The sequence below is a fragment of the Stenotrophomonas maltophilia genome (assembly GCF_002799155.1).
GTDB classification, from domain to species: Bacteria; Pseudomonadota; Gammaproteobacteria; order Xanthomonadales; family Xanthomonadaceae; genus Stenotrophomonas; species Stenotrophomonas maltophilia_R.
The window spans coordinates 2,770,659-2,997,631 of sequence record NZ_NERD01000002.1 but is presented as its reverse complement, the minus strand read 5'-3'; the positions used below and the strand labels follow the sequence as shown (position 1 = coordinate 2,997,631).

The following is a 226,973-nucleotide window of genomic DNA, read 5'->3' as shown; positions in this document are numbered from 1 at the left end:
TGGCTGCCGGTGCTGAATCCGGCCGAGATCGGCCAGTGGTTGAGCCTGCTGCTGCTGGCGCGCTGGCTGTACGGCGATCAGCGACCGCAGGCACCGCAGGCATTGCTGAATATCCGCATGCCGCTGCTGGCACTGGCGGCCTTCGTCGCACTGACCAGCCTGGTGCTGCATGGCGTGCACCAATGGGGTGGCCTGTCGTGGAACGCCTCGATGATGCGCTTCAGCCTGGCGCAGACCAGCCTGACCGTGTTGTGGAGCGTGCTCGGCGTGATCGCCTGGGTGTGGGGTTCGCGTCGTGGCCAGCGTGTGTTGTGGATGGTCGGTGCCGTGCTGATGGGCGTGGTGCTGGCCAAGCTGGTTGTTGTCGATCGCCAGCACCTGGGCAATCTGCTGGGCATCGCATCGTTCATCGCCTACGGCCTGCTGTGCACGGTCGTGGGCTATCTGGCACCGGCACCGCCGAGCGCGGCGCCGTCCGTGGAGGAAAAACAATGAGGAAGTGGAGCAGGGCGCTGCTGCCGGCGATGTTCGGCATGCTGGCCGCCGTCGTGGTGCAGGCGGCCGATTACCGCACGCAGTATGCCGAGCAATGGCCGCTGACGTTGTCCAGTGCGCAGTCCGGTGCTTACCGCATCGTGCTGGAGCCGGCGATCTACCGCCGTGCCGTGAGCCCCGATCTCAGCGATCTGCAGGTGTTCAATGCGGCCAGCCAGTTGTTGCCGTCGGCACTGCTGGCACCGGACCAGCCGCTGGCGCAACCGCCTGTGCAGCGTGAACTGCCGTGGTTCGTGTTGCCGCCGTTGGCCGATGCCCAGCGCAACGACCTGCAGCTGCTGACCGAGCGCGATACCGATGGCCGCGTGCGCCGGGTCGAGGCACGGGTGAGTGGCGGGACGGTGGCGAACGGGCAGGGCGGTTGGCTGATCGACGCCAGCATGCTGGACCAGCAGCCGTTGGCAGCGCTGGTGCTGGATTGGGCCGACAGCGGCCAGCCACTGCAGGCACAGGTACAGCTGGACGCCAGCGACGATCTGCAGCATTGGCGCTCGATTGGCAGTGACGTGCCACTGGTGGATCTGCAGCGCGCCGGCAAGCGCCTGCTGCAACGCCGGCTGCAGGTGGATGGCACGGCACGCTACCTGCGCGTGCTTGCGCAGGGCGATTCGCGCCTGCCGAGCCTGCGTGGCGTACTGGCGGAATTGCCGCCAGCGCCGGCGACCGTGCCGTGGGAATGGCTGTCGCTGGAGCCAACGTCGAAAGGCAAGGGCGAGTACACCTTCGAGATGGATGGCCGGTTCCCGGTGGCGCGCGCAGATGTGGCCAGCACCGACAACAGCCTGGTGCAATGGACGCTGTTCAGTCGCGATGACGAGAGTGCGGAGTGGCAGCGCCGCAGTGCACCGTGGATCGCCTACCAGGTGCAGCAGGGGGCGCAGGGCCAGCGCCAGCAGTCGGCGGCGCAGCCGTTGGGCGGCGTGCACCGTGACCGCTACTGGAAGCTGGTGGCGAATCCGGCGGAAACCGCCACCGCGCCGACGCTGCGCCTGGGTTACCAGCCGGAAGTGCTGGTGTTCCTGAGCCAGGGTGCAGCGCCCTACGCACTGGCGGTGGGCAGCGCGACCGCGCGTCGCACGGACGCGCCGATCGGGGTGCTGATCGAAGAGCTGCGGCAGCGCAATGATCCGTCGTGGCAGCCGACGCTGGCGCGACTGGAGGGCAGCCCGGAACCACTCGCCGGCGATGCGGCGCTGAAGCCGCAGCACGATTGGAAATCGTGGTTGCTGTGGGCGTTGCTGGGCCTGGGCGTGCTGGTGGTGGGTGGGCTGGCGCTCAGCCTGCTTCGGCAGAAGCCTGCGCCTTCGGAATAGGTTCCAGCGAACGGCGCAGCCCCTCGTGGGTGGCCGCGTAAAGCAAAAGCCGCGCCTGGCCGGGCGGGTGGGCTGGGCAGGGGACGCCGCAAGTACGTCCCTGTAGGCTTAGCGGCGCCATCCATGGCGCGGATACCCCTGCCCAGCCCACCCGCCCGGCCTCTGACAGTTTCCGTGTGCGTCCACCCACGGAAGAGAAATAAGAAGAGCAAGAGCGGAAGCGGGTCGCTTCGCTCGACGACCCTCGGGGCCAGATCCGTTTTCCGTAGGAAAACGGATCTGACCGCTTCGTTCTTCATCCGACACCACACACTGCTTGTGCCTTTGCCATCCGCTCTGCCTCATGAACCTGTCGAGGCCGGGGCGGTGTGGGCTGGCAGGGGTGTCCGCGGCATGGATGCCGCGGCCAAGCCCCCATGGGTGAGGGTGCTTTGCTTGCGAAGCACTGCTTCGCAAGCGCCCGAACGCACAGCCGCCAGCGGCTGGGCCGGACCGCGGAGCGGGGTTTACGGCGTCCCCTGCCAGCCCACACCACCCCGGCCCATTCACAGCACCACGAAGCGCCAGCGCTTTGGCTTTGGCCGTTGCCGTTGCTGTTGCCCTGCGCCTCTGCCTGCCGCAGGCATCGACCCTCCCGCCAGCCGCACCCGATACAATGGCCGCCTGCCGTAGCCCGGCATCCCGTCCCTGAGCCAAAGAGTTGCCCATGTCCATCGTCCGCATGACCGACCTCGACCTCTCCGGCAAGCGCGTGCTGATCCGCCAGGATCTGAACGTGCCGATCGAGAATGGCCGCATCACCTCCGAACAGCGCATCACTGCTTCGCTGCCGACGCTCAAGCGCGCGCTGGAGCAGGGCGCGGCGGTGATGGTCACCTCGCACCTGGGGCGCCCGAAGGAAGGCGTGTGGAGCGAGGCCGACTCGCTGGCGCCGGTCGCGCAGCGCCTGTCCGCGCTGCTGGGCCGCGAGGTTCCGCTGGTGCGTGACTGGGTCGACGGTGTCGACGTGCAGCCGGGCCAGCTGGTGCTGCTGGAAAACTGCCGCATGAATGTCGGCGAGGGCAAGGACGACGAAGCCCTGTCGAAGAAGTACGCCGCCCTGTGCGATGTGTTCGTGATGGATGCCTTCGGTACCGCACACCGCGCGCAGGCCTCGACCCATGGCGTCATCCGCTTCGCCCCGGTGGCGGCCGGTGGCCCGCTGCTGATGGCCGAGCTGGACGCGCTGGCGCAGGCGTTGGACGCACCGGCCAAGCCGCTGCTGGCCATCGTCGCCGGCAGCAAGGTCAGCACCAAGCTGGAACTGCTGGCCAACCTGGTCGGCCAGGTCGACCAGCTGATCGTCGGTGGTGGCATCGCCAACACATTCATCGCTGCCGCCGGTTACAACGTCGGCAAGTCGCTGTATGAGCCGGACCTGCTGGACACCGCGAAGAAGATCGTCGCTGACGCCAAGGCACGTGGCGCCGATATCCCGCTGCCGGTCGACGTGGTCACCGCCAAGCAGTTCATGCCGGACGCTGTTGCCGAAGTGAAGGCGGTCGACGCTGTCGCCGAGGACGATCTGATTCTGGACATCGGCCCGCAGACGGCCGCGCAGTACGCACAGCTGATCGAGAAAGCCGGTACTGTGGTCTGGAACGGTCCGGTCGGTGTGTTCGAGTTCGAAGCCTTCAGCAAGGGCACCGAAGCGCTGGCCCGCGCCATCGCGAGCTCGAAGGCATTCTCCATCGCCGGCGGCGGTGACACCCTGGCGGCGGTCGACAAGTTCGATATCGCCCAGCAGGTCAGCTACATCTCCACCGGCGGTGGCGCGTTCCTGGAGTTCCTGGAAGGCAAGACCCTGCCGGCCGTCGCCGCTCTCGACGCGCGCGGCGCATGAGTGCTGAGCGCAGCAAGGATGTCCTGTTCTTCGACCTCGACGGCACGCTGATCGATTCGCAGGTGGGCATCACCGCCTGCATCGCCTATGCGCTGCAGAAGATGGACCATCCGGTGCCGCCACAGGAGACGCTGCTGGGCTGGATCGGTCCGTCGCTGCGTACCACCTTCGCGCCGTTGTTCGTCGAGCCGGCGCGGGTAGAGCAGGCGGTCGGTTACTACCGTGAGCGTTTCGACGTCGAAGGCTGGCGCGAACACACGGTATACCCGCAGGTGGAAGACACGCTGCGCACGCTGCATGGCCGTGGCCATCGCCTGGCGGTGGTCACCGCCAAGAACGAGCCGCACGCGCGCCGCATCCTCGCCCACCTGCCGTTCGGTGGGTTGTTCGAGGAGATCGTCGGTTCGACTCTGGACGGCTCGCGCAGCCACAAGCCGGAACTGGTCGGCGAGGCATTGCGTCGGCTGCAGGTACAGCCCGCGCAGTGCTGGATGATCGGCGACCGCCGCATGGACATCGAAGGCGCGCGCCATCATGGCCTGCGAAGTGTCGGTGTGCTGTGGGGCTTTGGCGGTGAGGAGGAACTTACCGCCGCCGGTGCTGGCCAGCTCGCCCGTGAGCCGGCACAGCTGGAAACGCTGTTGGCCTAGCCTGCTGCTGCAGAGCCGAGCCCGTGCTCGGCTCTGCAGAACCGCTCCCTGCGCCAGCGTATGTCCGGACCATGTCCGTTCCATGACCCGCGGAGTCAGGCAGCACAAGGCTGTAACCGTATACATGCGGCGTGAAGGATGTGCTAATTTCCGTCCTTTAACGGGAGAGGCCCATCCACCATGTTCGAGCGTCAGCGCCGCACCAAGATCCTTGCCACCCTCGGTCCGGCTACCGATCCGCCGGGCGTGCTGGAGGATCTGTTCCGCGCCGGCGTCAATGTGGTGCGCCTGAACTTCAGCCATGGCGATCCGTCCGGCCAGGCCAAGCGTGCCGCCGAAGTGCGTGCCGCTGCGGCCCGTGTGGGCGTGGAAGTGGGCATCCTGGCCGACCTGCCGGGCCCGAAGATCCGCATCGAGCGCTTCGCCGAAGGCAAGGTGCAGCTGAAGGCGGGCGACCGCTTCGACCTGATCGCCAGCGAGAATGCGGGCCCGGGCACGGCCAGCCAGGTGGGCGTGAGCTACCTGGGCCTGCCGCAGGACGTGGGCCCGGGGGATGTGCTGCTGCTCGACGACGGCCTGATGCAGCTGCAGGTGGTGGAAGTGCAGGGCGACCGCATCGTCAATACCGTGCTCAACGATGGCGTGCTGTCCGACCGCAAGGGCCTGAACAAGCAGGGCGGCGGCCTGTCGCTGGGCGCGCTGACCGAACGTGACAAGGAACTGATCGGCATCGTTGCCAAGATCGGCGTCGACTTCATCGCCGTGTCGTTCTGCCGCAACGCGCAGGACATGAACGACGCGCGTGACATCGCCCGCTCGCACGGCTGCGATGCCGCACTGGTGTCGAAGATCGAGCGTACCGAGGCGATCGAGAACCTGGAAGAAATCGTCGAGGCCAGCGACGTGGTGATGGTCGCCCGTGGCGACCTCGGCGTGGAAATCGGCGATGCCGAGCTGCCGGGCCTGCAGAAGAAGATCATCAAGGCGTCGCTGGCGCAGAACAAGGTGGTGATCACTGCCACGCAGATGCTGCAGTCGATGGTGGAAAGCCCGATCCCGACCCGTGCCGAAGTGCTGGACGTGGCCAACTCGGTCATCGACGGCACCGATGCGGTGATGCTGTCGGCGGAAACCGCCGCCGGTGCCTACCCGGTCAAGGCCGTAGAAGCGATGGCGCGCATCTGCCTGGGGGCCGAGCGCCAGTTCCAGACCGAGACCGACTTCAACGCCTCGCCGCGCAACCTGGAACGTGCCGACCAGGCCATTGCCATGGCCACCATGTTCCTGTCGCAGCACGTGGGCGTGCGTGCGATCGTGGCGATGACCGAATCCGGTGGCACCGCGCGCTACCTGTCGCGTTTCCGCGCCAAGGCGCCGGTGTTCGCGGTGACCCGCCATGACGGCGCCCGTCGCCAGATGGCGCTGATGCGCGATGTCTACCCGATCAACTTCGACAGCCGTGGCCTGACTCCGCGCGAAGCCGCGCGCGGCAGCATCCGCCTGCTGGTCGAATCCGAGCTGCTGCAGGCCGGTGACCGCGTTGTGTTCACCAGCGGCGAGCACATGGAAACCCTGGGTGCGACCAACACCCTGCGCCTGCTGGAAGTGGGCGAAGACGGCCGCGCCAGCGGCCTGGGCGATCTGTAAGGAGTGTTGGCCCGGGATCGGAGCTGCGTTGCGGGTCTGACCCCAAAGTCAGATCCCCGCAGGGCCTCTGACCCCATGCCGCAGGACATCTTTTGTCCTGCGCCGGCATGGAAGCGTTTCCATCCTGTCCTCCACGGCGAGGCAACGGGCGGCGGGGCTATACTTACGTTTTTCCCGCACCCGCCACAGGAAATACATGAGCATCGAACAGCTGGCTGAAACCGCCCAGGCCATGGTCGCCCCGGGCAAGGGCATCATCGCGATCGACGAATCCACCGCTACCATCGCCAAGCGTTTCGCCGGCGTCGGTATCGAGAACACCGAGGAGAACCGTCGCGCCTACCGCGAACTGCTGCTGACCACGCCGAAGCTCAACGAGCACATTTCCGGCGCCATCCTGTACGACGAAACCATCCGCCAGTCGACCAAGGACGGCGTGCCGTTCGCCAAGTACATGGCCGACCACGGCATGATTCCGGGCATCAAGGTGGACAAGGGTGCGCACCCGCTGGCCGGCTGCCCCGGTGAGCTGGTCACCGAAGGCCTGGACGGCCTGCGCGAGCGCCTGCAGGAGTACTACAAGCTGGGTGCGCGCTTCGCCAAGTGGCGCGCGGTGATCAACATCGGCGAAAGCATCCCGTCGGGCACCTGCATCGAGTCCAACGCCCACGCACTGGCCCGCTATGCAGCGCTGTGCCAGGAATGCGGCCTGGTGCCGATGGTCGAGCCGGAAGTGATCATGGACGGCGACCACGACATCGAGACCTGCTACGAAGTCACCGAAGCCACCCTGCGCTCGCTGTTCGACGCCCTGTACCAGCAGAACGTGCTGCTGGAAGGCACCATCCTGAAGGCCTCGATGGTCATCTCCGGCAAGGGCTGCGATGAGCAGGCCGACGTCGAGGAAGTGGCCGAGTCGACCGTGATGTGCCTGAAGAGCACCGTGCCGGCGATCCTGCCGGGCGTGGTGTTCCTGTCCGGTGGCCAGAGCGACGAGCAGTCCACCGAGCACCTGAACGCGATGAACCAGCTGGGCAACCTGCCGTGGCCGCTGAGCTTCTCCTACGGCCGCGCCATGCAGCAGGCCGCGCTGAAGCTGTGGGCCAAGGACATGAAGGGCAACTACGCCGCTGCCCAGAAGACCGTGTACGAGCGCGCCAGGGACAACGGCCTGGCCGCGCTGGGCAAGTGGAACGGCTGATCCGTCCTCTTGCAGGATGAACAGGGCAACGCCGGCTTTACGCCGGCGTTTGCTTTTGCGGGTATCTTTTCCGCCCCCGCATGCCCGGCCGGCATGCGGGAACCACATGGAAGGCCAAGGAGAAACAACATGCGTTTGGCAGCACTCACACTGGCCGTTGCCACGGTCCTGGTCGCCGGCGGTTGCAACCGCATCGGCGGCGGCGCGGACGCGGGCAAGGCCGCGTCGCTCGATTTCGACAAGCCGGTGTCCGGCGAGATCACCTCGCGCAGCGGCATCAACTACAACGACGGCAGCCACCACCAGCTCTACCAGATCAAGCTGGAAGACAAGGAACTGGTCGGCATGAAGCTCACCGGTGCGCTCAGCGGCTCGATCGCGGTGTTCAACAACGGCACCCTGGTGTCCACCAGCAACACCGGTTACGAGCGCGAGGGCGATGTTTCGCTGGCATTCCGCGCCAACGGCGGCGGCACCTATCAGGTGGCCGTCAACGCCGATGGCCCGACCGCCTTCGGCCCGTACCGCCTGCGCGCCGAGAAGCTGAAGCCGTACGACGGCAAGCCGCTGGTGGGCAGTGGCGAGATCGTCGACATGCTGGCCGGTGATTCGCAGGACTACACCCTCCAGGTGGAAAAGGAAGGCCTGTACGAGATCCGCCTGGTGTCGGACGTGTTCGATCCGGTGCTCAAGCTGTCGGGCCATGGCGTGGATGCGGAGAATGACGATGGCGGCGACAGCACCAACTCGCGCCTGAACCTGGTACTGAAGCCGGGCAAGTACACCCTGACCGCACGCGGCCTCGGTGACGGCGTCAACGGCATGTTCACCCTGTCGGCCAACCGCATCGAAGTGCCGGGCAACCTGATCGAGCGTGACGGGACCGCACTGCCGACCTCGGGCAGCGCGTATACCATGCTCGACAACGAAGGCAGCCGCCGCTTCCTGCTGACCCTGGATCGTCCGGCCGATGTCCGCCTGGATGCGATCTCGGGCCAGGTCGATACCGTGCTGCGCGTGGTTGGCGGCGATGTGGAACTGACCGACGACGACGGTGGCAACGGCACCAATGCGCGCCTGGAAGAAACGCTGCCGGCCGGCCACTACACCGTCGACGTGTCCAGCCTGAACAATGGCGCGGGCCTGGTGGAAGTGCGCGTGCAGGTGGATGGCGCCAGCGCCGCGGGCGCCGCCGCCTCAGCCGCGCGTGCTGCTGCCGACGCTGCGGCAGTCGTGGCCGAAGATGCTGCTGCGGTGGAGGCGGCCAGTCGTTGAGCATGATCCGCGCAATGCGTGGATGAAAGCTGCGGTGCAATGGAAAAGGCCGGGCAACGCCCGGCCTTCTCTTTTGCGTCCCATGCTGCGGATCAGTGTGCGACGGCGAAGCCTGCATCGCCCAGCGGGGGCAGCATCGACGCGCGAGCTTCACTCTCAGTATTCTGTCCAGCGGCAGCCAGCGCCTGCTGGTAAGCCTTGGCCGTGGCCGTATTGAACGCCACCAGCACGATGCGCATCGGCTGCGCATGGCTGCGCTGCCAGGCCAGCGTTTCGGTCACAGCGACCTGCGCGGCCTGGTACAAAGGGTAGCCGTACACGCCACAGCTGATCGCCGGGAACGCGATCGACTGCACACCCAGCGACTCGGCCAGCTGCAGCGATTTCCAGTAGCAGTTGGCCAGCAGCGCAGGTTCGTCGCGCTGGCCGTCATGCCAGACCGGGCCGACCGTGTGCAGTACATGCCGCGCTGGCAACGCATGCGCACCGGTGGCGCGCACTTCGCCGGTCGGGCAGCGCACGCCGGGGCGAAGCTCCGGCAACTGCTCGCACTCGGCCAACAACGCCGGGCCCGCGGCGCGATGGATCGCGCCGTCGACGCCGCCGCCGCCGAGCAGTGTTTCATTGGCCGCGTTGACGATCGCATCCACCGCCAGGGTCGTGATGTCGCCCTGCCAAACCTCGATCTTCATGCGTCCGTCTCCTGCCTGTGAGGTGATCCGCGCAACATCTGCGCCGACTGTTCCCACGGTAGGGGACAGGGCATCGATACTGCGTCATGACCGTCTCACCTGCTGCGATCCGACGGCCTTCACGCACGATGGCGTGCGACGCCTTCACGCAGGCTGAAGCAGAAAGGGGTCAGCCCCTTTTCCGCACGGAAAGGGATCCGATCCTGCGCATCACGGCAGGCCGGCCAGCCAGTCGTCGTCGGACCCTTCGTTCACATCGGCGAACAGCGGCGTGGAGAAATAGCGTTCACCGGTGTCCGGCAGCATCGCCAGGATCACCGAGCCCGGTTCAGCGCGGGCAGCCACGTCCAGTGCGCTGGCGACAGTTGCGCCGGCGGAGATGCCGACGAAAATGCCTTCCTCTGCTGCCAGGCGGCGCGCGGTGGCGATCGCGCGGTCATCGTCTACCGAGACCAGTTCGTCCACCACATCGCGGTTGAGCACGTCCGGCACGAAGTCCGGGGTCCAGCCCTGGATCTTGTGCGGCTTCCAGTCATCGCCCTTGAGCAGGGCGGCGCCGGCCGGCTCGGTGGCGATGATGCGGGTCTGCGGGCGCGCGACCTTCAGCACTTCGCCAACACCGGTGAGCGTGCCGCCGGTGCCCCAGCCGCTGACGAAGTAGTCCAGCCGCTTGCCGGCGAAGTCGCGCAGGATTTCCGCGGCCGTGGTGTTGCGGTGATACGCCGGGTTGGCCGGGTTGGCGAACTGGCTGGCCAGGAACCAGCCGTGCTGTTCGGCCAGTTCGGCCGCCTTGCGTACCATGCCGCTGCCGCGCTCGGCGGCCGGGGTCAGGATCACTTTGGCACCGTAGGCGCGCATCAGCTTGCGGCGTTCCACCGAGAAGGTCTCGACCATGGTCGCCACGAACTTGTAGCCGCGCGCGGCGGCGACCATCGCCAGCGCCACGCCGGTGTTGCCCGAAGTCGCCTCCACGATGGTGTCACCCGGCTTGAGCAGGCCACGCGCTTCGGCGTCGAGGATGATCGCCAGCGCCAGGCGGTCCTTCACCGAGCCGCCCGGATTGAACGACTCGACCTTGGCGTAGACGCTGACCTGCGGGGGCGCCAGGCGCTGCAGCCTGACGATGGGGGTGTTGCCGACGGTATCGAGGATGGAGTCGTACAGGGCCATGGAAGCGCTCCGGAAACGGGGCCGCGCCGGGCTTCGGCGGGCGAAGGGGGACGGCTGGCCGTTCAGGCCAGCGGCTGCCGGCTGACCGTAGCGCCGGCATATGACGCCCGGAAATGACCAGATACCTTTCTTAAACAACCTTTGGTTATAAGCTGGTGACGGCAATTGACCCTAGAGTGGACCTCCGCCCCACGCCGCCTGCCTGCCCATGACGCTGACCCAGCTGCGCTACCTGGTTGCCATCGCCGACGCCGAGCTGAACATCACGCTGGCCGCCTCGCGCGTGCACGCCACCCAGCCTGGCCTGTCCAAGCAGCTCAAGCAGCTGGAGGACGAGCTGGGTTTCCTGTTGTTCGTGCGCAAGGGCCGCAGCCTGGAGTCGGTCACCCCGGCCGGCACCGAGGTGATCGCCCGTGCCCGCGCGGTGCTGGCGGAGGCCAACAACATCCGCACCTACGCGGCCAACCAGCGCCGTGAGAGCCAGGGCCAGCTGATCCTGACCACCACCCACACCCAGGCGCGCTTCGTGCTGCCGCCGGCGGTGGCAGCGATCAAGCAGGCTTACCCGCAGGTCAGCGTGCACCTGCAGCAGGCCGGTGAAGCCGACGCGCTGGACCGCTTGAACCAGGGGGATGCCGATATCGCGATCATCAGCACCGCTGGCGGTGAACCCACTGATGGCGTTGCAGTGCCGCTGTTCCGCTGGCGGCGGCTGGTGGTGGTACCCAAGGGCCACCCGCTGGACCGCGCCGGGCGTGCACCGGACCTGGCCGCGTTGGCCCGGCAGCCATTGATCAGCTACGAATCCTCGACCCGCCCGAATTCCTCGCTGCAGCGCGCCTTCGCCGCCCATGGCCTGGTGCCGGATCTGGCGCTGACCGCGCTCGATGCCGATCTGATCAAGACCTATGTGCGTACCGGCCTGGGCGTGGGCCTGCTGGCTGAGATGGCGGTCAGTTCCAACGACGAAGACCTGAAGGCCTGGCCGGCCCCGGCACCGATTGCCGAGTGCATCGCGTGGGCGGTGCTGCCACGCGACCGGGTGCTGCGTGATTACGCGCTGGAGCTGGTGCACGTGCTGGCACCGCAGATTGATCCACGCGACCTGCGGCGGGTGCTGGACGGCAACCAGGCGGCGGTGTGGCCGGTGCCACCGACCTGGGAGTCGCTGACCCAGACCATCACGGTGTGAGGTGGGTCGAGCAGGGCTTGCAGCCCCACCTCTGACAGATTCCGATGGCTGTTGGTAGGTGTCGACCTTGGTCGACACGGTAGATCCACGCCATGCGTGGATGAAGCTGTCAGATATCGAAATACATCTGGGGTCAGATCCGTTTTCCTTCGGAAAACGGATCTGACCCCGAGAGTGGTTCCGACAGATCGCGGAGAACTGTCGAAGGCGGGGTGGGTCCGGTTGCGGGGGCGTGAGCGCCATGGATGGCGCGACCGAGCCTACATGCACGTATTTACGGCGTCCCCCGCAACCGGACCCACCCCGTCATCCCTCAGGAAACCCGCTTCTGCTGTTGCTTCGGCACCTGCCGTGGCCTCTGCAGGTGCAGGGCGCAGCCCTGCCGAACACCCCGCGACGGGTGTCGCAAATGCCTGCGACGGTTCGTCGCATGAGCAACCCTGGACCCGGCTCTACACTGGCGGGGTGACCCGCCTGTCCCGCCCGCAGCGCCTTCTGCTCCAGCTCGCCATCCTGGCGACGCTGCTGATGGTGCTTGCGCCGCTGGTCAGCCGCGCGCTGCAGGCGCAGCCGATGGACCACGCTGCGATGGCCGGCATGGACCACGCTGCCATGAGCCATGACATGCGCGGCATGGCCATGGCCGGGCACGATCAGCACGGGGCCGCGCCGGCAGCGCGCAACCGCCCGGCCGACCCCCACGCCATGCACGGCGAAGCCTGCGAATACTGTGTGCTGGCAATGCGCCTGCTGCCATGGCTGGCCGTGCTGGTGCTGCTGTTGCCGCTGCTGTGGCGGCCGCAGCTGGTGTTCCCGTGGTCGCAGCAGGTGCTGCCCGCGCTGTGCTGGCCGGCGCATGCCGCGCGCGGGCCGCCGCGTTTCTCCATCGTTCGCTGATGTCCCTATCGAATCTGCCGCACGACGCCTGACCGGGCGCCGTGCGCGCATGCGTACCTTGGAGCTGTTCCGATGAAAACGACTTCCCGCCCCGCGGGCGCCTGTGCGCGCCTGCCGGTTGCCCTTGGCCTGGCCGTGGCCGCATCACTGGCCCACGCCGCGCCCGCCGAAGAGGCGCGTACCCTCGACACGCTGGTGGTGACCGCCGCCGCACCGTCCTCGCCGCTGCACTGGGTGACCGATCCGCGCCTGCCGCGGCAGCCGGTGCCCGCCAGTGACGGCGCCGATTACCTGAAGACCGTCCCCGGTTTCTCCTCCATCCGCAACGGCGGCACCAACGGCGACCCGGTGCTGCGCGGCATGTTCGGTTCGCGGCTGAACATCCTCAGCAATGACGGCAACCTGATCGGCGCCTGCCCGTCGCGCATGGACAATCCGCTGTCCTACATCGCGCCGGAAAGCTTCGACCGGCTGACCATCATCAAGGGGCCGCAGAGCGTGCGCTGGGGCGCAGGAGCCTCGGCCGGCACCGTGCGTTTCGAGCGCGATACGCCGCGCTTCGAGGAACCGGGCGTGCGTGCCGATGCCAGTGCGCTGGTCGGTTCGCGCAACCGCAACGACCAGGTGCTGGACCTGACCCTGGGCAACCCGACCGGCTACGTGCGCGCCAGTGGCAACCGTTCCGAAGCCGATGACTACAAGGATGGCAACGGTGACGTGGTGCCGTCGAAGTGGCGCAAGTGGAACGGTGACGTGGCCATCGGCTGGACGCCGGATGCCGACACGCTGCTGGAAGTCTCCGCTGGTGCCGGTGATGCCATCGCACGCTACGCCGGGCGCGGCATGGACGGGGCCGCGTTCGAGCGTACCAGCTATGCCGCGCGTTTCGAGAAGCGCAACCTGCCGGGTGCGTGGGACACGGTGCAGGCCAACGTGTACTACAACGAGGCCGACCACGTGATGGACAACTACACGCTGCGCACGCCGAACCCGAACAGCATGATGCCGATGCCGATGCCGATGGCCTCGAACGTGGACCGCCGTACCCAGGGCGGCCGGGTCAGTTCCGAGTGGCGCTGGCAGGACGTGCAGCTGGTGGCGGGCGTAGACGGGGAAGACAGCCGCCACCGCGGTCGCATGGGCATGGGCCGCGACACCTACCGCCAGGCGGACTGGGAGACCGATGCCAAGTTCCGTCGCTATGGCGCGTTCACGGAGTTGACCCTTGGCGCCGGTACCGGCCAGCGCTGGATCAGCGGCCTGCGCATCGATCGCGCCAGCGTGCGCGACGAGCGGCAGTCGATCCGCGGAATGATGGGTAACAGACCCAATCCGACCGCGGGCCAGCGCCGCAAGGAATGGCTCGGCAGTGGCTTCCTGCGCTACGAGCAGGACCTGGCCGATGGCCTGACCTGGTATGCGGGCCTGGGCCACAGTGAACGCATGCCCGACTACTGGGAGCTGTTCTCGCCCAACCACGGCCCGGCCGGTGCAGTGAACGCGTTTGCCGGTATCCAGCCCGAGCGCACCACCCAACTCGACGTCGGCCTGCAGTACAAGGGGCCGCGCGTGCAGGCATGGGTGTCGGCGTACGCTGGCCAGATCCAGGACTACATCCTGTTCACCTACCATGGCAGCGGCATGATGGGCATGAGCCAGGCCAGCAACATCGATGCCCGCATTGCCGGTGCCGAAGCGGGGTTGGAAGTGAGCGTGGCCGAACAGTGGAAACTGGGCGGCACGCTGGCCTATGCCTGGGGCGAGAACCGCGACCAGCAGCGCCCGCTGCCGCAGATGCCGCCGTTGGAAGCGCGCTTGAGTGCGAACTGGGAAGGCCAGCGCTGGAGCGCCGGTGCGCTGCTGCGCGCGGTGACCCACCAGCATCGCGTCGCAGATGGCCAAGGCAATGTCGTCGCGCAGGACCTTGGGCCGAGCGCTGGCTTCGCCACCTTCGCGCTCAATGCAGCGTACCGTTTCAGTTCGCAGCTGCAGCTCAGCGCGGGTGTCGACAACCTGTTCGACCGTGCCTACAGCGAGCACCTGAACCTGGCGGGCAGCGCCGACTTCGGCTTCCCGGCCGACCCGGTACGCATCAATGAGCCGGGGCGCAGCGTCTGGATGAAGCTGAACTACCGGTACTGAAGCAACGGGCAAGAAAACGGGGCCGGATCCCCGCCAGGATCCGTCCCCGCCCGACGCCCTCCGTCGGGCAGATTCGACTCTACGATGACGGCCCGGGCGGTGCACGGCTGGATACACCCCGACACACGCCGACACTGCCCGTGGCAGCCTTGCACGGAACGGGTTCAAGGCGCCATCGCAGCGTTGGTTCCACGCCGGTAAACGCTTGGCACATACCGCTTTTATGGGCACTTGCCTACACTCGGCGGCCGTGGATCAATCAGGACCGTTCATGTTGGCTCGTATCGCTTCGACCCTGGCCCTTGGCCTCAGCCTGGCCGTGCTGGCCGGGTGCGCAGGCAAACAGGAGGCCGCCGCGCGTCGGCAGGGAGAAGCGGTGCCGGTCACCGCGCAGGTCGTGCAGTCCCGTCCGTGGAGCGACACCCTGCAGGCACTGGGCACGGCCAAGGCACGCGAATCGATCAGCGTGACCGCCAAGGTCAGCGAGATCGTCGAGAAGGTGCATTTCGAAAGCGGCCAGCACATTGCTGCCGGTGCGCCGATCGTGACCCTGCGCGGCCAGGCCCAGGAGGCCGCACTGGTCCAGGCGCAGGCCACCTTCCACGAGGCCGACCAGCTGTACAAGCGCCAGCGTGAGCTGGCCACGCAGCGGTTGGTGTCGAGTGCCACGCTGGATACGCAGAAGTCGATCCGCGATGCCGCCGAAGCGCGCGTGGCGCAGATGCAGTCGGACATCGGTGATCGCCGCGTGCGTGCGCCGTTCGCCGGTGTGCTCGGCATCCGCCAGGTCAGCCCAGGCACGCTGCTGACGCCGACCACGGTGATCGCCACGCTCGACGATATCGAGCACATGCACATCGATTTCCAGGTGCCGGAAGTGGAGCTGGCCGCGCTGGGCGTCGGTGACAAGGTCAGTGCCACCAGCGTGGCGTGGCCCGGCCGTAGCTTCGAAGGCGTGGTCAGCACCATCGATGCGCGCATCGATCCGGCCACCCGTGCGGTGACGGTGCGCGCCGATTTCGCCAACGGCGACCATGCGCTGCGCCCGGGCATGCTGCTGGACGTGCGCCTGTTCCGCCCCGAGCGCCCGGCGCTGGTGATTCCGGAAATCGCCGTGGTGCAGGTCGGCCGCGATACCTACGTGTATCGCATCACCGCAGACGACAGCGTGGAGCGCGTGGATGTGGTGACCGGCGCGCGCCGCGCCGGCGTGGTCGAGATCAGGCAGGGCCTGGAAGCCGGCCAGCGCATCGTCGTGGATGGCACCGGCAAGCTGCGCCCGGGCCTGAAGGTCGCGGCCAAGGACGCAGCACCAGCCAGCGGGGCCAAGCCGGCTGAGGCACCGGCGCCGGTCGCGGCCGAGGGCCACGGCGGATGAAGCTGTCCGACGTTTCCATCCAGCGGCCGGTGTTTGCCGTGGTGATGAGCTTGTTGCTGCTGGTACTGGGTGTGATGTCCTTCACCCGGCTGACCCTGCGCGAACTGCCGGCCATCGATCCGCCGATCGTTTCGGTGTCGGTGGACTACACCGGTGCCTCGGCGGCGGTCATCGAAAGCCGCATCACCCAGGTGCTGGAAGATGCACTGGCCGGCATCGAAGGCATCGATACGATCAACGCGCGCAGCACCAACGGCCGCTCGCAGGTCAGCATCGAGTTCACCTCCAACCGCGATATCGAAGCGGCGGCCAACGACGTGCGCGATGCGGTCAGCCGTGTTGCCGACCGCATGCCGGAAGAAGCGCGGCCACCGGAAATCGCCAAGGTCGAAAGCGATGCGGATCCGATCATCTGGTTCAACATGGTCTCCTCGACCATGGACACGCTGGAACTGAGCGACTATGCCGACCGCTACGTAGTCGACCGTTTCTCCAGCCTCGATGGCGTGGCCCAGGTCCGCATCGGTGGCCGCCAGCGCTATGCAATGCGCATCTGGCTGGACCGCGACCAGCTGGCTGCGCGCGGGTTGACCACCGGCGATGTGGAAACCGCGCTGCGCAACGAAAACGTGGAACTGCCGGCCGGCCGCATCGAGTCGACCGACCGCGATTTCACCCTGCGGGTGGAACGCAACTACATCAAGCCCGAAGACTTCGCGACCATCCCGCTGGGCAAGGGCCGCGACGGTTACGTGGTGCGCATGGGCGACGTGGCGAAGATCGAGCTGGCCTCGGCCGAACGCCGCGCTTACTACCGCAGCAACGGCGAGCCGGGCATCGGCCTGGGCATCGTCAAGACCTCCACCGCCAACTCGCTGGACGTGGCGCGCACCGCGCGCGCTGAAGCCGAGCGGGTGGCGCTGACCCTGCCCAAGGGTACGCAGATCTTCGTCGCCTTCGACAACACCACCTTCATCGAAGCCGCCGTGGATCGCGTCTACGCCACGCTGGTGGAGGCGATGATCCTGGTGCTGGCAGTGATCTGGCTGTTCCTCGGCAGCTTCCGTGCCGCGTTGATTCCGGCGGTGACGGTGCCGGTCTGCCTGGTCGCGGCATTCATCGCGCTGTATGCGTTCGACTTCTCGATCAACCTGCTGACCCTGCTTGCCCTGGTGCTGTGCATCGGCCTGGTGGTGGACGATGCGATCGTGGTGGTGGAGAACGTGCAGCGCCGCATCGACCTGGGCGAACCGCCGCTGGTGGCATCCAAGCGCGGCACCGCGCAGGTCGCCTTCGCGGTGATTGCCACCACCGCCGTGCTGGTGGCGGTGTTCCTGCCGGTCGGGTTCTTGGAAGGCAACACCGGGCGCCTGTTCCGCGAACTGGCGGTGGCATTGGCGGCGGCGGTGGCGTTGTCCGCATTCGTGGCGCTGACGCTGACACCGATGATGGCCTCCAAACTGCTGAAGCCGCATACCGGGCACGCGCCGCGTGGCCTGCATGGCTTCGTCAACCGCAACCTGGAGCGCCTGGCTGGGGCCTACGGGCGGGTACTCGATCACCATGTCGACCGCACCTGGATCTACCTGCTGGTGATGGTTGCCGCACTGGCCGCCAGCTGGGGCCTGCTCAAGCTGCTGCCGTCGGAACTGGCACCGGCCGAAGACCGCGGTTCGTTCCAGATCATGATCGATGGCCCGGAAGGCGCCGGCTACGACTACACCGTGCAGCAGGTGCAGCAGGTGGAAGCGATGCTGGCGCCGCATGTCGGCCCGGACAAGCCCATCGTCCGCGCCAACCCGCGCGTGCCGGGTGGCTGGGGCGCCAGCGAGGAAATGCATACCGGCCGCGTCAGCATCTTCCTGCAGCCGTGGCGGCAGCGCAGCGAAGGCACGCCGGAAGTGGCCAACGAGCTGCAGAAGGAACTGGACACCATCCGCGGCGTGCGCGTGCGCACGCAGGTGGGCGGTGGCCTGGTGCGCAGCGGTGGGCAGCCGTTCCAGATCGTCCTGGGCGGGCCGGAGTATGCCGAGATCGCGCAATGGCGCGACCGCATCCTGCTGCGCATGGCCGACAACCCCGGCCTGGTCGGCCCGGACTCGGACTACAAGGAAACCCGGCCGCAGATGCGGGTGAACATCGACCGCCAGCGTGCGGCCGACCTCGGCGTGCCGGTCACCGCGATCGGTTCGGCGCTGGAAACCATGATGGGCTCGCGCCGCGTCACCACCTTCGTCGACAACGGCGAGGAATACGATGTGCTGGTGCAGGCCGGACGTGACGGCCGCGCCAGCCCGGCCGACCTGGCGGCGATCCGCGTGCGCGCGACCTCCGGCGAACTGGTGCCGCTGTCCAACCTGGTCACGCTGAGCGAAGTGGCCGAGGCGGGCACCCTGAACCGCTTCAACCGCCTGCGCTCGATCACCATCAATGCCGGCCTGGCACCGGGGTATCCGCTGGGTGAGGCTATTGCCTGGGCGCAGCAGGTCACGCGCGAGGAGCTGCCGCAGTACGCGCAGGTGAACTGGAAGGGCGAATCGCGCGAATACCAGAGTGCCGGTGGCGCCGTGCTGCTGACCTTCGCCATGGCCCTGCTGGTGGTCTACCTGGTACTGGCTGCCCAGTTCGAGAGCTTCATCCATCCGCTCACCATCATGCTGACCGTGCCACTGGGCGTGCTCGGCGCACTGGTCGGGTTGTGGGTGAGTGGCGGCACGGTGAACCTGTTCAGCCAGATCGGCATCGTGATGCTGGTCGGCCTGGCCGCGAAGAACGGCATCCTCATCGTCGAATTCGCCAACCAGCTGCGCGACGACGGCCGCAGCGTGCGCGAGGCGATCATCGAATCTGCAATGGTGCGCCTGCGCCCGATCCTGATGACCTCGATCGCCACCGTGGTCGGCGCGATCCCGCTGGTCGTGGCCGGTGGCCCCGGTTCGGCCAGCCGTGGCACGATCGGCATCGTGATCATCTTCGGCGTCACCCTCTCGACGTTCCTGTCGCTGTTCGTGGTGCCGGCGTTCTACGCGCGCCTGGCCCCGTACACCCGCTCGCCGGAAGCGGTCAAGCGCGAGCTGGAGAAGCAGGAAGCGGAATCGCCCTCGGTGGGTGGCCATGCCTGATCCGGCCACAGTGCTGCAGGGCGACGGCTTCCAGCTGCGACCCTGGCGCCCCGATGACCTGGCGTCCCTGCTACGCCACGCCAATGACGCCGAGGTGTCGCGCGGCCTGCGCGACCGCTTCCCGTACCCGTACACGCGCGAGGATGGCGAGGCCTTCCTGGCCGGCCGCGTGCTGGCCCCGGGCACCCTGAACCTGGCCATCGAGATCGACGGCCAGGCCTGCGGCAGCGTCGGTGCCCAGCAGGGCATGGCCGAGCGTGGGCACAGCGCTGAACTGGGTTACTGGCTGGGGCAGGCCTATTGGGGGCAGGGCCTGATGACCCGCGTTGTCGGTCTGTTCGCCCCGTGGGTGATGGACGAGCTGCGCCTGTTCAGGCTGCAGGCCACGGTGGTCGACTTCAACCTGGGTTCGGCCCGTGTGCTGGAGAAGAATGGCTTCCAGGAGGAGGGCGTGGAGCGCTGTGCGGTCTACAAGCGCGGCGTGCTGCACGACCTTCGCCGTTTCGCCCGGGTGCGCACGCAGCTGCCCTGAACGCGCGGGGTCGGATCCCTTTTCGCCAGAAAAGGGCTCTGACCCCCAACCCGCCAAACGGTAGAACGGGGTCAGAGCCCTTGCGCAGCGCGCAAGGGATCCGACCCCATCCTTCTGGCGCTACCGCAGCGGCCGTCGATCAGGGAGAATCGACCGGTCCCCTCCAGCCGACGGGACGTCCTTACAACCCGCCGACTGGAGAGAGCGCGCGTGGAAGCTACCGTACATTTCATCAACAGCATCATCTGGAGCAAGGCACTGATCTTCATGTGCCTGGCCGCCGGCTTGTTCTTCAGCCTGCGCACCCGTTTCATGCAGATCCGTGGGTTCGTCGAGATGTGCCGCCTCACCGTCAAGGGCGAGAAGTCCGACGCCGGCGTGTCCTCGTTCCAGGCGCTGGCCATGTCGATGGCCGGCCGCATGGGCATCGGCAACATCGCCGGCGTGGCCACCGCCATCGCCTTCGGTGGCCCTGGTGCCATCTTCTGGATGTGGGTGATGGGCTTCCTCGGCGCATCCACTTCGTACGTGGAATGCACCCTGGCGCAGATCTACAAGACCAAGGATGCCGAAGGCCGCTACCGTGGTGGCCCGGCCTATTACATCGAAAAGGCCATGGGCCTGAAGTGGTACGCACTGGCCTTCGCCATCGCCACGATCATCGCGGCCGGCTTCCTGATGCCGGGCGTGCAGGCCAACGCCATCGCCGACAGCATCATCAACGCCTGCCGTGGCACCGCGCTGTGCGGTCCGCTGGACGGCCAGACGCTGGGCATGGAATCGGCGCAGGCGCTGAAGCTGGGCATCGGCATCGTGGTGGGCCTGCTGCTGGGCGTGGTGATCTTCGGCGGCGTCAAGCGCATCGCCAACTTCGCCGAGGTGGTGGTGCCGTTCATGGCGGCGGCCTTCATCCTGACCGCCATCGTCATCATGGTCATCAACTACGACCGCGTGCCGGAGATGTTCGGCATCATCTTCAAGAGCGCCTTCGGCACCCACGCCGCGTTCGGCGCGATGATGGGCCTGGCGGTGGAGTGGGGCATCAAGCGCGGCATCTATGCCAATGAAGCCGGGCAGGGTTCGGGTCCGCACGCGGCGGCGGCCTCGGAAGTCTCGCATCCGGCCAAGCAGGGCTACGTGCAGGCCTTCGCCATCTATTTCGACACCATGATGGTGTGCACCGCCACCGCGTTCCTGATCCTGGCCAGCGGCACCTACAACGTGTACTCGCCGGTGGAAGGCGCGCCGCCGCTGTTCCAGGGCCTGGCCGGCATTCCGGAAGGTGCGGGCTATGCGCAGGCCGGCGTGGAAGCGGTGCTTCCGGGCTGGGGTTCGGCGTTCGTGTCCATCGCCATCTTCTTCTTCGCCTTCACCACCATCATGGCCTACTACTACATGGCTGAGACCAACCTCAGCTATGTGAACCACAACAGGAAGCGCCCGCTGACCGTGCTTGTGCTGCGCCTTGGCATCATCGGCATGGTGGTGTTCGGTGCATTCCATAATGCGACCCTGGCCTGGGCGCTGGGTGACATCGGCGTCGGCCTGATGGCCTGGCTGAACATCATCGCCATCCTCATCATCCAGAAGCCGGCGATGCTGGCCCTGCGTGACTACGAACGACAGAAGAAGCTGGGCCTGGATCCGGTGTTCGACCCGGATGCCCTGGGCATCAAGAACGCCGATTTCTGGCGCCAGCGCAAGCAGGAGAGTGTGTAAGTGAACAACCCTTGGAACAACCGCCGTCCATCCGCCCGTCCGCCGCGCGCAACACCGTTGCCGCGCCCGGAGGTGCCGGCCACGGGCGGTGGTGGGCGCGGCGGCAGCGACGAGCTGCGCCTGTACGGCTTGAATGCCGTGCTGGCCGCGTTCGAAGCGCGGCCGCAGGCGCTGCGCAAGCTGTACCTGCTGGAGGCGCGCATCCCGCGCCTGCAGCCGCTGCTGAAGTGGTGCGTGGCCAACCGCGTGGGGTATCGCGTGGTCGAAGATGGTGATCTGAACAAACTCGCCGGTACCACCCATCACGAAGGCGTGGTGGCCGATGTGCTGCGCGCACCGGCACTGCCGCTGGCGCAGTGGCTGGAGCAGGTCGGTGATGGCCCGGCACTGGCGCTGTGGCTTGATGGCGTGGGCAACCCGCACAACCTCGGCGCGATCCTGCGCTCGGCCGCGCACTTCGGTGCCAAGGCGCTGCTGCTGCCGGCCGGCAGCACGCTGGCGTTGTCCGGTGCCGCCGCGCGCGTTGCCGAGGGCGGTGCCGAAGCCGTGCCACTGGTGCAGCTGCCGGAGACCGTTCAGGCGATGGCGCAGCTGCGTGCATCCGGTTTCGGCCTGGCCGCGACCCTGGTCGATGGCGGTGACGATGTGTTCCGCGCGTCGCTGCCAAGCCGGCTGGTGTACGTGATGGGTGCCGAAGGCGAGGGCATGGACCGCAGCCTGGCGGGCCAGTGCGACCTGCAGGTCTCGATTCCCGGCAGCGGTGCGGTGGAGAGCCTGAACGTCGCCTCGGCCACGGCGGTGCTGCTGGCGCAGTGGGCGAGCCGCCGCGGCGATTGACGCGGCTGTTTCATCGTGCCGTGACCCCGAACCCGGCCCTCGCGGCCGGGTTTTTTTGCGCGCATTCCGCAAAGCTCAGTGTGATCGTGCGGGTCGCCTGCCGGGTGCCGTCTGCAAAACATGCTGATTGCGACCGGTCACGATGCATCAAGCATGCTTGATGCATGAACACGCACTTTTAGAATTTGTCTCATTGTTGAGCCGCATCCTGCATCGCACGGTGGACCTCCATCCAATGTCGAACAGGAGCGGTTCCCATGCATCGAATCCAACACCACGCGATGCGCGCATCCCTGCTGCTGGTGCTGTGCGCACTTGCAGTCCCCGCGGTGCAGGCTGAAGAGCGCAGCCTGGACGGGGTCAATTTCACCGGCCCGTTGATCACCCCCAACCCGGCCGGCCTGCCGCAGGGTCATTGGTATATCGAACCTTATCTGGTGCGGGTCGACAGTCGCGATCACTACGACGATGGTGGCCACCGTCGCCGCAGCGGGCAGCACAGCGGCGCATGGGCCACGGTGGTCCCGATCATCTATGGCTTCAGCGACCGGGTGATGGGCCAGGTCAATCTCAGTGCCTCCCGTGCCGAACAGGGCAGCGCGCGCAGCAGCGGTTTCCGCGCTGGCGATACCACCGCGCGCCTGCAGTACCTGTTGCAGGCCCCCAATGCCGATGGCACGCGACCGGCCATCTCGGTCGCACTGGTGCAGCGCTTCAGCACCGGCAGCCACGACCGCATCACCGGCAACGCACTCGATGCCCAGGGTGATGGCGTGCAGCGCACGACCGCCGCACTCGGCGTGCAGCAGGTGGTCTGGCTGGGAAATGAGCGCCCGCTGCGCTGGCGCGCCCAGCTCAGTGCCGGGCCGGCACCGTCGCGCACCGCCATATCCGGCACCAGCGTGTACGGCACCGATGACAGCTTCCAGGGACATATCTCCCGCGGGTCGGTGCTGGGCCTGTCGGTCGGCGCCGAATACAGCTTCAATTCGCGCTGGGTGGGCGTGATGGAGGTGGCCGCCAGCCGCGAGACCGGCCAGCGCCTGAGCGGCTTCGCACGCAACAGCAGCGGTGCGATCGAACGGATCGAAGAGCATCGCCCGGCCAGCCGCAGCGTCACCCTGGCGCCGGCCGTGGAGTACCACTTCAGCCCATCACTGGGCCTGATCGCCGGTGTCGAGTTCAGCGTGGCCGGCCGCAACACCAGCCGCATCATCAGCCCCCAGGTCGCTCTGGGCATGTTCTTCTGAGGGGCCGCCGATGAACATCGAATCCATCGTCAACGCGATCCTCGGCATCGTCTGGAGTCCCTACCTGGTGGTGCTGTGCCTGCTCACCGGCCTGTACTTCAGCGTGCGCACGCGCTTCATCCAGTTGCGGGCATTGCCGGACATGCTGCGCCTCATGCTCCGCCATGAGCGTTCCGATGCCGGCGTCTCGCCGTTCCAGGCGTTATCCCTTTCGCTGTCCAGCCGCGTGGGCGTCGGCAACATCGCCGGTGTCGCCATGGCCATCGCCTTCGGCGGCCCCGGCGCGATCTTCTGGATGTGGATCGTTGCCTTCCTCGGTGCGTCCAGTGCCTTCGTCGAATCCACGCTTGCGCAGATCTACAAGGATCGTGATGCCAAGGGCCAGTACCGGGGGGGGCCGGCTTACTACATCGAAAAAGGCCTCGGCCAGCGCTGGTATGCGGTGCTGTTCGCACTGGTGACCGTGCTTGCGGGCGCGATGCTGGCCGGCACGCAGTCCAACGCGATCACCAGTGCGGTCAACGAAGCCTGGGATGTGCCGGTGATGACGACCACCGCCGTCCTGCTGGTGGTGCTGGGTGCCATCCTCATCGGCGGCGTGCGGCGCATTGCGCGCGTGGCCGAATGGGTGGTGCCGCTGATGGCCGTGGCCTACCTGCTGGTCGCGGCGCTGGTGATGGTGCTCAACGCGGAGAAGGTGCCGGACGTGATCATGCTGGTGCTGCGCAGTGCCTTCGGCGTGGATGCAGCGTTCGGCGCAATGATCGGCACCGCCATCCAGTGGGGCGTGCGTCGCGGCGTGCTGTCCAACGAGGCCGGCATGGGCAGCGGCGCGCATCCGGCCGCTGCCGCCGAAGTCTCGCATCCGGTCAAGCAGGGCCTGGTGCAGTCGTTCTCGGTCTACATCGACACCATGGTGGTGTGCAGCGCCACGGCCTTCCTGATCCTGTCCACCGGCCTGTACAACGTCTACGACCCGGCGGTGAACGGCATTCCGGATGAGGCGCGCCTGCTGCTGGGCAACCTGCCCGGCGTCGAGGCCGGGCCGCGCTTCGTGCAGCATGCGGTGGAATCCGCACTGCCGGGCTTCGGCCGTTCGTTCGTGGCGCTGGCGATCCTGCCGTTCGCGTTCACCACCATCCTGGCGCTGTACTACATGGCCGAGACCAACATCAGCTACCTGTGCCGTGATCGCCCGGCGCCGTGGGTGGTGGGCGTGTTCCAGCTGCTGTTCCTGGCGGCGACCGGCTACTCGGCGGTCAACAGTGCAACGGTGGCCTGGTCGCTGGGCGATATCGGCGTGGGCCTGATGAGCTGGTTGAACATCATTGCCATCCTGCTGCTGCAGAAGCCGGCGTTGGCGGCGCTGCGCGATTACGAGCAGCATCGCCAGGCCGGCAAGGATCCGCTGTACAACCCGAAGCTGCTGGGTGTGCGCAACACCAGCGTGTGGGAAGGCTGACAGGACTGGGGTCGGATCCCTCGCCAAGGCGGGGGCTCTGGCCCGCGCCTTGGCCCGGTGCGTGCAACTTTGCCCGGTGGGTGCGAACCTCGGTTCGCACCGCTCTTCCCGCTGCGCTCGCCGGGCATGGCCCGGCGCCAGTGCATCATTCGTTCGGCGGCGTGGTCGTCTTGGCTTCGCTGCCGAAGCTGCCATCCGCTTCCGCCGCCAGGTACGCGAACACGGTGTAGGCGGCCACGTTCTGCGCCAGTGCCTTCGGATCGATCTTGTCCAGCGTGTCGTCGGCGGTGTGGTGCAGGTGGAAGTAGTCCGAGCCATCCTGCGCCAGCCACGCCCACGCACCGCCCTTGGCGGCCAGCGGGCCGACGTCCGGGCCCGGGCCGCCCTTGTCGGCCTGGTACTCGATGCCCAGTGGCTTCATCACCTCGGCAATCTGCTTCGTTGCCTCGCGCGAGCCTTCCGGGTTCGGCGAACCGGTATTGAAGGCATAGATGCGGCCGGCACCGAAGTCGCTCTCGGCGGCCAGCTGGTGCAGGGCCACGTCCTTGGCATGCGCCTCGGCATACGCCTTGCCGCCGTACAGGCCCTGTTCCTCGTTGGCAAAGGCGATCACGCGGATGGTGCGCTTCGGCGCCTGCTTCAGCTGGCCGATCAGGTGGCCGGCAGCCATGGTGATGCCCACGCCCGCGCCGTCATCCACCGCGCCGGTGCCCAGGTCCCACGAATCCAGGTGACCACCGATCACCACCACTTCCTTCGGCAGGCTGCGGCCGGTGATCTCGCCGATCACGTTGTAAGAGGTGGCGGTGCCGTCCCAGCCGCAATCGAGCGCCACCTTCACCGTGGTGCTGCCGCGGGCCAGCAGGCGGGCCAGCTGGTCGGCATCGGGCACCGACAGTGCCGCCGACGGCACCGGGGTCAGGCCATCGTCAAACCGGGTGATGCCGGTGTGCGGCACGCGGTGCGAGTCGGTACCTGCCGAGCGCATCAGGAAACCGACAGCGCCCTTGCGGATCGCTTCGGACGGGCCCTTGCTGCGGATCGCACCGCCGCGGCCGTAATCGCGGCCATCGCGGAACGGCAGCATCTGGTAATCGACGAAGGCGATCTTGCCCTTCAGCGAACCGGCCGGTGCGGCCTGCAATGCGGCCAGGTCGGCGAAGCGCACCACTTCCGCTTCCACCATACCGCCCGGGCTGCCGCCCAGTGCCGTGATCTGCAGCGGCTGCGGATTCTTGCCGGTCACGGCGGCGTGTTCACTGCGGCGCTCCCACTTCGGGAACGTCACCGGCTCCTTCCACACCTTGTCGAAGCCGAGTGCCTTGAACTTGGCCTCGGCCCAGGCCACCGCACGGGCGTCCGCCTCGCTGCCGGCGATGCGCGGGCCGATCTCGGTGGTGAGCGATTCGACCACCTTCCAGCCAGTGTCGTCGGCCAGCGCCTGGTCGCGCAGCTGGGCGGCGGTGGCCAGCGAGGCGGGGGGCAGGGTGGTGGTGTGCGGCGCTGCGAAGGCCGGGCCGGCCAGCAGGGCGAGGGAGGATGCGATGGCAAGGAGGCGGCGACGCATGGACAACTCCGGAAGGGACCTAAGCCTTGGAGCTTAACAGTCGTTCAGCCCGGCGCATGGGCGGGAGGTCATGGCCGGCGCGAACGCTGTTTTCCGCCATGTCCGGCAAAGCGAAAGCCCCGCCGGGGGCGGGGCTTTCACCTGCTTCCATGGCGCCCAAGGGTGCCGCTGGCAATTACCTGGCTGCGGTATCCAGCTTCATGATGTAGCTGGCCACACCGTTGCCGGCGTTGTTGATGTAGTCGTTCAGGAACTGCTTGTCGAGCGACAACAGCGGCGAACCCTTCAGCGAATCGTAGGTGGCATCGACTGTCAGCAGCCCAAAGCGCTTGGCCAGCGCAGTCACTGCTTCATGGCGGGCCTTTGGCGAATCGCCGGCCATCTGCAGATCGGTGGCGATCTGGTACTCGGCACTCCTGGCTTCCAGCGCCTCGTTCAGCACGCCGGCCATCGCAAACAGAGACTCGCGGGTCAGCGTCGGATCGAGGCCGCGCGCTTTCATCTGTGCCTCGATCGGCTGCGCGGCCGCCAGCAGCAGGTCGGCGTGGCTGTAGCCGTCCAGCGGCGCGGCTACGCCCTTGGGCAGTGCCATCCCGGGCTTGTAGGGCAGGTAATGGCCCTTGCCATCGGTGACAGAGATATCGCGCGCCTGCGCGGTGCCGGCCACGCACATGCAGGCAGACAGTAGCAGGGGTATGGCGAGTGCGCCCATGCGCGGGGTGAGGGTGTTCAAGCGGTGCCTCCTGGCATCCACCGCAAATGGCGGTGGTTTCGTGCTTCCCGCGCGGTGCGAGGGCACTGCGCGGGCGCACGAGGATAACAGCAACACCACATGGGAAGCGTCGCAGACACGCAGATGGAAAGGGCGCCCGCAGGAGCCCGTTCCGTTATCTTTTCAGGCTGTCGCGGATCTCACGCAGCAGTACCACTTCCTCGGCCGGTGCCGCCGGCGCGGCTTCCTTCTTGCGCGACAGGCGGTTGATCACCTTGATGACCAGGAAGATGGCGAAGGCCACGATCACGAACTGGATCAGTGTATTGATGAAGTCACCGTAGCCGATCACCACGGCCGGGATCTCCTTGCCATCGGCGCCGACGCTGGCCGGTGACAACGTCCAGGCCAGCTGCGAGAAGTCCACTTTGCCGATCAGCAGGCCCAGCGGCGGCATGATGATCTTCTCGACCAGCGCGGTCACGATCTTGCCGAAGGCCGCGCCGATCACCACGCCGACGGCGAGGTCGATGACGTTGCCGCGCATCGCGAATTCCTTGAACTCGGTGAGCATTCCCATTGTTGTTTTTCTCCGGTGGGGGAAGTGGACAGCGCGCAGGGTAGCGCAGGTGATGTCAGCCGGCGATCACGCCGTGGCGCTCGGCCACGTTTTCCAGGCGGGCACTGAAGCGGTCGCCGGGCTTCAGTGCAGCCACCCCGGACGGGGTGCCCATGAACACCAGGTCGCCGGCACGCAGCTGCCACAGCTTGGACAGCTCATGCAGGATCTCCGGCACGTTCCAGATCATCTGGTCGAGCAGTGCCTGCTGGCGCACCTCGCCGTTGACCTCCAGCGACAGGTTCAGCGCGGCCAGGTCGCCGACTTCCTCGGCGTGGACGATTTCGCTGATCGGCGCGGAGGCATCGAAGCCCTTGGCCGCATCCCACGGGTGGCCCTTGTCCTTGGCCGCGGCCTGCAGGTCGCGGCGGGTCAGGTCCAGGCCGACGGCGTAGCCATAGACCAGCGCATCGGCGTCGGCCACGGCCAGCTCGCCGGCGGGCGCATCGCGGCCGATCGCCACCACCAGCTCCACTTCGTGGTGCAGGTTGGCAGTTGCCGGCGGATAGGGGATGGCATCGTCGTGGCCGACCACGATCGCATCGGCCGGCTTGCTGAAGAACATCGGGCGGCCACGGTCATCGGCCGCCGGCACCACCGCGCCCATTTCGCGGGCGTGGTCGGCGAAGTTGCGGCCGACGCAGTAGATGCGGTGCACGGGGAAACTGCCGCCACCAGCTACCGGCACACGCGGCAGGGCTACGGCAGGGATCACATCGGAGACATCGGACATGCGGGCATCCAGGAAGGGCATGCCCGCAGTCTAGAACGCATGGCGCCCGCCGTCAGCGGGCGCGGAAGACCTGGATCAGCGCGACGCCGGCAATACCGGCTTGCGCACCACGCGGTACTCGCCTTCGACCACCGTCGGGTCGACCGGACGGGCGACGCCCGGCTTGCGCGAGGCCAGCAGCTTCCACGCCAGGCCGACCAGGATCATTGCCGCACCGACGAACACACCGATGAACACCATCGCGGCCAGGATCGCCAGGCCGAGCAGGCCTACGGCTACGCGCACCAGCGGGTGGCGCGGCTTGCGCGGCGCGAACAGGGTGCGGAACTGGTTGACGGCGGATGCACGATTGAACATGGCGGCTCGATAGGCTGGGATCAGCGAAACCAGAGTATCGGGACGCGCCACTGTCATTGAGTGAAAAACTCGTTAAATATAGCCTATGCTTATTACGGATCAATGACTTGTGTTCATGTCGCAGCCAGTCACCTGAGTGGGCGTGCGACAATGCGGGTTTACTGTCCGAGCCTTCGCCATGACTGCCGCTGCTGCCCTGATCGCCCTTGATGCCATTGCCGATGGCGCGTTTGCCGAGGTCGAAGCGGTGGTCGATGGCGATGCCGAATCGCTGGTGCTGTACCGCGACGGTGCGCAGGTGCGCGCGTTCCTGAACATCTGTCCGCACGCCGGCCGCCGCCTGGACTGGGCGCCAGGCCAGTTCCTGAAAAGCCGTGAGGGCCACCTGGTGTGCGCGGCGCATGGCGCCTCGTTCGCGCTGGACAGCGGCGACTGCATCGCCGGCCCGTGCAAGGGCGACCGCCTGCGTGCGGTGCCGGTGGACGTGCGCGACGGGCAGGTCTACCTGGCTTGAGGCAACCGGCGTGCGAACCAAGGTTCGCACCCACAGGATCAATAGGTATCCACATCAATGGGTATCCACATCAATGGGTATCCAGAGATTCATCCACCGACAGATCGACGGAAATTGTCGAAGGCGGGGTGGGTCCGGTTGCGGGGGGGGTGAGCGGCATGGATGCCGCGACCAAGCCCCCATGGATGGGTTCACGGCGTCCCCCGCAACCGGACCCGCCCCGCCATCCCCCAGGAAACGAGCTTTTGACGTTGACGTTGCTTCTGCAGGTGCAGGGCGCAGCCCTGCCAACAAACCCCAACCTCAGAACATCAGGTTGATCATCAACACCACCACGCAGGTGTAGATCAGCGACAACGGTCCGCCGACCCGCCACATCTCACGTGGGGTGTAGTTGGCCGGGCCGGTGATCATCGAGATCACCGGGTTGGAGGCCGTCATCAGGTTGTTGGATGCCGACAGCGCCACGATCAGCGCGAACGCGGTCGGGTTGCCACCCGCCGCCAACGCCAGGTTCACCGCGATCGGCACCATCACGATGGTCGCGCCCACATGGCTGATCACCAGCGAGAACGCCGTGGTCAGCAGTGCCAGCGCCACTTCCAGCACCCACACCGGAATGCCGGTGGGCAGCTTGTCGATGGTGTGGCCGGCCACCCACGCCGCCGCGCCACTGGAGTCCATCGCCCAGCCGAGCGGAATCAGCCCGGCCATCATGAACACTGTCTTCCAGTTGATCGAAGCATAGGCCTCGTCCATGCGCAGCACGCCGGTCAGCAGCATGCCGGCCACGCCGGTCATCAGGGTCAGCGCCACCGGCAGCTTGCTGGTCAGGGCGATCAGGATGGTCAACGCGAAGATCGCCATCGCGATCTTGAACTTGTGCGGGCGCTGCTCGCCGGTCGGGTAGTCGGTCACCACCACGAAGTCGCGGCTGCGGGCGGCCTGCGCCAGGTCGGTCCAGATGCTGTGGAACACCAGCATGTCACCGGCACGCAGCTGCACGTCGCGCACGTCCTCGCGGATCACCTGCTTGTCGCGGTTGATCGCCAGCAGGCTGATGCCGCGCTCCTTGCGCAGGCGCAGGTCGGCCGCGCTCTTGCCGATCACATTCGAAGTCGGTGGCACCACCGCTTCGGAAATACCGGCGCGGCTGGGATTGAACAGGTCGCCCAGGTGCTTCAGGCGCGAAGACATGCGCAGGAACTGGTTCTGCGCGAAATCGCTGATCTGTTGGCGAGGGCCCATCGCGCCGAGCACGCTGCCGACCCAGATGCGCATCTCCGCCGGCGGCGCCAGGCGGGTGTCGTTGCCGGTTTTCAGGGCAAGCAGCAGCGGCGCATCGTGCAGGTTCTCGGCCTCTCCCAGGGTCATGCCGACCAGCGGGCTTTCAGCGCTGACCACCAGCTCGAACACATCACCTTCGATGCCATAGGTCTTGGCAAAGTAGCTCTCGGTGCGCGCCGGGGTGACCCCGTCGTTGACCAGGTTCTCTTCCTCGATCAGCTTGCGGTCGCCGTAGTAGCGGAAGTACAGCAGCGAGGCGACCAGCAGTGCCACACCGATCGGCAGCGGCGCGAACATGCGCAGCGGCTCGATGGTGGCCAGGCCCGAGGGCAGGTTGTTGTTGGCCGAGGCCAGCAGATCGTTCAGCAGGATCAGCGGCGAATTGCCGACCATGGTCAGCGCGCCGCCCATCACGATCGCCGCCGAGATCGGCAGCAGCAGCCGCTGCAGGGTCAGCCCGGTGCGCGCTGCCAGTCGCGAGGCGACCGGCAGGTACAACGCCATCACCGAGGGGTTCTGCATGAAGGACGAATTCAGGCCGGCGATGGCCGTGGTCATCATCAATAGCCGCTGCTCGATGCCGTGTCCGCGCCGCAGCAGCCAGGCGGCCAGCCGGTTCAGCGCCCCGGTGCGGTCCAGGCCCGCACCGAGGATGGTGGTGGCGATGATGCTCATCACCGCGTTACCGGAGAAACCGCCGAAGATTTCCTCCGGCGCGATCAGGCCGGTGACACCGAGCACCACCAGCACCACCAGCGCGACCACGTCGGCGCGGATGCGCTCGAACAGGAACATCGCCATCGTGAAGCCGACCAGCCCGAGCACGAGCTTCATGTCGTTGGTCAGCGTCAGCGCGGTATCCATGTGGGGCGCGGTGTCCTCAGGCGATCGTCAGGTGCGGTCGTACAGCAGGTCCCAGACACCATGGCCGAGCTTCTGGCCGCGGGTCTCGAAGTGGGTCTGCGGGCGCCAGTCCGGGCGCGGCACGCTGCCACGCGGGCCGGCGCGGTTGACCAGGCCGGCGGTGGCATCGAGCACGTCCCACATCTGCTCGGCGTAGTCTTCCCAGTCGGTCGCGCAGTGCAGGCGGCCACCCGGGCGCAGCTTGCGCACCAGCAGTTCGGCGAATGCCGGCTGCAGCAGGCGGCGCTTGTTGTGTCGCTTCTTGTGCCACGGGTCCGGGAAGTAGATGCGCACTTCATCCAGCGCGCCATCGGCGATCTCGTTCTGCAGCACTTCCACCGCATCGTGGTGGTACAGGCGCACGTGGTCGGCGTTGTCGTCGGCCAGTGCGTTCAGCAGCCGGCCCACGCCGGGCGCATGCACTTCGATGCCGATGTAGTCGCGCGATGGGTCGTGCTGGGCGGCGAAGCGCAGCGCGGCACCGTTGCCGAAGCCGATCTCCAGGACTTTGTGCGCGGGGCGGCCGAAGGTGGCGTCCAGGTCACGCGGCTGGCCGTTGTAGTCGATGCCGAAGCGTGGCCAGCGCTCGTCGAACGCGCGCTGCTGGGCAGGGGTGAAACGGCCCTGGCGCAACACGAAGCTGCGCACCTCGCGGCGGCCCTCGCTCACGGTGAAGGGCTTGGGCGGGGCCTTGGAACCGGCGCTGTCGAAAGGATTGGTCATCAGCCGATCAGCCCATCCACCGGGGAGGAGGCGCTGGCGTAGCGCTTGCGGGGGATGCGACCGGCCAGGAAGGCCTCGCGGCCGGCCTCGACCGCCTTGCGCATCGCGCTGGCCATCAGCACCGGGCTGCGGGCACCGGCGATGGCGGTGTTCATCAACACGCCGTCGCAGCCCAGCTCCATCGCGATCGCCGCGTCCGACGCGGTGCCCACGCCAGCGTCGACGATGATCGGCACCTTGGCGTCTTCGATGATCTGCAGCAGGTTGTACTTGTTCTGGATGCCCAGGCCCGAGCCGATCGGCGCGGCCAGCGGCATCACCGCAGCGCAGCCGATCTCTTCCAGGCGCTTGGCCAGGATCGGGTCGTCGGAGGTGTAGACCATCACCTCGAAGCCATCCTTGACCAGCTGCTCGGCCGCCTTGAGGGTCTGCATCACGTCCGGGTACAGGGTCTTCTGGTCGCCCAGCACTTCCAGCTTGGTCAGGTTGTGGCCGTCCAGCAGTTCACGGGCCAGGCGGCAGGTGCGCACCGCGTCCTCGGCGGTGTAGCAGCCGGCGGTGTTGGGCAGGATGGTGAAGCGCTCCGGCGGCAGCACGTCCAGCAGGTTCGGCTCGCCCGGGTTCTGCCCGATGTTGGTGCGGCGGATGGCCACGGTGACGATCTGGGCGCCAGCGGCCTCGGTGGCCAGGCGGGTTTCTTCCAGGTCCTTGAACTTGCCGGTGCCGGTCAGCAGCCGCGAGCCATAGGTCTTGCCGGCGATCACCAGCGAATCGGGGGAGACATGAACGTTCATGGCGCGATTATCGCTTATCCGCCTGAAGATGGGGTCACGTAGAGGGCGGGGTCGAGTGTGGGGTCAGATCCCTTTGCCGCCGGCAAAGGGATCTGACCCCTGAACACCCGCGCAGGCCTCAACCCCCACCCAGCGCATGCACGATCTCCACCACGTCGCCTTCGGCCAGGACGTGCTCGCCATGGCGGCTGCGGCTGACGATCTCGCCGTTGACCTCCACCGCCACCCGGCGCTGCAGCAGCTGCTCGGCCAGCAGCAGGTCATGGAGGGTCGCCGAAGCGGGCAGGGTGCGGGATTCGCCATTGAGCTGGATGTTCATCCGTGCATTGTCGCTGATAGCCCGCCGGGATCGGAACGTTTGCAATTTGAACCGGGCGCCAGCTCTGGCACAGCGTGTTTTCACGTGGTCGGGCGACAATCCATGCGGCGGCGCAGCGTGAGCAAAATGCGGCGCAGTGAAACCATTCACCGTGCGCCGGCGTACGTCCGCCGGGTCCTCAACGATTTCCCCACAGGAGTTTCTTACATGCTGCTCAGCAAACGCCCGATCCGCTCCCTGATGGCGGCCGCGATCGCGCTGGCCGCGCTTCCGGCCATGGCAGGCGAATCCCCGTATTCCAGGGCCGTGTTCTTCGGCGACAGCCTGACCGATGCCGGCTATTTCCGCCCACTGCTTGATCCGGGCGTGCAGCCGGTCACCGGCCAGTTCACCACCAACCCGGGCTGGGTGTGGTCGCAGCAGGTGGCCAACTACTACGGCGTCAACGGCACGCCCAACGGCAATGGCCAGAACGGTGACAACTACGCCGTCGGCGGCGCCCGTGTATCGACCGACGAAGCGGGTGGCCTCGGGGCCATTCCGTCGCTGAAGTCGCAGGCGACCCGTTACCTTGCCGCAAATGGTGGCAAGGCTGACGCCAATGCCCTGTACACCGTCTGGGGCGGTGCCAATGATCTGTTCGCGGCCACGCGCGCAGCGGCCGGCGGTGCATCGCAGGCCCAGGTGCAGGGCATCATCGGCGCCGCGGTCACCGACCAGATCGCGCTGGTGGGCGCGTTGAAGCAGGCCGGTGCCCAGTACGTGCTGGTGCCCAATCTGCCGGACATGGGCATCACTCCGCAGTTCCGTGGCCCCAACGCCGCCGCCGCCACCGCACTTTCGGCCGGTTACAACAAGGCCCTGTACGGTGGCCTGAAGCAGGCGGGCATCGAGTTCATTCCGCTCGACACCTTCAGCATCCTGCGCGAGGTGACTGCCAATCCGGCCATGTACGGCTTTACCAACGTCACCGGCACCGCCTGCAAGATTGACCCGGCCAATTCGACGCAGAGCATCATCGGCTGCAACCCGACCAGCTACGTCAGCCCCGATGCGGCCAACACCTACCTGTTCGCCGATGGCGTGCATCCGACCACCGCCGGCCATCAGCTGCTGGGCCAGTACGCCATCTCGGTGCTGGAAGGCCCGCGCCTGCAGCAGGTGCTGAGCCACTCGGCACAGACCATCGGCCGCTCGCGTGCCGACCAGGTCAGCATGCACCTGGGCGGTCGCCCGGCTGACGGCCTGTCCTGGTGGGGGGGCGTGCGGGGTGACCTGCAGCGCTACGACCACGCCGATCTGTACGACGGCCTGGCCCCGGCCGGCCTGTTCGGCATCGACTGGGCGCGCGACGGCATGGTGTTCGGCGGCTTCGCCGGCTTCGGCCGCCTCAATGCCGACTTCGGCAACAGCCGTGGCGACTTCACCCAGAAGGACACCACCGCCGGTCTGTTCGCCGGCTGGTATGGCGACCGCATCTGGGTGAACGGCCAGGTCAGCTACACCTGGCTCTCCTATGACGTGAACCGCAAGGTCCAGCTGGGCCCGGCCACCCGCGAGCACGGCGGTTCGCCGGACGGCAGCAACCTGACCGCCGCCCTGAACGCCGGTTACGAGTTCGGCACCGAAGGCGGCTTCCGCCACGGCCCGATCGCCTCGGTGATCTGGCAGAAGGTGAAGATCGACGGCTACACCGAAAGCGCCGCGGCCGGCACCCTGGCCACCGCACTGGGCTACGACCGCCAGAACGTCGATTCGACCGTCGGCCGCATCGGCTGGCAGGCCCGCTTCGATGGCGGCACCGTCAAGCCGTACGCGCAGGTGACCTACGATCACGAGTTCGAGGACACCAAGCAGGCCAGCGCCTGGCTGCAGACCCTGCCGGAACTGGGCAACTACCGCGTGCCGGGCCTGAACTTCGACAAGAACTACGCCACCGTCGTGCTGGGTGCGCGTACCGAACTGTTCGGGCTGCAGAGCAACTTCGGCCTGAGCGCTTCGACCGGCCAGAAGCGCGCGCAGGACGCCACCCTGTTCGCCAACTTCAGCGGCACGTTCTAAGCGGCAACCGCCGGGGTCGGATCCCTTTCCGCAAGGAAAGGGCTCTGACCCCTCGCGGATGCGATGGCCACCATTGCGCAACACCGGCCGCTCCGCATAGACTTTCACCTGTAATGCGGGCGTAGCTCAATGGTAGAGCTGTAGCTTCCCAAGCTACTGACGTGGGTTCGATTCCCATCGCCCGCTCCATGTCTCCAGGGTATCCACCCCAAACAGACGCGGCGCACTCATTGAACCACGCCGAAGTCCAGCGTGTGGCGACAGCGCCCTGATTTCTCTCTTCAATGCGTTGGACTGTGGCTTCTCCGAACCACAGCCCGAGTGACTTGTTTACAAGGCGCATTGCAATCGCATTTGAATCGTCGACGCGGGCTCTTGCAACCTCCGCTGTCTGCCACGCCGTCGGGCCGCAGGGTTCAGTTCGTGCTGGGTTCGGGGATGCTAAAAGATCGTTAACCATAGCCTCCCCTCGTCCGCTGCCCGGAGCGTGAATGATCGCCGCACTCGTGCCCATCAGGCGTTGCTTTGATTTTTCAGGGCGATCCAACCGGAAGGAGTTCTGGTCGTACTCTCTGTTTGCTGCGCTTGCGGTGGCAGTGGGCTACACCTTGATGGACGGCGGATACTGGCTGACAGGCACCGTGCTGCTCGATTGGGAGGCCTTCGGGCCGTTCCGGACGCTGGGAAGCGTGATGACGGTTTGCGCGGTCGTCGTCCTTCTTCCGCCGATGCTGGCCCTGGCCGTTCGACGACTGCACGACATCGACGAGTCTGGCTGGTACGTCGTGATCGCCTTCATCCCGCTGGGAGTATTCGTCCTCTTCCCTCTCATGCTCCTGCCGGGCAACGAGGAAGAGAATCGATTCGGCGATGTTTCCGGCCTGCCGGGTGCGTGACTCAGCGCCGGGCGAAGTCCACCAGGTCGGAAGGGTAGTGTGGGCAGGTGCGCAGTGTGGCGTCGTCACCGCCATACAGCACCACCAGCGCTGCTACCTCAAGCGCCCAGTATCCCCATGCATTCGGTCCGGTCAGGCGTCGGGTCCGCTTCTGGGCCTTTGGCGCCAGCAGGAAGAAGTCGCGGTACTGCACCTGCAGGTAGCCGGCCAGCAGCGAAGGGTCGAACGCTTCATCGTCGCGCAGCGGCGCGAACAGCTCGGCGAACGGTCGCGGATGAAAGACCTCATCACTGGCTTCCACCAGGCCCAGCGCCGGCGCGGTGAGGTAGTCCAGCACGCGGTCGGTGTCGAAGCAGAGCACCTTCTCCACCAGCGCCGGCAGGCGCTCCTGCGCATCCAGCAGCACGCCCAGTGACAACAGTTGCAGCGCGTACTCGTAGTGCTGCGTTGTACGCGATTGCAACGGCGCAGCCAGCGCGATGTCGTGGCCTTGCTGTTGCAGGCTGTCCCGGGCAATGGCCAGCAAACCCGCATGCTCGAGCCAGAGATCTGCTACGTCGGCATGCATCTGCTGCAATGCGGCGGGGGCGAAGCCTCGGTCGATGCCTTTCAGCAGCAGGTTGCTGCCGGTCTGTGCGGCCGTTTCCCAGCCGTAGGCATGCTCCAGGGCCGCATACCCCTGCAGCGGTTCCTCCGCAGATTCACCGCCATTGCGCGCATGGCGTGCAAGCAAGGCCATGCCTGCGTTCCAGTCCGCCTGCCAATCAGGCAGGCGAAGCGTGCGACGCGGTAGGCCCGGGGCCTTGGCCAGTGCTCTCCATCGCGGCAAGATTTCCTGCAGCCGATTCCGGCGCTTCACGGCAGTCATCGATTCCATCATCAGGGAGAGTCTAGCGGCATTGCCGGTTCGAACCCCATTGCCTGGCACAGCGTTGAAGGTTTGAATGGTGCGCAGTCGCCGCCACCAAACCCGCATGACCGTTGATCGAATCGCCCTCCGCCGTTTCACCCAGTGGCTGCCATTCCTGATATGGGTCGCCATCTGCGTGGCGTGGTGGTCGCCTTGGGGCGTGGTCGTTGGCCTGGCCGCATGCCTTGCCCTGGGCGGCGTGCTGCAGCGCTTGGATCTGGTTGGCGATGCCGTAGGTGGCGCACTGCTGCGCTCACGGGCGAAGCTGCCCTTCGCCACCCGACCGCCCACGCATGATGTCCTGCTGGATTGGGGCGAACTGGGCATGGGCGGGCCTGCCTACGGCACCGTGATGCTGCGCGATGGCGCCATTGTCGAGGGTGTATCCACCGCAGGCAGCCACGATGCCAGCGGCGAGTGGCAGGCGCTGGCGGGCAGCGCGCTGCGTGTGGCCAGTGGCTACAGTGATCGCAGCGAAGCGGTGATCGTCTACGACGAAGCGGACAAGAGGGTGATGCACCTGCAGGCGATTGTTCCCAGTTTGTTCTGGCAGGAACTGCACGAGCGCCGGCAGCTTGGCGGGGATGCAGAAGCCGCGATGTGGTTGCGAGATCTTCCCGGCCGAGCAACCACGCTGCGCCCCTGCCGGGGTCTATGGCTGGAACAGCAGCATCCGGCGCTGGCCGCCGGGTTGCCGCAGGTATTGCGGCATGTCCTGCCTGATGCCCGGGTGCTGCAGGCCATCCCGCTGCTTCCCGACGACCTGCGCCTGACCGCGCATCCGACCCTCTTTACACGCATCTGTCCGTACGCCCTCTGTCTTGATGGCGAGCCCAGTGACCGTCACGCGTGTGATCTGCAGACGGTCATCGCCAGCCCGTCCGGACGATGCGTGGTAGTAGCGGGCAGCGTGCTTGATGGGGATCTGCGTCCCATCGAGGGCGTATGGCTCGTCCACTGGCAAGGGCATTGGCAGGCCATTGGCCGCCGTGCGATGGGCGGCAGCGGCAAGGCCCGGAGTGGGGCCTGGATCGATGTGGTCGAGGTCGGCGATGACGGAACGCTTCGCTGCGAAGCCTATGAGGAACACTGGACGTTCGAGGCGATCACACGCATCCCCACGCCCCACACGGCATTGGCGCTGCCTGTGGAATGGCGGGAAACCGCACTGGCCGTGCGTGTCCGCGATGGCTGCTTCTCGCTGCGCCTTCCCCGCGCGGATCAGCGGCACGTATCCCCTGGATGAGTCACGAGGATGTCACCGGCGATGGCCCTCCACCGCCGGAGACGGGCAAGTGGAAGGCATCATGACGGTCACGTTGCATACCGGGATGCATGCCGGTATGCGCTGGAAGCGCTGAGGAAATGCGCTGCGGGCAGTACTGAATGCGGATGACCGGATTTCCGCACGGCTCATGCGCCTGCCGCCTGCACCCGCTGCGCATACTCCTCGGTAAACAGCCCTGACAACGCCCGGCGCTGCTCCGCATCAATGGCGCACGAGGCGTTGGCTGTGTAGTCGAAATGCACCATCACGCAGCGCCCGCTGGCCACCAGGGCCTCGAACTGGAACGCCTGCTGCACGATCGACAGCGAGGAGCGGCCGATGTTCTCGATGCGGGTCTCGATGCGCACTTCGTGTCCCGGCTGTATCTGCTGCAGGAAGTCGATCTCGTAGCGGCGCAGGATCAGTGTCAGGTCGCGCATGCTGGCCTCGCGGCTGAAATGCCGGAAGATCTCCTGGCGGCCTTCCTCGAACCAGACGGGCAGGGCGGTGTTGGTGACGTGACCGAGCACATCCACTTCGGAGAAGCGCGGAAGGATCGTCAGTGGCATGAAGTCTCCGGGGCGTAGCGGGTGGAGTCCCCGGCGATGGCGCTGCCATCGCCGGAGATGGCGCAGCGGTTACCGGCCGTCAGTCCGAGTAGAAGCCGTTGCCGAGCGTGCCGGGCAGGCCGGGTTCCGGCCACGGCATCAGTGACGTGCAGGCGTCATACAGCGTGCAGAAGTCCTGCCGCAGCTGCGCAGGTACCCAGCTGCCGTAGGAGACGTCGGTCGAGTCGCCCTGGCAGGCGTAGGACACATCGATCCAGCGGGTATTGGCGTGTGAGGCAATGCCCTGGTGCTGGGTCTTGCCCGTGCAGTAGCGCAGGCCCTGGCCGATCAGGGTGTTGTTGGCATCGAAGTAGAGCCGGGAGACTGCGTGGGTCGGCGCGGCCTGCACTCCAGCGGCGCTTCCCACCAGGCCAAACAGCAACAACAGCGGAATTCCCATTCGCATCTGTGGTTCTCCTTGGGTTGTGTAAGCCGGCCGTGTCCTGTCCTGCAGCCGGCGACAGGCATCTTCGCACAGCCCCGGCAGGCACGCAGATGCGCCTGCCGGCAGGGCATCATCCACCCGCCACACGCCCGCGCTATGCTGCGCGCCTGCCGACCGATCCCACTGCGATGAAGCTCGCCATCCTGTCCCGCAACAGCTCCCTGTATTCCACCCGTCGGCTGGTCGAGGCGGCGCGCGCGCGCGGCCATACCGTGCGCATCCTGGATCCGTTGCGCTGCTACATGCGCATCGCCGCCGATGGCTTTTCCATGCACTACAAGGGCCGGCCAATGACCGGCGTGGACATGGTCATTCCGCGCATCGGTGCCTCGATCACCCGCTACGGCACCGCGGTGCTGCGCCAGTTCGAGCTGATGGGCGCGCGCACGCCCAATCCGTCCGATGCCATCCTGCGTTCGCGCGACAAGCTGCGCGCGCACCAGCTGCTGGCGGCCAAGGGCATCGACATGCCGGTCACCGTGTTCGGCGACAACCCCGACGACACCGTCGATCTGCTGTCCATGCTCGGCCCGCCGCCGCATGTGGTGAAGCTCAATGAAGGCACCCAGGGGCGCGGCGTGATCCTGACCGAAAAGGCCAGTGCCTCGCGCGGCATCGTCGAAGCACTGCGCGGCCTGTACGCCAACTTCCTGATGCAGGAATTCATCGGCGAAGCCAAGGGCGCGGACCTGCGCTGCTTCGTGGTGGGCGACCAGGTGGTGGCGTCGATGCAGCGGCAGGCGCCGGAGGGCGACTTCCGCTCCAACCTGCACGCCGGCGGCACCGCCGTGGCCGCCAAGGCCAGCCGCGCCGAGCAGCAGGTGGCGGTGCGTTCGGCCAGGGCGCTGGGCCTGTCGGTGTGCGGCGTGGACCTGATCCGCTCCGCGCGCGGCCCGCTGGTGCTGGAGGTCAACTCCACGCCGGGGCTGGAAGGCATCGAAGCGGCCTGCGGGGTCGACGTGGCCACACGCATCATCGAGCACGTGGAAAAGATCAAAAAGCCCTGATTATTCAGGTGGTTGCGATTCTCATGGCCAAATGATCCGGCGCTTTAACGAGGCTTTAATCGGCCCCGGCGTAGGCTTCAGCGAACCGCAGCTCTGCCTCTCAGCAGGATCGGTATCGGGATACGACTTCAGGCCCAGGCGGGTGCACCGTCTGGGCCTTTTTTATGCCTGTCGGCCCTGTGCCCAAGGTCTCTTGTGGACGCCGCGTGACGGTCGTAGAGTTGGCCCTTCGTTCCGGGATGGATCGGGAGGTTGGCGATGTACCGCATCATGATGATCGCGTTGCTGCTGGGCCTGTCTGGCGCTGTTGCCGCCAAGCCGGAGAAGGTCGCTGTACAGATGGACCGGCAGGGGTCGGTCGCCGAGCAGATGCGCCAGGTGGAGACCGCCCTGGCCGCCCCCGACTATGCCGAACTGTCTGCCGAGGATCGCGGCCAGGTACAGCAATCGCTGTCGCGTATCCGCCAGTACATGGGCGAGCGCCAGAGCGTGCAGGAGCTGCCGCCGCAGCTGCAGGCCGAGGTCTTCAACGAGCAGGAACGCATCAACACCCTGTTGGCGCGTGGCCATGAAGACAGCCGCCAGATCTGCAGGTACGAACGCACCACCGGCAGCAACATGCCCAAGAGCCGCTGCCTGACCGTGGCCGAACGGCGCCGGATCGAAGAGAAAGGCAAGGCGCTGATCAACGACCAGCGCAGCTACAACACGCTCAGCCCACCGCCCGCCGGGCGTTGACCGCACCGCCCTCCGGCCCACCGAACGTGCACTGGTGGCATGGCGGTGGCACCGCAGGGTCAATGTTCCACTCATGGAAGAACCTGGAGGTAACGATGCAGCGCATGACCCCCGTCGCCCTGATGCTGGGCCTGGCCCTGGCCACCACTGCCCACGCCAAGCCCGAGAAAGGGCAGGTGAAGTTCGACGCCAACGCCCCGGTGGCCGAACAGATCCGCAACGTCGAAGCGGCGATCAACACCGAGGACTACAGCGAGATCGGGCTGGAAGACAAGAGCCGCGTGCAGCAGGCGCTGGGCCGCATCAAGATCAAGATGGGCGACCACGAACGCGTGGAGCAGGTCAGTCCGCAGGACCGCACCGAGATCTTCAACGACCAGGAAGTGATCAACACGATCATGACCCGCGCCCACGCCGACAGCCGCATGGTCTGCCGCCGCGAACGCACCACCGGCAGCAACATGCCGCAGAGCGTCTGCATGACCGTGGCCCAGCGCCGCAAGGCGCAGGAAGACAGCCGCAAGGCGCTCAACGACAACCAGCGCTTCAACAACTACAAGCCCTGATTGCTGGCGGGCCGATCGCACGCCGCCATCGGTCACCCTGCCGTGCGTCCCTTGTGGACGCATCGGCGGAACCGTAAAGTCGAGACCCTATTCATGGACGAACATGGAGCTCGTCATGTACCGCAACACTACGCTCGCCCTGATGCTGTCGCTGGGCCTGGTTGCCACCGTGCAGGCCAGGGCGCAGAAGGACACCGTGCAGATGGATTCCTTCACCCCGGTCTCCGAACAGATCCGCCGCGTTGAAACGGCCATGGGCAGTGAGGACTACAGCGAGATCGGGCTGGAGGACAAGAGCCGCGTGCAGCAGGCACTGAACCGGATCCGGATCAAGATGAATGGCCGCGAGAAGGTGGATGAGCTGGCGCCGCAGGAGCGCAACGACCTGTTCAACGAGCAGGAGATCGTCAACACCATCATGACCCGCGCCCAGGCCGACAGCCGCATGATCTGCCGCCGCGAGCGCCTTACCGGCAGCAACATGCCGACCAGCGTCTGCCTGACCGTGGCCCAGCGTCGCAAGGCCCAGGAAGACAGCCGCCGGGCGCTGACCGACCAGCAGCGCATCAGCCGCTGATCGCTCGCCCCCGGGGCTTTTGCCGGTGTCGCCCCTTCGGTACGAAATGTTAAGAATGGAACCTGTATCGTTCAGCAGGTAGACGTCGCGTCCACCCGCACAGGGGCATCCTGAGCGGGTGGGCCTGGCCCCCCGACGACCCTTCAAGAACCAGAGGTCCCAGTGCGCATTCTCGTAATCGAAGACAACAGCGACATCGCCGCCAACCTTGGCGACTACCTTGAGGATCGTGGCCACACCGTGGACTTCGCCGCCGACGGCGTGACCGGCCTGCACCTGGCCGTGGTTCACGAGTTCGACGCCATCGTGCTGGACCTGAACCTGCCGGGCATGGACGGCATCGAAGTGTGCCGCAAGCTGCGCAACGAAGCGCGCAAGCAGACCCCGGTGCTGATGCTGACTGCCCGCGACTCGCTGGACAACAAGCTGGCCGGTTTCGATTCCGGCGCCGATGACTACCTGATCAAGCCGTTCGCGCTGCAGGAAGTGGAAGTGCGCTTGAACGCACTGTCGCGCCGCGGCAAGGGCGTGCAGACCCGCGTGCTGGAAACCGGCGATCTGGAATACAACCTGGACACGCTGGAAGTGCGCCGCCAGGGCAAGCTGCTGCAGCTCAACCCGACCGCACTGAAGATCCTGCAGGCCCTGATGGAGGCCGCTCCGGCCGTGGTGACCCGCCAGGAGCTGGAAACCCGCGTCTGGGGCGAGGAGCTGCCGGATTCGGATTCGCTGCGCGTCCACATCCACGGCCTGCGCGCTGTGGTCGACAAGCCGTTTGAAGTGCCGCTGATCCAGACCCGCCATGGCATTGGATACCGCATCGCCACCCCGGAAGCCTGATTCCGTGGCAACCAAGGGGGAGCGTCGGCGTTCGCCGTATCGGCGGCGCCTGCGCAGCCGCATCATCGTCTCGTTCGTGTTGTTGGGCTTCTGCCTGACGACCCTGTTCGCGTTCGCCACCAACTGGGCCCGCATGCGCGTGGAAAACCAGCTGGTGGAAGACGTGATGAACCGCAACATCAACGAGTATGTGCGGCGGTTCTACGAGAGCCCGGATCGCAATCCCGACCTGCCCGTGCAGCAGATGCGCGCGCGCCTGATCAAGCCTGACAAGTTTGATGCGCTGCGCGAGGAAGAGCCGGACTGGTATGAGTTCAAGGATGGCCTGTACAACATGGGCGGCGTGGACGAGCGTGGCCAGCGCTATTCCTACAAGCTGGCCGTGCGCAAGACGCCCGACGCCTGGGCGTTCCTGGCCTACGACATGACCGACAGCGTGCGCGGTGGGCAGCAGCTCAATCGCGCGCTGGTGCTGTCGGTGCTGGTGTTCAGCCTGCTGTCGCTGGTGCTGGGCTGGTGGTCGGCGTCGAAGGTGATGAAGCCGGTCTCGGACCTGGCCGCGCGGCTGCGTGCCTATCGTGGCGGCACCAGTGACCCTGAGCCGCTGGCACCGCGCTTCCCCGATGACGAAGTGGGGCAGCTGGCGCAGGCGCTGGATGATTATTCGTCGCGGCTGACCGAAGTGGTGCAGCGCGACCGTGAGTTCAATGCTGACGTCAGCCACGAGCTGCGCACGCCGCTGGCCGTGATCCGTGGCGCCACCGAGCTGCTGCTGACCCGGCCCGGCCTGGATGAGAAGGTGCTGCAGCGCCTGCAGCGCATCCAGCGTGCCGAACAGCAGTGCAGCGACCTGATCGGCGCGCTGCTGCTGCTGTCGCGCAACGAGCGCGGGCAGGGCACGAGCAACGTCGCCCGCGTGGCCGAACAGCTGCTGGACGCGCACCGTGCACAGCTGGGCGGCAAGCCGTTGGAACTGGCGCTGGAAGGCGAGCGCAACCTGGTGATCGATGCGCCCGAGGCGGCCTTGTCGGTGGCGCTGGGCAACCTGATCGGCAACGCGGTGAAGTACTCGCAGGATGGCGAAGTGCGCGTCTTTGTCGGCAGCAATTCGGTGTCGGTGACTGACAGTGGCCCGGGCCTGAGCGAAGAAGACGCCGCCAAGCTGTTCCAGCGTGGCTATCGCGGCACCCACGCTGGCCATTCGCAGGGCGGCGGCATCGGTCTGTCGATCGTCAGCCGCCTGTGCGATCTGTACGGCTGGCAGGTGAGCGTTCGCCCCGGTGGCGAACGCGGCGTGATCGCCACCCTGACGTTCTCGCCGAAGCCGTTGTAAGAGCCCTTGCATTGGTGGGTGCCGACCTTGGTCGGCACGAATCCTGCCGACCTCGCATAGCGCCCTGTGTCGCTTGTGCCATCGAATCCCCCTCACGGGAACTCCGGGCCAGAAGCCCAACACGACATCACCGTGATCGCCGCCACGGCGCGCGCGTGTCCGCATGCACGCATTCGTGCACCCAACTGTGGCTTGAGAATTTCCTTACAGATCACGCTGCTGCGTGATGGCCAGATGGGGCGGCTGGGGCAGGTGCCCTGGCCGGGATTGGCGTCCTGAAAAAAACCAACATTCAGCAATCTTCGACGGCCCATCGGTCCGTCGTTGAAAATGCACCGCGTGCCTTGCTTCGGCGGGCGGTGCGTGGGGATTCATCAGAATCCGCTGGAGTCTTTTTGCTGAATGTCGGATCTCCGGTACGCCAACCCGCACCGTCCGCCACCTTGCATTCGCAGGTGGCCTGCCGACTGCGAGGAGCCTCACCATGTCCGCACGCCCACTGTTCCCCCAACTGCACGCCCTGATCGGCGAAGCTGCCGACCTGCTGCCGGCCGACGTCGCCGAGCGCGTCGAAACCCTGCTCGATGATCCCAAGGATCTGCTGCCCGCGTTGTTGGCCCGCATGGATGGTCGCGATGCCGCCGACGGCCGGCGGCTGGAAGCGCAGGGCCTCAGCCCGGCACAGGCGGCCACCATGGCCGGCCTCAGCCGCACCCTGGCCGGCTTGAATGCACTCATGCAGGTGCTGCACGCCGCCGAAGCCGCGCGCGAGCAGGGTGGTGCCCACCAGCAGCTCAGCCCGGATGTCGTCGATGGCCTGCTGCTCGGCGCCCGCGAACTGGCCCGCTACGCCCGCCTGCAGCTGGAGTAGGTTCACGCCATGCGCGGATGCGCGATCCAGTAGTGCCGGCCGCTGGCCGGCAGCCCGACCTCAATCCCCAGCCAACCCCAGATACCGCTCATGCAGCGCTTCCACCTGCGCCTGCAGGTCTTCCGGGTGGCCGTCGTTGACCACCACATCATCGGCCAGCGCCAACCGCTGCGCGCGGCTGGCCTGGGCGGCGATCATCTTGTCGGCCAGCGCGGCGTCGATGCCGTCGCGCTGCATCAGCCGGGCGTGCTGCACGGCTTCGGGTGCATCCACCAGCAGTACCCGGTTCAACCACGGGTAGGCCTGCCGCCCACCGACCTCGGTCAGCAGTGGAATGGCGGCAATCGCATAGGGGCTGGCGGCCTGCTCGCACTGCTGTTGCATCAGCAAGCGGATGGCCGGGTGGGTGATGGCTTCCAGTGCCGCCCGTTCGGTCGGGTCGGCGAATACGTGGGCACGCAGGCGCGCCCGGTCCAGACTGCCGTCCACCTGCAGCATGTCGGCGCCGAAGCGCTCGGCGATGCGGCCCAGGGCGGGGCTGCCGGCAGCGACCACTGTGCGGGCGGCCAGATCGGCGTCGGCCACCACGATGCCCAGCGCCTCGAAGCGCCGGGTCACCTCGCTCTTGCCGGCGGCAATGCCGCCGGTCAGGCCAACCACATACCGGCTCATGGGGGCTCCCCTCAGCGCAGTCCGCTCAACACCAGGTACTGCTCCACCACAGGCGCACCCCACATGAAGTACAGCCAGCCTGCGATGGCCAGGTAGGGGCCGAACGGGATGGGCGTGGCGCGGTCACGGCCCCGGGAGTACAGCCAGATCGAGCCGATGATGGCACCCAGCACCGACGACAGCAGGATGATCGGCAGGATGCCCTTCAGCCCGCACCAGGCGCCGAGGGCGGCCAGCAGCTTGAAATCGCCGTGGCCCATGCCTTCCTTGCCGGTCAGCTGCTTGAACAGCCACCAGACCATCCACAGCGACAGGTAGCCCACCGCGGCGCCGACCAAGGCAGGCTTGGCCGGCATGTACAGGTTATCGATGTTGCCTATCAGGCCCAGCCACATCAGTGGCAGGGTCAATTGGTCGGGTAGCAGCTGGGTGCGCAGGTCGATGCCGGACAGGGCGATCAGGAAGCAGGTCAGCACGATGGCGCCGAAGCCCTGCCAGCCGAAGCCGAACTGCCAGACGCAGGCCAGCACCAGCACCGAGGTCAGGGCCTCGACCAGTGGGTACTGCAGCGAGATCGGCGCCTTGCAGTGGCGGCACTTGCCGCCCTGGATGATCCAGCTGAACAGCGGGATGTTCTCGTACCAGCTCAGCTTGTGCTTGCAGTGCGGGCAGTGCGAGGGCTCGACCACGATTCCCGGTGGTGGGGGCTCGTAGAAGTCCGGTTCTTCCAGGACCTCGCGCGCATCGCGCTTCCACTGCCACTCCAGCCGCTTGGGCAGGCGCAGGATGACGACGTTGAGGAAACTGCCCAGCAGCAGCCCCAGGGCGGCCGCGGCGGGGTAGCCGAGGCCGGGATGCTGGTCGAGAAATGCCATGTAGTGATTATCCGACGACGGAAGCGAGCTTGAAGATCGGCAGGTACATGCCGATGACCATGCCGCCGACGATGGTACCAATGATCACCATGATGATCGGTTCCAGCAGGCTGCTGAGGGCGTCAACGGCATTGTTGACCTCCTGCTCATAGTACTCGGCCACCTTGAACAGCATGGCGTCCAGGGCACCCGCCTCTTCACCGATGCCGGTCATCTGGATGACCATGTGCGGGAACAGGGCGGTCTGCTTCATGGCCATGTTGACCGGGTAACCGACCGACACGTCGTCGCGCATGCGCAGAACTGCCTCCTCGTACACTGTATTGCCGGTGGCGCCGGCCACGATGCCCAGGGCCTCCACAAGTGGCACACCGGCCTTGAAGGTCACCGCCGTGGTACGGGCAAAGCGTGCAATCGAGCTGTTGTGCATGATCTGCCCGATGACCGGCACCTTCAGAACCAATCGGTCCATAGTGTGTTGCAGTTTCGGTGATCGCTTGTAAGCCGCAATGAAGCCGACAATCGAGCCGACGATCAGGATCAAGATCAGCCACCACCATGACACCATGAAGCGGGACAGGCCGACGATCATCTGGGTGAAGGCGGGAAGCTCCGCGCCGAAGCCTTTGAACACATCCTCGAACTGCGGTACCACCCAGACCAGCAGGATGCCGCTCACCAGCAGAGCGACCGCCAGCACCATGGCGGGATAGAACATCGCCTTCTTGATCTTGCCCTTGAGGGCTTCGATGTTCTCCTTGTAGGTGGCGACAGTATCCAGCACCGTCTCCAGTACACCGGCGCCTTCGCCGGCCTTGACCAGATTGCGGTAGAGCTCGTCGAACTGCACCGGATGCTTGCTGACCGCCTCGTACAGTGAGGAGCCGCCCTCGATATCGGTTCGGACCGAATCCACCATCTTCTTCATGCGCGGGTTCTTGTGCCCGCTGGCGATGATGTCGAGCGCGCCGACAATTGGCACGCCCGATTTCATCATGGTGGCCATCTGCCGACTGAAGAACGCGATGTCCTTCGGAGTGACCTTGCTGCCGGCGGCGCCGAACAGCGGCTTTGGCTTGGGCTTGACCAAGCCGGGGTTGATGCCTTGGCGGCGCAACTCAGCCCGCAGCAGATTCGCATTCTTTGCGACCTGCTCCCCTTTCATCTTCACGCCCCGCTTGTCGGTCCCCACCCAGACAAACGGCTGCAGCTCCGTGGTGCTGCGCGCCACGGGCTCCTTCTTGATCGCACTGCGACTGACAGACATATCGGCTCCCCAAGACCCGCCATCCCCAGGCGGGCGTCTAGCCGTCGATGGTAGCGGGTTCATGCCCGTCTGGGCAGTTGTCGGGGGCACCATCATGCGAATTCGTGCCGGGTGCCGACCAAAGGTGACGCACTGCGTCACATTGCCGCGTCCATCGCAGATTCGCATTCAGGGGGTTCCCATCCGTGAAATAGCTGCCATCATGGGCGCGGGGAAATCCAGGGGGAGGCGTGCCGGGGTTGGCACGCAACCTGCGTTGATCCACCCGCAGGGGGCAGGACCCGCTCAGCTGGCCGTTGGCCAGACCGATCCTATCCTCTGAAATCAACCACCACTTATCTTGGGGATGTACCAAAATGAAGAACCAGAAGGGCTTCACCCTTATCGAACTGATGATCGTCGTTGCGATCATCGCCATCCTGGCCGCCATCGCCCTGCCGATGTACCAGGACTACGTGGCCAAGTCGCAGGTCACTGCTGCACTTGCCGAAGTCACCCCTGGCAAGACGCAGTTCGAGATCTTCGTGAACGAAGGCAAGGCTGATGCCGACTTCACTGCGACCAAGCTGGGTCTGCCGGCTGCACCGACCACCCGTTGCACCAGCTTCACGATCGTTGCCGGTGCCGAAGGTTCGATTGCCTGCACCTCCATCAAGGGCAGCCCGAAGGCGGCTGGCAATATCACTTGGAAGCGTGCCGCTGATGGTACTTGGACTTGCAACACCACCGTTGCTGATGACAAGTACTACCCGGTTGGCTGCACCAAGGGTGCCTAATTAGTTCCAGCCTTTTGTGTAGACCAAGAAGCCTCGCGAATGCGGGGCTTCTTGTTTATCAGGAATCATGAGAGCGATCGCGCGACTGCGCTTTTGATCTCCACGGGGGGAGGGGGGATGCGTAAGCAGAGGGGGTTTAGCTTGATTGAATTGATGATCGTCGTTGCGATTATTGCCATCATTTCAGCAATCGCGATGTCGGTTTATCAAGGATTTGTTGCGAAGTCACAGCTTGTGGCCGGATTAGCTGAGATTCGGCCCGGCAAGACCACAATTGAGGCTGTCGTACAGGATGGACGCAGTCCAGCGTTAGTGAACGCTGCCTACGTCGGGATCCGAGCATCTGGACGCTGCCCTGGCGTGCATGCCGAGCTCGCCGGTAGTGGAGTAGCCGAAATCGTTTGTACGGTGGATGGTAACTCTCTGGTTGCCGGCAAGGACCTCATCCTCCGTCGCGCAGCCGACGGTACTTGGACCTGCGACGGCAGCGCCTTCGAAGCGCGCTATCGCCCAACCGGCTGTTGATCACACTTCGGCCTGCCAATGGGATGTTGGCGGGCCGTTGACGGGGCTATCATCCCCGGGGGAGTCAGGATCGTGCCTGCCGGGCTGGGAGTGCCGGGCGAGGCAGTCATGCTGAAGGATTGGCGTCGTCGTCGGCCATCGGGTCGCGGCAGGTTCTGCTGCCCTGTGCGGTGCCCCTGGAAGGCGCGCCGCACTGCCTGACCCATGATGAGCCAAGGATCCATATGAACGCCGTAACCACCGCCAATCTCGTCGGCATCACCGGCCTGGCCCGTCGCCTGGTCCAGGATGGTGCGCTGGACGAGGCTTCCGCCCGCGACGCCATGGCCAAGGCCGCCGCCGCCCGGCAGCCGCTGCCGACCTGGTTCGCGCAGAACAAGGTGGTTGGGGCCGCTCAGCTGGCAGCCGCCAACGCGGTCGAGTTCGGCATGCCGCTGTTCGACGTGTCCACGTTCGACGCCAGCCAGAACGCGATGAGCCTGGTCAGCGAGGAGTTGCTGCGCAAGCACAACGTGCTGCCGCTGTTCAAACGCGGCGGCAAGCTGTTCGTGGGTACCAGCAACCCGACCCATTCGCTGGACGAAATCAAGTTCCACACCAATCTGGTGGTGGAGCCGATCCTGGTCGATGAGGACCAGATCCGCCGCACGCTCGAGCAGTGGCATGCCAGCCACGACACGCTGGGCGACGCGCTGGGGGGTGATGACGATGGCATGGGCAACCTGGACGTTGCGGCCGGAGACGAGGATCTCGGCGCCAGTGGCGACGCCGGCATCGATGCCAAGGGCGATGACACCCCGGTGGTGAAGTTCGTCAACAAGGTGCTGGTGGACGCGATCCGCAAGGGCGCCTCGGATATCCACTTCGAGCCCTATGAAGACGACTACCGCGTGCGCTTGCGCATCGACGGCCTGCTGAAGATGGTGGCGCGCGCGCCGGTGAAGCTGAACCAGCGCATCGCCGCACGCCTGAAGGTGATGGCGCAGCTGGACATCGCCGAGAAGCGCGTGCCGCAGGACGGACGCATCAAGCTCAACCTGTCCAAGACCAAGCAGATCGACTTCCGCGTGAGCACGCTGCCGACCCTGTTCGGCGAGAAGGTGGTGCTGCGTATCCTGGACGGCAGCGCGGCCAAGCTGGGCATCGACAAGCTGGGTTACGAGCCGGACCAGCAGAAGCTGTTCCTGGAAGCCATCCACAAGCCGTATGGCATGGTGCTGGTGACCGGCCCGACCGGTTCGGGCAAGACGGTGTCGCTGTACACCGCGCTGGGCATCCTCAACGACGAGACGCGCAACATCTCCACCGCCGAAGACCCGGTGGAAATCCGCCTGCCCGGCGTCAACCAGGTGCAGCAGAACAACAAGCGCGGCATGACCTTCGCCGCGGCACTGCGCTCGTTCCTGCGACAGGATCCGGACATCATCATGGTCGGCGAAATCCGCGACCTGGAGACGGCCGAGATCGCGATCAAGGCGGCGCAGACCGGCCACATGGTGCTGTCCACGCTGCATACCAACGATGCGCCGCAGACCATCGCGCGCCTGATGAACATGGGCATCGCGCCGTACAACATCACCAGCTCGGTGACCCTGGTGATCGCCCAGCGCCTGGCGCGCCGGTTGTGCAACAACTGCAAGCGCCCGTCCAACCTGCCCGAGCATGCGCTGCTGGCCGAAGGCTTCACCCAGGCGCAGCTGGATGCGGGTATCGAGCTGTATGAGGCAGTGGGTTGCGATGAGTGCACCGAGGGCTACAAGGGCCGTACCGGTCTCTACCAGGTGATGCCGATGACCGACGAGATCGCCACGATCGTGCTGGCTGGCGGCAATGCGTTGCAGATTGCCGAGGCCGCACAGCAGATCGGGGTGAACGATCTGCGCCAGTCGGCGTTGAAGAAGGCCGCTGCGGGTGTGACCAGCCTGGCCGAGATCAATCGCGTCACGAAGGATTGAGGTAGAGAGTGATCAGTGAAGAGCTCCGCATGGCGGAGCTCTTTCTGTGGTCACGCAGCGATCGGACTGACGATGTTCATCCATTCAAGGATGGGCTTGGCGACTGCTTGGTCGCCCGTACGGCAGTCGAAAACTTCGATACTGCCGAGTTGTATCCGACATACCGTAAAGGCTTCTCTCTCGTTCAGGCTGTTGTCGGTCAGAATACAGGCATCAGCCACGCCCGCAGCAGCCGCAATGGCCGTTTGCGTTCGAGGAAAGCGCGTGGTCAGCTTCCCCAGCTGGACGTTGTGTCCCCCGCTTGCAACACGCGTCAGAACCCGGGCAATGGAAAGTTGATCATTGGCCAACCCAACAAAAACCAGAATGACGAAGTAGCCCGCCATCTGCAGTTGTTGGATCTGATCAATTTTTGATTCAAACGTGCCGTCGCCACGAGGTTGCCAGTGCGAGAACACTGTCTCAAGCGCAAAGGGCACGTTTGCCGTCATCGCGTGGCCGACGAAAGCCTGGACTCCTTGTTGTGCGACCTTCATCCACGCGGCATTTTCGTCTCGCAGTTGCACCGCCCATTGTGGGAGCGCCTGCTTGTTTGCATCCGGCAGGATGGACAGCATCATGCGATCGGCATTGATCAGCGGAATCTTCAACGAATCGGCGAGGTGCTCATACCACAACGTTGATTTGCCAGATCCATTGTGGCCGGCAAGAATGACCGCAAGCGGACGATTGGTTTCCGCCCTTGCCTGTTCTATGCGTTCGAATGCACTCGCCAGATCAGGCGGCGATTTCCTTGAACTTGCCATTGACAAACCGTCCTTGGACTGTCTTTCCATCGAGGCGGCGGATGATCACGCCTGGGTGCTGTGGGTCTGCACTGTAGTAAGGAACGCCCCGCGTTTCCTTGAGTGTGACGCCAGGGCGGCCTAGTGCCTGGCCAAGTGCCTGTAGCGCGCGCTGGCTTTCCACGCGGCCTTGCCGACCAGCCTTGGCGTCCAGCGCTGGACTATTGATGAGCACCGAGCCGAACTGAATCTGGCGCCAGTTGCCCGTGGCCTTCTTGGCCCCCGGCTTCTGGGGGGCAGCGGCAACGCGGTTGGCGACCACAAGCGTTTGCCTGAATGGCTGCGGGGGTGATTTCCGGGGCATGGGGCGGACGCTATCAGATCATTCGGGCGACAACAAGGTGGCCTGATCAATGATGTTGCGTCCATTTATTTGTTCAGTTTGTTGGACCATCTGATGGCCTTTCCCTCGGAAAGAGATCCGACTTCGTGCCCGACCGCTTACTCCATCCCCAGCTTCTTCAGCTTGTAGCGCAGCGCCCGGAAGGTAATCCCCAGCTGCGCGGCGGTGCGGGTCTTGTTCCAGCGGTTCTCTTCCAGCGCGCGCTGGATGGCGCTGCGCTCGAGCTGTTCGATGTACGAGGGCAGGGCGGCGCTGCCCGGCTGCAGGTCCGCCACGGCTTCGGCGGGAGCGGCGCTGCCTGGGGCGCGCGGTGCGTGCTGCGGCAGGCGCAGGTCGTCGGCGCCAATGCGGTCTTCTTCGGCCAGCGCCAGCGCGCGCTCCAGGATGTTTTCCAGTTCGCGCACGTTGCCGGGGAAGGCGTACTGGGCCAGCGCGTCCAGTGCCGACGGCGCCAGCAGCGGCGTCGGGCGGCCATGGCTGCGGGCCAGCCGTGCCAGCACCGACGCGGCCAGTTCCGGCAAATCCTGGCGACGCTCGCGCAGCGGCGGCACCTTCAGTTCGATCACGTTGATGCGGTAGTAGAGGTCGTGGCGGAAGCGCCCGTCCTCGACCAGCTCGGCCAGGTCCTTGTGGGTGGCCGAGAGGATGCGCACGTCCACCGGCTCTTCGTTGGCGGCGCCGACCGCGCGCACTGACTTCTCCTGGATCGCGCGCAGCAGCTTCACCTGCATCTGCAGCGGCAGTTCGGCCACTTCGTCGAGGAACAGGGTGCCGCCATGCGCGGCCTGGAACAGCCCGGGCTTGTCGGCGTGGGCGCCGCTGAAGCTGCCCTTGCGGTGACCGAAGAACTCGCTCTCCATCAGCTCGCCGGGGATGGCGCCGCAGTTGACCGGCACGAACGGGCCGGCCGCGCGGGCGCCCTGGGCGTGGATGGTGCGTGCGACCAGCTCCTTGCCCACGCCGGATTCGCCGAGGATGTAGACCGGCGCCTGGCTGCGCGCGACCTTGCCGATGGTGGTGCGGAGCACGTCCATGGCCGGCGAGTCGCCAAGCAGGCGCGCGCCCTGTTCGGCTGTGGGGCCGGGCGCGGGGCGTTCGGTGTTGTTGAGCTCCAGTGCATGCTTGACCAGGCCGCGCAGCACGGCGATGTCCACCGGCTTGCTGACGAAGTCGAAGGCGCCGGCCTTCAGCGCTTCCACCGCCAGGTCCATGCTGCCGAAGGCGGTGATCATCGCTACCGGCGTGCGCGGGTAGTGCTGGGCGATCTCGCTGACCAGCTCGATGCCATTGCCGTCCGGCAGGCGCATGTCGGTGATGCACAGGTCGTACGGATTGCTGGCCAGCAGTTCGCGCGCTTCGGCAAGGTTGGCTGCGGTACTGATGCGCAGCCCCATGCGACCGAGCGTCAGGACCAGCAGTTCGCGGATGTCGCGTTCATCGTCGACGACGAGGGCGCTGCGGGTTTCGTTCATGGGCGTGAAAGATAAACGAGGGGGCTGGAAGCGACAAATGATTGGCGCACGAAATCGGGATCAGGAGGGCAACAGCGTATGCGGGCCGGGCAGCACCAGGCGGAAGCAGGAGCCACCGGCCGGAACCGGGATGTAGTCCAGCCGTGCCTGGTTGGCCCGGCACAGCTCGCGGGCGATGTACAGGCCCAGGCCGGTGCCATGCTCGGAGGTGGTGAAGAACGGCCGGAACAACTGCGCAGCCACGCTCTCGGGAATGCCGGGGCCGCGATCCATCACGTCGATGACCGCACTGCGCTCGTGCTGGGCCACGCGCAGGCGCACCCGCGCCGGTTGCTGGCCGATGCGGCCGTACTTGAGGGCGTTGTGCACCAGCACGGTCAGCACTTGGTAGAGGTGCTTGGTGTCGACCTGGGCCAGCACCGAGGTATCGTTGATGATCGGCTCGATGCTGTCGGTCTCCAACGTCTGCCCCTGCTTGTACTCCAGCACGAAGCGGCGCACGAAGGCGGCCAGGTCAACGTTCTCGGGCGTGGCGCGCTCGCGCCGGGCCAGGCCCAGCACGCTTTCGACGATGCCGTTGGTGCGCTGGCACTGCTGGCGGATGATCTGCAGCAGGCGGCGGTCGCTTTCGTTGAAGCCGGTGCCTTCTTCCAGCAGCTGCACCGCGTAGTTGATCGCGGCCAACGGATTGCGGATCTCGTGGGCGAGGCTGGCCGAGAAGCGCCCCATCGCCGACAGAGTGAGCGATTCGGCGCGGCGCGAGACCACGCTGGAGTCGTCCAGGAACACCAGGGCCAGCTCGCTGCCGGCCAGCAGGCGCGCAAAACGCGGCTGCACTTCGGGCTGGTCGGGGTTGAGCTGCAGCGGCAGTTCGTCCTGGGCCCAGCCGTTGCGCCAGCGCTGCAGGCGACGGGCAAGTTCCGGGGCGGCGCTGGCCAGGTCCAGGCGGCCGCTTTCGCCACTACCGTCGCTGTCGCCGAGCAGCATCGAGGCGGCCTCATTGGCCAGGGTGACGCGGTTGTCGGCGTCGACCACCAGCACGCCGGTACGCATGCGGCGGATGATCAGCTCGTTGATCTGGAACAGGTTGGCCACTTCGTCGCCGCGCTGGTTGGCCAGCTGCTGGTTGCGGCGCGCGCGGCTGCCGACCTGGTAACTGATGAAGGCCAGCGCCAGGTAGCTGGTGGCGAACATCGCCAGTTCGGCCAGGGTGCGGGTGGGATCGCCGCCTTCCAGCAGCTTCCAGGTGTATTCCACGCCGGTGGCGAGGCTGGCGGCCAGCGCCAGGCCCAGCCCCAGGCTGAGCGGCAGCAGGGTGGCGGCGGCGGCGATGTTGAACAGCAGCGACATCGAGATGCCGGCGCTGGCACCGGGCAGGGCATGCGACAGCAGGGTGGCGGCGATGATGTCCACCAGCACGCCGCTGAGCACGATCGGGCGCAGCCAGCGTTCGTTGCGGCCGATCACCAGGGCCAGCAGCGACAGCACCAGGTAGATGGCGGCGACGGTGTCGGCCAGCCGCGGGTGGTGGGCTTCGCCGACCATGGCCGACAGCGGGCTGTAGAGCAGGGCGGCGATGACCGAGGCGATCAGCACCCGGTACAGCGCGAAGAAATACAGCTCACGCCGCGGAATCGATTCGATGCGGTCGATCAATGAAGCACTGGGTGACACGCCGGAACTCCCCTTCTGGCTGCCTGGGTCTGGAATCTGCGGCGGGCCTGCCCGGCGTCCCCTGAAGCCGGGCGGGTACGACGCTTCTATGTAGCCTGCGGTGGAAGCCGTCGAGCTGGCTCGACGCTACACACCCTGGTTGACCAGTATAGGGCCCCCGGCACGGCGCCGCCGGAGTGGCCTGGATCGCGCATTTGGCCCGGGATGGATACCGCTGGCCAGTGGGCCCCCGGGCGCAACTGCCTGAATGGCGGCGAAAATCTGGCCGGGTCTGGCGTTTTGTACAGACTTCTTTGCGCCCCGGCGCTGGCTCGGCCACAATAGTGGGCCCGCCGCGGTCCATGCCGGCGCCCCGCCGGGGCCCTGAGGAATTGCGTGCGGTCGTTCCTATTCCCACGGTGACGCATGAATTTCCACGAATACCAGTCAAAACAACTGCTTGCCGAGTACGGCATCCCGGTCCCGGCCGGCAAGGTCGCTGCGACCCCGGACGAAGCGGTTGCCGCTGCCAACTCCCTGGGCCAGGGCCCCTGGATGGTCAAGGCGCAGATCCACGCTGGCGGCCGCGGCAAGGCTGGCGGCGTCAAGTTCTGCAAGACCACCGACGACGTGAAGGCCGCTGCGGCCAAGATGCTCGGCACCAAGATGGCCACCTACCAGACCGCTGGCGTTGAACTGCCGGTCAACCTGGTGCTGGTGACCACCGCCGGCGAGATCGTCAAGGAACTGTACCTGTCGGTGCTGGTCGACCGTGGCACCAAGACCATCACCTACATCGCCTCTTCGGAAGGCGGCGTGGAAATCGAGCAGGTCGCTGCTGAAACCCCGGAGCTGATCCACTCGCTGAACGTCGACTTCGTCGAAGGCGTGCAGGGTTACCACGGCCGTGATTTCGGCTTCAAGCTGGGCCTGACCGCCAAGCAGGCCGGCCAGTTCGCCAGCATCATGGTGAACCTGTACCGCCTGTTCAACGAAAAGGACCTGGCCCTGGTTGAAATCAACCCGCTGGCCATCCTGGACGACGGCAACCTGTACGCGCTGGACGGCAAGTTCGACAGCGACGACAACGCCGCGTTCCGCCAGAAGGCCCTGGTCGCCATGCGCGACAAGACCCAGGAAGATCCGACCGAAGTGATCGCTTCGGAGCTGGACATCAACTACGTCACCATGGACGGCAACATCGGCTGCATGGTGAACGGCGCCGGCCTGGCCATGGCCACCATGGACGTCATCAAGCTCAACGGCGGCGAGCCGGCGAACTTCCTGGACGTGGGCGGCGGTGCCAACAAGCAGCGCGTCATCGAAGCGTTCAAGCTGATCCTGTCCTCGGACAAGGTTGAAGGCATCTTCGTCAACATCTTCGGCGGCATCGTCCGCTGCGACATGATTGCCGAAGGCATCATCGCCGCCGTGAAGGAAGTGGGCGTCAAGGTTCCGGTCGTGGTGCGCCTGGAAGGCACCAACGTGGAAGAAGGCAAGCAGCTGCTGCGCGACAGCGGCATGGCCATCATCCCGGCTGACAACATCAACGATGGCGCCAAGAAGATCGTTGAAGCTGTCAAGAACGCTGCCTGATTCGACACCAAGGAATTCCCATGTCTGTTTTGATTAACAAGAACACCAAGGTGATCGTGCAGGGCTTCACCGGCCAGCAGGGCACCTTCCACGCCACTCAGATGATCGAGTACGGCACCCAGGTTGTTGGCGGCGTGACCCCGGGCAAGGGTGGCACCACCCATATCGACCTGCCGGTCTTCAACACCGTTGCCGACGCCGTGCAGAGCACCGGCGCCAACGCTTCGGTCATCTACGTGCCGCCGCCGTACGCGGCCGACGCGATCCTGGAAGCCGCTGCTGCCGGCATCAAGGTCATCGTCTGCATCACCGAAGGCATCCCGGTGCTGGACATGCTGCGCGTCAAGAACGTGCTGACCCGTTCGCATCCGGACACCGTGCTGATCGGGCCGAACTGCCCGGGCGTCATCACCCCGGGTGAGTGCAAGATCGGCATCATGCCGGGCCACATCCACCAGCCGGGCAAGATCGGCATCGTGTCGCGTTCGGGCACCCTGACCTATGAAGCGGTCAAGCAGACCACCGAAGTCGGCCTGGGCCAGTCCACCTGCATCGGCATCGGTGGTGACCCGATCAACGGCCTGAACTTCGTCGACTGCCTGAAGCTGTTCAACGAAGACCCGCAGACCGAAGGCATCATCATGGTTGGCGAAATCGGCGGTGACGCCGAAGAAGCCGGCGCCGAGTACATCAAGAACCACGTGAAGAAGCCGGTCGTCGGTTTCATCGCCGGTGCGTCGGCTCCGGCCGGCAAGCGCATGGGCCACGCCGGTGCGATTGCTTCGGGCGGCAAGGGCACCGCGGAAGGCAAGTTCGCCGCGATGGAAGCTGCTGGCGTCGTCACCGTCCGTTCGCCGGGCGACCTGGGCGCTGCCATCGCCAAGCTGGTGAAATAAGGTCGACTGCCTCCGGCAGACGATGCTGTAGAGCCGGCCGCTGGCCGGCTGCTTGAAACAGAAGGGCCGCCTCCGGGCGGCCTTTCTGCGTCTGGTGCGGGGTCAGATCCCTTTCGCGCAGCAAAAGGGATCTGACCCCAGGCATCCGGCGCGCGCACTGCGCGGCGCTACAATGGGCACATTGCAACCACAGGCTGGATTCCCATGGCTTCGATCCGCATCGCGATGGCGCAGTTCGACTTCCCGGTCGGCGATGTCGCCGGCAACACCGAGCGCATCATCGAGATGATCGGCCAGGCGCGCGACGAGTACGGCGCCGAGCTGGTGATGTTCCCCGAGCTGGCGGTGAGTGGCTACCCGCCGGAAGACCTGTTGTTGCGCCCGGGCTTCCTGTACGAGTGCGAGCAGGCGATGGCCCGCATCGCTGCCGCCTGCCGTGGCATCACTGCCGTGGTCGGCTGGCCGCAGGCCGCAGGCGCGGTGGTCTACAACGCCGCCAGCGTGCTGCGCGATGGCCTGGTGGAGCAGACCTACCGCAAGCGCGAACTGCCCAACTACGCCGTGTTCGACGAGCGCCGCTACTTCGACGTCGATCCGGACGGCGGCAGCTGCGTGTTCGAGGTCAATGGCATTCCGGTCGGCCTGCTGATCTGCGAGGACCTGTGGTTTGCCGAGCCGCTGGCCGACACCATGCGCGCCGGCGCGCAGCTGGTGGTGGTGCCGAATGCTTCGCCCTACGAGCGTGGCAAGCACGCCCAGCGTGATGCCGTGCTGGCCGCGCGCACCCGCGAAAGCGGGGCAGCGATCGCTTATCTCAACGTGGTCGGTGGCCAGGATGCGCTGGTGTTCGACGGCGCCTCGGTGGTGGCCGACGGTGACGGCACGGTGCACCCGGCCGCTGCGGCCTTCGTCGACCAGTGGCTGGTGGTGGAGTACGACGGTGAAACCCGTCGCTTCATGCCGCACGTGTGGATGGACGACGGCGACGAGAGCATGGACGCGCTGGCCTGGCGCGCGGTGACCCGTGGCATCCAGGACTATTGCCGCAAGAACGGCTTCAAGAAAGTGTGGCTGGGCCTGTCCGGCGGCATCGACTCGGCCATCGTGCTGGCCATGGCGGTGGACGCGATGGGCGCGGAGAACGTGACCGCCGTGCGCCTGCCGTCGCGCTACACTGCGGGCCTGTCCAACGACCTGGCGGCCGAGCAGTGCCAGGCGCTGGGCGTGAAGCTGGAGGCGGTGTCGATCGAGCCGGCGTTCAAGGGCCTGATGGAAGCGCTGGCGCCGATGTTCGAAGGCACCACGCCGGACGTGACGGAAGAGAACCTGCAGTCGCGCAGCCGTGGCGTGATCCTGATGGCGCTGGCCAACAAGTTCGGCGGCCTGCTGCTGACCACCGGCAATAAGAGTGAGTATGCGGTTGGCTACGCCACGATCTATGGCGACATGTGTGGTGGCTATGCACCGCTGAAGGACCTGTACAAGACCGAGGTGTTCGGCCTGTCCAAGTGGCGCAACACCGTGGGCGGCGCGCCGGTGATCCCGCCGGCGGTGATCAGTCGCCCGCCGTCGGCCGAGCTGCGCGAGAACCAGCTGGACCAGGATTCGTTGCCGGCCTATGACGTGCTGGACGGCATCCTCTATCGCTACATCGACCAGGAGCAGTCGCGCACGGAGATCCTGGCCGCCGGCTACGACGCGGCCGTGGTCGACCGCGTGCTGCGCCTGGTGCGCATCAGCGAGTGGAAGCGGCACCAGGCCGCGCCGGGACCGAAGGTCTCGCGCCGCGCCTTCGGCCGCGAGCGTCGCTACCCGATCAGCAACGGCTACAAGGGCTGAGGCAGCGGTTGGCAGGTAGTGCCGGCCGCTGGCCGGCAACCCGTTGGCCCCTCTCCGGTGGGTGCGGACCTTGGTCCGCACGGTGGTCGAAGATCATCCACGCATGGCGTGGATCTACCGGACGTCGTCGAGCAGTTGTTCGAGGCCGGTGGTTTCGGCGGCTTCGTCGAAGTAGCCGTCCTGCAGTCGTGCACGCACGAACGCCAGCCCATCAGCTGCCGCCGCATCCAGCGTGCCGCGGTGGTCGACCGGATAGCGACGGAACGCGACTGGCTCGCCACGCAGGGCCAGGCCTGCGGCATACAGCAAGGTGGTCAGATAGGGCACATCGCGGTCCTCGCTGCCATGGCCCAGCATCAGCGGTTGGCTGAAGCCGCGGCGCGGTACGCCGAGATAGTCATGCAGCACCGCCCGGATGCCCGGCACGCTGGTCAGCGGTGCAATGAACATGCTGCCGGTATCCGCGCCATCCAGCGTTACGGCCAGTTCGCCCAAGCACTGCCCGCGTGCCACTGCCACGCGGGCGCGGCCTTCATCGCTGAGGACGCGGTCGATCTGCGGCGCGACCTGCAGCAGGCCGTCGAGCAGGTACGCGTGATACGCGTTGAGTGCGCCAGGGTTGGCGGTGCGGTTGTCGGGCTTCATCACCAGAGCGGTCAGCTCGACCGCGGTGGGCGTACCGGTGGTGAAGCTGCCGCGGTAGTGCAGGGAAGAACCGCCATAGGTGGGGGCGATGTGGCCTGCGGTGAGTGCGGCGGCACCCCCCTGCGAATGGCCAACCGAGACCCAGCGCGGCGACAGCGTTGCGTTGCCCAGGTACTGGCGGCTGGCCTTGACCAGATCGATGGCATTGCGCGCGGCGGTGCGTACATGCAGGTAGGCATGGTCGCCTGGACTTCCGAGCCCCTGGTAGTCGGCGGCGACGACGGCATAGCCCTGTGCCAGGAACTGATCGAGGAAGCGCCCGTCGCGTTCGGGCTGGTACGGGCCGGACACCGAGGGCGCACAGCGATCCGCAATGCCCTGGGTGCCATGTGCCCAGGACACCACCGGCCAACCGCCTGCAGGCGCCGCGCCAGCGGGCAGGTACAGCAGGCCAGTGCCTTCGGCCAGCTGGCCGCGATGGTCCGGGGTGCGATAGTGCAGCTTGTAGGCCTGCGCGGCCTTTGACGGCACCCATGACGCGCGATAGGGGGCAGCAGACAGCAGGTCGCCCGGTGCGACCGGTGCAGCTGTCAGGGGGCCCGGCGACAGCGCCAGCAGGGCGATGGCGATGACACACGAGAGAGGCCGGAAACGAAGGGGCAGTGGGGACATGGGCGCTCCTTGACGGCCGGGATGGCCGTTGCGCCGCAGTGTGGAGCGCCTCGCCCGGGCGGGTTGCGACCGGCGTCGCATCCGCCGGGGATTCGTAGCATTCCTAGCGTCGTGGTCCATTGGCGCACGAACCATCCACGCATGGCGTGGATCCACCGACAAAGAAAAGGCCCCTTTCGGGGCCCTCTCTTATTTCTTTTCCAGTCGCGCGTTGCGCTGGCCGGTGCTGGCGGACTTCTCGCCGGCGAACGGGTTCAGCTTGCGGATCATCCACGGGTACTTCGGCCACTTGCCTTCCAGCCACGGGTGGTCGGGCTGGTTCAGCTGCAGGACGCGACGGGCGTCGTCGGCCAGGGTCTTGTTGCCCAGGTGGGTGTAGGAATCGGCCAGCACGGCCACGGCGTCGTACTGGAAGGCGCTCTGCGGGTAGGTTTCCAGCAGGTAGTTGGCGCGGCCCACGGCCGAGACCCAGGCGCCGCGGCGCATGTAGTACAGGGCGTTGTCCAGCTCGTGCTGGGCGAACACGTCACGCAGCTCCAGCATGCGCTGGCGCGCATCGGCGGCGTAGCGGCTGTTCGGGTAACGATCAACCACGATGTTGAAGTCCGAGTACGCCTGGTGCGGCGTGGACAGGTCGCGGCGGCTGGCGTCCAACGACCATACGCGACGCAGGAAAACCGTACTGCGATTGGAGTTGGCCAGGCCGCGCAGGTAGTACAGGTAGGCGATGTTGCGGTGCGTCGGGTAGGTACGGATGAAGCGGTCGATGCTGGACACCGCGTCATCGTGCTTGCCGGCCTTGTACTGGGCGTAGGCGGTTTCGATCATCGCCTGCTCGGTGTACGGGCCATAGGGGTACTGGGCCACCAGGCGGCGGAAGCTGGCTTCGGCGCCGCTCCAGTTGCCGCCCTGCATCAGCTTGTGGCTTTTCTCGTACAGCTGTTCGACCGGCGCCCCTTCATCGGGGCGATCACCCTTCTTGGCGCCGCGATGGCAGCCGGTTGCGGCGATGACCAGCACCAGCAGCAGGGCGGTGAGGCGGACGGGCGCGGAGAGCATGGCGGAGCGTCGGATCATGGGGTCGAGGCGGGACGCGGCTGGAATACGAAGGGTCGATGATAGCCTAGTGTCCTGTCCAGCGACTGAAACCGGCCGCCGGGACCCCAAAATTTCAAAGAATGCCCCCTGCCATGTCTGAACAACCCTCTGAATCGGCCCGCCAGGCCATCGTCCCCGACACCGCTGCCGGGCGTCGTTTCGACGCCGTCGTGGCCGAACTGTTCCCCGAATACTCGCGTTCGCGCCTGACCGAGTGGATCAAGGCCGGTGACGTCCTGCTGGATGGCGCCCAGGTGCGCCCGCGCGATCCGCTGCGCGGTGGCGAGGTGGTGACCCTCACTGTGGTGCTGGAAACCCAGACCGACGCCCAGCCGGAGGATATCCCGCTGGACGTGCTGTTCGAGGACGAGCACGTGCTGGTGATCAACAAGCCGGTGGGCCTGGTGGTCCACCCCGGTGCCGGCAACCACAGCGGCACCCTGGTCAACGCCCTGCTGTTCCGCGATCCGTCGGTGGCGGTGCTGCCGCGCGCGGGCATCGTGCATCGCCTGGACAAGGACACCAGCGGCGTGATGGTGGTGGCCAGGACCCTGGAAGCGCAGACCGCGCTGGTCGAGCAGCTGGCGGCCCGTGACGTGCACCGCCAGTACCTGGCCATCGTGATGGGCGCGCTGGTGGCCGGCGGTACCGCCGATGCCCCGATCGACCGCCACCCGCGCGACCGCCTGAAGATGGCGGTGCGCGAAGACGGCAAGGAAGCGGTGACCCATTACCGCCTGCGCGAGCGCTTCCGTGCGCACACCGCGCTGGAGTGCCGCCTGGAAACCGGCCGTACCCACCAGATCCGCGTGCACATGGCGCACGTGCGCCACCCGATCATCGGCGACCCGCTGTATGGCGGTGCACTGAAGCTGCCCAAGGGCGCCAGCGACGAGCTGGTGGCCGCGCTGCGCGGCTTCAAGCGCCAGGCCCTGCACGCCGAGACCCTGGAATTCATGCACCCGATCACCGGTGAGCCGGTGCGCAATACCGCGCCGGTGCCGGAGGACATGCTGCACCTGATGAAGGTGCTGCGCGAAGACAGCGAAGCCTTCGCCGCCCGCGAGCGGGACCGCTGGTGATGGCGGCCGCGCTGCCGTTGCTGCAGGCCGACTGGCCGGTGCCCGCAGGCGTCCATGCGTTGACCACGCGCCGGCATGGCGCGGGCATCTCGCCGGCGCCGTTCGCGCAGTTCAACCTGGGCAACCGGCACGCGGCCGATGGCGATACCCCGGCCAATGTGGAACACAACCGCCAGCTGCTGCAGCAGGGGCTGGCACTGCCCTCGGCACCGCACTGGCTGCGCCAGGTGCACAGCAGCACCGTGCTGCGTTTCACCGCGCCACCGGTGGCCGGCGCCAGCGAACCGGTGGCCGACGCCGCGGTGACTTCGGTGCCGGGCGTGGTGCTGGCGATCCTGACCGCCGACTGCCTGCCGGTGGTGTTCGCCGCGGCCGATGGCAGCGAGGTGGGCGCGGCCCATGCCGGCTGGCGTGGGCTGGCCGACGGCATGCTGGAGGCCACGGTGGCCGCCATGCAGACGCCGCCTGCGCAGCTGCGGGCCTGGCTGGGCCCGGCCGCCGGGCCGGCTGACTACGAGATCGGCGAGGAGGTCTACCACGCCTTCGTCGGCCATGATCCGGCCGCCGGGGCGGCGTTCGTGGCCACCCGCGCAGGCCACTGGAAAGTGGACCTGTTCGCGCTGGCGCGGCAGCGCTTGCAGGCGGCGGGGATGGACCCGGCGCAGGTGTATGGCGGCACGGTGTCGACCATGGCCGACCCGGACCTGTATTCGCACCGGCGCGACCGTCGTACCGGGCGCATGGCGACCCTGGCCTGGATCGCGCCCTGACCCCGCCGCTGTTCGCGCGGGTGCTGGGGCCGGCCTTCGCCACCCTGGCGGCGCCGGTGCAGGCGCTACATGCCGCGCCGTTGCCCTGCCGCTACGTAGGGCAGGCGCGCATCGTGAGGGGGCGGCACTGGCTGGTGCCGCTGCTGGCCGCGTTGGCGCGGTTGCCGAAGGACGGCGACGCGCTGCCCACCGAAGTGGCGTTCAGTGCACGCGGGCAGGGCGAGCAGTGGGCGCGGCGGTTCGGCCGCTGGCCGATGGTGTCGCGGCTGTGGGCGCACGAAGGGTTTCTGCGCGAGCAATTGGGCGCGGTGCGTTTCGAGTTCGACCTGCAGGCCCGCGAGGGTGGCATCGACTGGTCGGTGCGGCGGGTCTGGGCGTTCGGGCTGCTGCCGCTGCCGAGGCGCTGGTTTGGTGGTGTGCGCTGCCGTGAAGCCTGGCAGGGCGAGCGTTACACTTTCCTGGTTGATGTGACGCTGCCCTGGGCCGGAGCCCTGATCCGCTATGAAGGCTGGCTCGAACCACAGTGACGGCACCACCGAGGCTGGCAGCGCGGTGATCGTGTTTGATGGCGTGTGCGCACTGTGCAACCGCTGGGTGCGCTTCCTGCTGCGTTTCGACCGCAGGGGGCGTTACCGCTTTGCGGCGATGCAGGGCGAGCGGGGCAGCGCGCTGCTGCGTTCGCACGGGTTGGACCCTCAGGATCCCGCGTCGTTCCTGCTGCTGGACGCGCAGGGCGCCTGGACCGATACCGATGCCATCCTGCGCGTACTGGCGGGCCTGGGCGGCGCTTGGCGCCTGAGCGGCGTGCTGCGGATGGTGCCGCGTCGCTGGCGCGATGCGGCGTATCGGATGCTGGCGCGCAACCGCTATCGCTGGTTCGGGCGGCATGATGCCTGCCATCTGCCCGCACCGGAACACGCCGCGCGGTTCCTGGATTGAACAAAAGGGGACGGAGGGGACCGGGTCGTTTGTGCACAAACGACGTGATCCCCTCCGTCCCCTTTTTTCCTCAACCTTCCAGCGCGTCCAGGTAGCTGCGTCGCCAGTGGTTGATGTCGTAGGTGCGCAGGTGCTCCATCATCGCGTGCCAGCGTTCCTTGCGCCTGTGCAGCGACATGGTTGCCGCGGTGGCGATGGCGTCGGCCACGCCGTCCAGGTCGTGCGGATTCACCAGCAGCGCCTGCTTCATCTCGTCGGCGGCACCGGCCAGCAGCGACAGCACCAGCACGCCGGGATCCTCCGGGTCCTGCGAGGCCACGTATTCCTTGGCCACCAGGTTCATGCCATCGCGCAGCGGCGTGACCAGGCCGACGGCCGCCGCACGGTAGAAACCAGTGAGGGTGGCATGGGTGAAGTTCTGGTTGACGTAGCGCAGTGGTGTCCAGTCAGGCTCGGCGTGGCCACCGTTGATGTGGCCGGCGATCTGCTCCAGCTGGCTGCGCAGCTGCCGGTACTCGGTGACATCGCCGCGCGAGACCGGCGCGATCTGCAGGTAGGTCAGCGAGCCGCGCTGGTCGGGATGGCGCTCAAGATACCGTTCGAAGCCGAGGAAGCGTTCGGGCAGGCCCTTGGAATAATCCAGGCGATCGACACCGATCGCCAGCTGGCGATCACGCAGGCTGGCGCGCAGGTTCTTTACCGCAGCCTTGGTGGCGGCGGTACCGGCCTGGCGTGCGATCAGCTCGGTGTCGATGCCGATCGGGAACGCGGCTGCGCGGAAACGGCGCCCGCCCGGTGCTTCCAGTTCGCCGTTGTCGAGCACGCGGCCGCCGCCGAACAGGCGCAGGTAGGTCTGGAAGCGATCAGCATCGCGCTGGGTCTGGAAACCGACCAGATCGTAGGCATACAGGGCGGAGAACAGGCGCAGGTGGTCCGGCATCGCCTGCAGCAGGTCGGCCGAGGGCATCGGGATGTGCAGGAAGAAGCCGATGCGGCAGCCGATGCCACGCTCGCGCAGCAGCGCGCCAAGCGGGATCAGGTGGTAGTCGTGGATCCAGACGATGTCATCTTCGCGCAGCAGCGGCGCGAGTTTGTCGGCAAACAGCGCATTGACCTTGTGGTAGGTCTCGCGGGTGCCACGATCGTAGTCGACCAGATCCAGGCGGAAGTGCAGCAGCGGCCACAATGTGCGATTGGCGAAGCCGTTGTAATAGCCATCGACCTCGCGCTTGCTCAGGTCCAGGGTGACGAACTCGATGTCGCCGTCCTTCTGCGTGTGCAGCGTGCCACTGCCGTCGCGCACGCTTTTGCCGCTCCAGCCGAACCACATGCCGCCGCGTTCCTTCAACGCAGCCAGCAGGCCCACTGCCAGGCCGCCGGCGCGATTCTCGCCCGGCACGGCCACGCGGTTTGAAACCACTACAAGTCGGCTCACGATGCCTCCTGCCAGGACCGCGACAGGCGCATCGCGGCGGTGATCAGGCCGACGTGCGAATAGGTCTGCGGGAAGTTGCCCCAGGCCTCGCCGCTGTCGAAGGCCAGATCCTCCGACAGCAGGCCCAGGTGGTTGCGCTGCTTCAACAGCAGCTCGAACATCTCGCGTGCTTCATCCATGCGCCCGATAGCCGCCAGCGCATCGATGTACCAGAAGGTGCAGATGGTGAAGCTGGTTTCCGGCTCACCGAAGTCATCTGGTGCGACATAGCGGTACAGCGAATTGCCATGCTTGAGGTCGCGGCCGATGGCTTCGACGGTGGCGATGAAGCGCGCGTCCAGCGCATCGATGAAGCCGATGTCGGCCAGCAGCAGCAGCGAAGCGTCCAGGCGATGACCGCCGAAGGTATCGGTGAAGTGACCCAGCTCTTCACTCCAGGACTCGGCCATGATGCGCGCGTGGATGGTGTCGGCGCGCTCGCGCCAGTAATGGGCGCGGTCATCGCGCTTCAGGCGCACGGCGATCTTGCACAGGCGGTCGCAGGCGGCCCAGCACATCGCGCTGGTGTAGGTGTGCACTTCGGTGCGGCCACGGAACTCCCACAGGCCGGCATCGGGTACGTCGTGCAGGGCGAAGGCCTGCTCGCCGAGGGGCTCCAGGCGGGCAAAGGTGTGCGCATCACCCGGGTCCTGCAGGCGCCGGTCGAAGAACAGCTGGGTGGAGGCCAGCACTACGCTGCCGTAGACATCGTGCTGGCGCTGCACCCAGGCAAGGTTGCCGCGTCGCACCGGGCCCATGCCGCGATAGCCGGACAGGCTGGGGACTTCGTCTTCGTCCAGCCTGGCCTCGAAGCCGATGCCATACAGTGGCTGCAGCGTGCCGTCGGTGGTGGCCAGGTTGAAGATGTAGCCGAGGAACTGTTCCATCGTGCGCGTCGCGCCGAGGCGGTTCAGCGCACGCACCACGAACGCCGCATCGCGCAGCCAGCAGTAGCGGTAATCCCAGTTGCGCACGCTGCCGGGCGCTTCGGGAATGGAAGTGGTCATCGCCGCGATGATCGCGCCGCTGTCCTCGTACTGGCACAGCTTCAACGTGATCGCACTGCGGATCACCGCGTCCTGCCATTCCAGCGGAATGGACAGGTAACGCACCCATTCACGCCAGTAGTCGCGGGTGCGCTGGAATGACTCCTGCACGTAGCCGCTGATCGAGCGGTTGAGCGATTCATCCACGCCGAGGATCAGGTGGATGGGATGGTTGAGTACGAATGGCAGGCCGTCGCGCACGAAGCGTACCGGCACGTCGGTGGTCAGCCGCAGCACGTGCTCGGGCAGGATCCAGCGCACATGGTTGCTGCCCCAGGTGGACTCGGGCACGCGCGCGCCCCAGTCGGCCAGCGGCCGTGCGTGCACGGTGATGCGTGGGCTGCCGGCCAGCGGGCGCACCTGGCGGATCAGGCTGACCGGGCGGTAGAAGCGGTCGTTCTGCCGCCAGCGAGGGGCGAAGTCGAGGATTTCCAGTTCGCCACCGTGCGCGTCGCGCAGGACGGTGCGCAGGATCGCCGTGTTGGTCAGGTATTCCTGCTCGCTGCTGGCGAAGTCCTCCAGCTCGATGGCGAAGTCGCCACCGGTCTGCCGGTTGGGGCCGAGCAGGGCACAGAAGGTGGGGTCGCCGTCGAAGGTGGGCAGGCAGCTCCAGACAACGCGGGCACGTTTGTCGACCAGGGCGCCGAAGCTGCCGTTGCCGACCACGCCCAGATCAAGATCGGGTTGGGTCATCACGCGGTACATCTCGGTTGCGGCCGTGGGATTGGCCGGGTCAATACGCATTCTCACGCAGCCAGGCGTGCACGCTGCGTATGTCGGGCAGCGCGAACACCGCCTTGCTGGGTTCACGTTCGCCCACCAGCACGCTCCAGCCGTGCTGGCCGTTGGCGGCATCGAAGCCGAACTCATCGGTCAGGTCATCGCCGAGGAACACCGGCAGGCGGCCGCGGAACGGCAGGTACTGCATCATCCGCCGCACGGCGCGGCCCTTGTCGGTGCCGACGGGGACGAACTCAACGACGTGGTCGCCCGGTTGCAGGCGGTAGCTGGCACGGCCACGCACGTGGCGATCGGCGAAGGCACGGACATCGCTGGCGGCATGCGGCGCACCGCGCCAGTGCAGTGCCAGGCCGACGCCCTTGTCTTCCACCAGCACGCCGGGATGCCCATGGGCAAAGCGCATCGCCTGCTGGTGCAGTGCGTGCAGCCACTCAGCGGTGTCGTCGTCGTGTTCGTCGCGCAGGACGCGACCGTCTTCGCCACGCAGTTCGTGGCCATGCAGGCCGGCGGCGGGCAGCTTCAAAGGCGCGAACAGTTGATCCAGCTGTTCAAGTGGGCGACCACTGACCAGTGCCACGGCACCTTCCAGGCGGTCGCTGATGCGGCCGATGGCTTCACGCACATCCGGCAGCAACTGCACGGCATCCGGGCGTGCAGCGAATTCGATAAGGGTGCCATCAACATCGAGAAACAACGCGCAGGCGTCGTCCAGCAATGGTGGTGGCGGACGCAGGGGGAGCGGTTCAGCCATGACGCCCAGCATGCCAGCGTGGGCGTGTACGTGGGGTCTAGGGCAGGCTACGGATCTGGTAGTGCGGACCAACGGTCCGCACCCACCCAGAGCGATCATCTCCGATGGGTGCCGACCGTTGGTCGGCACGAAGGGGAAGCTTGTACTGAACCATGATGTTGCCGGCCAGCGGCCGCCACTACCAGGCAGTGCGGACCAACGGTCCGCACCCACCGGGAGTCATTGGTCCAATGCAATCAGAACGTGTAGCGGACCCGGCCGTAGTAGTACGCGCCATTGCTGCCGATCGGCGACAGCACGTCATATGGCAGGTTGCCGAAGTAATGGATATCGCTGTTGGATCGATCCGGGTAGTTGTCGGTCAGGTTCTGCCCGCCGATGGCCACGCTCCAGCGCGGGGTGATGTGGTACTCGACTTCCGCATCCAGCTGCCATTCGGCCCGGTAGGTCTGGCGCGGGATGTAGCCGTCCCCGAAATTGAACACGCGGGTGGCACTGCCATAGCGGTTCACGCGGCTGCTCAGCGACCAGTGGTCGTTGCTCCACGCCGCCGAGAAACTGCCGCGCGTGCGTGGCGTGGCATCGGTAAGGGTGTTGGTCTCTTCGATGCCGAACAGCACATGGTCCGGGTTCAGTGCGCGCAGCTGTGCCGGCGTGGCCAGCACGTTCTTCAGCGTGGTCTTCGTGTACGCGTAGGTGCCGGTCAGCAGCAGCTGGCCGTCACCCAGCGACTGGCGCCAGTTGCTCACCAGCTCGGCGCCGCGGGTGCGGGTGTCGGCGGCATTGACGAAGAAGCTGGCGCTCTGCAGGCCGCTGACGCCGTAGTTGGCGGCCACGTAGTCGGTCAGTGCATCGCCGGTGATGCTCTCCGACAGCGCGATGCGGTCGTCGATGTCGATCTGGAAGAAGTCCAGCGACAGGTCGAAATGCTCGCCGATGCGGCTGGTGAAGCCCAGCGAGGTATTGATCGATTTTTCCGGCTTCAGGTTCTGCGCACCCAGGCCACGCGCAATTGGATTGTTGACCGACAGCAGGCGGCCCTGCACCAGCTGGCCGCCAGCGTTGTAGCCGGTGGAGGTGGACTCGTAGCCGATCTGCGCCAGCGACGGCGCACGGAAGTTGTTGGAGATGGCACCGCGCAACGCGAACGCCGGGGTGAATTCATAGCGCAGGCCGAGCTTGCCGGTCAGTTCACCGCCGAAGTCGTCGTTGTGCTCGTAGCGTGCGGCCAGATCGGTGGAGAACTTCTCGCCGAACTGGCTGGACAGGCTGGCGTAGGCACTGGCCACGTCGCGCGACAGGCGCGCCGCATCCTGCGGGGTCAGGCCGCCACCGGCCTGCGAGCCGGTCGGGCGATCGGTGTAGGGGCCGGCGGCATAGCTGGCCGGGTCACCGGGGCGGGTCTGGTAGCGCTCGTGGCGCGCTTCCACGCCCAGGCCCAGGGTGTGGCTGATGCTGTCGCTCTGGGTGAACACACGACTCAGATCGAGGTTGCCCACGGTCTGTGCGTATTCGTAGTCAGCGGTCTTGAAGCGGGTCGGGCTGGTCGGGCCCAGCGACGCGTTGAGCGAATCGCGCAGGCGGTAGGTGAAGTCGTTCTGGCCGTAATCCAGGCTGCCGTCGTAGCTCCACTCGCCCCACTGGCCGCGTACGCCGGCCACGGCCTGCACGTCGCGGTTCTCGCCTTCGGAGATCGGTCGGTAACCGTTCGGATAGACCTGCTTCCAGTTGGCATCGCCATCGGGATAGCGGAAGTAGTTCGCGCCTTCGGTGTCACGCTGGTTGAAGGTGCCGAACGCGTAGAACGTCGACGTCTGGCCCACCGGAATCTCGGTGTTCAGCCACAGGTTGATGTCCTTGCTCTTGCCATCGCCCAGCACATAGTTGCGCTTGCCCTGCAGCGCCAGGTTGTCCGGCGTCTGGTCCCATGGCGGAATCTGGTCGAAGCCAGCGCGGTTGGTGCTGTTGCGGTGCTTGTACTCCAGGCCGACGCGCAGGAATCCGCCGTCTTCGCCCAGCGAGGTGCCGACCTTGGCGCTGATGTTGCCGGTCTGACCGTCGGTGAGGGTGCGGCCGATCGGCTTGAGGTCGGTGTGGTTGGCACCGTAGCTGACCTCGATCTCGCCGCCGTCGCCACCGTTGTCGAGGATCACGTTGATCACGCCGGCCACGGCATCCGATCCGTACAGCGCGCCGGCGCCGTCGCGCAGCACTTCGATGCGATTGATCGCGCTGACCGGGATCGAGTTGAAGTCGACCGGGGTGGTGCCCTTGCCGATCTTGCTGTCGGTGTTGACCAGCGCGGTGTGGTGGCGGCGCTTGCCATTGACCAGCACCAGTACCTGGTCCGGCGACAGACCGCGCAGCTGCGCCGCGCGCACATGGTCGGCGCCACCGGAGTTGGACTGGCGCGGGAAGTTGAACGACGGCAGCAACGCCTGCAGCGCACTGCCCAGTTCACCATTGACCACGCCGGCCTTGCGGATGTCCTCGGCGGTGAGCACATCCACCGGCGAGGTGGATTCGAGCACGGTGCGGTCGGCGGCACGGGTGCCGGTGACGATCACGGTGTCCAGGTTGGTGGCGTCCTGGGCCAGGGCCGGGACGGCGGCGGAGGAAAGCGCGAGGGCGATGGCGAGGCCGAGCGGCGACGCGGGCAGACGGGGGGACATGGGGGGCTCCAGCAACAACGACGGCGGGGAAGGGGGGAGATGGTTTCACTTACATCCATCCGGATGAAGCGATATATTATCTTCGCGTGATGACCGGTGCCGATGCAAGCCCCTGCCGGTCCGGCATGAGTTGATGCCCTGCTGGCATCAGCACGCTGGGCCGGTGGCGCTGTACGCTGCCGGCTCGCCTTGTCCCCCTTCCCCGGAGCTGCACCGATGAAACACCTTGGCCTCGTCTTCGCCGTGCTGCTGGCCACCAGTGGCTGCGCCAGCTTGTCCTCGCAGGCGCCCAGCGCCTATGCCACGGCTACCACCGCCGAACTGAAGGGCGATGCCGCACGCCCGTCCACCGGGCAGGGCTGGGTACGCAGCGAGCTGTACTTCGGCGTGGGTGAAGAGCAGGGTGCCGGCAACCGCCCGCAGGCCGACACCATCAGCGAGGCGCAGTGGCGCACCTTCCTGGACAAGGAAGTGACCCCGCGCTTCCCGGATGGCCTGACCGTGTTCGATGCCTACGGCCAGTGGCTGTTCCGCGGCGATGCAGCGCCCAACCGCCTGCGCACCAAGGTGCTGGTGGTGCTGCACGAGGACACCCCGCAGCGGCGCGCCGACATCGAGGCGATCCGCCTGGCGTGGAAGCAGCAGACCAAGCATCAGTCAGTACTGTGGTCCCGGCAGGCGGTTGACGTATCGTTCTGAGTTGAAGGTGCCGCCGCGGCGCCGCAGGGAGCGTGGATGAACTACAGGGAATGCATGCTGGGCCTGGTGATGGCAGGCGTGTTGGCACCGACGGCGCAGGCGGGGGGAGGCGACGGCGAAACGCTGCGGTTCCAGGTGGCCGCTCACGTGCAGGCGCACGCCGATCCCCAGCAGGACGGCAGCATCGCGGTGCAGCTGTCACCCTCGGGCAAGCGCCAGACGCTGGCGGGCGCGGCGGACGCCGACGGCAATTCGCGCTGGTCACTGGAGGACGTCGATTTCGATGGCTACCCGGAACTGGTTGCGCGTGCATCGGTGGGCATGGTCAACGAGGCGGTGGCGGTGTATCGCTTCGATCCGGCCAGCGCCGGGTTCCGCGCGCTGCAGGCCGACACCCATGGCAAGGAAAGCTGCGGTGACCTGATGGGGCTGAGCGTGGATGCGGCTACCCGCACCCTCACCAGCAGCTGCCGCAGCGGCCCGATGTGGTACGCCGACCAGTATCGGTTTGCGGGTGCGAAACTCTATCTGTACCGCGCCGAGAGCGTGCTGATGCTGGGCGATACGTTGAACACCGCGCTGCATTGGGAACAGACCGACGGGCAGGGCCCGCTGGCAGTCTGGCGCACCTATGATCCCGCGGGCCGCGTGCTGGAGAGCGCCATCGGTGATGGCCTGGGCGCACCACCGGATGGACCGCTGCGTGGTCAGCAGGCCACCGTGGTGCCAGCACGGTTGTTCCTGTTCGATCAGCCAGGTGCTTCCAGCACGAAGCGCTACCTGGTGCAGGGCGACCGTGTGGAGATGCTGGATGAACAGGATGGCTGGGTGAAGCTGCGGTTTCTCAATCCGAAAAGTGGCGTGGTGCTGGGCTGGATCAACGTCAACGATTGAAGAAAAAAGGGGACGGAGGGAATTAAGTCGTTTTTGCCGTTAGCGACTTAATTCCCTCCGTCCCCTTTTTTGCGGGGGCATCACTTCATCGGGTCTAGCCTCGGACGTTCCCCCGTTCGAGGATGTATCCGATGAGCAAGCGCGTGGCCGAAATCGTGGTGGACGCCCTGCAGCAGGCCGGTGTCCGCCGTTGCTACGGCATCGTGGGCGATACGCTCAACCATGTGACCGATGCAATGCACGGCAGTGAGATCGCCTGGGTGCATGTGCGCCATGAAGAAGTGGCAGCCTTCGCTGCAGGCGCCGATTCGCTGGTGAGCGGCGAGCTGACCGCCTGCGCCGGTTCCTGCGGGCCTGGTGGCCTGCACTTCATCAACGGCGTCTTCGAAAGCAACCGCAATCGCGCGCCGATGGTGCTGATCGCCAGCCAGATCGTCACCAGCGAGCTGGGTATGGAGTTCCCGCAGGAAGTGGATTTCAAGGCGGTCTATGGCAGCTGCACGGTGTTCTGCGAACAGGTGCACAGCGCCGAACAGGCGCGCCGCGTGGTCACGCTGGCCTGCCAGGCCGCGATCAGCCGTCGCGGCGTAGCGGTGGTGATCCTGCCGGCCGATATCAGCCAGGCCGAGGTGAAGCACGATGTGCCGTTCTCGGTGCACTACACGCAGCCGGTGCTGCGCCCCTCTGACGCTGAACTGCAGCGGATCGCCGAGCTGCTGGGGCAGGGCAAGCGCATCGGTGTCTATGCCGGTGCCGGTTGCCAGGGCGCGCACGCGCAGCTGCTGGAGCTGGCCCGACGCCTGCAGGCCCCCATCGCGCACACCTCGCGCGCCAAGGATTTCGTCGAGCCGGACAACCCGTACAACATGGGCATGACCGGCATCTTCGGCATCGAATCCGGCTTCCACACGCTGATGGAGTGCGACACGCTGCTGCTGCTCGGCGCCGATTTCGCCTGGGGCCAGTTCTACCCGGACAAGGCCACGATCATCCAGGTCGATCGCGATGGCAGCCACCTCGGCCGTCGCCATCCGGTGAACCTTGGCGTGGTCGGTGATATCGCGCCGACGCTGGATGCCTTGCTGCCGATGCTGCCGCCGCGCGAGGACAGCAGTTTCCTGGACGAGTGCATCGAGCGCCGTGACAAGGCACTGAAGAAGCGCGAGCAGGAAGAACAGCCGGGTGAAGGCGAATTGATCCATCCGCAGCACCTGACCGCGCTGCTGTCGAAGTACGCAACGGATGACGCGCTGTTCACCGCTGACGGCGGCTCGCCGATGGTGTGGGTGCTGCGGCATATCCGGGTAAATGGTCGCCGCCGCACGCTGACCAGCCTGTTGCATGGCACGATGGCCAATGCGATGCCGCAGGCACTCGGCCTGCAGAAGGCGTTTCCCGGCCGCCAGGTGATTTCGCTGTCCGGCGATGGTGGCCTGGCAATGCTGCTGGGCGACCTGCTGACGGCGGTACAGGAGAACCTGCCGATCAAGGTGGTGGTGTTCAACAACGGCTCGCTGAACTTCGTCGAGCTGGAGCAGAAGGTGGAAGGCCTGCTGGACAACTACACCGACCTGAAGAATCCGGACTTCGGCCGCCTGGCCGAAGTGATCGGCTTCCACGGCCGCACGGTCACCCGCAGCGAGGATCTGGAGGAGGCGGTGCAGGACTTCCTGGCGCAGCGTGGCCCGGCGCTGCTGGACGTGCACACGAGTCGTGCCGAGCTGGTGATGCCGCCGCAGATCGAGGCCAAGCAGGTGGCCGGTACCGCACTGTACGCCGCCAAGGCGGTGTTGAACGGCCGCTTCGACGACGTGAAGCATCTGCTGGTGGACAACTTCCTGAAGAAGTAGTGGGTTGGTCGATGCAGGGCTGCGCCCTGCACCCGCTAAGAGCCAGAGCCAGAGCAGAAGCTGGTTTGCTGAGGGATGGCGGGGTGGGTCCGGTTGCGGGGAACGCTGCAAGTACATCCATGTAAGCTCGGTCGCCGCATCCATGCGGCTCACGCCCCCGCAACCGGACCCACCCCGCCTTCGACAGATCATCGCGATCTGCCGGTAGATCCACGCCATGCGTGGATAACGCAAGAATGATCGAAATGATCTTCTGTAGAGCCGAGCCATGCTCGGCTCAGAGGCTTCGCGTACAGCAGCCGAGCATGGGTTCGGCTCTACAACGAGCGCCTGCCTTTGCTTTTGATCTTTTGATTCTCTTCCGTGGCTGGCACGCGCAGGAAACTGTCAGGGGCCGGTCGGGATGGGCTGCGCAGGACCGTTGGCGCCATGGATGGCGCCATCGAGCCCCCATGGACGGGTTTACGGCGTGTCCTGCGCAGCCCACCCCGCACGGCCTACTCCAATAACCCCGCTGTCCGCGACCACCCCGCCACGAGGGGCCCCGCCGTTGGCTGGAACCCATCATTCCACGACGGAATTGGCGCGCTGGCCCCGCTGGGCCTACCATCGGCGGTCCCCCCCCCCACCGCCCCTTCCATGTCCGCTCCCGCTTCCGCCGCATCGCGTCGCTGGTTCGTCGCCGGCGACGTCAATGGCTTCTTCGGCCTGGTCGTCGACAACCTTTCCATCCTTGGCTTCATCGCCATGGCCCTGGTCGGGATCTTCCAGTTCCCCGCCGACGTGGTGTTCGGCCGCATGTTCCCCGGCACCGCATTCGGCGTGCTGGTCGGCAACCTGCTGTACACCCTGATGGCGCGCCGGCTGGCCGCGCGTACCGGCCGCGACGATGTCACCGCCATGCCGCTGGGCCTGGACGCACCCACCAGCATCGGCATGGCGCTGCTGGTGCTCGGCCCGGCCTTCGTGGCCTTCAAGCAGCAGGGCATGGATCCGCATGCCGCGGGCATCGCCACCTGGCAGCTGGGCATGGCCGCGCTGGTGATCATGGGCGTGCTCAAGCTGGTGCTTTCGTTCTTCGGCGAGGCGGTCACCCGCGCGCTGCCGCGTGCTGCGCTGCTGGGTTCCATCGCCGGCATCGCCTTGGTGCTGATGGGGCTGCTGCCATTGCTGGAGACGCTGCGCTCGCCGCTGGTCGGCTTCACCACGCTGGGCCTGCTGCTGTATGTGCTGATCGCCAAGGGCAAGCTGCCGGTGCGTGGCCCCGGCGTGCTGCTGGCCTTCGTGTTCGGCACCGTGCTGTATTACGGCCTTGGCCTGGCCGGGCTTGGCGCACCGGGCTTCCACGTGCCGGAGTGGGTGCCGCCGCAGGTGGTGCTGCCGCTGCCGACGCTGGGCTTCCTCGATGGCCTGCCCACCGCGATGACCTACCTGCCGTTGCTGCTGCCGTTCGGCCTGCTGATGGTGGTCGGCGGCATCAACGTGTCCGAGAGCGCACGCGCGGCCGGTGATGACTACCGCACCCGCGACATCCTGCTGGTGGAAGCGGTGGCCACGCTGGTGGCCGGTGTCTGCGGTGGCGTGGCGCAGACCACGCCGTACATCGGCCAGCCGGCGTACAAGCACATGGGCGCGCGCAGCGGCTACACCCTGCTGACCGGCCTGTTCGTCGGCATCGGCGGCATGCTGGGCATCATCTCAGGGCTGGTGCAGTGGCTGCCGCTGGCGGTGCTGGCACCGATCATCGTGTACGTGGCCATCGACATCACCACCCAGGCGTTCCAGGCTACGCCGCGCCACCACGCCGGCGCGATGGTGTTCGGTTTCCTGCCGTCGGTGGCGTACCTGCTGGCGATCAAGGCCCCGGGCTGGATCGCGCCGGACCAGCTGCCGCAGTTGCTGACCAAACTGGATGGCCACGGACTGCCTGAGCTGGCGGTGATCTTCACCCTCGGCAACGGCTTCATCATCACCTCGATGCTGTGGATCTCGGCGGTAGCGGCGATGGTCGATGGCCGCCTGCGCCGTGCCTGCGGCTTCCTGCTGGTGGCCGCCGGTCTGACCCTGTTCGGCCTGATCCACTCGGTGGATCCGCGCGGTGGCATCTACCTGCCGTGGGACCTGGATGGGCTGGCACGCATCATCAGCTGGCAGTTCGCCGGCGCCTACGTGGCATTGGCGCTGCTGCTGGGCCTGCTGTCGCTGCAGAAGCAGGCGGTGGAGCCGCTGGGCGATCGCACCGACCATTGACCGGTGACGCCGTGCATCGCACGGCTCTGCAGGGGGAAGCTGCAGGCGGCGGAATTACCGTTCGGCGTCCAGCTCCGGGTAGTGGCGGAAGATGCCATTGGTGTTGAATGCCAAGCGCCGTTCCGAGCCCAGATAGGTAGCGATGTTCGGCCGCTTCGCCACCCGCTCCTGCAGCGCACGCAGCAGGGGCAGGGTGGGGGCCAGCGCCTGCATGCGGCGCGGGAACATGTAGTCCAGCCCGCTCAGCAGCTGGAACAGCGACAGGTCCACATAGGAGTGCTCGCGCAGCGCATGGCGGCCACCATTGGCGGCCAGCGCCTGTTCGAAATAGCCCAGGAACTTGGGCAGCCGCTCGCTGCGCAGGGACGCGGCCCGCGCCTTGGCTTCGGTCTTCTGCTCTTCGTAGTACTTCGATGCAGCGATCGGGTGGTGGGTGTCGTGCACCTCGGCCACCAGGTCGGCAATGGTCAGCTGCAGTTGCAGCGCCTGCACCCGCCGTGAGGCCGCCTGCGGCACCAGGTCCAGCGTCGGGCCGAGGAAATCCAGGATGGCCGCGACCTGCGCGATGACCTGGCGGCCCGCCTTCAGGAACGGCGGCGCGAAGGGTTGCGGACCCTCGCTGCTGCCATCGAGAAACGCCTGCATCACCGCATCGCCGTGCACCCGCGCCATGTCGATGTAGTCGGCGCCGGCATCTTCCAGCGCCAGCCGCACGAATTCACCGCGGCCCTGGATGCCGGTCCAGTAATACAGCGCGTACTGCATGGCAGTGTCTCCACGGGACAGGACTCACAGCCTCGCGCGGGCAGTGCAAAGCAGGCGTGAGCATGGACTGCGCGTGCCTGAACCCGAACGGCAGCGGAACAGGCGGGGAACCCGTTGGAATGGGTGGGGTCACACCTTCTCCATGCGTGTGAAACGAGGTGCTGCATCATGCAGAGTGGAAAGGCGGTATGGCCCTGGATATTGGGCGTGGTGGTGATTGGCGGCGCGGGAGGCTGGTTGTTCCGCGATCAGCTCAAGAGCCTGGCAGACGGTGTTTCGGTGCCGGTGCAATCAACCCCCGCCAGTACCAGTGCACCGCCACAACCGACGGCAGCCGTAGAGCCCGCGCCAGCACCCCCAACGATCCGGCATCCGCTGGATACCGAGGCCGCTGCCGACCCGGCGCTGCCGAAACTGGCGGACAGCGATGCCGCGGCATGGGGTGCGCTGGGCCAGCTGTTCCAAGGGGAGGGGCCGCTGACCCTGCTGCTGCGCGACCATCTGATCCAGCGCCTGGTCACCCAGGTCGACAACCTGGACAAACCCAGCGTGCCGCCGACCGCGCTGGCCGCGCGCCCGCTGCCGGGCAACCTGCAGGTCGAGCCGGGGGAAGGCGGTGAACGCATCGCCGCCAGCAACGCGGCGCGCTATGCGCCCTATGTGCACGCATTCACTGCGCTGGACCCGGCGGCAGCGGCTACCGCTTACAAGCGCTTCTATCCGCTGATCCAGCAGGCCTACGTCGACCTGGGTCGGCCGGACTCGTACTTCAATGATCGCCTGCTGGCGGTGATCGACCATCTGCTGGACACCCCGGAACTGGCCCAGGCACCGCTGGTGCAGCGCGATGACCGCGGCCGCTATCGCTTCGTCGATTCCGCCCTGCAGTCGCGCTCGATCGGCCAGAAGGCCCTGCTGCGCATGGACGCGGCGCAGGCGCAGGCGGTCAAGCAGCAGCTGCGGGCGATCCGCAGCGCGATCACCCGCTGAGCCCGTCCACAGCACGAAACTGATCGGGATCAACGCGCCGACCACACCCGCTCCGGCATGCTGGCCGCAGGCTGACCGGCCTCGGGGTGCAGTCGCAGTCACCCTTGAAACGGGGTGGGGCAGCCGCATCTTTCCAGCGTCGCCGGCGCGGGCCGGCCCAGATGACCGATGAGGTTTCGCAATGCGGATGGACAAGCTCACCTCGCGTTTCCAGCAGGCGCTGGCAGACGCACAGTCGCTGGCCGTGGGCCGCGACAACAGCATCATCGAACCGGTTCACTTGTTCAGCGCCCTGCTGGACCAGCAGGGCGGCAGCACGCGCCCGTTGCTGGCCCAGGCCGGGGTGAACGTGCCGGTGCTGCGCGAGCGCCTGACCGAGGCGCTGGACGCACTGCCCAAGGTGTCCGGCCAGGCCGGCAACGTCTCGATGGGCAATGACCTGGGGCGCCTGCTGAACCAGACCGACAAGCTGGCCCAGCAGCACGGGGATGCCTTCATTGCCAGCGAGTGGTTCGTGCTGGCGTCGCTGGAGGATGGCGGCACGCTGGGCATGGCGCTGCGCGCCGCCGGTGCCGACAAGACCCGCCTGCAGGCCGCGATCGACAAGCTGCGCGGCGGCGAGAACGTGCAGTCGGAGAATGCAGAGGAGCAGCGGCAGGCGCTGGAGAAATACACCATCGACCTGACCGCGCGTGCCGAGAGCGGCAAGCTCGACCCGGTGATCGGCCGTGACGAGGAAATCCGCCGCACCATCCAGGTGCTGCAGCGCCGGACCAAGAACAACCCGGTGCTGATCGGCGAACCCGGCGTGGGCAAGACCGCGATCGTGGAAGGCCTGGCCCAGCGCATCATCAACGACGAAGTGCCCGAGGGCCTGCGCGGCAAGCGGGTGCTGTCGCTGGACATGGGCGCGCTGATCGCCGGTGCCAAGTTCCGTGGCGAATTCGAGGAGCGCCTGAAGGGCGTGCTCAACGACCTGGCCAAGAACGAAGGCCAGATCATCCTGTTCATCGACGAACTGCACACCATGGTCGGCGCCGGCAAGGCCGACGGCGCGATGGATGCCGGCAACATGCTGAAGCCGGCGTTGGCACGCGGTGAGCTGCACTGCATCGGCGCGACCACGCTGGACGAGTACCGCAAGTACATCGAGAAGGATGCCGCGCTGGAGCGCCGCTTCCAGAAGGTGTTCGTGGGTGAGCCGTCGGTGGAGGACACCATCGCCATCCTGCGTGGGCTGAAGGAAAAGTACGCCCTGCATCACGGGGTGGAGATCACCGACCCGGCCATCGTCGCTGCCGCCACGTTGTCCAACCGTTACATCACCGACCGCCAGCTGCCGGACAAGGCCATCGACCTGATGGACGAGGCCGCCTCGCGCCTGCGCATGGAGATCGACTCCAAGCCGGAGGAACTGGACCGCCTGGAACGCCGGGTGATCCAGCTGAAGATCCAGCGCGAGATGCTGAAGAAGGAAAAGGACGAGGCCTCGCGGCAGCGCCTGGCCGATCTGGAGAACGATATCGAGGCGCTGGAGCGCGAGTTCTCCGACCTCAATGAAATCTGGAAGTCGGAGAAGGCCGCGCTGCAGGGTGCAACCAGGATCAAGGAGCAGGTCGAGCAGGCCAAGCTGGAGCTGGAAGCCGCGCAGCGCCGCCAGGATTTCGCCAAGATGAGCGAGATCCAGTACGGCCTGCTGCCGCAGCTGGAAAAGCAGCTGGCCGCCGCCCAGGAAGCCGAGCACAAGGACTTCAAGCTGGTGCAGGACCGCGTGACCGACGAGGAGATTGCCGAGGTCGTGTCGCGCTGGACCGGCATTCCGGTCAACAAGATGCTCGAAGGCGAGCGCGACAAGCTGCTGCGCATGGAAGAGGTGCTGCACAACCGCGTGGTCGGCCAGGAGGAAGCGATCAAGGTTGTCTCCGATGCCGTGCGCCGTTCGCGTGCGGGCCTGTCCGATCCGAATCGCCCGGCCGGTTCGTTCCTGTTCCTCGGCCCGACCGGTGTCGGCAAGACCGAACTGTGCAAGTCGCTGGCCGAGTTCCTGTTCGACAGTGCCGACGCCATGATCCGCATCGACATGAGCGAGTTCATGGAGAAGCACAGCGTCGCCCGCTTGATCGGCGCGCCCCCGGGCTACGTCGGCTACGAGGAAGGCGGTTACCTGACCGAGGCCGTGCGTCGCCGTCCGTACTCGCTGATCCTGCTGGACGAAGTAGAGAAGGCACATCCGGATGTGTTCAACATCCTGCTGCAGGTACTGGACGATGGCCGCCTGACCGATGGCCAGGGCCGCACCGTGGACTTCCGCAACACCGTCATCGTGATGACCTCGAACCTGGGCTCGCACCAGATCCAGGACATGAGCGCCGACGACAGCCCGGAGGCCTACACGCAGATGAAGGCGGCAGTGATGGGCGTGGTGCAGGCGCACTTCCGTCCGGAGTTCATCAACCGCCTGGACGACATCGTGGTGTTCCATCCGCTGGACAAGCAGCAGATCAAGCAGATCGCGCGCATCCAGATGCGTGGCCTGGAGAAGCGCCTGGCCGAGCGTGGCTTGAAGCTGATGGTGTCCGACGCAGCGTTCGACCTGCTTGGCAACGTTGGCTTCGATCCGGTGTATGGTGCGCGCCCGTTGAAGCGCGCGATCCAGGCGCAGCTGGAGAACCCGTTGGCGCAGAAGATCCTGTCCGGCGCCTTCGTCAACGGCGACACCATCGAAGTCGGAAATGATGGTGGCCACCTGGTGTTCGCCAAGGCGTGAGTCCATCGGGGCGCTGCCTGACCGCAGCGCCCCGTTTTCTCCGGTAGCGCCGGGCCATGCCCGGCGACTTCTCAGAAGCGGTGCGTATACCCGCTCATCAGCCCGAACTGGTTGGGCTTCTGCACGATCGGGCTGTTGGCCGCATCGCCGAGCAGGCGCGTGCCTTCGGCCGAGATATACCAGTTGCCGTTGCGGCCCACGCGGTGGCTCCACTTCAGGCCGACACCGGCGCTGACCAGGCCGGCCTTCGGTTTGTGCTCGGCGAAGCCGGTTCGCGCCGCCTGTTCTGGGCTGACGCCGTACCAGGTCTGCATGTAGCCGCGGTTGCCGTAGTCGGTGGACACGCTGCCGCTGACCACACCGCCAGCCAGGTCGAACAGCGGCAGGGTCAGGTTCAGATGGATCTGCTGGGTGGCCAGGCCGTTCTCGGCCTTGTCCTCGTCCTTGCGGGTGAACTGCCAGGAGCCGCTCAGCACGGCCTCGCCCAGCGTATAACCAGCCGAGACACCGACCAGGGGACGGGTATCGATATCGCCCATGCCGCGCAGGAAGTCCGAGCCGCCGAGCAGGGAGTCCTTGTCCTTGCGGATGCCGCTGCCGCCGACGTAGGCGCGCACGCGGGTGTGCTCGCCGAGGGCGGTGCCCCAGCCGATGCCACTGGTGCCCAGAAACCAGCCCCCCGGCGAGGTGACATCGAAGGACAGCGACGGCGTCGCACGATATTCCTCGCTGCCGCTGTAGCGCGGGGTCACGCCACCGCCGGCGGCGAGCTCGAAGGTCCAGTGGTCATCCTTGGCGTGGGCGATCGGCGTGGCAAGCAGTGGCAACAGCGCCAGGCAGAGCAGGGTGGGGGAACGGCGAAGCTGGGACATGGAAACTCTCGACAATGGGAGGAAAGCAGCGCGCGCATCCGGCGAGTGCTGCAGGGTCGCCAGCGTGGCGATACGCCGGCGACCGATCCGTCCGCAGTTGTGCGGGAGTTGTAATCAACTGTAATCGCGGCCCAGCGCGTTCAGCTGGCAGCCAGCGGCCAGTGCATTTCCAGGCGTGCGCCGCCCAGCGTGGCGCGGCTGATGCGCAGCTCGCCGCCGTGGCGGGCTGCAATACGGCCGACGATGGCCAGGCCCAGGCCGAAGCCGCCGGTGTCACGGCTGCGGCTGTCATCCAAGCGGGTGAACGGGCGCATCACCTTTTCGTGGTCAGCCTCGGCGATGCCGGGGCCGTCATCGTCCACGCGCAGGCAGGCGCGGCCGCCAACACCCACCAGCGAGACTTCGACCTGCGAGCGCGCATGACGCAGTGCGTTGCCGAGCAGGTTGCTCAGCGCCAGCTGCAGCAGGCGTGGCTCGGCATCCACGCGCGGCAGCGCGCTGGGCTGTACGCGCAATGCCAGGCCGGCACGCTCGGCATCGCGGCGGGCATCGGCCAAGCAGGCCTGCAGCCAGTCATTGGCTTCAATCCGCTGCATCGGTTCGCCCTCGCTGGGATGCTCCAATCGTTCGTAGGCCAGCAGTTCGCTGACCAGCCGGTTGAGCTCGGCCAGGTCACCATGCAGGCCCTGAGCCAGCCGCGTGCGACGTTCGCGATCATCGCTGTCCTGCATCAGGTCCAGGCCGAAGGCCACGCGTGCGATGGGGGTGCGCAGTTCGTGCGAGATCGCATGGGTCAGGTCGCGCTGGCGCTGCACCAGTTCTGCCACGCGTGCGGCCATGCGGTTGGAGTGGTCGACGATGACCCGGATCTGCGAGCGTGGCGAGACCTGTGCGCGCGCCTGCAGATCGCCGGCGCCGATGCGGTCGGCATGCACGCGCAGGGCGTCCAGATCGCGCCAGAGCAGGCGCACCCACGCGTACAGGCACAACCCGAACAGGGCCAGCATCACCGAGTAGGCGATCAGGGTGAGATACAGCGTCATTGACGGCTCGCCTGGCAGGTGCAGGCGCAGCCAGGGACCGTCCGGATGCCGTGGATCAAGAGGCGCCAGTACGATCTCGAACTTCTGCCGGGAAATGAGTCCGTTGCGCTGCAGCTGTTCCTGTTCGCCGGCTTCGAGGGCCGGCGCTGACGGCAACAGTGCCAGCGCAATGCCGTAGTGGGGTTGCCACTGCGCCAGCTGATCCTGCTGGGCGGCGGGGCCCTTTCCATCCAGCCCCTGCCGCAACGCATACAGCTGGCCACGCACCTGCTCTGCAAACACACGCTGCTGGAACGGCAGGTAGATGCGATCGAAGACCACATTGATGAGCAGCAGAGTGATCAGGAAGCTCGCGCCGACCACCAGCCACAGGCGCAGGAAAAGCCGCTTCACGCCGACCAGGCCGAGGGATTGAACTGGTAGCCGCGCCCCCACACGGTCTTGATCCGCCGCGGTTCGCGCGCGTCGTCGCCGAGCTTTCGGCGCAGCTTGCCGATGCAGACGTCGACGCTGCGGTCCAGGCCGTCGAAGCCGATGCCGCGCACTGCCTGCAGGATCTGGTCACGCGACAGGATCTGCCCGGGCTGGCTGGCCAGCAGCCACAGGATCTCGAACTCGGTGGTGCCCACATCCACCGCCGCGCCGTGCAGGTGCACTTCACGCTGCATGCGATCGATCAGCAGTTGCCCATGCATCAGCCGGCTGGGCGTGCCGGTGTTGCTGCTGCCATGGCGGCGGCGCAGCAGGGCGCGCAGGCGGGCCAGCAGCAGGCGCGGCTCGATCGGCTTGTGCACATAGTCATCGGCACCCGATTCCAGGCCCAGCACCTGCTCGATGTCGTCCTCGCAGGCGGTCAGCATCAGGATCGGCACGTCGGAGAAACTGCGGATCTGCCGGCACACATCGATGCCACCGAGGCCGGGCAGCATCAGATCCAGCACCACCAGCTCCGGCGCATGCTGGCGGCAGGCCGCACCGGCCAGGTCACCACGGGCCACGTGCTGCACGGCGAAGCCGTGCTCGTGCAGGTAGTCGCTGACCAGTTCGGCCAGGCGACGGTCGTCCTCCACCAGCAGGACCGACGTGGGCGAACTGCTGGCAGGGGGAGTCCAGGGGGATGGCTGCATGCGTGGGGCCTCCGTGCCCGGGCAGGAGCGCCCGGCGGCGAAGCCTAGCAACGGCCCATGACGGCTGCCTGAATCGCGGCCAACCTGATAACCGCAGGTACGGGCGTCATCGCCAGCGGCGTTCAGCGGCTGGCCCCGGCTGGCCTATGGTGGCGGTTTCCCCGGATGGAGCCTGGTGCAATGAGCGATCCGCAGTGGCAACTGGAAACCCTGGCCGTGCACGGCGGCTATCGTCCCGACCCGACCACCCGCGCGGTGGCGGTGCCAATCTACCAGACCGTGGCGTATGCGTTCGATGACACCCAGCACGGCGCCGACCTGTTCGACCTGAAGGTGCCGGGCAACATCTACACGCGCATCATGAACCCCACCACCGATGTGCTGGAGCAGCGCCTGGCCGCGCTGGAAGGGGGTATCGGCGCGCTGGCGCTGGCCTCGGGGCAGGCCGCGATCACCTACGCCATCCAGACCATCGCCGAAGCCGGTGACAACATCGTCGCCTCCAGTGCGCTGTACGGCGGCAGCCTCAACCTGCTGGCGCACACGCTGCCGCAGTATGGCATCCAGGCGCGTTTTGCCGACCCAGCCGATCCATCCGCGTTCGCAGGGTTGATCGATGAGCGCACCAAGGCGGTGTTCGTCGAATCGATCGGCAACCCGCGCGGCAACGTCACCGACATTGCCGCCATTGCCGAGGTCGCGCATGCCGCCGGCGTGCCACTGATCGTCGACAACACGGTGGCCACGCCATTCCTGCTGCGCCCGTTCGAGCATGGTGCCGATATCGTGGTGCATTCGCTGACCAAGTACCTCGGCGGCCACGGCAACAGCCTGGGCGGCGCGATCATCGATTCGGGCCGCTTCGACTGGGCTGCACAGCCCGCGCGCTTCGCTCGCCTCAACCAGCCTGACCCGAGCTACCACGGGGTGGTCTATACCGAAGCGCTGGGGCCGGCGGCCTATATCGGCCGCGCGCGGGTGGTGCCGCTGCGCAACACCGGCGCGGCGCTGTCACCGTTCAATGCCTTCCTGATCCTGCAGGGCATCGAGACCTTGGCGCTGCGCATGGAACGCATCAACGCCAACGCACTGGCCATCGCGCAGTTCCTGAAGTCGCACGCAAAGGTGGCCTGGGTGCGTTACGCCGGACTGGCCGACGACCCCGAGCATGCCGCCGCGCAGCGCTATCTGGGCGGCCACGGCTCGGGCGTGTTGACCTTCGGCCTGCCGGGCGGCCGCGAGGCCGGCGCGCGTTTCCTCGATGCACTGAAGCTGTTCACCCGCCTGGTCAACCTGGGCGATGCGAAGTCACTGGCCACCCATCCGGCCTCGACCACCCATCGCCAGCTGGATGCAGCGGAGCTGGCCAAGGCCGGCGTCAGCGAAGACACCGTGCGGCTGTCGATCGGCATCGAGCATATCGGCGACCTGCGCGCCGACCTGGAGCAGGCCCTGGCCGGCGCCTGATAGCCGCACGCTTGGTGTATATCGCCACAGGCGATCACCACCCGCGCCGTGATGCGCTACGGTGGAACTGCCTCTCCAAGGCAGTGGCAACGTGGCGATCCAGATCCCCGGTCGATGCGGGTCGACCGGGGATTTTTTTTGTTCCCGGGTCAGATCCGTTTTCCTGCGGAAAACGGATCTGACCCCATGCACCGCCGTGTCGACCAAGGTCGACGTGGCGGGAGTGTCCGCGGCATGGATGCCGCGGCCAAGCCCCCATGGAAGGGTTTACGGCGTCTCCCGCCACCGGACCCACCCCGCCATCCCACGGAATGCCAGCTTTTGCTTTTGTCGTTGCAGTTGAAGTTGATTCGGCAGGTGCAGGGCTGCAAGCCCTGCCGCACACACACCCTCACACCACCGGAATACTGTGCTGTCCCAGCCCGCGATACGGCGGCGTGGACATCACCATCTCCGCCAGCGAGTACGCCAGCTCACGCTCGGCCATCACCGTCCCATCCGCACCGTGTTCCAGCAGATGCTTCACCTCCGCATCGCTGTGCGCACGCGCCAGCAGGGTCAGCTCCGGGTTGATCGCCCGCAGCTTGGCCAGCGCCTCACCGGCCTCCAGCGGCTGTGGAATCGCCAGCACCGCAATCTTCGCGCGTTCCGGATGGGCTTCGGCCAGCACCCGGTCGGCGGCGGCACTGCCGCGGATCGCCGCCAGGCCCTTGGCGTGTGCCTGTTCGACATGTTCCTTGTTGTCATCGATCACCAGTACCGGCACACCGCGATCGCGCAGCACCTGCGCCAGCTCGCTGCCCACCCGGCCGTAGCCGATCACGATCGCGTGCCCGTTCAGATCACGCGATGGGCCGATCGCCTCTTCCGGTTCGGCCGGCTGCGGCTGCTGTTCCTGCTTGGCCTGCCAACGGTCGAGCAGCCCGAAGACCAGCGGGTTGAGCATGATCGACACCAGCGCACCGGCCAGTACCAGCGACTGGCCTTCCTTCGGCAGGATCTGCAGGGCCACGCCGAGGCCGGCGATGATGAAGGCGAACTCGCCGATCTGTGCCAGGCTGGCCGAGATGGTCAGCGCCGTGCTGGTCGGGTGCCCGAACGCGCGCACGATGAAGAACGCGGCGGCCGACTTGCCGAACATGATGATCAGCACGGTGGCCAGCACCTGCCACGGGTGCTGGATGAGGATGTTCGGATCGAACAGCATGCCGACCGAGACGAAGAACAGCACCGCGAACGCATCGCGCAGCGGCAGCGAATCATGCGCGGCCTTGTGGCTGAGCTCCGATTCGTTGAGCAGCATGCCGGCGAAGAACGCGCCCAGTGCGAACGAGACGCCGAACAGCATCGCCGAGCCGAACGCCACGCCCAGCGCGATCGCCAGCACCGACAGGGTGAACAGTTCGCGCGAACCGGTACCGGCGATGCGTTCGAGGATCCATGGAATGACCCGGCGCCCGACCACCAGCATCACCGCCACGAACAGGCCCAGCTGCACGAAGGTCCAGCCGATATCGGCCAGCACGCTGCCCAGCGAGTGCGATTCCTTGGCCGCGTCGGGGCCGAACACGCCGGCCATCACCGGCATCATCACCAGTGCGAGCACGCAGGCCAGGTCTTCCACGATCAGCCAGCCGACCGCGATCTTGCCGCGCATGGTCTCCAGCAGGCGGCGTTCCTCCATCGCCCGCAGCAGCACCACGGTACTGGCGGTGGCCAGCGAAAAACCGAAGATGACGCCATGCAGGGCGGGCCAGCCCATCAGCGAGGCCACGCCCCAGCCGAGCAGGGTGGCCACGGCGATCTGGCCGATGGCACCGGGGATGGCGATGGCCTTGACCGCCATCAGGTCCTTCAGCGAGAAGTGCAGGCCGACGCCGAACATCAGCAGCATCACGCCCAGCTCGGCCAGCTGGTTGGCCAGCGCCTGGTCGGCAACGAAGCCGGGAGTGAACGGGCCTACGCAGATGCCAGCAACCAGGTAACCGACCAGGGGAGACAAGCGGAGCTTGTTGGCCAGCGCGCCGAAGATGAAGGCGAGCCCGAGGCCAACGGCAACGATGTTGATCAGGTCGGTGTCATGGTGCATCGGCACTCGCAGGAAATCGGGGGATGCCCCGATTTTCACCTAATGCGCCAAATGCGGCAAACCTTAAATGCGAGTGGGGTCAGAGCCCTTCTCCCGCAGGAAAAGGGCTCTGACCCCACCAGGGTCCGGGAATGCCGGCCAGCGGCCGCCATTCCGCTTACCCGTTTTGCGTCGTTGCGTAGGAACCGGGGATCTGCGGCGGGTGCCTGCGCGAAACGTCGGGATCGGACCTATCTGGCCGGCGCACGGCCGATATGCCTGGCGCCGGGACGCGACCTATGCGTCGGTTCGGGCATGGGATGGAACCGAGACGCGACAGTTCCGACTCAAGGCCGTCTGCCGAAGTGATTCAAGGGCTTCTGGACGAAATGAGAGCAGCAGGGGACCAAGGATTACTTGAATGCGCGCTCGATCGGATGGGACCGAGCCGTCCGGTTGGCGCTGCCTGCGTCCCTCTCAACGGTCATTATGTGCCATTGCCTCGTCCCGCTGAGCAGCCAAGCGGGCTTTCTCCACTCTGACCGTATGGGTGAACAACCGCATGAAACTTCCTGATATTGATGTAGTGGTCCAAGCGATAGGTCAGGACACCGGTTCGGCTTCCCTGTCCCGGCTGCTCCTTGACCTGGAAATCGACGAGACCGCCTTTCGCCGCTATCCGTTCAATCTGGCTGGAATGCGGATATGGACTGACAAGCAGGATGTGCTCCAGCTGCAATTCAAGGATGTCGGGCTGTTGAACGACATCCCCTATCACGACCTGGATGACGGACCCTGGGTTCTGACCAATGTGGTCTTCTGGGGAGTCAAAAAAAGCAGTCCTGCATACGCTGGATCGCTGCCGTATGAACTGAGATTTTCCATGCAACGCCAGGAAGTCAGGCAGCGACTCTCCGCTCTGGATGCTGGTGACCCCATGGAAGCGGGGTTTTCTGGTGAGGTTGATATCTGGTGTGTCAACGGTCATGAACTGAGAGTCGATTTTTCCGGTCCTGTTGATTCGATTCGGTGCATCTCCGTGGGCCTGCCGGTTGATCGTAGTGATCACCAACCGTGAGCCCTCGACTGTCTCCCGTACTTGGGGCCGGCATGCGGGATTACATGTAGGCGGCCCAGATATTTTCGTACAGTGTCGGTGAACAATCAGATGAATCTTCCAGACATAGATGTAGTGATTCAGGCGGTAGGTCAGGGCACCAGCTCGGCTTCCCTGTCCGGATTGCTCCAGGCATTGGAAATCGATGAGGCGGACATCAGCCGCAATCCGTTGAAATTGACTGGAAGGCGGATCTGGACAGACGAGGAAGGCACGCTGCAGTTGAATTTCGCGGATATCGGGATGCTGGCGGATATTCCGTACCACGACGTGGACGACGGGCCCTGGGTACTCACGACGGCAGTGTTCTGGGCATCTGGGAAAGACAGACATGCCTACTCCGGTCCGTTGCCCCATGGGCTGGATCTCTCAATGTCGCGTCACTGTGTGAGGGAGCGATTTGCAGCCTTGAATGCGGGTAATCCCGTCGTGGCGGGTATCTCGGGCAATGTGGATGTATGGGGCATCGGTGGCTTGGAGCTCAAAGTCAACTTCTCCGGTCCCGGAGATTCGCTTCGCTGTGTATCCGTTGGTATTCCGGTCGATCGTACCCATCGCCAAGGGTAATAGCGGCGTATGCGCATCTCGCCCGAATGGACAGCGGAGCTTCCATGATTCATCCAACAAGCATGGTGCACATCCAGGCAATAGCAGCGCTGTTTGGCAGAAGCGCCACCGACCCAGCCGTCACAACGATGCTGCAATCGCTTGGCGCCAGGCGCAGGCCAGAGCTGGCCCGTCCTGCAAAAAGTCCTTACGAGGCGATTCTGCGCGTGAGCGGGCAGGGCATGCTGTTCTCCTTCAGCGAGCGCAACTACTGGAACGGGCGCTCCGTGGCTTCGCACGGCAGGAGCGGTGAGCTGATCTTCACCAACGTTGCGGTAACTGCAGGCATTCCAGATGTCATGCGCCGGTACGAAGGCGAGCTGCCGTTCGGCCTGCAATGGGAGGACGATAGGACGATGGCTCGCGAAAGGCTCGTGATGGCGGGCTTCGGGGATAGCTTGCACGCCGGTAGGCGTGACGCGTGGTGGTTGCCCGACTACCGCATCCGTCTGACCTATCAACCTGGATGTATCGAGCGGGCAGGAGGCCCCGGGATCTTTGATATCAGCCTGGGAATTCCCATGCGCCCATTGGCTCGCGCACCGGCGACGCGCGAGTACCCCTCAGCGGAGCAGGTAGTTGCTGCCCTCGGTAGATCGACCGACGATGCTGATTTCCAAGCCGTGTTCCGGGAATTTGGGCTTGCAAGTCTGATTGCGGAGGCGAGCAGGGAGATCGTTGATAGAGCCGACGAGCATGGCTTCATCCTTTACTTTGACAGTAGGCGGCGCGTTTCCGGTAGCCATCCGGTATACACCGGTATCAGTTTCGTCCGCGAACGACTGGGAAACTCAAGAGCCTGGGCTGGGCCGCTCCCATTCGGTCTTCAATTCGATGATCCGCCGTCCATACTCGAAGAGCGCATGGGTCAACGAGCCAGTCGTTGGCGTGATGAAGGAACGTTTGGCAGCGCCAGCTGGTCGCTGCCTGGTCTTCAAATAAACGTGAATTTTGACAGTCTGGATAATTGTCTTGAGTCTGTCCGTGTGCTTGCAGAAGGTCGTTACATGTCCAACTGCCAGCCGTGCAGCTGATCCTGTCCGTAGCACAAAACAAAACACCCGCCGGATCATTCCGGCAGGTGTGAAAGATGCGACGGGGGTTGCCGGCCAGCGGCCGGCACTAGCGCTTACCAGGCGTACTTGATCCGCCCGTACACATACGCGCCGTTGAAGCCGAACGGCGAGTAGTTGCTGTACGGCAGCATGCCGAAGGTGGAGTTCTGCAGGTCTTCGGTGCGGTCCGGGTACTTGTCCAGCAGGTTGTCGGCGCCCACGGTCAGGGTCCAGTTGCTGCTCGGCTTGTAGCTGGCCGAGGCATCCACCACCCAGGCGTCGCCGTAGGTCTGGTCGCGCAGTGCGGTGGCCGAGTTGCGCACGGTGAACTTGCCGTAGCGGGTTGCGGCCAGGCCCAGTTCCCAGTGGTCCGAACGCCAGGTGCCGCTCAGGATCGCCTTGTCGCGCGGGTAGCTGTCCTCGATGCGGCCGATCTCATCGCGGCCGATCAGCGACTGGGTCAGGCCCAGCGTGCCGAACACCGCCGGGGTGCCGCCGACGCGGCGCACTTCAGTGTCGTTGTAGCTGTACGCAGCGGTCAGTTCCAGGCTGCTGGCACTGAACGGCACTGTGTAGCTGGACACGAAGTCGACGCCGCGGGTGCGCGTATCCAGGCCGTTGGTGAAGTAGGAGAACGCGGTCACCTGCGGCAGGCCCAGGGTTCCCAGCAATGCGCTGGTGGCGGCGTTGGTGGTGATGCTGGACGACAGCGCGATGCGGTCATCGATGTCGATCTGGTAGGCATCGACGGTGATGTACAGGCGGTCGACCGGCTGCAGCACCAGGCCCAGGCTGTAGGAGGTGGAGGTCTCGGCCTTCAGCGGCGAGGCGCCCAGCGCCTGCGCAGCCGGGCTGGTGGTCGGGAAGGTGCCACGCTCGACGAACACGCCATTGAGGAACTGGCTGGTGACCGCCTGGTAGCCCTGCTGAGCCAGCGACGGTGCACGGAAGCCGCTGGACGCGGTGGCCCGCAGCGCGACCTTGTCGGTGAAGGCATAACGCGCCGACAGCTTGCCGGAGAAGCGGTCGCCGAAGTCCGAGTAGTCTTCGTAGCGGCCGGTGATGCCGGCCGAGAACTTCTCGGTCAGGTCGGCTTCCAGCCCGGCGTAGACCGCGTAGTTGTGGCGGTCGGCATGCACTTCGTTGGTCGGGGTGAAGCCCGCGAACCCCTGCGCGCCGCTGCCGGTGTAAGAGTTCAGCTCGCCCGGGTTCTGGTCCCACTTTTCCTTGCGGTATTCACCACCGAAGGACAGCGTGACCGGGTAGGCCAGGCCCCAGTCCAGCGACTTGGTCAGGTCGGCATTGAAGATGTCCTGCTGGTACTTCAGCGTGCCGTCGTAGAACGAGCGCGGGCTGGTTGCACCCAGGCTGTAGTTGATGCTGTTGCGGGTGTGGAAGTCCAGGGTGTTCTCGCCGTGGTTCAGGCTCAGGTCCCAGGTCCAGCCGTTGTCGGTGCTGCCCTTGACGCCGGCCACCAGCGAGCGGTCCTTGGAGTACTGGTTGATCTCCGGCACGAAGCCGTCCGGGTAGGTCTGCGCCAGCAGCGCGCTCTGCCCGCTGTGGTTGCGCGAGCGGTAGAACGCGAACGAGGTGATGTCGCGGTTGCTGAGCAGCGCGCTGGCATAGCCGGTCACGCGGTCGCTGAAATCGAAACTGGCGTTGGCCGAAGCCGCAGTCGCATCCACGCGCGGGTCGCCGACGATGAAGGTCTTCTGGCCGATGCTCGGGAAGTTGCCGGTGTTCGGGGTGGTGCCGCGGTACGGGCCGGCGCGGTTGCTTTCGTCCTGCTGGCTGATCTGGCCGGCCACGTGCACGCGGCCACGGCCATCGCCGAACTCGACGCCGGTATCGCCGGAGAGCTGGTACTTGTTGCCGTCACCGGCCGAGTACTGGCCGTAGTCCACCGCCAGGCTGCCACCCCGGCCGCTGCCCTTGAGCACGATGTTGATGACGCCAGCGATGGCGTCCGAACCATACTGTGCCGAGGCACCGTCACGCAGCACTTCCACGCGCTCGATGGCAGCGATCGGGATCGCGTTGATGTCCACCGCCGATGAGCCACGGCCGATGCTGCCGTTGACGTTGATCATTGCCGAAGTGTGGCGGCGCTTGCCGTTGACCAGCACCAGCACCTGGTCCGGCGACAGGCCACGCAGCTGCGCCGGGCGCACGCCGCTGGTGCCGTCGGTCAGCGCCGGGCGCGGGAAGTTCAGCGAGGGCAGCGCGCGCGACAGCGCGGTGGCCAGCTCGCTGGTGCCGGTGGACTGCAGGGCTTCGGGGGTGATGATGTCGATCGGCGACTGCGATTCGGCGACTGTGCGGTCGGCCACGCGGGTGCCGGTAACGATCACCGTGTCCAGGGTGTTGGCGGCGGTGCCGGCCTGCTGGGCAGCGGCAACGAACGGAGAGCCACCGAGTGCGACAGCGACGGCGGCGGCGATCAGGCTGGTCTTGCGGGTCATCGGGAGGGGGCTCCGGTTGGCGGGGGCGGCACCGGAATCGACATCACGGGGGTGAGGCGGACGGCGGTTGTTGCGGTGCGCAAAGCAGGAATTAACGGGATATTCAGTGGCTGTCAAATGCCGGTCATCGGGAAAAACGTTGCAGCAGCAACCATTTAGCCCGGATCGGCATGCGCGGGGAGGGGACCCGGGAGGCGCGCGGCGAGGACGTGGGAGAGAGGAACGCCGGCCGCCGCGCATCCCGGGGCGCGTCAAGTATTCGTTAACGCTAGAATTGCGTCGCAGGAACAGTGCTCACCAGCACATTCCATTCGGTTATATGGACGCCTTCCCCCATGATTTCGCTTCGTAATTTCGCCTTGCGCCGCGGCGAGCGGCTGCTGTTGTCCAATGTCGACCTGACCCTGCATGCCGGTTACCGGGTGGGTGTGGTCGGTCGCAACGGTGCTGGCAAGTCCAGCCTGTTCGCGGCGGTGAAGGGCGAGCTGGAGGCGGACAAGGGCGATGTCGACCTGCCGGGCAAGGTGCGCATCGCCAGCGTTGCCCAGGAAACCCCGTCACTGCCCGACCCGGCGCTGAGCTTCGTGCTCGGCGGTGACATCGAGGTGGCCGCGGTGCTGGCCGCCGAGGCCGAGGCGACCGCCCGCGAAGACTGGGAAGCGGTGGCCGAGGCGCACACGAAGATGGCCGAGCTCAATGCCTACGACGCCGAAGCGCGCGCCGGCAAGCTGCTGCATGGCCTCGGTTTCCCGGCCGAGACCCACCATCGCGCGGTGTCCTCGTTCTCCGGCGGCTGGCGCGTGCGCCTGAACCTGGCGCGCGCGCTGATGATGCCCAGCGACCTGCTGCTGCTGGACGAACCGACCAACCACCTGGATCTGGACGCGGTGTACTGGCTGGAACAGTGGCTGCTGAAGTACCCGGGCACCCTGCTGCTGATCTCGCATGACCGCGAGTTCCTCGACAACGTGGCCACCCACACCCTGCACCTGCACGGTGGCGGCGCCAAGCTCTACCCGGGCGGCTACACCGACTTCGAGCGCCAGCGCGCCGAACAGCTGCGCCAGCAGCAGATCGCGCACGAGAAGGAGCAGGCCGAGCGCGCCCACCTGCAGAGCTTCATCGACCGCTTCAAGGCGCAGGCCAGCAAGGCGGCGCAGGCGCAGAGCCGCATGAAGCGCCTGGCCAAGCTGGCCGGTACCGAAGCGGTGCGTGCCGAGCGCGAGTTCCGCATCGAGTTCGCGCCGCCGGCCAAGCTGCCGTTCTCGCTGATCCGCCTGAACCACGTCGAGGCCGGCTACGGCAAGGACGCGGTGATCCTGCACAACGTCGGCTTCGGCCTGGAAGCGGGCCAGCGCATCGGCCTGCTCGGCCCGAACGGTGCCGGCAAGACCACCCTGGTGAAGACCCTGGTGGGCGAGCTGGCGCCGATCGTCGGCGAGCGCATGGCGCATCCGGACCTGAAGATCGGCTACTTCGCCCAGCATACGGTGGAGTCGCTGCACGAAGGCCAGTCGCCGATGGAGCACTTCCGCGAGATCGCCCCGGACGCACCGAACCAGTCGTTCCGCGATTTCCTCGGCAAGTGGAACTTCCCGGGCGACCGTGCATTCGAGCCGGTCGATGGGTTCTCCGGTGGCGAGCGCGCGCGCCTGGCGCTGGCGCTGATCGCCTGGCAGCAGCCGAACGTGCTGCTGCTGGACGAACCGACCAACCACCTTGACCTGGAAATGCGCGAAGCGCTGGCCGAAGCACTGGCCACCTTCGAAGGCGCGATCGTGATGGTCTCGCATGACCGCCACCTGATCGGCCTGGTCTGTGATACCTACTGGCGCGTGGCCGATGGCGTAGTCGAGCCGTTCGATGGCGACCTGGATGCGTATGCCGCGTGGCTGCGCACCCGTCCGCAGGCGCAGGGCACCAAGGCGCGCATGGAGCAGGTGGAAGAGCCGGTGGTGGTCAAGACCGCCCCGGTGGCGCAGGTGGTGCAGAAGAAGCCGGTGAATCCGCACAAGCTGGCCGCCGCCGAGGCCAAGGTGGCCGAGCTGGAAGGCGCGCTGGCCGAGCTGGACCGCCAGTTGGCCGATCCGGCCAACTACGCCGATGCCACCCGCATGGCGGTGATTGGTCGTGACCGCGAAACCGCCGCCGCCCAGCTGGAAAAGGCCGAAGCGGCGTGGATGGAGCTGCTCGAGTCCTGACTCCGCGAAAAAAGGGGACGGAGGGGATTAAGTCGTATGTGCACATACGACTTAATCCCCTCCGTCCCCTTTTTTCAACCCTGCGCCTGCAGCCACTCGCGGAAGCGCTTGGCCGGCTCGCGCTCGGCGCGCGAGCGCAGCCGCGTCAGCCAGTAGCGACCCAGCTCCAGCGTGGTGCCGAAGGGCTGCAGCAAGCGGCCTTCGGCCAATTCCTGCTCGAACATGCGCAGTGGCAGCAGTGCCACGCCGGCACCGCCGATCGCGGCCATCGCCAGCGTCAACGACGAATCGAACACTGGCCCGCGGGCTTCCACGCCACTGACCCCGGCCGCCTGCAGCCAACGCGGCCATTCGTCGCTTCGGTAAGAGCGCAGCAGCGGTAGCGTACCCAGGTCGCGCGGCTGCTTCAGCCGCCGCGCCAACGCCGGGGCGCACAGCGGTGCGAAGGGTGCATCGAGGATTGCCGTGCAGGCCTGCCCCTGCCAGTCGCCATCACCGAAGCGGATCGCCAGGTCCAATCCTTCACCGGCCAGATCGATGCGGTTGTTGTGGGTCTGCAGGCGCAGCTCGATGTCCGGGTGCGCGGCCTCGAACGCCGCCAGCCGTGGCAGCAGCCAACCGGTGGCGAAGGTGCCGACCACGCCCAGCGTCAGTACTTCGCGGGCCGGCCCGCCGGTGTAGCGCGCGATGCTGGCCGAGATGCGCTCGAACGATTCGTTGAGTACCGGATACAGCGCCGCGCCCTCGTCGGTCAGCGCCACCCCGCGCGGCAGGCGATGGAACAGGCGGATGCCGAGCCGGTCCTCCAGGCCGCGGATCTGGTGGCTCAGCGCCGCCTGGCTGACACACAGCTCCAGTGCGGCGCGGGTGAAGTTCTGATGGCGCGCAGCCGCCTCGAAGGCGCGCAGCGCGTTCAGCGGCAGGGTCGGGTGCAGCATCGGGAAGCCGTGAGCCAGGGTGATGGCTGATCCTACCCGTTCAATGAGGAATTTCGTAAATCTCAATGAGTTGATTGCGACAGGTATGAATTGAATTCATGGCTTCCGCTGATAATTCGCGCTGGTCGGCTCCGGGGAGGGCTTCAATAATCGGGCGGTCCCCAGGAGAACCCCCGTATGCTCGCCCGTCGCCGATTCCTGCAGTTCAGTGGTGCTGCCGTTGCTTCCTCGCTGCTTGCCCCTGCGCTGGCGCGGGCGGTTGCCCCTTCGTCCGGCACACCCACCGCGAACGCCGCCATTGCTGGCGCCGCCGATTTCGCCGCGCTGGAAAAAGCCAGCGGTGGCCGCCTGGGCGTCACCGTGCTGAACACCGGTAATGGCCGTCGCATCGGCGGGCATCGGCAGGACGAGCGCTTCCCGATGTGCAGCACGTTCAAGTCGATGCTGGTTGCCCATGTGCTGAGCCTTGCCGATGCAGGCCGCGTTTCGCTCGACACCCGTGTGCCCATCGCCGGGAAGGATCTGCAGTCCTACGCCCCGGTGGCGCGCCGCCATGTGGGCAAGGACCTGACGGTGCGCGACCTGTGCCGGGGCACGCTGACCACCAGCGACAACACGGCGGCCAACCTGCTGCTGGAGGTGGTGGGCGGGCCGTCGGCGCTGACGGCATTCCTGCGCGGGCAGGGCGACAGCGTTACCCGCAATGACCGCAACGAGCCGGACGTGAATCTGTTCGCGCAGGGAGACCCGCGCGATACCACCAGCCCGGCCGCGATGGCCACCAGCCTGGCCCGCTTCGCGGTGGGCAATGGCCTGCAGCCGGCATCGCGCCAGCAGTTCGCCGATTGGCTCATCGACAACCAGACCGGCGATGCCTGCCTGCGCGCCGGGCTGGGAAAGCGCTGGCGGGTAGGGGACAAGACCGGCAGCAACGGTGATGACACGCGCAACGACATCGCCGTGCTATGGCCGCATACAGGAGGCGCAGCGTGGGTGGTCACCGCCTATCTGCAGGGCGCGTCGGTCGATGACGACCAGCGCGCAGCGGTGCTTGCACGGGTGGGGGCGCTGGCCGATGCGATGATCGGATGAGGTAACCGGGGTCATTCGAAAATGGCTTGCCGGATTGGTCGGGCACGCGCATCCTGCGCGCGTTCGAACCCCACGGAAGACCCCCGATGAGCCATGAGTTGATCTACCTGCTGCTGATCTTCGCGCTGCTGGTGATCCCGCGCGCGCTGCAGCGCTTCAGCCTGCCCGCGCCGCTGACCTGCCTGCTGTTCGGCATCATCGGCATGCTGTGGCTGGGCGACCAGGCGCACGACGCGGTGATCGGCCTGCTGGCCACGCTGGGCATTTCCTCGCTGTTCCTGTTTGCCGGCCTGGAAGTGGATCTGCAGGCGCTGCGCCGTGGCATGTGGCCGCTGCTGGCGCACCTGGTGATCCGTACCGGCACGCTGTTCGGCGTGGGCTGGCTGGCCTGGCGATATGCGGGATTGCCGTGGCAGGCCGCTGGCCTGCTGGCGCTGGCCCTGCTGACGCCCTCCACCGGCTTCATCATGGACTCGCTGTCGCGGCTGGGCCTGAGCGAGGACGAACGGTTCTGGGTGACCAGCAAGGCCATTGCCGGAGAACTGCTGGCGCTGGCCGCGTTGTTCATCGTGCTGCAGGCTGGCGATCCGGGCCACATGGCGCTGTCCAGCCTGGCGCTGCTGGCGATGATGATCGGCCTGCCGCTGCTGTTCATCGCGCTGGGCCGCTGGGTGGCACCGCATGCGCCGGGCTCGGAGTTCTCGCTGCTGGTGATGGTCGGCATGGTGGCCGCCTATATCACCTACCTGCTGGGCGTGTACTACCTGGTGGGTGCCTTCATCGCCGGCCTGGTCGCGCGCCTGCTGCACCAGCGCATGCCGCTGCTGGCCTCGCACGAGAACCTGCACGCGCTGCGCCTGTTCGCCTCGTTCTTCGTGCCGTTCTATTTTTTCAACGCCGGCACCAAGGTGCCCAGCGAAGCACTGAGCTTCGAGGCGCTGGGGCTGGGCATCGTGATCACCCTGGTCGTGCTGCCGCTGCGCATCGGCGTGGTCTGGCTGCAGCGCCGGGTGATGTTTGGCGAGAGCTTCCGCAGCAGCCTGCGGGTCTCGCTGGCGTTGGCTCCGACCCTGATCTTCACCCTGGTGCTGGCGGCGATCATGCGCGAGCGTTTCCAGATTCCGGCGGTGCTGTTCGGCGCGCTGCTGCTCTATGCCGCACTGACTACGCTGTTGCCGTCGCTGGTGTTCCGCACACCGTTCGACGTCGATCCGGTGGAACAGGAGCCTGCGGGCGAGGGCGAGACCGCACCGGTAGCGGCTACCGAAACGCTGCCGGAGGCACAGACAGCTGAACGTTGATCGGGGAGCGCACGTGGTTTGCGCCCGTCGGCCATGACCGTTAGGGTTGGGGCATGAAACTGCCTGCCGTTGCTACCGCTTCCGCCCTCCTGTTCAGCCTCGCTGCATGCTCGCAGCGTTCCGATACGGTCGCCCATGATCTGGCGACCGCACCGGCCGATGCCTTCATGGCCGCCATCGCCGCGCATTGCGGCCAGGCCTATGAGGGCCGGGTGGTGGAGGATACGCCGGCACCGACCGGCAAAGACCCGTTCGCCGGCCAGCGCCTGGTCATGCATGTGCGCGGCTGTGCCGATCCCGCCCATGAATTGCGGATTCCTTTCCATGTGGGGGATGACCACTCGCGCACGTGGGTGCTGACCCGCACCGAAAACGGCCTGCGCCTGAAGCACGATCATCGCCATCAGGATGGCAGCGCCGATGCGATCACCCTCTACGGCGGCGACAGCACGCCGCCGGGCACCGCCGGGCGCCAGCAGTTCCCGGCCGACTCCGATTCGGTGGCGATGTTCCGTCGCGCCGACATGTTGGCTTCCACGCACAACACCTGGGCGATGGAGATCGACCCCGACCAGACCTTCGTCTACGAACTGACGCGCCCGGAAGGCCGCCGTTTCCGCGTGAAGTTCGACCTGAGCAAGCCGGTCGACCTGCCACCGCCACCGTGGGGCGACGACACAGCACCCGCGCCGTGATCCCGGGGTCGGATCCCTCCTGCGGAGGGCTCTGACCCCGACCCTGCACTCACCGCGTGCCGAAGCGCGCCCGGCAGCCGTTGCTCACCCACACCTGGCCACGCGAGTAACCCCAGCTGCGGCCCTCCTGGCAGGCGCTGCCGGACAGCTGCTGCTGCAGCACTGGCCGACCCTGGCGCTCATCCCAGTCGCAGGTCTGCGAGCGGTTGTTGTTGCTGCTGCAGGTGATCGAGTAGTTGCTGTTGCCGCCGCCCCAACCGCCGCCGCCCCAGCCGCGGGCCTCGGCGAACTCGGCGCGGCAACCGCCACTGACCCAGATCGCGCCATTGCGCACGCCCCATGTGCGCCCTTCGTTGCAGGGGCTGCCGGACAGCTGGCGGACCAGGCGGGCATTGCGCCAGCCGACCGGGCAGCTGCGCTCACGGTTGTTCTGGCTCTCGCAACGGATGGTCTCGCCGGGGCGCCCGTTGTTGCCACCCCAGCCCCCCCCGTTGCCGCCACCCCAGCCGCCACGGGCCTCGACGAATTCGGCGCGGCAGCCGTTGGTGACCCAGATGCTGCCATTGCGGCTGCCCCAGGTGCGGCCCTCGTCGCAGGCGCTTCCGGACAGCTGGCGGACCAGCTGCGCATTGCGCCACCCGGTAGTGCAGACCCGTTCGCGGTTGTTCTGGCTCTCGCAGCGGATCACCCCGTCCTGCGCGGCGGCCGGGGCGGAGGGCAGGGCGAGCGTGGCGATGGTGCCCAGGCTCAGGGTCACGGCCAGGCTGGCCAGGGACAGCGGTTTCATGGCGGCATCCCATACGGTGGCAGGTGCCTGACTATAGGGAAGGGGGCGATCAAGCCGGTGTGACTGGCCGGATTTGCCCCGGCCGGGGCCTCGGCCGCAGAATACGAGGCTTTCCGGCCCCCATCCGGTGCCGGCGTTCTCCAGCGGAGCTTTCCCCCCATGCGTACCCACTTCTGCGGCCTGGTCGACGAGACCCTGATTGGCCAGACTGTCACCCTCGCCGGCTGGACCGACGTGGCCCGTAACCAGGGCGGCGTCTGCTTCATCGATCTCCGCGATCATGAAGGCATCGTGCAGGTGACCGTGGAGGTCGACAACGCCGAAGTGTTCGCCGTGGCCGCGTCGCTGGGTTACGAGGACGTGCTGCAGGTGGAAGGCGTCGTGCGCGCCCGCCACGCGGTCAACGACAAGATGCGCACGGGCAAGGTGGAAGTGATCGCCACCGCCATCACCGTGCTGAACAAGGCCGCGCCGCTGCCGTTCCACGCCCACGAGAACCCGGGCGAGGAAACCCGCCTGAAGTACCGCTACCTGGACCTGCGCCGCCCGGAAATGCAGCGCATGCAGCGCACCCGCATCAAGCTGGTGCAGGCTCTGCGCCGCCACCTGGACGAGAAGGGCTTCCAGGACATCGAAACCCCGATCCTGACCAAGGCCACTCCGGAAGGCGCGCGCGACTTCCTGGTGCCGGCGCGCATGCATCCGGGCGAGTTCTATGCCCTGCCGCAGAGCCCGCAGCTGTTCAAGCAGATCCTGATGGTGGCCGGCTTCGATCGCTACTACCAGATCGCGCGCTGCTTCCGCGACGAAGCCCTGCGTGCCGACCGCCAGCTGGAATTCACCCAGCTGGACATGGAGTTCGCCTTCGTCCGCGAACGCGATGTGCAGGACTTCGTCGAAGACATGATCCGCGCCATCTTCAAGGAAGTGGTCGATGTCCAGCTGGATGCCAGCTTCCCGCGCATGACCTGGGCCGAGGCGATGCGTCGCTACGGTTCGGACAAGCCCGACCTGCGCATCGCGCTGGAACTGGTCGACGTGGCTGAGCTGGTCAAGGACAGTGAGTTCGCGGTGTTCACCGGCCCGGCCAACGATGCCGAAGGCCGCGTCGCCGCGCTGCGCATCCCGGGCGGTGCGTCGCTGAGCCGCAAGCAGATCGACGAGTACGCCGCGCATGCCGCCAAGTACGGTGCCAAGGGCCTGGCCTACATCAAGATCGCCGACAACGGCGAAGTCAGCTCGCCGATCCAGAAGTTCTTCAGCGAGGAATCCTTCGCTGCGCTGGTGGCTCATGTCGGTGCCGGCAACGGCGACATCGTGTTCTTCGGCGCCGGTGGCTACAACAAGGTCTCCGACTTCATGGGCGCCCTGCGCCTGAAGGCCGGCAAGGACTTCGGGCTGGTCGCCGACGGCTGGGCCCCGCTGTGGGTCACCGACTTCCCGATGTTCGAGTGGGACGAGGAAGAACAGCGCTTCGTCGCCCTGCATCATCCCTTCACTGCACCAGCTGTGGACGACATCGCCGACCTGCGCGCCAACGCCCGTACCGCCGTCTCGCGCGGCTACGACATGGTGCTCAACGGCAATGAAATCGGCGGTGGTTCCATCCGTATCCATCGTCCGGACATGCAGAGCGCGGTATTCGAGCTGCTCGGCATCGGTGCCGAAGAGGCCCGCGCCAAGTTCGGCTTCCTGCTCGACGCGCTGAACTACGGCGCGCCGCCGCACGGCGGCATCGCCTTCGGCATCGACCGCATCGCCGCGCTGATGGCCGGCACCGAGTCGATCCGCGACGTCATCCCGTTCCCGAAGACCACCGGTGCGCAGGATCTGATGACCGACGCGCCGTCGCCGATCGTCGACGCGCAGCTGGCCGAAGTGCACATCCAGGTTCGCCCCAAGACCAACTGATCAGGAGATCCAGGCAATGACCGAGTTTGCGTTTTCGCTGGAGTGGGAAAAGCTGGGCAATGAAGGCTCCGAGGCCAACCTGGTCACCGAGCGTGCGCGCGTGTTCGGTGGTTGGCTGGTTCGCGTCGGAACCAACCCGGCGGCGATGGCCCTGACCTTCGTCGCCGACGGCGAAGGCCGTTGGGACGGTGAAGACTTCGGCGTCGAGGATTACGAGGACGACGAAGAGGAAGAGTACGACGAGGACGAGGAAGGCGAGGAAGAAGAGGACGAGGACGAAGAGGAATACGAGGAAGAGGACGAGGACGAGGAAGAAGCGGAATCGCCTGAAAAGGCTTGACCCGCGCTTCGCCCTGACGTCAACTTCCTGCATGTATTCGATCCGCCGCGCCACCGTGGACGACGCGCCGACCCTGTCGGCGCTGGCTGCCCGCACGTTCACCGAAACCTTCGGCCATCTGTACCCGCCGCAGGACCTGCAGGCCTTCCTCGAGGAGGCCTACACGGTCGAGCGCCAGCGCGTGATCCTGGCCCACCCCGATTACGCGGTGTGGCTGTTGGAGCTGGACGGGGAGGCGGTCGGCCATGCCGCCGCCGGCCCCTGTGGCCTGCCGCACCCGGACGTGAAGCCCGGTGACGGCGAACTCAAGCGCCTGTACCTGATCAAGACGCAGCAGAGCTGCGGCTGGGGCAGCCGCCTGCTGGAAACCGCGCTGGCCTGGCTGGAGCACGAAGGCCCACGCACGTTGTGGCTGGGCGTGTGGTCGGAGAACTTCGGCGCACAGCGCTTCTACGCCCGCTACGGATTCGAGAAGGCCGGCGAGTACCTGTTCCCGGTGGGCGGCACAAACGATCTCGAATTCATCCTGCGCCGCGCACCGCGCTCGGCCTGACGTTCACCGCCGCTTGCTGCGCGCGCGTGTTCAATCACCTCACGTTCCTGCCCCGCTGACCGCCAGGCTGTTTGCATGACTCCCCCCGTATTGCTGCTGCATGGCATCTGGAATGCCCGTGCCTGGGTCGGGCCGCTGGCCTGGCGCCTGCGCGCGCGCGGTTTCCAGGTGCATGCGTTCGGCTATTCCTCGGTGTTCGGTGGCCCCGACGTGGCCGTGCCGCAGCTGCTGGAGCGGCTGGCCGATGCCGGACCGTTGTCGCTGGTCGGCCACAGCCTGGGCGGCTTGCTGGCGCTGGAAGCGCTGCGTCGCAATCCGCAGTTGCCGGTGCAGCGCGTGGTCTGCCTGGGTTCGCCGCTGCGCGGCAGCGGCACCGCGCGCTCGTTGTCCGAGCACGGCTGGGGCCTGGCGCTGGGCCGCAGCAGCGACCTGCTCCTCGATGGCCTGCCGGACTGGGAGGGCAGGGCCGAGGTCGGCCTGATCGCGGGTTCGGTGCCGCACGGGCTGGGCAGCCTGCTGGGGGCGATCGACGATGCCTCCGACGGTACCGTGGCGCTGGCCGAGACCCGCCTGCCGGGCCTGGCCGACCATTGCGTGGTCCGCACCAGCCACAGTGGCCTGGTGGTGTCGCCCGATGCCGCGCGGCAGACCGCGCATTTCCTGCGCCACGGCCAGTTCGACCACAGCCGCGACGCCGCCGCCGCATGATTGAGTGGGTGCGAACCGGCCTGCCTCGGTGGGTGCGAACCGTTGGTTCGCACGCTCTCCGCCGGGCATGACCCGGCGGCATCCCTCCGCCCTAGACACGGTTGCAGCGCCCGATCAGGTAGAATCCGCGCCTTGATCCTGAAGCAGCCAGACGGTAGCACCCATGGGTAGAGGCCCCTCCATCGAAGCCCGCAAGAACGCGTCCGACGCGAAGCGCGGCAAGATTTTCACCAAGATCATCCGCGAGATCGGCGTTGCCGCGCGCGGCGGTGGAGGCGACCCCAACAACAACCCGCGCCTGCGCGTGGCCATGGACAAGGGCCTGGCCGTCAACATGTCCAAGGACGTGATCGAGCGCGCCATCAAGAAGGCCACCGGTGAACTGGAAGGCGTCGACTACGAGGAAATCCGCTACGAGGGCTACGCCCCGGGTGGCGTGGCCGTGATCGTCGACTGCCTGACCGACAACCGCGTGCGCACCGTGGCCGATGTCCGCCATGCGTTCAGCAAGTGCGGCGGCAACATGGGCACCGAGGGCTCGGTGGCCTTCATGTTCAAGCGCCTGGGCGTGCTCAGCTTCGCCCCGGGGGCCGACGAGGAAGCCATCACCGAAGCGGCCATCGAGGCCGGCGCCGATGACATCGTGGTCTACCCGGACGACGGCTCGATCGACGTGGTCACCAGCCCTGACGCGTTCAACGCGGTGAAGGATGCGATGGCCGCCGTCGGCCATGTCGCCGACCATGCCGAGATCACCTTCCGCGCGGACAACGACATCAAGGTCGAGGGCGAGGTCGCCCTGCAGGTCAAGAAGCTGCTGGACATGCTCGAAGACCTGGACGACGTGCAGGACGTGTATTCCAACGCCGAACTTGGCGCCGACGCCTACGCCTGAGCCGTCTTCGACGGCCTGGGCGCGGGCCGTTGAACGGTCACCGCGGACAGCCATGAGCCCATACGCCTGCCAGTGCCTCCCGTTCCGCCCTGCCAGGGGCGCAGCGTGACCCGCATCCTCGGCATCGACCCTGGTTCGCAGCGGACCGGGGTCGGCATCATCGATGTCGATGCGGCCGGGCGCGTCAGCCACGTGCATCACCAGCCGCTGGTGCTGCTGGGCGCCGACGACTTCCCGCAGCGCATGAAGCTGCTGGTGCTGGGCCTGGCCGATCTGTGCCGGGAATTCCAGCCCAATGAAGTGGCCATCGAAAAGGTGTTCATGGCCCGCAATCCCGATTCGGCGCTGAAGCTGGGCCAGGCCCGCGGCGCGGCGATCTCGGCGGTGGTGCTGCGCGATCTGCCGGTGCACGAATACGCCGCCAGCGAGATCAAGCTGGCGGTAGTCGGGCGCGGTGGCGCCGAAAAGCAACAGGTTCAACACATGGTCGGGCTCATGCTCAACCTGAAAACCAAGCTGCAGGCCGACGCGGCCGACGCGTTGGCGGTGGCGATCACCCATGCCCACGTAAGGGCAACGGCCAACCGCCTGGGGCTCAGTGCCCGCCAGGCGTGGGGCCGCAAATGAGGAGCTGCACGCAATGATCGGTCGATTGCGCGGCATCGTCGCCTACAAGGCGCCGCCGTGGCTGGTGGTGGACGTGAACGGTGTGGGCTATGAACTGGAGGCGCCGATGAGCACCTTCTACGACCTGCCCGAACTCGGCCGCGAGGTCACCCTGTATACCCACTATTCGCAGAAGGAAGACAGCGTCTCGCTGTATGGTTTCCTGCGCGAGGGCGAGCGGCGCCTGTTCCGCGACGTGCAGAAGGTCAGCGGCATCGGCGCGAAGATCGCGCTGGCCGTGCTGTCCGGGGTCAGCGTCGAAGAATTCGCGCGCATGGTCCAGGCCGGCGACATCACCGCGCTGACCCGCATCCCGGGCATCGGCAAGAAGACCGCCGAACGCATGGTGCTGGAGCTGCGTGACCGCGCCGCCCAGTTCGGTGCCGGCGGCGCGCTGCCCACCGGCAGTGGTCCGGCGCCGGCCGATCCGCTGTCCGATGCCACCGTGGCCCTGCAGCAGCTGGGCTACAAGCCGGCCGAAGCGGCACGCATGGCCCGCGATGCCTTCAATGAAGGTGACGAAGTGGCCACCGTGATCCGCAAGGCGCTGCAGTCGGCGCTGCGCTGACCTGCTTCCCATCCCTAAACGAACCGCCTGAGCTTCGCCAGGAGTCCCATGTCCAGCAGTCAAACCCCGCACGCAGCTGCCCCCGGCGGCCACGGTCACGCTCCTCCCGCCGGAGGCATGGCGCTGATCATCGGTGCGATCGGCGTGGTCTTCGGCGATATTGGTACCAGCCCGCTGTACACCCTGAAGGAGGCGTTCTCGCCGCACTACGGGCTCAACAGCGACCACGACACCGTGCTGGGGGTGCTGTCGCTGGCATTCTGGGCGCTGAACATCGTGGTTACGCTGAAGTACGTGACCATCATCATGCGCGCCGACAATGACGGCGAGGGCGGCATCATGGCGCTGATGGCGCTGACCCAGCGTACGTTGCGCAACGGGTCGCGCTCGGCTTACGTGGTCGGCATCCTCGGTATATTCGGCGCCTCGCTGTTCTTCGGTGACGGCGTGATCACCCCGGCGATCTCCGTGCTTGGCGCGGTCGAAGGCCTGGAGGTGGCCGCGCCGGGCCTGCATGCCTTCATCGTGCCGATCACCGTGGTGGTGCTGCTGATGGTATTTGCCGCGCAGCGCTTCGGCACCGAAAAGATCGGCAAGGCGTTCGGCCCGATCACCTCGGTATGGTTCATTTCGCTGGCCGCGATCGGCATCTACAACATCGTCGACGCGCCGGAAGTGCTGAAGGCCTTCAACCCGTGGTGGGCGATCCGCTTCTTCATGGAGCACAGCTGGCACGGCATCTTCATCCTTGGCGCGGTGGTGCTGGCGGTGACCGGTGGCGAGGCGCTGTACGCCGACATGGGCCACTTCGGCGCCAAACCCATCCGCCACGCCTGGTATTTCTTCGTGCTGCCGTGCCTGGTGCTTAACTACCTGGGGCAGGGCGCACTGGTGCTCAACCACCCCGAGGCGCTGAAGAACCCGTTCTTCGAGGCGGTGCCGCCGTGGGCGCTGTACCCGATGATCATCCTGGCCACGATGGCGGCGGTGATCGCGTCGCAGTCGGTCATCACCGGTGCGTTCTCGGTCTCGCGCCAGGCCATGCAGCTGGGTTACATCCCGCGCATGCGCATCAAGCACACCTCGCACGACACCATCGGCCAGATCTACATCCCGGGCATCAACTGGGGTATCGCGGTGATGGTGATCGGCCTGGTGCTGGCCTTCCGCAGCTCGTCGAACCTGGCCGTGGCCTACGGCATCTCGGTGTCGGCCACCATGCTGATCGACACACTGCTGCTGGCCCTGGTCGCGCGCTCGCTGTGGCCGAAGGCCCGCAACTGGATCCTGCCGCTGTGCGTGGTGTTCTTCATCATCGACCTCGGCTTCGTCATCGCCAACGGCGCCAAGCTGCTGCAGGGCGCCTGGTTCCCGGTGGTGCTGGGCATCTTCCTGTTCACCATGATGCGCACCTGGCGCCGTGGCCGCGAACTGCTGCGTGATGAGATCCGCAAGGACGGCATCCGCCTGGACACCTTCCTGCCGGGCCTGATGCTGGCGCCGCCGGTACGCGTGCCGGGCACCGCGGTCTTCCTCACCGCCGACCCGACCGTGGCCCCGCACGCGCTGATGCACAACCTCAAGCACAACAAGGTGCTGCACGAGCGCAACGTGTTCCTTCACGTGGAAACCCTGCCGATCCCATATGCGATGGAAGGGCAGCGGCTGAAGATCGAATCGGTGGGCGACGAGTTCTATCGCGTCTACGTGCGCTTCGGTTTCATGGAGACCCCGGACGTGCCACTGGCGCTGATGCGTTCGTGCGACCACGGCGGCATCTACTTCGACCCGATGGACACCACCTTCTTCGCCAGCCGCGAGACCATCGTCGCCACCGCCAACCGTGGCATGCCGATCTGGCGTGACAAGCTGTTCGCGCTGATGCACAGGAATGCCGCTCCGGCGACCGGGTTCTTCCGGATTCCGGGCAACAGATTGGTGGAACTGGGCGCGCAGGTGGAGATCTAATCTCCACCTGCGCCACGCCCCACGATCTGCTGCGCAAACCGCGGGCCCGCGCGCCAGAAGCTGAGCCCACTCTGCGCTCCAGTTCCATCCACGCGTGGCGTGGATCTACTGTGCCGACCAGCGGTCGGCACCCACCAGAGCAGAATGCCGTTCCGACAGAACGCGGAAAACTGTCGAAGGCGGGGTGGGTCCGGTTGCGGGGCATCCGCGCCATGGATGGCGCGGCTGAGCCCCCCATGGACGGGTTTACGGCGTCCCCGCAACCGGACCCACCCCGCCATTCCCCAGGAAGCCCGCTTCCGCTGTTGCTCTGGATGTTGCCGTTGCCTCTGCGGGTGCCGGGCGCGGCCCGGCCGAAACTCACGCTTTTGCCGCATAATCAGCACATGACCGACGACCGCATCATCGGCGCCGGCGCCACCCGCGAGGATGACGCCGCCGACGCCAGCATCCGCCCCAAGCGCCTGGCCGATTACCTCGGCCAGGTGCCGGTGCGTGAGCAGATGGAAATCTACATCCAGGCGGCCAAGGGACGCGGCGACGCGCTCGACCACGTGCTGATCTTCGGGCCGCCGGGCCTGGGCAAGACCACCCTCAGCCACGTCATCGCCAATGAACTGGGCGTGGCCCTGCGGGTCACCTCCGGCCCGGTGATCGAGAAAGCCGGCGACCTCGCCGCGCTGCTGACCAACCTGCAGCCGCACGACGTGCTGTTCGTGGACGAGATCCACCGCCTGTCGCCGGTGGTCGAGGAAGTGCTGTACCCGGCGATGGAAGACTTCCAGATCGACATCATGATCGGCGAAGGCCCCGCGGCCCGCTCGATCAAGATCGACCTGCCGCCGTTCACCCTGATCGGCGCCACCACCCGCGCCGGCCTGCTGACCGCGCCGCTGCGCGACCGCTTCGGCATCGTCCAGCGCCTGGAGTTCTACAGCGTCGAAGAGCTGACCCGGATCGTGCGCCGCTCGGCCACCATCCTCGGCATCGACTGCACTGCCGATGGTGCCGGCGAGATCGCGCGCCGCGCGCGCGGTACCCCGCGTATCGCCAACCGCCTGCTGCGCCGCGTGCGCGACTACGCACAGGTCAAGGCCGGCGGCCATATCGACGAAGCCGTGGCACAGGCGGCGATGAAAATGCTGAAGGTCGACCCGGAGGGCTTCGACGAGCTTGACCGGCGCCTGCTCAAGACCATGGTGGACTACTTCGATGGTGGCCCGGTCGGCATCGAATCGCTGGCCGCAGCGCTGTCAGAAGAACGTGGCACGCTGGAAGACGTGGTCGAGCCGTACCTGATCCAGCAGGGCTTCCTGGTGCGTACCGCGCGTGGCCGCATGGCCACCCACAAGGCCTACCGGCACATGGGCCTGAAGCCGAAAAACCCGCCGCAGGACCTGTTCGCGGAGGTTCCCGATGTCGGTTGAGCCGCGATTCAGTTGGCCGACACGCATTTACTGGGAAGATACCGACGCAGGTGGCGTGGTCTACCACGCCCGCTACGTGGCCTTCATGGAACGAGCCCGGACCGAATGGATGCGTGCGCTGGGCTACGGCCAGGAGCGCATGCGCGCCGAGCATGGGATGGTCTTCGCGGTGCGCTCGATGCAGATGGATTTCATCAGGCCGGCACGGCTGGATGACACCCTGCAGGTGAGCGCCCGGCTGGTCCAGCTGAAGAAGGCCAGCATGGTCTTCGACCAGCAGATCCTGCGCGACGGCGAACTGCTGCTGTCGGCCCAGGTCCGAATTGCCGCATTGGAAGCGGCCAGTTTCCGCCCGCGTGGCATGGACGAGGCCGTCCTTACCGTGCTGCAACCCCACCTCCACCCCGAATCCGAACACTGAGGAACAACGGATGATCGCAACGCTCCTGGCCCTGCAGGCCACGGTCACCGAGGCACTGCCGGCCGACGTCAGCAACGCCGCGACACAGACCCTTGCCCAGGCCACCACCGGCGGCGGCATCAACTACCTCGAACTGATGGCCAAGGCCAGCCTGCCGGTGAAGATCATCGTGCTGCTGCTGCTGGTCGGCTCGTTCGTCAGCTGGGTGATCATTTTCCGCAAGGCCCGCGTGTTCAAGCAGGCCACCCGCGAAGCCGACGAGTTCGAGAACCGCTTCTGGTCCGGCGCCGACCTGGGCAAGCTGTACAGCTCGGCCACCGACCGCAGCCGCAATGTCGGCGGCCTGGAAGCCATTTTTGAAGCCGGTTTCCGCGAGTACACCCGCCTGCGTGACAAGCGCCGCCTGGATGGCCGTGCGCAGCTGGAAGGCGCGCAGCGCGCCATGCGCACCACCTACACCCGCGAAGTGGACCAGCTCGAGCGCAACCTGGAGCTGCTGGCCAACATCGGCTCGACTGCGCCGTACGTGGGCCTGGTCGGTACCGTGTTCGGCATCATGGTGACCATGCACGACATGATCAGCAGTGGCGCGCAGGCCGGCATCGCCGCCGTCGCGCCGGGCATCTCCGAAGCGCTGTTCGCCACCGCCATCGGCCTGTTCGTGGCGATCCCGGCGGTGTGGGCCTACAACCGCTTCACCACCCGCGTAGAGCGCATGTCGGTGCGGTTCGAGACCTTCGCCGAAGAGTTCAGCTCCATCCTGCAGCGCCAGAGCGCTGGCGACGAGTAAGCGCCTGACCCGGGAGTCCAAGCCATGTCCGCTGCCATCGGCCGCCGCAAGCGCCGCAAGCTGAAATCGGAAATCAACGTCGTCCCCTATATCGACGTCATGCTGGTGCTGCTGATCATCTTCATGGTCACCGCACCGCTGCTCACCCTGAGCTTCGACGTGGACCTGCCGCAGTCCAACGCCAAGGCGCTGGAGAGCAAACAGGACCCGGTGATCGTCTCGGTGCGCCAGGACGGCCAGCTCAGCCTGAAACTGCCCGACGCCAAGGAACCGACCGCCGTGTCGGCCGAGGAACTGGAAGGCCGCCTGGCCGGCATTGCCGCCCAGGACAAGGGCGTGCGCGTGATCGTCGCCGCCGACCGCGCCGTGGCCTATGAACAGGTCATCGCCGCGATGGATGTGATCAAGCGCGCCAAGGTAGACAAGGTAGGCCTGGCCACCGATGCACGCTGACGCCCTGCCACCTCCGCATCAGCGCGAACCCGGCTGGGGCCTGCCCCTGGCGCTGGCGTTGCTGGTGCACCTGCTGGTCGCGCTGGTGTTCATCGTGGCCTGGTTCTGGTCGCCTGAGCGCAACACCGATGCTGCCGCTGGCGACCCGTCGGTCGAGGCCAGCCTGGCGCTGTCGGCGTCCGAGGCCTCCGCCGCACGCCAGGCCCTGCGCCAGTCGGAAAAGCTGGAAGACCTGCCGCCGCCGGTCGCCGAGCCGATCCCGGTGCCGGAAGACACCATTCCGCCGCCGCAGCCGATTCCCGAGCCGCGCCCGCAGGACGCCCCCACGCCGCAGCAGCAACAGGCGCAGGAGCGTGTCGCGCAGCCGGACACCAAGGACCAGGAAGCGGTGAGCGCGCTGGCCATCTCGCAGGAGAAGGCCAAGCAGGAACAGGAAGCCAAGCGCCGCCAGGAGCAGATCGACCTGACCGAACGCAAGCGCCAGGAAGAAGCCGAGCAGAAGCTGCGCCTGGCCAAACAGCAGGAAGCGGACGAGAAGAAGAAGCAGGCCGAGCAGGAGCGCGTGGCCGCTGACAAGGCCGAGGCCGAGAAACAGAAGAAGATCGCCGAGATCCGCGCCCGCCGCGAGCAGGCCGAGAAGGAGGCCAAGCTTGCCGAGCAGAAGCTGCGCCAGGTGGCTGCCGCGCGCAATGCCGCCGGTACGGCCGCTGCCGGCGCCAGTGGTGCGTCCCAGCCGGCTGCCGGCGGCGGTGGCAACAGCGACGATCTTTCGGCCAAATACGCGGCCGCGATCCAAGCCAAGGTCCTGTCGCAGTGGGTGCGCCCGGACACGGTGCCGCTGGGCCAGCGTTGCCAGATCACCATCACCCAGATTCCAGGGGGCACGGTGATGCAGGCCAAGGTCAGCCCGAACTGCCCGTACGACGAAGCCGGCAGGCGATCGATCGAGGCCGCCGTGCTCAACGCGCAACCGTTGCCGTACCGCGGGTTCGAGTCGGTGTTCGCGCGTACGCTCAACTTCACCTTTACCGCCCAGGATCGCTGAGGCGGGCGGGGCAGGGTGGCCTCGGGCCACCTGCGCCCACGGATGTCGCGCTTGCCTCTGGCAGGCCTGGTTTCGGCTGGGCAGGCTGTAGGCGGCCGTCGAACACCGCCCCACAGGGCGGCGTGACCGGGGCAGGCAGGTGCGATGTTAGCCACGACGTTAACGGTGCGTGAGAGGACGGGCTGGAACTGACCCGGAATTCACGTACCCTTGGTTCATGATTGCGAAGCGGTTCACTCCCGCTTTGTTATCCCTCGTTCCGGTTTCCCCCTATTGAGCGCTCCATGAAAAAGATGCCTCGCTGGCTTGCCGTGTTTGCGGCCCTGTTGCTGCCCTTCGCTGCCGTTGCGCAGCAGAGGGGACTGGATATCGACATCATCGGCGGCAATGCCTCCGCCCTGCCGATCACCATCGTGCCGATGCCCTACCAGGGTTCGTCGGCCGCTCCGCAGACCGACGTCGCCGGCGTGGTCCGCGCCGACCTGGAGCGCTCGGGCCAGTTCCGCACGCTGCCGGAAGCGCAGATCGTCGAGAAGCCCGTGCGTGGCGGTGAGATCCAGTTCGCCACCTGGCGCGCGCTGAAGCAGAACTACATCGTGGTCGGCCGGGTGCTCGACGCCGGTGCCGGCGCCTATCGCGTCGAGTACGAACTGTTCGACGTGCCCAAGGGCGAGCGCCTGCTGGGCCTGGCGATGACCGCCCGTGGCAACGCCATGCGCGACGTTGCCCACCAGATGGCCGACGCCATCTACGAAAAGATCACCGGTGTGCGCGGCGCCTTCTGGACCCGCATTGCCTACGTGACCGCCAGCGGCAAGGGCGACGCCATGCGCTATGCGCTGATGGTGGCCGACTCCGATGGCTACAACCCGCAGACGATCGTGCGTTCGGCCGAGCCGCTGCTGTCGCCTTCTTGGAGCCCGGATGGCAGCAAGCTGGCCTACGTCAGCTTCGAGCGTGGCAATTCGGCGATCTATATCCAGAACATCGGCACCGGCGCGCGCGAGCTGGTCACCAGCTTCCGTGGCATCAACAGCGCCCCGGCGTTCTCGCCGGACGGCCGCAAGCTGGCCCTGACCCTGTCGCGTTCGGGCAACCCGGAAATCTACGTGATGGACCTGGGCAGCAAGCAGCTCACCCAGCTGACCAACCACTTCGCCATCGATACCGAGCCGACCTGGGCGCCGGACGGCAGCGCGGTGTACTTCACTTCCGACCGCGGCGGCCGTCCGCAGGTCTACAAGGTGGGTGCGGGCGGCGGCAGTGCCGAGCGCGTGACCTTCCAGGGCAACTACAATGCCAAGCCCTCGGTGTCGTACGATGGCAAGAAGATCGCCGTCGCCCAGGGCTCCGGCAACAGCTACAAGATCGCGATGATGGACAGCTCGCTGGGTTCGCCCCGCTGGAGCACGCTGTCCCCGGGTTCGCTGGATGAATCTCCGAGCTTTGCGCCCAACGCAAGCATGGTGTTGTACGCCGCCCGCGAGGGTGGCCGTGGTGTGCTGTACGCCGTTTCCGCCGATGCGCGCGTGCGCCAGCGGTTGGTTCTGGCTGACGGAGATGTGCGCGAACCGGCATGGTCCCCATACCGTACCCAGCGCTAAAAGAGTGTTAATATTTTCGCTGTCTTGAACCCCTCATCGGCCTAGGAGCCACAAAGGTATCGCCATGAACAAGTCCACCCGCGTTCTGCTTGTTTCCCTGCTGTCTGTGGCCGTCCTGGCCGGTTGCTCGAAGAAGGTGAAGGAAGAGCCGGCAGCCCCGGTCGACACCGGCACCTCGACCACCACCCCGACCGGTCCGTCGACCTCCGGCCTGTATGGCCCGGGCGACCTGGACACCGACGCTTGCCTGCGCCAGCGCGTTGTCTACTTCGACCTGGACAAGGAAGACGTGAAGCCGGAATTCCAGGCCATCATGGCGTGCCACGCCAAGTACCTGCGTGACCGTCCGTCCTCGCGCATCACCCTGCAGGGCCACACCGACGAGCGCGGTTCGCGCGCGTACAACCAGGCCCTGGGTGAGCGTCGTGGCAACGGCGTCAACTCGGCCCTGCAGGCCAACGGTGGCTCGGCTTCGCAGCTGACCGTCGTGTCCTACGGTGAAGAGCGTCCGGTCTGCACCGAGTCGAACGAGTCCTGCTGGTCGCAGAACCGTCGCGTCGAAATCGTCTACACCGCGCAGTAATCCATGCGTATTGGCATCAAACTGATGCTGGTCGTTGCGGCAGCCCTCGTGGCTGCCGCACCGGCGCATGCACAGCGACAGAGCCTGGCCGACCGTGTCGGCGCGCTCGAGCAGCAGATGTACAACAACAGTGCCAACCAGGACCTGTTGAACCAGATCAATCAGCTGCGGCAGCAGGTCACCAGCCTGCAGGCCTCGATCGAGCAGTTGCAGCACGACAACGCCCAGCTCAAGCAGTCCGCCCAGGACCAGTACCTGGATCTGGACAGCCGCCTGAACCGGTTGGAAGGGGGCAATGCCGCCCCGGCCCAGCCGCCCGTTCCGGCGAGCGCGCCGAAGGCCGCACCGGCTCCGGCAAAACCCGCAGCGGCGGCCACTTCCGAGCGGCCGCCTTCCGTCCATGGTGATGCCGGCAGCCTTGCCGCTACCGGTGACGAGCGCACCTCCTACAACGTCGCCTTCGATTCGCTGAAGGCCGGCAAGTACGATGATTCGGCCCAGCTGTTCCTGAGCTTCCTGCAGCTGTACCCGAACGGCGTGTACGCGCCGAACGCGCTGTACTGGCTGGGCGAGAGCTACTACGCCACGCGCAATTTCCCGATGGCCGAGGCCCAGTTCCGTGAACTGCTCTCGCGCTATCCGACCCACGACAAGGCCGCTGGCGGCCTGCTCAAGGTTGGCCTCTCGCAGTATGGCGAGGGCAAGGTCGACCAGGCCCAGCAGACGCTGGAGACCGTCGTGGCGCAGTACCCGGGCTCGGACGCCGCGCGTACCGCGCAGGACCGCCTGCAGTCCATCCGTCTCGGCAAGCAGATCCGCTGATCCGCTGACCCGGCGTACAATATGTGTCCCGTAGAGCCGAGCCCACGCTCGGCTGCTTTCGTTTCCGGATCGGCACCCCGCCTGGATCCGGCAACACCGGGCCATGCCCGGACCGGTTGTTTTCTGTAGCGCCGAGCCATGCTCGGCTGCTTTCGTTACCGGCCACGGTAGCCCACCCGCCACGTGTCCCACCAAGAAGTACCCGCCATGACCGCCGTTACCCCGTCCAGCGCCGCCGCCACGCCCAGTGAGATCGTGCAGTCGCCCCTGCCACGGCTGAAGATCACCGAGATCTTCACCTCGCTGCAGGGCGAAGCCGATACCGCCGGTTGGCCGACCGTGTTCGTGCGCCTGACCGGCTGCCCGCTGCGCTGCCAGTACTGCGACACCGCCTATGCCTTCCACGGCGGCACCTGGTGGGATATCGACGACATCGTGGCCGAGGTGCTGGCCCAGGGCGTACGCCACGTCTGCGTGACCGGTGGTGAGCCGCTGGCACAGAAGCGCTGCCTGGTGCTGTTGCAGAAGCTGTGCGACGCCGGCATGGACGTCTCGCTGGAAACCTCTGGCGCGCTGGATGTCAGCGCGGTGGACCCGCGTGTGTCGCGCGTGGTCGACATCAAGACGCCAGGCTCGGCCGAAGCCGCCCGCAACCGCCTGGAAAACCTGCCGCTGCTGACCGCCCGCGACCAGATCAAGTTCGTCATCTGCAACCGTGAGGATTACGACTGGGCCAAGGCCATGGTCGTCGAGCACGACCTGGTGAAGCGTTGCACCGTGTTCTTCTCGCCCAGCAAGGGCGAGATCACCGCGCGCGAGCTGGCCGACTGGATCGTCGAGGACCGGCTGCCGGTGCGCTTCCAGATGCAGTTGCATAAAATCCTGTGGAACGACGAGCCGGGCCGATGAGCCCGCGCAGTGTTCCCTGATGTAGCTCCGGCGCGGGACAGCGTGCTGGCTTTCCCCTCCCAACCGGACGTTTTCCCATGAAGAAGGCAGTCGTGCTTCTCTCCGGCGGCATGGATTCAGCCGCCGTCATCGCCATGGCCCAGGAACAGGGCTTCGCCGTGCATGCCCTGAGCGTGCGCTACGGCCAGCGCCATACCTCCGAACTGGATGCCGCCGCCCGCGTGGCGAAGGCCCAGGGCGTGGTCGCGCACAAGACCGTGGATGTGGACCTGCGCAGCATCGGCGGCTCGGCGCTGACCGACGACATCGACGTACCCGAGGCCGGCGGCGACGGCATTCCGGTCACCTACGTGCCGGCGCGCAACACCATCATGCTTTCGCTGGCGCTGGGCTGGGCCGAAGTACTCGGCGCCAACGACATTTTCTGCGGCGTCAATGCCGTGGACTACTCCGGCTACCCGGACTGCCGCCCCGAGTTCGTGGCCGCGTTCCAGGCGCTGGCCAACCTGGCCACCAAGTCGGGCGTGGAAGGCGCAGGCATCAAGGTGCACGCACCGCTGCAGTTCCTCAGCAAGGGCCAGATCGTCAGCGAAGGCGTGCGCCTGGGCGTGGACTTCGGCCTGACCGTGTCCTGCTACAACGCCGACGCCAACGGCGCCGCCTGCGGCCACTGCGATGCCTGCCGCCTGCGTGCGCAAGGCTTCGCCGAAGCCGGCGTGGCCGACCCGACGCTGTACGCCTGAGGTGATGGGGGGCGATGCCCCCAATGGTGGGTGCCAACCTTGGTTGGCACGGTGCGCCGGGCATGGCCCGGCACGGCCGGGGAGGTCTGGTCTGGTGGGTGCCAACCTTGGTTGGCACCGTCCGCCGGGCACAGCCCAGCGCTACCGCTGCAGTAACCACCCCGACGCTTCAATAAACGCCCGCACCGCCTGTGCATCGGCATAATCCAGCTCGATCATCCGCGCGATCCCCGCCTTCTCATCCTTTTGCCGCCGCATGTATTCCTGCGCGATGCGATACCCGGCGTAGTACCCCAGATCACTCACCCCGAACGGATTCCGGGCGCTGTTGTACAGCCAGTTGTCCAGATCCTCGCCGTCCATTTCAGCGACGAAGCGCGCGCGGATTTCAGACTCGTGCGCGGGGCCATAGGCATACAGCGGCAACGCCGGCCGGCGCCCGCTCAGCCGCTCGGCCACATACTCGGCCACACCCTCGCGCACCGCGTACTGGGCGAGGCTGCCGGTGGTCTCGCGTTGCTGGGTATGCACGTACTCGTGCAGGTTGTTCTGAGCGTTGTTCGTACCCGGCCGGCTGTCGTAGAAGATCCGCAGGCGGTCGCGCATCTTCTCCGGCAGCTCGCTCACGTCCACGCGTTCATCGCCCAGCGCCATCTCCGCGCCGATCAGTACCTTGTCGCCCAGTGTGGTGCCACCGGTGCGCAGCACACCCACTGCATAGGTGATGGTGGCTGGACGCAGCGCAGGATAAAGCTGGCGGAAGGCGGCCAGGTCGCGCTCCAGCGTGGCGCTGGCCTGCTGCGCGTTGGCGGTCAATGGGCGTACCGACGTCCAGAAGCGCGGCCACGTGTTCATGGCCTCGGCGTACTCGCGGGCGGTGTAGTTGCGCACCTGCATCAGCGCACGCAGGCCGGGGCTGCCCGGTTCGATGTAGCGCTGCTGGACCAGCGCCACCCGGCGTTCGGCATCGGGTTCGGCGCGCACAGCATCGTAGGTGGCCCAGAAGCGGGCGATATCGTCGGTGACGACCTGGGGTGGCGCGGCCACGGCGGTGCAGGGCAGCAGGGCGGCGAGCAGGCTGAAGATCAGACGCATCCATGGCTCCAGGGAAGGACTACGGATGGGATGCGCCGGTGGACAGAAAGGTTTAAGCCCGCTGCCGAGATCGGGGTAGTGCCGGCCGCCGGCCGGCATCCTCGCCACGTCGGGGTTCCACGCGACCCGCCAAAATAGGGTAGAATGCCCACCCCGCCGAAAGGCTGGGGCAGTCTAATGGGCCGTTAGCTCAGTCGGTAGAGCAGAAGACTTTTAATCTTTTGGTCGAAGGTTCGAATCCTTCACGGCCCACCATTGCATCCAATGACCCAGGTCATTCAGAAAGGCATCGCAATGCGGTGCCTTTTTTGTTGCCTGGTCCGGGGCCGCTACTTCGTCCGCATACCCTTGGTTTTTGCGGCCGCCGCGTCGGCAGCTTCCTGTGCGGCCGTCGCTGCCGCATTCGCGGAACGCGCCGCCTCCGCTTGAGCCGCCTCGAAGTCGGCCCGGCGCTGCGCGCTGATCCGGCGTTCCAGTTCTGAAAATGCGGCGTAGCTCTCCGGATACTTCGCGGCGCAAGCCTGCTGCAGCAGCGGGATCGCGCGGTCGGACAATCCCGGCTGGAGGTGGGCGAGCAGGCAGTCCGCATACGCTGCGGATGCTGGGGGAATGCTGCTGGCCTGCGGTGAGCCGGCAGCAAGGGTGGTGGCGATCAATACACTCAACATAGGAACCTCCTTGTGAATATGAGCGTGGCGGTGACCAGTCCGTGAGCCAAGGTGCGCGTTGCATGACCATCACCGACTCCATGCTGCTCCAGTTCCGGTAGATCGGCAAAGTGCCGCGAACGACAATGTCTCCGGCGGTCTATGCTCAGCGCTTTCCCAGAATGGACCGCCCCATGCGTCTGATCGTGCTGTCGCTGCTGTTGTCCGGTCTATCCGCCATGCCGTTGATGGCCGCCGAACCGGCACCGTCCGCACGAGTCGCTGCGGCCACGCCGCTGGTGATCGGCGAAACCTTCACCATCGAATCGAAGGCGCTGGGCGAGAACCGCCGCATCAATGTCTACCGCCCGCAGCCGTGGGGCCTGGATCCGAAGGCGCCGCTGCCGGTGCTCTACATGCCTGATGGCGGCATCGGCGAGGACTTCCTGCATGTGGCCGGGCTGGTGCAGGTGCTGAGCGGCAATGGCAGCATGCGCCCGTTCCTGCTGGTCGGCATAGAAAACACCGAGCGCCGCCGCGACATGACCGGCCCCAGCAACGACCCGCAGGACCAGAAGATCGCGCCGCGCATCGGTGGTTCGGCGGCCTACCGTACCTTCCTGCGCGATGAACTGATGCCGCAGGTGCGCCAGCGCTACCCGAGCACCGACGAGCGCGCGCTGATCGGCGAGTCGCTGGCCGGCCTGTTCGTGGTCGAGACGCTGCTGCAGGAGCCGACGCTGTTCAACAGCTACATCGCGCTGGACCCCAGCCTGTGGTGGAACCGGGGCACGATGCTGGCCGCTGCCGCCAGGCAGCTGCCGGCCGTGACGCGTGCGCAACCGCGCGTGTTCCTGGCCAGCAGCGGGCAGCCACAGCTGGCTGCTTCTGCCGCGCAGTTGGCGGCCGTGCTGCAACAGGCGTCACCGTCGCCGCTGGTGAAGTACCTGCCGCTGCCGGAGGAAACCCACGCCACGATCTATCACCCGGCCGCATTGCAGGCGCTGCGCACGCTGTTCCCAGCGCCGCCGCCGGCCTCGCCGTAGCCCGAAGGATTGGCGTGCAGCCGCATGCCATGTGAGGATGCGGCAGCGGCGCCATCCGGTGCGCCGCCCGCAACGGGAGCGTGTGGATGCAGCGTGTGCGTGGATAGAGTGTGGCGGCCTGCCTGGCCGTGAGTGGCTGTGCGATGTCGGTGGTGCCACCGGCAGCGCAGAGTGAAGCGAAGGACGGCGCGGCCACGGTCGCTGCGGGCGTGGTATTGCCGGATACCGAAGCGCTGCGTGTGCACGATCCGATCGGCCGCGATTATCCGGTCTGGGTGGCACTGCCGGCCGACTACGCCGCACATCCGGAGAAGCACTACCCGGTGCTGTACGTGACCGACGCGCTGTACAGTTTTCCGCTGGTGCGCAGCGTACGCAACCTGGTAGGGCAGCAGGGCGTCAACATCGAGGACTTCATCCTGGTCGGCCTGCCGCCGCAGGAAGGCCTGACCTCCAAGCAGAGCCGCTCGCGCGATTACACGCCCAGCGACCCGGCGCGTACCGATCCGCGTGACTACAGCGATGACGTGAACTACGGCGGCGCGGCGCACTACCGCGATTTCCTCGCCGAGCAGGTGCTGCCGATGATCGACGCGCGCTACCGCACCGATCCGGCGCGGCGTGCCTATGCGGGTCATTCCTATGGCGGCCTGTTCGGCGCCTATGTGCTGACCACGCGCCCGGACATGTTCCGCACCTACATCCTGTCCAGTCCTTCGCTGTGGTTTGACGGTCATCGGGTGCCGCGCATGCAGGCAGAGGCCAAGGCGCCGACGCAGCCGACCACGGTGGTGCTGTCGGTGGGCAGCTTTGAAACGGTCAGGCCCGAACCGCGCTATTTCACCCGCAACGACATGTTGCGCCACAACGCCGAGTTCGCCGAGCAGCTGCGCAACAGCGGGCGATCGTTGAAGGTGGAGAACATGGTGATCGATGACGAAGATCACTTCACGGTCTACCCGGACATGATCACCCGCGCGCTGCTGAAGGTGTTCCCGGGTACCGGGCCGTACAGCAGCGGTTGAGGGTGAGCGCCATCCACGCGTGGCGTGGATCTACTGCAAGAACCCGGTAGATCCACGCCATGCGTGGATGAACGCCTCAGGCCGCCTGTGCATCCGGCCCGGTCAACACGCCCACATCGGCGTGCCGGAAGCACAGCCGGATGGCGTCGAGCAGCTCGCTCATGTTGTACGGCTTGGGCAGGAAATGGATGCCGTCGCGCAGCTGCGGCAACACCTGGTGCTGGTCCATGCCCGAGGTCACCAGGATCGGCAGGTGCGGGTACAGCCCGCGCACCTGGTTGGCGGCCTCGATGCCGCTCACGCGGCCCAGATTGACATCGGTGAACAGCAGGTCGAAACGCTCACCGGCGGTCAGCAGGCCCAGTGCCGCTTCGGCCGAGCTCACGCCCACCACGTGGCAGGCCTGGCTTTCCAGCGCAAGACGGCTCAGCTCGCGGGTTTCCTCGGCGTCCTCGATCAGCAGGACGCGGGGTTCAACGTGGCGCTTGGACAGCAACATGACGCTACAGCTCCGGAAAGCAGCAATGAAAAGGCGCGCAAGTATGCGCAAGCCGGGGGTGATCCCGGCGTGCACGCCAGGCTAAGTGGGCGTTACAGCGGCTGCGGGCGCCGGCGGCGCACGTGCCAGCCCAGTACCGCCACCGCCAGCAGCGCGGTGCCGATGCGCAGGCTGGTGGCCTGCCAACCGAGCGCGACGGCGTCATCGAGGCTGAATACATTCCACGCCAGGTTCATCGACACGTGCAGCACCATGCCGCACCACAGCGAGTCGCCGTCCAGGTGGTCGAGCCAGGCGAAGATGAAACCGCCCAGTGAAATCACCGCACCCACGAACAGCGCGGTGCCGCCGCCGTCGAAGCCGCCGAACCCCAGCCAGTGCACCCAACCGAACAGCAGTGCCTGCGGCAGCGCAAGCAGCGGCCACGGGCCACGCACGATCTTCACCAGCAGCACGAAGCCGAGGCCGCGGAACAGCACTTCCTCGGCCAGTGGGAACAGCACGGCGAGCATCGTTGCATCCAGGGCGGTCAGTGCGGTGTTGGGCGTGCCCAGCATCGCCAGGCCCAGCCAGCAGGGCAGGCTGGCCAGCAGCACCCACATCGGGCCGCGCCAGCCGTTCCCGCGCAGTCCCAGGCTGGTCATCAGGCCGACCCCACGGGGGCGCAGCAGTGCGGCCAGCAGCAGCGCCAGCAGTATGGCCAGTGCGTTGTCGAGCAGGCTGCCGCCGTAGGGCATAGGCAAGGCGGGAATCGGCGCGCCTGCGGCCGCAGCGACATCGCGCAGATTCAGGCCCAGGCCGACGCCGAGCAGCACCAGCAGCAGGCGCGCGGCGTTGGGCAGGCGGGACAGGACGGTCATGCACGCACTCCCTGCGGAACCAGCGTGCAGTGTGGAAGGCGGCCGGGAACGCTGGCACGCGCCGGAAGTCCCTGTGCCATCGGTCATGTGTTGCCGGACAGTCATCCGTGGGCAGTTAAAGTCGTTGCCTGACCTTCAGGAGCCCTGCCCATGCTGTGCCCCGTGTGCAAGACCCAGACCCTGCAGATGGCCGAGCGCCATGGCATCGAGATCGATTACTGCCCCGGCTGCCGTGGCGTGTGGCTGGACCGTGGCGAACTGGACAAGATCATCGAACGCGCCGGTGCCGGTGCTGCGGTGCCGCCGCCCGCACCGGTACAGGCACAGACGGCCGCTGCGCCGCCGCCGGTGATGCATCGCGATACCCGCCACCTTGGCCAGCGCTACGAGGACAACCGTGGCCAGCAGTACGGCCATGGGTACAAGAAAAAGAAGAAGGACAGCTTCCTGTCGGAGCTGTTTGATTTCTAGGCGCATCGATTTGTAGCGTCGAGCTTGCTCGACGCTACGGGCGGTCAGGGCCGGCGCAGGATGAATTCGCGGTCGTGGGTGTCGCCGACGATGAAGTCGTACTCACCCACCTTGCTGCAACCGTAGCGCGCGTAGAAGCGCTGCGCGCCGAAGTTTTCTTCCCATACGCCTACCCACAGGGTACGGCGCCGCGGGTGGTCAAGCCAGGCCATGAACGCCTGCATCAGGCGCGCGCCGTGGCCGCCGTTCTGGTAGTTGGCCAGGATGTAGAAGCGCTTCAGTTCGATGTCGCCTTCGCGCGCCTCGGCATGCGGCAGTGTGTTGGCACCGGCGGCCAGATAGCCGACCACCGAGTTACCGTCGATCAACAGCCAGACCGCGCTGCGCGGGTCGGACAGTTCGATGCGCTGTGGCCCGCTGCTGTAGTGCGCCTGCAGGAAATCGTGCAGTTCCTGCGGCGGATACGAGTCACCCCAGGTTTCGTTGTAGGTAGCGATGGCGGTGGCCGACAGGGCGTCGACGTCGGCGAGGGTGGCGCGGCGGATCTGCAACGACATGGCGGTGCCTGCAATGGAGCGTGGCGCAGTGTAGCCGGCCCCGGCGGGTGCCGGGGCTGGCGGTTGCTCACACTCCGCTGCTCAGAACCACATGCGCACGCCGGCCACCCAGCGCGTGTCGCGGGCGTGGTCACCGGCATAGTCGGCGGTATCGCCGAAACTGCGCTCGTGGGCGATGCCGATGTACGGCGCGAAGCGGCGGCTGAACTCATAACGCAGGCGCAGTCCGGCTTCGACCTTGTTCAGGCCGCGGCCGATGCCGTACTCCGGCTCATCCTTGGCCGCCACCGTCGCTTCCAGCAGCGGCTGCAGGATGAGCCGGTTGCTCAGCAGCACGTCGTACTCGACTTCGGCCTTGGCCAGCACCTGGCCGCCGGAGCCCAGGTACAGCGTGGCCGAGCTTTCAAACTTGTACGGCGCCAGGCCTTGGACGCCGATGGCAGCCCAGGTGCGCGAGTCGGCCGGCCGGAAGTCCTGGCGCACGCCGACCAGCACGTCCCACCACGGCGACACGCTGCGGCCATACAGCGCTTCAACCGCCGATGATTCGGTGCGGCCACGGCTGCGTTCGCCATCGGTGCGCAGCCACAGGCGGTTGATGTTGCCGCCGATCCAGCCGGTCGCTTCCCAGGCTTGGCCGTTGCTGTCCTTGCCGTCCCAGTGTTCGAGGCGGTCGATCAGCAGCAGGCTGTTGATCTCCGGCGCATGTTCCATCGCACCATGCGCGATCGGCGGGAAGGCGGCGGCGCGGTCGGCGTCGGTCGGGACCAGGATCGGCTCGCGCGGTTCGGAGGGGGCGGGCGCGCCGTGACCCATCGCTGCGTGGTCCATATTTGAATGATCCATCGTGGAATGGTCCATCGCCGCCGGTTGCATCGCGCCATGGTGCATCGTCGAGTGATCCATCTTCGAATGATCGACCGGTTCGGTCGCGGGCATCGCGGTCTTCGCCGGAGGGGCCATCGTGCCCCTGTCATGCCCCGCATGCGATTGCGCGAACACCGGCAGTGCGGCGGCCAGGCCCAGCGCGAGCAGGCTGGAGGTAAGCAGTGGGCGGCTCATTCTTCGATCCTCACTTCGCGCATCATGCCCGCTTCCATGTGGTACAGCAGATGGCAGTGGTAGGCCCAGCGGCCGAGTGCGTCGGCGCGCACGCGGTAGCTGCGGCGGGTGCCGGGCGGCATGTCGATGGTGTGCTTGCGGACCTGGAATTCGCCTTGCGCGTTCTCCAGGTCGCTCCACACGCCGTGCAGGTGGATCGGGTGCTGCATCATGGTGTCGTTGACCAGCACGATGCGCATGCGCTCACCGTAGTTCAGCCGCAGCGGTTCGGCGCTGGCGAACGGAATGCCGTCGAACGACCAGGAGAATTTCTCCATGTGGCCGGTCAGGTGCAGCTCGATCTCGCGGCTCGGCTCGCGACCATCGGGATCTTCGAACAGGCTGCGCATCGCGCCGTAGGTCAGCACCTGGCGGCCGTTGTCGCGCAGGCCGATGCCGGGGTCGTCCAGCTTGGGTTCGGTGGCCGAACTCTGCATGTCCACCAGCGGGTTGTTGCGCTCGCTGGCCGGATGTTTCGGTGCCTTGCTGGTGGCATCGGCACTGCCGTGCGCACCGTGGCCCATGCTGGCGCCGCAGCCGCCTTCCATGCTCTTCATCGCGGCCATGTCGTGGCCACCATGGCCGCCATGCCCGGCACTGCCCATGTCATGCCCCATGTCGGACATCGTCAGCAGCGGGCGCGGGTCACGCGCCGGAATCGGCGCCTGCAGCCCGTGGCGCACCGCCAGCGTGCCGGCAGCAAAGCCGGTGCGGCCCATGTCCTGGCAGAAGATGGTGAACGCATCCTGGCCAGTGGGCTCTACCAGCACATCGTAGGTTTCGGCCGGGGCGATACGGAACTCGTCGATGCTGACTGGATGGATGTACTGGCCATCGGCGGCGACCACGGTCATCTTCAGGCCGGGGATGCGCACGTCGAAGTAGGTCATCGAGGCGCCGTTGATGAAGCGCAGCAGCACCTTCTCGCCACTGCGGAACAGCCCGGTCCAGTTGCCGGCCGGGGCCGTGCCGTTCATCAGGTAGGTGTAGGTATGCGCGTTGATGTCGGAAATGTCGGTCGGCGTCATCCGCATCCGCCCCCACATGCCGCGGTCGGACAGCGCGGCCGACCAGCCCTCGCGTTTCACATCACGCAGGAAGTCGGGCAGGGTGCGCTTGTAGTAGTTGTCGTGCTCGGCGAGCTTCTTCATGCGCCGGAACAATGCGCCGGGATCCATGTCGGTCCAGTCGGACAGCATGATCACGTGCTCGCGGTCGTGGTGGTACGGCGCCGGCTCGGCCGGGTCGATGATCAGCGCGCCGTACAGGCCGGCCTGCTCCTGGAACATCGAGTGGCTGTGGTACCAGTAGGTGCCCGACTGCTTGAGGTCGAAGTGGTAGTGGTAGGTCTCGCCGGGGCCGATGCCGTTGAAGCTCAGGCCAGGCACGCCGTCCATGTTGGCCGGCAGCAGGATGCCGTGCCAGTGGATCGAAGTCGGGTGCCGCTGCAGCGTGTTGCGCACGAACAGATCCACGGTCTGGCCTTCACGCCAGCGCAGGATCGGCGCGGGCAGCGAGCCGTTGACGGTGATCGCCGGGCGGGTGCGGCCGGTGAAGTTGGCCAGCGACTCGCCGATGGCCAGTTCGAGGCGGGTGTCGCTGAGCACGGCGGGGGCGCCGGCCAGGCGCGGGGTGGCCTTGGCGGCGGCGAGCGCGCGCTGCGGCACGCCGACAGCGGCGATGCCGGCAACCACGCCGCCGGCGGCCAGGCCCTGCACGAACAGGCGGCGCGACGGCATGGGCACAACGCCCGGACCGGGGGGAATACGGGTATTCATGGTGGTGACTCCAGACACGTAAAGACGCCGGCAGGCGGCCGGCTACGGTGCGCAGGGCGCACGGTGCGTGTGGAATCAGCCGATGGGAGGGCGCGAGATCGGCGGCAGCGGCGGTGCCGGGCGGCCAGTGGCCGGCATCGGCTGCGGGGCAAGCGACAGTGCGGGGCCGGCCATGAAGGGCAAAGGCTGAACCACCAGCAGCGGGTGCTGGGCGCAGCTGCGCACGCAGTCCTTGATCTGGCAATGAGCGTCGTGGGCGGGGGCCTGGGCCTGCGGGGCCTCGTCGGCCTGCATGCCCGCGTGATGGTGGCAGCCAGGGTCACCGTCGTCGACTGCGGTGGCGAGAGCATGCGCCATCCGGCCCATTTCCTCGTGGCCACTGGCCATGGCCGCGTTCAGCCCGTTGAGCAACAGGCTGAGCATGAGCACGACACGGAGCAGGGTCGAGGCCAGGGACATGGCGCTAATCTAGCTGCAAGTGGGCGCGGATGCACTTCCGGCTGAATGGCCGGTTCAAGGTTGGAGCTGCACCAATGTAGAGCCCAGCCCGCCGCTAACCCTCTTCGCGCACGATCTCGACCAGGCGCGGGCCGTAGCGGCTCAGCTTGGTACCACCGATGCCTCCGACCCGGGCCAGTTCGTCCAGGCTGGTCGGGCGCTGCTCGGCGATGTTGCGCAGGGTGCTGTCGTGGAAGATCACGAAGGCCGGTACGTTCTGTTCGCGGGCCAGTTCGGCACGCAGGCCGCGCAGGGCGTTGAACAGCGCCAGGTCCTGCGGCAGCACGGACAGCCCTGTACGCTGCGCACTGCGCTCACGGCCACTGGAGCTGCTGGCGGGATCGCGGCGCATGCTGATCTGGCGACGGCCGGTCAGCACGTCGCGGCTGGCATCGGTCAGGCGCAGGCCACCGTGGCCCTCGCTGTCCACTTCCAGCAGGCTGGCGGCGACCAGCTGGCGGAACACGCTGCGCCAGGTGCGCGCATCGAGGTCGCGGCCGATCGCATAGGTGCTGAGCTTGTCATGGCCCTGCTGCTTCACCTTCTCGTTCTCGCTGCCACGCAGGATGTCAATCAGGTGGCCGACGCCGAAGCGCTGGCCGCTGCGGTAGACGCAGCTCAGCGCTTTCTGCGCAGGAATGGTGGCGTCCCACGAGGCAGGCGGGGTCAGGCAGTTGTCGCAGTTGCCGCAGGGCTGGGGATAGGTCTCGCCGAAACCGGCCAGCAGCACCTGGCGACGGCACTGCATCGACTCGCAGTAGCCCAGCAGGTGGTCGAGCTTGGACCGCTCCAGCTGCTTGCGCTCTTCGCCGGCCTCGGACTGCTCGATCATCTGCTTGAGCAGCACCACGTCGCCCAGGCCGTAGCACAACCAGGCCTCGGCGGCCTCGCCATCGCGGCCGGCGCGACCGGTTTCCTGGTAGTAGCCTTCCATCGACTTGGGCAGGTCGGTATGCGCGACGAAGCGCACGTCCGGCTTGTCGATGCCCATGCCGAAGGCGATGGTGGCGCACATCACGATGCCGTCCTCGCGCAGGAAGCGGCGCTGGTTGCTGGCGCGCACGTCCGGTGGCAGGCCGGCGTGGTAGGGCAGGGCGTTGAAGCCCTGGCCGCAGAGGAATTCGGCGGTCTCTTCGACCTTGCGCCGCGACATGCAGTAGACGATGCCCGCCTCGCCACGGTGGCCACGCAGGAAGTCGGTCAGCTGCTTGCGGGCGTTGTCCTTCTGCACCACGGTGTAGCGGATGTTGGGGCGATCGAAGGAGCTGACGAAGTGGCGTGCGTCCTGCAGATCGAGGCGCTCGGCGATCTCGCGCTGGGTCGGCGGGTCGGCCGTGGCGGTGAGCGCGATGCGCGGGATCTGCGGCCAGCGTTCGTGCAGCACGGTCAGCTGGCGGTACTCGGGGCGGAAATCGTGGCCCCACTGCGACACGCAGTGCGCTTCGTCGATGGCGAACAGGGCGATCTGGCTGCGCGACAGCAGCGACAGGAAGCGACCGGTCAGCAGGCGCTCGGGGGCGACATAGAGCATGTCCAGCTCACCCGCGAGCAGCTCGCGTTCGACGCGGCTGGCGGTCTCGGCATCCAGGGTCGAGTTCAGGTACTCGGCACGCACGCCGAGCTGGCGCAGGGCTTCAACCTGGTCCTGCATCAGCGCGATCAGCGGCGAGATGACGATGCCGCAACCGTCACGCAACAGGGCCGGGACCTGGTAGCACAGTGACTTGCCACCGCCGGTGGGCATCAGCACCAGGGCATCGTGACCGGCAGCCACATGCTCCACGATGTCCTGCTGGGGACCACGGAAATCGTCGTAACCAAAGACGCGTTGGAGCAGGTCGTGCGCGGGACGGGAAGCCATCCGGCTAGTTTACCCCGGCGGGGGTGTCTCGGCAGGGCTGCGCCCTGCACCTGCCGAAGCCTTCAAGCCAGAGCAACGTCAAAGGCAACAGCCGGCTCTGGGGTGTCTGCCGGTTGGGCGGGGCGGTGTGGGCTTGCAGACACGCCGTAAACCCATCCATGGGGGCTCGATGGCGCCATCCATGGCGCCAACGGTCCTGCAAGCCCACACCGCCCCTCCCCCGACAGATTTCCGGTGACGGTGGGCCCATCCACGCCATGCGTGGATGAAATCTGTCAGATATCGACAAACAAAATGGGGTCAGATCCGCTTTCCGCAGGAAAACGGATCTGACCCCAAGCTTTGCTGGCAGTTCGCGGAAATCTGTCGCAGGCGGGGTGGGTCCGGTTGCGGGGGCGTGAGCGCCATGGATGGCGCGACCGAGCCTACATGGACGTATTTACGGCGTCCCCCGCAACCGGACCCACCCCGCCTACCCACAGGAAACCAGCTTTTGCTCCGGTTGTTGCCGTTGCCGTTGTCTCTGCGGGTGCAGGGCGCAGCCCTGCCGAGCCCCCCAAATCCTTACTGGAGCAGCGAGCGCAGCATCCAGGCGTACTTCTCGTGCGTCTGCAGGCGCTGGGTCATCAGATCTTCGGTCGGGGCGTCGTCACCCTTGGCCGCCACCTCCAGCACTTCACGTGCCGTACGGCAGACCGCTTCGTTGGCGACCACCAACTGGCGTACCATTTCACGCCAGTCCGCACTGTCGGTCAGGCCCGGTTCCTCGGCGATCGAGGTCAGCGCAGCGAATTCCCGGTAGGAGCCCGGGGCATTGAAGCCCAGCGCGCGGATGCGCTCGGCCACGTCGTCCAGTGCCGCCCATTGCTCGGTGTACTGCGTCTCGAACATGGTGTGCAGCGAGTTGAACATCGACCCGGTCACGTTCCAGTGGAAGTTGTGGGTCTTCAGGTAGAGCGTGAATGCATCGGCCTGGAAGCGCGACAGACCGTCGGCGATCTTCTTGCGGTCGCCCTGGGTGATCCCGATATCGATGTTCGGCGCCGACGGTGCCGCCGTTGCCAGCTTCTGCTTGCCGGTCTTGGCCTTGGTCGTGCTCTTGGTCTTCGCCATGGGGTTCCTCCTTGTGGAATCGTTGGCCTTCACAGTAAATCAGTCTCGATGACTGGTCGCTTTCAAAGTTTTGAACGAACCGATTGATGAACGCTATCGATAAAAATCCGACGTCCCGCCTGCGCCAACAGCGCGCCGCCATCGACGGTGCGATGAGCCGCGACCGGGGCCGTTTGCTGGGGATGCTCTCGCGTTGCCAGGCCAAGCCACAGGATGCGGCACTGGCCGCCACCTTCGAGCAGGCCTTGCAGGCGTCGGTGCAGCGCCGGCAGGTCCGGGCGCTGCAGCAGCCGTCCATTACTCTGGACCCGCAGCTGCCGATTGCGCGTGAAGCCGACGCCATCATCGAGCTGATCCGCGACCACCAGGTCGTGGTGATCGCCGGTGAAACCGGCTCGGGCAAGACCACCCAGCTGCCGAAACTGTGCCTGGCCGCCGGCCGTGGCCAGGCCGGCATGATCGGCTGCACCCAGCCGCGTCGGATTGCCGCACGTGCGGTGGCCAGTCGCGTGGCGCAGGAACTGCAGAGCGAACTGGGCCAGCTCGTCGGCTACCAGGTGCGCTTCAACGACAAGGTCAGCGACGACAGCCGCATCAAGTTCATGACCGACGGCATCCTGCTGGCGGAGATCGCCAGTGACCGTTGGCTGTCGAACTACGACACGATCATTGTCGACGAGGCGCACGAACGCAGCCTCAACATCGATTTCCTGCTGGGCTACCTGAAGCAGCTGCTGCGCAAGCGCCCGGACCTGAAGCTGATCGTGACCTCGGCCACCATCGACACCGAGCGCTTCGCCCAGCATTTCGACAATGCGCCGGTGATCAGCGTGGAAGGCCGCACCTATCCGGTGGAAGTGCGCTATCGCGCGCTGGAAGGCGAGGGCGAAGACCAGGGCGAGCGCACCGTCAACGATGCCATCGTGTCGGCCATCGACGAGATCACCCGCCTGGATGCGCGTGGCGACGTGCTGATTTTCCTGCCGGGCGAGCGCGAGATCCGCGATGCGCACCAGTCGCTGGAGCGCCGCAAGTACCGCAATACCGAGGTGCTGCCGCTGTACGCGCGCCTGTCCAACCAGGACCAGGACCGGGTGTTCAATCCCGGTCCGAACCGGCGCATCGTGCTGGCCACCAACGTGGCGGAAACCTCGCTGACGGTGCCGCGCATCCGCTACGTGGTCGATCCGGGCTTCGCCCGCGTCAAGCGCTACAGCCCGCGCAACAAACTCGATCGCCTGCACATCGAGCCGATCTCGCAGGCCAGCGCCAACCAGCGCAAGGGCCGTTGCGGGCGCATCGCCGAGGGCATCTGCTACCGCCTGTATGCAGAGGCCGACTTCCAGGCGCGGCCGGAGTTCACCGATCCGGAAATCCGTCGTTCCAGCCTGGCCGGGGTGATCCTGCGCATGCTGCAGCTGGGCCTGGGCCGCATCGAGGAGTTCCCGTTCCTGGAAGCACCGGACGAGCGTGCGGTGGCAGACGGCTGGCAGCAGCTGACCGAACTGGGTGCGATCGACGCCGAGCGGCGCATGACCACCATCGGCAAGCAGATGGCACGCCTGCCGGTGGACGTGAAGCTGGCGCGCATGCTGGTGGCCGCGCAGGCCGCCGGCTGCCTGCGGCCGATGCTGGTGATCGCCTCGTTCCTGGGCATCCAGGACCCGCGCGAGCGCCCACCGGAAGCGCGCGGCGCTGCCGACAGTGCGCATGCACAGTTTGCCGATGGCCGATCTGAATTCGTTGGTGTGCTGCGCCTGTGGGATGCCTACCGGCAGGCCCATGAGGACCTGACCCAGTCCAAGCTGCGTGACTGGTGTGGTCGGCATTTCCTCGGTTTCCTGCGCATGCGCGAATGGCGCGAGCTGCATCGCCAGCTGCGCCTGCTGTGCGAGGAACTGGGCTGGAAGGAAGAGGCCAACGAAATGGCGATGGCGCCATTGCTGGCCGGCAGCAGTGCACCGGCCCCGGTGCGCGATGATGCCGCTGCAGTGAAGGCCACCCGTGGGCAGCTGCACCGTGCCGCGCGCCTGGCCCGCGAAGGCAAGGCGGAAACCGCCCCGGCGGCGGTGGCCGTGCGTGCGCAGAAGGAACAGGTGCCGATTGGCGGCGGCTTCAGCGAGCGCGCGCGTGCCGCCGCCTACCAGACCCTGCACCGGGCGTTGGTGGCGGGCCTGCCGACACAGATCGGCCATCGCACCGAGAAGGGCGACTTCCAGGCGCCGCGGCAGCGCCGTTTCCTGCCGTTCCCGGGCTCGGCGCTGTCCAAGCGGCCGCCGCCGTGGCTGCTGGCTGCCAATCTGCTGGATACGCAGAAGGTGTGGGGCATGACCCTGGCCGCGATCGAGCCGGACTGGGTGATTGCCGAATTGCCGCACCTGCTGTTGCGCAAGCACTTCGACCCGCACTGGTCGCGCGCGCAGGGCCAGGTGCTGGCCTCCGAGCAGATCAGCCTGTTCGGCCTGGTGCTGGCCCCGAAGAGGCCGGTGCACTACGGCCGCATCGCGCCGGGCGAGGCGCACGACATCTTCGTGCGCCAGGCGCTGGTGACGGGCGAGATCAACACCCGCGCCAGCTTCGTGGCCGACAACCAGAAAGTGCTGGAGATCGCCCGCGAGGAAGAAGCCAAGCTGCGCCGCGCCGGCATCGTGGCCGACGAGGACTGGCAGGCGCGCTGGTACCTGGACCGGGTGCCGCCGCAGATCCATTCGGCTGCCGGCCTGGATACGTGGTGGAAGGGGCTAGCGCCGGAGCAGCGCAAGACCCTGCACTGGTCGCTGGCCGATCTGTTGCCGGGTGAGGGCAGCGAACAGGAGCGCTACCCGAAGTACCTGCCACTGGGCCAGGCGCGCCTGCCACTGCACTATCGCTTCGAGCCGGGAGCCGACGATGACGGCGTGACCCTGGACGTGCCGCTGCACCTGCTCAACGCGCTGGACCCGGTGCAGCTGGGCTGGCTGGCGCCGGGCTTCGTCGCCGACAAGGCCTCGGCATTGATCCGCAGCCTGCCCAAGGCGATGCGGCGCAATTACGTGCCGGCACCTGACTTCGGACGCGCCTTCTTCGAGGCGTTCCCACAGCCCAGCGCCGATGCCATCACCGGCGAACTGGCGCGTTTCCTGTCACGTGCCACCGGCGCGACGGTGACGGCGCTGGATTTCGAACCCGGTTCGATCGAACCGCACCTGCACATGAACCTGCGCCTGCGCGACGAGCACGGCAAGGTGCTGGCGACCTCGCGCGACCTCGATGCGTTGCGCGCGAAGTTCGGTGGTCGTGCCGGCGATGCCTTCGCTGCACGTGCCGGCCGCGAGATGGCGGCCGATGGCCTGCGTACGTTCCCGGCGACGCCGATTCCGCTGCAGGTGCCGGGTGAAGCCGGCGTGCCGGCCTATCCGGCGTTGCTGGACGAGGGCGACAGCGTGGCGCTGCGCATCTTTGCCGACCGGCAGCAGGCGCAGGAGGCTCATCCGCTGGGCGTGCGCCGCCTGCTGGAGATCGCGTTGGCCGAGAAGGTCAAACAGGCGCGCAAGCAGTTGCCGGTCGGTGCCAAGACCGGCCTGCTGTATGCCGCGATCGAATCGCAGGAACGCCTGCGCGGTGACCTGGTCGATGCGGCGATGAACGCGGTGCTGGCCGAGGGCCTGGAAGACATCCGCGATGCGGCGGCCTTCGAGCAGCGCCGCGAGCATGCCGCCAAGGCGCTGTTCGGCGAGGCGATGTCGCGGCTGAAGCTGGCCGAAACCATCCTGGCACTGGTGGCGGAACTGAAGCCGTTGCTGGAAGCACCGTTGATGGGCTGGGCGCGCGGCAACCTGGACGATATGGAGGCGCAGCTGGCGGGCCTGATCCATCCCGGTTTCCTGCGTGATACGCCGGCCGATGCACTGGCGCAGTACCCGCGCTACCTGAAGGCGATGATCCTGCGCACCGAGCGCGCCAAGCGTGATCCGCCGCGCGACCAGGCACGCATGCTGGAACTGCATCCATTCCTGGAGGCGCTGGAGACCGGCGAGCAGCAGGGGCTGCGCGACCGGCCGCAGTGGCAGGCCCTGCGCTGGGATCTGGAAGAACTGCGGGTATCGCTGTTCGCCCAGGAGCTGGGCGCACGTACCGGCATTTCGGCGAAGAAGCTGGCGCAGCGGGTGGCCGCACTGCGCCAGGCGTAGATGCGTGCAATGGCCGCCCCGTCGGGCGGTCATTGCCGCCGGGCAGGGACCCGGCGCGGTCGGAATGCCCGGGTGTTACTTGGTGCGGCGAACCTTCGGCTGCACGTTCACACCGTCCACCTTCATGTACCAGGCTCCCATCACGCCGGGGCGCATGCTGACGTTCGGGGCTTCCTTGCGGCCGCCGGAATAGTGCGTGGCATCTATCTGCTCCCACTCCTGGCCGTTCTGCAGTACGTAGCGGCGGCCCTGGCCGAAGCCACGGAATTCGCCCTGCAGGTTGCTTTCGATCGGCTCGCTGCTGCCGAAGTCGAGGAAGCCGCGGTTCTTCTTGATCACTTCCTGGCGGCCTTCTTCGCGCGCTGCGGCGACGGCCTGCGTAGTGGCTGCCTCCACTTTGCCCTGCAGCCAGCGATTGAGCGTGGCCAGTTCGTTGGCACTGAGCTTTTCCAGGCCGGCGGCCTTGAACTCGGCGGGCGACATCTGATGCTGCAGGTCGCCCTCCACCACGCGCTGGGCCAGCGCTGGCGCGGAAAGGGACAGCAGCACGGCGGCACAGGCCAGCATCCGTGGACGGACGCGCAGGGCAATGGAAGGCATGGCAGGTCTCTCCTGGGTGTGCTGGCGAGTGTAGCGGCATGTCTTCATGCCGGGTGATGCTGGCCGCGGTGATTGTCCCTGAACGGCGCCGGCGCTAGTGTAGGGGCCTCTGCCTTGCCTGCTCGATGCTGTGAACCGCGCTTCCGTCCCTGGCCTGGATGCCTTGTTGAACCGTCCCTCGGCAGCCGTGCTGCCTGCTCCGCTGCGCCAGGCCCTGCGTGAGCAGTGGGAAGCGCCGGACTGCGACCACCAGATGCGCGCCACCTGGTCGGTGCTGGGCGATACCCTTGATGCGCTGGCGATGCTTTCGGCCGACGAGGGAGCGGTGGTGGCAGCTTTGCTGTTCGACCTGCCGGGCCTGCGCGCCCGCCTGGACCCGCTGCCGCTGGGCAGCCACAAGGCGGCGGTGATCGGCCTGCTCGATGGCCAGGACGCTGCAGATCCGGTGTGGGCACTGCATGCCGGCCGTGAGGCCGGGCGCAACAGTGAAGGGCTGCGCCGGCTGCTGCTGGCGATCATCCGCGACCTGCGCGTGGTACCTATCCTGCTGGCACGCCAGCTGGCGCGGATGCGTGCGGCCGACAAGCTGGATGACGAGCAACGCCGCGCGCTGGCGCAGCTGACCCGCGACATCCACGCGCCCCTGGCCAACCGCCTGGGCATCTGGCAGCTGAAGTGGGAGCTGGAGGACCTGGCGTTCCGCCACCTGGAACCGGAGACCTATCGCCGCATCGCCCGCGAGGTGGACGAGACCCGAATCGCACGCGAGCGCTATGTCGAGAACGTCAAGAAGGTGCTGTCGCGCGAGCTGGTCGCGCAGGGCATCACGGCCGAAGTCAGCGGCCGCCCGAAGCACATCTACAGCATCTGGCGGAAGATGCAGAAGAAGCGGCTGGCGTTCGACCAGCTGTACGACATCCGCGCAGTGCGGGTGATGGTGGACGACGTCGCCGCCTGCTACGCCGCGCTGGGCGTGGTGCACGCGCTGTGGGCGCCGGTGCCGAGCGAGTTCGACGATTACATCGCCCGACCCAAGGCCAATGACTATCGCTCGCTGCATACCGCCGTGGTCGGCCCGGAAGGGCGCACCATCGAAGTGCAGATCCGTACCCATGAGATGCACTCGCAGGCCGAGCTGGGCGTGGCCGCGCACTGGAAGTACAAAGAGGGCGGCAAGGGCGCGGAGAAGTCCTTCGACCGCAAGATCACCTGGATGCGCCAGCTGCTGGAACAGGCGCAGGACGGGCAGGGCAATGAACTGGCCGGGGCGCTCGATGCCGAGCTGACCGAGGACCGGGTCTATGCGCTGAGCCCGAAGGACGAGGTGCTCGACCTGCCGCAGGGGGCCACGCCGCTCGATTTCGCCTACCAGGTGCACACCATGGTCGGGCACCGCTGCCGCGGCGCGAAGGTCAACGGCCGTATCGTGCCGCTGACCTATCGGTTGCGCAGCGGCGACCGCGTCGAGATCCTGACCGGCAAGGAAGCCGACCCGCGCCGCGACTGGCTGATGCCGGCCAACGGCTTCCTGGCCAGCAACCGGTCACGTGAGAAGGTACGCAGCTGGTTCCACAAGCTGGACCGTGCGCGCAACGTGCAGGCCGGTCGCGAGCTGCTCGAGCGCGAACTGAAGCGGCTGGGCCTGCAGCACTCGGACCTGGCCGTCGCCGCGAAGAAGTTCCATGCCGACAGTGTCGATGACCTGTACATCCAGGTGGCGCTGGGCGATACCGGCCCGAACCAGGTCAGCCGTACGCTGCTGGAAGCGGAGCGTGCCGCCAGCCAGCCGGCGCCCGCGCCGAGCCTGCCGCGGCCGACCGCGCGCCGCGAGAACCTGGGCAAGTCCAAGTTCACCGTGCAGGGCGTGGGCAACCTGCTGGTGCAGCTGGCACGCTGCTGCCAGCCGGTGGCCGGCGAGCCGATCGTCGGTTACCTGACCCGTAGCCGTGGTGTCACCGTGCATCGTGCAGACTGTGCCGCGCTGGCCCGGCTGGCAGCCACCAGTCCGCAGCGCATCCTGCCGGTGGAGTGGGGCCAGGCCGGCGGCGGCTACGAAGTGGACGTGGTGGTCACTGCCGTCGACCGCCGCTGGCTGCTGAAGGACATCACCAACCTGATCGCCCAGGAAGACGCCTACGTGCTCGACATCCACAGTGACAACGTGCGCAACAGTGGCCGTGCCCACCTGCGGCTGCGCCTGAAGGTCAGCGACTACGGGCAGTTGTCGACCCTGCTGGGCAAACTCGATGCGCTGCCGGGCGTGAGCGAGGCGCGTCGCCTCGGCTGAGCTTCACGCTGCCCCGGCTACCCTGCACGCATGGAACGCGAGCCCCCGCATCGCCCGCATGGCGCTGAACACCCTGCGCTGGACCGCGTCCGTCGCGAGGGCCGTTGGTGGTGGCTGCAGGCGCGCCATGCGCGCCGGGTGTGGCGCTGGGCGCTGCTCGCAGCGCTGGCGGTGTTCGTGCTGCTGGTGCTGCTGCGCAAGCCGCTGGCCGACTGGTTCTGGGATGAGCCGCAGATCGAGCAGCTGCTGGCCGAGGGCGATCGTGCACTGGCTGCCGGTCGCCTGAGCGATGCCGATGGCAGTGGTGCGCGCGAGCGCTACCAGGCGGTGCTGGCGCTGGACGGTGATCGCCCGCAGGCGCGCCAAGGCCTGGCCAGTACCGGCGCGGCAGCACTGCAGCAGGCGCGCGATCGCCTGCAGGCTGGTGACCTGGACGGCAGCGCGCAGGCGCTGGCACTGGCCCGTGAGCTGCAGGTGCCACAGGGCGAAGCCGATGCAGTCGCCCGCCAGCTGCAGGCGCGACGCAGCGCCGGAGCGGGTATTGGTGCGTTGTTGGCACAGGCGCGCAACGCGTTCGCAGCCGGACGCCTGGATGACGGCGACAGCAGTGCGTTGCCCTTGTTCCAGCGCATCCTCGCCTTGCAGCCGGACAACCTGCCGGCGCTGGAAGGGCGCGAAGATGCGCTGAGCGACCTGCTGCTGCAGGCGCGCACGCTGGCGGGGCGCGGAGAGCTGGCCGAGGCCGCCGCGATCCTGCGTCGTGCCCGCCAGTTCGATGCCGGTCATGCCGATCTGCCGGCCAGCGAGGAAGCCCTGGCGCGGGCGGTCGAGCAGCGCTTGCGGCAGGCACAGCGCGCGTTGCAACGGCAGCAGCTGGAAGCAGCGTCCAAGGGCTTCCTGGCGGTGCTGGCGGTGGCTGCCGATGATGCCAACGCCCAACGGGGGCGTGAGCAGGTGCTGCAGGCAGTGCTGGCGCGCAGCCAGAAGCGCGCCGACGATTTCCAGTTCGATGCGGCGCAACGTGATGCGGCGCTGGCGACGGAGCTGGGGGCTTCGCAGGCAGTACGGCAACAACTTGCGCAGCGCCTGCAGCGTGCGCAGCAGGCGCAACAGGCCCTGCAGCAGCCCGCGATCAGTAAGGCGCAGCGCGAACGCCAGCTGCGCGACCACCTGCGCAAGATCGAACGCGCCGAGCGTGCAGGGCAGTGGATCAGCCCACCGGGGCACAGCGCGTTCGACGCGCTGCGCGAAGCACAGTCATTGGCCCCTCGCGACGCGCGGGTGAAGGCCGCTGCAGCACGCCTGCTGCCCGCCAGTCGCCGCTGCTTCGACGACAATCTGCGGCAGAACCGGGTACAGGCGGCAGGCGCCTGCCTGCAGGCCTGGCAGACGCTGTCACCGACCGCAGCGGGCCTGCCCTCGGCGCGGCTGCGGTTGGCCCAGCGCTGGCTGGCGATCGGCAGCGAACGGCTCGGCAATGGCGACCTGGCCTTTGCTGCGCGCGCCGCCGAACAGGCGCGGTTGCTGCAACCGGACCTGGCCGAACTGCCGGCATTCGAAGACCGCCTGCGTCGCGCCGGCGGACGTGCGGACTAGGCGAAGAACACCCGCTGCACGGTCGCGCGGGCGGCATCAAGTGAGAAATGCTGGGCGACGTTGGCCAGGCCTGCATCGGACAACTGCTGCCACAGCTGCGGATCCTGGTACAGGCGGATCACCGCATCGGCGAAGCCGGCGGCGTCATCGGCCACCAGCACGTCCTGGCCGGGGTGCAGGTGCATGCCTTCCACGGCACAGGTGGTACCGACCACCGGCTGGCCATGGGCCATGCTCAGGTTGATCTTGCCCTTCACGCCGGCGCCGAACCGCAGCGGCGCAATGGCAATGCGCGCACCGTCCATGTAGGGGGTGATGTCTTCGACGAACCCGTGCATCTGCACGCCCGGCTGGCGTGCGGCCAGCGCCAGCAACGACTCCGGCGCCGCAGCACCGATGCAGTGCAGGCGCACCTCGGGCAGCCGGGCGCGGATGCGGGCGAAGACCTCGCCGATGAACCATTCCATGCCATCCAGGTTCGGTGGATGACGGAAGCCACCGACAAACACCAGGTCGCGCCGCTGCTCGAATACCGCACCGGCACCAGCGACCTCGTGCAGGTTGGAGATCAGCTCCACCTGCACCCGCGGTGCATCGGACTGCAGCTGCTCCCGTTCGGCCGCACTGACCAGCACGGTGATGTCGCACTGCTCCATCACGGCCAGTTCGCTGCTTCGGGTACGTTCGGCTGCACGCAGCAGGGTTGCGTCGCCGGCCACTTCGGCACCGCGGCGTTCGCGCAGGTAGTGCAGGTCAACGGTGTCGAATACGGTGCGTGCCTGCGGCGCATAGCGCTTGAGCAGCGGCAGGCATTCATGGGCCACATGGTGGCGCACCATCATTGCCACGTCGAAACGCGATCCGTGGTTGCGCAGCCAGCCGGCCACGCCGTCCAGGAAGGGCGCGTACCAGACTTCCACGCCCATCCGTTGCAGCGCTTCGGTGGCCGCACCGGCATGCTCGCGCCGGGTCGGTACGAACACCACGTGGGCACCGCCCTGCAGCAGCAGGCGGATCAGATTGACCTGGCGCAGCGACCCGGAATCGCGATCCGGTTGAGGTACTTCCTCGTCCAGGATCAGCACCTGGCGCCGGCCGCGCAGCAGCAGCGCCGGAGACGGCACTTCGCCGACCGCCGGATGTCGGCCCAGCTCGGTAGCCCAGCGGGCGGCGAAGATGGCCTGGTTGCGCACCTGGTAGGCCTTCACCCCGCTGCCGGTGTCGGTACCGTTACTGGTGCCTTCGTCGTGGATCACCCGGCTGGCCGGCTGCACCAGCACGCGCAGGCCCTGTGCACGCACGCGGAAGGCCAGGTCGGTGTCCTCGTAGTACGCCGGCTTGTAGCGGGTATCGAAGCCATCCAGCTGCTGCCAGAGGGCGCGCGGCAGCATCAGCGCCGCCCCCGAGCAGTAGTCGACGTCGCGCAGGCTGGCAAAGCGCGGATCATCGGCGGCCTCGAAGCGGCCGTAGCTCCAGCCACTGCCATCGGCGAAGATCACCCCGCCTGATTCCTGCAGGCGGCCATCGGGGTACAGCAGCTGGCTGCCGACCAGGCCGGCGTCGGGCACGCTGCCGAAGGTGCCCAGCAGGGCATCGAGCCAGCCTGGCTGCGGCACCGTATCGTTGTTGAGCAGTACCACGTAGCGGCCGCGCGCGCGCGACACACCGTCATTGCAGGCTTCAATGAAACCGCCGTTGTGCTCGCGCACTTCATAGCGCAGCCCGGCCACCTGCGGCATCCACTGCGCGGTGGCGTCGCTGCTGCCGTCATCCACCACCAGGATCTCGCACGCGGCCGCCGGCGGGTACGCCGCCAGGGCGCGCAGGCAGGCCAGCGTGTGGTCGACGTGGTTGTAGACCGGAATGACGATGCTTACCTCCGGCGACTCGCTGAACGGCACCGTGAAGGGGGTGAAATCCTGTGCCGGCGGCAGGAACAGCGGCGTGCGCGGAGCGGGAACGGCGCGCTGGGTATGCACGCGGATGCGCTGCCAGGTGGCCCGCCACCCACGGGTGCGCAGGCTTGCCAGGCTCCGGCGGGCCAGGCCCGACAGGCGGTTGATCAGGTATCGGATCTCGGCCAGGGACATCGCCATCCGGTTGCAACTCCAGCTTAAGCAGGGGAACCCGGGAGAATTCGCCAGCCGCAGTGGCTGGGGTAGACTCGCCAGACCCTACATTCTCGCATTCCCGTGCCCCGACGCTACGATTCCGACGACATCGACGATTTCGACGACGACCAGCAGGACAACGGTCCGCTGTGGCGGCGCCGGCTGATCACCTGGAGCATGGCTGCGGTCGCGTTGGGATTGGGTTTCCTCATTCCCTATACGCTGTACCTGAACCAACAGGTGACCCAGCGTTTCGGCGAGCTGCGCTGGCAGATCCCCACGCGCGTGTACGCGCGCCCGCTGGTGCTCACCCCCGGCAAGGCGATGGATGCCTCCACGCTGAAGACCGAACTGGCCGCTTCTGCCTACCGCGATGACGGGCAGGGCAAGGAGCCGGCCACCTATGCAGTGAACGGCGGGCGCTTTGTCATCTCCAGCCGCGGCTACAACGATGTCGATGGCCGGGTGGCCCCGCGCCGGGTGGAGCTGTCGCTGGCCGATGGCGGCGTGGCCTCGCTGCGCGATGCCGACAGCCGCAAGGCGCTGAAGGCTGCGCGGCTGGATCCGGCGCGCATCGCCACCCTGTACGGCCAGAAGCAGGAAGAACGCCGCCTGATCCGCATGGACGAGGCGCCGGACCTGCTGGTGACCGGCCTGCAGGCAGTGGAAGACAAGGACTTCAACCGCCATCACGGCATCGATCTGTCCGGCATTGCGCGCGCGGTGTGGGTGACGATCCGTTCCGGTGGCCAGAGCCGCCAGGGCGCGTCGACGCTGACCCAGCAGCTGGCCCGCAGCGGCCTGCTCGGCATCGGCAAGGAACAGACGGTCACCCGCAAGTTCAATGAGGTGCTGTACGCACTGATCATGGAGGCGCGCTACGACAAGCGCACCATCTTCGAGGCCTATCTCAACCAGGTGTACCTGGGCCAGCGCGGCAGCCAGGCGATCCACGGCATGTCGTCCGGCGCCGAGTTCTGGTTCGGCCGCGACCTGCAGTCGCTGGAGACCGAGCAGATCGCCCTGCTGATCGGCCTGGTCAAGGGGCCGTCGTTCTACGACCCGCGGCGTAACCCGGAACGCGCGCTGGATCGCCGCAACTTCGTGCTGGGCAAGCTGCACGAGGCCACGCTGATCGACGATGCCGAGTACCAGCGCGCGCTGAAGGCACCGCTGGGCGTGCCCAAGACGCCGGGCCTGGTGGCAGCCAACCGCTTCCCCGCCTACGTTGACCTGGTCCGCCGCCAGCTCGGCCATGACTATCCGGAATCTGCGCTGCAGGGCGCGGGCCTGAGCGTGATGACCGGCATGTCGCCGTCCGCCCAGGCCTATGCCGAAGGCGCGGTGACCCGCACCATCAAGTCGCTGGGAAGCCAGCGTCGTCCTGAACTGCAGGCTGGCATGGTGTTGACCGACGTGCACAACGGTGACGTGCTGGCGGTGATCGGCAGCCGTGAGGTGTCCGAGGTCGGCTTCAATCGTGCGATCGAAGCGCAGCGCCCGGTCGGTTCGCTGCTCAAGCCGTTCGTGTACCTGCTGGCCCTGGCGCAGCCGGACCGCTACTCGCTGGCCAGCTGGGTGGATGATTCGCCGGTGACGGTGCAGCTCGGCCGCGGCCGCAACTGGAGCCCCGGCAACGCGGACAACCGCAGCCACGGCACGGTCCGCCTGATCGACGCGCTGGCGCATTCCTACAACCAGGCCACGGTGCGCGTGGGCATGCAGGTCGGCCCCGAGCGCGTGACCCAGCTGATCCACGTACTGGCCGGCATCAAGGCCGAGGCCAACCCGGCGGTGATCCTCGGCTCGACCGACCAGAGCCCGTATGCGATGGCGCAGCTTTACCAGTTCCTCGCGTCCGGCGGTGAGATCCAGCCGCTGCACGCGGTACGTGGCGTGCTCGATCCGCAGGGCAAGCTGCTCAAGCGATACGACAAGACCCCGGCGCCTGCACAGGAAGGCGATTCGATTGCCGCCAACCTGATCAGTGTCGGCCTGCAGCAGGTGGTCGCCAGCGGTACCGCGCAGCGGCTCAATGCCGATGGCCTCGGCCGCCTGCAGCCCGCCGGAAAGACCGGCACCACCAACGATGGCCGTGACAGCTGGTATGCCGGCTACACCGGTGACCATCTGGCGGTGATCTGGATCGGCAACGATCAGAACGAGCAGGCCGGTCTGTATGGCGCCACCGGCGCGATGCGGGTCTGGTCGGGCATCTTCCAGCGCCTGCCGAGCGCGCCGCTGCGGGTCAGCAACAAGGGCCTGGACTGGCAGTCGGTGGCACCCACCGGCCTCAACAGCACCGATGAAGGCTGCCCCGGCGCGCGCCGTTTCCCGTTTGTGGTGGGCTATGCGCCGGCTTACGCGCCGTGCGCGCCGGCCGTGTCGCCGGACGGGCAGGGTGGGGCCGAAGGCGAGGGCGGTGGCTGGCGCAGCTGGTTCGGCCTGGACCGCAAGCCGGAAGCGCCTGCCGAACCTGCCCCCGCTACTCCTCCCCCGAGCCGATGATGCCGATGAACATGCGATCCCTGCTGCAGCCCCTGGTCCTGAGCGGCCTCAGCCTGGCCCTGGCCGCCTGCGTGAGCAGCGCACCACCGGTGGTCAAGCCGGTCGATACCACCACGCCGGCGCAGCGTCTGGCTGCCGTGGATGCAGCAGCGGGGCCGGATGACAAGGAACTGTCGGTGCAGCCGCTGCGTGACCCGCAGGTAGAAGACCTGCGGTTGACCGCACAGGCGCAGCGCCAGGCCAACGATCTGGCCGGTGCCGCCAACAGCCTGGACCATGCACTGGAGATCGTGGCGAGTGACCCGGCGGTGCTGCAGGAACGTGCCGAGCTGGCGCTGCTGCAGGGCCAGTGGGCGCAGGCGGAGACGTTCGCGCGCAAGGCGATCGACTTGGGTTCGAAGACCGGCCCGCTGTGCCGCCGGCACTGGGCGACGATCGAGCAGTCGCGCCTGGCGCGCGGCGAGAAGGAAAATGCGGTGTCGGCGCATGCGCAGCTGGAAGGCTGCACGGTGCCGGGGATCAAGCGGTACTGAGTTTTCAGCCAACGGCGCAGCTCCTCGTGGCTGTGGGTTGGTCGCTGAAGCCAGAAGCAAAAGCCGCGCTGGGCCGGGCGGGTTGGGTTCGCGGGGGACGCCGTAAACCCACAGTCCCCCGCCAGTCCCCAGTACAACCCAGAGCCAAGAACGCCGTTGCTGTTGCTCTGGCTCCGGGTTGAAACGGGTGCCGGGCAGCGCCCGGCCGGGTATCCTTTCCCTCTGATGTCCGACCTTGTCCATGCCAGCCGCGAAGCCCTCAGCGAAGGCGGCGCGCTCGCCTCGCACCTGGATGCATTCGTCCCGCGTCCGGCACAGCTGCACCTCACCGAAGCCATCGCCGATGCGCTGCAGCAGCGGGACCTGCTGCTGGCCGAGGCCGGTACCGGCACCGGCAAGACCTTTGCCTATCTGGTGCCGGTGCTGCTGTCCGGGCTGCGCACCATCATCTCCACCGGCACCCGCGCGCTGCAGGACCAGCTCTACCACCGCGATCTGCCGCGCGTGCGCCAGGCACTGGGCGTCGGCCTGCGCAGCGCACTGCTGAAGGGTCGTGCGAACTACCTGTGCCGCTACCGACTGCAGCAGGCGCGGGGTGAGCCGCGGTTTTCCAGCCCCGAGCAGGCCGCGCAGTTCCAGCGCATCCTGGCCTGGTCCGGACGCTCGGAGTTTGGTGACATCGCCGAACTGGAAGGCCTCGCCGACGACTCACCGCTGCTGCCGATGGTCACCTCCACCGTCGACAACTGCCTGGGCACCGATTGCCCGTTCTGGGACGACTGTTTCGTGGTGCGCGCGCGCCAACGTGCGCAGGCCGCTGACGTGGTGGTGGTCAACCATCACCTGCTGCTGGCCGACCTGGCACTGAAGCAGGACGGTTTCGGTGAACTGCTGCCGGGGGCGCAGGCCTTCGTCATCGACGAGGCGCATCAGTTGCCGGAGTTGGCCGCGCAGTTCTTCGGCGAAGGTTTCGGCATGCGCCCGTGGCAGGAACTGGGGCGCGACTGCCTGGCCGAAGCACGCGGCGTGGGCGGTGCGCAGTCGGCCCTGCAGGAACCGGTCGACCAGTTGCAGCAGGCATTGCTGGCGTTGCGATTGGCGATGGAGGGGTTGCCGCCGCGTGGTACGCAGTGGCGTGCGCTGGCCATGCCACAGGTGCGCGATGGATTCGATACGGTGATGGCCGGCCTGGCCACGCTGGAGCAGGCATTGCAGCCGCTGCGCGAAGCGGCTGCGGGCCTGGACGCCTGCCATGCAAGGGCGCGCGAGGCGGTGTCGCGGCTCCAGCGCTGGCTGGGCGATGATGAGCCCGCGCTCGATTTCGATGCCGATCCGGCGGAGGCCGCCCGTGCTGCCGATGTGCTCTGGTACGAACTCACGCCGCGTGGTTTCCGCTGCCAGCGCACGCCGATGGACGTGTCCGGCCCGCTGCGCGAGCATCGCGAGCGCAGTCGCGCGGCCTGGATCTTCACCTCGGCCACGCTGACCGTGGGCGGTGGCTTCGATCACATCGCTGCACGCCTGGGCCTGGACGATCCGCACACGCTGGTCCAGCCGAGCCCGTTCAACTGGCCGGAGCAGGCGCTGTGTTACCTGCCCGAAGGCTTGCCTGATCCGGCCGCACGGGGCTTCGGTACTGCCCTGATCCAGGCCCTGCGGCCGGTGTTGCAGGCATCGCAGGGCAGGGCATTCCTGTTGTTCGCCTCGCACCGTGCATTGCGCGAGGCCGCCGAGGCATTGCGCGACGGACCATGGCCGTTGTTCGTGCAGGGCGAGGCGCCGCGCGCGACGCTGCTGCAGCGTTTCCGCGAATCGGGCAATGGCGTGCTGCTGGGCTCGGCCAGCTTCCGCGAGGGTGTGGACGTGGTGGGCGAGGCGTTGAGCGTGGTGATGATCGACAAGCTGCCGTTCGCGGCGCCGGATGACCCGGTGTACGAGGCGCGGCTGGAGGCGATCCGCAGCCAGGGCGGCAACCCGTTCCGCGATGAGCAGCTGCCGCAGGCGGTGATTGCGCTGAAACAGGGCGTCGGCCGCCTGATCCGCAGCGAGAGCGACCGTGGGGTGCTGGTGTTGTGCGACCCGCGCCTGCTCAACCGCGGCTATGGCCGGGTCTTCCTCGATTCACTGCCGCCGTTCCGACGTACCCGCAGCCTGGCCGATGTGCAGGCCTTCTTTACGCCACAATGGACACCCGTGGCCGATGATGCGGCTGCCCCGGCCGCCGATGCGGCGGGCCCGGAGCCGGTACCCGGTGCCACGTTCCCCTTGTTCTGACCCGATCCGATGAAACTGCTTGCCTTTGAAACCGCCACCGAAGCCTGTTCCGTTGCCCTGCATGTTGATGGGCAGGTGCTGGAACGCTTCGAGATCGCCCCGCGCCGGCACGCCGAACTGAGCCTGCCGTGGGCCGACGCGCTGCTGGCCGAAGCCGGTATCAGCCGCCGCCAGCTGGACGGCATTGCGCTCAGCCGTGGCCCCGGTGCGTTCACCGGTGTGCGCCTGGCGATCGCCATTGCCCAGGGCATCGCACTGGCGCTGGACCGGCCGCTGTTGCCGGTCTCGACGCTGCAGGTGCTGGCGCTGCAGGCACCGGCGGAAGAAATGCAGATCCTGTCGGCGATCGATGCGCGGATGGGCGAGCTGTATGTCGCGCGCTTCGAGCGTGTGGACGGCCTGCCGGTGGCGCGCGACGCCGAACGCGTGTGCGCGCCTGCCGCGGTGGCGCTGCCGGAAGGGCTGTCCGCCTATGGTGTGGGTACCGGTTTCGGTGCTGCCGAGGGCGCACTGCTGGCGCAACTTGGGGCTGGCCTGCGCGGATTCGATGCCACCGCATTGCCGCGCGCGTCGGACGTACTGGCATTGGCGGTGCCGGCGTTCGCTCGCGGCGAAGCCATTGCACCGGAGGGGGTCGAGCCGGCGTACCTGCGCGACAACGTGGCGCTGACCCTGGTCGAGCAGCAGGCGGCGCGCGAAGCGAAGGCGAAAGCCAACGGCTGAGCCCCTCGTGGCGGGGTTGGTTGATCGCGTAAATCAAAAGCCGCGCTTGACCGGGCGGGGTGGGTTCGCGGGGGGCGCCGTGAACCCGTCCATGGGGGCTTGGCCGCGGCATCCATGCCGCGGACACCCCCGCGAACCCATCCCGCCCTGCCTCTGACAGTTACCGTGTGCGTCCGCCACGGAAAATCAAAAAAAGAAAAGTCAAAGTCAAAAGCGGATCGCTTCGCTCGCATCCACGCGTAGCGTGGATGTGTGTCGACCAAGGTCGACACCTACCAATAGCAAAAATGCGCCGCGATCTGTCAGAGGTGTGGCGGGGTGGCTGGGCAGGACCGTTGGCGCCATGGATGGCGCCATCGAGCCCCCAGGGATGGGTTTACGGCGTGTCCTGACCAGCCACCCGCCACACCAAAACCACAGTCCAACCGCCGCTTTTGACGTTGACGTTGACGTCCAGCGGGTCCCGGGCCGCAGGCCCGGGCAACAAAACCCTACCGATCGTCGTGCAGGGTGCCGCCGGGCAGGAACACCCACGTGCGGGTGACCTGCAGGATGTCGATCTCGTCCTCGGTCTCCGGCAACGGCGGGAACGGCTGGGCCAACTGCACCACCCGCAGTGCCGCCTCATCCAGCAACGGCGTCCCGCTCGAACGCAGGATCCGGCTGCTCTCCACGCTGCCATCGCGGCGCACGCCCACGCTGATCACCACCTGGCCGCCGAGCCGGCGCTGCCGGGCCTCGTCCGGGTAGTTCAGGTTGCCGACGCGCTCGGCGCGGTCGACCCAGGCACGCAGGTAGTTGGCATAGGCATATTCGCGCGTGCTGGCCGACACGAATTTGCGGTTCGGGCGCTTGGCGTACTGCGCGGAGCGCAGATGCACCTCGGCCGCCAGCCGTGCCATCTCGGCGTCGCGCTGCTCGCGTGCGGTCAGCGGTGCATCCGGCTCGGGCTGCTCCGGTGTCGGCCGCGGCTGGGCCTGGGCCACCGTCTCTTCGCCATTGCGGCTGCTCACCACGCGCGCCTGCGGTGGCGGAACCGGTGCGGCCGACTGCTGCTGTTGCGGCACCGGGCTCAGCCCGGCCTGCGCCTGCGGCACGATGCCCGCCTGGTTGTCGCGCGGGCGCTGTGCACGGTCGTGCTCGCCCCCGCCTTCCTGGCTGGCAGCGGCAAGGAAATCAGCCTGCTTCGGCGTCAGCGCGGTGCGGGTCTGGCTGAAGATGACCTCCAGCGTCGGTACCAGCGGAGCATCGCCCTTCACCGCAAAGCCCACGCCCAGGATCAACAGGGCGTGGACCAGCACCGACAGCGCGATGGTGGCCCCCAGCCGTTGCGCTTCGCGCGGCGGCGGTGGCAGGACGGCAGGTGCGGACGGCATCAGCGCAGGCCGGCCTCGAGCGCGTCGAACAGGGTGCCGGCAATGTTCAGGCCGTACTGCGCGTCCAGTTCGCGCACGCAGGTCGGGCTGGTCACGTTGACCTCGGTCAGGTAGTCGCCGATCACGTCCAGTCCAACAAAGCGCATGCCGCGGCGCTTCATCTCCGGGCCGACCTGGGCGGCGATCCAGCGGTCGCGCTCGCTCAGCGGGCGCCCTTCGCCACGGCCGCCGGCCGCCAGGTTGCCGCGGAACTCGTCACCCTGGGGGATGCGTGCCAGGCAGTAGTCGACCGGTTCGCCGTCAACCAGAAGGATGCGCTTGTCGCCGGCAGTGATGTCGGGAATGAACTTCTGGGCCAGCGCCAGCTTGCGGCCGCCCTCGGTCAGGGTTTCCAGGATCACGTTCAGGTTCGGATCGCCCTGCCCGCTGCGGAAGATCGAGCGGCCACCCATGCCGTCCAGCGGCTTCAGCACGGCCTGGCCGTGCTCCAGGGCGAAGGCCTTCAACGCCTTGGCATCGCGGCTGACCAGGGTCGGCGGGCAGCACTGCGGGAACAGCAGGGCAGCCAGCTTCTCGTTGTAGTCGCGCAGGCCTTGCGGGTTGTTGACGACGCAGGCACCGGCAGCGGCAGCCACGTCCAGCACCTGGGTGTCGTAGATGTACTCGGCATCGACCGGCGGATCCTTGCGCATCAGCACGATCTGGCCGGGACCGAACTCGGTACGGCTGAACGCGCCCAGCTCATACCAGCCGGACGGGTCGTCGTGCACCTGCAGCGGCGCGGTCTGGGCTACCGCCACGCCACCCTCCAGGGCCAGCCCGCCCGGCCGCACGTAGTGCAGGGCATGGCCGCGGCGCTGGGCTTCCAGCAGCATGGCGAAGGTGGTGTCCTTGGCGATCTTGATGTGGGCGATGGGGTCCATCACCACGATGACGTTCAACGGCATGGGCGCACCTGTCAGGCAAGGCGTTGATGGTAGCGGCAACGCTGGCCGCGCGCCTCCCTGCCGTACTGCAACGCAGCGTCCGCCTGCCGGCGGCGCAGTCATTGCGAACCCGGTCACGTTCAGCCGGGCGCCACCCCCTGCGCGGTGGACCGGCCTTGAAGCGAGCGCGGAAAGTGCGATATAGATACGCTTTCGCAGCGGCTCCCGCCAGAGATTGGGCCGTGCGCTTGGGGATAGGCAATGACTGAAAACACGACTGCGGGCGGGGAACTCGCAGGACTCCGGGTGATGGTCATCGATGATTCGAAGACCATCCGCAGGACTGCGGAAACGCTGCTCAAGCGCGAAGGCTGCGAGGTGGTTACCGCCACCGACGGCTTCGAAGCGCTTGCCAAGATCGCAGACCAGCAGCCGCAGATCATCTTCGTCGACATCATGATGCCGCGCCTGGATGGCTACCAGACCTGCGCGCTGATCAAGGGCAACCAGCTGTTCAAGGCGACCCCGGTGATCATGCTGTCATCCAAGGATGGTCTGTTCGACAAGGCGCGGGGGCGCATCGTCGGCTCGGAGCAATACCTGACCAAGCCTTTCACGCGCGAAGAACTGCTGGGTGCCATCCGCACATACGTCAACGCCTGACCAGGGGGGAAAGGCACAATGGCTCGTATCGTCCTGATCGAGGATTCACCGACCGACCGCGCGGTGTTCACCCAGTGGCTGCGCCGTGCCGGCCACGAGGTGCTGGAAGCGGACAACGCCGAGGATGGCCTGCAGCTGGTCCGCGACCAGGTGCCGCAGCTGGTGCTGATGGACGTGGTCCTGCCCGGCATGAGCGGTTTCCAGGCCACCCGTGCAATGGCACGTGATGCGGCGATCAAGCACATCCCGGTGATCATCGTCAGCACCAAGGCGATGGAAACCGACAAGGCCTGGGGCCTGCGCCAGGGCGCAGCCGATTACATCGTCAAGCCGCCGCGCGAGGATGAACTGATCGCGCGGATCAACGAACTGGTGGCCTGATGCGCTCGCCCTTCGACATCCTTGAAGCCTACGAACGGCGCAGCCTGGCCCACGCGGTGCAGCTGCCCGGGCGGCAGTTCGCCCAGGACCTGTGGCGTGGCGTCGGTTTCCGCGTCGGCCAGCGCCGGCTGGTGTCCGATTTCCGCGAAGTGGTGGAAATCGTGCCGATGCCGCCGGTGACCCCGGTACCCTGCGCGCAGCCCTGGCTGCTGGGCGTGGGCAACCTGCGCGGCAACCTGTTCCCGGTGGTCGACCTGAAGTACTTCCTGGAAGGCACGCGCACCGTGCAGCAGGAAGGCCAGCGCGTGCTGATCATGCGCCAGGCCGGCGGCGACGTCGCACTGACCATCGATGAACTGTTCGGCCAGCGCAGCTTCGAGCTGGAACAGCAGATCGCGGCCGGCACACTGGCCGAAGGTCGCTACGGCCATTTCGTTGACCGTGCCTTCCATGCCGACGGCCATGACTGGGGCGTGTTCTCGCTCTCGCTGCTGTCGCGCACCCCTGAATTCCGGCAAGCCGCGGCCTGAGGCCGGGCATCGCCCCCTGCATTGAAGATCGAGGTTGAACGATGAGTACTGCTTCGGACGCCACCAAGACCGGCAAGCTGCGGCTGGGCGGCAGCAACCTCTGGCTGTTCCTGCTGCTGGCATCGATGATCCTGTTCGGCGTCAACACCGGCGTCGCTACCTGGCAGGGCAGCCGCCTCGCCGACGCCGGCTCCAAGGCCGCCGACCTGCAGGTGCTGTCGCAGCAGCTGGCCAACCAGGGACGTGATGCGGTCGGCGGCAACGCCCAGGCCTTCACCGCCTTCAAGGCCACCCGCAACGCGATCGAACAGAACGTGTCGACGCTGCAGGGCCGCTACGGCAAGGAGCCGGGCGTATCCGGTGCCATCGCCACGCTGGGCGAGACCTGGGCACCGTTGGGCAAGCAGGCCGGGCAGCTGGTGGCCAGCGAGCCCGCTGTACTGGCCCTGGCCGGCAATGCCAACAACTTCACCGGCGCAGTGCCGGGCCTGCAGGCCCAGCTGAACGAGCTGGTGCGCGCGATGTCCGCCGCCGGTGCGCCGTCGTCGCAGGTGTACAGCGCACTGCAGCAGGTCGTGGTGGCCGGTTCGATGGCCCGCCGCGTGACTGAAATGCGCGCCGGTGGCAGTGCCGCCGCGACCTCCGGCGATGCACTTGCCCGAGATATCACCGTGTTCTCGCAGGTGCTCGACGGCCTGCGCAACGGCAACGAGGAACTGGGCATCACCGCCGTGCGCGGTGCCGCCGCCGTGGCCGCGCTGGAGCAGTCGCAGCAGAAGTGGGAAGCGATGAAGCAGGACGCCGACGCGATCCTGGCCAGCTCGCGCCAGCTGTTCGCGGCGCAGTCGGCGGCCACCGCGCTGGGCCAGGGTTCGGCACACATGCTGGACGACAGCCGCAAGCTGTTCGATGCGTTCTCCTCGTTCGGCTCGGTGTCCGACACCCGCCTGTTCCCGAACTTCTGGATCGGCGTGGTGTCCGGTGCGCTGTCGCTGATCGCGATCATCGGCTTCGTCTCGACCAACGTGCGCAGCCGCTCGCGCGAGCAGGAACTGCGTTACCAGACCCAGGTGGAATTCAACAGCCGCAACCAGCAGGCGATCATGCGGCTGCTGGACGAAATCTCCTCCCTCGGTGAGGGCGACCTGACGGTGAAGGCCTCGGTGACCGAGGACATGACCGGCGCGATCGCCGACGCGATCAACTACGCGGTGGACGAGCTGCGCCACCTGGTGACCACCATCAACGACACCTCGGCCAAGGTCGCGATGTCCACCCAGGAAACGCAGGCCACCGCCATGCAACTGGCAGAGGCGGCGGGCCACCAGGCCAACCAGATCACCTCGGCCTCGGACCGCATCGGCGAAATCGCGGCGAGCATCGAGCAGGTGTCGCGCAACTCGGCCGAGTCGGCCGACGTGGCACAGCGTTCGGTGGTGATCGCCGCCGAGGGTGCCGGCGTGGTGCGCGAGACCATCCAGGGCATGGACCAGATCCGTGACCAGATCCAGGAAACCTCCAAGCGCATCAAGCGCCTGGGCGAGTCGTCGCAGGAAATCGGCTCGATCGTGGAACTGATCAACGACATTTCCGAGCAGACCAACATCCTGGCGTTGAACGCGGCCGTGCAGGCGGCGTCGGCAGGTGAAGCGGGCCGCGGTTTCGCGGTCGTGGCCGACGAAGTGCAGCGCCTGGCAGAACGTACCTCGGGTGCGACCCGACGCATTGAAAACCTGGTCCAGGCCATCCAGGCCGACACCAACGAAGCGGTCACCTCGATGGAGCAGACCACGGCCGAAGTGGTGTCCGGTGCGCGCCTCGCCGAGGACGCTGGTACCGCGCTGACCGAGATCGAGCGCGTGTCCAACGCCCTGAACACCCTCATCAAGAACATCTCCATCGCCGCCCAGCAGCAGTCGGCCGCCGCTTCGGACATCACCCGCACCATGGGCGTGATCCGGCAGATCACCGGCCAGACGTCACAGGGTGCCGAGCAGACCGCAGAGTCGATCGGCCACCTCGCGCAGCTGGCGGCGGACCTGCGCCGTTCGGTCGCCGACTTCAAGCTGCCGGCGTGACGCGGGCAGGGCGGCGAGCAAGGAACCAGTCGATGAAGCATTTCCATTCCCCACGCCAGAACTCGCGCGGCCACCGCGCGGCGGCGAACGGAGCGCGTCCATGAGCAGTCTGCGCGATGCGATGAGCCACGCAGCGCTGGGCTGGGTCAAGCCCGAGCTGGACGAGACCCTGCGCCAGGTGCGCAACGAGGTCGAGTACTACGCGGAGGATCCGACCGATGCCAGCCGCATGCGCATCTGCGCCGGCTACCTGCACCAGGTGCAGGGCACCCTGCGCATGGTCGAGCTGTATGCCCCGGCGATGGTGGCCGAAGAGCTGGAACAGCTGGCCAACGCCATCGGCGCCGGCCGTGTGGCCGACCGTGACGAAGCCTGCGCGACCCTGATGCGGGGCAGCGTGCTGCTGCCGGACTATCTGGAACGCCTGCAGAACGGCCATCGCGACATTCCGATCGTGCTGATGCCGCTGCTCAACGAGATCCGCGCGGCGCGTGGCGAAGAAGGCGTCAATGACAGCGTGCTGCTGGCCTTTGCGCCGGACAGCGTCACCGCCACCGAGGCCGAACTGGACCATGCCCGTGGCAGCCTGAGCGGGCGCAACCGCGAGCTGCTCGATACGGTCGGCAGCGCGGTGAAGGAAGAACTGCTGCGCATCAAGGATGCGCTTGACCTGCACCTGCGCACCGGTGGTGCGCCGGAACAGCTGCAGACCCAGGCCAACGAGCTGGGCGCGGTGGCCGACACGCTGGGCATGATGGGCCTGGGCGTGGCCCGCGGCGTGGTCGTGCAGCAGCGCGACGCGCTGCGTGGCGTGGTCGAGGGCCGCCAGCAGATCGACGAGAACCTGCTGCTGGATATCGCCGGTGCGCTGCTGTACGTCGACGCCTCGCTGGACGACCAGGTCGCCCACCTGGGTGCCGGTGGCAGTGGCGAGGACGATCCGAGCGCGGTGGAGAACCGGCGTACGGTGGAGGTGCTGGCACATGAAGCCATCGCCAACTTCGCTGCCGCCCGCGAGCATTTCGTCGCCTTCATCGAAACCAGCTGGAACCATGCCGAGCTGAAGGATGTACCGCGACTGCTGGGCGATGTGTCCGGCGCGCTGCGCATGCTCGACCTGGGCACCGCCGCCGACTACCTGCGCGGCGTGCAGCAGTACATCGAAGCCGAACTGATCGGCCGGCAGCGCGTTCCCAGCGGCCGCCAGCTGGACACCCTGGCCGATGCCATGGCCAGCCTGGAGTACTACCTGGAAGCCCTGCGCGACCGTCGCCCGGGCCGCGAAGACATCCTCGAAATCACCCGCAGCAGCCTCGAGGCACTGCGCTACTGGCCGCTGCCCGAGCGCAACGCCGCTGCGCCGGATGCGCGGGTGGTGCTGCCGGTCGAACCGGAACCGGTCGCCCTGCAGGCCGAACCGCTGCAGCCGGAGCGCATCGAGATTCCGGTGCAGCCTGCTGCGCCCGCTGTCGGCGACGTGCCGACGCCGCTGCCGGACTTCACCTTTGACCCGCCGCCGGCCACCCCGGCGCCAATGGTGTCCGACAATCGCCTGATGTTCGGTGCACTCGGCACGGTGGCAGCCGTGGCCGCCAGCACGGGTGATGCCGATGCCTCGCCGTTGCCGACGCAGGATGAGGCAGAGGCAGCGCTGGTTTTCGCTGCGTCCAGCGCTCCCGCGCCGGATGTCCCGCAGTGGGAGCTGGCGCCGTTCCATCCGGAGACCGACGTGGTCGCGCCTGCCGATGACGAACGCAGCCCGACCTTCGCCAGTTTCGATCCGGTCAGCTTCGAGCTGGCTGACAGCGGTCACTCCGGTGCACCGCAGTGGTCGCTGTCCGAGGCACCGCAGGTGCTTGAGGAAACCGCAGCGCCTGCCATCGACGAGACGACGGACGTCGTGGGTTCGTCCGCGACCGGATTCGATGCTGCACCGGTGTTCGATCCGGTAGCGGCCGAGCAGGATGCGGCTGCCGTGGCCGACGACGTGGTGTTCCGCTTCGACGCCGACGCGCTGGATAACGCTGACGACGTGCTGTCGCTGCATGCGATGGAAACGCTGTCGCTGGACGATGACGCCGGGTTGCACCCGTCGCTGGAGATCGTTGATGCCGTGGCGCCACCACTGGCCGATGCATCGCCTGCGGCGCAGGTCGAGACGGATGAGGCTCCGGATGACCTGCCGGTACCGTCGATCACGCCACCGTTGATCGATACCGCTCATGCAGCGGAAACGTCCGCACCGGCCGTGTCGATGATCGATATCGACACCATCGCGCCGATCGATTTCAGCGAAGCCGACGCCCAGTTCTTTGCCGAACTGAGTGCAGCCGCTGCCGGCTTCAATCCGCAGGCAATGCCCGCCGCGGCGGCACCGGAGGCGGTGGTTGCGACCGACGCCGACGCGAATGCGGGCTTCGACGCCGGCTTCGATGACGACGCCGAGAACATCGACGAGGACATCCGCGAGGTGTTCCTGGAAGAGTTCGACGATGAGCTGGCCAATCTCGGCACGCTGCTGCCAGCGTGGCGCATGCAGCCGGACAACATGGACCGGCTGCGCCCGATCCGCCGCATCTTCCATACCCTGAAGGGCAGTGGCCGGCTGGTTGGCGCACGCACGCTGGGCGAGTTCGCGTGGAAGATCGAAGGCATGCTCAACCGCGTGCTGGATGGCAGCCGCGCCGCGTCGCCGGCGGTGCTGGCGATGGTCGACAACGCACATGCGGCGCTGCCACAGCTGAACGCAGCACTGCGCCACGGCCAGCGCATCAGCGTCGACCTGCAGGCCATGCAGGCCATTGCCGATCGTGTCGGTGCAGGCGAGGAAACCTACTACGTACCGCTGCCGGGTGCGGCTGCGCCGGTTGTACCGGTTGCCGAAGCCGACGGCGAAGACGAGATCAGCCGCATTCTCGACGCGGAGGCGGACGCTTCGGCGCTGGCCGATACCGCTGAGGAGGCCGAAGTCGCCGGCACACCGGCCAACATCGACAGCGTACTGCGCGAGATTCTCGAGGCCGAGGTGGAAGTCCACCAGGCCACCCTGCAGGACTGGCTGCGTTCGGCGCAGCAGGCACCGCAACCGGTCAGCGATGCACTGCTGCGTGCGGTGCACACCATGAACGGCGCCTTCGCGATGACCGAAGTGCCCGAGATCACGGCTGTGACCGGCGGTGCGGAGTCCTACATCAAGCGCGCACTGGCCGCTGAGGTGGTCCCGGGTGATGAAGGCGTGGCCGCCCTGGATGCGACGGCGCAGGCGATCACCGCCACCATGGAAGCGTTGCAGGCCGAACAGCCGCGCATTGCGCCGCAACAGGTACTGGCACAGCGCCTGCAGGCGCTGGCCGGTGCGTTGCCGGAAGCGCGCTGGCCGATGGTGGGCCTGGAGGACGACGAAGACGATCTGGCGCTGGATGACGAACCGGCGGTGGAACTGGACGCGGACGCATCGACAGCCGTCGCGCGTGAAGCCGATGCGGTGCCGCTTTCGTTTGCCGCACCGGAGCAGGAACCGGAGGCACATGTCGATACTGCGCACGCCCCGGTCGCCGACGTGGCGATCGAGGCCGGGCTGGAGGTCGGTGAGCTGACCGCCAGCGACGATCTTTCGCGCTACTTCGATGCCGGATGGCCGTCGGTACCGGGTGAGGGGGAGGCGACGCTGCCGGTGGTCGAATCGATCCAGGTGGCCGGCGATGTTCCGGGCGTCGCCGCAGCCGGCGTCGGGGCGGAGTCCGAAAGCCTGCCGTCGTTGTCCGACGGTGCCGGTCTGACCGTCGTGGACGATCTGTCGCCGTACCTGGATGCCAGTGCGCTGCCGGTCGACGACCGCGACGCCGAAGAGATCCCGGCCGCTGTCGGAGCCGTCGCATCTGACCTGAATGCGCCATCGGCCGACCACGCGCACGTCGCTGATGCCGTGGCGTTCGAAACGCCTGCTGCACTGCCACTCGACAGCGAGCTGTCGAGCCTGCAGGATGAAATGGCTGCGCCGGGGTTTGCAGAACCGGTCTCGCTGGAAGCCGCGCTCGAGGCCGGCCTGCACGTGATCGACGAAGAGCAGCCCCTGGCCGACGACGGGCAATGGCCCGTGCTCGGCCTGCAGGCCAGCGAACTCGCGCCGGGTGAGGCGGAAGCCTTTGCCGAGGATGCGGACGTCGGCGGGGAGGCGGCGATCGGTGAAGGAGAGAGCGCCGATCAGCCGTCCCCGGCGACGGTGAATGAGGAGATCGCGGAGGCCGCTGCGCCGGCCACCGCCGAACCGGTGCGCTTCTTCGAACTGGAAGACGCGCCGGGCCAGGCGGACGTCCGCGTCGAAGCCGTCGACGTCGAAGTGATCACCGCATCGGATGCCGTGGCCACCGACGCGCCTGACGTCGTCGCACCTGAGACCGTGGCAGCCGAAGTCCTTGCCATGCCGGTGCTCGAAGACAGCGCCGATGCGCTCGACTTCAGTGTCTACGATCGCGAGCTGGTGGACATCTTCGTCGAGGAAGGCAAGGACCTGCTCGACCACTGCGATGGCCTGATCAGCGAGCTGCGCGATGCGCCGCAGGACCGTGAGGTGCTGGCTGGCCTGCAGCGTGACCTGCACACCCTGAAGGGTGGCGCACGCATGGCTGGCATCAACGCCATCGGCGATCTCGGCCACAGCATTGAATCGTTGCTGGAAGCCGTTGCCGCCGGTCGCACCGAAATCGAACGCCGCGATGTCCAGCTGCTGGAGCGCGGATTCGATCGCCTGCACCAGCTGCTGACCCGCACCGGTGACCACCGCGTGGTGGAACCGGCGCAGGACCTGGTCGACGCGTTCGAAGTGCGTACCACCACCGATATCGCTGCGGCTGCCGCGGCTGCCGCAGCCGCAGCGAACGTGGCGAGCGTCGCTGAAACCGCTCCGGCACCGGTCGCCAGCCCGGCACCGGTACTGCTCGATGCGCCGTTGTCGGCACCGCTGCCGGCCGAAGGCGTGGTCGATGAAGATCCGCTGGCGCGCCCGCAGCAGGAGCAGGTGCGCGTGCGCGCGGATCTGCTCGACCGCCTCGTCAACCATGCCGGTGAAGTGGCGATCTACCGCTCGCGCCTGGAACAGCAGCTCGGTGCCTTCCGTGGCGCGATGGGTGAACTGGAGCGCACCAATGCCCGACTGCGCGACCAGCTGCGCCGCCTCGACCTGGAAACCGAAGCGCAGATCGTCGCCCGCTACCAGCGCGAGCAGGACCAGGCCGATCAGAAGTTCGATCCGCTGGAACTGGACCGCTTCTCCACGCTGCAGCAGCTCAGCCGTGCGCTGAACGAGTCGGCGGCCGATCTCGGGGGCCTGCAGGGCGTGCTCGACGATCTGTCACGCCAGTACGATTCGCTGCTGCAACAGCAGTCGCGCGTCAGTTCCGAGCTGCAGGACGGCCTGATGCGCGCGCGCATGGTGCCGTTCGATGGCCTGGTGCCGCGCCTGCGCCGCGTGGTCCGCCAGTCCGGCATGGATACCGGAAAGCAGGTGCACCTCACCCTGGAAGGCACCCACGGCGAACTGGACCGCAATGTTCTCGACCGCATGGTCGCACCGCTCGAACACATGCTGCGCAACTCCGTGGCCCACGGCCTGGAAGCACCGGAACAGCGTCGTGCCGCCGGCAAGCCGGAAGAAGGCGAGGTCGCCATCCGCCTGCACCGTGAAGGCTCGGAAATCGTGCTGGAAGTGGCCGATGACGGTGCCGGCCTGGACCGCGAAGCGATCCGCCGCCGGGCCATCGATCGTGGCCTGCTGGCCGCCGATGCGCAGCCGAACGAGCAGGAACTGGACAACCTGATCTTCGCCTCCGGCTTCTCCACCGCCGACCAGGTCAGCCAGCTGGCGGGCCGTGGCGTGGGCATGGACGTGGTGCGCAACGAAGTGCGCCAGCTCGGTGGCTCGGTCGACATCCAGTCGGTGCGTGGCCAGGGCGTGCGCTTCACCCTGCGCCTGCCGCAGACACTGGCCGTCACCCAGGCGGTGTTCGTGCAGATCGGCGAAACCACCTTTGCCGTGCCGGTGGCCTCGGTCAGTGGTATCGGCCGCCTGTCGCGCGAACGCTTCGAGGCCGCCGACAGCAGCTACCGCTACAGCGGCGAGGACTACCCGCTGTATGACCTCGGCAGCCTGGTCGGGCAGGCCCCGGCACGCGCCGATGGCCAGGACCAGGTGCCGCTGCTGCTGGTGCGGGCCGGTGACCTGCGCGCTGCCGTGGCGATCGATCAGGTGCTGGGCAACCGCGAAATCGTGGTCAAGCCGGTCGGCCTGCAGATTGCATCGGTACCGGGCATCTACGGTGCCACCATCACCGGCGATGGCCGCGTGGTGGTGATCCTGGACGTCGCGCCGCTGGTGCGCCGTTTCCTGGCCAATCCGACCGCACCGGTACTGGCCAATGCACCGCGCGACGAACGCCAGGTGCCGCTGGTGATGGTGGTCGATGACTCGCTGACCATGCGCAAGGTGACCGGCCGCATCCTCGAACGCCACAACTTCGAAGTCAGTGTTGCCCGCGATGGCGTGGAAGCATTGGAGCGGCTAGAAGAGCGCGTGCCGGACCTGATGCTGCTGGATATCGAGATGCCCCGCATGGATGGTTACGAGCTGGCCACCGCGATGCGCGCCGACCCGCGCTACAAGGATGTGCCGATCGTGATGATCACCTCGCGCAGCGGCGACAAGCACCGCCAGCGCGCCTTCGAGATCGGTGTCCAGCGTTATCTGGGCAAGCCGTACCAGGAACTGGACCTGATGCGTAACGTGTACGACCTGCTGGGGATCGCCCGTGTCCGTGAGTGAAACCCATCCGGCCCCGGCCGTCGCCCTGCTGGCCCGTCCCGGTGCGGCGCGCGAACGCCTGCGCGAAGCGTTGTCGCATGCAGATGTGCAGCTGGTCCTGGAAGATGATCCGAACGGCCTGGAGCCACAGGTCCTGCAGGCCGCAGACCCACAGTTCGTGGTGATCGCGCTGGAAGCTGCCATCGAGGATGCACTGGAACGGCTGGAAGCCGTGCTCTCGGCACCGGGGCTGACCCTGGTGTTCGATGAGGCTGAGCTGGCCGCGCGCCGCGACGGCTGGGAGGCCCAGCGTTGGGGGCGCCATCTGGCCGCCAAGCTGCACGGCCACCAGCAGGTGTTGCCGCCGGGCGCCGAGGAAGAGCCCAGCCTGCAGCTGGAGCCCGGCCATCCGGCGCCCGCGCCGGTGCCGCAGGAGGAAGCCCTGCAACCGCACCTGGAGCAGGCGCTGAGCTGGGCCGATGAGGTTCCGGCCGACGGGCTGTATTCGCCTCCGGCACACCTGCACGAACCGATCGCGCTGGAGCAGGCCCTGGCGGCGCTGCAGCCGGTCGTGCCCGAACCACTGGATCCGCCTTCGCCGCCGCAGGCGCTGGCCGAACCGGCGGCGCCTGCGGCACCGCCGATCTCCTTCGATCACACCGCCTGGTCGCTGGTCGAGGAATCGATCGAAGCGCCGGCACCGGCAGACGCCGTGGCGCCGGTCGCCGCGCCGCAGCCCTCCTTCGATACCGATCATTTGAGCCTGGTCGATCTGGATGCCGCCGCCCCGGCCGGTGCACGCGCCGCATCGTTGCTGGTGCTGGCCGGCATCGGTGGCCCGGATGCCTTGCGTCGCCTGCTCGGCGCACTGCCCGCGTCGTTGAGCGTGCCGGTGCTGGTGCACATGCGCCTGGATGGTGGCCGCTACGGCAACCTGGTCAAGCAGATGTCGCGTGTTTCGCCGTTGCCGGTGCAGTTGGCCGAGGCCGGCCAGCATGCCGTACCGGGCGAGGTCCACGTGCTGGCCGATGATATCGGCGTCCGCGCGGCCAGCGATGGCCTGCATTTCCAGAGCGATGCCACTGGTATTTCGCTCGCTGCATTGCCGGCCGAACACACCGCGCTGGTGCTGCTCAGCGGTGCCGACCTGGCCCACGTCGGCCCGGCGCTGGACCTGGCGGCTGCCGGTGCGTGGGTGGCGGGGCAGGTGGGCGAGGGCTGCTACGACCCGGCTGCAGCCACTGCGGTGGTTGCTGCCGGCATGGTGGCCGGTGAACCGCAGGAACTGGCGCAGGCGATTGCCGCGCGCTGGGGTGAGCAGGACGACAACGGAGAAGCACCATGAGCTACGCCAGCAATGACGAAATCCGCGGCGTCCTGATCCAGGCCGGCAACGAGCGCGTGCTGCTGCCCAATGCCACCGTGGCTGAAATGATGTCGCGCGTGCCGGTGCAGCCGGTCTCCGATGCCCCGCGCTGGCTGGTCGGCGAGATCGGCTGGCACGGCTGGCAGGTGCCGCTGGTGTCGTTCGCACGCCTTTCCGGGCTGGGCGAAGAGGCGGTGGCCGGCCACAACAAGGTGGTGGTGCTGAAATCCCTCAGCGGCAATGCGCAGCGCCCGTACTACGCGCTGCTGACGCAGAACTTCCCGCAGCTGATCTCAGTGCCGCGCGACGGCCTGCTGGCCGACGCCTCCGAAGAAACCCTGCCGCAGGTCGTGCACATGCGCGTGCTGCTGGGTGAGCAGAGCGCGCTGCTGCCGAACCTGGACGCACTGGAAGCGGCGCTGGATTCGCTGGCGGCCTGATCGGGAATCGGCCGGGCCATGCCCGGCGAGGGGAGCTGCGCCTTACCCCAGATCGCCCAACCGCGCCTGCAACGCCGCGATCGCGGCCAGTCCGGCCGTTTCCGTGCGCAGGATCCGCGGCCCCAGCTGCAGCCCCTGGAATCCTGCCGCGGCCAATTGATCGCGATCGCGAGGTGACCAGCCGCCTTCCGGGCCGATCGCAATCACGATGCCGCCCGCGGGAGCGGCCTCCAGCGTCGACAGGCGATGCGCGCCCTGCGGATCCAGGGTCAGCCGCAGCGAATCGGCTGGCAGCGCCGCCGCAGCCTGCGCCAGCGACAGCGGGGGGGCCACCTGCGGAATGCGTGCTCGCCCGGATTGTCCGCAGGCCGAGGTCACCACGTTGTTCCAGTGCGCCACGCGCTTCTCGGCCCGTGCCGCATCCAGCTTCACCTCGGTGCGCTCGGCGTTGACCGGAAGGATCGCGACCACGCCCAGCTCGGTCGCCTTCTGCAGGATCAGGTCCATCTTCTCGCCACGGGCGATGCCCTGCAGCAGGGTGATCGCCAGCGGGGATTCGTTGCCGATGGCCTGCACCGCGTCGATGCGCACCTGCACCTCGCGCTTGCCGGCCACGGTCAGCGTTGCGCTGTAGTCATGGCCGTCGCCGTTGAACAACACGCAGGTGTCTCCCTCGCGCAGGCGCATCACCCGCACCAGGTGGCTGGCGGTCTCTTCCGGCAGGGTCACGGTCTGGCCGCTGTGCAGCGCCAGGTCGATGGGGCAGCGGGTCACGCGCATGCAATCGCCTCGTCGATGGCCGCCAGCGTGGTGTGTGCCAGCAGCTCCAGTTGTTCGTCATCCACGCAATAGGGTGGCATCCAGTACAGCACGTCGCCCAGTGGGCGCAGCACCACGCCGCGCTTGAGCGCGGCCTTGTAGGCCTGCAGGCCCAGCCGCAGGCCCGGGTCGAACGGCGTGCGCTTGTCGCCGTCGCGCGACAGCTCGAACGCCACCACCATGCCGGCCTGGCGCACGTCGGCCACGTGCGAGTGGTCGGCAAACGGCGCCGCCAGCGTGCCCATCACCGAGGCGATGCCCCGGTTGCGCGCGATCACATCGTCGTCGCGGAAGATGTCCAGCGTCGCCAGCGCCGCAGCGCAGGCCAGCGGGTTGCCGGTGTAACTGTGCGAATGCAGGAAGGCGCGCTCGCGCGAGTCGTCGAGGAAGGCGTCATACAGCGCCTGCGTCGCCAGTACGGCAGCCAGTGGCAGGAAGCCGCCGGTCAGGCCCTTGGACAGGCACATCAGGTCCGGCATCACCCCGGCCTGCTCGCAGGCGAACAGGGTGCCGGTGCGGCCGAAGCCGGTGGCGATCTCGTCGGCGATCATGAACGCGCCATGGGCATCGCACAGTTCGCGCACGCGCTGCAGGTAGACCGGGTCATGCATGCGCATGCCGCCGGCACACTGCAGGCGCGGTTCCAGCACCACCGCACAGATCTCGCCGGGATGCTGGTCGAACAGCGTGGCCAGGCCATCGGCCGCCTGCCGCGCGCGATCGGCCGCGCTCTGGCCCGGTTCGGCCAGGTAGGCATCGGGCGAGGGGGCGAACAGGCCTTCGGCCAGCAGCGGCGCATAGACGCGGCGGTACAGCGGGATGTCACCCAGCGCCAACGCGCCCAGGGTTTCGCCGTGGTAGCCATTCTCGAGTGCGATGAAGCGCGTGCGCCGGGGCTCTGCACGGTTCTGGAAATACTGGAAGGCCATCTTCAGCGCTACTTCCACGCCGGCCGAACCGTTGTCGGCATAGAACACCTTGGCCAGCGGTGCACGGCCGACCTGGCGTGGCGCCAGTGCCAGCAGGCGTTCGGCCAGGGTGATCGCCGGCTCGTGGCCGAAACCGGCCAGCATCACCTGTTCCAGTTGCCCGGCCTGGGCGGCGATGGCGCCACCGATGCGCGGTTCGGCGTGGCCGAACAGATTGGTCCACCAGCTGCTGACCGCATCCAGATAGCGGTTGCCGTCGTGGTCGATCAACCACGCGCCTTCACCACGGGCAATTGGCACCAGCGGCAGGGTGTCCGGATGCTCACGCATCTGCGTGCACGGGTGCCACAGCACCTGCAGGTCGCGCTGCCGCCAGTGGCGGGCCAGCGGGGAGGGGGTTGGGTCTGCTAGCATTTCGGGCTCATGAACATGTTGCTGCCTGCACATTCTATCGGCCCCGGCGCAGCCGCCGGTCGCCGCGGAGATTCCGCATGAACGATGACCGTGCCGGCCGTCGCTTGCCGATCATCCATCGCATCACCGATGAGGAGAACGGGCCGTTCCAGCGCCAGCATCTTGACCTGGAGTTCTCCAACGGTGAACGCCGCCGTTTCGAACGCCTGGTCAGTCGTGGGCACGGTGCGGTGGTGGTGGTGCCGATGCTCGACGACGAAACCGTGCTGCTGGTACGTGAATACGCCGCCGGCATGCACCGTTACGAACTGGGGCTGGTGAAGGGCCGGATCGACGCCGGCGAGACGCCCGAGCAGGCGGCCGACCGCGAACTGAAGGAAGAGGCCGGCTATGGTGCGCGCCGGGTCGACGTGCTGCGCGCGATGACCCTGGCCCCGACCTACATGAGCCACCAGTCGTGGCTGGTGGTGGCGCGCGACCTGTACCCAGAAAAGCTGGCCGGTGACGAGCCGGAGGAGCTGGAAGTGGTGCCGTGGAAGCTGGCCGAACTGGACCAGCTGATGCTGCGCGAGGACTTCTCCGAGGGACGCTCGCTGGCGGCGCTGTTCATTGCCCGGCAGTGGCTGCAGGGACCGCGATGATCAAGCTGACCACGGACCTGCGCGAGACCGCCATCGCCATCGCCCAGGAAGCCGGACAGGCCATCATGCAGGTGTATGCCGATGGCTTCGAGGTGCAGATCAAGGACGACAACAGCCCGGTCACCGCGGCCGACCTGGCCGCCAACCAGGTCATTGAGCTGGGCCTGCGCCAGCTGACCCCGGACCTGCCGATCCTGTCCGAGGAATCGGCGCAGGTGGGCTGGGAGCAGCGCCGCCACTGGGGCGCGTACTGGCTGGTGGATCCACTCGACGGCACCCGCGAGTTCGTCAAGCGCAACGGTGAGTTCAGCGTCAACATCGCCTTGATCTACCAGGGCGCCCCGGCCTTCGGCGTGGTGCTGGCGCCGGTCACCGGCATCGTCTGGCATGCCATGCGCGGCGAGCTGGCCTATCGGCGGCAGGGCCTGCACGACACCGTGCTGCGCACCCGTACGCCGGCCACCGCACCGCTGCGCGTTGCCGCCAGCCGTTCGCACCGCTCGCCGGAAACCGAGGCGCTGCTGGCGCGCATGGGCCGCATCGAGACCATCGCGCAGGGCTCGTCGCTGAAGTTCTGCCGGATCGCCGAAGGTGGCCTGGATGTCTATCCGCGGCTCGGCCCGACCTCCGAATGGGATACCGCCGCCGGCCAGTGCGTGCTGCATGCCGCTGGTGGCGCGGTGCTGTCGGCCGCAACCGGCAAGCCGTTCCGCTACAACCGCCGCGAGACCCTGTTGAACGGCGATTTCATTGCCCTTGGTGATACCAGCCTGCCGTGGCGCGACTGGTTGTCCGATTGAACCTGGAGTCCGCATGAGCGCGCACGACACCCCCACCACCGGCAGCGCCGCCAGCAACGAACTCGAGCGCCTGCTGTCGATCATGGCGCGCCTGCGCGATCCGCAGGGTGGCTGCCCGTGGGACCTGGAACAGAACTTCGCGACCATCGCCCCGTACACCATCGAGGAAGCCTACGAGGTCGCCGATGCGATCGACCGGGGTGACCTCGACGATCTCTGCGACGAGCTCGGTGACCTGCTGCTGCAGGTGGTGTTCCATGCGCGCATGGCCGAGGAACAGGGCGCGTTCGCCTTCGCCGAGGTCGCCCGTGCGATCAGCGACAAGATGCAGCGCCGCCACCCGCACGTGTTCGCCGATGTCAGCGTCGACGATGCCGATGGGGTGATGCGCAACTGGGAGGCGATCAAGCGCGCCGAGCGTGCTGCCAAGGGCGAGCAGGACACCTCCGCACTGGCCGGTATCTCGCGCGGCTTGCCGGAATGGCAGCGCGCTGTGAAGCTGCAGTCGCGCGCGGCCAAGGTCGGTTTCGACTGGCCGGGCCCGCTGCCGGTGCTGGACAAGGCGGCCGAGGAGCTGCAGGAACTGCGCGAGGAGTTCGAGCGCGGAGACATCGCAGGCAACAAGGCGCGCCTGCAGGAAGAGCTGGGAGACCTGCTGTTCGTCTGCGCCAACCTGGCCCGGCACGCCGATATCGATCTGGGCGCTGCGCTGCGCGGGGCCAACCACAAGTTCGAACGTCGCTTCCGCGCCATGGAAGCGCAGGCCGACGCGCAGGGCGAGGCATTGGCTGCACTGGACCTGGAGGCGCAGGAAGCGCTGTGGCAGCACGCCAAGGCCGCGGAAAAGGCGTGAAGACACTCGGCCTGTTCCTGCTGACCGCGTTGGCCGAGATCGTCGGCTGCTACCTGCCGTGGCTGTGGCTGCGCAAGGGGGGCAGCGTCTGGTTGCTACTGCCGGCGGCGGCCAGCCTGGCCCTGTTCGCGTGGTTGCTGACCCTGCATCCCACCGCCAGTGGACGCGTCTATGCCGCCTACGGTGGTGTCTACATCGGCACCGCACTGTTCTGGTTGTGGCTGGTCGACGGCATTCGTCCCAGTCGCTGGGACCTGCTCGGTGCAGCCCTGTGCCTGGCCGGCATGGCGGTGATCATGTTCGGCCCGCGCGCGCCCTCGGTGTAGCGTCGAGCCAGACTCGACCGCTCGCGCGCTCTCTCTCCTGTAGCGTCGAGCGTGGCGCGACTCTACAAAGGCACCGCCACCGGATCATGCGATGCCCTGTCGAAATCGGCCAGGCCGTCCAGACCGCTTTCCCTCCCGGGAAGGCGCATGATGGTGGTGACCCCGCCGCCCGGAGCACGCGCATGACCCGTTTCGCCAGCTTCCGCGAGTTCTATCCGTTCTATCTCAGCGAGCACCGCCATCCGGTCTCGCGGCGGCTGCACTTCATCGGCAGCTGCGGGGTGCTGCTGCTGGTTGCTGCTGCCGTGCTGCGCGGCCAACCGCTGCTCCTGCTCGCTGCTCTGTTCTGCGGTTACGGGTTCGCCTGGGTCGGCCATTTCTTCTTCGAGAAGAACCGCCCGGCGACCTTCCGGCACCCGCTGTATTCATTCATGGGTGACTGGGTGATGTTCGCCGACATCCTGCGTGGGCGGGTGCACCTGTAGCAGGCGGTTGCGGTGCACCGCAACCACTGCCTCGCCCGAAAGGGAAAGGACGGGCCTGGCCGGGCTTCCGCTTCCACGAACCGCTGCGCTGCGGCACGCCTGCGGGCGACCGATCTGGGATAATGGCGGTTCTTGTTTCCTCTGCTGCCGGACCCGGTCATGACCCAGAAGACGCTGCTCAACGATACCCACCGCGCCCTTGGCGCCAAGATGGTCGATTTCGGGGGTTGGGACATGCCCATCCACTACGGCTCGCAGCTGGACGAGCACCACCTGGTGCGCCGCGAGTCCGGTGTGTTCGACGTCAGCCACATGACCGTGGTCGACCTGCGCGGCGAGCAGGTCAAGCCGTTCCTGCGCCGCCTGCTGGCCAACTCGGTCGACAAGCTGAAGGTGACCGGCAAGGCGCTGTACTCGTGCATGCTGAACCCGCGCGGCGGCGTCATCGACGACCTGATCGTCTACTACCTGGGCGACGACTTCTTCCGCATGGTGGTCAACGCCTCCACCCGCGAGAAGGACCTGGCCTGGCTGCGCGAGCAGGCAGCACCGTTCGATGTTTCCGTCGAGCAGCGCCCGGACCTGGCCATCCTCGCCGTGCAGGGCCCGCAGGCGCGCGACATCGTCATCGGCCTGACCCGCGAAGCCGACCGTGCAGCGCTGACCAAGCTGGGCCGCTTCGCCGCCCTGCAGGCGCAGTCCGAAGACGGCGTCGAGCTGTTCGTCGCCCGCACCGGTTACACCGGTGAAGACGGTTTCGAGATCCTGCTGCCGCAGGATGCCGTGGTCGCCTTCTGGAACCGCCTGCTGGCGGCAGGCGTGAAGCCGGCCGGGCTCGGCGCGCGCGACACCCTGCGCCTGGAAGCCGGCATGAACCTGTACGGCCAGGACATGGACGAAGCGATCAGCCCGTATGAAGCGGCGCTGGCCTGGACCGTGTCGCTGGACGAAGGCCGCGACTTCATCGGCCGCGACGCGCTGGAAGCACAGAAGGCCGCCGGCACCGCGCGCCAGATGATCGGCCTGGTGATGGACGAGAAGGGCGTGCTGCGCCACGGTCAGGCAGTGACCACCGCCAGTGGCCTGGGCGAGATCCTGTCCGGTACCTTCTCGCCGACCCTGGCCAAGGGCATCGCCTTTGCCCGAGTGCCGGCCGGCGAGCTCGGCGAGGTCACCGTCGACATCCGTGGCCGGCAGGTGCCGGTGCGCGTGGTCAAGTTCCCGTTCGTGCGCGAAGGCCAGGCCCAGCCCGGCGTGCTCGCCGACGCCTGATCCGAACGTGCCGGTCGTCACTGACAGCAGTGGCGGCCGGTTGGTTACACTAGCCCCGTTTTTTCCACCCCTGCATATCTCTGGAGCAGTCCCATGAGCGAGATCCCCGGCGACCTCAAGTTCCTCAAGTCCCATGAGTGGGCCCGTGTCGAAGGCAATGGCCGCGTCACCGTCGGTATTTCCGACCACGCCCAGGGCCTGCTGGGTGACCTGGTCTACGTCGAACTGCCCGAAGTCGGCGCCGAGGCCAAGGCCGGCGAACAGATCGCCGTTGTCGAGTCGGTGAAGGCCGCCTCGGACGTCTACAGCCCGATCAGCGGCACGGTCGTCGAGGTCAACTCGGCGCTGTCCGACAAGCCGGAAACCATCAACGAAGATGCCTACGGCGAAGGCTGGATGTTCGTGGTCGAACTGACCAACGCCGAAGAGGTCAACGAACTGCTGGACCCGGACGCGTACGCCGAAGTCCTGGAGAACGACGACCACTGAGTCGTCGCTTCCGGGTTCGGACACGGCCACCTTCGGGTGGCCGTTTTTGTTTTGGCGACCGCGTCGGACTCATGACGCGGGGTTCGCTGTGCACCCTCGGCGTGGCATCAGCCGACAGACGAACGGTGCCGATGGACGTGCGCAGTTTTGCGCAAATCCGCGTTTCAGCCCCGCGCCGAGGCGTTCGAATGTGAAAACTTTTCGCCCCCTGTTGCGGTGCCGTTGTGCTGGTGTCCGCGGCGGCAGCGGAGACCAACGATGCCGCACGCGCGATGATGTCGCGAATCGGTGCCTAACTGCGCGGAGTGCTTATTTCAAGTGTTTTTTGTTCAACGCCCGCATCGACATCGGTGCAGGCAGCACGCGCGCACGTCGCTTCAACCGTCGTTGCTGGCCGCACGGAGTGGCGCCGCTGACGGCACCCGGAACGGCGCGGATGTGAAAATTTTTCGCGGGGGTTGTTGACAGTAAAAAAAACCGTGATTAGGTTTCGCCTCAGCAGACCTTGCCTGCCCAACCGAGTGCGCAGAATCAATCGTCCGATGCGAAGCAGCCCCTTCAAGACCACCGCGACCCTGATGACGGTGGACATGGCCCCGCTTCCCCCGGAGAAATGCAAGGCAACTCCCGTTCCGATGCCCGCTCCGCCGATCGAGGTGGGCATTGCCGCATCCGTAACGGCGCGCCTGACGCGCCGGCGGTCCCCGCACGCAGCATCCGCGGGTTTGATCCAACTGGGCGTTTCAACTCCCTATCACTGACGAGGAGCCATCCCATGGCAACCAAGAAAGCTGCGAAGAAGAAGCCCGCCGCCAAGAAAGCGGTGAAGAAGGTCGCGAAGAAGGCCGCTGCCAAGAAGGCAGTGAAGAAGGTCGCGAAGAAGGCGACTGCCAAGAAGGCAGTGAAGAAGGCTGCGAAGAAGGTCGCCAAGAAGACCACTGCGAAGAAGGCAGTGAAGAAGGCGGCGAAGAAGGTAGCCAAGAAGTCCGCTGCCAAGAAGGCCGTCAAGAAGACCGCCAAGAAGGCTGTCAAGAAGGTAGCCAAGAAGGCCACCAAGAAGACTGCCAAGAAGGCAACGGCCCGCAAGCCGGCCAAGAAGGTCGCGAAGAAGGCCACTGCCAAGAAGGCCGTCAAGAAGACCGCCAAGAAGGCAGTAAAGAAGACCGCGAAGAAGGCCACCAAGAAGGCTGCCCCGAAGAAGGCAGCGAAGAAGGTTGCCAAGCGCAAGCCGGCCGCCCGCAAGAAGAAGGCCGCTCCGGTCGCTCTGCCGGCAACCCCGGCGCCGCTGATCTAAGTACTTCCCGATAGCCGCATCCTGAAACCCCCTTCCCTGGCTGCCCAGCGGGGAGGGGGTTTTTTTATGCCCGCGTATCGGCGGGCAATGCCAGCGCCGGGGGCGGGAAGCGCTCCACCAGGACGTCGAGGAAGCTGCGCAGGCGGGTGGAGTGGCAACGGTCGTCGGGCACACGGTCGAGCCTGCCAGCATCGGCCTGCCGCCACTTGCAGGTGCGCTCGGTTCGAACGACCGGCATTGATGGCCGGCACGTGCCTGCACGCTGAGTGGCGTGCCATGCCTTGCCAGGTACCCCGGCGAGGCACACATCATCAGGCGATAGGCGGGTAGTGCACGCGCCACCAGCACGCTGCTGTCGATGCACAGCGCCGCTTCGAAGCCCTCTTCGGCAAGGTCGAACACACGATCCGCCAGCGTGGCTTCGACCCGGACATCCGGATGACGCGCCCTGTACTCGGCCAGTGCCGGTACCAGCGCATGCGTACCGAAGATCACCGGTGCACTGATACGCAGCGTGCCTGCCGGTGCCAGAGGCGGGTGCTGTGCCTGGGCGTCGCCGCAGGCGCCCTCCCGGCCAACCACGGTCGATGACGCTGACAGTATCCGGGAGGAAGCGATCGCGCTGAACTTCTCCGCCGGGCGATGGCTGACCCAGGCGCTGTTGCCCTGCATGCAGGCGCGGCATGGAAGCGGGTGATCAATTCAGCGGCTCGATGGAACCGCGTGCGGTGAATGCCGCCACCGCGGCGAAGGCGGCACTGCACCTGTGGAGCAAGGGATTGTCGGAGGTGGCCGGGCAGGGCATCACGGTGGACGCGATTGCACCGGCTACACATGCCAACAAAAAAGGGCGGCCTGCAGGCCGCCCTTTGCGCCTACGGTCGAGCCCGCCAGATCAGCGTGGCGATGCCACCGCACGGTTGCTCGAAGCACCCTTGCCCTTGCGCTTGTCCTGCTGCGCCGGGCTCGCGCCCTCGGCCATCAGGTTGTCGCTGCCGAAGTCGGTGTCCACGTCCAGCCAGCGCTGTGTCGGCAGGCCGAGCGCGGAATCAAGCACGGTCGGCAGCAGGCCGCTGGGCAGGCTGCTTTCGCCGTTCCACATGATGGCGATGCCGAGATCGCGTTCCGGCACCAGCGCGACCAGGCCGCGATAGCCCTGCACGGCACCGGCATGGAACACCACGTCGTGGCCGGCGTAATCGAAGGTGCGCCAGCCCAGTGCATAGCCGGCCGAGTGCAGGCGCTCGCGGCGCCAGCCCGAACGCATCTCGCCCGGCGTGTTGATCAGGCTCGAATGCAGGGTGGCCAGCAACGGTGCCGGCAGCACGTCGGGGCGATGGCCGGTGTGGGCCAGCAGCCACTGCGCCATGTCGCTGGCGCTGGCGTTGACGCCAGCGGCCGGAGCAACGCGGTAATAGGTAGGCTTCGGCATCAGCGAGACCCAGCCATTGCGGCTGCGCACGTGCGGACGCGCCCAGCGCGAGCTGGCCTGGATGCCGGCCAGGCCGAGGCTGGCATCATTCATGCCCAGCGGCTTGAAGATGCGGCGCTCGACCGACTGCTCGTAGAAGCTGCCGGAGGCCGCATAGACGACGTCGCCGATCAGGCTGAAGGCTACGTTCTGGTAGGCGTAGCAGTCGCCCGGCAGGCACTTCAGGCTGGTGTTGGCCAGTTTCTGGGTCAGCGCGTAGTACTCGGCATTGCCTTCGATGTCGCGGTCGTAGGCGTTGTACGGCAGGCCGACGCGATGGCTGAGCACGTCGGCCACGGTCAGGCGGTCAGTGGCTTCCGGCGAGTTCAAACGGAAGCCCGGCACATAGTCGGTGACCTTGCTGTCCCAGCGCAGCGTGCCGTCGTTGACCAGCAGGCCAGCCATGGTGCCGGCGAAGGCCTTGGACAGCGAGGCCAGCCGGAACACGGTGTGCGCATCGACCGGCAGCGGGTTGTTGACGTCGGTGACGCCATAGCCGCGCGCGCTGAGGATACGGCCGCCCTGCACGATCGCCACCGCCATGCCCGGCACGCGCTCGCCATAGGTGAGCTGCTGCGCCATCGATTCGATGTTGGCGACGTTGAAGCCAGCCGCCGGCGCCTGCACCTGCGGCACCAGGCCGGTGCGGTAGGCCGCCGGCTGGGTGTGGGCGACGCTGGGAGCCGCAGCGGATTCGATGTTGGTCGGCATCGGCGGCAACGCCGGCGGTGTCTGCGCGGTGGTGGACAAGGCAACGGGCATCAACATGCCCAGCAAACCGGTGGCCGCCGAACGGATCGGACGACGCAGGCTGTTCTTTTTCATCGGTTGGACCCGTGCGCGACTGCTGATGGCGATTCTAGCGCCGCTTTTCCCCTGTGCACAAACAAAGCGAAGATGAATGCGCATCTCGTTGAAAAAGTTGGAGTTTTGGCGCCCGCGAAGTGTGTGTCGGAACGTGTCATCCGGGGCCGGCCTGAGCGGTCTATCCGCAGGCCCATCCGCAGGCGGAAGGGCGCCTTGCGCTGGCGATGTTGCAGTGCATTGGCTAACGTACGCGCTTCACCGCCCCGGAGCCTGCCATGCCGCTGTCCAACCGCCATCTGTGGGCGAGAGGCGCTGCGTGAGCGCGGCACCGGGCAAGGGGCCAGTGCGCGAACTGATGGCGGCACTGCGCGAGTCGCCGGCGCTGTGGTGGTCGTTCCTGTACTTCTTCTGCCTGCTCAGCGGCTACTACGTGCTGCGTCCGGTGCGTGAGGCCATGGCGGCCTCGGCGGATCTGGAAACGGTGTTCCCGCCCGTGCTGATCGCCTGGTTCGCCAGCCACGGCATCGCATTGAAGGACTTCGTCCTGCAGTTCCTGTTCTCCTGCGTCTTCGTGATCATGCTGGTGCTGCAGCCGGTCTATGGCTGGCTGGTCAGCCGCTTCCCGCGCCGTGTGTTCCTTCCCGTGGTGTACGGCTTCTTCATCGTCACCCTGCTGGGGTTCTACGCACTGTTCGACAGTCACGTGCCAGGGCGGGGCATGGCCTTCTTCCTCTGGGTGATGGTCTTCAACCTGTTCGCGGTGGCGGTGTTCTGGAGCTTCATGGCCGACGTGTTCTCCAACGCACAGGCGCGTGCCTACTACGGCTACATCGGTGCGGCCGGTACCGTTGGCGCGTTCCTCGGCCCGTTGCTCACCAGCGCGCTGGTGCAGCGCGTGGGCATCGCCAACCTGATGCTGGTCTCCGCAGCATTCCTGGTCGTGTGCCTGTTGTGCATCTGGAGGCTCCGGCACTGGGCGGTGCTGCGCGAACGCGAGCAGCAACTGGTGTCCGGCGAGAAGCCGATGGGTGGCAGTGTGCTGGACGGCCTGAAACTGATCGTGCGCGAGCCGCTGCTGCGCTGGCTGGCGGTGATGGTGGTGTTCGGCGTGGGCGTCGGCACGCTGCTGTACAACCAGCAGGCCAGCATCGTGCGCTCGGCCTTCACCGACCCGGCGGCCAGTACCGCGTTCTTCTCGCGCATCGACCTGGCGGTGAACGCGCTGGCGCTGCTGATGCAGGTGGGCCTGACCCGCTGGCTGCTGTCACGCCATGGCATCGCGCCGGCGCTGCTGATTCCTGGTTTCGCGATCCTGATCGGCTTCTCGGTGCTGGCGGCCTCGCCGATGCCGCTGATGGTCGCGGTGGTGCAGGTGATGACCCGCGCCAGCGAGTTCGCACTGGCCAAGCCGGCGCGCGAGACCATCTACACCCGCGTGGATCGGCAGTGGCGCTACAAGGCCGGCGCGGCGATCGACACCGTGGTATACCGCGGCGCGGACCTGGGCTTCACCTGGATCCACAAGGCGCTGACCCTGTTCGGTTCGCATGTGGTGTTCATCGGCGGCGTGCTGGTGGCCGGCTTCATGACCCTGGCTGCGTTCGGCGTGCTGCGCGAAGAAAAGAAGCTGCCGCGTGATCGATAGAGCGCCGATTGATGCTTGAAGGCCGTGCAACTATAGGCTCATGCAGGGTTGTTGATTGTCTGGTTTCGGGGAGAGTGGGATGATCAAGGGGAGCGCGAAGGACCACGTTCTGGACGAGGCTCAGTTGGAAGCATGGGTGTTTTCGGTACTGGAGCTGGTCAGCCAGCTACGAAATGGGAACCTGGAGAGAACGCTCTTCGCCAACGCCCTTGATGAGGAGGAGGATGTCGGAGGATGGCTCAAGGGCAACCTCGGGCTGATGAACTTCTCGGCACGTGGATTTGGCGGTCGGCTCATCTTTCCGCACGTTATCGGCCCCAGCTCCCGAGCGTTGGCGAGGGTGGTCGATGCAGCCCGACGCGATCTGGAATTTGATGTTCTTACCCGCACCACACACGGAAAGTTGAACGTCCTTCGCCGCAGCAATGACCTGAAGCCAGACGCCTGGTTGAGTGCTGTTCCCCAACTCACCGCGGGGCGGTTGAAAGGCGGGTCTCGAGCCGGCAGGGGAGGTCAGAAGAGGCGGCAGGGCCCTGGCGGAGGCGAGGAGCAACTCCGTCATGCCGATCAGTGTGCAGGGTACCCGCACAAGCGATCGGTCTACCACGACTCGGAGTTCCTGCTGCTCAACTACTTTGATCTGGCACTTCGGCGGCTCTACCGGTTCTCCCATTGGAGGCGGATGGAGGGGGTGTTGTATCTTTTTACGGAGCGACGCCCTTGCAGTGATTGCTGCCATGTCATCATCCAATTGCTGCGTCGCTATCGCAGGATCCAGTTGGTGATCGTTCGGGCAACAGGAGGGCGCGGCTCTGACGAGAACATGCTGGAACGGTTGTCGCAGCATCCAAGGGTTCATCTGCGGAAAGTGGTGGTCCAGCCAGTAGGTGTGGAACTCTCCTCGCCATTATCCGTCGTGGAGACGGGGCCCTTGGCGCTTCCGTACCCTGATGGGACACCGCGTAGAGGTTGGTCGCCCAAGGGTGCAGAAATGCGGCGTTGACCATCACCATCACCATCACCATCTGGAGGCTGGATTTGATATGCAAGTGATCGCCCTGTTGCTGACCGTGCTGGTCGCTGTGCTGCACCTGTACTTCCTGGTGCTTGAAATGTTCCTGTGGACCCGCCCGCTGGGCCTGAAGACCTTCCGCAACACGCCGGAGAAGGCCGAGACCACGCGCGTGCTGGCGGCCAACCAGGGCCTCTACAACGGCTTCCTGGCGGCGGGCATCGTGGTGGGGCTGGTGATCGATCAGCCGGTGCTGGTGACGTTCTCGCTGGCCTGCGTGGTGGTGGCCGGGTGCTATGGCGCCTACAGCGTGAGCCGCCGCATTTTCATGATCCAGGCGGTGCCGGCGATCCTGGCGCTGGTGTTGCGAGCGCTCTGAAGTCGGCGCGTGCTGGCAGGCGTCGCCGCTCAGCGGCTGATGGCGCGCATGAAGCCCAGCCACATCGGCACGGCATGCAGTGCCGCACCCAGCACGAACAGGCCCGTCAGCAGGTGTACGCGCCAGTCGTTGATGCGCAGGAAGACGAATTGTTCAAGTGCGCGGCCCACCCAGAACACCGCCATGAAGCCCAGCAGGACCACCCAGACGAGTGTCGACCAGGTCCGGGGCAAAGATCAGCGCGATCAGCCCCATTCCCAGGAACACATAGATCACGCGCAGATTGAGGATCTGCATGATCGCGCGGTTGGCTGTGCCGAGCTGGGCGAGCTCGCGTTTCCAGCCGAACAGCCGCCAGAACGCCAGAACGCCAGATGGAAGGCGGCAAACCCCAGACTGTGAATGCCTGCCAGGCGCACCAGTAGTTCTGTGGTTGTCATGGTTGATCAGCCTGTGCGCGGAGGGCGCGGCGATACCCACATTGCGATGGTCGCATGGAACACCTCGGTCCCTGCCGCATCGGTCACGCTGACCCCCACCGGCAGGTCGTAGCCGTCCGCAGCACTGACGCTGGACAACATTGGCGTCGCCACGGCCTTCAACGTGCCCAAGGCCTTGGCCTGGTATTTCACTTCCATGCCCTTGGGGATCCAACGCATGTCTGCCGGCAGGCTGGCGTCCACCATCACTCCGCCGACCAGTTCGGCCAGGTTGCACATCGCGATCGCATGTACCGTGCCAATGTGGTTGTTGATGCGGCGGTGCTGGCGGATCACGCCTTCGCAGCGGCCTGGCTCCAGTGCGGTGATGATGGGCGCGATGCTGGCGAAGTAGGGCGCCTTGAAGCACACCGCGCGCGAGAACAGCCAGTTGCCGGCGGGCCAGCGCTGCAGGCGGTGGTAGAGCGAGAGCAGGGGCGTGGACATGAGGGGCATTCCTGTCGGCTGATAAAGCGACGGCGGGCCAAGGCCCGCCGTCGAGGCAACGCGTTTCGCGGGCGATCAGGCGGCCTGCGAATGCGGGTCCTTGTGCTGGCGGTCGTAGTAGCTGGCCGCGCGCAGTTCGTGGGTGTCGAAGTCGTCCACGGTGATGGTGTCCAGGGTCAGCGTGCGCAGCTCTTCCAGCAGGCTGCGCTCGTCCTGGGTGATCACGCCCTCGGCCACGGCTTCGTCCAGCTGCGCCTTGAAGTCCAGCGCCTCGATACCCTTGCTCTTCAGCGCCTTCAGGAACTTGCGCTCCACCGGCTCGGCCATGATCGCCTTGCTCAGGTAGCTGTTGATGCGGCCACCCGGGTTGTTCTCGCACGGGGTCAGGAACACGCCACTGGCCAGGCGGTCGCGGGCTTCATTCGGCGCCATCAGCAGGGCGGCGACGCGGCGGCTCAGGCGGTCGCCCGGAGCCTCGGCACGACGGCCCAGCGGGAAGATCAGCGCCCACATCAGCCAGCCGATCGGACGGATCGGGAAGTTGCGCAGGGCCGCCGACAGCGACTCTTCGATCTTGTGCACGCTGTCATGGAAGGCCCAGGCCAGCAGCGGCTGGTCGGCCTGCGGTGCGCCTTCGTCGTGGTAGCGCTTGAGCATGGCGCTGGTCATGTAGACGTGACTCAGCACATCGCCCAGGCGGCCGGACAGCGATTCCTTGAACTTCAGCTTGCCGCCGAGGGTCATCATCGAGATGTCGGCCATCAGTGCCAGGTTGGCCGAGTAGCGGTCCAGCTTGCGGAAGTAGCGGCGGGTATAGGCATCGCCCGGTGCGGCACCGAAGCGCGCGCCGGTCAGGCCGAACCAGAACGAACGGACGGCATTGGAGATGCCGAAGCGGATGTGGCCGAACAGGCTGCGGTCGAAGTCCTGCAGGCCGGCGCGGGTATCCGGATCCTGCGCGGCCTTCATTTCCTTCAGCACCCACGGATGGCAGAGGATCGCACCCTGGCCGAAGATCAGCAGGCTGCGGGTCATGATGTTGGCGCCTTCCACGGTGATCGCGATCGGCGCGGCCTGCCAGCTGCGGCCGGCGAAGTTGCGCGGCCCCAGGATGATGCCCTTGCCACCGATCACGTCCATCATGTCCGAGATCACTTCGCGGCTCATGTTGGTGCAGTGATACTTGGCGATCGCCGACGGCACCGACGGCACATCGCCGCGGTCAACCGCGGCGGCGGTGGCCTGCGACAGCGCGCTGATCTTGTACGCCTTGCCGCCAATGCGGGCCAGTGCTTCTTCCACGCCCTCGAAGCGGCCGACCGACAGGCCGAACTGCTTGCGGATGCGCGCATAGGCGCCGGTCACGGCGGCGCCGGCCTTGGCACCGCCGCTGGCGGTGGACGGCAGGGTGATCGAGCGGCCCACGGCCAGGCACTCGTTGAGCATGTTCCAGCCCTTGCCGGCCATGGCTGCGCCACCAATCAGCTGGGTCAGCGGAATGAACACGTCCTTGCCGCGGATCGGACCGTTCTGGAACGTCGAGTTCAGCGGGAAGTGGCGACGGCCGATTTCAACGCCGGCGGTGTCGCGCGGCAGCAGGCCCAGGGTGATGCCGATGTCGCGGGTATCGCCGATCAGGCCATCCGGGTCGTACATGCGGAAGGCCAGGCCGATCAGCGAAGCGACCGGGGCCAGGGTGATGTAGCGCTTGTCGAAGGTCAGCTTGACGCCGAGTACCTGCTCGCCGTTCCACTCGCCCTTGCAGACGATGCCGTAGTCCGGGATCGAGGTGGCGTCGGAGCCGGCGAACGGACCGGTCAGGCCGAAGCAGGGCACTTCGCGGCCATCGGCCAGGCGCGGCAGGTACTGGTCCTTCTGTTCCTGGGTGCCGTAATGCACCAGCAGCTCACCCGGGCCCAGCGAGTTGGGCACACCGACGGTGGAGCTGACCACCGAGGACACCGAGGCCAGCTTCTGGATGACCTTGTGGTGGGCCAGCGCGGAGAAGCCCAGACCGCCATATTCCTTCGGGATGATCATGCCGAAGAACTTGTTCTTCTTGATGAAGGCCCACAGTTCCGGCGGCAGGTCAGCGTGAACGTGGGTGATTTCCCAGTCGTTGACCATCGTGCACAGCTCTTCGACCGGGCCATCAAGGAAGGCCTGTTCTTCGGCGGTCAGCTGCGGCTTGGGATAGTTGAGCAGGATGTTCCAGTCCGGATCACCGGTGAACAGTTCGCCCTCGAAACCGACCGAACCGGTTTCCAGCGCGATGCGCTCGGTCTGCGACAGCGGCGGCAGCACCTTGCGGAACACCTTCATCATCGGGCCGGTCAGCAGCGGCTTGCGGATGAACGGCAGCAGCAGCGGCACGGCGATGACGGCCAGCACGGCGGCCGCGACGATCGTGGCGGTCTGGTTGACGTAGGGAATGAACCAGCAGGCGACCAGCAGGGCCACGCTGATCAGCGTCCAGGTAACCAGCCGCATGCGGTGGTAGGCGACGAACGCGCCTGCCAGCAGCAGGGCGAGGAAGGGAAGAACGATGCTCATGAGCGTGCTCCGGTGACGTGCTCGTTTGTGGCGGACGAAGCCGCAGCGTCCGCTGCGGGCAACACGTCCAGATAGTCCAACACAGTAGCGGTAAAGGCGTCGTTGTCATCGCCGGCGACCATATGTGTGGCCTGCGGCAGCTGCACATGGCGCGCATGCGGCGCCAACGCCAGGAATTCGGCCACGGTCTGCGGCGTGACCAGGTCGCTGCGTCCGCCGCTGACCAGCAGCAGCGGGCACTTCACCTGGCGCGCGGCCTCGGCCAGTGCGTCCTGGTGCTGCTCGCTGTCGCGGGCCAGTTCGGCCACCAGGCGCGGGTCCCAATGCCAGCGCCAGCGGCCGTGGCCGTCCTCGCGCAGCAGGGCACGCAGTGACTGCTCGGATTTGCGCGGACGGTGCGGCATATACGCTGAAATCACGTCAGCGGCCTGGGTCAGTGAGGCGAAGCCGTCGGGATGAGCGGTCATGAAGGCCAGGATGCGCTCGACGCCGGCGGTGTCCCAACGCGGGGTGATGTCGACCAGCACCATCGCCGAGAACAGGCCCGGCCAGCGCGACTCGGCCAGCAGGCCGAACAGGCCGCCCATCGATGCGGCGACCAGTACCGGCGGACGCGGCTGTTCGCCGGCCAGCACGATCAGGTCGTCGGCGAACTGTTCACCGTGATAGGGCAGATCGGCAGCATTCCAGTCGGAATCGCCATGGCCGCGGGCGTCGTAGGCCAGCGTCTGCAGCCCAGCGGCGTTCAACGCGCGGGCGGTGGCATTCCAGGCATGGCGGGTCTGGCCGAAGCCATGTGCGAACAGCACGCGGCCGCGCCGGCCATGGTCGCTGGCGGTCGCCGCCAGGCGGGCGCCATGGGCGGCGTCCAGGCGCAGGTCATGGAACGCAGCGGAAGTTGGGGACGTAACCATACTTGCTAGTATGGATCGCTTCGGGGGGAAGTCAATACTGCAGGGTATGGTGCACTGCGGAAGGCGCCTGAATGGACCCTCCCCAGGGTCCTGCGACGCTTCCGACCGCAACCGCGTACTGCAACGAACCCCGGCGTATGGTTAAATCAGTCCATGAATCAACCTGACGCTTCCGCCGGCGAACCGCGCGCCGGCCGCAACAGCCGCCTGAGTGCCGAAGACTGGGCCCAGGCGGCCCTCGATCTGATTGCTGAACAAGGTGTCGGCGCCGTCGCGGTGGAGCCGCTGGCACGGCGACTGGGTGTCACCAAGGGAAGTTTCTACTGGCATTTCCCTTCGCGCGATGCATTGCTGCAGGCGGCGCTGGAACGCTGGGAACTGTTCGAACAGGAACAGGTGTTCGGCAGCCTGGAAGACGTACCGGATCCGCGCGTGCGCCTGCGTCAGCTGTTCCAGATGGTGGCGCATGAAGTGCAGCCGCACATCATCTACAGCGAGCTGCTCAAGGCACTGGATCATCCAATGGTGCGGCCGGTGATCGACCGCGTCTCGCAGCGACGCCTTGATTATCTGGTCGCCTCGTTCCGCCAGGCCGGCCTCAGCTCGACCGACGCACGCCATCGTGCGCGGCTGGCCTACGCTGCCTACGTCGGCTTCCTGCAGTTGTCGTTGCAGCTGCAGCAGCCCAAGCAGGCACGCGAGGATTTCGAAGCGTACGTCGAGCATCTGATCGAGACGCTGATCCCGAACGGATGAGTGCCCGGGAATGATGCTGAAGGAAGGCCGCGGCGATGCCGCGGCTTTTTTTTCGCGCGCGGCCCAGCGTGCTTCCATGCACCACAAAGAACAACGGCCCCTTGCGGGGCCGTTGCTGCATCAGCTGATCAGACTGCCGATCAGAACTTCTGCTTGTACTGCATGTACATGAAGCGACCGATGTCGTAGCCACCGTAGTAGGAGTACTGCGAGTTCGGCGCCGAGTACATCTGCGGGCCGTAATGATCGAACACGTTACGCGCACCCACGGCGATGGTTGCATTCCACGGGGCGTTCCAGGAGACCTGGACGTCGTGGAACATGGTCGAACCACGCTTGTTCATCGGCTGGTCGCGCACCGGATCCGGCGAACCGAAGTCCGGCAGGCTGCACTCGTCGCTGTAATAGCAGCGCTCCTTGACGCTGGAGAAGTAACGGGTGCCCCAGGTCACGCCCCAGTCGCCACGCTCCCAGCCCAGCACCAGGTTCGAACGCAGGCGGAAGTTGCTGCCGAAGCCGTTGAGGATCGACACCGGCACCTGCTGCGCGTTGGTGGTCTTCAGCACGTTCTTGGTGACGTAGCTGTTCTGCAGGTTGGCGTTGAAGGTACCCCAGCTGTCGGTCTCGAAGCGGTAGGCCACGTCGAAGTCGAAGCCTTCGGTTTCCTGGTAACCGGCATTACGCGGTGCGTAGGTCAGGTTGATCACGTTGTGACGGTTCGGGTCACGGGTGAACGAGTTGCAGCGCTCGGCGATGCCAAGCACGTAGCAGTCGTTCAGCTGGTCATCCGGGCTGTCGGTGACGATGGTGTTGGTGATCTTGATGTTCCACCAGTCCAGGCTCATGTTCAGGCCCTGGGCGAAGGTCGGGCTCCACACCAGGCCGACCGTCTTGGACTTCGACTTCTCCGGGGTCAGGTCCGGATTGGAGACGGCATTGAACGGATCCGGCGTCTGCTCATCCGGACCGCTGGCCGGCACATAGCCCTGGCGCAGCTGGCGGAAGGTGCTGGCGGTCGGGCCGATGGCCGCGGCACAACGGGCGGCGACGCCCGGCTGATCGGTGGAGCCGAACGAGGTGTCGCACGGATCGGTGAAGTACGCGAAGGTCTGCGAGCTGCCACCGTACAGATTGTCGATGGTCGGCGCACGGAAGCCTTCGGCGTAGGTCGCACGCACCAGCAGCTGGTCGATCGGCTTCCACTTCAGGCCGAACTTGTTGTTGGTGGTGTTGCCGAAGGTGCTGTACTTCGAATAGCGCGTCGCGGCGTTGAAGCTCAGTTCCTTGGCACCCGGCAGGTCGGCCAGGATCGGAACATTCAGCTCCAGGTACACTTCGTTGACGTCGTAGCCGCCACCGGTCGGGCCGGCGGCCAGGTCGGTCGAGTAGCCGGTCTGCGACAGGGCGTCCGGATTGTACGAACCCTTGTCTTCGCGGTACTCGTAACCCAGCGCGAAGCCCAGGTCGCCGGCGGGCAGGGTGAACAGGCTGCCGGCGATGTTCGCGTAGTAGGTCTTGGTGGTGACTTCACCGGTGTTCTTGGTGGTCGGGAACAGGAACTGCTGCAGGTCCGGGTTGCCGGTCAGGCCACCGTCACCGGTACGGCCATACGGAATGGCCGGGTTCCACGGCAGGCAGCCGCCGGCGCCCGGGCCATAGATCGGATTGGAGCCGTCGACCAGGCCTGCAGCCGTGCCGCACTCGACGCGGCCGGTGGCCGGGTTGTAGAACGACGGACCGGTGGCGGCATTGACCGCCAGCACGTTGTAGTTGCCGGTCTGGCTCTGCTGGTTCTCAGAGTTCTGGTAGATGTAGCCCGCTTCCCAGTCGAAGTACTTGTCATTGAACTGGAAGCTGCCCTGCAGGGCGCCGGTGAAGCGGAAGGTGGTCAGCTTGTTGGTCGACAGGCGCGGCACTTCCCAGCCACGGCGCATGAAGCCCATGTCCTTGCCGAAGGGGTTGTAGTAGCTGTCGGCATCCCACGTGGCACCCAGGCGCTCATACGAGGCGGTCTGCAGCGGATAGCCTGCGACCTGGGCCTGCGACTCACGACGGGTGTAAAGCAGGTCGGAGACGAAACGGACGTTGTCGGTCAGGTCGTACTGAACGTTGGCGAACACCGAGCGACGCTTGGTCGGCGTCAGCAGGTGCATCTGCGTATTGGAGTTGCTGGTGTCACCGGTGATGCCGGCGAAGTCCTGGTCGTGGTACTGGTTGACGTCGCGGTAGTCGCCACCACGGTTCAGCACCAGCCAGTCATCGGTATCCGGATCGATGATGGTGCCCCACTGGCTGACCGGGCTCCAGTTCTGGGCCGGGTGGAAGGTGGTGCGCGGATAACGGCTGAACCAGCGGTCCTTGGCCCACACTTCCTTTTCTTCGGCGTATTCGGCGCCGATGGTGATCGAGCCACGGTCACCGGTGAAGCCGGCCACGAAGTCGTAGCTGGTCTTCTGGCCGTCGCCTTCGCCGTACTGGCCGACGTAGGCGTTGGCTTCCAGGCCCTGGAAGTTCTTGCGGGTGATGATGTTGATCACGCCGGCGATCGCGTCGGAGCCGTAGATCGACGACGCGCCGTCCTTCAGCACGTCGATGCGCTCGACGATGGCCGACGGGATCTGCGACACGTCCTGCAGGCCGCTGACGCTGGCGCCGAGGCGCTTGCCGTCGACCAGCACCAGGGTGCGCTCGGCACCGAGGTTGCGCAGGTCGATGTAGAAGCCACCGACGGCTTCGCCGGAGGACAGCGGCTCGGAACGGCTGATGGCCGGGCTGCCGGCGGCAGAGATGTTCTGCAGGACGTCGGCCACGGTCTTGAAGCCGCTCTTCTCGATCGAAGCGCGGCTGATGCTCAGGACGGGCTGTGCGGTTTCGGTATCGACCTGACGGATGCGCGAACCGGTGACCTCGATACGGTCGAGGTTGGTGGCTTCCTGGGCGTGGGCCGTCGCGGTGGCGGCACCGGCGACAAGCGCGATCACAACTGCGTCACGCAGTTGGCTTGACTTGAGTTTCATTGGCTCTCTCTCTCCAAGAAATCTTGGCTGGGGTTAATGCCCGGCGGGGGAGCGAAAAAGCGCTCCCAAATCGCGAGGCTGACCCGATAGTAACGGGCGTTCGCCAAGAATTAAAGCTGTGTTAATCAAGTCTGTGATTTTGGTAAAAATGCGCTTTATCCATGCCAATCAATAGGTTGATGGTATGGATATGCGTTCCTGCCTCGATTGTTAACGCAGGATGATGGAAAAAGTTTCGACTGATATGTATCGCACTATGTCGATGTGTTCGGTTTCATATCCCAATAGCGTTATCCATCTGCCGGTGCGTGGCAGGCGCACACATGCGAAGGGCGCCCTTCGGCGCCCTTGGGAACATCGCTACTGAACCTGCGTGCGGGATCAGAGATCCTGTTCGTAACGCACATACGGCACGGTGCCGTCGTCGTTGCTTTCGTTGCGCGGGGAGAACGGATTCTTGCCGCGGCTGATCACATTCTCGGCACCGACGGTGAGCTGGCCGGACCACGGAGTACGCCAGGTCAGGCCGATGCCCAGGCCTTCCCACTTGCCGGGCTTGCCCGGGACGTCGACCACGCGGCCGATGATGCTGCCGGTGAAGTTGCCGTAACCGGCGCCGATGCTCAGGCTCTTGCTGTCCCAGCGATCGACGATGGCTGGCGAGGCGTCGGCCAGCGGAACCAGACGCGCCTTGGCGTAGGTACCGGCAATGGAGACGAAGCCTTCGCGACCGATGTTCTTCTGCGCGAACACGGTCAGATCGTTCTGCTCGGCACGCAACGAGGGCGTCTTGTTCGGGCCGGACAACCAGGCGGGAAGGGTTTCACGGCCGCTGCCGGCGGTGATGCCCAGGCGGCTGTTGCCACGGTTCAGTGCGGCGGTACCGCTGAAACGGCGGCTGTTCAGATCGTCCTCGTCGCCCAGGCTGGCCAGCATGCAATGACTGGCCAGTCCGCTGATGCTGGTCCCGCTGCTGCTGTTGCAGAGCAGGCCGAGCGAATCGCCTGAGGAGAGGCCAAAGGCCGCGTCCAGCGAATTGCGGCCGAAATGCCAGCGGGCGCCGGCGGCCTGTTCGCCAGTCGGTTCCAGGTACAGCAGCGCCTCGACCTTGCCGCTGCCCTTGTTCCATACCGGCAGCACCGTGCGCGTGTCCTTGCTCTGCGCATGCACGCCCGTGATCGCGCCAAGGGCGATCAGCAGGGCCAGCGGTAGACGCAGGTAGGTACGCATCGGACCAGTTCAGACAGGGACGGACAACGGAAGTTCCCGCGGGGACGGGAACCTGATCCTAGGGTGTTTATGAATTCTTAACAAGCCTTGATCCTCCCCAGGTACAAGACTGCCGTTTACTGAAGTCGTTCAGGCGCCGGTACAGCCCCCTGGGCGCCGTGGAACAGTATGCCGAACTCCGTCAATGGAAAGTGATACTCGCGCCCGCAGAATTCGCAACGGACTTCGACGGCGCCGGTGTCCTCGGCGGCCGCACGGGCCTCCTCTTCCCCCAGCGACTGCAGCATGCCGGCAACCCGCTCGCGCGAGCAGGAGCAGGCAAAGGACAGCGGCTTGCCGCCCAGCAGTTCCGGCCGCTCTTCGTGGAACAGGCGGTGCAGCAGCTGCTCGGCCGGGGTGGCCAGCAGTTCCGCCTTGCCCAGGGTCTCGAACAGGGCGCTGGCGCGGGCCCAGCCATCCTCGTCGCCTTCGTCGCCCGGCAGCTTCTGCAGCAGCAGGCCCGCGGCACCGCTGCGGTCGGCGGCCAGCAGCAGGCGGGTCGGCAGCTGCTCGGACTGGCGGAAATAGTCCTCGAAGGCCTCGTCCAGTTCCGGTGCGCTCAGCGCCACCAGGCTCTGGTAGCGCTGCGGCTCGCGCGGATCCAGGCCGGGATTTTCAATGGTGATGGCGAGGATGGCGTCATCACCGAGGCTGGACAGGTCACGCGGCGCGTCGGCGCCTTCGCTGAGCTGGGCGATGCCGCGCAGGGTGCCGCCGGCGGTGCACTCGGCGAACAGGGTGCGCAGGGCAGTGCTGCTGCGCAGCTGCACTGACAGGCGGCCATCGATCTTGGTGTGGCCGGTGAACAGTGCGGAGGCGACGCAGGCCTCGCCGAGCAGCTCGGCAGCGGCGTCCGGGTACGCGGCGTGGGACAGGATTTCCTGCCAGGTGGCCTGCAGGTGCACATGCACGCCGCGGACGCCGGCGTCGGGAAGCAGGAAACGGATCAGGGAATCGGAGTTGGCGGTCATCGGCTCACATCGCGCGTAAACGGGGGCGGTTGCCGGATAATGCGCCGACAACCAGACAGAAGAAGGATGCACCAGTAATGGGGGCAGTGGGAGAGCAGCACAAGGTAGAGGCGGTGGTGGCCGCCCCGCGCCGGCGGCGCTGGAAGCGGCTGCTGTGGCTGCCGGTGCTGCTGGCCGCCTTCAGCTGCCTGCAGGTGCTGGTGCTGCGGTTCATCGATCCGCCGGTGTCCACGGTGATGCTGTGGCGCTATGGCGAGGCGCTGGGCGAGGCCGACTGGTCCTATCGGCTGCATTACCAATGGCGCGACATCGAGCAGATGGCGCCGAGCCTGCCGATCTCGCTGGTGGCGGCCGAGGACCAGCGCTTCCTGGATCACAACGGCTTCGATCTGCAGGCCATCGAAAAGGCCCGCGACCACAACGCCAGGGGCGGGCGCCTGCGCGGTGCCAGCACGATCAGCCAGCAGGTGGCCAAGAACCTGTTCCTGTGGCAGGGCCGCAGCTGGGTCCGCAAGGGCCTGGAAGTCTGGTACACGGTGCTGATCGAGGCGCTGTGGCCGAAGGAGCGGATCCTGGAGATGTACGCGAACATCGCCGAGTTCGGTGATGGTGTATACGGCGCGCAGGCGGCAGCCCAGAAATTCTGGGGCAAGGACGCGGCCCGGCTGAGTCCGGCCGAGAGCGCGCGACTGGCGGCGGTACTGCCGGCACCGAGGCGCTACAACGCGGCAAAACCAGGGCCGTATGTGCAGCGGCGCGCGGCATGGATCCAGCGCCAGGCACGCCAGCTGGGTGGCGCGTCATACCTGTCGGAAGATTGAGGGCAGATGCCCTCGGGGCGGCGGGCCATGCGCCTGCAGGCAACGTACAATCCGGGCATGAACCGCGAACGCCTTACTTTCGTCATCGCCGCCTACAACGAGGCCCTGGCACTGCCGCTGCTGCACCCACGGCTGTGCGCGGTGCTGGACGGCATGCCCGACATCGACGGCCACATCCTCTATGTGGATGACGGCAGTCATGACCGCACATGGGAGGTGATCGCGGGGCTGGCCCAGGCCGATGCGCGCGTCTCGGCGCTGAAGCTGTCGCGCAACTTCGGCAAGGAGGCGGCGCTGACCGCAGGCCTGGATCTGGTGCACGAGGGGGCGGCGATGATCCTCGATGCCGATGGCCAGGACCCGCCGGAGCTGGTGCCGCAGTTCGTTGCGTGCTGGCGCGAGGGCCATGACAACGTGTACGGCACGCGCATGGCCCGCGATGGCGAGTCCTGGATCAAGCGCGCCACGGCAGCGATGTTCTATCGGGTGATGGGCCGCCTGTCGCGGACGCCGATTCCGGCCGATACCGGGGACTTCCGCCTGTTGTCGCCGCGCGCACTGAGCGCCCTGCGCGGGATGCGTGAGCGCCACCGTTTCATGAAGGGGCTTTTCAGCTGGGTAGGCTTCAAGCGGATCGCCGTGCCCTATCACCGCCACGCGCGCGTGGCCGGCACCAGTAAATTCAGCCTGTGGCGGCTGTGGAATTTCGCCCTCGAAGGCATCACCGGATTCTCGACCGTGCCGCTGCGGGCCGCCACCTATCTGGGCCTGGCAACCGCAGCGGTCGCTTTCGTGTTCGGCCTGTGGGTGATCGTGAAGGCGGCGTTGTATGGCGACCGGGTGGCGGGTTGGCCGACGATGATGGCGGTGATCCTGTTCCTGGGCGGGGTGCAGCTGATCGCGCTGGGCTTGATGGGTGAGTACCTGGGACGGCTGTACGAGGAGTCCAAGCAGCGGCCGTTGTATCTGGTTGACGCGTGGCTAGCATCCGCCGTGGCAGACTCGGCCCTGCAACCCACCCTCGGAGGGCAGGCAGATGACGACGGTACGGCAACTGTTGGACGGCAAGTCTCCTGAAGTACATGCGGTCGCGCCGGACGCGGCGGTGATCGATGCGATCCGGTTGATGGCGGAGAAGGGCATCGGTGCGGTGCTGGTGATGGACGGGCCGCGGCTGGTCGGGATCCTGTCCGAGCGTGATTACGCGCGCAAGATCGTGCTGCGTGATCGTTCGTCGCGGGATACCTCGGTGGAGGAGATCATGACGGCGCAGGTGGTGACCGTGTCGCCGGGCGAGAAGGTGGAGCACTGCCTGCAACTGGTGACCGACTACCGCATCCGCCACCTGCCGGTGGTCGAGGGTGCTCAGGTGCTGGGGGTGATCTCCATCGGTGACCTGGTGAAGTCGGTGATCGATGCGCAGCGGAAGGAGCTGGACCAGCTGCAGCAGTACATCGTGGCGGGGTGAGGTGTTGCTGGCGGGCCTGCGGCCCGCCGGCCCGCTTTTCGAAGCTCAAAGCCAAAGCCAAAGCAGCGCCTTCCTGATGCGGGGGTAGGCTGAGGGCATGGGCGTGCAGGACACGCCGCAAGTACATCCCTGTAGGCTCGATGGCGCCTTGCTCGTGTGCGCTGTCCTGCGCACGCGGCAAGACCGGGGTTGGGCGTCGTACCCAACCCGCCCGAGGCATGCCTCGGGCCCATGGCGCCAACGGTCCTGCACGCCCATGCCCTCAGCCTCTGGACACGTCCCACGGGTGCGGTGGGTTGCAGCGTCGGTTGACTGCCTTTGGTACCTGCCAACCTTGGTGGCAACAGCTTTTGACTTTGCTTTCTTCTTTTGACTTTGAATTTCCGCTCTGGTTCCGCGCGCTGGAAACTGTCCGGAGCCGGAGCAAGGCGGCAGGCAGGACCGTGAGGCGCATGGATGCGCCGACCGAGCCTACAGGGACGTATTTACGGCGTGTCCTGCCTGTCGCCTTGCTCCGGCTCTACGCGCGGAACAACGAGGCGCCGCGAACCCCCGCTTCTACTTCGCATACTGCCCACCGCAGTCGGCATCCTTGCCCGGCCCCAGCTCGATGGTCGCCAGCAATGCCGCCGGCGGGGCGATGCTGCCCAGTGCCAGAGCCACCGCGCCGCGGATGCCCAATGCTTTGAAGTCCGGGCGGAATGACGGGTCCTTGAAGGTGCCGGCGATGTGCAGCGGCGAGCGCAGCACCAGGATGCTCTTGTCCTTCGGGCGCGGCTTCAGCAGCAGGTCCAGGGTCTCGTCGCGCAGGCTGACCGTACCTTCGCCGATGAGGATCGTGTCGGTGGTATCCACCGCCAGCGCCTGGCTGGTCATCAGGCCGTCGCGCACGCCGAAGTCGGCGAAGGCGCAGCGCAGGGGGATCTGCTTGTCGCCGGTCACCAGGAATTTCAGCGACTCGGTGATGTCCAGGCCGGCCAGCTCCATCACCAGGTTGCCGACATGGCCGCGGCCCATCGCCAGGCCGACCTTGCCGCTGCTGCTGCCGAGCATCGCGGCGATCGAATTGCCACGGCCACTCAGGTCCACTTCGCCGCCGATGCCGCCCTTGGCCTGCTCGGCCAGCTTCGCGTCCGGGAACAGCTGGCCCAGCTGCACGCCGCGCACGCTGGCCTTCAGTGCGGTGCTGATCTGCGGGTGGCGCGCGTCCATGCGGATCGTGCTGCGGATATCGCCGCCGGCGACGCCGAAGTTCAGCGGGTCCAGCCGCAGCACGCCGTCATCCAGCAGCAGGTGTGCATCCATGTCGTCAAGCGGCAACGAGGGCGCGTTGATGCGGTGGGCCTTCCAGCGCACGTCGGCATCCATCGCACGCAGCTTGCCGAGGTTGTAGGGGGTATCGGGCAATACCCGCGCGCTTGCGGTGATGCGCGCAGCCTCTGCCTTCTGTTCCGCGTTCGCCGTTTCACCGCCACCAGTCTTTGGTGGGGCGCCGACAAAACCGGCCAGATCGTCGAAATCCAGGCGCTTGGATTCCAGCGTAGCGGTCAGCCGCGGACGTGCTCCGCCCACTTCGAACTGCAGGTTGCCACCAAGATCGCTGTCGCCGACCTTGCCGGTGAAGGCGTCGTAGCGCCAGACGTTGTGGTCACGCTTGAGGCGGCCGTTCAACGCGTAGGGAGGGGACGGCGGAATGGCGATGCCGAGCAATGGGTAGAGGTCGGCCAGGTCCTGGCCGCTGAGTGCGAACTGCAGGTCGAACACACGCAGCTGGAAGGGATTGGTCAGTGTGCCGCTGGCGACGGCGTGGGTGGCGCCGGCGCGGCCGTCGAGGTGGATGCGGAACGGGTGGTTGCTGTCGGTCAGCTCCAGTGGTGATTCGGTGCCACCGCGCAAGGTGAATGGGTTGCCCTGCCAGTGTCCCTTGCCCTGAACCAGCAGCGGTGGCGCGGCGTCTGCCTGCTTCGGCTTGCCACTGTGCACGTCCACGCGGATATCGGTGCGGCCGAGCGCATCGAGGAACTGCAGGCGACCGTCATCGATGCGCAGCCGTTTGAGCTGGGGGCTGGTGCCGCCAGCGCTGTCACCGAGGAAATCCCAATTACCTGGTTCGCCCTTGCGAGGGGCGGTTTGCAGCAGCACGTCCGGCCGGGTCAGGCGCACTTCGGGCAGCTGCAGGCTGCCGCGCAGCAGGGGCCAGACCCGCACGTCGATCTCGACGCGGTCGGCACTGGCCATGTTCGGTTGTTCCGCCCAGCCTGCATTGGCGAAGGTGATCGCATCGGCCCGGATCGTACTGGTACGGCCGAGGTCGACATCCAAGCGACCGATGTGCAGCGCACGGCCGGTACGGGCCTGCACTGCGCGCTCGACCGGGCCCTTGAACCAGTTCCAGTCCCACAGCGCGATCAGTACCAGCAGCGCGGCCAGCAGGAAGGTGAGCAGGGCCAGCCAGCGCTGGCCTCGCGGGCCAGGGCGGCGGAGGCGCCAGCGAGGCGTGCGCCTTGCAGCAGGGGAGGCGGCAGCATTCACGCTGCCATGGTTGCCCCCTCATCGTCGACGGGGCGCGAAGCGTCCATGTGCGTGGCGTGCACACGCCGCGCGCGGGCAGCTGCTACAGCACCTGCATGGTGACCGCGACGAAGTGGCAGACGCTGCCACCGATCACGAACAGGTGCCAGATGGCATGCGAATAGGGGATCGATTCGCGGTGGTAGAAATAAGTACCCAGCGTGTACGACAGGCCGCCGGCCAGCAGCCAACCCAGCGTCCAGCCGTCGATCGAGGCCAGCATCGGCTTGACCGCCACGATCACCAGCCAGCCCATGGCCACGTAGATGGCGGTGGACAGGCGCTTGAAACGGCCGGTGTAGAACAGCTTGAACACCACGCCGGCCAGGGCCAGGGTCCAGATCGCGGCGAACAGGCCCCAGCCCCACGGGCCACGCAGGCCGATCAGGGTGAATGGGGTGTAAGTGCCGGCGATCAGCACGTAGATCGCGCAGTGGTCGAACACCTTGAGCCGCCCCTTGGCGACCGGGTGCTGGATGGCGTGGTAGAGGGTGGAGGCGGTGTACAGCAGCAGCAGCGCGATGCCGAACACGATGGCGCCGGCCAGCTGCCAGCCATCGCTGTAGATGGCGGCCAGGGTGATCAGCACCGCGCCGGCACCCAGCGCGAACACGGCACCGAGGCCGTGGGTCAGGGCGCTGGCGATTTCTTCGCGGATCGAAGCAACGGAAGTCGTGGACATGACGTAGGCATCGTTCGCGGGGAGGGGGACCCGCACCCCCCTATCATCGCCGCGATGGGCGATGCGTGCACGCCCGTCACCGTATGGTCGGTGAATCCCTGCGTTGCGTGGATGAACCGCCCGCGGCGGCTGGGGTCGGAACCCTTTCCTGGCGGAGACGGCGCCGACCCCGTGGCATCAGCCCACCGAAACGGTATGCGCCGCTTCGCGGGTGGCCGAGAAGCGCACATCGGGCGAGCGTTCCTGGGCCAGCTGCAGGTTGACCCGGGTCGGTGCCAGGTAGACCAGATGGCCGGCCGCATCCAGCGCCAGGTTCAGCGCGTTCTTCTCGCGGAACTCTTCCAGCTTCTTCTCGTTGCCGCAGTGGACCCAGCGCGCGGTGGTCACGCTGACCGGCTCGAAGGTGGCTTCCACACCGTACTCGTCCTTCAGGCGGTAGGCGGCCACGTCGAACTGCAGCACGCCGACCGCACCCAGGATCAGGTCGTTGCTGGTGAGCGGGCGGAAGAACTGGGTCGCGCCTTCCTCGGACAGCTGGGCCAGGCCCTTCTGCAGCTGCTTGAGCTTGAGCGGATCGCGCAGGCGTGCACGGCGGAACAGTTCCGGGGCGAAGTTGGGAATGCCGGTGAAGGTCACCGCTTCACCTTCGGTGAAGGTGTCGCCGATGGAAATGGTGCCGTGATTGTGGATACCGATCACATCGCCCGGCCACGCCTCGGCAGCGATCTCGCGGTCACTGGCCATGAAGGTCAGCGCGTTGGCCAGCTTCATTTCCTTGCCGGTACGTACGTGGAAGGTCTTCATGCCGGCGCTGAAGCGGCCCGAACAGACCCGCATGAACGCCACGCGGTCGCGGTGCTGCGGGTCCATGTTGGCCTGGATCTTGAACACGAAACCGGTCAGCTTGTTTTCTTCCGGGGCGATCTCGCGACCGGTGGTGGAGCGCGCCTGCGGTGCCGGTGCGTGTTCGACGAAGAAGTCCAGCAGCGGCTGCACGCCGAAGTTGTTGACGCCCGAGCCGAAGAACACCGGGGTCTGCTTGCCCTCGCGATAGGCCTGCAGGTCGAACGGGTGGCTGGCGCCCTGCACCAGTTCCAGTTCGTCACGCAGGTCGGCCAGCATCTGCGCACCGATTTTCTCGGCCAGGCCGGGGGCATCGATGGACGGGAAGATGGTCGAGTCCTGGCGGGTGAAGTTGCGGCCCGGCTCGTACAGGTGCACTTCGCCGGTCAGCAGGTGGACCACGCCCTTCAGGCGCTGGCCCATGCCGATCGGCCAGGTCACCGGGGCGCACTGGATGCCGAGCACGGTTTCCACTTCATCCAGCAGCTCGATCGGGTCCTTGCCCTCGCGGTCGAGCTTGTTGATGAAGGTCATGATCGGGGTGTCGCGCAGGCGGCACACTTCCATCAGCTTGATGGTGCGTTCTTCCACGCCCTTGGCCACGTCGATCACCATCAGCGCCGAGTCCACCGCGGTCAGCACGCGGTAGGTGTCTTCGCCGAAGTCGGCGTGGCCGGGGGTGTCGAGCAGGTTGACGATCTTGCCTTCGTACGGGAACTGCATCACCGAGGAGGTGACGGAGATGCCGCGCTCCTTTTCCAGGGCCATCCAGTCGGACGTGGCGTGGCGGGCGGCCTTGCGGCCCTTGACCGAGCCGGCCATCTGGATCGCGCCTCCGAACAGCAGCAGCTTTTCGGTCAGCGTGGTCTTGCCTGCGTCAGGGTGGGAAATGATGGCGAAGGTGCGGCGGCGCGACGCTTCGTTGGCGACTTCGGACATGGCAGTGGCGCCCGCCCGGGGCGCTTTTCAAAGAGATAAGCGCCCGATTATACCGGCCGGGGCCGGTCAGCGCCCGGTACCGCCTTCAGCCCCGCCCTGGCGGGCGAACTGCAGTTGGCCCTGTTCGGCGAAGATGCGCACCGGCACCGAGCGCAGGTTCATGCCCCGGTTGACCTGCACCACGAAGTGCAGGTGCGGCGCGCTGCTGTAGCCGCTGTTGCCGGACAGACCGATCGGCTGCCCGGCCCCTATCGCCTGGCCGCGACGCACACGCATGCCGCCGGCCTGCAGGTGGCCGTACAGGGCCATGCTGCCGTCGCTGTGCAGCACGCGGATGAAGTTGGCGCGGGCACCATCACGTTCGCGGTCCTGGCCGTTGCCACGGAAGCCATCCTGGATCTGCATCACCGTGCCCTCGCGCGCGGCCAGCACCAGGGTGCCCTCCGGCAGCGCGAAGTCGACCGCGTCGCGGTTCTCCTCGTCGTCATGGCTGAAGCGTCCCTGCGGCGCCTGGTCCACGCGCAGGCGGGCCGCGTCGAACGGCAGGCGGTAGGCGACATCTTCGGCCTGTGCGGCCGGGTGGCCCGGCACCGACTGCAGGCGCAGATCGAGCATGCGGCCATCGATCGGGGCGGGCAGGTGGCCGACCACCAGGCTGCTGTCGCCCTGGATCAGCGACTCGACCGGGAGGCCTTCAACCGGGTGCCCGGGGGCGGCGCGCAGCTGGATCTGCAGCGGCCCCGCCAGCCCGTTGTCGATGCGGGCCTGCCACTGCCCGCCGACCGGCTGCAGGCGCAACCGGGCCATGGGGGCGGTGACCTCAGCGCTGGCTGCGCGGGTGGCCGGGACAGGCGAGGGAACCAGTCCCCACCCCTGGCGCCAGTCGCCGGCGTGTGCGGTCGCGCTCGCCAGCAGAGTCAACAGCAGGCAGGACAGGGGCAGGCGCAGCATCGGCGTTTCCAGCGAAAAGGACCGCCGGGACTGTAGCTGATCCTGAACGGGACGACCGGGACGGCCTTCGCATAGTGTTCCTGAAAATATTCATCGCTTTATCCGTATGAAGGGATTGACAGTGCGGAAAAGGGCTGGCATCGTGGCTCCACCATCGAGACCGGCAGAGGGACAGGCCCTTTGAAGCCGGGGCAGCCCGCAGGCGCGCAAGCGTCTGCGTAGGTGCCAAATCCTGCGGGGACCGTGGCGTCCACCGAAAGATGGTTCGAACCATGCACCACACGTGCATCTCGAACGCGGGCCCCGCGAAGGCTCGATGGCCGATTCCCCAACCGGATCCCGCCATGAGCTTCGCCGCCAGTACCGCCATTCGCCCCGAACCCTTTGTCCCCGTCAGCGTGCCGGTCGAAGACCGCGTGCATGCCGAGCGCGGTGAGTTCGCCGCGGTGCTGTCGATGCGCCACGCAGGCCCCAGCCCGGTGCGCCTGCGCTATGAGTGGGTCGGCCCGGCCAATGCACCGGTGGTGGTGCTGGCCGGTGGCATTTCCGCCCACCGCCACGTGGCGTCCAACGCACAGTTCAGCGAGAAGGGCTGGGCCGAAGACCTGGTGGGCAGCGGGCGCGCGCTGGATCCGCAGCAACTGCGCGTGCTGGCCTTCGATTTCATCGGTGCCGACGGTGCACTGGATGTGCCGATCGATACCGCCGACCAGGCCGATGCATTGGCGCTGCTGCTGGACCACCTCGGCATCCGCGCGCTGAAGGCGTTCGTGGGCTACTCCTACGGCGCGCTGGTCGGCCAGCAGTTCGCGATCCGTCATCGTGCCCGCGTGCGCCAGCTGGTGCTCGCCAGCGGCGCGCACCGTCCGCATCCGTATGCCGCCGCATGGCGCGCACTGCAGCGCCGCGCGGTCGCGCTCGGCCAGCTGCAGTGCGGCGAAGACCATGGCCTCGCCCTGGCGCGGCAGTTCGCGATGCTCAGCTACCGCACGCCAGAAGAATTCGGCGAGCGCTTCGATGCCGCGCCGGAGGTCATCAACGGCCGCGTGCGCGTGGCCGCCGAAGACTATCTCGACGCCGCCGGTGCGCAGTACGTCGCGCGCACGCCGGTGACCGCCTACCTGCGCCTGTCCGAATCGATCGACCTGCATCGCGTTGATCCCACCGCGATCCTGCCGCCGACCGTGGTGGTGGCGGTGGAGGGCGACCGCCTGGTGCCGCTGGCCGACCTGGTCGGCCTGGTCGAAGGGCTGGGTCCGCGCGGCAGCCTGCGCGTGCTGCGCTCGCCCTACGGCCACGACGCCTTTCTCAAAGAAACCGATCGCATCGACGCGATCCTCGCCACCGCCTTCCGCACTTCTGGAGAGTCCGCATGAGCCTGCACGCCAACGAGCCGTCCTGTAGTCGTACCACTGCCGCCGTCCGTGCCGGCATCGATCGGGACACCGCGCATGGCGCGGTCACGCCGCCGATCGTGCTGTCGTCGAACTTCAGCTTTGAAGGCTTCGGCAACAAGCGCCAGTACGACTATACGCGCAGTGGCAACCCGACCCGTGACCTGCTCGGCGAGGCGCTGGCCGAACTGGAAGGCGGCGCCGGCGGCGTCATCACTGCGACCGGCATGGGCGCGATCAACCTGGTGCTGAACGCGCTGCTTCAGCCGGGCGACACCCTGGTGGTGCCGCACGATGCCTACGGTGGCAGCTGGCGCCTGTTCAATGCGCTGGCAAAGAAGGGCCACTTCGAGCTGGTCACCGCCGACCTGACCGATCCGCGTGCGCTGGCGCAGGCGCTGGCCACGCAGCCGAAACTGGTGCTGGTGGAAACCCCGTCCAATCCGCTGCTGCGCATCACCGACCTGCGTTTCGTCATCGATGCCGCGCACAAGGCTGGCGCACTCGTGGTGGTTGACAACACCTTCCTGTCGCCGGCCCTGCAGCAGCCGCTGTCGTTTGGCGCGGACCTGGTGCTGCACTCCACCACCAAGTACATCAACGGACACAGCGACGTGGTCGGCGGCGCAGTGGTTGCGCGCGATCCGGCGCTGCACGAGCAGCTGGTGTGGTGGGGCAATGCGCTGGGCCTGACCGGCTCGCCGTTCGATGCCTTCCTGACCCTGCGCGGCCTGCGCACGCTGGACGCGCGCCTGCGCGTGCACCAGGAAAACACTGCGTCCATCGTTGCCCTGCTGGACCAGCATCCGGCGGTCGGCGCGGTGTACTACCCGGGCCTGGCCGATCACCCGGGCCACGCCATCGCCGCGCGCCAGCAGAATGGCTTCGGCGCGATGCTGTCGTTCGAACTGGCGCACTGTGCCGGTGATGATCCGCACGCGGCGGTGCGTGCGTTTGTCGACGGGCTGCGCTGTTTCACCCTGGCCGAATCGCTGGGCGGCGTCGAAAGCCTGATCGCGCATCCGGCCACCATGACCCATGCAGCGATGACCGCCGAAGCACGCGCAGCGGCTGGCATCAGCGAAGGGCTGCTGCGCCTGTCGGTCGGCATCGAGGCCGAGCGTGACCTGCTGGCGGACCTCGGCGCTGCGCTGCAGCGCGCCGAAGCCGTGATCGATGCGGCTGCGCGCCGCAAACAGGTGGTGGATGCATGAGCGCGCTCGCCGCTGAAATTCCTGTGCTGGGCGCAGGACGCCTGGCGCTGCTGGGCACCGGCACGGTCGGCTCGGCCTTCGTGCAGCGCTACCAGTTGCTGCAGGCACGCGGGCTGGAACTGCCCAGCGTGCAGTGGCTGGCCAATTCACGTACCGCGCTGGAGATTGATCGCGACCTGGTGCTGCCATTGGAACTGGCACGTCGCGCACCACGCGATGGCCAGAGTTCGCCGCCATGGGCGAGCGCCGAAGGGCTGGAACGGGGCGACGTGGTAGTGGATGCGACGGCCAGTGAAGACGTGGCCGCCCGCCACGTGCAATGGTTGGCGCGCGGCGTGCACGTGGTGACCGCCAACAAGCTGGGCCGTGGCGCGCAGCTGGCCCGTGCGCAGGCCATTGCCGAAAGCTGTGCCGACAGTGGCGCGCGTTATGGCGACAGCGCGACCGTGGGTGCTGGCCTGCCATTGCTGAGCAGCCTGCGCGCGCTGGTGGCCGGTGGCGATCACATCCACGCCATCGAAGGCGTGCTGTCCGGTTCGCTGGCGTGGCTGTTCCATCGCTATGACGGCCAGTCGCCGTTTTCGGCGGCGGTGCGCGAGGCACTGGCGGCCGGTTACACCGAACCCGATCCGCGCCTGGACCTGTCCGGCGAGGACGTGCGCCGCAAGCTGTTGATCCTCGCGCGCAGCAGCGGGCTGGCACTGGATGCGTCGCAGGTGCAGGTGGATTCGCTGGTGCCTGATGCGCTGGCGGCGTTGCCGCTGGAAGATGCCGTGGCTGCGTTGGAGCAGCTGGATGCGCCGCTGCAGGCGCGCTGGCAGCAGGCACGTGACAACGGTCGCGTACTGCGTTTCGTTGGCCGTGTTGACGGCGAAGGTGCGCAGGTGGGCCTGCGCGAGCTGCCCGCCGATCATCCCTTGGCGCAGGGCGCGGGCACCGACAACCGCGTGGCCATCCACAGCGATCGCTACCGCCGCCAGCCGTTGTTGATCCAGGGGCCGGGCGCGGGCGCGGAAGTTACCGCAGCCGCGTTGCTGGATGACGTGCTGCGGATCGTGGGTTGATCACATGGTTCCTGTAAGGCCGAGCGCATGCTCGGCGCTACAGAAGCAGCCGTCGGTCAGCGGGACTTCAAGGCCTTCAACAACGCGGCGTTGAACTGCTTCGGGTCCTGTACCTGCGGCGAATGGCCCAGTCCGGCGAACTCAACCAGCGTCGCGCCGGGAATCGCTGCGGCCGCTGCCTTGCCGAGTACCGGATAGTTGCCCAGCGCCGCCTTCACCGCAGGCGGTGCCAGGTCACGGCCGATCGCAGTGCGGTCCTTCTGGCCGATGAACAGCGTGGTCGGCACCTGCAGGTTCTTCAGTTCGTACACCACCGGTTGGTTGAACACCATGTCCGAGGCCAGCGCCTGGCTCCATGCAACGGCCTGCTTGCCCGGGCCTTCGTACATGCCCGACTGCATCCGCGCCCACGGTTCGTAGGCGGGTTTCCACGTGCCGTCGTAGTACACGTCCAGCTGGTAGCGGCGGATGCTGTCATAGCTGGTTTTGAGTTCTCCGGCATACCACGCATCGACGCTGCGCCAGGGAACGCCCAGCGCTTTCCAGTCCTCCAGCCCGATGGGATTGACCAGCGACAGCGTGCGCAGGTCCTGCGGGAACATCAGCGCGTAGCGCACCGCGAGCATGCCGCCCATCGAGTGACCGACCAGGTGCACCGGCGTATCCCCCAACTGCAGCTGCTGCAACAGGGCATGGGTGTTGGCAGCCAGCTGCGCAAACGTGTACTGATAGCGTTCGGGCTTGCTGGACTTGCAGAAACCCACCTGGTCCGGAGCGATCACCCGGTAGCCTGCGTTCAACAGCGGCGCGATGGTCTGCTGCCAGGTGGCGGCGCAGAAATTCTTGCCGTGCAGCAGTACCACCACGCCGATGGCGCGGCGTTTGGGCAGGACGTCCAGGTAGGCCATCTCCAACGGCTGCCGCTGCGACTCCAGCGCGAAGGTCTTCACCGGATAGCCGTAATCGAAGCCTTCCAGCCGCGGGCCATAGGTCGGCGTGGCAAGGGCGGACAGTGGCAGGCAGGCAAGCAGGGCAGCGGCGATCACGCGCATGGGGCAATCCGGGGCAGGGGAAGCCCGAGCCTAACCGGAACGTGGTGATGGTGTCGTCCGATCCAGAGCCGAGCCCATGCTCGGCTGCTCCTGCCCCATCAGCCGAGCATGGGCTCGGCTCTACAGCTCAGCACTCGATGACGTTCACCGCCAGGCCACCGCGGCTGGTTTCCTTGTACTTGTCCTGCATGTCGCGGCCAGTATCGCGCATGGTCTTGATGACCTTGTCCAGCGACACCTTGTGCTTGCCGTCGCCACGCATGGCCATGCGCGAAGCATTGATCGCCTTCACCGCGCCCATCGCGTTGCGTTCGATGCAGGGGATCTGCACCAGGCCGCCGATCGGGTCGCAGGTCAGGCCGAGGTTGTGTTCCATGCCGATTTCCGCAGCATTCTCGATCTGGCTCGGGTTGCCGCCCAGTGCCGCAACCAGGCCACCGGCCGCCATCGAGCAGGCCACGCCCACTTCGCCCTGGCAGCCGACTTCAGCCCCGGAAATCGAAGCGTTTTCCTTGTACAGGATGCCGATCGCCGCCGAGGTCAGCAGGAAGTCGAACACGCGCTGTTCGTTGGCGCCGGGGCAGAAGCGGTCGAAGTAATGCAGCACCGCCGGCAGCACACCGGCGGCGCCGTTGGTCGGTGCGGTCACCACGCGGCCACCGGCGGCGTTTTCTTCGTTCACTGCCAGCGCGTACAGGTTGACCCAGTCCAGCGTGGTCAGCGGATCGCGCATCGCCGCTTCCGGCTTCGACGACAGCTCGCGGTACAGCGCCGGTGCGCGACGACCGACCTTCAGGCCACCCGGCAGCACGCCTTCCTCGCGGATGCCACGCGCGACGCAGGACTGCATCGCGCTCCAGATCTCGCGCAGGTTGGCGCGGATCTCGTCTTCGCTGCGCCAGCACTTCTCGTTCTCGAACATCAGCTGGGCGATGCTCAGGCCGCTGCGTGCGGTCTGCGCCAGCAGCTCGTCGCCGCTCTTGAACGGGTAGGGCAGCGGGGTCTCGTCGGGCACGATGCGGTCATCGGCCGCGTCGTCCTGGTTGACCACGAAGCCGCCACCGACCGAGTAGTAATCGCGGGTGGCGATCACTTCGTCGTCGGCGTTGTACGCGGTGAAGCGCATGCCGTTGGTGTGGTACGGCAGCTTCTGGCGCTTGTTCATGCCGAGGTCGCGCTTCTCGTCGAAGGCGATCTCGTGCTGGCCCATCAGCTGGATGCGCTTGCTGCTGCGGATGCGCTCCAGGGTGGCCGGGATGATGTCCGGGTCGATCAGGTTCGGCCGCTGGCCTTCCAGGCCCAGCAGGATCGCCTTGTCGGTGCCATGGCCGCGGCCGGTCAACGCCAGCGAGCCATAGACATCGGCGCGGATGCGCGCGACCTCGTGCAGGCGGCCCGGATCGAGCAGCCAGCGATGGATGAATCGCTCGGCGGCCTTCATCGGCCCGACGGTGTGCGAGGAACTCGGGCCAATGCCGATCTTGAAAACGTCGAACGTGCTGACAGCCATGGATGCCAAACTGCGGGTACCGGACAAGCGGCTATTCTAGCGGCTTGCCGGGCCATCCGATGGCTGCGGCGCAGCATTTCCGCCACGGGAGCCTGACCGGTGTTGACCCTGATCCAGCGTGACGATTGCCACCTGTGCGACCTGGCGCTGGCCGAACTGGCCAAAGCGCGGGCGCCGGAGTTCGAGTCGGTGTTCCTCGATGACCAGCCGGCGCTGGAAGCGCGCTATGGCGCGCGGGTGCCGGTGCTGCGCGACGAGCAGGGCGAGCGCGAGCTGGACTGGCCGTTCGATGCGGCCACGGTGCAGGCCTGGCTGGCCGCAGGGCGTTGAATCTTGCGGTAGTGCCGGCCGCTGGCGGGCAACCCCGCCATGCCCGGTGATGCCGGCCAGCGGCCGGCACTACCAGACCCGCTTTATTTCGCGTCGAACTTCACGATCGTGCTGATTGCGGTGTCGTCCGGGATGGTCTTGGTGTCCGCCCAGTCACCGCCGCCGACGCCGAAGTCCAGGCGCTTGACCGTGGCCTTGCCGGTCAGCACCGGCTGGGTGCCCGGCTTCCAAGTGAAAGTGAGGGTGACCGGCTTGCTGACGCCGCGCAGTTCCAGGGTGCCATCGGCGGCGAACTGGTCGTTGCCCACCGCGCGGAAGCCCTTGGCGGTGTAACGCGCGGTGGCGAACTTGCTGACATTGAAGAAGTCGGCGCCCTGCAGGGTCGAGTCACGATCGCTGTTGCCGCTCTTGGCGCCAGCCAGCGGAATCACCACGTCCAGCGAACCGGCGGCCGGGTTGGCCGGGTCGAAGCTGAGCTTGGTGGCAAAGCCCGGGAAGCTGCCGGTGAACACTTCGCCGTCGTACTTGGTGGCGAACACCAGGATCGAGCCGGCGCCCGGGGCCTGCGCATAGTCCGCAGCAAGTACCGGGGCGGTAGCCAGCATGCCGGCCAGGGCGGCGGCCACGGCGGCCGGAGTGGTCAGTTTCAGGTTCATCGGTCAGTCCTTCTGAGGGGAGGCGAGCCAGCCGCGCGGCAACATGCGGGACAGCGTTGCATCGCGCTGGAACAGGTGGTGGTAGAAGGCAGCGCCGGCATGGGCCAGCACCACCGCGATCAACAGCCAGAAGCCGTATTCGTGGAGGGCATGGGACACCGCGACGACCTGCGGGTCGGGGCCGCTCAGCTTGGGCACGTCGACCAGGCCGAACCAGCGGAACGGGCGCAGGCCACTGGCCGAGTCGTACAGCCAGCCCGACAGCGGGATGGCGAACATCAGCACATACAACAGCACGTGGGTGGCACTGGCGATGCGTTCCTGCCAGCTGGGCACGCCCGGCACCGGCTTCGGTGCCCCGGCATACAGGCGCCAGCCGAGACGGAACAGCACCAGCGCCAGCACGGTGATGCCGATCGACTTGTGCGCGGTGTAGACCCAGAAGTACCTGGGCGTCTTGGGCAGTTCGCCCATGGTCAGGCCAACCACGCCCAAGGCGAGGATCAGCAGTGCGATCAACCAGTGCAGGATCTGGCTGACACTCCCCCAGGCGGCAGGGGTGTTCTTGGCGGTCATGAAGGGTCCTTGGGGGCCGTCGTGTTGTCGGAGTGTGGAACGGGAGCGGGAGTTCCCGGGGCGTCGCTGCGGTCGAGGGTGGCTTCAGCCTCGATCCGCACCTGTACCGCATCACCGATGACGCCCGGCCAGGCGGTGATGCCGAACGCGCGCCGGCTCAGCGTAGTACTGGCGGAAAACCCGGCGGTGCGTCGGAATGGAGGGAGCGGGTAGCGCTTGAGCGCGTTGAGGGTCACGTCCAGGGTGACTTCCTGGCTGACCCCGCGCAGAGTCAGCGTGCCGATCACATGCGCACGCTTGGCGTCGATCGGTTCGACCCGGCTGGAGACGAAGCGTGCGCTGGGGAATCGCTCGCCGTCGAGCAGGCTGCGGGCCAGCGTGGCCTGGTTCCACTTGGCGTCGCCCAGGTCCAGTCGCGACACGGGGATGTCCACTTCCAGGGTGGCGTCGCGCCAGTTGTCGGGATCGAACAGCACGCGGCCTTCGCTGCCGGACACCGTGCCCATGGCCTGCGAGTAACCCGCGTGGTCGATGGAGAACAGCACCCGCGTATGCACCGGATCGAGGCGATAGGTGTCAGCGGCCGCCCAGGCAGGGGCGGTGGCGAGCAGCATCGGCAGCAGGGCCAGGCAGGGACGCATCGATGGCGGGCTCCGGAACGGGACGCTGTGATCATACGCACAGCCCCCTGCCAACGTTGCGTGCATGGCTGCAACAGTTCGTGGTGGCGCCATCGCTGGAAACACGCTGTTGCAGCCATGAACCCGGCCCTGTGTGACAATCGGCCCAGGACAGGGGGTTCAGGATGACGAGCGGCTGGCGCCAGTGGTGCCGTGGCATCGCAGGTATGGGTCTGCTGCTGGTGGCGATGGCCACGGCGGCTGCAACCCTGGACATGGCAGAAACACCGCGCCTGCGCCGATTCGGTGCCGCCGAAGGCTTGCCGTCGCGCATGGTGGTGGCGCTGGCCGAGGACCGCCAGGGCCACATCTGGGCGGCCACTGACGGTGGGCTCGCCCGTTATGACGGCAACAGCCTGCGGGTCTGGGAGCACGATCCGGAACAGCCGGGCTCGCTGCCTGGAAACGAGATCGAGACCCTGCTGATCGACCCGCTGGACCGGGTCTGGCTGGGCATCAACGGCAAGGGCGTTGCCCGCCTGGATGCCGATCGCGAACGCTTCCGGACCTTCGACACGGTCAATTCCACCTGCCAGGGGCAGTTCTGGGCACTGGCCTATGTCGACGACGCCTTGTGGATCGGTACCAACAACCATGGCGTCTGCCGTCTTGGCGAAGATGGCAGCGTGCGCCTTTTCACCCATGATCCAGCGCATCCGGGTGGCCTGCCCAGCAACAGCATCTTCACCAGCCTGGTCGATGCACAGGGCCGCCTGTGGGTGGGCACCGAAGCCGGTGTGGCACGTTGGAATGGCAGCGGGTTCGAGCCGGTAGGCGCGCGGGAACTGGGTACGCTGAGCGTGCTCCGGTTGAGCCGTGATGCGGAGGGTTCGATCTGGGTAGGCAGCCAGAACGATGGCCTGTACCGCATCGATGGCCAGGACCGGGTCAGTCGCCCGCGCTGGCCCGACAGCGCCCAGCTGCGCTCGGCCCTGGTCCTGGCCGATCGCCAGGGGGGCTACTGGGCTGGCACCTCCGATGGCCTGTTGCGAGGGGATGCGGCTGCGCTGCGCCGGCTGGAAGGCGACCGCGGCAGCGGCTTCCTGACCGCGCACAGCGGCGTGCTCGATCTGCTGCAGGATCACGAGGGCGGATTGTGGGTGGCGCTGCTGACCCAGGGCCTGGCCTATCTGCCGCCGGACTGGCGGCGCTTCTCGATCTGGAACCAGCTCGACGGCAAGCCGCTGGACAGCCAGTACCTGTTGAGCGCGGCCAGCGACGGGAAGAACTACTACGTCGGCTCGGCGCGAGGGGTGTACCAGCTGGATGCGCAGGGCACCCTGCGCCTGCTGGCCAGCGACCGGCAGCTCGGCAATGGCGTGGTGTGGTCGGTGTTGCCGCGCCCGGATGGTCGCCTGTGGCTGGGACGCGGCGGTCGCATCACCGTCTACGATCCGGCCACCGGCGCGCTGCGCGATCTGCGGATCGATGGCAGTGCCGACCTGCGCCAGCGCATCGACCTGATGCGGCAGGCGCCTGACGGCACGGTGTGGGTGTCGGTGATGGGCCTGAACCTGCAGCAGCGCAGTCCGGACGGGCGGCTGCTGCACAGCTATCCGCTGGAGCATTTCCGCGGAACGGCCGATGCGCCGATCGAGCAGATCCGCTTCGACGCCCATGGCCGGCCCTGGGTGATGGGCGACATGGGCATCTGGCGCGAGCAGGCTGGACGCTTCGAGGCAGTACCGGGCGTTTCGCGCGGGCCCATCTACGACCTGGTGTGGATCGATCCGCAGCAGTTGTGGCTGGCGCGCCAAGGTGCGTTCGAGCGCTACCAGTGGGATGGCATGAGCCTGCGCCTGATCCAGCGCATCGACGCCAGTGCGGGCGTGCCGCCGGTCACCATGGGGGGGCTGGCGCTGGCCGACAATGGCCAGCTGTGGGCCACCACGCCGCGCGGCCTGCTGCGCTGGGACCCGAAGACGCGGCGCCTGCAGCAGTTCAACGAACGCGATGGCCTCTCCGATGCGGAGTTCACCGGCCGCCCGCCGGCGGTCAACGCCGATGGCCGCGTGCTGGCCGTCACCCAGACCGGGTTGGTTGCCTTCGATGTGAATGCCGACGACACCGTGCTGCCGTCTTCATCGCTGGTGATCGCCGAAGTGCGGGTGCGCCGCGATGATGCGCGCGGCTGGCAACCGTTGCCGGTCACCGGCACCCTGTTGCTGGGACCGGATGACCGCGATCTTCAGATCGATGCACGGCTGCTGTCCTACGCCAGCCCGCAGGGCAACCGTTACCGTTTCCGCGTGCAGGGTTACGATCAGGATTGGGTGGAGCAGGGTGGCGATGGCCAGCGCACCCTGTCGCGGCTGCCGACCGGCAGCTACGTCATCGAGGTGCAGGCGGCGACCGCCCGGGGCGCATGGACGCCTTCGCAGCAGTTGCATGTGAAGGTGCTGCCGCCGTGGTGGCGCAGCGGCATGGCGATTTTCGGTTACATCCTGCTGGGGTCGCTGCTGTTGGTGGTCCTGGTCTGGTCGGTCCGCGCGCGGCTGCGTCGTCGCCAGCAATGGCAGCTGACGGTGCACAAGCAGCAGCTGGCCGAGCAGGCCTCCCAGGCCAAGAGCCGTTTCCTGGCCACGCTTGGCCACGAAGTGCGCACGCCGATGACCGGCGTGCTGGGCATGAGCGAGCTGCTGCTGGCCACTCCGCTCGATCCGGTGCAGCGCGGTTACGCGGGGTCGATCCAGCAGGCCGGCAGCCATCTGCTGCGGCTGGTCAACGATGCGCTGGACCTGGCCCGCATCGAAGCCGGGCGGCTGGAGCTGGACCTGCATCCGTTCGACCTGGAGGAGCTGCTCGACCAGGTGCAGGGCCTGATGCAGCCGATGGCGCAGCAGCGCCAGCTTGAATTCCAGCGTGGTGAGGACCCCGCAGGGCCGGTCAGCGTCAGCGGCGACGAAATGCGTGTGCGCCAGATCCTGCTGAACCTGCTCGGCAACGCCATCAAGTTCACCGAGCGTGGCCACGTCGGCCTGGCCGTACGCCTGGAAGAAAAGGGCGGCCTGTGTTTCGAAGTGCATGACAGTGGCCCGGGCATCAATGCCGAGCAGCAGCAGCGCCTGTTCCATCGATTCGAACAGGCCGACGGCCCGCGCACCGCATCGCGCTACGGTGGCAGCGGGCTGGGGCTGGCGATCTGCCAGGAACTTGCGATGGCCATGGGCGGATGTATCGAAGTGGAAAGCCAGCCAGGCAAGGGCGCGCGGTTCCGTGTGCGCCTGCCATTGCCCTGGACGCGGCAGTCCGCCAGCACGGCGGGCGAGGTGGCGGCCCTGCCGGAACTGCCGCCGCTGCGCATCCTGCTGGTCGAGGACGATGCCACGGTGGCCGAAGTCATCGCTGGTCTGCTGCGAGTGCGCGGGCACGAGGTGGTGCACGTGCTGCATGGCCTGGGCGCGCTGTCGGAGATCGCCACCGAGGGTTTCGACGTCGGCCTGCTCGATCTTGATCTGCCCGCACTGGACGGTACGGCCATCGCCCGCCAGCTGCGCACCATGGGCTATGAACTGCCCCTGGTGGCAGTGACTGCCCGTTCCGATGCCTATGCCGAAACCCAGGTACTGGCCGCAGGCTTCGATGGCTTCCTGCGCAAGCCGGTGACCGGCGACCTGTTGGTGGCAGCCATCGCCCAGGCGCGTGCGAAACGGCAGGCGACTGCGTGACTGCGTCGGCGTCGGGCGTGAACGGCGCGACTTTCGGTTTACCATGCCGACGCCCGCAGCGCGGGAATCATCAGGATCAGCGTGAGGAGGCAATCGGTGGTGTATCTGCGGGCGGCGATGCTGCTGCTGGTCCTGCTGTGCTGCGCGTTGCCCGCTGCGGCACAGCCGGTGCCTCCCAGCCCGCGGCAGGTGACGGTGTTCGATGGCTTGCCGTCCAATACCGTCAACCGCATGGCCGAGGACCGGTACGGTTACCTGTGGATCGCCACCAACGATGGCCTGGCCCGTTATGACGGGCGCACCTACCGGGTGTGGCGCTCGGAGGACGGGCTGCGTGACAACCGCATCTGGACGGTGCTGGTCGATGCCCGCAACCAGCTGTGGATAGGGACCGAGAATGCCGGCCTGGTGCGCATGTCGGCCGACCGCCGGCAGCTGCACTTCTACGACCGCAGCAGCCAGCCGTTGATGGGCACCAACACGGTCTGGAGCCTGGCCAGCACGCCTGACGGCTCGATCTGGTTCGGTACCCACGAAGGTGGCCTGTATCGATTGGACAGCCATGACCGCCTGCAGCGCTTCCTGCCCGAGCCGAACAATCCGCGCAGCCTGCCCTCCGCGTCGGTGCCCTACCTGGCCACGCTGCCCGATGGCAGCCTGTGGATCGGCACCAAGCATGGCGTGGCGCGCTGGACCGGGACCGACTTCGAGCGTGTCGGTACGGACGTCATTCCCAGTCTGCTGATCAACGGCTTGACCACCGAACCGGATGGCAGCCTGTGGATCAGCACGTTGGCCGGGGCCACCGTGCGCCGCCCGGATGGGCGCTTCGAGGCACCCCCGTGGAAGCTTCCGCCGGGCGAGCAGGTGCTGGGCATGATGCTGCGCGACGAGCAGGGCGGGCACTGGCTGGATACGCGCACCGGGCTGGGGCGCGCGGTCGATGGCCAGTACCAGACCGTGCCGCTGTACAGCGCGATCGCGCGCGGGCCGGTACGACCGAACTGGACCGGTGCCTATGAGGATCGGGAGGGGGGCATCTGGTTGGCCAGCACCAATGCCGGGCTGTGGCACCTGCTGCCACGCTGGTGGCAGTTCTCGGTGCTGTCGCGCCTGGAGGACGACCCCAGTTCGCTGCGCAATGCGCTGGTGCTGGGCACCAGCCCGTCCAGCAATGGCGGCGTCTGGACCGTGGGCAGCCATGGCGCGCTGGATCGCTTCGACCCGAAAACCGGCAGGATCGAGCAGCACCGTACCTGGGTCAACGGCATGCACTGGTTGTCGTCGGTGCGTGAGGACCGTCGCGGCCAGGTCTGGATCGGGTCGACCGATGCGCTGGTGCGCTACGACCCGCAACGGCGCGACGTGCGCCGCTGGGGGCGCGACGCCGGTGCCGATGCAGCGATGGAAGGGGTCATCGAAGCGATGATGACCTGCGATGGCGACAGCCTCTGGTTGATGCTGCCCGCAGGCCTGCAGCAGCGCGACCTCGACGGGCGCGTGCGTCGCCAGCTGGACAATGGCCAGCGTGGACTGCAGCAGGGCCAGCTCAACCTCGATGTGGAATGCGGTCCGCAGGACCACATCTGGCTGGCCAGCAGTCGTGGCCTGCTGCAGTGGTTGCCGGAAAGCGAGCGCTTCCAGCCGGTGCCGGGGGCGCCGGCAACCGCCATCCATGCGCTGCATGTGGGCGGCGATGGCCAGGTCTGGTTGTCCGAGGACGGGCGCCTGTCGCGATATCGCTGGAGCCAGGGGCGCCTGGAACGGCAGGCGGTGGTCGGTGCCGAACAGGGCTATCCGGCGATCTCCGCCTCTGGCCTGGTGGTGGATGCGCAGGGCGTGGCCTGGGCGACCAGCGCACGCGGCCTGGTACGTGTCAGCGCCGATGGGCAGAGCGTGCGCCTGTATGGCGTGCACGACGGCCTGCCAAGCCAGGAGTTCCGCGAGCACACCTTGATTGCAGCAGCCGATGGCCACCTGGTGGCCGGAACAGCGGCGGGCGCCGTGGTGTTCGACCCGGAGCAGGTGCGGCCTTCGGTACGTCGCGCCCCACTGGTGATCGAGCGGGTGGAAGTGCGCCGCAACGAGCAGGTGCTGGACATGACCCACGATGCACCGTTGCAGATCGCCGATGGCGACCGCGACCTGCGCATCGTCGCGCGATTGCTGTCCTTCGCCGACTCGGCGTCCAATACCTACCGCTACCGCTTGGCGGGCTACGATCCGGATTGGGTCGAAGTCGGCCCGGCGGGCGAGCGCCTGTTCTCGCGCCTGGCGCCGGGAAGTTACCGGCTGGAAGTACAGGCACGCTCGGCCGACCATGTGTGGTCGCGGGTGCAGAGCCTGGAATTCCGCGTGCAGCCGCCGTGGTGGCGCAGCCTGTCCGGCCTGCTGGTGCTGGCGTCGGTCGGATTGCTGCTGACCAGCTGGTTCGCCTGGCTGTACCGACGCCGCCTGCAGCGGCGCCACGCCTACCAGTTGGCGCTGCACAAGCAGGAACTGGCCGAGCAGGCCTCGGCGGCCAAGACCCGCTTCCTGGCCAACCTTGGCCATGAGATCCGTACACCGATGACCGGCGTGCTGGGCATGAGCGAGTTGCTGCTGGCATCACCACTGGACCCGCAGCAGCGTGGCTACACGCAGTCGATCCGGCATGCTGGCGAGCACCTGCTGCACCTGGTCAACGATGCGCTGGACCTGGCGCGTATCGAGTCCGGCCGCCTGGAACTGCAGTCGCAGTCGTTTGCCTTGAATGGCCTGTTGCACGACCTCGCGGCCCTGATGGGCCCGCTGGCCGCACAGAAGGGCCTGCGCTTCACCCTCGACAACCAGCTGCCGCCGGGCCTGCAGGCGACCGGTGATGCCATGCGCGTGCGGCAGATCCTGCTCAACCTGTTGTCCAATGCAGTGAAATTCACCAGCCGCGGCACGATTACCCTGCATGCACGCTGCGATGGCGAACTGCGCGCGCTGCATTTCGAAGTGCGCGATACCGGCCCCGGCATCAGCCAGGAACAGCAGCAGCGCCTGTTCCGCCGCTTCGAGCAGGCCGACGGTGCACGTACCGCAGCGCAGTACGGTGGCAGCGGCCTCGGCCTGGCGATCTGCCGCGAGCTGGCCCATGCAATGCAGGGGCGGATCCAGGTGGAGAGCCAGCTGGGCCGAGGCACCTGTTTCGGCGTGACCCTGCCGTTGCCACTGGTGGTGGACAGTGATGCCGAGGCGTCCGGGGAGGGCAATCGCGACGAGGCGGCGAACATGCCACCGCTGCGGGTGCTGCTGGTCGAGGACGATGCCACCGTGGCCGATGTGGTGCGGGGGCTGTTGAGCGCACGCGGCCACGAGGTGGTGCATGCGGGCCACGCGCTGGCGGCGCTGCGCGAGATCAGTGCCGGCGATTTCGACGTCGGCCTGCTGGATCTGGACCTCCCGGGCCTGAGCGGCTTCGAACTGGCCCAGCACCTGCGCAACCAGGGCTACATGCTGCCGTTGCTGGCGGTGACCGCACGCACCGATCCGGACCTTCAGCAGCAGGTGGAAGCGGCCGGCATCGGTGGCTTCCTGCGCAAGCCGGTGACCGGCGAGCTGCTGGTGGAAGCGATCGCCAGGGCGATGGGAAGGTAGGGATTCAGCAGGGCCTGCGGCCCTGGTACACGCCATCGCATGCGCGCTGTCGCTCCCACGCTTCGCTGCGCGAAACGCGGGCCCCTCTTACCAGCACCCATACCCCGGCCGCTTCGCGGCCGCCCCCTGACTCAGGGGGCTTTCCCTCGAGACCTGTCCTGGTGGCCAGTAGCAACTGTCTTGTCAGGGGCTGCCGAGGGCCACCTCGGCGTCCCGTTTGCGGGCATTGAGGATCACCAGCATTTTGCGCATGACCGCCACCAGTGCCACCTTGCTCGCTTTGCCCTTGGCCTTCAGGCCAGCGTAAAACGCACGCAGCCGTGGCTCGTACCGGATGGCTGTCAGCGCCGCCATGTAGAGGGCTTCACGTACCACCGCGCGCCCACCACTGATGCGCCGTTGGCCCTGCCAGGTGCCACTTTCGCGGTTCATTGGGGCCAACCCCACCAGCGACGCTATGGCTTTGCTTCCCAGGCGACCCAGTTCGGGCAGCTCGCAGGCCAGTGTGCTGATCAGGATGGGGCCGACGCCTTTGAGAGAGCCGATGTCTTTCCAGCCAGGCTGTCCTTCAAGCTGCTCGGCAATGGCTTTATCCAACTGCTTCAGGTCGTCAGACAGCTGCGCTATATGGCGTTGCTTTATTGCAATCAGGTCCGGATCAGCCAAGCGCCGCAGGCGCTGCATCTCACTGACCCGCATCTGCACCAGATGCCTGCGGCATTGCCCAAATTCAGCCAGTCGCTGTTGCCAGGGTGCAGGCGGTACGTAGCGGGTCAGCGGCAACAGATGGGCCATCTGCGCCAGTACCGTGGCATCGAGCCGATCGGTTTTAGCGGCCCGGCCCGTGCCTTGCGCAAATCGCCGCGCACGCGCCGGATTGATGCGCACCACGGGAAGGCCAGCAGCGTACAGTGCATCCAAAGCAGCACGCTCGTAACCCCCGCTCGCCTCAAGAACGACCTGCTTGATCGCCCACTTCTTCAGCCATCGGATCAAGCGCAGAAAGCCGCGCTTGTCGTTGCTGAATTGACGAAACTGCTCTTCATGAACAGCCACATCCAGGGTGGCTTTGCTCACATCGATCCCGATCCCAAACATGGCAGATCTCCGCTAGGCTGACAGGGTCGAGAGCTCCCCCCGCTTGCCCAGTCTTATCAGTTCGAGCGCCAACTCAACCAACTGTTCGGGCAGTTCAGGGAGAATCCGGCGTGGGGACCCAAGCTACTTCTCGGTCGCAAGACCTGGATCCACACGGTCGCCCACGCCGGGCTCTCGGCACCCAAGGTGCCAGATCGGCAAGAGATAAGATCCACGCCATGCGTGGATGAATCTCTGCCAGATATCAAAATGGATCTGACCCTATGTTCATTTCGATTTCTGACCGATGTGTCGACCAAGGTCGACAGCCACCAACAGCAGCGACCATCTGTCAGAGGTGGGGCGGTGTCGGGTTGCGGGGTGTCAGCCGCATGGATGCGGCTGCCAAGCCTACAAGGACGTACTTGCGGCGTCCCCGCAACCCGACACCGCCCCACCATCCCACGGAATGCTGCTTTGGCTGTTGCTTCAGCCGTTGCCGTTGCGTGTAGCGGGTGCAGGGCCGCAGGCCCTGCCAGACCTCACTCCGCGACGTGCTCGACCTGCCGCGGTTCAGGCTTGGTGTCGGGCAGCTGCCAGAAGATCATCGTCGAGGTCAGCGTGATCGCGCCCACGCACAGGAACGTGGCATGCAACGCCGCAGTAGCGTCGGTGCTGTCCAGGTGGGTGCCGAACGCGGCCAGCAGGCTGCCGGCGGCTGCGGCGCCGAAACCGGCGGCCAGCATCATCACCATCGACAGCAGGCTGTTGCCGGAACTGGCAAATTCGCGGTCCAGATCGCGCAGGGTCACGGTGTTCATCACGGTGAACTGCAGGGAATTGACCGCGCCGAAGAACGCCAGCTGCAACAGGCGCCAGGCCAGGTGCTGGCCCGGTGTCATCAGGATGAAGCTGGCCATTGCCAGGCCGACCAGCACGGTGTTGACCATCAGCACGCGGCGGTAGCCGTAGCGCTCGACCAGCTTTACCGCCAGCTTCTTCGACACCATGCCGGCGGCCGCCACCGGCACCATCATCAGGCCAGCGTGCATCGGGCCCAGGCCGAGGCCGACCTGCAGCAGCAGCGGAATCAGCATCGGCATGGCGCTGCTGCCAATGCGCGAGAACAGGTTGCCGAGAATGCCGATGCGGTAGCTGGGCACGCGGAACAGTGCCAGCGAGAACAAGGGCGCAGTGGAGTTGGCGGCGTGCAGCCAGTAACCCACCAGCGCGGCCAGGCCGGCGACGGTCATCAGCATGACCAATGCGTGTGGCGTACCGAGCCCGGAGATGCCGTCCAGCGCCAGCGACAACACCACCATCGCGAAGGCCAGCATGATGTAGCCGCGCAGGTCGAAACGTGTGCGATGGCTGGCGTAGTGGTCGGGCATGATCTTCATCGCGGCGATGAAACCGATCACGCCGATCGGCAGGTTGATCAGGAACACCCAGTGCCACGAGGCGATCTCGACCAGCCAGCCGCCCAGCGTCGGGCCGATCAACGGGCCGACCAGGGCCGGGATGGCGATGAAGCTCATCGCGCGCAGGAAATCCTCGCGCGGCACCGAACGCATCACTGCCAGCCGACCGACCGGCAGCAGCATCGCACCGCCGATGCCCTGCAGCACGCGCGCGCCGACCAGCTGGTGCAGGTGCTGGGCCAGCGCGCAGGCCAGCGAGCCGAGGGTGAACAGGATGATCGCCACCAGGAAGGTGCGCCGGGTGCCGTAGCGGTCGGCGATCCAGCCCGAGGCAGGAATGAAGGTGGCCACCGCCAGCGCATAGCTGAACACCACCGACTGCATCTGCAGCGGGCTCTCGCCCAGGCTCGCCGCCATTGCCGGCAGGGCCGTGTTGACGATGGTCGAGTCCAGCATCTGCATGAAGATCGCCAAGGACACCAACCACAGCAGGGGGCGGTGGCGGTTGTAGGTCGATGACGATGTAGGCATGGCGTGCGGCCGGTGCAGCGTGGGGACCGCCATGATCGCGCAATGCGGGTCACGGCGCGATCAAGGACGCGCCGTACCTGCATGCGCAATGCTCAGCGTTGGCTGTGCGCGTGCACCGCGTCGACCAGAACCTGCACATGCGCAGGGTCCATGTCCGGCGACATGCCATGGCCGAGGTTGAACACATGGCCCTCGCGCGAACCGCCGTTGCCGGCCGCGTAGGTGTCGAGCACGCGCGCGGCGGCCGCGGCGATCGCATCCGGTGAAGCGTACAGCGTGGTCGGGTCGAGGTTGCCCTGCAGCGCGACGCGGCCACGGGTGCGGCGCATCGCCTCGTCCAGGTCCAGCGTCCAGTCCAGGCCCAGTGCATCGGCACCGGTCTGCGACAGCGCTTCCAGGTGCAGGCCGGTGCCCTTGCCGAACAGGATCAGCGGGGTGCGCTCGCTGCCCTCGCCACGGTCCAGGCCCTGGGCAATCCGCTGCAGGTAGCGCAGCGAGAACTCGCGGTACATCGCCGGCGAGAGTACGCCGCCCCAGGTGTCGAACACCTGCAGCGCCTGCGCACCGGCCGCGCGCTGCGCGCCGAGGTAGGCAATCACCGCTTCGGTGGTGACCTCCAGCAGGCGATGCAGGGCCTGCGGATGGTTCAGCGCCATCGCCTTGATGCGCGCGAAATCCTTGCTGCCGCCGCCTTCCACCATGTAGCAGGCCAGCGTCCACGGGCTGCCGGAGAAGCCGATCAGCGGCACCTGGCCGTCCAGCTCGCGGCGGATCAGGCGTACCGCATCCATCACGTAGCCCAGGTCCTGTTCCATGTCCGGCACCGCCAGCTTGGCGATGGCCGCTTCATCACGCACCGGGTGGCGGAACTTCGGGCCTTCGCCTTCGACGAAGTACAGCTCCAGGCCCATCGCATCGGGAATGGTGAGGATGTCCGAGAACAGGATGGCCGCGTCCAGCGGGAAGCGGCGCAGCGGCTGCAGGGTGACTTCGCAGGCGATCTCCGGGGTCTTGGCCATGGCCAGGAAACTGCCTGCCTTGGCCCGGGTCGCGCGGTATTCCGGCAGGTAGCGGCCGGCCTGGCGCATCAGCCAGACGGGGGTGCAGTCCACCGGTTCGCGGCGCAGGGCGCGCAGCAGGCGATCGTTGCGGAGAGGGCTGGTCACGATGGGCATTCCTTGGACGGGAGGAGCAGCGGCGTCAGTCGCCGTGCGAAAGGATCTGGAAGCCGCGATGCAATTCGGCATCGCGGGCCTTCTCGAAGGCGTGGCGGGCTTCGTCGGCCTGCAGGAACAGTTCGCGCCGCAGCTGCGAGCGGCTGCCGACGCGGCCGCTCTCGCGCAGCAGCTCCCAGCCACCGAACAGGTCCGGCAGCAGGCTCAGGCGCAGGAAACGCGGTGCCTGCGCACCGGCGTCGGGATGTTGCAGGAAGACGTGCATGGCGCCGATTGTAGCGGGGCCAGGGTGACCCCGGCCGCAACGCGGTCGTGCCGGCCGCTGGCCGGCAGTCTCATGAAACCTCCCCGGTAGCGCCGGGCCATGCCCGGCGAGCGCGGAAACGATCAGCCCGCGCCCAGCACCTTCAGCACCGCCGCTTCATCCACGTCCGGCACCACTTCAGCGCGGCCCATGCCACGCCACAGCACCAGGCGCAGGCGGCCGGCCACGTTCTTCTTGTCCAGGCGCATGCGGCCGAGCAGGGCCTGCGGGTCCAGCCCGTCCGGGATCGCCACCGGCAGGCCGAGGCGTTCCAGCAGCGCCTGCAGGCGCGCGCGGTCGGCGTCGTCGGCCAGGCCGAGGTCGGAGGACAGCTTTGCCGCCAGCACCATGCCCACCGCCACCGCCTCGCCATGGTTCAGCGCATCGCGGCCCGGGGCCGAATAGCCCTGTTCGGTCTCGATGGCATGGCCGAAGGTATGGCCGAGGTTGAGCAGGGCACGCTCGCCCTTCTCGAACGGATCGCGCTCGACGATGGCAGCCTTGTGCCGGCAGCTGCGCGCGATGGCTTCGGAAAGCACGTTGTCTTCGCCGGCGATCAGCGCATCGGCATGCTGCTGCAGCCATTCGAAGAACACCGCGTCGCCGAGTGCGCCGTACTTCACCACTTCGGCCAGGCCGGCGCGCAGCTCGCGCGGCGGCAGGGTGGCGAGCACGCGGGTATCGGCGATCACCGCGCGCGGCGGATGGAACGCGCCGACCAGGTTCTTGCCGGCCGGAATGTCGACTGCGGTCTTGCCGCCCACCGACGAATCGACCATCGCCAACAGGGTTGTCGGAAGCTGTACGCAGTCCACGCCGCGCATCCAGCAGGCGGCAGCGAACCCGGCAAGGTCACCGACCACGCCGCCGCCGAGTGCGAACACGCAGGCATCTCGGGTGGCGCCGAGCGCGGCCAGCGCTTCGATCGCGCGGCCGAATTCGGCCAGGGTCTTGGAGGCTTCGCCCGCGGCCAGCACGTGCTCGCCGACGATCAGGTCGGGGCGTGCGGCCAACAGCGTCTGCTTCACGGCGTCCAGATAGCGCGGGGCCACTTCGCTGTCGCTGAGCAGCAGTACGTGGCGGCCGCGAACATGCGAGGCCAGCGCGGCGCCGTCGGCCTGGGCACCGGCGCCGATGGTGATGGAGTAAGGGCGGTCGCCGCCAACGGCGACCTGCAGCAGGGCGGGGGAAGTCATGCGGTCAGGTCCTGGCGCTGCCATTGCGTGGCCAGCTTGACCACCAGGTGGGCGGTCGCGTCGGCAGCGGTATACGGGTCGGTATCAAGGGTGAGGTCGGCCAGTTCGCGGTACAGCGGGTCGCGGTGTGCAGCCAGATCGTGCAGCACCTGCTCGCGGTCCGGGCGCTGCAGCAACGGCCGAGCCTTGTCGCGGGCCAGCCGTTCCAGCTGCGCGGCCACACTGACCCGCAGGTAGACCACGAAGCCGCGCCGGGCGATCAGTGCACGGTTGCCGGGATCCAGCACGGCGCCGCCACCGGTGGAAACCAGCTTGCCGCGGCCGTCCAGCACGCGTGCAAGGGCCTGGCGTTCATGGGCCCGGAAGCCGGCTTCGCCGGAATGCTCGAAAATGGTCGGGATGCTGGCGCCGGCGGCATCGACGATGGCCTGGTCGACATCGACGAAGTCCAGCGTGAAGCGCTCGGCCAGGCGGCGGCCGATGCAGGTTTTACCGGCGCCCATCGGGCCGATCAGGATCAGGTTCGGAGCAGGATTCATGCCCCTGTGATCCTAACACCTCTGTGCCGTGGCCTTTACGTTCTTCACGTCAGGGTGGCCGTTCCTGCGGGGGTTTTCCCGCGCCTGACGGAGTACCCGCCATGACGGTCGCCAAAGTCATCGAAATCAATGCGTCCTCGCCCAAGAGCGTGGAGGATGCCGTGCGCAGTGGCTTGAAGAAGGTGTCCGGGACGGTCAAGGGCATCCAGGGTGCCTGGATCAACGAAACCAAAGTGGTGACCGATGGCAACGGCGAAATCACCGAATGGCGGGTCAACCTGCGGGTGACGTTCCTGGTGGAATAGGCGCCCTCAGCGCACCGCCTGCACCTGGCGCTGGCCATCAAGCATCACCACGTGGTCGGCCAGGCGCGGGAGGGCATGCAGTGCCTGCCGGCTGACCCGCTCGTAGTACTGCACGAAGCGCTCCAGCTGCGGCCGGCTCATGCCGTGCCGGCCCGGCTGCGCGGCCTGCAGGTTCTGTTCCTGCTGCCAGCGCCAGCGCGGCACCACCGAGAAATCCGGCGGCTGCAGGAACCACAGGCGGTCGCAGCGCTGCCACAACGCAGGGTAGTCGCGGGCCAGCGCCTGGTTGCACCAGCGGCGCCAGCGGCCATCGCCGTCGGCCTCGCGCTCCAGCGCGTTCAGCGGACTTTCAAGCGCGTCGTCATCCTGTGCCGGTGTGCCCAGGAACCAGCCTTCGAATACCAGCAGGTCCAATGGTTGCTGCAACTGCGGCCATTGCGCCTCGGGCAGGCGCTCGTCGGCCAGCTTGTCGAAGCGCGGCATCGCGAAGGGCTGGCGTGCGGCCACCGCGTCCAGCACCGCGTGGGCCAGCGGCAGGTCATGGGTGCCGGGCGGGCCACGGGTGATCAGCAGCGGGTGCACCTGGCGGGCCAGTCGCTGGCGCTGCGCGCGGGTGAGGTAGACGTCATCGATCGACAACGTAGCGGCGTTCAGGCCGCGTGCCTGTGCGCGCGCCACCACCTGCGCGGCCAGCGTCGATTTGCCGCTCCCCTGCAGGCCGCTGATCGCCAATACTGGCACTGCTGCGCCGCTGCCCAGTGCATCGTCCAGCACCTGTTCGGCCAATGTTTCGGGGAATCCTTTCACCTGGGGCATATACGCAGCAGCGGCCATGCAGCCACAATAGCCCAATCCGTGTGAGAAGACCGCAATCATGAGCGACCTGTACGCCGAAGCCCTGTCCACGTTTGCCGGCCTGTTCGAAGAGGCCAAACAGAGCCGCGAGGTCGAGCCGAACGCGATGACCGTGGCCACCGCCGATACACGGGGCCGTCCCTCGGCGCGCACTGTGCTGCTGAAGGCCTTCGATGAGCGTGGCTTCGTGTTCTACACCCACCTGGACAGCCACAAGGGCCGGGAACTGCAGGCCAACCCACAGGCCGCGCTGCTGTTCCTGTGGCGCAGCCTGCGCGAGGCCGGCATCCAGGTGCGCATCGAGGGCCGTGTCGAGCAGGTGGCAGACACCGAGGCCGATGCCTATTTCGCCAGCCGCCCACGCATGAGCCAGATCGGCGCCTGGGCCTCGCAGCAGTCGAAGACGCTGGCAACGCGCGAGGAGTTCGACGCCCGCGTGGCCGAGATCGAAGCCCGCTTCGAAGGCAAGGACGTGCCCCGCCCGGATGGTTGGAGCGGTCTGCGCGTGGTACCCGACCGCATCGAATTCTGGTACGGCGCGCAGTTCCGGCTGCATGAACGCTGGTGCTATGAGGCCGGCGCCGAGGGGCGCTGGAGCAAGCGCCTGCTCTACCCGTAAGGCTGCGCGATGCAACGCCTGCCGATGTACCGCGTGGTGGTATTCGTGCCATCGGTAGCACTGGACGCGGTGAAGCAGGGCATCCTCGCCGTGGACGCACTGTCGGCCGGTGACTACGAGCACGGGATGTGGTGGTCGGCGCCGGGGTTCGAACAGTTCCGTCCCCGCGTGGGTGCGTCGCCCGCGCAGGGTGTGGCGGGTCGCACCGAAGTGGTCGGCAGCGTGCGCCTGGAACTCTGCCTGCCGCGTGATCCGCAGCGGCTGCAGTGCATCTTCGAGCAGGGCATCGTGCCGCATCATCCCTGGCAGGTGCCGGTGGTGCAGGTCGAGGAAATCGAGGTCCTGTTGGCCGACGGGCTGCTGCCGTAGAGTCGAGCCCTGCGCGGCTGCTGTTGTCCCGGCAGGGAAGGCAATCGAGCATGGCTCGGCACTACGGGAGCAGGTTGGCCGAACCGACCGGTTCGCTTCATCTGCGAGCAGGCCAGTGACCGGCACACTCCGACGAATGCCCTCGACTTCCGGAGTTGCCATGCCCTCCTGGCGTTGCCTGTTTGCCGTGCCTTCACCGCGCCGTGGCGTGGAAGCCTTCCTGCTGCTGCTCGCCCGCATCGTGGCCGGGGTGATGTTCTGTGTGTCCGGCTGGAACAAGCTGTTCACCGACGCGGGGCGTGAGCGCATGGTGCATACGCTGGTCGACGCGGGCATTCCGTTCCCGGTGTCCAGTGCGCCGGTACTGGGTGCGATTGAATGGATCGCCGGCGGCCTGCTGGTGCTGGGGTTGTTGAGCCGCCCCTCGGCCTTGCTGCTGGCGGGCATCTGTGCGGTAGCAGCACTGACCGATGGCATCACGCGCATTCCTGCGGGACTGAGCGTGCCGGATTGGCTGAGCTGGTTCTTCTACCTGAGCGAAGTGCCGCTTGGGGTGCTGCTGTTATGGGTTGCGGCGGCAGGGAGCGGTCGGTTCGCCTTCGAGGCACGTTGGGCGCGGTGAGCGTGCCTCGTCCGCACGCAGCCGGAGCGCGTCTGCAGCATCTGGCGTGTTCCGGTAGCTCCACGCCATGCGTGGTCGAGATGCTTGACGGAAGAGCGGTGCGAACCAGGGTTCGCACCCACCAGACAACGAGTGGTCACAACCCCTCCGCGCGCAGCCAGCGCCATAGCGTGGTGCGTGACACGCCCAGCGCCTGCGCCATGCCTTCGCGGTCATTGCGGTGCTCCTGCAGCAGTGTTTCCAACTGAGCGCGTGGCGGACGCCTGCCGCTGCTTTCCACGGGCAGTGCAGCGATGCCCTCATTGACCAGCTCGGGCGCCAGCTGCAGCAACCGGGCCGCGTCGATCAATCCTTCGCCGGATTGCCAGTGGATGCGCAGCCGATCCACCAGGTTGCGCAGCTCACGCACGTTGCCGGGCCACTCGGCGGTGGTCAGTATCGCCAGTGCGTCCTCATCCAGTGGTGCATCGATGCCCCGCAGCTGGCGGAAGAAATGCTGGGCCAGCAGCGGGATGTCCGCACGCCGCGCACGCAGCGGCGGCAGCGCGATGCGCAGCGCTGCCAGGCGGTAGTAGAGATCGCGCCGGAAGCTGCCGGCTGCCGCGCGCTGTTCCAGCGACTGCAGGGTGGCGGCCACCACGCGCAGGTCCACCGGCGTCGGCTCGGTGGCACCCACGCGCAGCACTTCACGTTCCTCCAGTACGCGCAGCAGCCGGGTCTGCAGCGGAAGCGGCAGCTCGCCGATTTCATCCAGGAACAGGGTGCCGCCATCTGCAGCTTCGACCAGGCCGACACGCCCCCCACGGCGTGCGCCAGTGAAGGCGCCATCGCTGTAACCGAACAATTCCGCCTCCAGCAGCGATTCGCTGATCGCGCCGCAGTTCAGCGCGACGAAGCGTCCACGACGACCGCTGGCGGCGTGCAGCTGGCGCGCGACCAGTTCCTTGCCGGTGCCGGTTTCGCCGCTGACCAGCACGGTGCTGTCATGTGGGGCGTAGAGCGCGATCTGCGCGCGCACCTGCGCCATCGCATCGCTGTCGCCGAGCAGTTCATGCGCATCGGCACGCGCTGCCGGGCGCCGGCGCGGGGCAGGGCGGTGGCTGCCGGAACGTGCCAGGGCCTGGGTCAGTTCCAGCGCATGTTCGAACGCCTGCCGTACCGAGTCGGCCGAATACAGCAGCACCCCGGGCAGGCCGGCCTGTTCGGCGTGGTCGATGGCCATGCCGGTGCCGACGATCACCTCGATGCCGTTGGCGCGCAGGTCGGCGATGCAGTCGCGCGCATCCTCGCGGGTGACGAAACGGCGATGCTCGATATCCAGGCCGAAGCTCTGCTGGAAATTGCTGAATACCGGTACGTCGCTGGCGTGGGTGACCAGGCCGATGCGGCTGGCGATGCGGCGGGCGCGGGCCAGCGCCTCCATCAGGTCGAAGCCGTTGGCCTGGATCGGCACCAGCGGCAGCTCCAGCCTGCCGCGCAGCCAGGCGGCGTTGGAGCCGCCGGCGATCACCACGTCGCAGTGCTCGCGTCGCAGGCGCTGGCCGATCACCTCCACCGCTTCCTCGAAGCCGAGGTTGATCTGCTCGATGCGCGCGCGGCGGTCGAACTCGGGAATGACGTCGCCGAGCAGGCCGGTCAACCGCGAGACGCTGACGGTCCAGATCACCGGGCGGCCGGGGTCGGCATCGGCGTGGCGCAGGGGCGAGCGGGGCAGGTACATGACGGTGAGGGGTGATCAGGGTGTTTCATGATACATCTGTTTCAACGTTTCATATGTTTCACTGTTGCGTGAGCGTCATCCCCGTGAAATCAACGGCTTGCAGCTTGGCATGGTGCTTGCGCCTACCCCGTCGTTCTTCAAACCTGGATTGCCGCATGACTGCTTCCGCCCCTTTTTCCGCCGGTGCCCGCTTCCGTGAGGCGCTGGCTGCCGAATCGCCGTTGCAGGTGATCGGCGCGATCAACGCCAACCACGCCCTGCTGGCCAAGCGCGCCGGCTTCCGCGCCATCTACCTGTCGGGTGGCGGCGTTGCCGCGGGCTCGCTGGGCCTGCCGGACCTGGGCATCAACACCCTGGAAGACGTGCTGATCGACGTGCGCCGCATCACCGATGTGTGCGACCTGCCGCTGATGGTCGACATCGACACCGGCTTTGGCCCGAGCGCGTTCAACATCGCGCGCACCGTGAAGTCGCTGATCAAGGCCGGCGCGGCCGCCTGCCACATCGAGGACCAGGTCGGCGCCAAGCGCTGCGGTCACCGCCCGGGCAAGGAGATCGTCTCGCAGGGTGAAATGGTCGACCGGGTGAAGGCGGCCGCCGATGCCAAGACCGATCCGGACTTCTTCCTGATCGCACGCACCGACGCCATCCAGGTGGACGGCGTGGACAAGGCCATCGAGCGCGCCATCGCCTGTGTCGAGGCCGGTGCCGACGGCATCTTTGCCGAGGCTGCCTACGATCTGGACACCTATCGCCGCTTCGTCGACGCGGTGAAGGTGCCGGTGCTGGCCAACATCACCGAATTCGGTGCCACCCCGCTGTTCAGCCGCGATGAACTTGCTTCGGCTGGCGTTGCCATCCAGCTGTTCCCGCTGTCGGCCTTCCGTGCGGCCAACAAGGCCGCCGAGAACGTCTACCAGGCGGTGCGCCGCGATGGCCATCAGCGCAATGTGGTGGAGAGCATGCAGACGCGCGAAGAGCTGTACGACCGCATCGGCTACCACGCCTTCGAGCAGCAGCTCGATGCACTGTTCGCCGCCAAGAAATAAGCAGTACCCTGCACCATCAAGTTTTCGGAGGGAAACATGAACGATACGACCGCAACCCCGACCTTCAAGCCGAAGAAGTCCGTCGCCCTGTCCGGCACCGCTGCCGGCAACACCGCGCTGTGCAGCGTGGGCCGCAGCGGCAACGACCTGCATTACCGCGGCTACGACATCCTGGACCTGGCCAACACCAGCGAGTTCGAGGAAATCGCCTACCTGCTGGTGCACGGCAAGCTGCCGACCCGCGCCGAGCTGGTTTCGTACAAGGCCAAGCTGAAGTCGCTGCGTGGCATCCCGGCTGCGGTGAAGGCGGCGCTGGAAGAACTGCCGCCGTCGGCGCACCCGATGGACGTGATGCGCACCGGCGTGTCCGTGCTCGGATGCGTGGCGCCGGAGAAGGATGACCACAACCATCCAGGTGCGCGCGACATCGCCGACAAGCTGATGGCCTGCCTCGGTTCGATGCTGCTGTACTGGTACCACTGGAGCCACAACGGCCGCGCCATCGACGTGGAAACCGACGATGACTCGATCGGTGGCCACTTCCTGCACCTGCTGCACGGCGAGAAGCCGCAGGAATCGTGGGTGAAGGCGATGCACACCTCGCTGATCCTGTACGCCGAGCACGAGTTCAACGCCTCGACCTTCACCTGCCGCGTCATCGCCGGTACCGGCAGCGACATGTACAGCGCGATCTGCGGTGGCATCGGTGCGCTGCGCGGCCCGAAGCACGGCGGCGCCAACGAAGTGGCGTTCGAGGTGCAGAAGCGCTACGACAACCCGGATGAGGCCGAGGAAGACATCAAGGCCCGCGTCGAGCGCAAGGAAGTGGTGATTGGCTTCGGCCACCCGGTCTACACCGTCTCTGATCCGCGCAACAAGGTGATCAAGGACGTGGCCCGCGAGTTGTCCGAAGAGCAGTCGAGCATGAAGATGTACGACATCGCCGAGCGCCTGGAATCGGTGATGTGGGACATCAAGAAGATGTTCCCGAACCTGGACTGGTTCAGCGCCGTCAGCTACCACATGATGGGCGTGCCGACTGCCATGTTCACCCCGTTGTTCGTGATCGCCCGTACCGCTGGTTGGAGCGCGCACATCGTCGAGCAGCGTATCGACGGCAAGATCATCCGCCCGAGCGCCAACTACATCGGCCCGGAAGACCGCGACTTCGTCGCCATCGACAAGCGCGTCTGATCCACCTGCTGTATCCATCCGGCCGGCCGCGTGCCGGCCGGATGCTTTCGCCGCCGCACCGCCGGCACCCGGCCCGCCCCAAGCACTCCGCCAGCCCATGAATACCGATTACCGCAAGAACCTCCCCGGCAGCGCGCTGGATTATTTCGACGCGCGCGCCGCCGTCGATGCGATCCAGCCCGGCGCCTATGCCACCCTGCCGTACACCTCGCGCGTGCTGGCCGAGAACCTGGTGCGCCGCTGCGATCCGGCCACGCTCGGCGATTCGCTGAAGCAGCTGATCGAGCGCCGCCGCGACCTCGATTTCCCGTGGTTCCCGGCGCGCGTGGTGTGCCACGACATCCTCGGCCAGACCGCACTGGTCGACCTGGCTGGCCTGCGTGATGCGATCGCCGACAAGGGCGGCGACCCGGCCAAGGTCAATCCGGTGGTGCCGGTGCAGCTGATCGTCGACCATTCGCTGGCGGTGGAGTGCGGCGGCTACGACCCGCAGGCGTTCGAGAAGAACCGCGCCATCGAAGATCGACGCAACGAAGACCGTTTCCACTTCATCGACTGGACCAAGCTGGCGTTCCAGAACGTGGACGTGATTCCGCCGGGCAACGGCATCATGCACCAGATCAACCTGGAGAAGATGTCGCCGGTGGTCTACGTGCAGGACGGCGTGGCCTTCCCGGATACCTGCGTGGGTACCGACAGCCATACCCCGCACGTGGATGCGCTGGGCGTGATCGCGATTGGTGTCGGCGGCCTGGAGGCGGAGAACGTGATGCTGGGCCGCGCGTCGTGGATGCGCCTGCCGGACATCATTGGTGTCGAGCTGACTGGCAGGCCGCAGCCGGGCATCACCGCCACCGATGTGGTACTGGCGCTGACCGAGTTCCTGCGCAAGGAGCGCGTGGTCGGTGCATATCTTGAATTCTTCGGCGAGGGTGCCGCGGCACTGACCATCGGTGACCGCGCCACCATCTCCAACATGTGCCCGGAGTACGGCGCGACCGCCGCGATGTTCTACATCGACGGGCAGACCATCGATTACCTGCGCCTGACCGGCCGCGAGGAATCGCAGGTGGCGCTGGTGGAGAACTACGCGCGTACCACTGGCCTGTGGGCCGACGACCTGGCCACCGCGCAGTACGAGCGCGTGCTGCGCTTCGACCTGTCCAGCGTGGTGCGCAACATGGCTGGCCCGAGCAATCCGCATCGCCGCCTGCCGGTGGCCGAACTGGCCGAGCGCGGCATTGCCGACGAAGCCAAGCTGGAAGCGGGCAAGGCCGAGCAGGCGCAGGGCCTGATGCCTGATGGCGCGGTGATCATTGCCGCCATCACCAGCTGCACCAATACCTCCAATCCGCGCAACGTGATCGCCGCCGGCCTGCTGGCGCGCAAGGCCAATGAACGCGGCCTGCTGCGCAAGCCCTGGGTGAAGTCGTCACTGGCGCCGGGCTCGAAGGCGGTGCAGTTGTACCTGGAAGACGCTGGCCTGCTGCCGGATCTGGAAAAGCTCGGCTTCGGTATCGTCGCCTTCGCCTGCACCACCTGCAACGGCATGAGTGGCGCGCTGGATCCGGCGATCCAGCAGGAGATCATCGATCGCGACCTGTATTCCACCGCCGTGCTGTCGGGCAACCGCAACTTCGATGGCCGCATCCACCCGTATGCGAAGCAGGCCTTCCTGGCCTCGCCGCCGCTGGTGATCGCCTATGCCATCGCCGGCACCGTGCGCTTCGACATTGAGAAGGACGTGCTGGGCGTGGATGCCGATGGCAACGACGTGCGCCTGAAGGATATCTGGCCGAGTGACGCCGAGATCGATGCGGTGGTGAAGGCTTCGGTGAAGCCTGAGCAGTTCCGCAAGGTCTACAACCCGATGTTCAACGTGCGCGTGGAGCATGGCGCGGCGGTCAGCCCGCTGTATGACTGGCGCCCGCAGAGCACCTACATCCGCCGTCCGCCGTACTGGGAGGGCGCACTGGCCGGTGAGCGCACGCTGTCTGGCATGCGCGCGCTGGCGGTGCTGCCGGACAACATCACCACCGACCACCTGTCGCCGTCCAACGCGATCCTGGCGTCCAGTGCCGCCGGTGAATACCTGGCGAAGATGGGCCTGCCGGAAGAGGACTTCAATTCCTACGCCACCCACCGCGGTGACCACCTGACCGCGCAGCGCGCCACCTTCGCCAACCCGAAGCTGTTCAACGAGATGGTGCGCAACGACGACGGCAGCGTGAAGCAGGGTTCGCTGGCGCGCGTGGAGCCGGAAGGCAAGGTGATGCGCATGTGGGAAGCGATCGAGACCTACATGGACCGCAAGCAGCCGCTGATCATCATTGCCGGCGCGGACTACGGCCAGGGCAGCTCGCGTGACTGGGCGGCCAAGGGCGTGCGTCTGGCGGGCGTGGAAGCGATCGTGGCCGAAGGCTTTGAACGCATCCACCGCACCAACCTGATCGGCATGGGCGTGCTGCCGCTGGAGTTCAAGCCCGGCACCACCCGCCTGACCCTGGGCATCGACGGCACCGAGACCTTCGACGTGGTCGGCGAGCGCACCCCGCGTGCCGACCTGACCCTGGTCATCCACCGCCGCGACGGCCAGGACGTGAGGGTGCCGGTCACCTGCCGCCTGGACAGCGACGAGGAAGTGGCGATCTACGAAGCCGGTGGCGTGCTGCAGCGCTTCGCCCAGGACTTCCTGGAAGGCGCCAAGGTGGCGTGAGACATCCGACGGCCCGGCAACGGGCCGTCATTCTTTGCAAGGAACACATCCATGACCTTCCTCCCGCAACTCCGTATTCCCGCCACCTACATGCGCGGCGGCACCAGCAAGGGCGTGTTCTTCCGCCTGCAGGACCTGCCCGGAGCGGCGCAGGTGCCGGGTGCCGCACGCGACGCACTGCTGATGCGCGTGATCGGCTCGCCCGATCCGTATGGCAAGCAGACCGACGGCATGGGCGGTGCCACGTCCAGTACCAGCAAGTGCGTGATCATCTCCGCCGCCTCGGTGCCCGACCACGATGTGGACTATCTGTACGGCCAGGTCTCGATCGACACCGCCTTCGTCGACTGGAGCGGGAACTGCGGCAATCTCAGCACCGCGGTGGGCCCGTTCGCGATTGCCAATGGCCTGATCGATCCGGCCCGCGTGCCGCGCGATGGCCTGTGCACCGTGCGCATCTGGCAGGCCAACATCGGCAAGACCATCATCGCCCACGTGCCGATGCGCAATGGCGAAGTGCAGGAGACCGGCGATTTCGAGCTGGATGGCGTGACCTTCCCCGCCGCCGAGATCCAGCTGGAATTCATCGATCCCTCCGATGACGGCGATGCTGGCGCGATGTTCCCGACCGGCAATCTGGTGGACACCCTTGATGTCCCCGGCGTGGGCAGCTTCGAGGTGACCATGATCACCGCCGGCATTCCGACCATCTTCCTCAATGCGGCGGAACTGGGTTACACCGGTACCGAGCTGCAGCCGGCAATCAACGAGGACAAGGCGGCCCTGCAGAAGTTCGAGGCCATCCGCGCGCACGGCGCGCTGCGCATGGGCCTGATCTCGAAACTGGAAGACGCGGCGACCCGCCAGCACACGCCGAAGGTCGCCTTCGTGGCACCTGCACAGGATTACGTGTCGTCCAGTGGCAAGGCCATTGCGGCCTCGGCCATCGATCTGCACGCGCGTGCGCTGTCGATGGGCAAGCTGCACCACGCGATGATGGGCACCGCCGCCGTGGCGATCGGCACCGCGGCGGCGATTCCGGGCACGCTGGTCAATCGCGCGGCCGGTGGTGGTGAACGCGAAGCGGTGACCTTTGGTCACCCCTCCGGCACGCTCCGCGTGGGCGCCCAGGCCGGGCGCGTTGACGGCCAGTGGACGGTGACCAAGGCCATCATGAGCCGCAGCGCCCGCGTGCTGATGGAAGGCAAGGTGCGGGTGCCGGCCGAATGATGCATTGGTAGTCGCCAACCAGGGTTGGCGACTACCAAGCCGCAGAGACCGATTGCTTTGGTAGCTGCCAACCCTGGTTGGCATGGTGCACGGGCAACCGTGCACCGCAACGAGGAGATCGACGATGTCTGACAGCCGCCCCCCCTCCAACGAGCGTGCAGCGTGGGATGCGCTGCTGGTGGACATCGTCGACTACGTTCGCGATGCCCGCATCGACTCCCCGCTGGCGTTCCAGACCGCGCATCACTGCCTGCTCGATACGCTGGGCTGTGGGCTTGAAGCGCTGTCCTTCCCGGCCTGCAGCAAGCTGCTCGGTCCAGTGGTGCCGGGCATCAGCGTGGCCAACGGTGCGCGCGTACCGGGCACGCACTACGAGCTGGACCCGGTGCAGGCGGCCTTCAACCTGGGCGCGATGGTGCGCTGGCTGGATTTCAACGAC

196 protein-coding genes, 2 tRNA genes, 1 pseudogene and 1 riboswitch (2 of these 200 cut by a window edge) are annotated in these 226,973 nt (G+C 66.9%); of the genes and pseudogenes, 119 read left to right on the top strand and 80 right to left on the bottom strand.

From position 1 onward, the window contains the following. From B9Y82_RS14460 to B9Y82_RS14430, 7 genes are all read left to right on the top strand, one after another. Positions 1-495: the final stretch of a DUF2339 domain-containing protein gene (locus B9Y82_RS14460; RefSeq protein WP_100473760.1), read on the top strand. Its footprint begins 2,193 nt before the window's first position; the window shows 495 of its 2,688 coding nt (coding positions 2,194-2,688); its start codon lies off the left edge, out of view; the stop codon is at positions 493-495. Further along, positions 492-1,868 (top strand): DUF3999 domain-containing protein, encoded by a 1,377-nt coding sequence (locus B9Y82_RS14455; RefSeq protein WP_100473759.1) that lies wholly within the window; start codon positions 492-494, stop codon positions 1,866-1,868. The genes B9Y82_RS14460 and B9Y82_RS14455 overlap by 4 nt, the downstream gene beginning before the upstream one ends. A 706-nt stretch (positions 1,869-2,574) precedes the next feature. Further along, a complete protein-coding gene (locus B9Y82_RS14450; RefSeq protein WP_100473758.1) occupies positions 2,575-3,750 on the top strand; it encodes a phosphoglycerate kinase in 1,176 nt (391 codons plus the stop codon). Further along, a complete protein-coding gene (locus tag B9Y82_RS14445) occupies positions 3,747-4,400 on the top strand; it encodes an HAD hydrolase-like protein (protein WP_100473757.1) in 654 nt (217 codons plus the stop codon). Before B9Y82_RS14450 ends, B9Y82_RS14445 begins: the two co-directional genes overlap by 4 nt. A gap of 180 nt (positions 4,401-4,580) precedes the next feature. Further along, positions 4,581-6,047, top strand: a complete 1,467-nt coding sequence (pyk, locus tag B9Y82_RS14440) for a pyruvate kinase (RefSeq protein WP_049442695.1) — start codon at positions 4,581-4,583, stop codon at positions 6,045-6,047. Between the two features lie 196 nt (positions 6,048-6,243). Further along, entirely contained in the window at positions 6,244-7,248 is a 1,005-nt protein-coding gene (locus B9Y82_RS14435) for a class I fructose-bisphosphate aldolase (protein WP_100473756.1), read from the top strand. Between the two features lie 129 nt (positions 7,249-7,377). Further along, entirely contained in the window at positions 7,378-8,523 is a 1,146-nt protein-coding gene (locus tag B9Y82_RS14430) for an ABC transporter substrate-binding protein (RefSeq protein ID WP_100473755.1), read from the top strand. A gap of 92 nt (positions 8,524-8,615) precedes the next feature. On the opposite strand, the gene B9Y82_RS14425 is transcribed toward B9Y82_RS14430, so the two are convergent. Both B9Y82_RS14425 and cysK read right to left on the bottom strand, forming a co-directional pair. Continuing rightward, positions 8,616-9,215, bottom strand: coding sequence for an O-acetyl-ADP-ribose deacetylase (locus B9Y82_RS14425; RefSeq protein WP_100473754.1), 600 nt, complete (start codon positions 9,213-9,215; stop codon positions 8,616-8,618). Positions 9,216-9,425: 210 nt separating this feature from the next. Continuing rightward, positions 9,426-10,385, bottom strand: coding sequence for a cysteine synthase A (gene cysK / locus B9Y82_RS14420; RefSeq protein ID WP_087923478.1), 960 nt, complete (start codon positions 10,383-10,385; stop codon positions 9,426-9,428). A gap of 208 nt (positions 10,386-10,593) precedes the next feature. Between cysK and B9Y82_RS14415 the strand changes: the two genes are divergently transcribed. From B9Y82_RS14415 to B9Y82_RS14365, 10 genes are all read left to right on the top strand, one after another. Beyond that, positions 10,594-11,577, top strand: coding sequence for a LysR family transcriptional regulator (locus B9Y82_RS14415; RefSeq protein ID WP_100473753.1), 984 nt, complete (start codon positions 10,594-10,596; stop codon positions 11,575-11,577). A 465-nt stretch (positions 11,578-12,042) separates the two neighbouring features. Then, entirely contained in the window at positions 12,043-12,474 is a 432-nt protein-coding gene (locus B9Y82_RS14405; RefSeq protein ID WP_100473752.1) for a DUF2946 domain-containing protein, read from the top strand. 72 nt (positions 12,475-12,546) lie between these two features. Beyond that, on the top strand, positions 12,547-14,616 hold the full coding sequence (locus B9Y82_RS14400) for a TonB-dependent copper receptor (RefSeq protein WP_100473751.1): 2,070 nt from the start codon (positions 12,547-12,549) through the stop codon (positions 14,614-14,616). A 271-nt stretch (positions 14,617-14,887) separates the two neighbouring features. Further along, positions 14,888-15,994 carry an efflux RND transporter periplasmic adaptor subunit gene (locus B9Y82_RS14395; RefSeq protein ID WP_100473750.1) on the top strand — a complete coding sequence of 369 codons (1,107 nt, stop codon included), beginning with the start codon at positions 14,888-14,890 and terminating at the stop codon, positions 15,992-15,994. Next, the gene (locus tag B9Y82_RS14390; RefSeq protein WP_100473749.1) at positions 15,991-19,116 is read left to right on the top strand and encodes an efflux RND transporter permease subunit; all 3,126 of its coding nucleotides are present in this window, start codon (positions 15,991-15,993) and stop codon (positions 19,114-19,116) included. Before B9Y82_RS14395 ends, B9Y82_RS14390 begins: the two co-directional genes overlap by 4 nt. Next, a complete protein-coding gene (locus tag B9Y82_RS14385; RefSeq protein WP_100473748.1) occupies positions 19,109-19,648 on the top strand; it encodes a GNAT family N-acetyltransferase in 540 nt (179 codons plus the stop codon). The genes B9Y82_RS14390 and B9Y82_RS14385 overlap by 8 nt, the downstream gene beginning before the upstream one ends. Positions 19,649-19,858: 210 nt before the next feature. Further along, positions 19,859-21,367 (top strand): alanine/glycine:cation symporter family protein, encoded by a 1,509-nt coding sequence (locus B9Y82_RS14380; protein ID WP_100473747.1) that lies wholly within the window; start codon positions 19,859-19,861, stop codon positions 21,365-21,367. Then, complete coding sequence (locus B9Y82_RS14375; RefSeq protein WP_100473746.1) at positions 21,368-22,204, top strand: TrmH family RNA methyltransferase; 837 nt, start codon at positions 21,368-21,370, stop codon at positions 22,202-22,204. A 257-nt stretch (positions 22,205-22,461) separates the two neighbouring features. Further along, entirely contained in the window at positions 22,462-23,454 is a 993-nt protein-coding gene (locus tag B9Y82_RS14370; RefSeq protein WP_100473745.1) for a hypothetical protein, read from the top strand. A 10-nt stretch (positions 23,455-23,464) separates the two neighbouring features. Next, complete coding sequence (locus B9Y82_RS14365; RefSeq protein ID WP_100473744.1) at positions 23,465-24,916, top strand: alanine/glycine:cation symporter family protein; 1,452 nt, start codon at positions 23,465-23,467, stop codon at positions 24,914-24,916. 145 nt (positions 24,917-25,061) lie between these two features. Here the strand turns inward: B9Y82_RS14365 and B9Y82_RS14360 are convergent, their stop codons facing one another. The 5 genes from B9Y82_RS14360 to B9Y82_RS14340 all read right to left on the bottom strand — a co-directional run bounded on the left by B9Y82_RS14360 (position 25,062) and on the right by B9Y82_RS14340 (position 28,904). Then, entirely contained in the window at positions 25,062-26,483 is a 1,422-nt protein-coding gene (locus B9Y82_RS14360) for a M28 family peptidase (protein WP_100473743.1), read from the bottom strand. A gap of 175 nt (positions 26,484-26,658) precedes the next feature. After that, positions 26,659-27,216 carry a hypothetical protein gene (locus tag B9Y82_RS14355; RefSeq protein ID WP_100473742.1) on the bottom strand — a complete coding sequence of 186 codons (558 nt, stop codon included), beginning with the start codon at positions 27,214-27,216 and terminating at the stop codon, positions 26,659-26,661. A gap of 154 nt (positions 27,217-27,370) precedes the next feature. After that, positions 27,371-27,775 (bottom strand): large-conductance mechanosensitive channel protein MscL, encoded by a 405-nt coding sequence (gene mscL / locus B9Y82_RS14350; RefSeq protein WP_100473741.1) that lies wholly within the window; start codon positions 27,773-27,775, stop codon positions 27,371-27,373. Between the two features lie 55 nt (positions 27,776-27,830). Continuing rightward, complete coding sequence (locus B9Y82_RS14345) at positions 27,831-28,547, bottom strand: fumarylacetoacetate hydrolase family protein (protein ID WP_100475241.1); 717 nt, start codon at positions 28,545-28,547, stop codon at positions 27,831-27,833. Positions 28,548-28,622: 75 nt separating this feature from the next. Further along, complete coding sequence (locus B9Y82_RS14340) at positions 28,623-28,904, bottom strand: hypothetical protein (protein WP_100473740.1); 282 nt, start codon at positions 28,902-28,904, stop codon at positions 28,623-28,625. 178 nt (positions 28,905-29,082) lie between these two features. Between B9Y82_RS14340 and B9Y82_RS14335 the strand changes: the two genes are divergently transcribed. Then, a complete protein-coding gene (locus B9Y82_RS14335; protein WP_012511947.1) occupies positions 29,083-29,418 on the top strand; it encodes a Rieske (2Fe-2S) protein in 336 nt (111 codons plus the stop codon). 303 nt (positions 29,419-29,721) lie between these two features. Here the strand turns inward: B9Y82_RS14335 and B9Y82_RS14330 are convergent, their stop codons facing one another. The 4 genes from B9Y82_RS14330 to thiS all read right to left on the bottom strand — a co-directional run bounded on the left by B9Y82_RS14330 (position 29,722) and on the right by thiS (position 33,444). Continuing rightward, positions 29,722-31,569, bottom strand: coding sequence for an SLC13 family permease (locus tag B9Y82_RS14330; protein WP_100473739.1), 1,848 nt, complete (start codon positions 31,567-31,569; stop codon positions 29,722-29,724). Positions 31,570-31,596: 27 nt separating this feature from the next. Further along, positions 31,597-32,331, bottom strand: a complete 735-nt coding sequence (gene trmB, locus B9Y82_RS14325; protein WP_010481468.1) for a tRNA (guanosine(46)-N7)-methyltransferase TrmB — start codon at positions 32,329-32,331, stop codon at positions 31,597-31,599. After that, entirely contained in the window at positions 32,331-33,125 is a 795-nt protein-coding gene (locus B9Y82_RS14320) for a thiazole synthase (RefSeq protein WP_005418798.1), read from the bottom strand. The genes trmB and B9Y82_RS14320 overlap by 1 nt, the downstream gene beginning before the upstream one ends. Before the next feature lie 118 nt (positions 33,126-33,243). Then, on the bottom strand, positions 33,244-33,444 hold the full coding sequence (gene thiS / locus B9Y82_RS14315; RefSeq protein ID WP_087923463.1) for a sulfur carrier protein ThiS: 201 nt from the start codon (positions 33,442-33,444) through the stop codon (positions 33,244-33,246). Between the two features lie 207 nt (positions 33,445-33,651). On the opposite strand from thiS, the gene B9Y82_RS14310 reads away from it, so the two are divergent. The 3 genes from B9Y82_RS14310 (at position 33,652) to B9Y82_RS14300 (ending at position 36,401) form a co-directional block, all read left to right on the top strand. Then, positions 33,652-35,505 carry an autotransporter outer membrane beta-barrel domain-containing protein gene (locus tag B9Y82_RS14310; protein WP_100473738.1) on the top strand — a complete coding sequence of 618 codons (1,854 nt, stop codon included), beginning with the start codon at positions 33,652-33,654 and terminating at the stop codon, positions 35,503-35,505. Positions 35,506-35,620: 115 nt separating this feature from the next. Then, positions 35,621-35,694 (top strand) — tRNA-Gly (locus tag B9Y82_RS14305). A 302-nt stretch (positions 35,695-35,996) separates the two neighbouring features. After that, positions 35,997-36,401 carry a DUF805 domain-containing protein gene (locus tag B9Y82_RS14300; protein ID WP_100473737.1) on the top strand — a complete coding sequence of 135 codons (405 nt, stop codon included), beginning with the start codon at positions 35,997-35,999 and terminating at the stop codon, positions 36,399-36,401. A gap of 1 nt (position 36,402) precedes the next feature. On the opposite strand, the gene B9Y82_RS14295 is transcribed toward B9Y82_RS14300, so the two are convergent. Next, positions 36,403-37,269: a PoNe immunity protein domain-containing protein gene (locus B9Y82_RS14295; protein ID WP_343124752.1), complete on the bottom strand. Its 867-nt coding sequence runs from the start codon at positions 37,267-37,269 to the stop codon at positions 36,403-36,405. 106 nt (positions 37,270-37,375) lie between these two features. On the opposite strand from B9Y82_RS14295, the gene B9Y82_RS14290 reads away from it, so the two are divergent. Beyond that, positions 37,376-38,557 carry a hypothetical protein gene (locus B9Y82_RS14290; protein WP_238381613.1) on the top strand — a complete coding sequence of 394 codons (1,182 nt, stop codon included), beginning with the start codon at positions 37,376-37,378 and terminating at the stop codon, positions 38,555-38,557. A 167-nt stretch (positions 38,558-38,724) separates the two neighbouring features. Here B9Y82_RS14290 and B9Y82_RS14285 read toward each other — a convergent pair whose 3' ends face one another. Together B9Y82_RS14285 and B9Y82_RS14280 are read right to left on the bottom strand one after the other, a co-directional pair. Further along, positions 38,725-39,147 carry an acyl-CoA thioesterase gene (locus B9Y82_RS14285; RefSeq protein ID WP_100473734.1) on the bottom strand — a complete coding sequence of 141 codons (423 nt, stop codon included), beginning with the start codon at positions 39,145-39,147 and terminating at the stop codon, positions 38,725-38,727. A 79-nt stretch (positions 39,148-39,226) separates the two neighbouring features. Next, on the bottom strand, positions 39,227-39,592 hold the full coding sequence (locus tag B9Y82_RS14280; protein ID WP_238381612.1) for a hypothetical protein: 366 nt from the start codon (positions 39,590-39,592) through the stop codon (positions 39,227-39,229). A 167-nt stretch (positions 39,593-39,759) separates the two neighbouring features. Here B9Y82_RS14280 and rimK point away from each other — a divergent pair, with 167 nt between their 5' ends. From rimK to B9Y82_RS14245, 7 genes are all read left to right on the top strand, one after another. Beyond that, on the top strand, positions 39,760-40,638 hold the full coding sequence (gene rimK, locus B9Y82_RS14275) for a 30S ribosomal protein S6--L-glutamate ligase (protein ID WP_100475240.1): 879 nt from the start codon (positions 39,760-39,762) through the stop codon (positions 40,636-40,638). 258 nt (positions 40,639-40,896) lie between these two features. Then, positions 40,897-41,376, top strand: a complete 480-nt coding sequence (locus B9Y82_RS14270) for a hypothetical protein (protein WP_100473732.1) — start codon at positions 40,897-40,899, stop codon at positions 41,374-41,376. A gap of 95 nt (positions 41,377-41,471) precedes the next feature. After that, complete coding sequence (locus tag B9Y82_RS14265) at positions 41,472-41,942, top strand: hypothetical protein (protein WP_100473731.1); 471 nt, start codon at positions 41,472-41,474, stop codon at positions 41,940-41,942. A 115-nt stretch (positions 41,943-42,057) separates the two neighbouring features. Beyond that, a complete protein-coding gene (locus B9Y82_RS14260) occupies positions 42,058-42,519 on the top strand; it encodes a hypothetical protein (protein WP_100473730.1) in 462 nt (153 codons plus the stop codon). Positions 42,520-42,681: 162 nt separating this feature from the next. After that, a complete protein-coding gene (locus B9Y82_RS14255) occupies positions 42,682-43,359 on the top strand; it encodes a response regulator transcription factor (RefSeq protein WP_005410804.1) in 678 nt (225 codons plus the stop codon). After that, complete coding sequence (locus B9Y82_RS14250; protein WP_100473729.1) at positions 43,322-44,692, top strand: sensor histidine kinase; 1,371 nt, start codon at positions 43,322-43,324, stop codon at positions 44,690-44,692. The genes B9Y82_RS14255 and B9Y82_RS14250 overlap by 38 nt, the downstream gene beginning before the upstream one ends. A 484-nt stretch (positions 44,693-45,176) precedes the next feature. Then, a complete protein-coding gene (locus tag B9Y82_RS14245; RefSeq protein ID WP_100473728.1) occupies positions 45,177-45,563 on the top strand; it encodes a hypothetical protein in 387 nt (128 codons plus the stop codon). Positions 45,564-45,623: 60 nt separating this feature from the next. Here B9Y82_RS14245 and coaE read toward each other — a convergent pair whose 3' ends face one another. Genes coaE through B9Y82_RS14230 form a run of 3 tightly spaced genes read right to left on the bottom strand, consistent with a single transcriptional unit; the run spans position 45,624 to position 48,377 of the window. Beyond that, on the bottom strand, positions 45,624-46,235 hold the full coding sequence (gene coaE / locus B9Y82_RS14240) for a dephospho-CoA kinase (protein ID WP_100473727.1): 612 nt from the start codon (positions 46,233-46,235) through the stop codon (positions 45,624-45,626). Positions 46,236-46,246: 11 nt separating this feature from the next. Continuing rightward, a complete protein-coding gene (locus tag B9Y82_RS14235) occupies positions 46,247-47,110 on the bottom strand; it encodes a prepilin peptidase (RefSeq protein ID WP_100473726.1) in 864 nt (287 codons plus the stop codon). Between the two features lie 7 nt (positions 47,111-47,117). Further along, complete coding sequence (locus tag B9Y82_RS14230) at positions 47,118-48,377, bottom strand: type II secretion system F family protein (RefSeq protein WP_100473725.1); 1,260 nt, start codon at positions 48,375-48,377, stop codon at positions 47,118-47,120. Positions 48,378-48,733: 356 nt separating this feature from the next. Between B9Y82_RS14230 and B9Y82_RS14225 the strand changes: the two genes are divergently transcribed. From B9Y82_RS14225 to pilB, 3 genes are all read left to right on the top strand, one after another. Beyond that, positions 48,734-49,153, top strand: coding sequence for a pilin (locus B9Y82_RS14225; protein ID WP_100473724.1), 420 nt, complete (start codon positions 48,734-48,736; stop codon positions 49,151-49,153). Positions 49,154-49,270: 117 nt separating this feature from the next. Next, positions 49,271-49,678: a pilin gene (locus B9Y82_RS14220; RefSeq protein WP_100475239.1), complete on the top strand. Its 408-nt coding sequence runs from the start codon at positions 49,271-49,273 to the stop codon at positions 49,676-49,678. A gap of 224 nt (positions 49,679-49,902) precedes the next feature. Beyond that, complete coding sequence (gene pilB / locus B9Y82_RS14215; RefSeq protein WP_100473723.1) at positions 49,903-51,633, top strand: type IV-A pilus assembly ATPase PilB; 1,731 nt, start codon at positions 49,903-49,905, stop codon at positions 51,631-51,633. 50 nt (positions 51,634-51,683) lie between these two features. On the opposite strand, the gene B9Y82_RS14210 is transcribed toward pilB, so the two are convergent. From B9Y82_RS14210 to B9Y82_RS14200, 4 genes are all read right to left on the bottom strand, one after another. After that, positions 51,684-52,439, bottom strand: coding sequence for a zeta toxin family protein (locus B9Y82_RS14210; RefSeq protein WP_100473722.1), 756 nt, complete (start codon positions 52,437-52,439; stop codon positions 51,684-51,686). Continuing rightward, entirely contained in the window at positions 52,411-52,740 is a 330-nt protein-coding gene (locus B9Y82_RS20660; RefSeq protein ID WP_157804641.1) for a hypothetical protein, read from the bottom strand. Before B9Y82_RS20660 ends, B9Y82_RS14210 begins: the two co-directional genes overlap by 29 nt. A 179-nt stretch (positions 52,741-52,919) precedes the next feature. Continuing rightward, positions 52,920-54,293: a sigma-54-dependent transcriptional regulator gene (locus tag B9Y82_RS14205; RefSeq protein WP_100473721.1), complete on the bottom strand. Its 1,374-nt coding sequence runs from the start codon at positions 54,291-54,293 to the stop codon at positions 52,920-52,922. A gap of 60 nt (positions 54,294-54,353) precedes the next feature. Further along, on the bottom strand, positions 54,354-55,967 hold the full coding sequence (locus B9Y82_RS14200) for a sensor histidine kinase (RefSeq protein ID WP_100473720.1): 1,614 nt from the start codon (positions 55,965-55,967) through the stop codon (positions 54,354-54,356). A 405-nt stretch (positions 55,968-56,372) separates the two neighbouring features. Here B9Y82_RS14200 and sucC point away from each other — a divergent pair, with 405 nt between their 5' ends. The 3 genes from sucC (at position 56,373) to B9Y82_RS14185 (ending at position 60,277) form a co-directional block, all read left to right on the top strand. Continuing rightward, complete coding sequence (gene sucC / locus B9Y82_RS14195; protein ID WP_004154430.1) at positions 56,373-57,542, top strand: ADP-forming succinate--CoA ligase subunit beta; 1,170 nt, start codon at positions 56,373-56,375, stop codon at positions 57,540-57,542. 20 nt (positions 57,543-57,562) lie between these two features. Further along, on the top strand, positions 57,563-58,438 hold the full coding sequence (sucD, locus tag B9Y82_RS14190) for a succinate--CoA ligase subunit alpha (RefSeq protein ID WP_005410793.1): 876 nt from the start codon (positions 57,563-57,565) through the stop codon (positions 58,436-58,438). Between the two features lie 204 nt (positions 58,439-58,642). Next, a complete protein-coding gene (locus B9Y82_RS14185; RefSeq protein WP_100473719.1) occupies positions 58,643-60,277 on the top strand; it encodes an NAD+ synthase in 1,635 nt (544 codons plus the stop codon). Positions 60,278-60,391: 114 nt separating this feature from the next. Here the strand turns inward: B9Y82_RS14185 and B9Y82_RS14180 are convergent, their stop codons facing one another. Together B9Y82_RS14180 and B9Y82_RS14175 are read right to left on the bottom strand one after the other, a co-directional pair. Beyond that, positions 60,392-61,594 carry an alpha/beta hydrolase family protein gene (locus tag B9Y82_RS14180; protein ID WP_100473718.1) on the bottom strand — a complete coding sequence of 401 codons (1,203 nt, stop codon included), beginning with the start codon at positions 61,592-61,594 and terminating at the stop codon, positions 60,392-60,394. A gap of 189 nt (positions 61,595-61,783) precedes the next feature. Then, positions 61,784-62,671, bottom strand: a complete 888-nt coding sequence (locus tag B9Y82_RS14175) for an outer membrane protein assembly factor BamD (protein WP_100473717.1) — start codon at positions 62,669-62,671, stop codon at positions 61,784-61,786. A 113-nt stretch (positions 62,672-62,784) separates the two neighbouring features. On the opposite strand from B9Y82_RS14175, the gene rluD reads away from it, so the two are divergent. The 4 genes from rluD to B9Y82_RS14155 are packed head-to-tail and all read left to right on the top strand — an operon-like array spanning position 62,785 to position 65,483. Further along, positions 62,785-63,774: a 23S rRNA pseudouridine(1911/1915/1917) synthase RluD gene (gene rluD, locus B9Y82_RS14170; RefSeq protein WP_100473716.1), complete on the top strand. Its 990-nt coding sequence runs from the start codon at positions 62,785-62,787 to the stop codon at positions 63,772-63,774. Next, positions 63,774-64,544: a peptidoglycan editing factor PgeF gene (gene pgeF / locus B9Y82_RS14165; protein WP_100473715.1), complete on the top strand. Its 771-nt coding sequence runs from the start codon at positions 63,774-63,776 to the stop codon at positions 64,542-64,544. The genes rluD and pgeF overlap by 1 nt, the downstream gene beginning before the upstream one ends. 20 nt (positions 64,545-64,564) lie before the next feature. Beyond that, positions 64,565-65,071 (top strand): DUF4166 domain-containing protein, encoded by a 507-nt coding sequence (locus B9Y82_RS14160; protein ID WP_100473714.1) that lies wholly within the window; start codon positions 64,565-64,567, stop codon positions 65,069-65,071. Continuing rightward, positions 65,046-65,483 (top strand): thiol-disulfide oxidoreductase DCC family protein, encoded by a 438-nt coding sequence (locus B9Y82_RS14155; RefSeq protein ID WP_100473713.1) that lies wholly within the window; start codon positions 65,046-65,048, stop codon positions 65,481-65,483. The genes B9Y82_RS14160 and B9Y82_RS14155 overlap by 26 nt, the downstream gene beginning before the upstream one ends. Positions 65,484-65,553: 70 nt before the next feature. Here B9Y82_RS14155 and otsA read toward each other — a convergent pair whose 3' ends face one another. The 4 genes from otsA to B9Y82_RS14135 form a co-directional block, all read right to left on the bottom strand. After that, the gene (gene otsA, locus B9Y82_RS14150; protein WP_100473712.1) at positions 65,554-66,918 is read right to left on the bottom strand and encodes an alpha,alpha-trehalose-phosphate synthase (UDP-forming); all 1,365 of its coding nucleotides are present in this window, start codon (positions 66,916-66,918) and stop codon (positions 65,554-65,556) included. Continuing rightward, positions 66,915-68,696 carry a glycoside hydrolase family 15 protein gene (locus B9Y82_RS14145; protein WP_100475238.1) on the bottom strand — a complete coding sequence of 594 codons (1,782 nt, stop codon included), beginning with the start codon at positions 68,694-68,696 and terminating at the stop codon, positions 66,915-66,917. Before B9Y82_RS14145 ends, otsA begins: the two co-directional genes overlap by 4 nt. A gap of 40 nt (positions 68,697-68,736) precedes the next feature. Next, entirely contained in the window at positions 68,737-69,495 is a 759-nt protein-coding gene (gene otsB / locus B9Y82_RS14140) for a trehalose-phosphatase (RefSeq protein WP_032128814.1), read from the bottom strand. A gap of 236 nt (positions 69,496-69,731) precedes the next feature. Beyond that, positions 69,732-72,167, bottom strand: coding sequence for a TonB-dependent receptor plug domain-containing protein (locus B9Y82_RS14135; protein WP_100473711.1), 2,436 nt, complete (start codon positions 72,165-72,167; stop codon positions 69,732-69,734). 216 nt (positions 72,168-72,383) lie between these two features. On the opposite strand from B9Y82_RS14135, the gene B9Y82_RS14130 reads away from it, so the two are divergent. The 4 genes from B9Y82_RS14130 (at position 72,384) to B9Y82_RS14115 (ending at position 77,860) form a co-directional block, all read left to right on the top strand. Continuing rightward, positions 72,384-72,866: a DUF3574 domain-containing protein gene (locus tag B9Y82_RS14130; RefSeq protein ID WP_100473710.1), complete on the top strand. Its 483-nt coding sequence runs from the start codon at positions 72,384-72,386 to the stop codon at positions 72,864-72,866. Positions 72,867-72,902: 36 nt separating this feature from the next. Next, positions 72,903-73,760 carry an XAC2610-related protein gene (locus tag B9Y82_RS14125; RefSeq protein ID WP_100473709.1) on the top strand — a complete coding sequence of 286 codons (858 nt, stop codon included), beginning with the start codon at positions 72,903-72,905 and terminating at the stop codon, positions 73,758-73,760. Positions 73,761-73,891: 131 nt separating this feature from the next. After that, complete coding sequence (locus tag B9Y82_RS14120; protein WP_100473708.1) at positions 73,892-75,610, top strand: thiamine pyrophosphate-dependent enzyme; 1,719 nt, start codon at positions 73,892-73,894, stop codon at positions 75,608-75,610. Between the two features lie 639 nt (positions 75,611-76,249). Then, positions 76,250-77,860 (top strand): hypothetical protein, encoded by a 1,611-nt coding sequence (locus tag B9Y82_RS14115; RefSeq protein ID WP_100473707.1) that lies wholly within the window; start codon positions 76,250-76,252, stop codon positions 77,858-77,860. Positions 77,861-77,914: 54 nt separating this feature from the next. Here the strand turns inward: B9Y82_RS14115 and B9Y82_RS14110 are convergent, their stop codons facing one another. Continuing rightward, positions 77,915-78,625, bottom strand: a complete 711-nt coding sequence (locus B9Y82_RS14110) for a glutathione S-transferase (RefSeq protein ID WP_100473706.1) — start codon at positions 78,623-78,625, stop codon at positions 77,915-77,917. A 168-nt stretch (positions 78,626-78,793) separates the two neighbouring features. Here B9Y82_RS14110 and B9Y82_RS14105 point away from each other — a divergent pair, with 168 nt between their 5' ends. After that, positions 78,794-79,615, top strand: a complete 822-nt coding sequence (locus B9Y82_RS14105) for a DUF3014 domain-containing protein (RefSeq protein ID WP_100473705.1) — start codon at positions 78,794-78,796, stop codon at positions 79,613-79,615. Between the two features lie 181 nt (positions 79,616-79,796). Further along, positions 79,797-82,382 (top strand): ATP-dependent chaperone ClpB, encoded by a 2,586-nt coding sequence (clpB, locus tag B9Y82_RS14100; RefSeq protein ID WP_100473704.1) that lies wholly within the window; start codon positions 79,797-79,799, stop codon positions 82,380-82,382. 71 nt (positions 82,383-82,453) lie between these two features. Here clpB and B9Y82_RS14095 read toward each other — a convergent pair whose 3' ends face one another. From B9Y82_RS14095 to B9Y82_RS14085, 3 genes are all read right to left on the bottom strand, one after another. After that, complete coding sequence (locus B9Y82_RS14095) at positions 82,454-83,254, bottom strand: MipA/OmpV family protein (protein WP_100473703.1); 801 nt, start codon at positions 83,252-83,254, stop codon at positions 82,454-82,456. Between the two features lie 140 nt (positions 83,255-83,394). Then, on the bottom strand, positions 83,395-84,690 hold the full coding sequence (locus B9Y82_RS14090) for an ATP-binding protein (RefSeq protein WP_100473702.1): 1,296 nt from the start codon (positions 84,688-84,690) through the stop codon (positions 83,395-83,397). Beyond that, a complete protein-coding gene (locus tag B9Y82_RS14085; RefSeq protein WP_100473701.1) occupies positions 84,687-85,424 on the bottom strand; it encodes a response regulator transcription factor in 738 nt (245 codons plus the stop codon). Before B9Y82_RS14085 ends, B9Y82_RS14090 begins: the two co-directional genes overlap by 4 nt. Positions 85,425-85,604: 180 nt before the next feature. Here B9Y82_RS14085 and B9Y82_RS14080 point away from each other — a divergent pair, with 180 nt between their 5' ends. Further along, complete coding sequence (locus B9Y82_RS14080; protein WP_100473700.1) at positions 85,605-86,891, top strand: O-acetylhomoserine aminocarboxypropyltransferase/cysteine synthase family protein; 1,287 nt, start codon at positions 85,605-85,607, stop codon at positions 86,889-86,891. A gap of 391 nt (positions 86,892-87,282) precedes the next feature. Here the strand turns inward: B9Y82_RS14080 and ybaL are convergent, their stop codons facing one another. After that, positions 87,283-88,980, bottom strand: a complete 1,698-nt coding sequence (gene ybaL, locus B9Y82_RS14075; RefSeq protein ID WP_100473699.1) for a YbaL family putative K(+) efflux transporter — start codon at positions 88,978-88,980, stop codon at positions 87,283-87,285. A 541-nt stretch (positions 88,981-89,521) separates the two neighbouring features. Here ybaL and B9Y82_RS14070 point away from each other — a divergent pair. The 3 genes from B9Y82_RS14070 (at position 89,522) to B9Y82_RS14060 (ending at position 91,716) form a co-directional block, all read left to right on the top strand. Beyond that, positions 89,522-90,037, top strand: a complete 516-nt coding sequence (locus tag B9Y82_RS14070) for a hypothetical protein (protein WP_100473698.1) — start codon at positions 89,522-89,524, stop codon at positions 90,035-90,037. A 78-nt stretch (positions 90,038-90,115) separates the two neighbouring features. Continuing rightward, on the top strand, positions 90,116-90,643 hold the full coding sequence (locus B9Y82_RS14065) for a hypothetical protein (RefSeq protein WP_238381611.1): 528 nt from the start codon (positions 90,116-90,118) through the stop codon (positions 90,641-90,643). A 44-nt stretch (positions 90,644-90,687) separates the two neighbouring features. Continuing rightward, positions 90,688-91,716 (top strand): hypothetical protein, encoded by a 1,029-nt coding sequence (locus tag B9Y82_RS14060; RefSeq protein WP_238381610.1) that lies wholly within the window; start codon positions 90,688-90,690, stop codon positions 91,714-91,716. A 95-nt stretch (positions 91,717-91,811) separates the two neighbouring features. On the opposite strand, the gene B9Y82_RS14055 is transcribed toward B9Y82_RS14060, so the two are convergent. Further along, on the bottom strand, positions 91,812-94,199 hold the full coding sequence (locus tag B9Y82_RS14055) for a TonB-dependent receptor plug domain-containing protein (RefSeq protein WP_100473695.1): 2,388 nt from the start codon (positions 94,197-94,199) through the stop codon (positions 91,812-91,814). 335 nt (positions 94,200-94,534) lie between these two features. On the opposite strand from B9Y82_RS14055, the gene B9Y82_RS14050 reads away from it, so the two are divergent. After that, entirely contained in the window at positions 94,535-96,400 is a 1,866-nt protein-coding gene (locus tag B9Y82_RS14050; protein ID WP_043400521.1) for an ABC-F family ATP-binding cassette domain-containing protein, read from the top strand. Positions 96,401-96,474: 74 nt separating this feature from the next. Here B9Y82_RS14050 and ampR read toward each other — a convergent pair whose 3' ends face one another. Beyond that, positions 96,475-97,338, bottom strand: coding sequence for a LysR family transcriptional regulator AmpR (gene ampR / locus B9Y82_RS14045; protein ID WP_100473694.1), 864 nt, complete (start codon positions 97,336-97,338; stop codon positions 96,475-96,477). A gap of 177 nt (positions 97,339-97,515) precedes the next feature. On the opposite strand from ampR, the gene blaL2 reads away from it, so the two are divergent. The 3 genes from blaL2 to B9Y82_RS14030 all read left to right on the top strand — a co-directional run bounded on the left by blaL2 (position 97,516) and on the right by B9Y82_RS14030 (position 100,426). Continuing rightward, positions 97,516-98,430 (top strand): L2 family extended-spectrum class A beta-lactamase, encoded by a 915-nt coding sequence (gene blaL2, locus B9Y82_RS14040; RefSeq protein WP_100473693.1) that lies wholly within the window; start codon positions 97,516-97,518, stop codon positions 98,428-98,430. A gap of 86 nt (positions 98,431-98,516) precedes the next feature. Further along, on the top strand, positions 98,517-99,731 hold the full coding sequence (locus tag B9Y82_RS14035; RefSeq protein WP_100473692.1) for a cation:proton antiporter: 1,215 nt from the start codon (positions 98,517-98,519) through the stop codon (positions 99,729-99,731). A gap of 53 nt (positions 99,732-99,784) precedes the next feature. Then, a complete protein-coding gene (locus B9Y82_RS14030; RefSeq protein ID WP_100473691.1) occupies positions 99,785-100,426 on the top strand; it encodes a hypothetical protein in 642 nt (213 codons plus the stop codon). Between the two features lie 49 nt (positions 100,427-100,475). Here B9Y82_RS14030 and B9Y82_RS14025 read toward each other — a convergent pair whose 3' ends face one another. Next, positions 100,476-101,213 carry a DUF3011 domain-containing protein gene (locus B9Y82_RS14025; RefSeq protein ID WP_100473690.1) on the bottom strand — a complete coding sequence of 246 codons (738 nt, stop codon included), beginning with the start codon at positions 101,211-101,213 and terminating at the stop codon, positions 100,476-100,478. Positions 101,214-101,372: 159 nt separating this feature from the next. Here B9Y82_RS14025 and aspS point away from each other — a divergent pair, with 159 nt between their 5' ends. From aspS to queC, 18 genes are all read left to right on the top strand, one after another. Continuing rightward, the gene (gene aspS / locus B9Y82_RS14020; protein WP_100473689.1) at positions 101,373-103,124 is read left to right on the top strand and encodes an aspartate--tRNA ligase; all 1,752 of its coding nucleotides are present in this window, start codon (positions 101,373-101,375) and stop codon (positions 103,122-103,124) included. Between the two features lie 16 nt (positions 103,125-103,140). Next, on the top strand, positions 103,141-103,464 hold the full coding sequence (locus B9Y82_RS14015; RefSeq protein WP_100473688.1) for a DNA primase: 324 nt from the start codon (positions 103,141-103,143) through the stop codon (positions 103,462-103,464). Positions 103,465-103,495: 31 nt separating this feature from the next. Continuing rightward, on the top strand, positions 103,496-104,017 hold the full coding sequence (locus B9Y82_RS14010; protein ID WP_100473687.1) for a GNAT family N-acetyltransferase: 522 nt from the start codon (positions 103,496-103,498) through the stop codon (positions 104,015-104,017). Between the two features lie 75 nt (positions 104,018-104,092). Next, positions 104,093-104,725 (top strand): esterase/lipase family protein, encoded by a 633-nt coding sequence (locus B9Y82_RS14005; protein ID WP_100473686.1) that lies wholly within the window; start codon positions 104,093-104,095, stop codon positions 104,723-104,725. A gap of 163 nt (positions 104,726-104,888) precedes the next feature. Beyond that, positions 104,889-105,620 carry a YebC/PmpR family DNA-binding transcriptional regulator gene (locus B9Y82_RS14000; RefSeq protein ID WP_100473685.1) on the top strand — a complete coding sequence of 244 codons (732 nt, stop codon included), beginning with the start codon at positions 104,889-104,891 and terminating at the stop codon, positions 105,618-105,620. 105 nt (positions 105,621-105,725) lie between these two features. Then, on the top strand, positions 105,726-106,247 hold the full coding sequence (gene ruvC / locus B9Y82_RS13995; RefSeq protein ID WP_100473684.1) for a crossover junction endodeoxyribonuclease RuvC: 522 nt from the start codon (positions 105,726-105,728) through the stop codon (positions 106,245-106,247). A 13-nt stretch (positions 106,248-106,260) separates the two neighbouring features. Continuing rightward, complete coding sequence (gene ruvA / locus B9Y82_RS13990) at positions 106,261-106,854, top strand: Holliday junction branch migration protein RuvA (RefSeq protein WP_014648163.1); 594 nt, start codon at positions 106,261-106,263, stop codon at positions 106,852-106,854. A gap of 48 nt (positions 106,855-106,902) precedes the next feature. Next, positions 106,903-108,822 carry a potassium transporter Kup gene (locus B9Y82_RS13985; protein ID WP_006438676.1) on the top strand — a complete coding sequence of 640 codons (1,920 nt, stop codon included), beginning with the start codon at positions 106,903-106,905 and terminating at the stop codon, positions 108,820-108,822. 386 nt (positions 108,823-109,208) lie between these two features. Further along, the gene (gene ruvB, locus B9Y82_RS13980; protein WP_100473683.1) at positions 109,209-110,249 is read left to right on the top strand and encodes a Holliday junction branch migration DNA helicase RuvB; all 1,041 of its coding nucleotides are present in this window, start codon (positions 109,209-109,211) and stop codon (positions 110,247-110,249) included. Continuing rightward, positions 110,239-110,670 carry a tol-pal system-associated acyl-CoA thioesterase gene (gene ybgC, locus B9Y82_RS13975; protein WP_100473682.1) on the top strand — a complete coding sequence of 144 codons (432 nt, stop codon included), beginning with the start codon at positions 110,239-110,241 and terminating at the stop codon, positions 110,668-110,670. Before ruvB ends, ybgC begins: the two co-directional genes overlap by 11 nt. A gap of 10 nt (positions 110,671-110,680) precedes the next feature. Continuing rightward, entirely contained in the window at positions 110,681-111,460 is a 780-nt protein-coding gene (tolQ, locus tag B9Y82_RS13970; protein ID WP_006438802.1) for a protein TolQ, read from the top strand. 24 nt (positions 111,461-111,484) lie between these two features. After that, complete coding sequence (gene tolR / locus B9Y82_RS13965; RefSeq protein WP_100473681.1) at positions 111,485-111,913, top strand: protein TolR; 429 nt, start codon at positions 111,485-111,487, stop codon at positions 111,911-111,913. Then, positions 111,903-112,958 (top strand): cell envelope integrity protein TolA, encoded by a 1,056-nt coding sequence (tolA, locus tag B9Y82_RS13960; protein WP_100473680.1) that lies wholly within the window; start codon positions 111,903-111,905, stop codon positions 112,956-112,958. The genes tolR and tolA overlap by 11 nt, the downstream gene beginning before the upstream one ends. Before the next feature lie 284 nt (positions 112,959-113,242). Next, a complete protein-coding gene (gene tolB, locus B9Y82_RS13955; RefSeq protein ID WP_100473679.1) occupies positions 113,243-114,562 on the top strand; it encodes a Tol-Pal system beta propeller repeat protein TolB in 1,320 nt (439 codons plus the stop codon). 64 nt (positions 114,563-114,626) lie between these two features. Further along, on the top strand, positions 114,627-115,145 hold the full coding sequence (pal, locus tag B9Y82_RS13950) for a peptidoglycan-associated lipoprotein Pal (protein ID WP_005410748.1): 519 nt from the start codon (positions 114,627-114,629) through the stop codon (positions 115,143-115,145). A gap of 3 nt (positions 115,146-115,148) precedes the next feature. After that, entirely contained in the window at positions 115,149-115,967 is an 819-nt protein-coding gene (gene ybgF, locus B9Y82_RS13945; protein ID WP_100473678.1) for a tol-pal system protein YbgF, read from the top strand. 207 nt (positions 115,968-116,174) lie between these two features. Beyond that, positions 116,175-116,876 carry a 7-carboxy-7-deazaguanine synthase QueE gene (gene queE / locus B9Y82_RS13940; protein ID WP_100473677.1) on the top strand — a complete coding sequence of 234 codons (702 nt, stop codon included), beginning with the start codon at positions 116,175-116,177 and terminating at the stop codon, positions 116,874-116,876. A 77-nt stretch (positions 116,877-116,953) separates the two neighbouring features. After that, positions 116,954-117,619 (top strand): 7-cyano-7-deazaguanine synthase QueC, encoded by a 666-nt coding sequence (gene queC / locus B9Y82_RS13935; RefSeq protein ID WP_100473676.1) that lies wholly within the window; start codon positions 116,954-116,956, stop codon positions 117,617-117,619. A 141-nt stretch (positions 117,620-117,760) separates the two neighbouring features. Here queC and B9Y82_RS13930 read toward each other — a convergent pair whose 3' ends face one another. Continuing rightward, positions 117,761-118,714, bottom strand: coding sequence for a DUF2268 domain-containing putative Zn-dependent protease (locus B9Y82_RS13930; protein ID WP_100473675.1), 954 nt, complete (start codon positions 118,712-118,714; stop codon positions 117,761-117,763). A gap of 179 nt (positions 118,715-118,893) precedes the next feature. On the opposite strand from B9Y82_RS13930, the gene B9Y82_RS13925 reads away from it, so the two are divergent. Beyond that, positions 118,894-118,969, top strand: a tRNA-Lys gene (locus B9Y82_RS13925). 74 nt (positions 118,970-119,043) lie between these two features. Here B9Y82_RS13925 and B9Y82_RS13920 read toward each other — a convergent pair. Next, positions 119,044-119,382: a hypothetical protein gene (locus B9Y82_RS13920; RefSeq protein WP_100473674.1), complete on the bottom strand. Its 339-nt coding sequence runs from the start codon at positions 119,380-119,382 to the stop codon at positions 119,044-119,046. 173 nt (positions 119,383-119,555) lie between these two features. Here B9Y82_RS13920 and B9Y82_RS13915 point away from each other — a divergent pair, with 173 nt between their 5' ends. Together B9Y82_RS13915 and B9Y82_RS13910 are read left to right on the top strand one after the other, a co-directional pair. Further along, positions 119,556-120,407 carry an alpha/beta hydrolase gene (locus tag B9Y82_RS13915; RefSeq protein ID WP_100473673.1) on the top strand — a complete coding sequence of 284 codons (852 nt, stop codon included), beginning with the start codon at positions 119,556-119,558 and terminating at the stop codon, positions 120,405-120,407. 143 nt (positions 120,408-120,550) lie between these two features. Next, positions 120,551-121,432 carry an alpha/beta hydrolase gene (locus B9Y82_RS13910; protein WP_343124751.1) on the top strand — a complete coding sequence of 294 codons (882 nt, stop codon included), beginning with the start codon at positions 120,551-120,553 and terminating at the stop codon, positions 121,430-121,432. Positions 121,433-121,508: 76 nt separating this feature from the next. Here B9Y82_RS13910 and B9Y82_RS13905 read toward each other — a convergent pair whose 3' ends face one another. Further along, complete coding sequence (locus B9Y82_RS13905) at positions 121,509-121,931, bottom strand: response regulator (RefSeq protein ID WP_100473672.1); 423 nt, start codon at positions 121,929-121,931, stop codon at positions 121,509-121,511. 92 nt (positions 121,932-122,023) lie between these two features. Further along, positions 122,024-122,791, bottom strand: coding sequence for a CPBP family glutamic-type intramembrane protease (locus B9Y82_RS13900; protein ID WP_100473671.1), 768 nt, complete (start codon positions 122,789-122,791; stop codon positions 122,024-122,026). 150 nt (positions 122,792-122,941) lie between these two features. On the opposite strand from B9Y82_RS13900, the gene B9Y82_RS13895 reads away from it, so the two are divergent. After that, positions 122,942-123,262 (top strand): zf-TFIIB domain-containing protein, encoded by a 321-nt coding sequence (locus B9Y82_RS13895; protein WP_100473670.1) that lies wholly within the window; start codon positions 122,942-122,944, stop codon positions 123,260-123,262. A 44-nt stretch (positions 123,263-123,306) separates the two neighbouring features. Here the strand turns inward: B9Y82_RS13895 and B9Y82_RS13890 are convergent, their stop codons facing one another. The 6 genes from B9Y82_RS13890 to B9Y82_RS13865 form a co-directional block, all read right to left on the bottom strand. Continuing rightward, positions 123,307-123,819, bottom strand: coding sequence for a GNAT family N-acetyltransferase (locus tag B9Y82_RS13890; protein ID WP_100473669.1), 513 nt, complete (start codon positions 123,817-123,819; stop codon positions 123,307-123,309). 81 nt (positions 123,820-123,900) lie between these two features. Next, positions 123,901-124,881: a copper resistance protein B gene (locus B9Y82_RS13885; protein WP_100473668.1), complete on the bottom strand. Its 981-nt coding sequence runs from the start codon at positions 124,879-124,881 to the stop codon at positions 123,901-123,903. After that, positions 124,878-126,698, bottom strand: a complete 1,821-nt coding sequence (locus B9Y82_RS13880) for a copper resistance system multicopper oxidase (protein WP_100473667.1) — start codon at positions 126,696-126,698, stop codon at positions 124,878-124,880. Before B9Y82_RS13880 ends, B9Y82_RS13885 begins: the two co-directional genes overlap by 4 nt. Before the next feature lie 75 nt (positions 126,699-126,773). Next, a complete protein-coding gene (locus tag B9Y82_RS13875) occupies positions 126,774-127,157 on the bottom strand; it encodes a CopL family metal-binding regulatory protein (RefSeq protein WP_100473666.1) in 384 nt (127 codons plus the stop codon). A 94-nt stretch (positions 127,158-127,251) separates the two neighbouring features. After that, positions 127,252-129,057: a DNA helicase RecQ gene (gene recQ / locus B9Y82_RS13870; RefSeq protein ID WP_100473665.1), complete on the bottom strand. Its 1,806-nt coding sequence runs from the start codon at positions 129,055-129,057 to the stop codon at positions 127,252-127,254. Between the two features lie 564 nt (positions 129,058-129,621). Beyond that, entirely contained in the window at positions 129,622-130,170 is a 549-nt protein-coding gene (locus B9Y82_RS13865) for a Dps family protein (protein ID WP_100473664.1), read from the bottom strand. Between the two features lie 86 nt (positions 130,171-130,256). Here B9Y82_RS13865 and hrpA point away from each other — a divergent pair, with 86 nt between their 5' ends. Beyond that, the gene (gene hrpA, locus B9Y82_RS13860) at positions 130,257-134,339 is read left to right on the top strand and encodes an ATP-dependent RNA helicase HrpA (RefSeq protein ID WP_100473663.1); all 4,083 of its coding nucleotides are present in this window, start codon (positions 130,257-130,259) and stop codon (positions 134,337-134,339) included. 75 nt (positions 134,340-134,414) lie between these two features. Here hrpA and B9Y82_RS13855 read toward each other — a convergent pair whose 3' ends face one another. Then, a complete protein-coding gene (locus B9Y82_RS13855) occupies positions 134,415-134,939 on the bottom strand; it encodes a hypothetical protein (RefSeq protein WP_100473662.1) in 525 nt (174 codons plus the stop codon). A 130-nt stretch (positions 134,940-135,069) separates the two neighbouring features. Between B9Y82_RS13855 and B9Y82_RS13850 the strand changes: the two genes are divergently transcribed. Both B9Y82_RS13850 and B9Y82_RS13845 read left to right on the top strand, forming a co-directional pair. After that, entirely contained in the window at positions 135,070-137,226 is a 2,157-nt protein-coding gene (locus B9Y82_RS13850; RefSeq protein ID WP_100473661.1) for a bifunctional (p)ppGpp synthetase/guanosine-3',5'-bis(diphosphate) 3'-pyrophosphohydrolase, read from the top strand. 30 nt (positions 137,227-137,256) lie between these two features. After that, positions 137,257-138,822: a hypothetical protein gene (locus tag B9Y82_RS13845; protein ID WP_100473660.1), complete on the top strand. Its 1,566-nt coding sequence runs from the start codon at positions 137,257-137,259 to the stop codon at positions 138,820-138,822. On the opposite strand, the gene B9Y82_RS13840 is transcribed toward B9Y82_RS13845, so the two are convergent. Next, on the bottom strand, positions 138,819-140,918 hold the full coding sequence (locus tag B9Y82_RS13840) for a glycosyltransferase (RefSeq protein WP_100473659.1): 2,100 nt from the start codon (positions 140,916-140,918) through the stop codon (positions 138,819-138,821). The genes B9Y82_RS13845 and B9Y82_RS13840 overlap by 4 nt on opposite strands. Before the next feature lie 96 nt (positions 140,919-141,014). On the opposite strand from B9Y82_RS13840, the gene mrcB reads away from it, so the two are divergent. From mrcB to tsaB, 4 genes are all read left to right on the top strand, one after another. Beyond that, positions 141,015-143,441, top strand: a complete 2,427-nt coding sequence (gene mrcB, locus B9Y82_RS13835) for a penicillin-binding protein 1B (RefSeq protein ID WP_100473658.1) — start codon at positions 141,015-141,017, stop codon at positions 143,439-143,441. Next, entirely contained in the window at positions 143,438-143,974 is a 537-nt protein-coding gene (locus tag B9Y82_RS13830; protein WP_100473657.1) for a hypothetical protein, read from the top strand. The genes mrcB and B9Y82_RS13830 overlap by 4 nt, the downstream gene beginning before the upstream one ends. A gap of 225 nt (positions 143,975-144,199) precedes the next feature. Beyond that, the gene (locus B9Y82_RS13825; RefSeq protein WP_100473656.1) at positions 144,200-146,248 is read left to right on the top strand and encodes an ATP-dependent DNA helicase; all 2,049 of its coding nucleotides are present in this window, start codon (positions 144,200-144,202) and stop codon (positions 146,246-146,248) included. Positions 146,249-146,257: 9 nt separating this feature from the next. Beyond that, positions 146,258-146,971 (top strand): tRNA (adenosine(37)-N6)-threonylcarbamoyltransferase complex dimerization subunit type 1 TsaB, encoded by a 714-nt coding sequence (tsaB, locus tag B9Y82_RS13820; RefSeq protein ID WP_100473655.1) that lies wholly within the window; start codon positions 146,258-146,260, stop codon positions 146,969-146,971. Between the two features lie 491 nt (positions 146,972-147,462). On the opposite strand, the gene B9Y82_RS13815 is transcribed toward tsaB, so the two are convergent. Together B9Y82_RS13815 and gshB are read right to left on the bottom strand one after the other, a co-directional pair. Next, positions 147,463-148,347, bottom strand: coding sequence for an energy transducer TonB (locus B9Y82_RS13815; RefSeq protein ID WP_100473654.1), 885 nt, complete (start codon positions 148,345-148,347; stop codon positions 147,463-147,465). Then, positions 148,347-149,294 carry a glutathione synthase gene (gshB, locus tag B9Y82_RS13810; protein WP_100473653.1) on the bottom strand — a complete coding sequence of 316 codons (948 nt, stop codon included), beginning with the start codon at positions 149,292-149,294 and terminating at the stop codon, positions 148,347-148,349. The genes B9Y82_RS13815 and gshB overlap by 1 nt, the downstream gene beginning before the upstream one ends. 240 nt (positions 149,295-149,534) lie before the next feature. Between gshB and pilG the strand changes: the two genes are divergently transcribed. The 7 genes from pilG (at position 149,535) to B9Y82_RS13775 (ending at position 161,527) form a co-directional block, all read left to right on the top strand. After that, the gene (gene pilG, locus B9Y82_RS13805; RefSeq protein WP_005418455.1) at positions 149,535-149,936 is read left to right on the top strand and encodes a twitching motility response regulator PilG; all 402 of its coding nucleotides are present in this window, start codon (positions 149,535-149,537) and stop codon (positions 149,934-149,936) included. 18 nt (positions 149,937-149,954) lie between these two features. Beyond that, complete coding sequence (locus B9Y82_RS13800; RefSeq protein WP_005410717.1) at positions 149,955-150,317, top strand: response regulator; 363 nt, start codon at positions 149,955-149,957, stop codon at positions 150,315-150,317. Next, positions 150,317-150,847, top strand: a complete 531-nt coding sequence (locus B9Y82_RS13795; RefSeq protein ID WP_100473652.1) for a chemotaxis protein CheW — start codon at positions 150,317-150,319, stop codon at positions 150,845-150,847. The genes B9Y82_RS13800 and B9Y82_RS13795 overlap by 1 nt, the downstream gene beginning before the upstream one ends. Before the next feature lie 41 nt (positions 150,848-150,888). Then, positions 150,889-152,925, top strand: a complete 2,037-nt coding sequence (locus B9Y82_RS13790) for a methyl-accepting chemotaxis protein (protein ID WP_100473651.1) — start codon at positions 150,889-150,891, stop codon at positions 152,923-152,925. Between the two features lie 100 nt (positions 152,926-153,025). Continuing rightward, on the top strand, positions 153,026-159,742 hold the full coding sequence (locus B9Y82_RS13785) for an Hpt domain-containing protein (protein ID WP_100473650.1): 6,717 nt from the start codon (positions 153,026-153,028) through the stop codon (positions 159,740-159,742). Next, complete coding sequence (locus tag B9Y82_RS13780) at positions 159,729-161,066, top strand: chemotaxis protein CheB (RefSeq protein ID WP_100473649.1); 1,338 nt, start codon at positions 159,729-159,731, stop codon at positions 161,064-161,066. The genes B9Y82_RS13785 and B9Y82_RS13780 overlap by 14 nt, the downstream gene beginning before the upstream one ends. Then, positions 161,063-161,527 (top strand): chemotaxis protein CheW, encoded by a 465-nt coding sequence (locus B9Y82_RS13775; protein WP_100473648.1) that lies wholly within the window; start codon positions 161,063-161,065, stop codon positions 161,525-161,527. Before B9Y82_RS13780 ends, B9Y82_RS13775 begins: the two co-directional genes overlap by 4 nt. A 42-nt stretch (positions 161,528-161,569) precedes the next feature. Here B9Y82_RS13775 and B9Y82_RS13770 read toward each other — a convergent pair whose 3' ends face one another. Together B9Y82_RS13770 and bioA are read right to left on the bottom strand one after the other, a co-directional pair. Next, positions 161,570-162,307, bottom strand: a complete 738-nt coding sequence (locus tag B9Y82_RS13770) for a 16S rRNA (uracil(1498)-N(3))-methyltransferase (RefSeq protein WP_100473647.1) — start codon at positions 162,305-162,307, stop codon at positions 161,570-161,572. Then, a complete protein-coding gene (gene bioA / locus B9Y82_RS13765; RefSeq protein WP_238381608.1) occupies positions 162,298-163,689 on the bottom strand; it encodes an adenosylmethionine--8-amino-7-oxononanoate transaminase in 1,392 nt (463 codons plus the stop codon). Before bioA ends, B9Y82_RS13770 begins: the two co-directional genes overlap by 10 nt. A 77-nt stretch (positions 163,690-163,766) precedes the next feature. Here bioA and nudE point away from each other — a divergent pair, with 77 nt between their 5' ends. The 7 genes from nudE (at position 163,767) to gcvH (ending at position 168,555) form a co-directional block, all read left to right on the top strand. Next, positions 163,767-164,330, top strand: coding sequence for an ADP compounds hydrolase NudE (gene nudE, locus B9Y82_RS13760; protein WP_100473645.1), 564 nt, complete (start codon positions 163,767-163,769; stop codon positions 164,328-164,330). After that, positions 164,327-165,130: a 3'(2'),5'-bisphosphate nucleotidase CysQ gene (gene cysQ, locus B9Y82_RS13755; RefSeq protein WP_100440360.1), complete on the top strand. Its 804-nt coding sequence runs from the start codon at positions 164,327-164,329 to the stop codon at positions 165,128-165,130. The genes nudE and cysQ overlap by 4 nt, the downstream gene beginning before the upstream one ends. 13 nt (positions 165,131-165,143) lie before the next feature. Then, the gene (gene mazG, locus B9Y82_RS13750; protein ID WP_100473644.1) at positions 165,144-165,983 is read left to right on the top strand and encodes a nucleoside triphosphate pyrophosphohydrolase; all 840 of its coding nucleotides are present in this window, start codon (positions 165,144-165,146) and stop codon (positions 165,981-165,983) included. Then, complete coding sequence (locus B9Y82_RS13745; RefSeq protein WP_100473643.1) at positions 165,980-166,309, top strand: YnfA family protein; 330 nt, start codon at positions 165,980-165,982, stop codon at positions 166,307-166,309. Before mazG ends, B9Y82_RS13745 begins: the two co-directional genes overlap by 4 nt. A 182-nt stretch (positions 166,310-166,491) precedes the next feature. After that, positions 166,492-166,794, top strand: coding sequence for a DUF962 domain-containing protein (locus B9Y82_RS13740; RefSeq protein ID WP_100473642.1), 303 nt, complete (start codon positions 166,492-166,494; stop codon positions 166,792-166,794). A gap of 159 nt (positions 166,795-166,953) precedes the next feature. Further along, on the top strand, positions 166,954-168,066 hold the full coding sequence (gene gcvT, locus B9Y82_RS13735) for a glycine cleavage system aminomethyltransferase GcvT (RefSeq protein WP_100473641.1): 1,113 nt from the start codon (positions 166,954-166,956) through the stop codon (positions 168,064-168,066). Between the two features lie 93 nt (positions 168,067-168,159). Beyond that, positions 168,160-168,555, top strand: coding sequence for a glycine cleavage system protein GcvH (gene gcvH / locus B9Y82_RS13730; RefSeq protein WP_100473640.1), 396 nt, complete (start codon positions 168,160-168,162; stop codon positions 168,553-168,555). 292 nt (positions 168,556-168,847) lie between these two features. On the opposite strand, the gene B9Y82_RS20655 is transcribed toward gcvH, so the two are convergent. After that, entirely contained in the window at positions 168,848-169,219 is a 372-nt protein-coding gene (locus B9Y82_RS20655) for a hypothetical protein (RefSeq protein ID WP_157804639.1), read from the bottom strand. Between the two features lie 111 nt (positions 169,220-169,330). On the opposite strand from B9Y82_RS20655, the gene B9Y82_RS13725 reads away from it, so the two are divergent. Next, on the top strand, positions 169,331-169,849 hold the full coding sequence (locus B9Y82_RS13725; RefSeq protein ID WP_100473639.1) for a histone: 519 nt from the start codon (positions 169,331-169,333) through the stop codon (positions 169,847-169,849). Between the two features lie 64 nt (positions 169,850-169,913). On the opposite strand, the gene B9Y82_RS20925 is transcribed toward B9Y82_RS13725, so the two are convergent. The 3 genes and pseudogenes from B9Y82_RS20925 to B9Y82_RS13710 form a co-directional block, all read right to left on the bottom strand. Continuing rightward, positions 169,914-170,087 (bottom strand): hypothetical protein, encoded by a 174-nt coding sequence (locus B9Y82_RS20925; RefSeq protein WP_238381678.1) that lies wholly within the window; start codon positions 170,085-170,087, stop codon positions 169,914-169,916. A gap of 35 nt (positions 170,088-170,122) precedes the next feature. Further along, positions 170,123-170,521 (bottom strand): annotated as a pseudogene (locus B9Y82_RS20920) (LysR substrate-binding domain-containing protein); the annotation flags it as partial. 223 nt (positions 170,522-170,744) lie between these two features. Beyond that, positions 170,745-172,145, bottom strand: coding sequence for a serine hydrolase domain-containing protein (locus B9Y82_RS13710; protein ID WP_100473638.1), 1,401 nt, complete (start codon positions 172,143-172,145; stop codon positions 170,745-170,747). Between the two features lie 337 nt (positions 172,146-172,482). Between B9Y82_RS13710 and B9Y82_RS13705 the strand changes: the two genes are divergently transcribed. The 3 genes from B9Y82_RS13705 (at position 172,483) to B9Y82_RS13695 (ending at position 175,163) form a co-directional block, all read left to right on the top strand. Beyond that, on the top strand, positions 172,483-173,772 hold the full coding sequence (locus B9Y82_RS13705; protein WP_202908155.1) for an NTP/NDP exchange transporter: 1,290 nt from the start codon (positions 172,483-172,485) through the stop codon (positions 173,770-173,772). A gap of 79 nt (positions 173,773-173,851) precedes the next feature. Continuing rightward, positions 173,852-174,775, top strand: coding sequence for a hypothetical protein (locus tag B9Y82_RS13700; RefSeq protein ID WP_099562610.1), 924 nt, complete (start codon positions 173,852-173,854; stop codon positions 174,773-174,775). Between the two features lie 40 nt (positions 174,776-174,815). After that, positions 174,816-175,163: a DUF1304 domain-containing protein gene (locus tag B9Y82_RS13695; RefSeq protein WP_014038168.1), complete on the top strand. Its 348-nt coding sequence runs from the start codon at positions 174,816-174,818 to the stop codon at positions 175,161-175,163. Between the two features lie 29 nt (positions 175,164-175,192). On the opposite strand, the gene B9Y82_RS20915 is transcribed toward B9Y82_RS13695, so the two are convergent. The 5 genes from B9Y82_RS20915 to B9Y82_RS13675 all read right to left on the bottom strand — a co-directional run bounded on the left by B9Y82_RS20915 (position 175,193) and on the right by B9Y82_RS13675 (position 179,556). Further along, the gene (locus tag B9Y82_RS20915) at positions 175,193-175,348 is read right to left on the bottom strand and encodes a hypothetical protein (protein WP_238381607.1); all 156 of its coding nucleotides are present in this window, start codon (positions 175,346-175,348) and stop codon (positions 175,193-175,195) included. Continuing rightward, positions 175,317-175,460, bottom strand: coding sequence for a hypothetical protein (locus B9Y82_RS20910; protein WP_238381606.1), 144 nt, complete (start codon positions 175,458-175,460; stop codon positions 175,317-175,319). The genes B9Y82_RS20915 and B9Y82_RS20910 overlap by 32 nt, the downstream gene beginning before the upstream one ends. Positions 175,461-175,609: 149 nt before the next feature. Further along, positions 175,610-176,089, bottom strand: coding sequence for a hotdog fold domain-containing protein (locus B9Y82_RS13685; protein ID WP_100473636.1), 480 nt, complete (start codon positions 176,087-176,089; stop codon positions 175,610-175,612). 75 nt (positions 176,090-176,164) lie between these two features. Then, positions 176,165-178,642: an acyl-CoA dehydrogenase gene (locus B9Y82_RS13680; RefSeq protein WP_100473635.1), complete on the bottom strand. Its 2,478-nt coding sequence runs from the start codon at positions 178,640-178,642 to the stop codon at positions 176,165-176,167. Then, a complete protein-coding gene (locus tag B9Y82_RS13675; protein WP_100473634.1) occupies positions 178,639-179,556 on the bottom strand; it encodes an alpha/beta fold hydrolase in 918 nt (305 codons plus the stop codon). Before B9Y82_RS13675 ends, B9Y82_RS13680 begins: the two co-directional genes overlap by 4 nt. A 153-nt stretch (positions 179,557-179,709) precedes the next feature. Here B9Y82_RS13675 and B9Y82_RS13670 point away from each other — a divergent pair, with 153 nt between their 5' ends. Next, the gene (locus tag B9Y82_RS13670; protein WP_005418411.1) at positions 179,710-180,312 is read left to right on the top strand and encodes a TetR/AcrR family transcriptional regulator; all 603 of its coding nucleotides are present in this window, start codon (positions 179,710-179,712) and stop codon (positions 180,310-180,312) included. Between the two features lie 140 nt (positions 180,313-180,452). On the opposite strand, the gene B9Y82_RS13665 is transcribed toward B9Y82_RS13670, so the two are convergent. The 3 genes from B9Y82_RS13665 to B9Y82_RS13655 form a co-directional block, all read right to left on the bottom strand. After that, positions 180,453-183,329 carry a TonB-dependent receptor domain-containing protein gene (locus B9Y82_RS13665; protein ID WP_100473633.1) on the bottom strand — a complete coding sequence of 959 codons (2,877 nt, stop codon included), beginning with the start codon at positions 183,327-183,329 and terminating at the stop codon, positions 180,453-180,455. 381 nt (positions 183,330-183,710) lie between these two features. Next, entirely contained in the window at positions 183,711-184,559 is an 849-nt protein-coding gene (locus tag B9Y82_RS13660; RefSeq protein ID WP_100473632.1) for a hypothetical protein, read from the bottom strand. Between the two features lie 116 nt (positions 184,560-184,675). Continuing rightward, positions 184,676-185,569, bottom strand: coding sequence for an Hsp33 family molecular chaperone HslO (locus B9Y82_RS13655; RefSeq protein WP_100473631.1), 894 nt, complete (start codon positions 185,567-185,569; stop codon positions 184,676-184,678). Positions 185,570-185,646: 77 nt separating this feature from the next. Here B9Y82_RS13655 and mtgA point away from each other — a divergent pair, with 77 nt between their 5' ends. From mtgA to B9Y82_RS13640, 3 genes are read left to right on the top strand one after another with little or no spacing between them, the layout of a single operon-like run. After that, positions 185,647-186,390: a monofunctional biosynthetic peptidoglycan transglycosylase gene (mtgA, locus tag B9Y82_RS13650; RefSeq protein ID WP_100473630.1), complete on the top strand. Its 744-nt coding sequence runs from the start codon at positions 185,647-185,649 to the stop codon at positions 186,388-186,390. Between the two features lie 57 nt (positions 186,391-186,447). Next, positions 186,448-187,467 carry a glycosyltransferase family 2 protein gene (locus tag B9Y82_RS13645; protein ID WP_100475237.1) on the top strand — a complete coding sequence of 340 codons (1,020 nt, stop codon included), beginning with the start codon at positions 186,448-186,450 and terminating at the stop codon, positions 187,465-187,467. Beyond that, complete coding sequence (locus tag B9Y82_RS13640) at positions 187,427-187,858, top strand: CBS domain-containing protein (RefSeq protein ID WP_100473629.1); 432 nt, start codon at positions 187,427-187,429, stop codon at positions 187,856-187,858. The genes B9Y82_RS13645 and B9Y82_RS13640 overlap by 41 nt, the downstream gene beginning before the upstream one ends. A 558-nt stretch (positions 187,859-188,416) precedes the next feature. Here B9Y82_RS13640 and B9Y82_RS13635 read toward each other — a convergent pair. From B9Y82_RS13635 to B9Y82_RS13620, 4 genes are all read right to left on the bottom strand, one after another. Next, positions 188,417-190,390, bottom strand: coding sequence for an AsmA family protein (locus tag B9Y82_RS13635; protein WP_100473628.1), 1,974 nt, complete (start codon positions 190,388-190,390; stop codon positions 188,417-188,419). 82 nt (positions 190,391-190,472) lie between these two features. Next, the gene (trhA, locus tag B9Y82_RS13630; RefSeq protein ID WP_014038156.1) at positions 190,473-191,111 is read right to left on the bottom strand and encodes a PAQR family membrane homeostasis protein TrhA; all 639 of its coding nucleotides are present in this window, start codon (positions 191,109-191,111) and stop codon (positions 190,473-190,475) included. Between the two features lie 177 nt (positions 191,112-191,288). Continuing rightward, the gene (locus B9Y82_RS13625; protein ID WP_100473627.1) at positions 191,289-192,893 is read right to left on the bottom strand and encodes a peptide chain release factor 3; all 1,605 of its coding nucleotides are present in this window, start codon (positions 192,891-192,893) and stop codon (positions 191,289-191,291) included. 66 nt (positions 192,894-192,959) lie between these two features. After that, the gene (locus B9Y82_RS13620) at positions 192,960-193,844 is read right to left on the bottom strand and encodes a M23 family metallopeptidase (protein WP_100473626.1); all 885 of its coding nucleotides are present in this window, start codon (positions 193,842-193,844) and stop codon (positions 192,960-192,962) included. A 148-nt stretch (positions 193,845-193,992) separates the two neighbouring features. Then, a riboswitch (SAM riboswitch) is annotated at positions 193,993-194,111 on the top strand. A 77-nt stretch (positions 194,112-194,188) separates the two neighbouring features. Between B9Y82_RS13620 and metX the strand changes: the two genes are divergently transcribed. From metX to B9Y82_RS13605, 3 genes are read left to right on the top strand one after another with little or no spacing between them, the layout of a single operon-like run. After that, positions 194,189-195,220, top strand: a complete 1,032-nt coding sequence (metX, locus tag B9Y82_RS13615) for a homoserine O-succinyltransferase MetX (protein ID WP_100473625.1) — start codon at positions 194,189-194,191, stop codon at positions 195,218-195,220. After that, on the top strand, positions 195,217-196,452 hold the full coding sequence (locus tag B9Y82_RS13610) for an O-succinylhomoserine (thiol)-lyase (protein WP_046432019.1): 1,236 nt from the start codon (positions 195,217-195,219) through the stop codon (positions 196,450-196,452). The genes metX and B9Y82_RS13610 overlap by 4 nt, the downstream gene beginning before the upstream one ends. Then, a complete protein-coding gene (locus B9Y82_RS13605; protein WP_100473624.1) occupies positions 196,449-197,516 on the top strand; it encodes a homoserine dehydrogenase in 1,068 nt (355 codons plus the stop codon). Before B9Y82_RS13610 ends, B9Y82_RS13605 begins: the two co-directional genes overlap by 4 nt. Positions 197,517-197,572: 56 nt before the next feature. Here the strand turns inward: B9Y82_RS13605 and B9Y82_RS13600 are convergent, their stop codons facing one another. After that, entirely contained in the window at positions 197,573-198,568 is a 996-nt protein-coding gene (locus tag B9Y82_RS13600; protein WP_100473623.1) for an alpha/beta fold hydrolase, read from the bottom strand. A 127-nt stretch (positions 198,569-198,695) separates the two neighbouring features. Further along, positions 198,696-200,078: an L-serine ammonia-lyase gene (locus B9Y82_RS13595; RefSeq protein ID WP_049456519.1), complete on the bottom strand. Its 1,383-nt coding sequence runs from the start codon at positions 200,076-200,078 to the stop codon at positions 198,696-198,698. A 99-nt stretch (positions 200,079-200,177) separates the two neighbouring features. On the opposite strand from B9Y82_RS13595, the gene B9Y82_RS13590 reads away from it, so the two are divergent. After that, complete coding sequence (locus B9Y82_RS13590) at positions 200,178-200,408, top strand: glutaredoxin family protein (RefSeq protein WP_100473622.1); 231 nt, start codon at positions 200,178-200,180, stop codon at positions 200,406-200,408. Between the two features lie 83 nt (positions 200,409-200,491). Here B9Y82_RS13590 and B9Y82_RS13585 read toward each other — a convergent pair whose 3' ends face one another. Genes B9Y82_RS13585 through B9Y82_RS13575 form a run of 3 tightly spaced genes read right to left on the bottom strand, consistent with a single transcriptional unit; the run spans position 200,492 to position 202,281 of the window. After that, positions 200,492-201,064: a YceI family protein gene (locus B9Y82_RS13585; RefSeq protein WP_100473621.1), complete on the bottom strand. Its 573-nt coding sequence runs from the start codon at positions 201,062-201,064 to the stop codon at positions 200,492-200,494. A gap of 3 nt (positions 201,065-201,067) precedes the next feature. After that, positions 201,068-201,640: a cytochrome b gene (locus B9Y82_RS13580; protein WP_100473620.1), complete on the bottom strand. Its 573-nt coding sequence runs from the start codon at positions 201,638-201,640 to the stop codon at positions 201,068-201,070. Further along, on the bottom strand, positions 201,637-202,281 hold the full coding sequence (locus B9Y82_RS13575; protein ID WP_100473619.1) for a YceI family protein: 645 nt from the start codon (positions 202,279-202,281) through the stop codon (positions 201,637-201,639). Before B9Y82_RS13575 ends, B9Y82_RS13580 begins: the two co-directional genes overlap by 4 nt. A gap of 164 nt (positions 202,282-202,445) precedes the next feature. Between B9Y82_RS13575 and B9Y82_RS13570 the strand changes: the two genes are divergently transcribed. Both B9Y82_RS13570 and B9Y82_RS13565 read left to right on the top strand, forming a co-directional pair. Continuing rightward, positions 202,446-205,988 carry a sensor histidine kinase gene (locus B9Y82_RS13570; RefSeq protein ID WP_100473618.1) on the top strand — a complete coding sequence of 1,181 codons (3,543 nt, stop codon included), beginning with the start codon at positions 202,446-202,448 and terminating at the stop codon, positions 205,986-205,988. A 96-nt stretch (positions 205,989-206,084) separates the two neighbouring features. Further along, entirely contained in the window at positions 206,085-209,612 is a 3,528-nt protein-coding gene (locus B9Y82_RS13565; protein ID WP_100473617.1) for a hybrid sensor histidine kinase/response regulator, read from the top strand. Positions 209,613-209,795: 183 nt separating this feature from the next. On the opposite strand, the gene B9Y82_RS13560 is transcribed toward B9Y82_RS13565, so the two are convergent. From B9Y82_RS13560 to B9Y82_RS13535, 6 genes are all read right to left on the bottom strand, one after another. Beyond that, the gene (locus tag B9Y82_RS13560) at positions 209,796-210,710 is read right to left on the bottom strand and encodes an IS110 family transposase (protein ID WP_100473616.1); all 915 of its coding nucleotides are present in this window, start codon (positions 210,708-210,710) and stop codon (positions 209,796-209,798) included. Between the two features lie 521 nt (positions 210,711-211,231). Beyond that, a complete protein-coding gene (gene mdtD, locus B9Y82_RS13555) occupies positions 211,232-212,641 on the bottom strand; it encodes a multidrug transporter subunit MdtD (protein ID WP_100475236.1) in 1,410 nt (469 codons plus the stop codon). A gap of 92 nt (positions 212,642-212,733) precedes the next feature. Further along, entirely contained in the window at positions 212,734-213,816 is a 1,083-nt protein-coding gene (hemE, locus tag B9Y82_RS13550) for a uroporphyrinogen decarboxylase (protein ID WP_100473615.1), read from the bottom strand. Positions 213,817-213,841: 25 nt separating this feature from the next. Next, a complete protein-coding gene (locus B9Y82_RS13545; RefSeq protein WP_100473614.1) occupies positions 213,842-214,081 on the bottom strand; it encodes a WGR domain-containing protein in 240 nt (79 codons plus the stop codon). 122 nt (positions 214,082-214,203) lie between these two features. After that, on the bottom strand, positions 214,204-215,316 hold the full coding sequence (gene aroB, locus B9Y82_RS13540; protein ID WP_100473613.1) for a 3-dehydroquinate synthase: 1,113 nt from the start codon (positions 215,314-215,316) through the stop codon (positions 214,204-214,206). Continuing rightward, the gene (locus B9Y82_RS13535; protein WP_100473612.1) at positions 215,313-215,855 is read right to left on the bottom strand and encodes a shikimate kinase; all 543 of its coding nucleotides are present in this window, start codon (positions 215,853-215,855) and stop codon (positions 215,313-215,315) included. The genes aroB and B9Y82_RS13535 overlap by 4 nt, the downstream gene beginning before the upstream one ends. A 101-nt stretch (positions 215,856-215,956) precedes the next feature. Between B9Y82_RS13535 and B9Y82_RS13530 the strand changes: the two genes are divergently transcribed. After that, entirely contained in the window at positions 215,957-216,160 is a 204-nt protein-coding gene (locus B9Y82_RS13530; RefSeq protein WP_012511846.1) for a dodecin family protein, read from the top strand. A 6-nt stretch (positions 216,161-216,166) separates the two neighbouring features. Here the strand turns inward: B9Y82_RS13530 and B9Y82_RS13525 are convergent, their stop codons facing one another. After that, a complete protein-coding gene (locus B9Y82_RS13525; protein WP_100473611.1) occupies positions 216,167-216,994 on the bottom strand; it encodes a kinase in 828 nt (275 codons plus the stop codon). Positions 216,995-217,034: 40 nt separating this feature from the next. Here B9Y82_RS13525 and pdxH point away from each other — a divergent pair, with 40 nt between their 5' ends. The 3 genes from pdxH (at position 217,035) to B9Y82_RS13510 (ending at position 218,625) form a co-directional block, all read left to right on the top strand. Next, positions 217,035-217,634 (top strand): pyridoxamine 5'-phosphate oxidase, encoded by a 600-nt coding sequence (gene pdxH / locus B9Y82_RS13520; RefSeq protein ID WP_100473610.1) that lies wholly within the window; start codon positions 217,035-217,037, stop codon positions 217,632-217,634. 9 nt (positions 217,635-217,643) lie between these two features. Beyond that, positions 217,644-218,003, top strand: a complete 360-nt coding sequence (locus B9Y82_RS13515) for a hypothetical protein (RefSeq protein WP_100473609.1) — start codon at positions 217,644-217,646, stop codon at positions 218,001-218,003. Between the two features lie 160 nt (positions 218,004-218,163). Further along, a complete protein-coding gene (locus B9Y82_RS13510; RefSeq protein ID WP_100473608.1) occupies positions 218,164-218,625 on the top strand; it encodes a DoxX family protein in 462 nt (153 codons plus the stop codon). A 136-nt stretch (positions 218,626-218,761) separates the two neighbouring features. Here B9Y82_RS13510 and prpR read toward each other — a convergent pair whose 3' ends face one another. Continuing rightward, positions 218,762-220,345, bottom strand: coding sequence for a propionate catabolism operon regulatory protein PrpR (gene prpR, locus B9Y82_RS13505; protein ID WP_100473607.1), 1,584 nt, complete (start codon positions 220,343-220,345; stop codon positions 218,762-218,764). 155 nt (positions 220,346-220,500) lie between these two features. On the opposite strand from prpR, the gene prpB reads away from it, so the two are divergent. From prpB to B9Y82_RS13480, 5 genes are all read left to right on the top strand, one after another. Beyond that, a complete protein-coding gene (gene prpB, locus B9Y82_RS13500) occupies positions 220,501-221,394 on the top strand; it encodes a methylisocitrate lyase (protein WP_012511842.1) in 894 nt (297 codons plus the stop codon). Positions 221,395-221,430: 36 nt separating this feature from the next. After that, positions 221,431-222,588, top strand: a complete 1,158-nt coding sequence (gene prpC, locus B9Y82_RS13495) for a bifunctional 2-methylcitrate synthase/citrate synthase (protein ID WP_014038133.1) — start codon at positions 221,431-221,433, stop codon at positions 222,586-222,588. A 97-nt stretch (positions 222,589-222,685) separates the two neighbouring features. Continuing rightward, entirely contained in the window at positions 222,686-225,304 is a 2,619-nt protein-coding gene (acnD, locus tag B9Y82_RS13490) for a Fe/S-dependent 2-methylisocitrate dehydratase AcnD (RefSeq protein WP_100473606.1), read from the top strand. 51 nt (positions 225,305-225,355) lie between these two features. Next, complete coding sequence (gene prpF, locus B9Y82_RS13485) at positions 225,356-226,534, top strand: 2-methylaconitate cis-trans isomerase PrpF (RefSeq protein ID WP_100473605.1); 1,179 nt, start codon at positions 225,356-225,358, stop codon at positions 226,532-226,534. 124 nt (positions 226,535-226,658) lie between these two features. After that, positions 226,659-226,973: the 5' end (the start) of a bifunctional 2-methylcitrate dehydratase/aconitate hydratase gene (locus tag B9Y82_RS13480; RefSeq protein WP_100473604.1), read on the top strand. 1,146 nt of this gene lie beyond the right edge of the window; 315 of the gene's 1,461 nt are visible here — the first part of the coding sequence; it begins with the start codon at positions 226,659-226,661; its stop codon lies off the right edge, out of view.

What these genes read in the sequence shown, in the direction of transcription:
- B9Y82_RS20910 (WP_238381606.1), bottom strand. Translation starts at nt 175,460, where the DNA reads ATGCAGATCCTCAATCTGCGCGTGATCTATGTGTTCCTGGGAATGGGG.
- B9Y82_RS13770 (WP_100473647.1), bottom strand. Translation starts at nt 162,307, where the DNA reads ATGCGCGTGACCCGCTGCCCCATCGACCTGGCGCTGCACAGCGGCCAG.
- B9Y82_RS14370 (WP_100473745.1), top strand. Translation starts at nt 22,462, where the DNA reads ATGCATCGAATCCAACACCACGCGATGCGCGCATCCCTGCTGCTGGTG.
- B9Y82_RS14385 (WP_100473748.1), top strand. Translation starts at nt 19,109, where the DNA reads ATGCCTGATCCGGCCACAGTGCTGCAGGGCGACGGCTTCCAGCTGCGA.
- B9Y82_RS13895 (WP_100473670.1), top strand. Translation starts at nt 122,942, where the DNA reads ATGCTGTGCCCCGTGTGCAAGACCCAGACCCTGCAGATGGCCGAGCGC.
- B9Y82_RS14060 (WP_238381610.1), top strand. Translation starts at nt 90,688, where the DNA reads ATGATTCATCCAACAAGCATGGTGCACATCCAGGCAATAGCAGCGCTG.
- otsB (WP_032128814.1), bottom strand. Translation starts at nt 69,495, where the DNA reads ATGGCTGAACCGCTCCCCCTGCGTCCGCCACCACCATTGCTGGACGAC.
- B9Y82_RS13535 (WP_100473612.1), bottom strand. Translation starts at nt 215,855, where the DNA reads ATGAATCCTGCTCCGAACCTGATCCTGATCGGCCCGATGGGCGCCGGT.
- mdtD (WP_100475236.1), bottom strand. Translation starts at nt 212,641, where the DNA reads ATGCCTACATCGTCATCGACCTACAACCGCCACCGCCCCCTGCTGTGG.
- B9Y82_RS13645 (WP_100475237.1), top strand. Translation starts at nt 186,448, where the DNA reads ATGAACCGCGAACGCCTTACTTTCGTCATCGCCGCCTACAACGAGGCC.
- B9Y82_RS13840 (WP_100473659.1), bottom strand. Translation starts at nt 140,918, where the DNA reads ATGGCGATGTCCCTGGCCGAGATCCGATACCTGATCAACCGCCTGTCG.
- B9Y82_RS14340 (WP_100473740.1), bottom strand. Translation starts at nt 28,904, where the DNA reads ATGTTCAATCGTGCATCCGCCGTCAACCAGTTCCGCACCCTGTTCGCG.
- B9Y82_RS14390 (WP_100473749.1), top strand. Translation starts at nt 15,991, where the DNA reads ATGAAGCTGTCCGACGTTTCCATCCAGCGGCCGGTGTTTGCCGTGGTG.
- sucD (WP_005410793.1), top strand. Translation starts at nt 57,563, where the DNA reads ATGTCTGTTTTGATTAACAAGAACACCAAGGTGATCGTGCAGGGCTTC.
- B9Y82_RS14095 (WP_100473703.1), bottom strand. Translation starts at nt 83,254, where the DNA reads ATGTCCCAGCTTCGCCGTTCCCCCACCCTGCTCTGCCTGGCGCTGTTG.
- B9Y82_RS13985 (WP_006438676.1), top strand. Translation starts at nt 106,903, where the DNA reads ATGTCCAGCAGTCAAACCCCGCACGCAGCTGCCCCCGGCGGCCACGGT.
- B9Y82_RS14280 (WP_238381612.1), bottom strand. Translation starts at nt 39,592, where the DNA reads ATGCGAATGGGAATTCCGCTGTTGTTGCTGTTTGGCCTGGTGGGAAGC.
- pal (WP_005410748.1), top strand. Translation starts at nt 114,627, where the DNA reads ATGAACAAGTCCACCCGCGTTCTGCTTGTTTCCCTGCTGTCTGTGGCC.
- B9Y82_RS14425 (WP_100473754.1), bottom strand. Translation starts at nt 9,215, where the DNA reads ATGAAGATCGAGGTTTGGCAGGGCGACATCACGACCCTGGCGGTGGAT.
- cysQ (WP_100440360.1), top strand. Translation starts at nt 164,327, where the DNA reads ATGATCAAGCTGACCACGGACCTGCGCGAGACCGCCATCGCCATCGCC.
- trmB (WP_010481468.1), bottom strand. Translation starts at nt 32,331, where the DNA reads ATGACCAATCCTTTCGACAGCGCCGGTTCCAAGGCCCCGCCCAAGCCC.
- B9Y82_RS13575 (WP_100473619.1), bottom strand. Translation starts at nt 202,281, where the DNA reads ATGCGTCCCTGCCTGGCCCTGCTGCCGATGCTGCTCGCCACCGCCCCT.
- B9Y82_RS13880 (WP_100473667.1), bottom strand. Translation starts at nt 126,698, where the DNA reads ATGAATACCCGTATTCCCCCCGGTCCGGGCGTTGTGCCCATGCCGTCG.
- B9Y82_RS13815 (WP_100473654.1), bottom strand. Translation starts at nt 148,347, where the DNA reads ATGCCGTCCGCACCTGCCGTCCTGCCACCGCCGCCGCGCGAAGCGCAA.
- tolR (WP_100473681.1), top strand. Translation starts at nt 111,485, where the DNA reads ATGTCCGCTGCCATCGGCCGCCGCAAGCGCCGCAAGCTGAAATCGGAA.
- pilB (WP_100473723.1), top strand. Translation starts at nt 49,903, where the DNA reads ATGAACGCCGTAACCACCGCCAATCTCGTCGGCATCACCGGCCTGGCC.
- B9Y82_RS14335 (WP_012511947.1), top strand. Translation starts at nt 29,083, where the DNA reads ATGACTGCCGCTGCTGCCCTGATCGCCCTTGATGCCATTGCCGATGGC.
- B9Y82_RS13710 (WP_100473638.1), bottom strand. Translation starts at nt 172,145, where the DNA reads ATGAAAAAGAACAGCCTGCGTCGTCCGATCCGTTCGGCGGCCACCGGT.
- B9Y82_RS13530 (WP_012511846.1), top strand. Translation starts at nt 215,957, where the DNA reads ATGACGGTCGCCAAAGTCATCGAAATCAATGCGTCCTCGCCCAAGAGC.
- acnD (WP_100473606.1), top strand. Translation starts at nt 222,686, where the DNA reads ATGAATACCGATTACCGCAAGAACCTCCCCGGCAGCGCGCTGGATTAT.
- B9Y82_RS13605 (WP_100473624.1), top strand. Translation starts at nt 196,449, where the DNA reads ATGAGCGCGCTCGCCGCTGAAATTCCTGTGCTGGGCGCAGGACGCCTG.
- pdxH (WP_100473610.1), top strand. Translation starts at nt 217,035, where the DNA reads ATGAGCGACCTGTACGCCGAAGCCCTGTCCACGTTTGCCGGCCTGTTC.
- pilG (WP_005418455.1), top strand. Translation starts at nt 149,535, where the DNA reads ATGACTGAAAACACGACTGCGGGCGGGGAACTCGCAGGACTCCGGGTG.
- B9Y82_RS13545 (WP_100473614.1), bottom strand. Translation starts at nt 214,081, where the DNA reads ATGCACGTCTTCCTGCAACATCCCGACGCCGGTGCGCAGGCACCGCGT.
- B9Y82_RS13560 (WP_100473616.1), bottom strand. Translation starts at nt 210,710, where the DNA reads ATGTTTGGGATCGGGATCGATGTGAGCAAAGCCACCCTGGATGTGGCT.
- gshB (WP_100473653.1), bottom strand. Translation starts at nt 149,294, where the DNA reads ATGCCGTTGAACGTCATCGTGGTGATGGACCCCATCGCCCACATCAAG.
- trhA (WP_014038156.1), bottom strand. Translation starts at nt 191,111, where the DNA reads ATGTCCACGACTTCCGTTGCTTCGATCCGCGAAGAAATCGCCAGCGCC.
- gcvT (WP_100473641.1), top strand. Translation starts at nt 166,954, where the DNA reads ATGACCCAGAAGACGCTGCTCAACGATACCCACCGCGCCCTTGGCGCC.
- B9Y82_RS13580 (WP_100473620.1), bottom strand. Translation starts at nt 201,640, where the DNA reads ATGACCGCCAAGAACACCCCTGCCGCCTGGGGGAGTGTCAGCCAGATC.
- blaL2 (WP_100473693.1), top strand. Translation starts at nt 97,516, where the DNA reads ATGCTCGCCCGTCGCCGATTCCTGCAGTTCAGTGGTGCTGCCGTTGCT.
- B9Y82_RS14000 (WP_100473685.1), top strand. Translation starts at nt 104,889, where the DNA reads ATGGGTAGAGGCCCCTCCATCGAAGCCCGCAAGAACGCGTCCGACGCG.
- tolQ (WP_006438802.1), top strand. Translation starts at nt 110,681, where the DNA reads ATGATCGCAACGCTCCTGGCCCTGCAGGCCACGGTCACCGAGGCACTG.
- ybgF (WP_100473678.1), top strand. Translation starts at nt 115,149, where the DNA reads ATGCGTATTGGCATCAAACTGATGCTGGTCGTTGCGGCAGCCCTCGTG.
- B9Y82_RS14295 (WP_343124752.1), bottom strand. Translation starts at nt 37,269, where the DNA reads ATGACTGCCGTGAAGCGCCGGAATCGGCTGCAGGAAATCTTGCCGCGA.
- prpB (WP_012511842.1), top strand. Translation starts at nt 220,501, where the DNA reads ATGACTGCTTCCGCCCCTTTTTCCGCCGGTGCCCGCTTCCGTGAGGCG.
- B9Y82_RS14130 (WP_100473710.1), top strand. Translation starts at nt 72,384, where the DNA reads ATGAAACACCTTGGCCTCGTCTTCGCCGTGCTGCTGGCCACCAGTGGC.
- B9Y82_RS13915 (WP_100473673.1), top strand. Translation starts at nt 119,556, where the DNA reads ATGCGTCTGATCGTGCTGTCGCTGCTGTTGTCCGGTCTATCCGCCATG.
- ybgC (WP_100473682.1), top strand. Translation starts at nt 110,239, where the DNA reads ATGTCGGTTGAGCCGCGATTCAGTTGGCCGACACGCATTTACTGGGAA.
- aroB (WP_100473613.1), bottom strand. Translation starts at nt 215,316, where the DNA reads ATGACTTCCCCCGCCCTGCTGCAGGTCGCCGTTGGCGGCGACCGCCCT.
- B9Y82_RS14300 (WP_100473737.1), top strand. Translation starts at nt 35,997, where the DNA reads ATGATCGCCGCACTCGTGCCCATCAGGCGTTGCTTTGATTTTTCAGGG.
- B9Y82_RS20925 (WP_238381678.1), bottom strand. Translation starts at nt 170,087, where the DNA reads ATGCCGGTCGTTCGAACCGAGCGCACCTGCAAGTGGCGGCAGGCCGAT.
- B9Y82_RS14225 (WP_100473724.1), top strand. Translation starts at nt 48,734, where the DNA reads ATGAAGAACCAGAAGGGCTTCACCCTTATCGAACTGATGATCGTCGTT.
- B9Y82_RS13825 (WP_100473656.1), top strand. Translation starts at nt 144,200, where the DNA reads ATGTCCGACCTTGTCCATGCCAGCCGCGAAGCCCTCAGCGAAGGCGGC.
- B9Y82_RS13920 (WP_100473674.1), bottom strand. Translation starts at nt 119,382, where the DNA reads ATGTTGAGTGTATTGATCGCCACCACCCTTGCTGCCGGCTCACCGCAG.
- B9Y82_RS14180 (WP_100473718.1), bottom strand. Translation starts at nt 61,594, where the DNA reads ATGTCCCCACTGCCCCTTCGTTTCCGGCCTCTCTCGTGTGTCATCGCC.
- B9Y82_RS14230 (WP_100473725.1), bottom strand. Translation starts at nt 48,377, where the DNA reads ATGTCTGTCAGTCGCAGTGCGATCAAGAAGGAGCCCGTGGCGCGCAGC.
- B9Y82_RS13910 (WP_343124751.1), top strand. Translation starts at nt 120,551, where the DNA reads ATGTCGGTGGTGCCACCGGCAGCGCAGAGTGAAGCGAAGGACGGCGCG.
- sucC (WP_004154430.1), top strand. Translation starts at nt 56,373, where the DNA reads ATGAATTTCCACGAATACCAGTCAAAACAACTGCTTGCCGAGTACGGC.
- B9Y82_RS14110 (WP_100473706.1), bottom strand. Translation starts at nt 78,625, where the DNA reads ATGCAGTACGCGCTGTATTACTGGACCGGCATCCAGGGCCGCGGTGAA.
- B9Y82_RS13705 (WP_202908155.1), top strand. Translation starts at nt 172,483, where the DNA reads ATGGCGGCACTGCGCGAGTCGCCGGCGCTGTGGTGGTCGTTCCTGTAC.
- B9Y82_RS13665 (WP_100473633.1), bottom strand. Translation starts at nt 183,329, where the DNA reads ATGAAACTCAAGTCAAGCCAACTGCGTGACGCAGTTGTGATCGCGCTT.
- B9Y82_RS14155 (WP_100473713.1), top strand. Translation starts at nt 65,046, where the DNA reads ATGAAGGCTGGCTCGAACCACAGTGACGGCACCACCGAGGCTGGCAGC.
- metX (WP_100473625.1), top strand. Translation starts at nt 194,189, where the DNA reads ATGAGCTTCGCCGCCAGTACCGCCATTCGCCCCGAACCCTTTGTCCCC.
- B9Y82_RS14005 (WP_100473686.1), top strand. Translation starts at nt 104,093, where the DNA reads ATGACTCCCCCCGTATTGCTGCTGCATGGCATCTGGAATGCCCGTGCC.
- prpR (WP_100473607.1), bottom strand. Translation starts at nt 220,345, where the DNA reads ATGTACCTGCCCCGCTCGCCCCTGCGCCACGCCGATGCCGACCCCGGC.
- aspS (WP_100473689.1), top strand. Translation starts at nt 101,373, where the DNA reads ATGCGTACCCACTTCTGCGGCCTGGTCGACGAGACCCTGATTGGCCAG.
- B9Y82_RS13570 (WP_100473618.1), top strand. Translation starts at nt 202,446, where the DNA reads ATGACGAGCGGCTGGCGCCAGTGGTGCCGTGGCATCGCAGGTATGGGT.
- B9Y82_RS13905 (WP_100473672.1), bottom strand. Translation starts at nt 121,931, where the DNA reads ATGTTGCTGTCCAAGCGCCACGTTGAACCCCGCGTCCTGCTGATCGAG.
- B9Y82_RS14235 (WP_100473726.1), bottom strand. Translation starts at nt 47,110, where the DNA reads ATGGCATTTCTCGACCAGCATCCCGGCCTCGGCTACCCCGCCGCGGCC.
- B9Y82_RS13800 (WP_005410717.1), top strand. Translation starts at nt 149,955, where the DNA reads ATGGCTCGTATCGTCCTGATCGAGGATTCACCGACCGACCGCGCGGTG.
- B9Y82_RS14330 (WP_100473739.1), bottom strand. Translation starts at nt 31,569, where the DNA reads ATGGATACCGCGCTGACGCTGACCAACGACATGAAGCTCGTGCTCGGG.
- B9Y82_RS14400 (WP_100473751.1), top strand. Translation starts at nt 12,547, where the DNA reads ATGAAAACGACTTCCCGCCCCGCGGGCGCCTGTGCGCGCCTGCCGGTT.
- B9Y82_RS13855 (WP_100473662.1), bottom strand. Translation starts at nt 134,939, where the DNA reads ATGCCTTCCATTGCCCTGCGCGTCCGTCCACGGATGCTGGCCTGTGCC.
- B9Y82_RS14360 (WP_100473743.1), bottom strand. Translation starts at nt 26,483, where the DNA reads ATGCGTCGCCGCCTCCTTGCCATCGCATCCTCCCTCGCCCTGCTGGCC.
- coaE (WP_100473727.1), bottom strand. Translation starts at nt 46,235, where the DNA reads ATGAGCCGGTATGTGGTTGGCCTGACCGGCGGCATTGCCGCCGGCAAG.
- B9Y82_RS14270 (WP_100473732.1), top strand. Translation starts at nt 40,897, where the DNA reads ATGTACCGCATCATGATGATCGCGTTGCTGCTGGGCCTGTCTGGCGCT.
- B9Y82_RS14030 (WP_100473691.1), top strand. Translation starts at nt 99,785, where the DNA reads ATGAAACTGCCTGCCGTTGCTACCGCTTCCGCCCTCCTGTTCAGCCTC.
- B9Y82_RS14450 (WP_100473758.1), top strand. Translation starts at nt 2,575, where the DNA reads ATGTCCATCGTCCGCATGACCGACCTCGACCTCTCCGGCAAGCGCGTG.
- B9Y82_RS13680 (WP_100473635.1), bottom strand. Translation starts at nt 178,642, where the DNA reads ATGAGCATCGTTCTTCCCTTCCTCGCCCTGCTGCTGGCAGGCGCGTTC.
- B9Y82_RS13885 (WP_100473668.1), bottom strand. Translation starts at nt 124,881, where the DNA reads ATGAGCCGCCCACTGCTTACCTCCAGCCTGCTCGCGCTGGGCCTGGCC.
- B9Y82_RS20915 (WP_238381607.1), bottom strand. Translation starts at nt 175,348, where the DNA reads ATGGCGGTGTTCTGGGTGGGCCGCGCACTTGAACAATTCGTCTTCCTG.
- B9Y82_RS13620 (WP_100473626.1), bottom strand. Translation starts at nt 193,844, where the DNA reads ATGCTGCGCCTGCCCCTGTCCTGCCTGCTGTTGACTCTGCTGGCGAGC.
- mtgA (WP_100473630.1), top strand. Translation starts at nt 185,647, where the DNA reads ATGGGGGCAGTGGGAGAGCAGCACAAGGTAGAGGCGGTGGTGGCCGCC.
- B9Y82_RS14025 (WP_100473690.1), bottom strand. Translation starts at nt 101,213, where the DNA reads ATGAAACCGCTGTCCCTGGCCAGCCTGGCCGTGACCCTGAGCCTGGGC.
- B9Y82_RS13725 (WP_100473639.1), top strand. Translation starts at nt 169,331, where the DNA reads ATGGCAACCAAGAAAGCTGCGAAGAAGAAGCCCGCCGCCAAGAAAGCG.
- B9Y82_RS14365 (WP_100473744.1), top strand. Translation starts at nt 23,465, where the DNA reads ATGAACATCGAATCCATCGTCAACGCGATCCTCGGCATCGTCTGGAGT.
- prpC (WP_014038133.1), top strand. Translation starts at nt 221,431, where the DNA reads ATGAACGATACGACCGCAACCCCGACCTTCAAGCCGAAGAAGTCCGTC.
- B9Y82_RS13830 (WP_100473657.1), top strand. Translation starts at nt 143,438, where the DNA reads ATGATGCCGATGAACATGCGATCCCTGCTGCAGCCCCTGGTCCTGAGC.
- B9Y82_RS13670 (WP_005418411.1), top strand. Translation starts at nt 179,710, where the DNA reads ATGAATCAACCTGACGCTTCCGCCGGCGAACCGCGCGCCGGCCGCAAC.
- B9Y82_RS14055 (WP_100473695.1), bottom strand. Translation starts at nt 94,199, where the DNA reads ATGACCCGCAAGACCAGCCTGATCGCCGCCGCCGTCGCTGTCGCACTC.
- B9Y82_RS14290 (WP_238381613.1), top strand. Translation starts at nt 37,376, where the DNA reads ATGACCGTTGATCGAATCGCCCTCCGCCGTTTCACCCAGTGGCTGCCA.
- B9Y82_RS14050 (WP_043400521.1), top strand. Translation starts at nt 94,535, where the DNA reads ATGATTTCGCTTCGTAATTTCGCCTTGCGCCGCGGCGAGCGGCTGCTG.
- B9Y82_RS14445 (WP_100473757.1), top strand. Translation starts at nt 3,747, where the DNA reads ATGAGTGCTGAGCGCAGCAAGGATGTCCTGTTCTTCGACCTCGACGGC.
- hemE (WP_100473615.1), bottom strand. Translation starts at nt 213,816, where the DNA reads ATGCCCATCGTGACCAGCCCTCTCCGCAACGATCGCCTGCTGCGCGCC.
- nudE (WP_100473645.1), top strand. Translation starts at nt 163,767, where the DNA reads ATGAACGATGACCGTGCCGGCCGTCGCTTGCCGATCATCCATCGCATC.
- B9Y82_RS14430 (WP_100473755.1), top strand. Translation starts at nt 7,378, where the DNA reads ATGCGTTTGGCAGCACTCACACTGGCCGTTGCCACGGTCCTGGTCGCC.
- clpB (WP_100473704.1), top strand. Translation starts at nt 79,797, where the DNA reads ATGCGGATGGACAAGCTCACCTCGCGTTTCCAGCAGGCGCTGGCAGAC.
- B9Y82_RS13600 (WP_100473623.1), bottom strand. Translation starts at nt 198,568, where the DNA reads ATGCGCGTGATCGCCGCTGCCCTGCTTGCCTGCCTGCCACTGTCCGCC.
- rimK (WP_100475240.1), top strand. Translation starts at nt 39,760, where the DNA reads ATGAAGCTCGCCATCCTGTCCCGCAACAGCTCCCTGTATTCCACCCGT.
- B9Y82_RS14125 (WP_100473709.1), top strand. Translation starts at nt 72,903, where the DNA reads ATGAACTACAGGGAATGCATGCTGGGCCTGGTGATGGCAGGCGTGTTG.
- B9Y82_RS14250 (WP_100473729.1), top strand. Translation starts at nt 43,322, where the DNA reads ATGGCATTGGATACCGCATCGCCACCCCGGAAGCCTGATTCCGTGGCA.
- B9Y82_RS14455 (WP_100473759.1), top strand. Translation starts at nt 492, where the DNA reads ATGAGGAAGTGGAGCAGGGCGCTGCTGCCGGCGATGTTCGGCATGCTG.
- ybaL (WP_100473699.1), bottom strand. Translation starts at nt 88,980, where the DNA reads ATGCACCATGACACCGACCTGATCAACATCGTTGCCGTTGGCCTCGGG.
- B9Y82_RS13695 (WP_014038168.1), top strand. Translation starts at nt 174,816, where the DNA reads ATGCAAGTGATCGCCCTGTTGCTGACCGTGCTGGTCGCTGTGCTGCAC.
- B9Y82_RS13890 (WP_100473669.1), bottom strand. Translation starts at nt 123,819, where the DNA reads ATGTCGTTGCAGATCCGCCGCGCCACCCTCGCCGACGTCGACGCCCTG.
- pyk (WP_049442695.1), top strand. Translation starts at nt 4,581, where the DNA reads ATGTTCGAGCGTCAGCGCCGCACCAAGATCCTTGCCACCCTCGGTCCG.
- B9Y82_RS13510 (WP_100473608.1), top strand. Translation starts at nt 218,164, where the DNA reads ATGCCCTCCTGGCGTTGCCTGTTTGCCGTGCCTTCACCGCGCCGTGGC.
- B9Y82_RS14435 (WP_100473756.1), top strand. Translation starts at nt 6,244, where the DNA reads ATGAGCATCGAACAGCTGGCTGAAACCGCCCAGGCCATGGTCGCCCCG.
- B9Y82_RS13610 (WP_046432019.1), top strand. Translation starts at nt 195,217, where the DNA reads ATGAGCCTGCACGCCAACGAGCCGTCCTGTAGTCGTACCACTGCCGCC.
- B9Y82_RS14210 (WP_100473722.1), bottom strand. Translation starts at nt 52,439, where the DNA reads ATGGCAAGTTCAAGGAAATCGCCGCCTGATCTGGCGAGTGCATTCGAA.
- B9Y82_RS14080 (WP_100473700.1), top strand. Translation starts at nt 85,605, where the DNA reads ATGAGCGATCCGCAGTGGCAACTGGAAACCCTGGCCGTGCACGGCGGC.
- B9Y82_RS14015 (WP_100473688.1), top strand. Translation starts at nt 103,141, where the DNA reads ATGACCGAGTTTGCGTTTTCGCTGGAGTGGGAAAAGCTGGGCAATGAA.
- B9Y82_RS13740 (WP_100473642.1), top strand. Translation starts at nt 166,492, where the DNA reads ATGACCCGTTTCGCCAGCTTCCGCGAGTTCTATCCGTTCTATCTCAGC.
- B9Y82_RS13900 (WP_100473671.1), bottom strand. Translation starts at nt 122,791, where the DNA reads ATGACCGTCCTGTCCCGCCTGCCCAACGCCGCGCGCCTGCTGCTGGTG.
- B9Y82_RS13795 (WP_100473652.1), top strand. Translation starts at nt 150,317, where the DNA reads ATGCGCTCGCCCTTCGACATCCTTGAAGCCTACGAACGGCGCAGCCTG.
- B9Y82_RS14120 (WP_100473708.1), top strand. Translation starts at nt 73,892, where the DNA reads ATGAGCAAGCGCGTGGCCGAAATCGTGGTGGACGCCCTGCAGCAGGCC.
- B9Y82_RS14035 (WP_100473692.1), top strand. Translation starts at nt 98,517, where the DNA reads ATGAGCCATGAGTTGATCTACCTGCTGCTGATCTTCGCGCTGCTGGTG.
- rluD (WP_100473716.1), top strand. Translation starts at nt 62,785, where the DNA reads ATGTCTGAACAACCCTCTGAATCGGCCCGCCAGGCCATCGTCCCCGAC.
- B9Y82_RS13515 (WP_100473609.1), top strand. Translation starts at nt 217,644, where the DNA reads ATGCAACGCCTGCCGATGTACCGCGTGGTGGTATTCGTGCCATCGGTA.
- B9Y82_RS14310 (WP_100473738.1), top strand. Translation starts at nt 33,652, where the DNA reads ATGCTGCTCAGCAAACGCCCGATCCGCTCCCTGATGGCGGCCGCGATC.
- bioA (WP_238381608.1), bottom strand. Translation starts at nt 163,689, where the DNA reads ATGCTAGCAGACCCAACCCCCTCCCCGCTGGCCCGCCACTGGCGGCAG.
- B9Y82_RS14260 (WP_100473730.1), top strand. Translation starts at nt 42,058, where the DNA reads ATGTACCGCAACACTACGCTCGCCCTGATGCTGTCGCTGGGCCTGGTT.
- B9Y82_RS14185 (WP_100473719.1), top strand. Translation starts at nt 58,643, where the DNA reads ATGGCTTCGATCCGCATCGCGATGGCGCAGTTCGACTTCCCGGTCGGC.
- thiS (WP_087923463.1), bottom strand. Translation starts at nt 33,444, where the DNA reads ATGAACATCCAGCTCAATGGCGAATCCCGCACCCTGCCCGCTTCGGCG.
- prpF (WP_100473605.1), top strand. Translation starts at nt 225,356, where the DNA reads ATGACCTTCCTCCCGCAACTCCGTATTCCCGCCACCTACATGCGCGGC.
- B9Y82_RS13660 (WP_100473632.1), bottom strand. Translation starts at nt 184,559, where the DNA reads ATGCGTACCTACCTGCGTCTACCGCTGGCCCTGCTGATCGCCCTTGGC.
- B9Y82_RS14395 (WP_100473750.1), top strand. Translation starts at nt 14,888, where the DNA reads ATGTTGGCTCGTATCGCTTCGACCCTGGCCCTTGGCCTCAGCCTGGCC.
- B9Y82_RS14145 (WP_100475238.1), bottom strand. Translation starts at nt 68,696, where the DNA reads ATGACCCAACCCGATCTTGATCTGGGCGTGGTCGGCAACGGCAGCTTC.
- B9Y82_RS14010 (WP_100473687.1), top strand. Translation starts at nt 103,496, where the DNA reads ATGTATTCGATCCGCCGCGCCACCGTGGACGACGCGCCGACCCTGTCG.
- B9Y82_RS13875 (WP_100473666.1), bottom strand. Translation starts at nt 127,157, where the DNA reads ATGTCCCTGGCCTCGACCCTGCTCCGTGTCGTGCTCATGCTCAGCCTG.
- cysK (WP_087923478.1), bottom strand. Translation starts at nt 10,385, where the DNA reads ATGGCCCTGTACGACTCCATCCTCGATACCGTCGGCAACACCCCCATC.
- mazG (WP_100473644.1), top strand. Translation starts at nt 165,144, where the DNA reads ATGAGCGCGCACGACACCCCCACCACCGGCAGCGCCGCCAGCAACGAA.
- B9Y82_RS14265 (WP_100473731.1), top strand. Translation starts at nt 41,472, where the DNA reads ATGCAGCGCATGACCCCCGTCGCCCTGATGCTGGGCCTGGCCCTGGCC.
- B9Y82_RS13775 (WP_100473648.1), top strand. Translation starts at nt 161,063, where the DNA reads ATGAGCTACGCCAGCAATGACGAAATCCGCGGCGTCCTGATCCAGGCC.
- B9Y82_RS14115 (WP_100473707.1), top strand. Translation starts at nt 76,250, where the DNA reads ATGTCCGCTCCCGCTTCCGCCGCATCGCGTCGCTGGTTCGTCGCCGGC.
- B9Y82_RS14415 (WP_100473753.1), top strand. Translation starts at nt 10,594, where the DNA reads ATGACGCTGACCCAGCTGCGCTACCTGGTTGCCATCGCCGACGCCGAG.
- B9Y82_RS14135 (WP_100473711.1), bottom strand. Translation starts at nt 72,167, where the DNA reads ATGTCCCCCCGTCTGCCCGCGTCGCCGCTCGGCCTCGCCATCGCCCTC.
- queC (WP_100473676.1), top strand. Translation starts at nt 116,954, where the DNA reads ATGAAGAAGGCAGTCGTGCTTCTCTCCGGCGGCATGGATTCAGCCGCC.
- B9Y82_RS13785 (WP_100473650.1), top strand. Translation starts at nt 153,026, where the DNA reads ATGAGCAGTCTGCGCGATGCGATGAGCCACGCAGCGCTGGGCTGGGTC.
- B9Y82_RS13865 (WP_100473664.1), bottom strand. Translation starts at nt 130,170, where the DNA reads ATGGCGAAGACCAAGAGCACGACCAAGGCCAAGACCGGCAAGCAGAAG.
- hrpA (WP_100473663.1), top strand. Translation starts at nt 130,257, where the DNA reads ATGAACGCTATCGATAAAAATCCGACGTCCCGCCTGCGCCAACAGCGC.
- gcvH (WP_100473640.1), top strand. Translation starts at nt 168,160, where the DNA reads ATGAGCGAGATCCCCGGCGACCTCAAGTTCCTCAAGTCCCATGAGTGG.
- B9Y82_RS14205 (WP_100473721.1), bottom strand. Translation starts at nt 54,293, where the DNA reads ATGAACGAAACCCGCAGCGCCCTCGTCGTCGACGATGAACGCGACATC.
- B9Y82_RS13625 (WP_100473627.1), bottom strand. Translation starts at nt 192,893, where the DNA reads ATGTCCGAAGTCGCCAACGAAGCGTCGCGCCGCCGCACCTTCGCCATC.
- queE (WP_100473677.1), top strand. Translation starts at nt 116,175, where the DNA reads ATGACCGCCGTTACCCCGTCCAGCGCCGCCGCCACGCCCAGTGAGATC.
- B9Y82_RS13595 (WP_049456519.1), bottom strand. Translation starts at nt 200,078, where the DNA reads ATGGCTGTCAGCACGTTCGACGTTTTCAAGATCGGCATTGGCCCGAGT.
- mscL (WP_100473741.1), bottom strand. Translation starts at nt 27,775, where the DNA reads ATGGGAATGCTCACCGAGTTCAAGGAATTCGCGATGCGCGGCAACGTC.
- B9Y82_RS14085 (WP_100473701.1), bottom strand. Translation starts at nt 85,424, where the DNA reads ATGCAGCCATCCCCCTGGACTCCCCCTGCCAGCAGTTCGCCCACGTCG.
- B9Y82_RS13640 (WP_100473629.1), top strand. Translation starts at nt 187,427, where the DNA reads ATGACGACGGTACGGCAACTGTTGGACGGCAAGTCTCCTGAAGTACAT.
- tsaB (WP_100473655.1), top strand. Translation starts at nt 146,258, where the DNA reads ATGAAACTGCTTGCCTTTGAAACCGCCACCGAAGCCTGTTCCGTTGCC.
- B9Y82_RS14175 (WP_100473717.1), bottom strand. Translation starts at nt 62,671, where the DNA reads ATGATCCGACGCTCCGCCATGCTCTCCGCGCCCGTCCGCCTCACCGCC.
- B9Y82_RS13930 (WP_100473675.1), bottom strand. Translation starts at nt 118,714, where the DNA reads ATGCGTCTGATCTTCAGCCTGCTCGCCGCCCTGCTGCCCTGCACCGCC.
- pgeF (WP_100473715.1), top strand. Translation starts at nt 63,774, where the DNA reads ATGGCGGCCGCGCTGCCGTTGCTGCAGGCCGACTGGCCGGTGCCCGCA.
- B9Y82_RS13700 (WP_099562610.1), top strand. Translation starts at nt 173,852, where the DNA reads ATGATCAAGGGGAGCGCGAAGGACCACGTTCTGGACGAGGCTCAGTTG.
- B9Y82_RS20655 (WP_157804639.1), bottom strand. Translation starts at nt 169,219, where the DNA reads ATGCCCACCTCGATCGGCGGAGCGGGCATCGGAACGGGAGTTGCCTTG.
- B9Y82_RS13585 (WP_100473621.1), bottom strand. Translation starts at nt 201,064, where the DNA reads ATGAACCTGAAACTGACCACTCCGGCCGCCGTGGCCGCCGCCCTGGCC.
- B9Y82_RS14070 (WP_100473698.1), top strand. Translation starts at nt 89,522, where the DNA reads ATGAAACTTCCTGATATTGATGTAGTGGTCCAAGCGATAGGTCAGGAC.
- B9Y82_RS13790 (WP_100473651.1), top strand. Translation starts at nt 150,889, where the DNA reads ATGAGTACTGCTTCGGACGCCACCAAGACCGGCAAGCTGCGGCTGGGC.
- B9Y82_RS13525 (WP_100473611.1), bottom strand. Translation starts at nt 216,994, where the DNA reads ATGGCCGCTGCTGCGTATATGCCCCAGGTGAAAGGATTCCCCGAAACA.
- B9Y82_RS14105 (WP_100473705.1), top strand. Translation starts at nt 78,794, where the DNA reads ATGCAGAGTGGAAAGGCGGTATGGCCCTGGATATTGGGCGTGGTGGTG.
- B9Y82_RS14245 (WP_100473728.1), top strand. Translation starts at nt 45,177, where the DNA reads ATGTCCGCACGCCCACTGTTCCCCCAACTGCACGCCCTGATCGGCGAA.
- B9Y82_RS14220 (WP_100475239.1), top strand. Translation starts at nt 49,271, where the DNA reads ATGCGTAAGCAGAGGGGGTTTAGCTTGATTGAATTGATGATCGTCGTT.
- ruvB (WP_100473683.1), top strand. Translation starts at nt 109,209, where the DNA reads ATGACCGACGACCGCATCATCGGCGCCGGCGCCACCCGCGAGGATGAC.
- B9Y82_RS13845 (WP_100473660.1), top strand. Translation starts at nt 137,257, where the DNA reads ATGGAACGCGAGCCCCCGCATCGCCCGCATGGCGCTGAACACCCTGCG.
- ruvA (WP_014648163.1), top strand. Translation starts at nt 106,261, where the DNA reads ATGATCGGTCGATTGCGCGGCATCGTCGCCTACAAGGCGCCGCCGTGG.
- B9Y82_RS14345 (WP_100475241.1), bottom strand. Translation starts at nt 28,547, where the DNA reads ATGTCCGATGTCTCCGATGTGATCCCTGCCGTAGCCCTGCCGCGTGTG.
- B9Y82_RS13685 (WP_100473636.1), bottom strand. Translation starts at nt 176,089, where the DNA reads ATGTCCACGCCCCTGCTCTCGCTCTACCACCGCCTGCAGCGCTGGCCC.
- ampR (WP_100473694.1), bottom strand. Translation starts at nt 97,338, where the DNA reads ATGCTGCACCCGACCCTGCCGCTGAACGCGCTGCGCGCCTTCGAGGCG.
- tolA (WP_100473680.1), top strand. Translation starts at nt 111,903, where the DNA reads ATGCACGCTGACGCCCTGCCACCTCCGCATCAGCGCGAACCCGGCTGG.
- B9Y82_RS13675 (WP_100473634.1), bottom strand. Translation starts at nt 179,556, where the DNA reads ATGGTTACGTCCCCAACTTCCGCTGCGTTCCATGACCTGCGCCTGGAC.
- B9Y82_RS14285 (WP_100473734.1), bottom strand. Translation starts at nt 39,147, where the DNA reads ATGCCACTGACGATCCTTCCGCGCTTCTCCGAAGTGGATGTGCTCGGT.
- B9Y82_RS14320 (WP_005418798.1), bottom strand. Translation starts at nt 33,125, where the DNA reads ATGAACGTTCATGTCTCCCCCGATTCGCTGGTGATCGCCGGCAAGACC.
- tolB (WP_100473679.1), top strand. Translation starts at nt 113,243, where the DNA reads ATGAAAAAGATGCCTCGCTGGCTTGCCGTGTTTGCGGCCCTGTTGCTG.
- B9Y82_RS13655 (WP_100473631.1), bottom strand. Translation starts at nt 185,569, where the DNA reads ATGACCGCCAACTCCGATTCCCTGATCCGTTTCCTGCTTCCCGACGCC.
- recQ (WP_100473665.1), bottom strand. Translation starts at nt 129,057, where the DNA reads ATGGCTTCCCGTCCCGCGCACGACCTGCTCCAACGCGTCTTTGGTTAC.